Below are 230686 nucleotides of genomic sequence, written 5' to 3' on the forward strand. Positions count from 1 at the left end.
TCATACCTGGATAGTAAGGTTTCAATTTCTTGTAATTCAATCCGAAATCCACGTATCTTTACTTGATCATCTGCTCTTCCCAGATATTCAATTACTCCATTCTCCAACCATCTGCCAATATCGCCTGAGCGGTATATAAAGTCTCCAATCACAAATGGATTTTCAATAAATCTCTCTTTTGTCAGTTCTTCTTTGTTTAAATAGCCCATGGCAACTCCGGCACCGCCAATATACAACTCACCGGATACTCCAATTGGCTGAACTTTTAAGTTATTATCCAAGATATAAATCTGTGTATTAGATATCGGGAACCCAATAGGGATGGACAACATATCAGAATGAATAGCATCAATTGGATACGCTGTTGCAAAAACAGTAGTTTCAGTAGGCCCATAGACATTGATTAATTTTCCTTTGCCCAATTGTGCAAGGGCTTTTCTCACATGTTCTACAGAAGCGGCTTCCCCTCCGAAAACTATCTTTCTTACATCTTTAAAAATTTGCAAATCAATGTCAACAAGCATGTTAAATAACAGTGTGGTTAGAAATAATACAGATATTTCTTCTTTTCTTATGGTAGTTGAAAGGTCACTTAATTCCAGTACATTTTCAATCAAAACTAATTTTGCGCCATTTAATAATGCTCCAAAAATATTGAAGGTAGAGCCGTCAAAGGAATAGTTCGAGGTTTGAAGTACACTGTCCTTTTCGCAAAGCTCAATATAATTTGTATTTTTGACAACTCTTATTATATTAGAATGATTTGTCCTGATTCCTTTTGCTTCTCCTGTTGTTCCTGAAGTATACATAATGTATGCACAGTTTTTTGCCGAATAATTATTTTTTATGCTTCTTATACTATTCTCTGGTTTATTTAAATCTTTAATATAAAGTAACTCTACCCCCAAGGGTTCAGTATTAATAACCTCTTTTGCCGTTACCAGAATATTGACATCACAGTCTTCCAGCATGTAGTGTACACGGCTTAACGGCAGCTTTGAATCTATTGGCAGATATGCTGCCCCCGATTTTAGTATGCCTAAGATACTTACTATCATTTCAACACAACTGTTTAATAAAATAGCTACAATATCTCCTGCTTTTACTCCCTGATTAATTAAATGCCTTGACAATTCCTCTGCCCTTTCATTTAACTCACCATAAGTCAAGCTTTGCTCTTTATAAACAACTGCTGTTTTTTGTGGCTGCTTATTAGCATATTCTTCAAATATTTCAGGAATTGTTTTCTCTTTTCCATAGTCAGTCTCATTGTCATTGAATTCAAACAGCAATGTATTCTTTTCTGTTTCCGTTAAAATATCAATATCCTGCAGCCTTTCATGGATATTATTGATAATAGCCTTCATTATATTCCGAATATGGCCTTCCAGCCTGCTTAGCAGCTTTTTATCATATAAGCTTGGATTATATTTAAGTTTTATTTTCAAGGAATCCCCTGTCTGAACAATTACATTCAGGTCATAACTTGTTTGCTCTACAGCTTCTATACTATTTTTCTGGTATATGATTCCATTGTTTTGGGGATTTTCATAGTAATCCACAGGATAGTTTTCAAAAGCAATAATATGATTAAATAAACCTCTCTGTAATTTTAATGCTCCCTGTATTTCATCCAATGAATAATACGCATACTTGGTTGACTCAATTGACATTTTTTGAAGCTGTCTTACATAGTTCAAAAAAGTCGTGTTTCCCCCTGCCTTTATTCTCATTGGAATAGTATTTATAAATAATCCCACCATCTCTTCTATTCCATCAATATCAGCCTGTCTGCCTGATACCACGGTACCAAACACTACATCATCAGTATTGTTATAGCTTCTCAGCAATATTGACCATATTCCCTGAAAAACACTATTTAACGTTAATCCATATTGGTTTGATAAATCTTTTAATTGCTTTGTTTGACTTTCGTCCACAATGATGACAAAATCTTCACAAGCCTGCACTTCTGAATTACTTTTTTCAGACCGAGAAGGTATTCCAACATAGTTTTCATAATCCTGCAAATAATCCATCCAATATCGTTCTGCTTGCTCTTTATCTTGCTGTTCAAGCCAACCAATATAATCTCCAAAGTCCATGTTTTCCTCAGAGCTGAACATGCTATTTTGGGCAAGGTGATTATAAATATTCTTCCACTCTTTGAGAATTATCTCAAAGCTCCAACCATCCAGTATGATATGATGGAAGCTGAAAACCGCTTTATATACTGACTCTGAAACTCTTATTATCCCAAGACGAAGCAAGGTGTCCTTTGTAAAATCAAAACCTCGCTCCTTATCCTTCTCCATAAAATCCTCTATGAACTTGTTTTGCTCTTCTAAAGCTTTGTCTTTATTATCGTAATAATAAATTTCAGCATTTCTTTCTTTCAAAATAACCTGTACGCCGGTGTCAAGTTTGTCATAAAAAATGCCGGTTCTCAATACGTCATATTTTTGAACTAACAACCCAAAACTTTTTTCTAATAAGGATTTCTGAATTTTACCGAGAATATTTATACTGATTTGTTCAAAATAATCCCTTGTTTTTTCATTTTTCAGACAATGAATCAGCATTCCTGCTTGTAAGGGCGTTAAACAATAAATATTTTTAATGTTATCCATGCTATATTCCTTGCAGATAATATCGAAATCCCTTAAACTGAGTTTTACTCTTCCAACATCGTAAGGTGTTATCTCTTCATTTCTCTGTCGAACACAATGCTTTATAACTTCTTTTAGCTTGTTAATTAAAATACAGGCGAATTTATTGATGTTATCCTGCAGAAATTCATTTTTGTCATACTCAATCTGGAATTTGAGACATCCATCTATAACAAGACTGTTTACGCTTAGCTTACTTATATTTTTATTTTTAATACTCATTGAATCAGCGTGCATAAACTGTTGAATTTTGAAGACATCCTGTCCTCTGTCCTGACCAAATTGACCAAGATAATTAAAAGATATCTCAGCGTCATAGTCTAAATTGCTGCTTTTTTCACTTTGCATATATCTTAATAATTGATAGCCAAAGCCCTTAAAAGGAATATGTCTCAAGGATTCTTTTACCGCTTTTATAACATAGGACAAGTCCTCTATATTTGATAAGTCAAGATGGATTGGATATTGGGAAGTAAACCACCCCACTGTACGGGTGATATCTATATTCTTTACTGCCTCCTCCCGTCCATGTCCCTCCATATTAATTACAATGGAATTTATTCCTTGCCACTCTTTTATGGCCAAACCAAGGGCTACTAACAAAAGGTCGTTTATTTCCGTATGGAAAGCCCTGTTTGAATTTTTAACCAATTGTTGTGTATCAGCTTCAGATAACTCTGTACTGATATTTGATATATTTCCTACTTTCCTGTCCTTTACAGCAAAATCCGTGGTAAGAGGTTTTTGGTTTTTTACAATTTCCTCCCAATATTCTCTTTGAGCCAATACTTCTTTTGTTTTGGCGTATTCCTTTAATTTTTTTGCCCATGCTTTATATGAATTTGTTTTGTTGTCAAAAGATATTTTCTGCTTGCTTAATCCCTGCAAATAACCCCTTGAAATATCTTCAAATAATATTCTCCAAGAGACACCATCAATAACCAGATGATGTATAGCAATAAAAAGGTAGTCCCCGACACTTGCTTTAAACAAAATCAAGCGAACAAGAGGCCCTTGCCCTAAATCCATCCCACTCTGAATATGCTTACTCTCTATATCCATTGCTTTGTTGTCATCTTCTGCACCAACTATATTACAGACCTTCAGAGAATATAATTCTCCTTCATTCAAATCCCGGATATATTGTTTTACTTGGTTCCCCTCAACTGTATAGCACATTCTCAGTGCATCGTGATGTTCCAGTAGCTTTTTAAATAAGTCATGTAATATATTTTCTTCAAGACGCTCCTTGCAAAACAACGTAACGCTCTGATTAAAATGCTGCGGTTCTGTAAATTTCTGTTCAACGAACCACTTTTGAATAGGCGTTATATTGACTTCTCCTGTAATAATATCCTGAGATAAATTTTCTTTCTCATTTACTTTTATACAACCCCTTAGTTTTCGGATTTTGGTTTTTTGCAACAAATCTTTTACTTCTAGTTTAAGTCCATATTTTTGTATTCTTGAAATAATCTGTATTGCTTTGATTGAGTCTCCTCCTATGCAGAAGAAATCATCTTCTATTCCGACTTTATCTACACCCAGAACTTCTTGCCATACATTTACTAATATTCTTTCCTGTTCATCCCTTGGCTCTGCATAATCAGCATTATCATAAAATTCCGATTCATATTGTGACAATGCAAGGCGGTCTACCTTCCCATTTGCATTTATTAAAATTTCCGGCAGACAAATAAAGTCAAGGGGTATCATATAAGCCGGTAAGCTATTCCCGAGGATATCCCTTATTTCTTCTTTTGGTATATCCATACGGGCAGTATAGAATGCAAGCAGATATTTATTACCTTCCTTGTCTTCTTTGTCTATAACAACTGCTTCTTTTATTCCGTCAATTTGAGAAATATGCGTTTCAATCTCGCCTAATTCAATACGGTATCCCCTAATTTTAACCTGTTTATCAATTCTGCCTAAGAATAATATTGCTCCATCCAAAGTCCATTTTCCCAAATCTCCTGTTCGATACATCTTTTGTCCCGCAATTACCGGATTTGGAACGAACTTAGCTTTTGTAAGACCTTCACGGTTCAAGTACCCTTTTGCCAGACTTTCTCCTGATATGCATATTTCGCCCTGTACGCCAATTGGTACTACATTATTATCTTTGTCCAGAATATAAACCTGTGTATTTGTTATAGGCTTTCCAATAGGTATATTCGCAGATAATTCATTTACTTCATATGAAGTTGTAACCACTGTATTTTCTGTGGGGCCATAATTATTTATTAATTTATAGTTTCCGTTTACTCTGAATTCCTTTAATTTATCTCCTCCGGTCAAAAGATATCGAAGGGACTTATTTTTAAACTTCATAAATTGCTCACATAGTTGAGTAGGCAAAAAGCTGATGGTTATATTGTTTTCTTCAAAGTATTCATTGAGACTCTCAATATCCAGCTTTAGCTCATCTTTTAATATGTGTAGAGTTGCACCCTTAATAAAATATGGGAAAATTTCCCATACAGATGCATCAAAACCAAAGCCCGCATATTTTGTGCTATTATCCTTATCAGTTACATTAAAGTTCTTATTATGCCAATAACACAGGTTCACCAAAGACTTATGCTCAACCATTACTCCTTTAGGCTTTCCTGTGGAACCCGAGGTATAAATAACATAAGCTAAATCATTCTGTTTGCAATTTGCAGGCAGATTATCGTCAGATAAACTATGCCAGTCATTGCTTTCCAGAGAATAAAGTTCACCCTTGTATTCCAGTCCTTTTACTAATCTTTTGTGGGTCAATAATATCTGCGCTTTGCTATCATCCAGAATAAACTTAATTCTCTGATGAGGATATTGAGGGTCAATTGGCAGATATGCTGCTCCTGATTTAATTATCCCAAGTATTCCAATTATCATATCAAAAGATGGTTCTGCCATAATAGCAATAATGGGATTTACTTTATTAAACTTACTACTCAAGTACTTTGCCAATTGGTTGGATTTTTGATTCAGCTCCGAGTATGTCATTGTTACACCGCAATATACTACGGCTGCTTTATCCGGCGTTCTTTCTGCCTGCATTTCAAACAATTCTTTAATTGTTTGATTTTTTTCAAAACACTCAGCAGTATTATTAAATTCATATAATATTTTGTTCATTTCTTCACTTGTCAAAATATTAATGCTTTTAAGTGAAATATCAGAATTTACGGCTACTGAATGCAAAAGATTTTTCAAATGCTCAGCCATTCTTTCAATTGTTTCTCTTTTGAATAATTTGCTACAGTACACTAATTTCACTTTCAGACACCCGTCTGTTTCCTGTACACTGATTGTAATGTCGAATTTGGCAATATCGGGAATATTATCTGAATTAATAAACTTTGTATTGTCAACTTCCAAAGCTGTAATCCCTGTATTCTGAAAATCAAACATTGTGTCAAAGACAGGATTTCTGCCCATATCACGTCTTATGTTCAAATCCTTTATTATATCATCAAATTGGTAGCTCTGATTTTCGTATGCATTTAAAAATACCTCTTTTACTTCCTTTATGTAAGCTGTAAAAGATTTATCACCCATAGGATAGCTTCTGATAGGTACTGTGTTTACAAACATACCAACGATCTTCTGTAAATCAGGTTGGTTTCTTCCTGCAAAGACCGTTCCAACAATAATGTCTTCGTCATTAGTGTATTTGTACAATAAAGCTTTATAGGCAGATAATAAAACCACATATAAGGTTGAATCCGTCTTTCTCGCCACTTGGTTTAATTTACTTGTTATAGCTTCACTAATGTAAGTAACTACATGATTTCCTTCATAGCTTTGGTACAAAGGCCTTTCATAATCATAAGGCAGATTTAAAACAGGAAGTTCACTCTTTAAATTTTCCATCCAATATTTTTTTTGATTTACTATATTATCCTGCATCCATACCCTATTCTGCCACGCAGCATAGTCTTTATATTGCACTGTAATTGGTTCAAGCTCTTCATTAGCATATAATTTCATGATTTCTTTAAATAGAATATCCATGGAGGTACCATCCGTAATAATGTGATGGCTGTCAAGCAATAGAAAATATCTGCTCCCCGAATAAATTAATCTTCCTCGAATCAGTGGTGCTGTGTTTAAATCAAAGGGCTTTACAAATTCTTCTGCCTTCAAGGCTTCATCAAAGGGTTCTTGTATTTCAAAATACTCCAGTGAAAACTTTATGTTCTGATGGACTCTCTGAAACAGTTCTCCATCAGTCATGTGAAATGAAGTTCTTAATGCCTCATGGCGATTCACCATTTGTTGGAAGGCATATTCCAATTTTTCTTTATTAATCTTTCCTTCTGTAATCATCAAAAAGGGTACATTATAATTCGTTTCTGACTGTTGGCGAGTCCAAATAGAATACAATCTTTTTTGTGCAGAAGAAGCTATGTAATAATCACTTTCCTCTATAGGAGTTATTGATAATTGCCGGCAATTATCCGCATTATCAATGAGTTGAGCCATTTCTCTTAATGTTGGAGCTTCAAAAATGTGACGAATGGATATATCACATTGAAATTCTCTTTGAATGAAGTGAACTAATACTGTTGCTTTTAAAGAATGTCCCCCTAATTCAAAAAAATTGCTGGCAGCTCCTATCCTTTGCTTGTCCAGCAGTTCCATCCAAATATCGGCTAATTTTATTTCCGTTTCACTTGACAAGGCTAAATCTTCTTGGGTATTATTTATACCACCCTCGATTTTCACCAGAGCTTTTCTGTCAATTTTACCGTTTAATGTAATGGGCATTGTCTCCAATTGTATAAAACAGGAAGGTATCATATATTCAGGCAGCTTTTTCAATAGGTATTCTTTTATCTCACCACCTGAAATTTGCTGTTTTGCCGTATAATAAAGATTAAGATATTTTAGTCCTTGATTATCAGTTTTATCTATAACAACTGCTTCTTTTATTAATTGATTTTGCAAGATTTGATTTTCAATTTCTCCAAGTTCAATTCGATAACCTCTTATCTTAACCTGATAATCTATTCTTCCTGAAAATTCAATATTGCCATCCGGCATCATTCGTCCCTTATCACCGGTTTTATATAGCTTATCTCCATTGACACCGAAAACAATATCTTCTATAAAGGAGTCGCTTGTCTTAGAGTCATCATTTATATATCCTCTGGCAACGCCAATTCCTCCAATATATAGTTCGCCCGCTTGTCCGACAGGAACCGGCTTTCTATCATTATCCAGAATATAGAACTGATTATTATCCAAGGGTTTCCCATATGGTATGCTATGACTATAGTTTTGAGAGGGATTAATGACATAGTAAATAGACCATACTGTTCCCTCGGTAGCACCGCCTAAGCTAACGATTTTGGTATTCGGAAAGTAAGATGTCATTCTGGCAGGAAGCGAAACAGGTATCCAGTCTCCACTCATAAAAACAAGTCTGAGATGGGGATATTCACAGCTTTCTCCGCTTAATTCAAGCTCATTTACCAAATGATTCATTGTTGATGGAACAGAATCCCAGAAAGTTATTTTTTCTTCTTTCAGAAGTTTTTTCAACTCCTTAGGGTCCTGTACCTGCTCTTTCTCCGCAATTACAACCTTACCTCCGGCTGCAAGAATTCCAAATATATCGTACACGGACAAGTCGAAGCACATGGATGTGATAAATAGTAAGGTATCCTTTTCTGTTACATAAAATTTATTATTAATGCTTGTAATGAGATTTACGGCAGAATGATGCTCAATCATTACCCCTTTTGGCAACCCCGTTGAACCCGAAGTATAGATAATATATGCTAAACTTTTGGAGTCTCCCTCCAAAGCTAAATTATTGGTGTTATATTTGCTTAATTCCTTTTGGTCAATTCTTATAACATTTTGAAAATCTATTTCATTATCCTGTCCAACCACCACTACTGATAAGCCGGAATTCTCTATTATATGTTTTATTCGATATTCCGGATAACTAGGGTCAATTGGTACATAAGCTCCTCCAGATTTTAAAGTGGCCAACATTCCAACTATCATTTCAAAAGACCTGTCACAGATAATACCTACAGTATCTCCCGTTTTAACATTATGCGCTTCCAAACTTCTTGCCAAGGCATTTGATTGCCGGTTCAGCTCATTATAAGTCATAGTTTTTCTTCTATATACCAAAGCAATATTATCGGGTGTTTTTATTACCTGTTCCTCAAATAATTGATACATCATCTTCCAACTGTGGTAATCAACATGTGTGTTATTATAATTTGATAATAATTTTCTATCCTCCTTTGAAAGCCCCTGAAAGAATGTTGTATCACCATTTACCTTAAACCCCATTTTTTCTTATCATTCCTTTCCATTCACTAAAACGTCCAAAATAGCCATGAAGAAATATTTGTAGCAAAATTTGACATAGAACCCCCTATATCAGATGATTTGTCACGTTTGTAACCATCCTTTTTTCAAAGGTACCCGTTTACAAGCACCAGCTTTATTTTTTTATTTTATTCATTCATAAATAAATATCTTATTAAATTATTATTCCGAATTGTATTAGATATTTTATTTATTGACATTATTAGCAAATACATGCGTTGTTATTGCGCCAGCAAAAGCCAATAACTATTATTTTTACCATAATTGTATACTTTTGGGGTGTATTTTTCAACAATAAATGCTAAAATTACCAATAATTTTAAATTTGAGTATTTATAAAAATTGGAGCTATAAAAAAAGGTATCTGTACTTAAATCAGAAAAATGATTATCAGTACAGATACCTTTTTGACGCCTTATATTGTTAACACTCTACTTACCGAAGCCTTCCAGCCTTCATAATACCTATCTCTCGTAGTTTTATCCATAACAGGGGTATAAGACTGCCCTTCACTTCTCAGCTGCAATATTTCTTCCTTACTCTTCCATAACCCTACGGCAAGGCCTGCCAGATATACCGAACCCATTGAAGATAACTCTGCAATCTCAGTGCTTACGACCTTATGGTTCAGCATATCAGCCTGAAATTGCATAAGAAACTCATCTTTTGTGGGACCTCCGTCAACACGTAATTCCTTGGTTTTAATTCCGGATTCCAGTTCCATTTTGTCAACAGCATCCTTTATCTGATATGCAGTAGACTCTATTGCAGCTCTGACAAGGTGCTCTTTTCTTGTCCCTCTGGACATACCGACAACTGCTGCCCTGGCGTCTGAATCCCAATGGGGTATACCCAAACCTACAAATGCAGGAACCATATATACGCCTTCGTTGCTATCAAGGGAGTTTACCATAGCCCTTGCTTCTTCAAAGCTGTTAAACAGCATCAGATTGTCTTTCACCCATTTTAATGCATCTCCGGTACAGTGTACAATCCCTTCTAACACATATTCCACTCTGCCGCTGATACCCCATGCAACTGACGTTACTAATCCGCTGCCGGTCTCCTTTATTTGTTCTCCTATATGCATCATAATAGAAGAACCGGTTCCATATGTAGCCTTTACCATTCCGGGGTTAAAGCAATTCTGTCCGAATAACGCTCCTTGGGAATCGCCTATAATACCTGATATTGGTAATTCTATGTCCGGCAATTCTTCTGTATCGGTGTAACCTACCATATCATTGGACGACTTGATTTCCGGCAGCATACACCGGGGTATGCCAAAGATTTCTAACAGTTCACTGTCCCATTGCAGTGTTCTTATATTGAAGAGGAGTGTACGGCTGGCATTTGTGTAATCAGTTACATGGGCTTTTCCATGGGTAAGTTTCCAAACAAGCCATGAGTCTATTGTTCCTAAAAGTAATTGCCCCTTCTCAGCCTTCGCTCTCGCGCCTTCTACATGGTCTAATATCCACTTTACCTTTGTTGCTGAAAAATACGGGTCAAGGAGCAGTCCTGTCTTTTGCCGTACCTTTTCTTCCACACCCTGTTTTTTTAGTTGGGAGCACATTTCCGAGGTTCTTCTGCATTGCCACACTATTGCATTATATATGGGCAAGCCTGTATTTTTATCCCATACAAGAATGGTCTCTCTTTGGTTTGTTATGGCAAGTGCTGCCATATCATCTGCTTTCACTTTTGATATCAGCATTGCTTCTTTTAAAACTTTTTTTACATTTTCATATATCTCCATGGGGTCGTGTTCAACCCAACCCGGATTGGGATAATATTGTTTATGCTCCATAGAGCTTTTTGATAAGATATTTCCATTTTTGTCGACCACCATGGCCTTTGAACCCGATGTACTCTGATCCAAAGCCAGAATATACCCTTTTTCCATAGGAGCACCCCTATTTTTTCTTTATAATTTCTAAGGCAATACTACTGATATTGTCAGCAGTTAAACCGTAATGTTTGAATACTTCCTCGGATTTACCGGGAATTGCCGGCTCGTCGGGAACACCAACAATTTTCATGGGAACCGGACTATTCTGTGTTACTACCTCTGATACGGCAGCCCCAAGGCCTCCATAAATGCTATGTTCTTCCACCGTAATGATACAGCCGGTTTCTTTAGCAGCCTTTATGATTTCTGCCTCATCCAAGGGTTTTATGGTATGCATGTTTAACACCCTGCAACTAACTCCTTTTTTCTTTAACACACCAGCTGCATCCATGGCTATCTTCACTGTTTCCCCTGCTGCAATTATGGTAATATCAGTTCCCTCTGACATGGTTACTGCTTTGCCGATTTCAAAACCATATTCGTCTGATGAGTAAACATCTGCCACAGGGTTTCGACCTATTCTTATGTAGGTTGGCTCAGTATTTTTGGCCAATGCTTCTATCATTTTTTTAGTCTCATGCTTATCTGCAGGAAGAATTATATTTATTCCCGGAATAGCTCTCATTACTGCGATATCCTGCAAAGAATGATGGGACATTCCAAGAGCTCCGTAGCTTAATCCACCGCTGATACCAATCAGCTTAACATTGGTCTTTGAATATGCAACATCCACCTTTACCTGCTCGATACTCCTCATACTTAAAAAACATGCAGGTGAAGCAATATACGGTTTTTTACCTGATGCAGCCAGACCCGCAGCTATCCCCACAATATTCTGCTCTGCGATACCAACCTCCACAAACTGCTCCGGCAGTTCCTTTGCAAAGTTCGTCATGGACGCTGAACCTCTGGAATCACTTGTCAGCACCACAATATCCTTGTCCTTCCCTCCTAACTCAATGAGGGTATCACATATTACTTGTCTGTTTGGAATACTATTCATCGCAATCGCCTCCCAATCTGGCAGATAATTCACTCAATGCCATATCCATTTGTTCCCGACTGGGTACTCCGTGATGCCATTTGGCTACATTTTCCATAAATGAAACACCTTTTCCTTTTGTTGTGTACGCCATAACAAGTGTAGGCTTTCCTTTGGTTTTGGGAGTATTTCCAAGTACCTCCAAAAGTTGCTTATAGTCGTGTCCGTCCACCTGAATAACTTCCCAGCCGAAGCTCCTCCATTTATCCTCCAGAGAGTCCAAAGACATAACTTCTTCAGTAGACCCGGAAATCTGAAGTTTGTTTCGGTCAACAATGGCGGTCAAATTATCAAGCTTGTAATGTGCAGCTGACATGGCCGCTTCCCAAACAGACCCTTCCGCTTGCTCTCCATCCCCCATTAGTGTGAATACCCTGTAGCTTCTCCCGTCCATTTTTGCAGCAAGGGCCATACCTACAGAAATAGAAAGCCCATGCCCTAATGCACCTGTATTCATTTCAACACCCGGAACCTTATTATTGGGGTGTCCTATAAATTTAGAGCCGAACTGTGAAAAGGTTTTCAGCTCTTCTTTGGGAAAGAAACCTTTATCTCCCAGTATGCAATAATACCCCTCTACCGAATGACCCTTGCTCAGAATAAACCTGTCACGATTCTCCCAGTTTAGATTGGCAGGATCAACATTCATGACTCCGTAATATAAAGTAGTCAATATATCCGTACAGGAAAGTGCCCCTCCGGTATGTCCGGTTTTCCCTTCATAAATCATTGTTAATAAATCCATTCTGATTTTAGTAGCCTTTTTTTCTAAAAAATTTATATCAACCATATAATCAACTCCAAAATTCTAATTTTACTTACCTCTAAGCCACGACTGTATCTGTGCCTCAGTTGGATCAACAGGATCTGGTTTCAGCCCCGGTATATAGTTACAAGCTTCATATAAAGCAGGTATTACATCTGCATGTATTCCGGTGCAATGGTGAACATATGGCCCTTTGACAAGTTTTTCTTCCCATAATGGCCAGTCATTTACCTCTACCCATAGATAAGACCCTCTGCTAAAAGGTCCTTTAATTCCTTTTGCTTTTCCAAGAAACAGAGAATAATCGCTGTGATCCCCGTCAAATCTGGCAATAGAAACATCTCCTCCTTGAATCTCACTCTCCTGTGTTCCCGGTGCATGGGAATCAAACAGGAAGTGCTTACGGAATTTAGGACGACAGCCGTCTGCTACCAAGGATACAGGGAAATTCCCGCAGTGGAACAGAAGTTCTCCATTCTCATTCTGTGTACTGCGAACTGTTAAATCTGCAAAGAAGGGTGCTTTTCTGCCCATTGCTGCAGCTTGTGCCATAACTGAAGTAATTGCTCCGTGAATATCTGTCTCACAAGCTACAGGAATTCCCTCATCTGTGAGGAGTGAATTAGCAAGACATGGCATAATTCCCATAGCATCCTGCATTGCATTCCAACATTGGATGGCAACTGCGGAGCAGCCATGGTCTTTTACAAAATTGAGCATAGCAATTTTTAAGGCAGCTACCTTTTTAATGGCAATTTCATCTACCTCACTACAATCAAGCTTAGATTGAATAAATTCCACAACATTTCTGAGTTCGGAGCCGTTTTCCTTTTCTATAGCTATTGTGGCATTCTGTATATCTATAAGTGTTATTGGATAAACCTCAATTCCGAATCTTTCAAGCAATTCTCCTTCGTTGCAAATCATGGTCCAGAAACCTGAAGGTCTTGTGTCAATTTGCAAAACCCTGAGTTTTCGAAAAGCTTTTACAACATTGGCAGCAGAAATGAAATTTGTCAGACCTCTATCAAAAACAGTACTATCCAAGGTACTGTTTACGATGTATGTATAGGGTACATTAAATCTCCTCAATACTTTTCCCGTGGCAAAAAGTCCGCACTGGGTATCACGAAGACGGAAACCATCTTCCAATGGAGCTTCGTCCCTTGGCCCCCAAAGCAGAACCGGTTTACCAACTGCTTTTGCCACACGTGAGACTGTATCTTCTGTCCCGAAATTACAATGGGGGAAAAATACCGCATCTACATCTTCAGCTTTAAACCGCTTAATGATTTTATCTGCATCCCCATCATTATCGTAAAGCAATCCTTCCTCGTTAATTCCCTCTAAATCCACAATTTCAATTCCGTAATCTTTAATTTTATCTCTGGTCAGGTTCTTAAATTTAAAAGCATCTTCCTTACTGAATACAAATCTCCTCGTTGGAGCAAACCCAATTTTAAATCCGTTATTCATTGTAAAGCCTCCTATATTTCAGTATTTACAGTGTGTTTTCACCTAAAAAATTTTTGCGATTGGTTTTAAGTTGTATGGAAAACAATTTCGGGCTTAGAAAATATGACTTGACATAATGCTGATGACTTAATTATAGTATCTTTAATTAAAACGTTCAATACATTTTACTAAATTATTTAGTATTTTTATATAAAATATTTATATAAAAACTTTATATTTCACACAAAACACAAAAAAAGTGCGCTTTCATGGCATGAAAACGCACTTTTTTCAACACTCTATATTCAGTTTTGGCGTTGTAAAAACACTATTTTTTACTTGCTGCTGTCAAATCCCTTACACTGTCTCTTTCAATAAATTCTGTACATACCTGTATCTTGGTATGTATCATATCTTCGCTTTCCATCATATCTATGATTCTTCTCACTGCCAGACGTCCCATTTCCTGCTTTGGAACCCGTAAGCTGGTTAGCCTTGGGAAAGATATCTCGCAAAAGGGCAAATCATCAAATCCAATCACGGAAACATCCTCAGGAATCCTATATCCCATTTCCTGCAAAGCTCTAATGGCACCCAACGCAATCATATCGTTGTCCGCAAAAAAAGCAGTGGGCAGGTCAGGCTTATTCTTTAAGTAATCAAGCATATCTGCATAGGCTCCATTCATGGTAGTACTAAGATCAATAGTATATTTGGGATTAACCTCTAAACCGATGTCTCTCATCTCAGAATAATATCCCATTTCTCTTTGGCGAAAACCTAATATTTTAAATTTTCCGCCAAGGTGTCCTATCTTTGTATGACCTTTACCATATAAATAATTTATAGCCATTCTGACAGAATCAGAGTTATTGATAATAACCCCGCTAAAATCCATATCTAAACTCCAATAATCCAATAAAAGAAACGGACACTTAGCATTCTTAAATACCTTGAGCCCTTCCGGTGACAATTCTGTGCCCAGAAGTATAATGGCTGTATCCGGTTCATTGATCATCTGTTTTGCCTGCTCCAAATATCCGGGACTTCTCGCATCCAGATTGCTTATCATCATTTCATATCCCGAAGAGCTGCATTCCTGCTCAATGCCGTTAATCAGTAACGTAAAAAATGGTGTGTCATCTATAATTAGTCCATTCTCCTTATAGATAACCAATTTAATTTTACTGATATTATTATTATCCAGATACCCTATTTCCCTTGCAACACGGAATATTCTGTCAGAAGTTTCCCAGCTGACTCCTTTTTTTCGATTTAGAGCATTTGATATGGTAGCAGGGGAAAAACCCGTTATTTTACTGATTTGCTTGATTCCTGTTTTCAATAAAAAGCCTCATTTCTTATTAACATAATATATCTAAGTTTCCTTAATTTTGCGGATTCGTATGGCCATGTATTCTTTCCCCGGCAGATCAATTCTGAATTTTCCGCTAAAGGTCCCTTTTTCTTCAATAGTCATCTCCCAAGTGTCGATAACCTCAGCAACAAATTTGCTTTTATCGTCAAAATAAAAGTCCCTGAATGAAGGTCTCATAAAACTATAGTAATATATATAATAATTGTTTTCAATACTCATAGGAGAAATGGGGCTTTGTGTTGTAGCCACTACTTCATCCCAGGAAGACGCAAGAGGCTTCAACCCTACACCCGGGGTTTCTTTTAATACAGAATACAAGAATTTCAGACGCTCAGCGCTCTCCCCATGCAGCTTACCGCCGTGTGACCACCAGATAACATCATTGGTGTTCATAAAAGTTTCGCCATGTCCGGCGTATCCTCCCCGGCAAGTCGCCTCCCAAAATCTGCGTACAAGCTCTTTTCCGCTGATATTGCCCCAACCGTGCTGAATATTTCCTTCATAAGCAATTTCATCTAATACAATTGGTTTTTTATACTGCTCTCTCCACTCCGCTACAAGCTCTGCTGATTTATATAAATCCTGTCTCTGTATACAGCAGTGTGTAATCCAAGGCTGCGAATAGTTATAAAATGGTATGCAGTTATGAATTGAGCGCAAGTGTGAATATGGATCGCACTGACAAACAATTTCGGCAAACCTTTCCCAATCCTGAATAGATTTTTGAGGCATAAGATCATATTCATTAGCCAAAGACCACCATACATTACGATACGCAGCAAACCTTGCTACAACATATCTTAAATATAGTTCGTCGTTTTCAGCACTCATAGAACTGAAGCCCCATCTGTCGTAAGGGTGCATAAGAATTAAATCCGCTTCTATAGATAACTCGCATAATTTCTGTATGCATTCTTCCAAATGACGGAAATGTTCAGGGTTAAACCTGGTATAGTCCCAATCGTTTCCTTCAAAAGAAGAATAATATTTTGAAAAATTCTCCTTGGTAATATTTGAACTGTCACAGGGCGTTCCAACATATGGATAAGAAATAGGTTCTTTGAAGTTGTAATCGTAGTGCTTAGGAAATATACAAAATCTAATTTTATTAAAAGCAGTGTCCCTCAATGTATTCAGAGTTTCTTCCTGTACTTCCTGAGGCTGTAAAGCCCATACATAGCAGGTAGTCCCCACCGGGTAATACGGAGTCCCGTCCTCGTATGCAAAATGATATGTGTTTGCAGTCCGAACCGGACCATGATTGTCCTCCACAGAAGGCAGTACGGTAAAACTGCCACTGTATTGTTCATTTGAGAAATTTCCTGTAATCTCAAAAGTATATTCTTCTTCAAAGGAAGGCATAAACCGAACTTTATAAATGCCGTTTCCATCGTAAAATCCATCTACTTCGACAGTTTGGTTTTTACTTTTAAATATGCCTTTAATTTTGAAATCAACAAAAGGATTCCCGGTAGAGTGTCCTTTACATATTACTTCCTGCAACCCCCATTTTTCCACTTGCCTTAAATACGTAAAATTGTCCATATATAATCTCCTTCAATCAAGATTTAACAGCACCAGCCATGCCTTCTTAACAGCCCCAAAATATAAGATAGACAATAAAAATTATATGTAACTTTTATTATCTGATGATGCCAGAATACCATATAGTATTATGAAATTCAAGATTAATTGAATCACGAATTAAAAATTTTATATTCCATGCCATCCCTTATATACACATAAAATACAACTGATTTTGTAACTTATTTATTAAAATAATTTATAAATATTTTATATTGATATACTTTTGAGAAATATTGTTATGATTTGTTGATTAAACCTGATATTTATGGTTTTACTAATTCATTTGTGTTAAAATATGTTAAATGGATAAAGGAGACTATAAAAATGAAATTCTGTATTGTTACTGCTCCGTGCAAGGACTGAACCGGACGAAACAGCACGGAGCGGATTGAATTCGTCCGTTCGGCTTTGCACTTTCAATAAATTGTAAAAATTCTATTTGAAAGAGGAGCAAAGTCATGATTAAAAAAATAAAAGCTAACATCAGGGAACTTCATACTTTCCTTTTGTTATGGATTACGCAGTCATTTTCGACACTTGGTAGTGCAATGACTAACTTTGCACTGGTGATTTGGTCTTATCAGCAGCAAGGGTCTGCCCTTACCACTTCGTTACTGGCTATTTGTTCTTATGCACCTTATGTTCTGTTAAGTATATTCGCAGGAGCACTTAGCGACCGCTGGAACAAGAAGACCACCATGCTTATTAGCGACAGCTTTGCGGCATTTTGTACCGTTTCGGTACTGCTTCTTTTGACAACGGGTAAACTTCAGATTTGGCACCTGTATTTGATTAACACATTGAATGGATTGATGAACACAGTACAACAACCGGCATCAGAAGTCACCGTCAGCTTGTTGACTCCTAAAAAGCACTATCAGAAGGTCAGTGGTATGCGCTCCTTCTCCAATTCGCTGGTTACAATACTTACACCTGTAATTGCAACGGCATTGCTTTCTTTTACAAGCATTAAGTTCGTAATCCTATTTGATTTGATTACATATTTCACGGCATTTGTTGCGCTGTTATGCTTTATCAAAATCCCTAAAGTAATTGAACATAGCAATACTGTCAAAGAGACGGTGCTGCAGTCTGCAAAAAGTGGATTTCAATATCTCAAGGATAATCGTGGAATTCTGGATTTGATATTGTTTTTGGCGGTAATCAATTTTACTGCCTCCATCTTCAATGCTGCGTTGCCTGCAATGATGCTCTCACGCACCGGAGGAGGAGAGGTTGCCCTTGGTATGGTAAATACCGTAACCGGAATAGCAACCCTGGTTGGAAGTATTTTAGTTTCTGTTCTGCCACCTCCAAAAAGTAGGGTTAGGGTTATTTGTAATTCCTTGCTTTTTGCCATGAGTACAGAAAATTTCATTCTTGCTTTCGGCAGGTCTACGTGGGTTTGGTGTTTAGGTGCGACATTAGGTTGGATATTTATCCCTGTTATGGGAGCAAATATGGATGTGCTTTTCCGTTCAAAGATACCTATTGAAATGCAGGGACGTGTCTATTCCGTGAGGAATACATTACAGTTTTTCACCATCCCTTTAGGATATCTGTGTGGCGGTATTTTTGTTGACAGAGTGTTTGAACCATTTATGGCAGAGCAACCCATAAGTAGTATATGGGTTACATTGTTCGGCTCCGGAAAAGGCTCAGGAGCAGCTCTGCTGTTTTTTGTAATCGGAATTTTCGGCTCATTGTCCTGTCTGCCATTTCGAAGGGACAAACATATCTGGAAATTGGAAAAATAGTGTAACTATAAACTAAAAACAAGGGGTTGTTGTGCTATATTCAACAGCCCCTTACTTCTATTGGTTTCAATATGCTACAAGGGCTTCCAGAGTTTCCAATATAATTAACGCATCTGCCAGAGTATCCTGTGAGGCAATTAAATTATTACGAATAAGGTCAAGCAGGGGTATAGCCTGTGTTGCGACTTCCAACGTCAACCAATCTTTTGTCTTATGGGTAATATAGTTTGAGTGATATAATAGCTCCAATAAATCAGGTAACTTATGCTCATACCGCTCTCTTCTTTCTATAGCTTTAATGGCTGCGGAAAGACCCTTTATTAAGTTTGCCATATCTCTATTGATTATATTGTTACGCAACATCCAGCTTAAAATATTTTCCTTCTCCGGTATCTGGATTAAAAGGTTGGCGTCTAAAAAGCCCAGAGCCTTTAGAAATAATTCCTGACGCAAGTATCCTCGGTGGTAGGAATCTATAAAGTGTTTTCTGTCTTCTTCTCCCATTCGTTTATTGGGGTCTTTTTCTACAGGGTCAGAAATTACATCATTTTTCTTTTCCGTCTCATTTTTCTCTATGGCTTCAAGAATCTCATAGATTGCAGAAGGTCTTGAAGCTACGATGTGAACCTTCCGGTTAAAAATCTCCTGCAAGACATCAGTAATTCCTTCTCTGGAGGTTTGACTGCAGGCAATCACCAATCTTTCATCGGAACTTACGCCTAAAGGAATTGCCATAAGGGCTTTTGCCTGTCGGACGCTTAGCTTATCTATCCATTTTGTGTCAACTTTCTCTTTTTCAGGGTTTAATTCATAATAATCAATCGCACTTTGCGAAGCAAGGGTACTATATAGTCCTGTTTCATCAATATAACCCAGTGCAAGCAAGCTTTCCCCCAGACGTATTCCAAATTTTTTCTGATGATAAAGACCAATTTCAAGCTGTTCCGGCTTAATTAGTTCCCTATCAAGAAGTAATTTTCCCAATTGCTGTTTATTCTCCAGAATTGAATTGGTTTTTTCTGTATCATAAATATATACAATATCTTCTGCCAATACATAGTAACGATTAACTTTAGAATCATAGATTACCCGTTTATCCAAATCAATGGCCAAATCAACAAGACCCTCCAAAGAAAGTATCTGAATGTCTTGTCTGTCCTTTACCTCAACACTGCCATCTGTAATCCATTCTTTAAAACGGGTATGATCCTTCGCCGCTTTTGGTTTTCCCATTTGCTTCAAAATGTAAAGAGCAACCAGCAATAACAACAAAATAAAGTCTATGACAAAGGGAATTATATTAAACTGTATTATTCGAAGAAGGTTTTCTGTCAAGGCAGGGACCTTACCTTCCGCTATCAAAGAAATTTTCGAGGTGATTTCTTGCGATTTTGGTATGGTAAAGCTTGTTTGTTGCAAATTAATAGGAAGAGTATGAACAATACTTTTTTCAATAGGTACACCATTTACGGTACCGCTTACTTTAATATCTGAAACTACAAGCAACTGAAAGAGACCGCTTTGAAACAGCAGCTCTTCACCAATTTTGGTAACCTTACTGTAAGCGTCAGGTATATCCAGAACCATTCCCGAATTTTGATTAAAAGCTTTTCCTGAAGATAATGTAAATTCGTTCAGCGGGGATTCATTAAGTTTATGGCTCCAATAAATCTGTGATTTTTCATCAATTGACTGTATTAAAACTCTGGATTTAAAAGTTCCATGAATTAAGCCTTCATTCATGCCATTAATTTTTATGATAGGTGTTGTTGTTATCTTTGGTTTAGCTGCATAGAAGTAAGCTGCTCTTCCTTGTTCAAAAATGGTACCCTTTGGCCATACTGTTAAGTCCGTTCCCGATTCAATTTTATATTCAGGGATTACGGACAGAGTAACGCCCGGCATCGGTACCTCAGTTGGATTGGACTTAAAATTGATATATGTCCACGCAACTGAAACTACTAGTCCGATACCGACAATAAAAATAAGTAATTGTCTGTTTCGACTTTCCATCAAAGAATTACCTGCACTTTCTGCATATAATCTATTTCTGAATGATGTAATATACTCAAAAGGATAATTAAGCACTCAGAAACCGGCATCAAATTAGTAACAGACTATATTACGCGGAGTATTGATTTTATCCGTTAACTGTGCAGAGTATGAGCCATCTGTATTAGTAGCTGTAAATTGAAATGACGTTCTCAAACTTGTGACATTGTTTACCAAAGAGGCAGCTGCATTTACTGTCTGTCCGGGGTTTAAGGTTATTACAATCTTCTTAGGTGAACTGAAGAGATAACTGAATTCCCCTTCCTCATTTCCAATTTTCACCCTGAAAGTACTTAGGGCATTCATCCAGCTTATTTCAGGACATACTATAACAGTTAATTTCACAATCTGCATTGTATTATTTGTTATTGTGCCAAAGTTTGCATACTTATTATTCATATTATAGAGTTTATTTTGAAAGCCATCCACTTTCAATATTCCTTTATCATCACTGACTATTTTCGCAGAGGCAGTTCTCTCCAGCTTACCTGTGCTGAGAGCACCACTGTAAGGCATGGAAACTACAGCAAATATTAAACTTAATATAAAAAATAGGAGGTAAGTTTTTCTTTTTGTTCTCATCTTATTTTACTCTCCTTTTCCCTTTCCCTAATAGCTTTGCTCTTGAACGTTTAATACGGCGCTGAAAAAGCTTATCCTTTATAGTTTTTAAAGGTATCCAAGCCTCAAAGCCATGAACCTGCTTCAGAAGTTTCAGAAAAACCCACACCAAAAATGCCATGGTAAAACCAACTGCCAGCATAGCAAAAACAGGACTTGCCCTGTGCAGCACCAAAATCAATGTTCTGGGTAATAACATAGGATAGTTGTATGTCTGAACATACCCCCGATACATACCAATCTTCTTTTGTGGTGCAACATCAAGTATAACTTTACCTTCTGAACGTATCCAAAGATATTCCGGTGCTTCATGAACACTCAAAGGCTGTATACATGAAATAATAGTCCACACAGGAATAACAGCGTCATTTTTAATCTTCATCATAAGCTGATCTGATTTATTCAATTGAATTTGGTCGCCCAAAGTTCCCGGGTATTCGCTGACCAGATATTTTATCTCTGTTACTCTTGAGCCAATATATATGCTTAAAATGACAGATATGGCTGATAGGATTATAATGACACGATACAAATGCCTGAGTCTCCACCTGTTTCGAGACTTGCGTTTTCTTACTCGCCCCTTTCCCAGAGAAAAAGACAATATTCCCAGTGTTAAGAATATCCACGACAGATACTTTGAATAATTTCCCAAATAAGAATTTAAATATGCCGATGCTTTACCAATACCCGGAATAATAAGAGGCTGCCCATTTATAGTCAGAACTTTTCCGGAAATCCTGTCTCCGGTAACCTCCGGTTCTCCACTGTCCTGATCCTTGTAGGGAGAATTATCACCTTTTGTAATATAACCTTCTTCTCCCACAGCAATGATTCTATGAGTTATATATGGTGCTTTCAGTACCATTGGTCGATAAGTAATAATATCTCCAACTTTGGGATTTTTTTCAGGCCAGACAAGGAAAGCATCGTTCACATTAATTAATGGTACCATACTATTAGAATAAACATATGTCAAAATATGAGCACCCTTGGTTTTACCATTGACGCCAATTACAATGGCGATTACAATAGCAAAACCAATAAGTGCTCCATAGAATAGTTTTTTCATTTTTTTTATACCAGATAGCCCATATTATTTAATAAACAAGGCTTTATATTTCTTTCGGCGTAAATTGCCCTTACTTTGCTTCTACATGCAATACACCATTTAATGTCTTAGAAGGTTCCAATCCGGTAGTATTGATTGTAAAGTAAAAATCACCGGAACCGCCAACATTAATGGTATTATTGCCATTATTTACAGGAGTGAGAGCTATAGCATTATTATTACCCGATTCGTTAATAATTGATACACTTACAGGAGCATCTGAATTATTTTTAATCTTTATTACGCCGCTAGAAGTTGAACCTATGGTAAAAATAGCATCTGTGTTAAAACCACTGTTTGTGTTTGAATTGCTATTAATGGCTTCGTTTATGTTTATAGAAACCTTACCTTTACTATCTGCTTTAACTAGTCCTTGATATTTAGATATATTTGTGATTTGTATTGCTACATTATCATCTGTATCCACAAGAATCTTTCCTGCTTTAACACTACGGTCAAAGGACACACTGGATAAAGCGGCAGAACCGACAGCAGCAATCGCAACAGCTACAACTACTAGTAGAACACTTAATTTAAGTTTTTTCATGTATAAACCTCCACGTAGAAATGTTATATTGAAGAGTGCAATGTTGTTTACAAAAATCATTCTACAGTAATAATATTCAGTTCTCAATGCACGAATATTGCCAGTAGAGTAACTGTTTACCCTTACTGCTAAAGTTACTCAAAAGATTCTGCATACACGCCTATCCCATTTGCTCATATTCTTTCTCCGTCTATTATCAATCTGGCAGCATTTTTTACGCATAATAAAATACAATTCCCGTATCAGCCTCATAAAATGAAGGGCTTAAAGCTCTGTTATTCATGATTTTCCGATAACGAGAATTGTATTTTATTGATATCTATTTATATTTCTGCCTTTAACAACAACATCTTCAGTTGAGCAAAATCTATGGAATTGACCTCGCCATCTCCGTTCATGTCTGCCGCTTTTAGAGCATTACCTGTAAGAATCTCCCCGTTAAGTATAATTTTTTTCAGCAAAGCCAAGTCGATAGAATTAATTTCGCCGTCACAATTTACATCTCCAACTTTTATTGGAATCTCACCTTGAAAGTTACTGTTGGCAAATGCGGTAATAAACTCGAGAGTGGAAGTGGAACCAATAGCGTGTTCATTTGTGGTCCATTCATCTGCACTGTCCAAATAGCATTTTGCCGGAAAGTTCGAAAGACCAATACCTTGATACCTGTTAGGTCCTAGCGGCATAAAACCCTTGGCTATACCTGCTTTTCCATCACTATTAAAAGTAGAGAATATGGTTTTTATGCAATCGTCACCGTAACCCGACACAAAGCTCTTTCTTAAAGGATTTGCTCCAAGTATCCAATTTAATGAAGAAAGTGCCATATTGTTAATTGTATCGGTATTTGTTCCCAGAAGTCTGGAACCAATCAGTGCTTCCATGCACATACCCATTATTTGGTTGTTACTGCCCCAGTAATAGTTTGCGTTTGTAATTGCGTTACCCCAGGCACTGCTTTTGTAACGTTCGATTTTGTTGTTCACCCAAATTCCAAACTCGTTATTGAACCACTTTTCAGCATCAATGTTTCGGTTTGCTGCTTTCATATAAGCGAAAAATGCAAAATTCCAGTTACCTACCCAATCTCCTGATGCATTCTCATAAGCATCTTTTCCCTTGGAATAGTTTGCCACAAAGTAATTGTCATACTTTGCTTCACCAGTAGCCCTATACAAGGCTGCTGCTGCTAAAAGTCTGCTGCTTATATCATTGTCAGAATTATAAGGTCCGTTTGGAGATTTAATATTGTTGGGATTTTGTTCAAGATACGACCACGCACTCTTTGCTGCATTCAGACAGGTAAGTGCAAACGCTGGATCATAGTTTGAATATATAATGGAAGCGTGAGCTAAGGCAGCAGCTGCACATGCAGTATCTTCTGTCGGTCTTATATTTGTGGTGTCACCCTCTTTATCCTTTATAATCCTTTTTGTTATATTGCCATCATCATCTGATTGAACCCTTGCATAAAAACCGCCGCTTGCAGTATCCTGCATTTTTAGAATCCATTCAAGTTCCCATTTTGACTCATCAAGTATATCCGGTACACCATTTCCGCTTTCAGGAATATTAAACTGATTATCCTGATATAGCTCCGGGAACATATCGTAAGCCCAAAAAAGATTTATTAAAGTCCCAGCTCCAGTACTTACATACTTTCCAAGATCACCTGCATCAAACCATCCTTTAGATACATCCCTTGTCTTTCCGTAGTTGGAGTCAAAGACAGCAGTCGTATCCTGAGGTGTTCTGTCTTTTCTTGGATAATCGGGACAGTATGTAGCCGTAAGGTCTACTCCTGAACGCTGATAATAAAAATATCTTGCTACATCCGTCAAAAGAGATTTGTAAACATCATTTCCAATCTTAAACTTAGGTGATTTTTCTATACCTGATGTATTAACTGTAATATAATATTCGCCCGGTTGATTAAGGTCTGTAAACACAGCTTTAAACACTCTTTCACCCGAATCCTGATCATAATCCTTCACAAGAGCCAACTGACCACTATAAGCAACGGAATCGTCAGAAACTCTTTTTACCTGAAATTGAGTACCAGTAGTGGCCGTTAGCTCATCCTCAAATCCTGAAACATAGGCATATTTTTCTGCAGTTTCACGGAACCCTACCTGGTTCAACTTAATGGCCGGATATGCCTTTTCTTTATCTGGAGAAGTCAACTTCAGTTGATTAATCCAGACGCAGAAGGGATCAAGAGTTACTTTATCAAGTACAATTGCCTTTGCATTGTATGGATCCATACCCAGTGATGGGTCTAAAATATCTTTTAAGGGTATTTTCACATGTTGCCACTCAGTTGTAACCGTACAGTAATCGGTTATGGGCTTTGTAATTTTCTGCTCAACACCCGATACACGCTCGCTTACATGGTCAACTGCACCGATTACAAACTGCTCCCCTCCTTTTTCACCCTTTACATTAAATTCCAAATATCCATTCGGAACATACTGGGATACATCATGACAGTTCCATTCCGCTAATGTAAGTATTACTGACATCCAATACGAGTTAAGCTGTGTTTGAAGATTCAATCGTAAAGAAGGTAAACTTTGGTATGTGACTTGGGTATCAATCGGTAAGTTTCCGTTTACTGTTTCCAATTCTCCGGCACCGCTCCCTGACCATCCGCTTATTTTATCCTTAAATACATAAAAATCCTGAAGGTTCCTCCAGCCCTGAGGAGCACTTGCATTGATAGCAATCATTGATGTAATCAATGATGTACATATTATTGCAACACATAAAAATAAAGCAAGTAATTTTTTTTGTTTCATACTTTTCCTCCTATAATATTATCTACTTCTACCAATATGCCTGAAGAAATAATATCCACCCCCTTTTCTATTAATAATGTAAAAAGCATATCAGTTGAACTTTAGAACCAGAGATATAATTACACTCTTGTTTTGATGTGTATATTGTAATTGATAAGAGTCAGATTAACTTTTATTTAAATATATAACAAAAATATACAATATTCCTTGACTTTCTAGTCTAAAAATAGCATTATTTAGACAAGGAGATGAAATAAATGGAGTATATGTATCTTCATTATTTTACGCAAGACCCCAGCTTTCCCTTTTTTATTCAGTATGGATTCCATGACGATGCTATGCCTGAACATTTCCACCACGATTTTTTTGAACTTGTGATAGTTTTAAACGGAACCGCCACTCATATTGTCAATTCAGAGGAATTCTTTATAAAAAAAGGTGATGTTTTTGTTTTTAATATGGATTTATCTCACGGGTATAAAGATCCACATAACTTTAAAATAATAAATATAATGTACAAACCAGAACGGCTCGACGAAATCTGTAATGATATAAAGAAATCTCCCGGTTACCAGGCTCTTTTTGTATTGGAGCCTTTTTTCAGAAAAAAGTACAGTTTCAGTAATACCCTGTCACTCTCTATTTCCAGTCTGGAATATGTAGCAGAACTTGGAGCTCGTATTAACGAAGAATACAAAAGAAAAGATCAGGGCTATCAAACCATGATCTACGCTCGTTTTATGGAAATGGTTGTATACTTATCAAGACAATACATTATTGAAAATAAACTCTTGCACGATACATTTGTACATCTGGCAAAAGCTATATTGTTTTTAGAAGATAATTACCTTAACCCGATAAAACTTGAAAAGTTAGCAGATGAAGCACATATGTCCGTAAGGCATTTTAACAGAATATTTAAGGAGAATTATGGAACTACCCCCTTTAATTGTATTCTGCACCTCAGGGTTAATCATGCCTGTTCACTGCTTAAAAACAGCAACTTATGTATTGCTGATATAGCACTGGAGAGCGGCTTTTCTGACAGCAACTATTTTTCAAGGCAATTCAAGAAGATTACCGGTATAACCCCCAAGGAATACCGGGCAAGGTATAAATTAATTTATTCAAATATAGATTTAAATTAAAATTATTAAATTTTTCTCCGTTTAATTAGTTTTACGATTTCCCACCACATTGTAGCCACAACTGAAACAGCTATAGCAAACAAGAAATTTTTTGCACTAAGTGGCGCAGTTTGTACAATCCCATTTATTGTCGGTACATAGGTTATGATAATCAGTACTGCAATTATTATAGAATTAACAGTTATAACAACCTTATCCTTAAAATTAACCATATTTCTGAAAGCAAACTCTGTATCTGATTGGTTTATGTAAACAAGTAACAAATTGGATATACCCAGTACAAGCACCGCGAAGGTTCTTGCTTCCGGCTCACCTGCACCACTTTTAAAGAAGTAGGTAAATGCTCCGAAAGCCGCAGCAAAAATTATCAGTCCCTGTAATATAGATTTTAATATAAGCGAGCCGGTTATAAGTGCTTCGTTATTGGATCGTGGTTTTCTATGCATAATGTCCTTTTCTGCCGGCAATCGTTCAAATACAATAGAACAGGTAGGGTCTATAATGAGTTCCAGCAAAACGACGTTTACAGGCAATAAAACCAAAGGCATGTGAAGCAGTGGTGCCAAAAGCGCTATTAAAGCTATTGGTATATGTATTACAAGGATATATTCTATTGCTTTTCGGATGTTATCGTAAATTCTTCTTCCATCCCCAACCGATTCGACAATGGTAGTAAAATTATCATCCAGAAGAATCATATCCGAGGCTTCCTTGGCAACACCTGTTCCCCTTTTACCCATGGCTATTCCGATATCAGCATACTTTAAGGCAGGTGCATCATTTACACCATCTCCTGTCATTGCAACGATTTCCCCATTATCACGCAGGGCCTTTACAATCCGCATCTTGTGTCTTGGCATAACTCTAGCAAATATATTCGTATCCTTGACTTTGTCCAGTAATACCTCATCCGGCATTAATTCAAGCTCCGGCCCTGTTATTACGTTACTGCTGTGCGATATGCCTATTTCGCGGGCTATGGATTGTGCCGTAATACCATTATCTCCGGTTATCATAACTACTCTTAATCCTGCCGACTTACAAACCTTAATTGATTCCAGCACTTCATCTCTGGGAGGGTCTTGTAAACCTATAAGACCAACAAAGTCTAACTTACATTCCTTCAATGTGTCAGGATATTCTTTCATATCTATACTTCTTGCAACAGCAATTACTCTATAACCCTTGGATGCCAACCTTGTTTGTTGCTCGGCAACATTGTCCGTAGCTTCTTTGGTAAGGCAGCATAAGGGTAATATACTTTCAGGACTTCCCTTTGCGGCTAAGGTTGCTGAGTTTTCTATACTCCACACATGCCCCATCATTTTAGTATCTGAGCTAAATGAATATTCAAATAACAACGGGTTTTTAAAAACATCTTCTTTATCAGAACCGTTATTCTCAATGTAATTTAGTATTGCTTTTTCCATTGGATCATAAGGCTCCGTTTCACATGCCAAGGCTGCCCAATAACCTAATTCATTAGCATCAAAACCATTATGAGGACATGTCTCCTTTACAGTCATTTGATTTTTGGTTAATGTTCCGGTTTTATCGACACATAATACAGAAACTGACCCCAGCGTTTCAACAGAAGGCATTTTTCTTACAAGTGAATTTTTCTTGGCAAGTCTCCATGCGCCCATTGCCAAAAATACAGTCAGAACAACCGGAAACTCCTCAGGTATCATTGCCATAGCCAGAGTAATACCTGAAAGAATACTGTCAACTATACTTCCTGTATGAATAAGTGTAATTAGCGAAACCAATATGAAAAAGCCCAACCCTATTAAAGCACAAATCTTCACAAGGTGTCTGGTTTGCTTTTCAAGAGGTGTTGGCCGTTCCGGCACGCCTTGAATATCTAATCCGATTTTACCATATTGCGTATCCCTGCCTATTGAAATTACTTTTGCAATAGCACTGCCTTGTATTACTGTTGTCCCTGCATAGCAAACATCTTTTCTCCAAAAATCTTCAGAAATTTTATTAACATCATTATCACTGCATACCTTTTTCCATACGATTTCGGATTCACCTGTCAGTGAAGATTCATCGACTCCAAAGTCAAACATCTCAATGATTCTGGCATCGGCGGGTATTTTCTCACCCTCCTCCAATATCATTAAATCGTTAATGGTAATTTCTTTGCTTTCAATATTTATAATACGATTATTCCTGACTACACGTATTCTTGGAGAGGCTAATTCTTTTAGCGCCTCAAGAGTTTTGTCCGTTCTCCATTCCTGAATAAAGCTGATACCTGTCATAAATGTAACAAAGCATAGCATAATAATACCGTCTCGTGCTTCTCCCAAAAAAAAGTATATAATTGCAGTACAAAATAGAAGTATAAACATTGGTTCTTTAAAAACACCCAAAATCCTTATAAATAGGTTCTTCTTTTTCTCAGGACTAAGTTCATTCATACCATATTTTATTTGATTTTCCATGGCTTGATTGTCAGTGAGTCCTGAATAGTCCCCTTTAAAACCAAAAAATTTTGACATACTTCCTCCTTGATTATAAAAATAATAATAACATTGGCACAAAAAAACCTGTGAGACTAAAAATACTTAGTCCCACAGGTTTATATCCTGTTGCCGTTTCGGCCCAGCCCCACACAACTGTCTTAAAAGGTCTACAGCTGCATCGCCTGCTCTAAATTATAGTTTTATTTAATTAATATAATATATTGTATTATATTAATATTAAAAGTGTCAACAAATTCATTAAAAAAATATTAATATATTTAAGCTTATGCTTAATATTATTAATTAGTTGAGAATTATTATTAATTATTAATGATAATTAATATCAATTTTCAGTCCTGCTAAAAACAAAAAACCTATACCGGCTTGTCACCGATATAGGCTTTACTATTTGTAATTCTACTTATAAAGAGGATATTTACTGCAAAGAATTTCTGCTCTCTTTGAAACATTGGACTTTGAATTTTCATAATCTGTAATTGTAAGATAAATCAAGTCCGCAATTTCCTTCATATCTTCTTCGTTCATTCCTCTGCTTGTTACAGCCGGAGTTCCAAGTCTTATACCACTGGTGATAAATGGACTCTGAGTATCAAACGGAATACCGTTTTTGTTACATGTTATGCATACTTCGTCCAATCTGTGCTGAGCTTCCTTACCAGTAATATTCATATTAGTCAGGTTTACAAGCATAAGGTGATTGTCTGTACCGTCAGAAACCAGTTTGAAACCTTTTTTCATAAGTGCGGAAGCCAAAGCTTTTGCATTTTTAACAATGTTCTGCTGATATGTTTTAAATTCATCAGTAAGTGCTTCCTTGAAGCTAACTGCTTTAGCAGCAATAACATGCATTAATGGGCCACCCTGATTTCCGGGGAACACAGCACTGTCGATTTTCTTAGCATACTCCTGCTTACAGAGAATCATACCGCCTCTTGGGCCTCTTAAGGTCTTGTGTGTTGTAGTTGTTACAACGTCAGCATATGGAACAGGACTTGGATGCAATCCTGCAGCAACAAGACCTGCAATGTGAGCCATATCAACCATAAGTATTGCGCCAACTTCGTCTGCAATCTCCCTAAATGCCTTAAAATCAAGTGTTCTTGGATATGCGCTTGCTCCTGCTACAATTATTTTGGGTGAGTTGTCCTTAGCGGTTTTTCTCAGCTCCTCATAATCTATGTAGCAGTTGTCCTCTCTTACTCCATATGGTACAACATTGTAGTATTTTCCTGATATATTAACAGGACTACCATGGCTTAAATGTCCTCCATGTGCAAGATTCATTCCGAGAATAGTATCTCCCGGATTAAGGAAAGCGAAATAAACTGCGGTGTTAGCCTGTGCTCCTGAATGTGGTTGAACATTTGCATGCTCTGCACCAAAAATTTGTTTAGCTCTGTCAATAGCCAACTGTTCAACTATATCAACGTACTCGCATCCACCATAATATCTTTTGCCGGGGTATCCCTCAGCATATTTATTTGTTAATGGTGTGCCAAGTGCCTCTATAACAGCATCACTTACAAAATTCTCTGAAGCAATCAATTCTATCTTATTTCTTTGTCTGTTAACTTCTAACTCAATAGCCTCTGCTAATTGAGGGTCCATCTTCTTTATTGTATCAATATTGTACATAAAATGCCTCCACTCCAATGTCAATAATTTATGACATTTGCTCGTTATTTTATCCACGCAAGTAAAATTATAATAAAATAACCATATAAATGTCAATTAAATATGCAAAATATCGCACTTATATTACATATTTATGCATTATTTAATTACTTTGTACAGTTCATCAGGGCCGGGAGCATCAATTTCAACTACAGTCCCTTCTTCCTTGCTCATCAGTATTCTTTCGGAATTTTTGTCAGTAATTATTCCGATTATGGTTGCCTTAACATTATTTTTTTCAAGAAGCTTTACCAAACCTTCGCCATCCTGACAGGTTATAATCATACATCCACTGGAAATCAGTCTTAAAGGACTTATTCCGAAGTAGTCACAAATCCGGCGAGTAACCGGTTCAATGGGTATTGAATCCTTATTTACAGTTATTCCCGTACCAGATGCTTCTGCGATTTCCCAAGCAGCTCCAAGTACTCCTCCTTCAGTAATATCATGCATTGACGTTGCGCCAAACTTTCCTGCAAGAACCCCTTCGGGAACAACACTCAAGGAATTGATTAAACTCTTTGCATACTCAAGTTCGTTTTTACCCAGATAACTCAATAATTCATTTTCAAAATCACCTGCAATAATTGCAGTACCCTCAAGTCCGGCAGTTTTGGTTAATATAACACTATCTCCCGGTTTTGCCCCCGTAGATGATATAACTTTATCTTTAAGCGCTTTACCTACACAGGTGGTAGACAAAATAATCTTATTAACCGCAGGTGTCACCTCAGTATGTCCTCCGATAACTTCTACATTGAGTTGTCCGGCGGTTTCGCAAACCTGTTCCATAAGCTGTTCCAGCTCAATTTCTGTCGTACCCACGGGACACAATATAGTAACCATAATACCCAAGGGCTCTACACCGGAAGAAGCTATGTCATTACAGGATATATGAACGGCAAGCCGTCCTGCATTATTGCCGGCAGCTGTTATTGGGTCGGTAGACATGACACATGCATATTTATCAAATTCTATTGCCGAACAGTCCTCACCAATTCCGGGACGCATTATAACTTCTTTTCTGAAGGTATTAATTTTTCCAATAATAATTTTATTTAATATGTCGTTTGGTATTTTACCAGCTTCCATGTATTATCTTTTAGCCTCCTGAGCCGATAACCGGCCTTAATGTTGCAGTTATTTAAATAGTATAGCATAAGAAACGGATTAAAACAGGGATATACTGTTTTAATCCGCTAAGTTTGAATTTTCAGTGGATGCTTCGATGCTTACGTTTCAACACTACCTTCATTAGCTGCCAATTGGTCTTTCGCCAACTGATACTGTTCCCTTGCCATATCTATTAATTTTGGATTACTTCTGGCACCACTGGAGGAAACAATTCTGCTGAACCAAAGTACTGATTCATTGAGTTTTCCTATTCTCCTGTACAGCTCTGCTATTATGTACATACAGGTGTATTCATCAAGTTTGTCCAGCGGAAACCTCTCTTTTTGATAGGCATCATTATAAGCTTCTGCTGCAAAAGTTAGAAAATCTATTTCCTTTTTGTCCTCTTTCGCTCTGTAAAGCCAAGCAATTCTAAGACAAACCTTAGCTATTTCACTACTTTTGGCCTTTCTTACCTGAAGATTAAGAAGAGCAAGTTTAAATGCTTCCAAAGCATGTTCAACATCTCTTTCCCCTAAAAAGCTTCTTCTGGTCCAATGGCCTGAAATCTTATCTCTTATTACTGGAATGTCCCTTGTGAATATATTATCAAACTTATCCTGCAAAGCAGCATAACCGCAATTTTCACAAACCCACACATCATAAAAGAGTACATTAATACCTTCGTAATATACACATAAATCCGTATCTCTGGATTTTACTCTGCACCCTTTAGTCTTAACTTTCGTAACTTCAATTTCCCTGTTACAAACAGGGCATACAACTTTTTTGTTGTAAAGTAAATCATTCATGGCAATACCCCTAGTCTTTTTAATCAGTCAAATTCAATAATTCATAAGTTTTTTGATCCACAGCATATTCCCCTCTGACAGGCTTATAAATATCTACACTTCTACACTAATTTTTCAACTATTTATTTTGCCGCCCTTATCATTCTATGATTCCCTATACAATATTTCTAATTTATGGAAACATTTAATCGAATAAATTCCAGCAAATTCTCTGCTAAAATTATTTTACCATAATTATAAATGTATATGGGCATTTTGCTAAAAAATCACTCAGGTTTTATTATTTCCCTGTAAGTTAAGTTAAATTAAGGTTTTATAATAATAACTTCAATATTTTCAACAGCAGTATTAATAAGAGGCTCAAAATCAACAGCCGACTCGGACTGTAGTATCTTCTCAAGCTTTGGCTTGGTTTGAGGATGTTTTGCAACAAATACCGTACAGCAATCTTCATACGGAAGTACTGAGGTATCAAAAGTATCAATCCTCCGCGCTATGTCTACCACTTCAACTTTGTCCATGCCAATCAAAGGCCTGAAAACCGGCATATTTACAGCAGCATCGGTACAATAAAGGCTCTGCATAGTCTGGCTGGCAACCTGTCCCATACTTTCTCCTGTAATAAGTGCCATGGCATTTACTTTTGCTGCTACTTTCTCGGCAATCTGCATCATAATCCTTCGCATAATTATAGTAAGCTGTTCTTCAGGACAATTGTCGTTGATTTTAAGTTGTATTTCGGTAAATGGAACCACATGCAAGCGGATTTTACCGCAGTACTGGGCCATTATTTGAGCCAAATCAATTACTTTCTGCTTTGCTCTTTCGCTTGTATAAGGGTAGCTATAGAAATGTATCGCTTCAATCTCCACACCTCTTTTACCCATCATCCATCCCGCAACGGGACTGTCTATTCCTCCTGAAAGCAGCAGAAGTGCTTTACCGTTTGAGCCGAGAGGCATACCTCCCTGTGCCTTTAGTGTTTCAGAATAAACATAAGTGCTTTCTCTTACTTCAAGATACAGTATAAAATCAGGATTTTTAACATCAACAGATAAGCCCTCTATATTTTCCAATATAAAGCCTCCAACATCGGCACTTATTTCAGGGGATTGCATAGGAAACCTTTTGTTACCTCTTTTAGTCTCAACCTTAAAAGTCTTATAGCCCTTTTCTTCAATCAGTTTGGAGGCCATTTTAAGGGAGGTCGCCTTGATTGTCTCATACTCGGTTTCAATCTTCCAGACCGGGCTTACCGAAACAACACCAAATACTTTGGCTACCTTTGCAAGGACTGAATCAAAGTCATAGTTTTCTTCCTGAGGTTCAATGTAAATTCTGCCCTGAGATTTCATTACCTTTGCTTTTCCAAATTTATAAATCGCACTCTTTATGTTTCCAATAAGTTTATCTTCAAAAACAGGCCTGTTTAATCCCTTTAGAATTATCTCGCCATAGCGTACCAATATTATTTTATTCATCTTTTACCTCCACGTTTTATACTTATAATCGGAATAATTTCTTTCAGTGCCTCAATTGTCTCATCCATTTCACATATATTGTTGGTATGTGATAAGCTGAAACGTATTGCACCGTCTATATACTTGGAGCTTACACCCATGGCTTTTAATACATGACTGTGATGTGTCTTGCGTGAAGAACATGCCGAGCCCGTTGAAACATATATATTTTTTTGTTCAAGGTGATGCAGCAGTACTTCTGATTTCAGATTTGGGAATGAAACATTTATAATGTACGGTGAAGCATTTTCGGGTGAATTGACAACCGCATCCTCAAAGGTATCATTTACCCTTTTTACAAAATGGTTTCTAAGTTCATTTGTTATTTTATAATTATCATCAAGCTTTGAAAATATAATTTCTGCTGCCAATCCAAAGCCACAAATACCCGGTACATTCTCGGTACCCGACCTCAATGCTGATTCCTGACCTCCGCCTATTAAAACAGGTTTCAATCTTAGTCCTTTACGTATATAAAGCCCTCCAACTCCTTTTGGACCGTGTATTTTATGAGAACTAATTGACATCAAGTCGACATTACAGGTTGACGGGTTTATTAGTGTTTTGCCAAAGGCCTGAACCGCATCAACATGAATTACAGCATTGGGACACAGCTTTTTTCTAAGGCTGCAAATTTCTTCTATTGGTTGTATAGCACCCGTTTCATTGTTTGTATGAATAATACTTATTATGGATGTATCAGCTGAAACAATATCCTTTAAAAAATCCAATCTGATAACTCCATCCTTGTCTACAGGAATATAATCTACCTTATATCCTTCCTGAGCTAATTGCTTGTATACTTCTAAAACGGACGGATGTTCAATTTCACTGGTTATGACATGCTTACCTGCTCTCGGGTTTGCCTTCAGATAACCTAATATTGCCAGATTATTTGATTCGGTTCCTCCCGATGTAAAACAAATATCTTTTGAATCTGTTTTTAAAGCTTCAGCAATCTGACCTCTTGCCTTCTTTACCAGATTTTCTGATTCTATACCTTTTGTATGTAAGGAAGATGGGTTTCCATAAAACTCTCTGCTTACTTTTGCAATATACTCGATAACTTCATCGTATGGCTTTGTGGTAGCACTGTTATCGAGATAAATCTCTCTGTCCATATATAACCTCTCATAATTATAACTCGAGCAGCTTTATCCCGAGTTATATAACTGATTCAAATATATTATTAGTATATATTAATTTTTTTATTTCTTTTGGCTATTGTCTTTTTCTTCTAATTTCTTGCTTAGTTTCTTTACCTGATCCTTTGTTATGTGCTCCTTCATAAAGTCCTGAATAGTAACACTGCGATATTCATCAACTTCATCAATACACATCCCGCAATCATCACAACGCTTTGTAGAATCAAGATCACACAAATCACATTCTCCGCAATCTATACATTCTCTGTCATATAGCTCACATTGGTCTGTCATTATAGCTTGCACGATTTCAATCCTCAAAATCGTGCTACCTCCTTCTGGCAAAATATATATCTTATAATCGTCCGATTCCTTTTAGTATACCATAAATTAATGCCTGAGGCCTAGGGGGACAGCCCGGAATATATACATCTACCGGTAAAATCGTGTCAATTCCATTTCTTCCTGCATAGCTGTCCTTGAAAAGTCCGCCGCTGCAAGCACAGGCTCCTGCAGCTACTACCAGTTTTGGAGATGGCGTTGCATTATAGGTTTTGACCAATGCTTCTTCCATATTTCTAGAAACACAGCCCGTCACCAGAAGCATATCTGCATGCCTTGGCGATGCTACAAAGTGTATCCCAAACCTTTCGATATCGTTATATGGCCCGTTAAGTGCCTGAATTTCATAATCACAACCATTACAAGAGCCGGCATCAACTTCTCTGATATTAAGGCTTCTTCCAAACTTCTTGGCGACTTTTTCATTTAACTTTTTACCAATGAGCTCATAATCAGTACCATTTATTTCTTCATCTATGACATATAAAGGTGTAGCTCTTAGCAAATCTCTGCTTTTCTGGGCAAGCTCAAAATTATTGGATAATTTTAAGGCCTGATTTGTACAAGCTTCTTCACAAAACCTGCAAAATATACACTCATCAGCATTTACTGCCGGCAATTTCTCTCTTTCGCCGTCTTTGTCAACAAGAACCAATGCCCCTGTGGGACAAGCAGAAATACATTTACCGCATCGCTCACATTTTGAATAATCAAATTCCGGAATACCTGTAATATAAGTACTTTTTGTATTCTTTTTGGGATATTGTAGTGTAACCGTACCATGCTGTATCATCTTTTTTACTATGTTATACATTTATTCCTCCTAATACGTGCAGTTCTATAAATCGTTTCCTGCATACGAGAGATTAAAACTCTTATTTATTAACGGAAAGTCCGTCAAAGTATTAGTATTTACCGCGTGACAAAGGGCCGGCCAGTTACAGAAAGACGGTGTTCTTACTTTATAGCGGAAAATAGTGTTATTTTCACCTGTCATTACAAAATGTATATTTTCACCTCTGGGAGACTCTGTCATCCCAAAGCCATAGGAGTATGGCTTAAGCTCGCCAATATCAACGTGAACAAGCCCCTCCTCCGGCATTTTTCCCAATGCCTGCTTTATGATATTTATAGACTCCATTACTTCTTCTATTTTTACATTCATTCTGCAATTAACGTCACAATTACCGTGTTCCGGAATATTAAATTTAAGTTTTGAATATGCATCGTACGGGAATTCTTTTCTCACATCAGTTTTCAGGCCACTGGCTCTTCCTGCAGGTCCAACCACATTCAAATCAGCTGCAATAGAATTAGCTAATATTCCGGTGTGCTCGACCCTATCTATAAACATTCCGTTGTTTTTAATTATAGCTACTGTTTCCCTAAACTCTTTATCCAGCTTGTTAATGCATTCCAGAATAATTTTCTCATTATTACGTATAAAGTCACGTCTTAAGCCACCGGGTTTATTGGTATTTCTAAGAAACCTGCTCCCTGTAAGCTGTTCATTCAGAAGCTGTATCCATCTTCTCATCATCCCCAACTGACCTGAAGGAAATATGTAAGCCGTATCTACACATAGTCCTGATATATCCCCCAGATGGCCGCATATACGTTCAAGTTCCGCAAATATTACCCTGGAATATGCCGCACGTTCGGGAATATATGTTATACCGTTCAGTTTTTCAATTGCATGACAGAAGGCCAGTGAATTGGTAAATGTCTCGTCCCCTGAAATTCTTTCAGAAAACAAAAGGGCCTTCATATAATGCTGATTCTCACATAGTTTTTCAAGTCCACGGTGTACATAATATAATTTTGCTTCAAGGTTTATTATGGGTTCCCCTGCCACACTAAATCTAAAATGACCCGGCTCGATAATACCGGCATGTACAGGCCCAACGGGCACTTCAAAAACGCCTTTACCTGAAATATTTGAAAATTCCAAATCTCTATGCTGAAACGGCAGATGTTTATTGACCTTGAAGTCCCTTTTTAAAGGGTGAACGTTCTGAGGAAAATTTCCGTGATGAACCAACTCCCTGCTGTCAGGACACCCTTTAAAGTCTATTCCATACATATCATGAATCTCACGTTCGTACAAACTTGCAGCCGGTACCTCCAAAGCTATGGAATCAAGCATTGCTGAACCGTCATTCTCAAGTTTCGAATACAGTGTAACTATCGTATTGGATGATCTTACCGCAAATGTGTAATATACAGTAAGCTTATTGTTAATTGGCGTAGTATCATTTGCAAATAAATCAACAAGCACACATTCAATATTTTCATATACATTGATACAGTCTTCCTTCACAGTGGAAGGAGAAATGCAGAAGTAGACTTCATTTTCATTGATAAGCCTGCCTTCTTGTACATGAGGGGCTAATAATCTATTTATAGTATCAAATATAGCTTCCGAAACCATAAAGTTAACCTCCAATTCCCAGTATAATATCTGTTGTATTATCCATTAACTCTTTGAAAGGCGTCGGAATATATACCCCTGCCAATACTATAATACATAATAGAATAATAAGTACAGTAGGCCCGATAATGTCCAGTTCCCCCGGCTTTATCTCAGGGTTGCTATTTTTACCATAAAACATTTTTCCCAACTGTTTAGTAAATCCGGCAAAAACCATTGAAAGAAATATCAGAAGCAAAGCCGTTACCAGATATTTTTTTGCAAACAGTGCTCCCACGACAGTATTAAATTCACTCATAAACACACCAAAAGGAGGCATACCCGTTATTGCAAAAGTACCCAGTACAAAAACAATTCCTGTTACAGGCATTGTTTTTATTAGACCATGGATACTGGAAATCTTTTTGGTGTGGTGTTTTAAATAAACATTTCCCGTCGCCAGAAACAACATCAATTTTGTCATTGCATGATTAAATATGTGATAAAGTGCCGCGAAAATGCTCACAGGTGTACATATACCAAGGCCTAAAGCAATGATTCCCATATGCTCTATACTGGAATATGCCAATATACGTTTATAATCCTGCTGAACCAATATGAATACAGCAGCGGTACCAATTGAAAGTACACTTAGGACAATAAGAAGATTTCCCGTATAATTACTGCTTCCCAGACATTTATTCACAATGGACATAACCCTTATTACCCCATACATAGCAGTATTGAGCAATACTCCTGATAAAAGTGCACTTACAGGCGAAGGTGCCTGACTGTGAGCATCCGGAAGCCATGTATGCATAGGTGAAAAACCAACCTTTGTACCAAAACCTATTAATATAAATATAAATGCGATTTTTAATATACTGGGGTCAAGTGCAGCAGCATATTTTATAAGATAACTCCAATCAAGCCCTGAAATCCTAGCCCCTCCCAATTTAACAGTAGACGAATAAAACAGGAGAATAATTCCAAGCAGGGCAAACGCAATACCAACCGAGCAAATAATAAGGTACTTCCACGCAGCTTCAATTGCACGCTTATTATTGTAAAAGCCAACCAAAAACGCAGAAGCCAGAGTAGTAGCTTCAATAGAAATCCACATGACTCCCATATTGCGAGTAGTTAATGCCAGTATCATTGACAGTACAAATGCATTGGATAATGAATAATATAACTTTAGCTTACCAATTGTAATAACCTTTTTCTTCAGTTCTTGTCCAAAATAACTTATTGAATAGAGTGAAACTAAAAAGAACGCCAATGTAGTTATAAACAATATGTAACCGCTAAGTGAATCCATATAAAAAAGATTCTTGAATAAACCGGAGCTTGCAATCACCTTATTATTATTAATATCAATAAGTGACAGGATTGATATTATCAGTAATCCTGCTGCCCCAATTAAGTTTATAGCATGTATAAATAATTTATTTCTGCTAATCCATACCAGCCCACCTGCCAGCACCGGTATAACTATAAATGCCGGAATCATATGCCCTCCATGAAACTTAAATAATTTAACCTTTTAAGTGCTTTAATTTGTTTACATCTATTGAATCAAAAGTGCTATTGATTTTGAAAACAAATATACCCATAATCAAAAACGCAGTTAATAAATCAAAGAAAAGACCAAGCTCAACAATCATTGGCATTCCGTCTGTAGTCATCATTGCAGCCAGAAATAATCCGTTTTCAATAACAAGAAATCCAATAATCTGTCCCAATGCCTTTTTCCTGCTTATCATGAAGAATAGCCCAATCATCACAACGGATAAAGAATAAATAAGATAATTTTCTGTTGTTGGATTTGTTATACCTTCTACATTATGAACTACGTACCAACAAAGAACAACCAGTCCGCAGCAGATAAGCATTGAAATAGGAATATTTATAAAAAAATCCTTTTCAACCTTATATTCAACCCTGTCGGAGGTTCTTCTCATAGCCAGTGGAATTACTATTACTTTAAATACTACAATTAACAAAAATATAAAAATAACCTCATCAAACTTCTTTGTTTCAACCATACTTTTAACTGAAATAAGCAGTGAAATCAAAGCAAGTATGAGTGATTGAAATCGGAATGTTGTAATATAGGCATTTTGACGCTTATTTGCCACAAGCGAAAAAGACGAAATTAATATAAGAATTGCTAAAAGGTTTAAAGCATTATTGTACATTTGTTTTCCTCCATACCATATTGTTTTTATCTTAAAACAAACCGGGTCAAAAACCCTAAAACGGCTATAATGAGAGCAATTGCAGCATAGTTTGGAAGACTGAAAAGCCTGAATTTGACTGTATTAATCTCAATAAAACCCACTAATAAGGTAATTATTACTAACTTTAACAGATATATGCCAAGTCCAACTAATACATTTTCCATGTTTAAACCAACAGGAAGTAATATGTTGGCCATAAATGTCATAAATACCAATTGCTTTATATATGTACCCATTTCTATAAAAGCAAGATGTCTGCCTGAGTATTCCAAAGTCATTGCTTCGTGAACCATTGTAAGCTCAAGATGTGTTGAAGGGTCATCAACCGGAATTCTGGAGGATTCTGCAATCATTACCATCAGCATAGCTGCAAACAATAATATATTTATAGTTGAAAATATACCGGAGCTGTTTTTTACTGAATAATCATATATTGAAAAAACACTGGTTGAAGTAATTTCAGGGTTTGCGCCTACCGTAATGATAATAAGGAATAGCGCAGGTTCTACCAAAGCCGAAACCAACAATTCTCTGCTGCTTCCCATTCCTCCGAAGGTACTTCCGGTGTCCAGCCCTGCCAGTGCCATGAAAATACGTCCGGCTACCAATAGATAAACTATTACCAGAAGGTCAGAATAGAAGGAAAACCCTTTAAGTTGATAAACTGCAGGCAAACACATAACTGCAGCAAGAGAAGTTATAAAATAAACGTATGGAGCAACATTATAAATCCACGAAGAAGTGCTTGATATCACCAAATCTTTTTTAAGCAACTTTATCAAATCATAATAAGGCTGAAAAATCGAAGCACCTATTTTATGCTGTATTTTTGCTTTGATTTTCCTTATTACTCCGGTAAATATGGGAGCTATTAAAAGTATAAAAAACATTTGAAATAAAAACTTTAATAATGACACTAACATATTAACAATCCTTTTATCGTTGATAAATTTTTATAATCATGCCGTAATTGAATAATATAAAAGCATAAGCACCATAATCACAAAGAAATACATTAAATAGGCATGTATACTCCCTGTCTGAATTGTAAAACGCATTTTCCTTGAAAAATAAATTATAGTACTAACAAAAGGTTGATACAGATATTTTTCAAAAAATTTCACCGTAGATGTTGTATATCTGCCCGCTTTAATATGATAAGGTGCTACTCCTTCTGTTATTTTTAAGTCCCTTGCAGGTTTAAATAACCCTCTGAATATAATTCTCAAAGATTTTGAAAATCCTGTGGCAGAATACTGCATTTTAGAATTTAGCTTTGTATATCCGCAATCCCAAGTATTGTAACGCTCTACAGAGGTTCTTTTTCTTAGTGCCATTACCACCAATAAGGATAAAGCTCCCAATATTACCAACAATATGGCAATAAGACCCGAAGATATATTCAAACTACTGTTATGTACCGGTAATTCACGAGGTACGGTTAACGGCAAGGCCGCACCTAAAGTCTTTATTCCAACCAATTGACTGTCAACACTGTGTATAAGATTTATGGCAAAATTCGGGAATATGCCAAGCAATAAACAAAGCACTGCTGCTATTGCAAGTGCCACAAGCATTGGTTTTCCCGGCTCCTTGGCAGTATCTGCCACTTTACTTCTTGGCATTCCAAGGAAGCTTATACCGAAAAATTTAACAAAGCAAAATGCAACCAAAGCCCCGGTTAAGGCAAGTGCAGCTGCAGCAATCATCAGGACAACAACCATCAGGAAGCTTTGGGATGATGCAAAATAGCTTATACTGCTAATAATCGTCTTAAAAATCATATATTCGCTTATGAAGCCGTTAAAGGGCGGTACTGCAGAAATAGAAAGGCAACCAACGAAAATAAGCACTGAGGCAATAGGCATTTTTTTTATCAGCCCGCCCAGTTTCTCCATATTTTTTGTATGTACAGAATATTGAACTGCACCTGCCCCCATGAAAAGCAGTGACTTGAAAACAGCGTGATTCAGTGTATGCAGAAGTGTTGCCGTTAAGGACAGGGAAAGCAGAAAATAATTCCCCGATGCTCTGGCAATAAGCATTATTCCAAGGCCTGCCAAAATAATCCCCATATTCTCTATGCTGGAATATGCCAATAATCTTTTAATATTTGTAGTTGAAGCGATAGAATATGTAATTCCGAATAATGCTGAAGCAATACCTACGCAAAGTAATACTACTCCCCACCACAAATGACCCATAGGAAGAATGTTAAAAATAAATCTTATGAGACCATAAACAGCCATCTTTATCATTACACCTGACATCAACGCTGATATATTACTTGGAGCTACCGGGTGGGCATATGGCAACCAGATATGTACAGGAATAATACCTGCTTTGGTACCAAACCCAATCAGCAGCAGCACAAAAATAATATTAGCAGCACCTTGAGGTATTGACTGTAAATTAATTGATGTAAAATTAAAACTGCCTGTATAGGCTGCAATTAAAACAAAGGCTGCCGTAATACAAGCTGTTCCGGTATAGGTCATAATAATGTATATCCTGCCGGCTTTCTGCACCTCCTCTTTTTCATGCTCATATATAACAAGAAAATAAGAAAGAAGAGACATCAATTCCCAAAAAACCAAAAAGAGCAGAAGATTACTGCTTGAGACCAAAAGAACCATTGAAGCGATAAACAGATTATATAAACAACCGAATACAGATATATTTTTTTCAGAAAAGTAGTGGGACATATATGTATATGAGAATAACGAAACAATAATTGCTACTATTGAAATAATCATTATAAAAAATGCAGATAGATTATCAATATTAAACTTCATATCTAAAAAAGGAATATTTGTATTAAAATCTATATTTATAGATACGTCTCCGGAATATGTTAACTTGTAAATCATTAAATATGTAAGTAAGCTGCTCGCTAAAAGTGCAAAGGTATTTGACAACCTGTTTGACCACTTTGAACTTGAGAATGAAGATAGAGATGCCAATGCTCCGATTATATAAAAGATTACACTTACTATGAAGAACACTGCTAATTGATTTGACGACATTGACCACAAACCTCCAAAGAACCCCTTATTATAAAGACTTAATAAACACAGGTTATATAATACTACCATGAATTTTAAATGTCAAATAAGCGCGACTCTTTGTAGGATAATTGCATGTTTTTATCTAATTAATCAAAAAATATTAAATTATATATTTATTTGTCGACAGGAACAAGCAGAGATACATTCTCACTTAAATCACTTGAACTCATGTGATTTATCTTTTTTATCAAATATACCTTCTTTCTGATATCAGTATTACCGCCGTACTTGGAGGCTATAGACCATAAAGAATCACCCTCGCCTACCGTAACTGTAATGTACTGCGTATCAGTAAAACCTGCCACTTTGACTGTATAAATAAGAGTAAATGTAAGAAACAAAGTAAAGAACAAAAAACATAGAAATCTTTTTTTATTTTTCAAAACATATTTCTTTCTCACCATATTAACCCTCCCAAGCAACAAACATACGTTCTTTATATTTATTATTTTAAGGAACGTGTGTTCTTTTGTCAATAGCTTTTGGAAAATTATCCGAACATTAGTTTGATTTTCTGGTTTTCATGTGTTATACTATAGCAGTAATAACTGTGCTTTTTGAATATAAGACTTTTATTACATAAAAACTATGGGCATTCGCTCAGGGAGGTCTTTATGGCAAAAAAGAATTCTAACAAACAACAGGAAATTCTTGATTATGTTTATAAATGTGTTCATGAAAACGGTTATCCGCCTTCTGTAAGGGAAATATGTTCAGCGGTAGGTTTCAAGTCAACTTCTACAGTACATTCCTATCTGCAAAAGCTTATTGATAGCGGACTTCTTCAAAAGGATCCTACTAAGCCGAGAGCAATCAAAATTTTAAATAGAGCAAGTCAGGTTAAAGAAAGCCGCACTAGTAAAGACGGGTATTATACTTCACGAGAAATGGTAGATGTTCCTGTTGTGGGAAGAGTTACAGCAGGCCAGCCTATCCTTGCCGTTGAAAACATTACTGATACTTTCCCCCTCCCTGTAGATTTCGTACAAAACAGTGATGCATTTATGCTAAGAATTCAAGGTGAGAGTATGGTAGAAGCAGGAATACTTGACAAGGACTTTGTACTGGTAAGACAGCAATCTTCGGCAAATAATGGTGACATTGTTGTAGCTTTGATTGGTGATGAGGCCACATGTAAAACCTTTTACCGTGAAAAAGACTATATAAGGCTCCAACCCCAGAACAGCAGTATGGAACCCATCCTTGTAAAAGATGATTTGTCAATTCTGGGAAAAGTAATTGGTGTCTTCAGACGCATGTAGCTATAATACTTTACATAACAAATAAAAAACGCAAAAGGAAAATTTGTTATCCTTTTGCGTTTTATTATTTACATATTTACAATATGTAGCTATTATTCTTTTCCCTGCTCATTAAATATAAGATTCACCGATTTCATTGGACTTATAGTGGAAATTGCATGCTTGTATACTAACTGCTGCTTTCCGTCACTGTCAAGAACCACAGTGAAATTATCAAACCCCTTAACCATACCCTTTAATTGAAACCCATTTGTAAGATAGATAGTAACAGCAATGTGTTCCTTTCTTACCTGATTCAAAAAAATGTCCTGCAAATTAATAGTATTCTTTACCAAAGTAATTCACTCCTTTGTTATATATATATTTATCCACATAAGCTATCCCCACAGAAACGGGCTTAACTTAAATTTGATATATTAAGATTACTCTTTTTATTTTACTAGATAATGCCATTTCATGCAACAAGAATATAGTTCTACCAAGGTTTTTAGCCTTTTGCGTATTCATAAATCTCATTTATTACATTTATATTATTTCCACAATTATCTACATTAAACCAATTAATTCCATGAATTCGCTTAAACCATGTAATCTGTCTTTTTGCATATCTTCTGGTTCCCTGTTTAATATTATCTATTGCCTGCTCGAGTGTTATATTATTTCTCAAAAACTCCAGTATTTCTTTATATCCAATACCCTGCATGGATATTATGCTATCGGCATAGCCAAGGTCTACAAGCCTTTTTACTTCATCTACAAGACCATTTTGTATCATAATATCCACTCTTTTATTTATTCGTTCATATAAAACCTGCCTGTCCATATTCAAACCAACAAGAACAAATTGGTATTTTGGAGGTATGCTCCTTGATATCTCATTATGATAAGAAATAGGCTTTTGCGTCTGATAGTACACTTCCAAAGCTCTTATTACTCTTTTTATATTATTGGGGTGAATACTTAACGCTGAATTCGGGTCAACTTCCTGTAACTTTTTATGGAGATACTCAGGCCCGAATTCTTCTGCCTCTTTTTTTAAAGCCTCCCGGAGTTCCCAGTCGCTTTCACTTTCACTAAAATTAATATTGTTTATCAAAGAACTGATATAAAGTCCTGTGCCCCCTGCAACAATTGGCTGTTTACCATTTTCAAGAATGTTGTCTATATATTTTTCGGCTAGTTCCTTGAACCTTACAACATTAAAGTCTTCATTGGGAAGTACTTCGTCAATGAGATAATGACTTATATCCTGCATTTCTTCTTTTGTGGGTTTTGCAGTCCCAATATCCATATATTTATAAATCTGCATAGAATCGGCAGAAATAATTTCTCCATTCATTCTTTTTGCAAGCTCAATAGATAAATTTGTTTTTCCTGATGCAGTAGGCCCAACTATAACTATAACTCGGTTCATAAAATCCCTTTCTAAACAATTCTTTTAAACATTTTCTCTATTTCATATTTTGTCAGGCGTATTACGGTAGGGCGTCCGTGAGGACAGGTATACCTTCGTCCTGTTTTGGAGAGCTCAATTAACAGTTGATGTACTTCTTTTTCATCAAGTTTTTTATTTGCCTTTATAGCAGCCTTGCACGCAATAGTATGAATTATTTCGTCTGCCAGAGGTGTGCTGACAGGCCTTATTGATTCCTGAAGCTTTTGTGTCAGTTCTATAAATATATCTCTTGGGGAGCAGTCCCCTACCATATATGGAATTCCTCTGATAATAATGGAATTATTTCCAAAATCCTCAAAAACAAATCCTATTCCCTTCAAAAGTTCATGCTTGGATTTTACTGCATCCAGTTCAAATGGCTGTAGTTGTATGACTACAGGCTCCAACAACAGCTGGGTTGTGTTCTCCTGAGAATCAAATTTTACTCTGAGCTTTTCATATATTATTCTTTCATGTGCGGCATGTTGGTCTACCATAACAAGCTCATCATTACTCTGCAAAAGAATATATGTAGAAAAGGCCTGGCCTATATATTTCATGTCGGCAAGTTCAGGATGTACATTTTCTGTATGTATTTCTCCGTCATCTTCACTTAAAACTGCTGCAACCTCCTCAGAAAAATCAGCCTCTTTTATTACCTCAGAATTATTGTTAAGTTCTGTAGTTTTTTCCTGTTTCACTTCAACTGTAACTTCCTGTGGCTGCCTTACATTATACTCTTCAGACTTTGTAAAAGTGAAGGAGGATGTATCTGTCTGAGGCTTCTCCAAGGACGTACTTACTTTATTTACATCAGTCTTTGCCAAAGGTTCCAGAGCTTTTGTAAATAACCGTATTTCCTCGGCTTTTTTATAGTCCTCCTGCTTATTCAATTCAATTTCCTTTTGAAGATATTCCACTTTATTTTGGGAATTGCCTGTGAACTTAAACAGCTCTCTGTCTTTATTAGGAACCGATACAGGATTAAACAGGCTTCCACCTGTAGTAAGCGCATTTGAAACAGCCATGTATATGGTTCTGGACAGATTGCTTTCATCGGCAAACCGTACCTCGGTTTTTGCGGGATGCACGTTGGCATCTACCAATACAGGGTTAATATCAATATTCAATACAAAAAAAGGAAATCTGTTTTTCATTAGTATGCTTGTAAAAGCTTGTTCAACAGAATAAGATACCATTTTACTTTTTACGTATCTTTTATTTATATAAAGGGACTGATAGTTTCTGTTTGATCTGGCAGCCTCAGGTTTCCCTACATACCCGCTTATCTTTATCTTTTCATCAGCATACTCTACCGCAACAAGATCTTTTATTAATTCTTTTCCGTATATGCTGTAAATTACACTTTTTAAGTCATTATTTCCCGGGGTATGAATTAATGTTGTTTTTCCGTTTGTCAGTTTAAAAGAAATATCCGGATTACCCAAAGCTATTCTTGATATTGTATCTGAGATATAACCCGCTTCTGTAGAATCCTTCTTCAAAAACTTATAACGTGCAGGAGTATTGAAAAACAAATCTTTAATAATAAAGGTTGTCCCGACAGGACATCCTGTCTGCCTTACATCTTGAAAAACTCCACCTCTTATGTGTACATACATTCCGTACGTACTTGCTGCTGTCTTTGTCATAAGCTCAACAGATGCGACTGAGGCTATACTTGCCAGAGCTTCTCCTCTGAAACCCATTGTTATGACAGAATCAAGATCCTCTGCCCTTTTAATTTTGCTTGTGGCATGACGCTCAAAGGCAATTTCTACATCGTCCTCATCCATGCCACTTCCGTTATCGGTTATCTTTATATATGATATACCGCCATTCTTTATATCTACTGAGATGCTGGTTGCACCGGCATCAATAGAGTTCTCCACTAATTCCTTTACAACGGAAGCAGGCTTTTCAACAACTTCCCCCGCAGCTATTTTATTTGAAGTATTTTCATCCAGTACAATTATGCGCCCCATAATTCACCCCATATCATATCAAAAACTATTCCCGGTTGTTCATTTTCCTTTGAAGCTCATATAATATGTTCATTGCATCAATGGGAGTAAGCCTTGATATATCAATTTTTCTTATCTCCTCAAGTATTTCGGCATCAGCAGATGCTTTTGCTGCTTGCGCAAATAAATCCAGCTGTCCGTCAACTTGTTTCTTTATTTTTCGTACTTTTCCGTTCCTGTTAATGTCGGCATCATCCAAGTTTGCCAGTATTTCTTTTGCCCTGTCAATAACGCCCTGAGGTACTCCGGCAAGCTTTGCCACCTGTATGCCATAGCTTCCGTCGGCACCGCCCCGGATTATTTTTCTTAAGAATATTACATCGTCTCCCTTTTCCTTGACTGTTATACAATAGTTCTTAATACCGGAGAGCTTTCCTTCAAGCTCGGTTAATTCATGGTAATGAGTTGCAAAAAGTGTTCTGCAGCCCAGTTGTTCCTTGCTTACAATGTACTCAATCACTGCCCACGCTATACTTAATCCGTCAAAGGTGCTTGTCCCCCTGCCTATCTCATCAAGAACAAGCAGGCTTCTTTTTGTTGCATTAGTTAATATATTTGCTACCTCAGACATTTCCACCATAAAAGTACTTTGTCCCGATGCCAAATCATCTGAAGCCCCTACTCTAGTAAAAATCCTGTCAACTAAACCGATTTTTGCTGAGGAGGCTGGGACAAAGCTCCCTATTTGAGCCATCAAAACAATAAGCGCACTTTGCCTCATGTATGTTGATTTACCAGCCATGTTAGGGCCTGTTATTATAGCAAGTCTGTCCTCTTCCATGTCAAGGACGGTATCATTTGGAACAAAGCCGCTTTTGTCAGTCATTTTTTCTACGACAGGGTGTCTTCCGTCCACTATTTCTATCTTGTCAGAAACAGAAATCTCAGGTTTACAGTAGCCTTCCCTGTCGGCTACTTCCGCAAGGGAAGCCAGTACGTCAATTTCCGCAAGAGCTCTTGCAGTTGACTTAATTCTTGATAATTGCTCAGCAATTTTGTCCTTTATTTGTACAAATAGGCTGTACTCCAACAGTACTATCTTTTCTTCCGCTCCAAGAATATTATCCTCGATTTCTTTAAGTTCAGGTGTTATATACCTTTCACAATTGGCAAGAGTCTGCTTTCTGATATATTCCTCAGGTACTAAGGAAAAATATGATTTAGTTACTTCGATATAATAGCCGAATACCCTGTTAAAACCTACCTTGAGGTTTTTTATTCCTGTTTTTTCACGTTCTGAGGCCTCAAGAGCCGCTATCCAGTCTTTACCCTGTATTGAAGCGCTTCTGAGCTTATCTACTTCGGGGTTGTATCCGTCTTTTATTATTCCACCCTCTTTTATTGTTACAGGAGGGTCGTCAATTATTGATATATCTATAAGATTGCAAACATCCTCAAGAGAATCCAGCTGCTCGTAACAACTGCTTATATACTCTGTTTCAAATCCGTTAAGGATTTCTTTTATGTAAGGTATTTGACTAATGGAATTTTTAAGTGCTATCAAGTCTCTGCAATTTACACTTCCCAGTATTACCTTTCCCATAAGTCTTTCAATGTCATATACCCTTTTAAGAAGCTCTCTTGCTTCTACTCTTGCCATAAACTTATTTTTAAGCTCTTCTACAGCATTGAGACGAAGAGATATATCGCCGTGATTAATTAATGGCTGTTCAATCCATTTTCTAAGCAATCTTCCTCCCATTGAGGTCATGGTTTTATCCAGTACCCACAAAAGAGAACCCTTCTTTGATTTTTCACGCATGGTTTCAGTAAGTTCAAGGTTTCTACGGGAGGACGCATCCAGAATCATGTATTCTTCAAGTGCATATAAATTAAAATTCTGAATGTGACTCAAATTTACTTTTTGAGTACTTTCCAGATATGTCAGAAGGGCTCCTGACGCATTAACCGCAATGTCATATTCCTGAATATTCAATGCCCTGTTTTCAAATTGATTTCTCAAGGTATCCATTGCATTTCCATACTCAAATGAACCCTCTTCAAAGGTTGACACATATGTATTAAATCTTTGCTTTATCTCGCACGTAAGCTCATTGTCAGCACATAGCTCGGTATTAACAATTATTTCAGAAGGAAGGTACTTTGCAATCTCATCAAAAAGTTTTTCCCTTGTATTGCCCCAGGTTATTCTTGTTCCATAGAAATCACCTGTAGTTATGTCTACCGACGCCAAGCCGTAAAAATTACCGTTTTTATAAATTGACATAAGATAATTGTTTTTTCTTTCGTCCAGCATAGTAATGTCGGTAACAGTACCTGGTGTAACGACCTTTATTACATCCCTTTTAACAATTCCCTTTGCCAGTGCAGGATCTTCGACCTGCTCGCAAATTGCAACCTTGTACCCCTTTGATACCAAACGGGCTACATAGTTATTGGCAGCATGAAAAGGAACACCACACATAGGTGCACGTTCCTCTAGGCCGCAATCCCTTCCGGTTAGTGTAATTTCCAGTTCTCTGGACGCCAGTTCCGCATCTGAGAAAAACATCTCGTAGAAGTCTCCCAGCCGGAAAAATAAAATGCAATCTTTATATTGTTCCTTTATATCCAGGTACTGCTGCATCATTGGCGTGACAGTTCCCATTTTTATCCTCCATCTATTAATGTACCTGATGTAAACAACCATCAGGCACATTGGTAAATTTAATATAGTTATTTAATAATATTAGCCTTTACAGCCCCCACCGCAGCTCTTACACTTATCATCTGAGCATTCTGACTCTCCGGTTATTGAATAAATTAAAATATCATTTACCTTCTTCATTAGTGCTTCAAGGTTTGCTTTGGCTGTCAGGTAGTTAAAAGTGACAGAGTATTCGTTGATTTCAAGCTGTTTTGCAAGTAATTTTTCCTTCGTTTCTTCTATTTCCTTTGTTTCGGCTCCGCCTCTTGTGAGCTTAACCATTTCTATCTGGAGTTGTTTGTATTCGCTCATAAGTGTTGCTGATTTATCATCAGATTTCATTGCAGCTTCAGCATTGTTGTATTGCTGCATCTCCGGCGAACTTGCCAGAAGTTTCCCCAATTCTCTTGCTTTTTCTATAATATCCATTTTAATTACCTCGCTATATATTTATTTATTATTATTAATTAATCAAACCTTTGTACCTAACAGAGACCAAGTTTGAATTTCATCAATTTTAACTTTTACAAGCTTTCCTACCATATCAGGGTTTCCTTTGAAATTCACAATCTTATTTTCTCTGGTTCTTCCTGTGTAGGTGGTTTTACTGCTTTTACTCAGGCCTTCAACCAATACTTCCATTTCCTTGCCAAGAAACTCATCATTTATTTCTTTACTGATTTTATTTTGCAGCTCTAAAAGCTTATCGAACCTTTGCTTTTTAACGCTTTCAGGTACTTGTTCCGGATTTTTGGCAGCAGGAGTACCCGTTCTCTTAGAATAAAGAAAGGTGTAAGCCATATCAAACCTTGCTTTAGCAACAACATCCAGAGTTTCATCAAAGTCTTCTTCCGTTTCGCCGGGAAAACCAACTATTATATCCGTAGATAATGCAATACCCGGTATGTTGCTCTTAACCTTCTCAATAAGTTTGAGATACTGCTCTTTTGTATACTTTCTGTTCATTTCGTCCAGTACCTTAGAACTTCCTGACTGTACCGGCAAATGAAGATGTTCACATACTTTTTCACAATCCCTAATTGCGTATATTAATTCCTCAGACAAATCCTTGGGATGAGAAGTCATGAATCTGATTCTCTCAATACCCTGAATCTTGTTGAGTTCTCTTAGCAGTCCCGCAAAGGTTAAGTCTCCTTCAAGGTCTTTGCCATAGGAATTTACGTTCTGTCCCAACAGGGTTATTTCTTTGCAGCCGTCTACAGCCAGTTTTTCAACCTCATTTTTTATTTCTTCCAAGCTTCTACTGCGTTCTCTTCCTCTGACATATGGAACAATACAATAGGAACAGAAATTGTCACAGCCATACATTACGGTAACCCATGCCTTTATATTGTCTTTTCTTGATATGGGCATGTTTTCTGCTATTGACCCCGTAGAGTCCCATACATCTATGACCGTACTTCTTGTAGTAATCGCCGTATTCAGCAGTTCCGGAAATTTATATAGATTATGAGTTCCAAATATTATGTCAACATGTTTATATGTCTTTTTAATGTGCTCAACAACTTCCTTCTGCTGCATCATGCAGCCACATATGGCAATTACAAGGTTGGGATTTGTCTCCTTTAGCTTTTTCAATGCACCCAGATGGCCATAAACCTTTTGTTCGGCGTTTTCACGAACACAACAGGTATTGAATATTATCAGGTCGCTGTCCTTTCTTTCTGAACATTCCGAATAACCCATTTCTGAAAGCATCCCTGATAATCTTTCAGAATCGTTTTCATTCATCTGACAGCCAAAGGTCTCTATATTGTATCTTGCAGGCTTTCCCGAACCGGATATAACACTCTGATTATACTGCTTCATTGTTTCTATATATTTGTACTGCTGATTTATTTCTTCAGCAGATACTTTTGTGGTAATTCTCTTGCCCTCGCTCAAGTAAATTCCTCCATTGATATAAACCATGTATATTTTTATACAAAAGCTATTATAACATAATTTTATTAAATAAATATATAATTGTATTTTTCCTCTGTAATATCTCTTCCGCCAAGGTTAACAGTTGTAAAGGTATTTGTACTTTTAAAGCCAAAATTTCTATAAAAGGCTTTAGCACGATGGTTATCCTTAATAACCCACAGATAGCAATCATTAAAGCCTTGCTGTTTAAGCCTTTCCAACGCATACTTTGTCAACTCAAAGCCTTGCTTTGAATTCCAGTGTTCCGGAAGTACATAGAGGGATATTATCTCACCTGAATTACAGTTGCAGCAGTCTGTTGTATCGGAACCATCAAAAATACCTGATTTTGGAATGGTACAGGTTTGACCAACCCGTCCTTTGCCGAAGGTTATACAGCCTGTAATTTTGTTATCCAGTTCAAATACAGCAGCTTCGTGTATATTTTCAAGTAATTCTCTCTTAAAAATTGGTATCCACCCCTCAGCCGTTACATTATCAAGATACTCTTTAGTAAGAAAGTCCCTGTAGGCTGTTTTCCATGTTATCGAATGAATATAGCTCATGGCTGCTGCATCATCTGCAGTTGCAAGTCTGATTGTTTTCATATGCTCTCCGTAGGAAAATTAAATTCCACCTTATTGTATCAAAGTAGTTTGTTTGTATCAACTAACCCAGTTTTTAGAAGCTATATTTACTTTTGCAGTTATTGTTGTATAATTATTGTAATAAATTCCCTAAACAAGGAGTACACACATGGAAAAAGACATTATTAAATTTTTTGATAAGGACAGGTTTGCTCATTTTGTTGGAATTGAACTAACTAAAGTAGGAATGGGCTATGCCGAGACAAGTCTGGACTTATCTGAAAAACATTTAAACGGCTTGGATGTTGTTCAAGGCGGAGCTATTTTTACTCTTGCGGACTTTGCATTTGCAGCAGCCACAAATTCTAACGGCTCAGCTACTGTAGGAATTAATTCTAATATTACATATTTCAAAGCTCCAAAAGGTAATAAAATTACTGCGGTTGCCAAGGAAACATCCGCAGGTAATAAAATCTGCGGATGTGATGTAGATGTATTTGACGAAGACGGCACTCTTATAGCTAAATTCAGCGGAACAGGCTACAGAAAAGGTTTAAAAATAGATTTTGCTACAGGAGTACTTACGAAAATTAAGTAATTATTTTTGTATTATTGTACCCGGTTGAATTCTTGGGTTTAAATAGTCGTAGGGGTTGGTGCTTAGTATTCTTTGAACCTGATAATCGGAATTGCCAAAACGGGATACTTGTACTTGTACCCCGTCAATTTTCATTTCACTATAGTCAAGGCTATTCTCCAAATTATCTGTCTGGCCGTTTCCCATGACTACATTGTGGTCATAAATAGTGTAAAGAATCATTGAAGCTTACCTCCCTGCTGTTGGTTAGAGTTTTCTTTTCGTCTGATTTCAATAAGCTCATTGAGTTTTTTTATTGCATCAGATAATCCGCCTACCTGATCAATTAAACCCGATTGTGTTGCTTCTTCTCCAAACAGTACTGTACCCACATCGTTTGCCAGTTCACCGGTTTTAAGCATAAGTTCACGGAATTTTTCTCTTTTAATTCCTGAATGGGAACAAACGAAATTTACAACCCTTTCCTGCATTTTATCAAAATATTCATAAGTTTGGGGTACACCTATCACTAACCCGTTCATCCTGATAGGATGTATTGTCATCGTTGCAGAACTGGCAATAAAAGAATGATTTGCAGATACTGCCATAGGAACACCAATACTATGCCCGCCCCCCAGCACCAAAGAAACCGTGGGTTTTGACAAACTCGACACCATTTCTGATATGGCAAGTCCGGCTTCCACATCACCTCCCACAGTATTAAGAACCAAAAGAAGGCCTTCTATTTGTTTGCTTTCTTCAATGGCGACCAACTGTGGAATTATATGCTCATATTTTGTAGTTTTATTATGTGGCGGCAATAATATATGTCCTTCTATCTGTCCTATAATCGTAAGACAGTGAATATTACTTTCTTCTTTAGGAACCTCAGGTGTTCCCAGCTCTTTTATCTGCTGGAGTTCAGCAGCTTGCTTACTCTGCTCTGCCGGTTGTGTTTCCGGAACTTCATTATTTTGATAGTTTTTATTGTTCACGGTTTATACCTCAATTTTTTATAAATTTTGTCCTTCTTATTATCTATTTATTTTTAGAAAAAATACGTAATTCTATGGAAGATAAGAATTGCCAACTTTAATCAGGCTATATTATCCTGATAAAAATTGGCAAAGATGTATTTTAATTTTTATGTATTAATATTGGCTGAATCTGATTGTTTTTTAAAGCTTCAACAACAGTAGGAACAATTTTATCGAAATCAGCAACCAATGATGTACATTTCTTAATAGGATCATCCTGACCGAAGGGAACCATGTATACGTTTTTAGTATTTAGCAGTACACCGATGTTTTTTGCATTTGCACTTAACCCATCGTTGGTTGAAACTGCAATTACAACGGGCCTTGCATTTCTCAGATGTGCTTTACAAGCCATTGTAACCGAACTGTCGGTAATAGCATTTGCAATTTTGGCAATAGTGTTCCCCGTACATGGGGCTATTACAAGTATATCTAATATTGCTTTAGGTCCGAATGGCTCAGCTTCTATAATTGTGCTTATCGGAGTTTTTCCTGTAATTTGTTTTAATTTGGCTTTCAAGTCCTCAGCGGTTCCAAAACGAGTATCAAAATCATTAACAGCCTGCGAAATTATGGGAATAACTTCGGCACCCTCATTTATCAAATTTTCTATTTGCGGGACTGTTTTATTAAAGGTACAAAAGGAACCTGTTAATGCGTATCCGATTTTAATTCCTTCCAGTAACATGCTTATACCCCCAACTCCTCAATAATGTTGTATGTAGTATCTTTAATAAATCCTGCTGCTGTTACAGGGGCAACTTTTCCCGGAAGTGATAGAGCCCAGATAGCTTTTAATCCAAGTTCTTTAGCCTTGCTGAAATCAACTCCTCCAGGCTTTGATGCAAGGTCTATTATTAGACATTCGGGATTCAATATTTTTAAAAGCTCATAATTTAGTACCATGGATGGAATAGTATTGAAGATAACATCTGCATTTTTAAGAACCTGAGATAAATTACTCAGCATTACAGGACTGTACCCTAAACTTTTTATCCAAGCCAAATCAGCATACTTACGTGCTTCTACATAAACATTGGAACCTATACCGTGCAGCATTTTTGCAAGAATTTTGCCTATTCTTCCGTATCCCAAAATCAGCGAATTACTGTTATGTAAAGTTATTGGCATTTCTTCCATTGCAATTTGGATAGCGCCCTCAGCGGTGGGTATTGCGTTTAAAACCGCCATTTCTTCTCTCTCCAGCAAATCAACTGTATAAACATTGCATACTTGCGCCAAGTGGGCTATTTTATCACTTATTCTTCCTGCAAGGAAAAGTTGATTTTTATTCATTGCTTTGAATAATTCATTCATATGAATACTCTCATTATGAAAGGGAGCATTTATAAATTCATTATCATTTGAACAAGGTATGGGTCCAATTATTACATCTGAGTCTACTACAGCCTTGGCTAATGTTTTGCTTTGCTCCAGTTTTATTTCAAAACCCGCCGTTGTAAAACCATATATATTAACGGAATTACCATCTTGTGCAATTAATTCTGCCAACTTTACACTTCTTAAATCTCCCCCTATTACGCTATACCTTTTACCACTCACCATAAGCCCTCCCCACAACGAAGAATAAACTAATTATGACGACTAGTATATCTTATGAAACAAACATATACCGAGTGCCTGTACCAAATACACTAATTCTGATATTTAAGCATAACAAAACAGACCGATGGCTTGCCATCGGTCTGTTTTGTTAATTGACTTTTATATCTTATTTTTAATATTTCCAACTGCTGAAATACTCATTTTTTCAAAATCTAACACCCTTTTAATCATTTCATCAACGCTGTCCATATTGACTCTGTCAATTTTCTGCAATACTTCTTCAGGAGTGTTTATTTTGCCAAGCATAAGTTCAGATTTTCCTATACTGTTCATTCTGCTGCTGGTACTTTCCAACCCTAGAATGTAATTGCCCTTTAGCTGTTCTTTTGTCTTAGACAGTTCATCTTTTGTTATGCCATCTTTTATTATGTTATTCAACTCGCTTTTGGTTAAATCAATTACTGTCTGGAGATACTCTGGGTTCATTCCCGCATATATTACAAAAAGCCCTGATCCCTGATAAGTAGATGGATATGAATAAATGGAATAAACAAGTCCTCTTTTTTCTCTTATTGTCTGAAACAGTCGGGAACTCATTCCGCCTCCCAGTATGTTATTCAGAGATAGTAAGGAATATAGCTTCTCATTGCCGTGTTCAACACCTTCAAAGCCCATACATAAGTGAACCTGTTCTGTATCCTTTTCACGTACAATTTTATTAACCTTGTACTGTGCAGGAGAAAACTTATTACTGAAGGTTTTTCCGAATTTCCAATCCTGAAAGTACTGATTAACAAGTTCGATAAGCTTTGCTTCGTCAAAATTACCTGCAACAGATATTACTGTGTTATATGGTGTATAAAATTCATTCATGTACTTTAATATCATATCTTTGTCAAACTTGTTGATACACATTTCAGTACCGAGAATTGGATATCCTAATGGGTTTCCGTCCCAAACCATTTCAGAAAAAATATCATGCACCAGTTCCTCAGGGGTATCCTCGTACATACCTATTTCTTCAATTACAACTCGTTTTTCTACGTTAATATCATCACCGGCGAAGGATGAGTTAAAAAACATGTCAGCCAACACATCCACGGCAATATCAAGATGGGTATCCAGTGTCTTTGTATAGTAGCATGTACATTCTTTCCCGGTAAACGCATTTATCTGCCCACCGATGGCGTCTATACATTCAGCAATATCCTTTGCTGACCTTTTAGTAGTACCTTTAAAAAGCATATGCTCAATAAAATGGGATATGCCGTTATTTTCTGAAGTTTCATTTCTGGAACCAGTGCCAACCCAAATGCCTACTGAAACTGACCTTACATATGGTATTTTTTCATATACAAGTCTCAACCCGTTACTTAATTGTACTTTTTTGAACATCTAGTCCTCCGATGTATATTCTCTAAAGCCATAAAATTTTTAAATACATAATTGGGCGTAAACCCAAAGAAGTCTACGCCCAAAATAATCTATTCACAAAACCAAGGATTTATTTTTCTTCAGTAGTACCTTCCTCAGCCATAGCATCTTTACGTGACAAATTGATTCTTCCTTGCTTGTCAATCTCAGTTACTTTTACAAGTATTTCATCACCGATATTAACAACATCTTCAACTTTTTCAACTCTCTTTTTATCAAGCTTTGAAATGTGAACCAAACCGTCTTTACCCGGTAATATTTCTACAAAAGCACCGAAGGTTGTTATTCTTACAACTTTACCAAGGTAAACTTCACCAGGTTCGATATCCTTTGCTATTCCCTGTATTATTCTAAGAGCCTTTTGTGCTGCTGCACTGTCCGGTGTTAAAATATATACTCTACCGTCTTCTTCAATGTCTATTTTTACACCTGTTTCAGCAATTATCTTATTTATCATCTTTCCGCCTGGTCCAATGACATCACGAATCTTTTCAGGGTCTATATTTGTAGTAATTATTTTGGGTGCATATTCTGAAAGTTCTTTTCTTGGTTGGGGTATAGCCTTCAGAATTACATCATTGATAATTTGTAAACGACCTTTTTTTGTTAATTCAAATGCCTGACGTATAATTTCATAGTTAAGACCGTCAACCTTTATATCCATTTGAATAGCAGTAATACCTTCTGTAGTTCCGGCAACCTTAAAGTCCATGTCTCCAAAGAAGTCTTCTATTCCCTGAATATCCATAAAGGTAACAAAGTTGTCAGGGTTTTCCTCATCTATAACCAATCCTGCTGAAATACCTGCTACAGGTGCCTTGATAGGAACTCCTGCATCCATGAGTGCAAGTGTACTTCCGCACACACTTCCCTGTGAGGTTGAACCATTTGACATCAAAACTTCTGATACAAGTCTGAATGCATAAGGAAATTCGATTTCTGTAGGAATTACAGGTACCAGTGATCTTTCAGCTAAAGCACCGTGTCCGATTTCTCTTCTTCCGGGGCCTCTTGAAGTTTTTGCTTCACCAACACTGTAACCCGGGAAGTTGTAATGGTGCATGTATCTCTTAGTTTCTTCAGTGTCAATACCGTCCATCTTCTGAACATCACCCATTGCACCGAGTGTTATAGTAGTCAATACCTGAGTCTGTCCTCTCTGGAAAAGACCGGAACCATGTGTTCTAGGCAGTATGCCTACTTCTGCTGAAAGAGGTCTTATCTCATCCAGACTTCTGCCGTCAACACGCTTACCTTCCTTTAATATATATTCACGTACTACTTTCTTTTCAAGCTTATATATAGCATCCTTTATTTTGTTTTCCATTTCTGGGTATTGCTCAGCCAAAGCAGCTTGAGTTTCTTCTGTCAATTCTGAAACCTTGGCATCTCTGTCCTGCTTGTCCGTTGCCAGAACCGCAATACGCATTTTATCATATGCAAAAGCTTTAACAGCCGCAAATAAGTCCGCAGGAACATCTGCTGATTCATAAGTGAATTTAGGCTTACCAATCTCTTTTACTATTCCATTAATAAAGTCGCAAATCTGCTTTATTACTTCATGTCCCTTTTTAATGGCATCCAGCATAACATCGTCATCAACTATGTCAGCTCCTGCTTCAATCATTGTTATCTTTTCTTTTGTTCCGGCAAGAGTAACGTACATCTTGCTTTTCGCACGTTGTTCTTCATTTGGGTTAACAACCACTTCGCCGTCTACCAAACCGAGAACAACTCCGCCGATAGGTCCGTTAAAAGGAATATCTGAAATACTTATAGCAACGGAAGCGCCTATCATTGCAGCTATTTCAGGTGAATTGTCCTGTTCCACCGACATTACCGTATTTACAACAGCTACATCATTTCTCAAATCCTTTGGGAAAAGAGGTCTGATTGGTCTGTCTATAACTCTTGAAGTCAATATTGCTTTTTCAGAAGGTTTTCCTTCTCTCTTGATAAATCCTCCGGGAATTTTTCCTACGGCATATAATCTTTCTTCATAATCAACGCTAAGCGGGAAGAAATCAATACCGTCCCTTGGTGAAGCTGATGCGGTTGCAGAAGACATTATTACAGTATCTCCGTATCTGATTAATGCCGACCCGTTTGCCAATTGAGCAAGTTTTCCTGTTTCAACTGTTAGTGTTCTGCCTGCAAGTTCCATGCTAAATGTTTTAGACATATTAGACATATAAGTCCTCCTAAGTTTTTTAATAGTTTTACATATGCTATTTTAAAACTATAGACTGTAGCATGTAGATTCTGCGCCAAAGTGATTTTTGACGCACAATCTACCTTCTACTGTCTATAGCCATATGTGCTTCATTAGTATTATTTCATATTTAGCACAACTTATTTCCTATATATTATGCTTAAATATTTCCACAATAAATATGTACTCTGAATGCATATAAAAGCAGGCAGGCGGTTAGCCTGCCTGCTTTTATATTATTATTTTCTTAGACCAAGTTTTTCAATAATTGCACGGTATCTTTCGATATCATTCTTTCTAAGATAATTTAACAAGCTTCTTCTTGCACCAACCATTTTAAGAAGTCCTCTTCCTGAATGGTAATCCTTTTTATGAACCTTTAAGTGGCCATTAAGGTGGTTGATTCTCTCTGTAAGAATAGCAACCTGAACTTCCGGTGAACCAGTATCACCTTCATGCAATTGATACTTAGCAATTATTTCTTGCTTTACATCTTTAACCATGTTTTTAATACCTCCAAAAATTTTGTTTAATCGCCATAAACCAGGTAATTGGATGGAGTAACCCAAAAACGTAGTTAATGGTTAAAAATTTCATACCTATGTATTTTAGCACAATTCATAATTATTGTAAATAAATTGTTTATACTATTGGAAATAGGTCTTAAATGTATTCAAATTAAACATCTATTTCCTATAAATAAATAATTTTCTAGAAATTATGGATTATATTTACTTATTCTTATATACTTAATATGTTCTATATTTTATCTCAAGGAGATGGTTTATATTAATAATAATTCTGCTCTATTGAAAAAAATTGCCGATAATGTTGAAAATGTTATTGTAGGAAAGAGAAATGCTGTTGAATTAGCAATAATTTCACTTATTAGTAATGGGCATGTTCTTTTAGAGGATGTTCCCGGTGTAGGTAAAACAAGCCTTGTTTCATCTCTCGCCAAATCTATTTCAGCATCATTTAAAAGAATTCAGTTTACCCCTGATGTTCTTCCTTCTGATATAACAGGCTTTTCAATATTTAATCAAAAAACAGGAGAATTTGAATTCAGGCCCGGAACTGCTATGTGTCAGATTCTTCTTGCCGATGAAATTAACAGAACCTCTCCCAAAACTCAGTCCAGTTTGTTGGAGATAATGGAAGAGCACCAAGTCACTGTTGACGGCTCTACATATAAACTTCCAAAACCGTTTATGGTTCTGGCAACCCAAAATCCCATTGAGTATATTGGTACATATCCTCTTCCTGAGGCACAGATGGACAGGTTTTTTATAAAAATATCCCTTGGCTACCCTCAGCAAGGTGAAGAAGTTTACATCTTATCAAGATTTTTGGAAGATAATCCATTGGATACTCTTGAAGCTGTTGCAACCAGCGACGATATTCTGCAAATTCAGAAAGATGTAAAACAGGTTTACATAGATAAAACCTTAAAAAATTATGTCGTTGATATTGTCAGTATGACAAGGAAGCATCAGTATATTGCACTTGGTGCAAGTCCGAGAGGTTCAATTGCAGTATGTCGTGCAGCACAGGCATGGGCATATTTCAACGGCAGAGATTTTGTTATCCCGGAGGATATAAAAAAGATGCTTTTGCCTACCCTTTCACACAGGCTTGTTTTAAAGCAGGAAGCCAAACTCAAAAAAATGTCTTCCTCAGATATACTAACTTCAATAATTGACAAGGTATACATACCTATGGTAGATAACTATGAGAAAAAGTAGAATTGCATATGTATTTTTATTAATAGTATCAATTATATTTTTATATAATTTCGGCGGCTTTGTATCCTTCTTCTTTTTTAACACCCTTGTTGCCTTATTTATCTTGTCACTTGTGTATACCATCTTTGTATTTGTAAGAATTAAATTTATACAGGAAATAGATAAAAGAGTTATTGTCAAAGGAGAGACCGTAAGACTTGTTGTAAAGATTTCAAACGAGGATATTTTAGTATACCCTTATGTTTTTGCAACCTTTTTTAGTTCACATTCTTCGTTTAAAGGCAAAAATTCATCACAAAGTTTGTCAATCAGCCCCAAGTCGGGTAAGGAATTTATCTTTGATATGGAATGCAAATTCAGAGGTGAGTACGAAGTGGGTCTGAGTGAAATCTACATTGAAGATTTTCTTGGTTTGATAAAGTTAAAGTATAAAATACCTGAGCCGAAAAAAATTATTGTTTACCCCAGGATTGAACATCTTTCAAATTTCAGTATTCTGTCCTCGGGAAGCTCCGATTCTCAAAGCACCGAAAACGGCATTCAGAATAATATGAACAATATCAGGGATATACGAGAATACGTTGCCGGAGACAGTTATAGAAAGATACACTGGAAACTTACGGCAAGAAATGAAAAACTTATGGTTAAAAACTATGAGGGAACCACAGATGCAAACGTTAATATACTTCTTGATCTAAGAAAAAACGTTTATAACGACGAAGAAAACATTATAATCGAAGACAAACTAATTGAAGCGACTATTGCAGTGCTGTATTTTTATTTATCCAAAGGAGTTTCTGTCAATTATGTATACTTCAATAAAAAGCTTGAAGTATTTAAGGCTACTAACATGATGGACTTTGAGCAAATTTACAAATTATTATCATGTGTTATTTTTGATCAGCAGGTACCAATGCCGGATATTCTCAGGCTCCATTCAGAATCCTGTTCAAATTCATCTGATATGATTGTTTTTACCAGTATACTGGATATTGATTTGTATAACGAAATGTATAAATCGCAGATGGCAAACCATACTGTCACTCTTGTTTATGTATCACCTGACAGTACTGGAAAAGCCAAATCCGATATTATTGAAGATATAATGGAAAATCTCCCGGAATTAGGTATTCAAGCATATTCCATACATCCAGATGATGATATAAAAATCTTACTTGGAGGTTCGGACTGATGGTACATGAGAATAAATACAGTGTATTTGTTAACTTAATATTAGTAATGCTTTTATCTTTGTCTGTTTGTCAGACCCTGTATACATCTCTATTTATGACATACAGATGGGACATAAACATATTTCTTTATGTAATCCCGCTAACTTTTGTTTTTTATATTGCACTTAAAAATAAGGTTAGCTGCATCATATCAGGTATTTTATTGTTTCTCCTTGCAGGTATAGGTTTTGTTATTGTTTATATATCAAACAACTTTAATCCCTACTCTATCTGGTTGATTGATACAATGCAGGGATACCTTAACGAGCCTAACTCCCGATATCAGGCAATAACAATATTTTTTATAGCCTTGATTGTTACTTTTATGATTTATATATTTGCCGTAAAGCTATATAATATCTATTTAGTCAGTTTTGTAACCTTCAGCCTGTTCTTCGGGCAGGCATATGCCCAAATTTTTGTAAGTAAACCGGCTTTTGTACTTTTTCTGTTTTCGTTTCTTCTCTTCTACTTTTTTTATATACTCAAAATAAGGACCGAGGAAAAATCTTACGACCCGGGTAACAGACTAAAATATCTCCTGTACATAATCCCTGTATGTATAGCCGTATTGATTGTAAGTTCTAACTTTCCAATAGGAAATAAAAGAATATCCTGGCCTTGGTTGGACCACAAGCTGGATAAAGCCATTGAGAGCTTTTCTCAGACAAATAACTCGTCTTTTGATTTCTTTTCTTTAAATGCTACGGGTTTTGGAAGTAATGACACTCTCGGAGGTAATATTAGTCCTAGCAAAACTCATGTTATGGATGTAAAATCAGAGTATTACAATCTTTATCTTAAAGCCTCCACAAAAGCATATTATAACGGTCACAGCTGGTATGACACCAAGCCTGTTTATAATCCTGTAATTCTCTATGGAAACTCAGTTGATACTTTAAACAATATAAACATGGATGCTAACCAGCTTGAAGTAGGAGCTCTGATAAACAAATCAAGTTCTAAAGACGAATTATATAAAAGTTCAAAAATAGAGGTTAAATTTAAAAATTTGAAAACCAAATCACTATTTATACCTCCAAAGACCTTTCAAATCACACCCAAAAAAGAACTTGGATTATTTACAGACAGAGCCGGAATGATTTCTGCCGAAAAACCTCAAAGCAGCAATTTTGAATATATTATCAATTTTGATTATATGTTTCTGAACAGTGACAAATTCAAAGACAGTTTAAGAAAAAGCTACAAAGGCTATTGGATGGATAACATAAACGAATATGAAAAAAATCAATACAAACTTATATTTAATATCGACATAGACAACCAGTCGGATGAAAACAAAAAAATCATCAACAGTGTAAGCATATTCAGTGGCCTTCAGGAGCAATTACGTGATATTTATTCAAAATATGTTTCCTTGCCAAGTACAGTCCCTGCAAGAGTCAGGGAATTGGCCGAAAATATAACTGCAAATCAAATCAATAACTATGACAGGGCAAAGGCTATAGAAACTTATCTGGCTACAAACTATCCTTATACGTTAAAGCCCGGTAACCCTCCTTTGAAAAAGGATTTTGTTGACTATTTCCTTTTTGAAGGCAAGAAAGGATACTGTACATATTATGCAACCGCAATGACTGTGTTGCTGAGGTGCATAGGGATACCAGCCCGTTATGTTGAAGGTTATATTCTGCCTCCCGATAACAGAAATGGTGTTTTTAAGGTTACTAACCAGCAGGCTCACGCATGGGTTGAAGCATATTTCGAAGGATTCGGATGGATTCCCTTCGAGCCTACCTCCCCTTTTGTTGCAGCAATGTATCAGGATAATCACATAAGACCTGTTATTGCAAATAACATGGCCGGACAATACTATGATGAATATCGGAGAATGATGGAGAAATACCAAAAAGAAGGCAAAAATCAATCCTTGGAGCTTTCCGACAACTTGCCCGTGGGAAATAAGAATAATAATACAACCCGCATAGCTTTTATTATAGCAGTTTCATTAACTTCATTAATTCTGCTGTCTTTATTGTTTATAGTACTATTTAACAGAATAAGATTTTATTATCTGTTAGGGAAAATTAAAAAGCAAAATTCAAATGATGCAGTTCTCACCGGCTACAAATATATTATGAAGCTGTTTAAAATCCAGAATGTGACTATTTCAGCAGGAGAAACACCTTTTCAGTTCGGCAGCAGAGTTGAGAAAACAATGGATTTTAAAGGATACAGTTTTAATAAATATGATTTCAACATAATAACCGACTACTATGTCAAGGCCAGATACAGCAGAGATACCCTTCCTGATGAAGCAAAGCAGGACACGATTAATTTTATTGAAACTGTATTGAAGCTAACTTCTGAGAAAGTAAGCAAATTCAAATTTAATCTATATAAATATTTTCTCGGTAAAGTATAAGAGTTTTACAGGCTGAAAATCATTGATTTCCAGCCTGTTTTGACTTTTTGAGAAATGACAGCTTCGTTTCAGAGATAACAATTGCAATAAATATAAGCAGAAAGCCCCATACCAGTCTTACTGTCAACTGCTCACCATAAAAAATAATTGAAAACATTACGCCGAATACTGATTCAAGGCTTAATATGATTGCAGCAGCAGAAGGGTGTGTGTACTTTTGTCCAATATTCTGGAACAGCAAAGCTACTGCCGTGGCAAAAACAGCCAAATACAGAATACCTGCAACATTTTGTATACTTACTTCTGTAGGGATATGTTCTGTAGTAAGACCTGTTATCCAAGACAATACAGCGGCAAATCCGAACTGGATTATGGTAAGTACTATTGGGTCCTTCCCTTTACCCAGTTTTGCAACAGACACAAGATGAGCGGCATATATAAAACCTCCAAGTAAGGTAAAAGCGTCGCCGATTCCTATGGTAAGGCTTCCTGTAATAGAAACCAGTCCAATACCCGTAAGGCAGATAACTGCAGCGGAGTAGTTGTATATGTCCGGCTTTGACTTATCAACAAGCCAGAATAAGAACGGTACAATTACACAATAAATTGCTGTAAGAAATGCATTTTTTCCGGGTGTAGTATTTGTTATACCAATAGTTTGAGTACTATATCCCAAAAACAAAAAAAGTCCTATGACTCCACCCTTCCAAAGATATTCAAAAGTTATACTCTTAAGTCTTCTGCAAAATATCACACCAAGCAGAATGCAAGCAATAGTAAATCGAAACCCTAAAAGAATATGCGGTGAAAACACGTCAACGGTATCCTTCATTATAAAAAACGAACTTCCCCATATAAATGCAGCACAAAAAAGCGCCAGCTTTGGCATAAATGATTTCATATGTAAGCTGCTAATTTTGAATCAATCCTTTCAGACAACTGTTATGTAAAGTTTTTTTAATTCAAAGATTTATGTATACTAAAGACACCTTCCTATTCTACCATTAAAATATCAGAAATTGAAGATATTAATAAAGAGATTCTTTCAACCTTCATACTTATCAGGATTAGTATCATATCCCTTGCCGTCAAGATACCTTAGTCCTAAAATATATGTTATAAGAGCTATGTATCCACCTATTATACCTAACATAATAATAACCGGAGCAAAATCAGTATTAATAATCAAGCAAAGCAACAGACCCAAAAAACCACCCAGAAAAGGCCATGTCCACATATAAAGTTTAAAGTGCTCGATGTTCATATTCACATCCTCTTTCTTTTAATTCTGTAATATTTTTTATTATATTACAGAATAATGGTAAAGACAAATATAGAGCAGCTGCAAATTTGCAACAACCCTATTTTAAAATTTAAATATTTACATTTTCATCATACAACTTTTTTATATACTCTTTCAATTCTGTTACCCAAACGACTAAGCAATTCATTTGTAATAGTCCCTGCCAGTGAAGCCACCTGTTCGGCAGTTATAGCTTCATTTCCGTCATCTCCTATGAGTGTGGCTATATCACCCTGCTGTACATCAGGTATGTCCGAAATGTCCACCGTAAGCTGATCCATGCATATATTGCCTATTATAGGTGCTTTCTTACCCTTAATAAGCACATATCCTTTTCCGCACGAAAGGCTCCTTGGTATACCATCTGCATAGCCTATACAAAGTACTGCTATTTTAGTTCTTTTTACGGCTATGAAGCTTCTGCCATAGCCCACAGATTCACCCTCCTGTATTTCCTTTGTAAGAACGATTCTGGCTTTCAGGGACAGAACAGGCTCCAAAGCGGCACGAATTTTAGTTTTCTCATTTTCTTTGCTCAGTACCCCATATAGTGCTATTCCTACTCTGGCATAATCACAATCCAGCTCCGGATAATTAAGTATTCCATAGCTACTCTGAATGTGTATTTTACTGGGGTTACGATTATGACTTTTCAAGTAGTTAAGAGTGCTATAGAATTTCTTAATCTGCTCTTTCGTAAATATAATATTTGAAGGCTCAACACTGTCGGCAGACGACAAATGGGTATATGTCCCTCCTACTATCAGGTTTTTACAATTATAGGTTCTGTCTAAATTTGTCAATGCATCATTAGTTTCACCCAATCTATGCATTCCTGTATCAATTTTTATGTGAACCTTTATTTTAAGGCCTGTACTGTCAAGTATTTCTGCATATTCGTAATCTACTACTGTCTGTGTTAAATCATATCTTACAAGGAGTGGTGCTTCATCAGGATGAGTATATCCAAGTATCAGTATTTCTCCTTTTATTTTATTATTACGCAGTTCTATTCCTTCTGACAGAGTTGCAACTGCAAAAGCATATACACCGGCTTTGTTCAGTGACTTGGATATTTCAATATCTCCATGTCCATATGCATTTGATTTTACAACAGCCATAAGTTGACAATCATGGGGTAGGAGAAGCTTTAGCTGATTTACGTTGTGTTTAAGCCTATCCATATCAATTTCCGCCCATGCCCTGCACCTTTCAGGCTGACTTTGCCTTTTATAGGTGTCTAACTGTTTCTTAATATATATCAAAACAACTGAAATCACAATTGTTGCAACAGTTACAGCAATAAAATGTATTAAGCTGTTACCGATGAGATATACCTCTAATTTCAAAACCTTTGCAAAGCCTCTGACAAAAATAATGCAAAGTGGATGGAGTATATAAACGAGCATTGAAATATCTCTGAGAATCTTTTGGCTCTCTCCCTTTATTATTAGCAATATCCTGAACAGAAATAACATTGCCGGAATCAGCATAATATACATGCTGTCATGTCTCTGTAAAGAATAATGGTGCAATATTAAAGCTTCTGCTATAAGAGCTGAAAAAGCTAACGCAAATCCAACCAAATTTTTCCTTAATGAATACTCCCTTTTGGATTTTGCTATTATCGCTCCCAAAACAATAAATACGGGAGCAAAAAACAAACCATTTCTTGTATAATCAAAATATGAGAACAAAGTCCCATAAAAACTATTTGCTGCGTCAAATTTTTCCGATATACCGTAGTAGCTGTCGCCAAACAAGCCAATCAAGTATAAAATAAAGCTGAGTGTGAATACCTTTTTTAAACTTAGTCTTGTAGTCAAAGTATATACAATCATGAAGCCAATAATGCTGGCAGGAATATACCAAAGGTGATAAAAGGTACCGTCAAATACAATATCTTTTGTAATATTTATAATAATTGGTTTCTCTTTGAAATATCCTGAGTAAATATTTACGGGTATATAAATTAATATTGCAGCTCCATATAAAAATCCGGTTTTAGAAAGAAATTTTACAAATACCCTTTTTCTGTTTTCTCTGGATTCAGTACATCCGGGTATAAGGAAATAACCTGTACACATGAAAAAGAAAGGCACTGCGACTCTTGCAATAATCCTTGTCAATACAAAGTCAGCTTCATGGCTGAATGAAACCAGTGGTGATGTATGAATAGCAATAATCATTATGGCAGCAGCTATACGAAATATATCTATTCCGGCATATCCTTCCCTTTTATTAGTCATTGTACTGCCTCCAGACTGTAACTATAAAACCGTCAATGTTATTTCCCGAAACGTCATATAATAAGTTCTCAGTCAGGTAAACTGTCTTGGCCTCTTCTAAAGCATTTACATAAAATACTTCCGCTGTCCAGCCTTGGTTTTTAACTTGTAAATGCATACCTTCGTATGGAAACTGCTTCAGATATTCTATATATTCTTCCAAAGTAAAATTATTATCTGAAATAATTTGGGAATGAGGATTCCCAACATAGCGAAAATGCCATGGTTCATGAGATATTCCTGTAATTGCTTCCTTTCCCTTTGGATAACGCTGAATAAAACCGTATTGGGCTGCTTTCTCACGAAAATCCTGACAAATACCTTCGTATGGGAACAAAGGACAAATAAAATCAATATCGGACTCATTCTTTGCAACATCTATTGCAAGTCCCGTCTGGTGTTCACTGTGGTTTGGAAGCGCTACATATTTGTTGGTAAAATCCTCACCATTTTCATTCAAGGAATCATTATAGATTGCTATCTGCTCACTCAACGGTCTGAAACCGCTAACCGGTACGATTTCATTTTCTCCGCCACAGGCTTGAATCAGTTTTCTGAGCATTATTGCCGCTGTTTTATCAAGCAATATTTTTTGGTAATCGGAGTTTACAGTTTCTAAATTTCTAATTGTTAATGATTCAGGCTTGTTAATAGGATTCTTTTTGTTCACAAGAACAAGATTACCAATATGAATATATGATTTGGCCAGATTCAACCTGACTATATTTGAAATCAGATTTGTACTCATTTTTCAATCGCCATCCTTATCAACCTTTCAACTATGGAAGCAAATGAAAGGCCTACTCCTCTGAGCATATTGGGATAACGGCTGTGAGCTGTAAAGCCTGGTATGGTATTAACTTCATTAAATACTATTTCTCCCTTTGGAGTCAGAAACATGTCAACTCTTGCGAATCCGGTACAACACAGAGCATTGTATAAAATCCTTGCAGTATCTTTAATCCTCTCTGCGGTAACTGTGTCAATTCTGGCAGGCATGTGTATTTTAGACGTCTTTAATGTGTATTTTTCGTTGTAATCAAAAATTCCGCTCTGAAGTTCAATTTCATCTACTTCACCTATTACAAGATTATCATTTCCAAGGATGGCACAGCCCACTTCAAAACCATCAATATTCTCTTCAATGACTATTTTACTGTCGTATTCAAAAGCATTAATAATTGCCTTTTCAAGCTCAGCTCTGTCAATAACACGTGATATCCCGAAAGAAGACCCGGCTCTTGCTGGTTTTACAAAAACAGGGTATCTGAGAGTTTCCGCCTTATTCAAAATATCTTTAAGCAGCATAGCTTTATCAGCAGATATTGATTTTGGAACACATACTCCTGACGACTGTGCAATACGATGAGCAATATCCTTGTCCATGCACATGGCAGAACTTAAGACGCCACAGCCTACAAAAGGTATTCCTGCAAGTTTAAGCATACCTTGAACAGTACCGTCTTCACCGTTTCTTCCATGAAGCACGGGAAAGGCAGCATCAACATAAGTAATGGAGCTTGATTCCTCTGAAAATTCATAGAAACCGTGTATGCTTGGACTTTGAGAAAAAGCAACAGGGTTACAGCCTTTTTCCTGATACCAAGTATTATTACTGATTTTGTCAACATCTCCAAAGTACCTGAGCCATTCGCCCTCTTTTGTAATACCTATTAAAATGGTATTATACAAATCATTATTTATATGTTTTATTACAGACGACGCAGAATTAAGTGAGACTTCGTATTCCGGCGAGCAGCCTCCGAAAATAATTGCAATGTTTTTTCTATCCATCTTTATTCTCCTTGAGTTATTATTAATGTATCAAACCCCTATGATTTAATTCTAATAATTTCCCGGCTGCTCTTTATTAACTTAGTCTTATTGAATTCTTAAGATTTCCTTACGAATTTATTTAGATTTATATATTATGTCTTAGGAAGCGTTACTTTAAACTGCGTAAATTCTTCATTACTGGTTGCGGTAATATCTCCTCCATGCAGGTTAACTATTTCTTTAGCAATGGCAAGACCAAGGCCGGTTCCTCCTGTGTGTGAAGACCTTGCAGAATCAAGTCTGTAAAATTTTTCAAAAATGGATTCAAGCTTATCTGCAGGTATCATCTTGCCACTGTTTCTAAATGTAACTATGGTAACGTTATTAGACTGTATTGCAGAAATCACTATTTTGGAATTTTCATAGCTGTATGCAGCAGCATTTTTAAGTATATTATTAAATACTCGCGCCATCTTGTCAGAGTCAGCAAAAATATGAAGGTTTTCATCAGCAGAAACAATGGCCTCTTTATTTTCAGGTGCAAGAACAGGGTAAAACTCATCCGCCATCTGTTCCAGCATAAGAGTTAAATTAATATCTTCCTTTTCAAGAACAATACTCTGAAGGTTAAATCGTGTTATCTCAAAAAATTCATTTATAAGCTGCTCTAGGCGATAAGCCTTTTCCAAAGTAATGCCAGTATATTTTAACCTTTGCTCCAAAGGCATGTCAGGAGCCTCGTTCAGTAGGCTGAGATAGCCTATAACAGAAGTAAGAGGTGTTTTAATATCATGGGCCAGATACACTACCAGATCGTTTTTTCTCCGTTCACTTTCAAGGGCTGCATTCTTCCTTTTTTCAAGGGTGTTTTTAACAGTGTTGAGCTTGTTCTCCATAAATGAAAGCTCAGAAGGAAGAACTATAGGCGTTTCAGATTCCTCCACAAGTGCATCTATTCCTTCACTTATTTTATTAAAGTAACGGGTATATCTGGACATTGCAATAAAAACAAATATAATAATCAGTAAGACAAAGCCTATTATTACAAATACATTCTTATTTTCCACAAATATCCTTCGATATATATCTGCAGCAGAATAATAGCTTGTATGGAAAAGCTTTTCAGCTACTCTTACAAAACCTTCTGCAAAAGGTGCCTGAAAGGCATCATCAATAAGAAAGATAAGAACAAAACCTCCGATTATTAAGGCAAGTACCGCACCTAGCAAAATTTGCAACAATATCTTCAATCTTAACTGAGTAAAATCATTTTTCAATTTTATATCCAACTCCCCATACTGTTTTAATGAACTTCGGATTGCCTTCCGGCTCCTTCATCTTTTCACGGAGATGCCTTATATGAACCATTACTGTATTATTACTGCCTGAGAAATACTTCTCTCCCCATACCTCCTGAAAAAGCCTTTCAGAGCTGATAACCTGTCCTCTATTTTCGCAAAGTATCCACAGAATAGAGAACTCCGTAGGTGTCAGAATAAGTGGCTGTTCATTTAGAGAACATTCATGTGTTGTTTTGTTCATTATAAGACTGGAGACTTCCAATATATCGTTTGATTGCTGTATTCCCTCATTATATCTTGTGAATCTCCTAAGCTGGGCTTTAACTCTTGCAACCATTTCAAGGGGACTAAAAGGTTTTGTAATATAATCATCGGCGCCCAAAGTAAGTCCTGTGATTTTATCCATTTCTTCAACCTTTGCTGTTAACATTATAACCGGAAAATTGTATTTCTCCCGTATCTTCTGACATAATTTAAACCCATCCATCACAGGCATCATAACATCCAGTATGGCCAAATCATATTTTATCTCATCAATTGATTTAAGTGCCTCTATAGGAGAATAAAACTTGTATATATTATAATTCTCATTTCTCAGGTACAGCTCAACCAAATCCGCTATCTCTTTTTCATCATCAACCACCAAAATATTTGTACTCATAAATCGTCCTCTTAAACTCCCATAATAATATAGATAAGAAAATTATAGCATTCTAAATTAAAACTTTATTAAGAATTACTTAATTTTTTTATATTTTAGGAATTGTAAAGGTAAATTTTGTGCCTTTGCCGATATTACTCTGTACATTAATACTGCCGCCGTGAGCCAAAACTATGGATTTACAAATAGCAAGGCCTATTCCTGAACCGCCTGTCAGCTTATTACGTGACTTATCAGCCCTATAAAACCTTTCAAAAATATAAGGTAAATCTTCACCAGGTATACCCGGTCCGTTATCCGTCACTGAAATCTCCGTATTTACATCATTATACTGTATATTGATAACGACCATTCCACCTTCAGGAGTGTATTTTAAAGCATTTGAAAGTAAATTTACAAGTACCTGACTTATTTTATCCTTATCTGCATACACCCTGCAATCCGCACCTGTTAGTTTTAATTCCAGCCCTTTGCTTAAAAATTCACTTTCAAAATTATGAATCTGCCTTTTTGCCAGTTCAGTAATATCAAATGTATCCATATTTAAAACAAAATTTTCGCTTTCATATCTGGCAAGCTTTTCAAGGTCGCCTACCATTTTGCTTATCCTTACAATCTCTTCATGACAACTTTTAAGTCTTTCCGAATCAGCAGGCCATATACCATCCATCATTGCTTCTAAATGGCTCTGAAGAGTTGCCAATGGCGTTCTCAGTTCATGTGCAACATCTCCGGTAAGTCTTTTTCTCAATATTTCCTGCTTTTCCATGTTTTCTGCTAAATCATTTATGGTAACAGTAAGCTGATTAATCTCTCGAGTATTTGACTTCTCCTTAATTCTGTCTGAATAAAACCCTTTTGATATGGCTTTCGCTGTATTTATTACCCTAGCTATAGGCGAAACCAGTCTTTTTGACATAACAGTACCAAATAACAGAGATAGAATTAAAGAAAAAATTCCCACAGCCCAAAGTAAATTGTATAAATCATTTATAAATGCAATATCGTGTTCATTAAGATAATTGTCTCCATAGGTTCCGATTTCCACAGTTCCTACCTTGTTAAGGTTATAGTTTATGGTATATGGAACCTCTGTGTAGCCCGACTTACCTCTGCCGGGTATTCTGCTTGCATTATTTGACATGTGTTCTATTATTCTTTGGCACATACCGTTATTGTGAGTTTTTGCATCCCATATAATATTGCCGTTAATATCTTTGACTTTTAGAATAATTCCATTCTCCATAGAGCTTACGCCAATGGTTTCAATTACTTTTGTATTCCATTTTCCGTTCCCCATATATTGACCTGAAAGAGTAGTAACAATTTCACGGTTTTTTTGCTCTGTGTTTTGTTTTACATACTCTTCAAAATGCTTATATACAAAAAGGGTTGTAAAAATACTTATAAGTATAATGCATATAAGAGCAACGGCAACATATGAAATTGAAAGCTTGGTTCTCAAACTGGAATTCATGTCCTGTACCTCAGTTTATTCATAATAATAACTATTCTCCCGCAAATCTGTATCCAATTCCATGAACAGTCACCAGATACCTTGGAGTTTTGGGGTCATCCTCTATTTTTTGCCTGAGGTTTTTTATGTGAGTATCAACAGTTCTGTCAAAACCCTCAAAATCATCACCAAGGGCCATATTTATAAGTTCATCTCTAGTAAAGGTTTTCTTAGGGAAGCCTGCCATGGTAACCAATATTCTGTATTCATTAGGAGTAACATTTATTGTATTGCCTGCTTTTCTTATTTCATGTACAAAGGTATCTATTACAAGATCTCCATTGTCAAAAATAATTTTGCCGGTATCTGCAACAGGTTCTTTGACAACCCGCCTGAGCACTGCTGCAACCCTTGCCAGAAGCTGCCTTGGGCTAAATGGTTTTAAAACATAGTCATCGGCACCAATATCCAAGCCTGTAATTACTTCGTCATCAGAGACTTTAGCTGTTAACATTATTATTGGAACGGAAGAATTTTTTCTAATCCTTTTACATATTTCTTCACCTGATATGTCAGGCAGCATTAAGTCAAGTATTATCAAATGGGGATTGAACTCCTTGTAGCTTTCCATAGCTTCTTTACCGTTTAATGCTGTAACTACCTTGTATCCGTCATGTTCGAGATAAGATTTTATAACCTCTGATATTTTTACTTCGTCATCAACAACCAGTATTTTTTTCGCAGTATCATTCAATTAAAAATCCTCCTTCCATAGCTTATATATATAAATATACCCCGTTCCACTCATATAATCAGTGAAACGAGGTTTATTTTCCTTCGGAGCTTGTTGATAAAACTTATACAAAATTATTATGTTCCATGGTAACATCATATCCCTGATCTTCAATTGCGTCTTTTATCTGTTTTCCTTTAACAATCTCAGGGTCAAACTCAACTGTTACCTTTTTAGTAGCGAGGTCAACATCAACCTTTTCTACTCCGTTTAATGAACCGACAGCATTTTTAATACTGTTTACACAGTGATTACAGCTCATTCCCTCAACAACAATATCTGTTATTTCCTTAGCCATAAAAAATACCTCCTTTTTATATTTCTACAATAATATTATTTTTTAGTTTACATTCATTATGTATTCAACTTTTGCAAGTATATACCAATGGTTGAAATCATTCAAGCTGCAAAAGTTGATTTATTACTTAATTCTACTCTGTTTTCCAATTATCTGTAAACAAGCTCTTATTATTTTGTATAAAATCTTTTGGTATAGTAATATTTTCTGCATCTTCTTTTTTGTTTTCCTTATATATAGGAATTGGATTGCAGCCACCTCTTTGCTGCTCTATCATATCCATAGAAAACCTGTTTCCGCAATTCTGGCAGACAATAACGTCGCCTTCCTGCTTGTAGTATGCTCTTGGGGAGCCTTTACACACCTGACAAGTATTAAAAGCAGTTCTTATTGTACCATCACTTGCTTTAACTGCAAGAACTTCCATATTGGTCTTTCCTGCTTTTATAGGATAAAATGTAACTTTATCTGTAATCTGACTTTTAGGTATTACAATATCTGCCACAGTCACAGTGTTTTGGGAAGCATTTCCCACAAGTTTTAATGTTAAAATTCCTGCTAATACTACTATTATTACTCCAAATATGATAAAGTTCAACTTGTATGAATTTTTCAATTTGTACCTCCTTGTATTAAAATTAAAACCACAGCTAAATACTATCAGTAAGATGTGGAGATTTTATGAAGGTTACAAATTTGAAATAATTGTTTACAAAATTTGCTATGCTAATATATATTTATATTTATCCAATTAAAAAATGTAGGAGTGTGTCAAATGAAATCTGCAAAATTATCCTTTTTAATATGTCTTTTTAGCGGAATTACTTTGTTTATAATAGGTTCTGTCTTAATGGTAAATATTCGAACATCGCCTCCCCCTCAACAAAAAAATACAGTCTTGCCTTCCGGGGAAACAAAAAAAACTATAGATGTAACGGAAACATATCAAAATAGCGGTGATCCTATAAATTTTCTTGTTCTGATAAAAGAAGCGTCAGGTTTGCATACAGACACCATCATAATAGGAAATTACGAACCGGTGACAAATCAAATCAGTCTGCTGACAGTACCCAGAGACACAAAGCCTACCGGTAAATCAACAATAAAAATTAATAACGTATATTCCACAAATTTTAGCAAACATCTCGATTTACCTAAAACCCAACGAAAAACTAAATCTATTGAGGATACAACACAGTATATAAGTAACCTTACCAATATTCCAATTGATTATTATGTTTACCTTGAGATTGACACAATCAAGCAAATTGTAGACATGCTCGGTGGAGTGTATTTTGATGTGCCTGCTGATTTAAGATATCCGGACCCTTCTCAAGGCCTGAATATTAATCTGAAAAAAGGTTATCAGCTCCTTGACGGTGACAAGGCAGAGCAATTGCTGAGATTCAGGAAAACACCTTATAATATAACTAAAGCACCCGCCGATGTTCGGAAGTACTACGACGGCTCTGACATGAAAAGAACAGAAATGCAGATAAAATTTGTTAATGAACTTATTAAGCAAAAAGTTACTCTACTAAATATGCCTAAGCTGATTCCTGTAGTAAATTATGCCTTTAGCAATGTAATTACGAACATTTCACTTTCAGATACACTAAATCTTGCCACCGGGCTTACCAGAGCCAACAAACAGGAAATGAACACTTTCAAGTTATGTGGTTTAGACAGATATATAAATGATATTTACTATTTCATATACAACCAAAAGGTTGAAAACGTTAAAACAAAAGAGGAGTATAATACTCAGGAGATAATTGATAAGTATTTTATATCAAAAACCGGTAAGTTTTCGCCTGATCCAAATAAGAAATATGATTTTCATTCCGTTCTCCCGCCAAATCCTTCGAACACTGAAACTGAGTCAAGAAGCGACGGGAAAGATAAACCTTAAAAGATTAAAAGGATAATAGCCTAAAGTCGGCCATTATCCTTTTTTTGCGCCTATTTAAATATCACTTTTTTATTTCAGGGTGACACTGTTCCAGATGGAGTTTACCAGCTCTCTATTCATAGTTCCATAGTAGAATTTATTTGCAGTAAAGGTAAATTGCATTATTTGGTTTCCTTTAGACAATACATATACTTCCTGACGGTATTGAGTATCGTTATTAATTATATTAAATATATATTTGTAACCAAAGGTGTCTTTTTCATTTATAGCAACTTTACTTTCTAACTTTAAATTCTTATTAAGTAATTTGTTAAAGTACTGGTCAAGTCCTGCAAATGCTTCCGTTGATGAAGTAGTCATTTCAGCTGTTGAAATAGTAAAAACTAAGTCCCCATCGTTATTGTAATAACTTATATAATCAGAATTATTCTCTTGACTTTTTTTCCAGCCGGAAGGCAGTTTAAAAGAATATAAATCTTCTTCTATAGTACGTGTCTTTGTTGAACTAGTTACCTTTGAAGGGTCCATCAGCTTGCCGGTTGCTTTTAAATCCAACTGCTCAAATCTAAATGAATTAGCCATACCTTCAACCATCATTCTCTTTTTGGAATCATTATATGTTTCCTCAGGAATTTCATACGATAAGACATATTTATAATTTTTATCCGCAAAGAAAATATCACAGCCGTATTTAAGCTTATCTGACTTGGTATATTTGCAATACAACTTGTTACTTTTTACTCCTCCGATAACAGCACTCTCCTGCTTCTCAAGCTTAAACATTTCAGCATTATAATACCGCTCATAGTTCTTTAATTCTGAAGCAGTAATTGAGTCCAGGTTCTCCCCCTTTTCAAGGGAATAGATTTTCACTGAAAACTTTTCTCCCTTAGGGCCAAAAAACTGAACTTCATTATGTACATTTTTATCTTTGTACTCACTCCAGTCTGGAAGAATCTTTGCTGACCATTTTAGCTGAGTGTCCTGATACTTTCTATACCCTGTGGCTGATACATCTGACAAGTCCTCTGTGCTTCCATCCTTGCTGAACTTAAACTGAAATGAATCAAGTAAATCCTGATATTTGTTATCAAGATAGGATTTGTCGCTATCTAAAAGCAACAACAGTGAAAATCTCTTTGTATTGGTCATATATACTCTCTTTACAAAAGTGAAATCACTGTCCTTATAGACTATTTCTGCATATTCAACTCCATTTAACTCGTTAATTCCACAGTCAATAAGTGTTGAATCCTCTGCTTCTTCACGAAGATTTTGCTGTTCATCCTCCATAGTTGCATCCTTATCCTTGTCACTGATTGCAATACTCATACTGTAGGTTGAATCCTGTGATATGAAAAAACTATAGGCTCCGTTAAAGGTTCTTGAACCCATAATAAGCTCACGAGGAAGCTTCATAGACCAGTTATAGTAGCTGTCCCCCACTTTTGACTTATTTGAATTCTTTATTAATGTTCCAAAGTCCTTTATGCTGTTTGGGTTAGCAATCTCTTTTGTAAAAGTAACTTTTCCGCCACTGTTAGTAATGTCAGCCCCAAAAACATCAGCTAAAAAAGTAATAGTTGCCATGAATGATGAATTTTTTATGTAAGGAGTGGCATCCATGTTTGTTTTCTTACCTGCTATTATAGCCTCTTGCTTTTTATCGGTAATTTTGATTTCCACATCATTATATTTGATAACAGCAGTTTTTTTCTTTAAATCAGGCGTAAATGAAGCACCCAGCGCATCTGCTATAACCTTTACGGGAACAAAAGTTTTTCCTTTCACAACAGCACTGGCTTCCGCTTTTACTTCCTTACCGTTAACAGTATAGCTTGCTGTACCTGCTTTAAAGGAAACTGTTATTACGGTTGACGTATTATTATCAAGAAGCTCATCTGCTGCAAATATACTCACCGAACTTAAAACTAAACAAAAAATTACACTTAACAGTACAAATAACTTTTTCATTCTTTAAATCCTCCAAGTGCCTCTACCGGGCATTTTTAACTGCTATTTTAATTCATCCACAACCACATTGACGCTCTGTACTTTACCGTTTCTTCTTACACCTACTTTGACTTTATTACCCGGGAGTACAGATTTATATGCCTCATTAAGGTCCACAAGTGTATTTACATATACGCCGTTTATACTGTAAATAAAATCATCTTTTTTTAATCCATACTTTTCTGCACAAGACCCTTTATCAATGCTTGTTATTTTTAATCCATTTCTACTGGGTAATCCGTAAAGAGCCACATAATCTTCCTCAAACTCAGCCCCCATGGTTACTCTTTTTACTTTTCCATATTTATAGAAGTGGTTTAAAACATATTGGACAGTATCTATTGGTATGGCATAGCTTAATCCTTGCGCGTTAACCGTTGTCATTGAGTTAATACCAATAACTTCTCCCTTTGTAGTAAGAAGTGGCCCGCCACTATTACCTGGGTTTATGGCTGCATCAGTCTGAATAAGCTTGTACTGATAAAATCCGTCAGCACTTCTGTTAAGCCCGCTGATTACACCAACAGAAGCAGAATTCCTGTTTTGGAATGACATAGGTGTTCCAATGGCTATAGCAGTCTTTCCGATTACTATATCCTGCATTTTGCCCAGAGTGGCTGCCGTAAGTCCAATCTTGTCAATCTTTATTACAGCAAGGTCGCTTGGCTTATCTATGTACTTGATTCTGGCTTGGTATCCCGTACCATCCGTTAGAACAACCACAATTCTGCTCATAGCTTCCACTACATGAGCATTGGTAAGTATATCTCCGCCTGATTTGATTATTATGCCTGTTCCCAACGCAACTCCACCGGCAGTGGAATCTCCAGAATCAATATTACCAATAATACCAACAACTGATGGACTTATTGACTTGATAATGTTTGGAATGATATCATCATTTTTAGTAGAGATATTGATTGACTTGCTTGTTTTACTTGCATTAAAACCTAGTTGATTTGCGAGTGCCTCAGCGTCTACATAGATCTTATTATTTACCGTTGCTGTTCCTATATCAGTAGAAATACCGTTTATAGACAGCTTGAACTGAGTTGCACCTGAAACAATAAAACTGAAACTTAATAATAACACAGTTGCAACCAGAAGAACTAAATACCTTTTTTTCATATTGTGACCTCTGTTGGGATTAATATTGTAATTCTAACACTATTTAGCAATCTGATTCAAGTAAAAATTTTTTTATGTTAAACTTATATTTAAAATGGTCTTATAAAATTTCTTACCACAAAATATAGTAAAGAAATAGCACCCATTGTCCACCAATAGACACGGCTTCTGGGAAATATCTTTTTATGCCTGCCAAACACATAGGTTATCAACTCAATATATGCCAGTATCCCAAGAATAATACCCAGCAAGGGTATGGGGTTAAATCTTACAGAGCCTATAATATCGCCTTTTAACAAATGCTGAACACTTCTTGTATTTCCACATCCCGGACAATATATGTCAAGATAAGTATAACTTGGGCAGGAAGGGAAAAGTGTCCCCCAGAATATAAGCTGATTTCTCAGGAAATAAGCTGTAATAGCTAACGCAAAAGGAAAAATGCAAACTGCAGCCCTTTTCCATTTTAGATTGTTTTTCAAAATCTGTTCACCTTTCACTTATTCTAGTCTATAATCTTGTTTACAGGAATTTGATTGCGCACACTGTTTACCATATTAAGGTCAATATCCGCTATCAGTATATCCTCTTTTTCCTCCGCCCTTGAAATAACACTTCCCCACGGGTCACATACCATTGAGTTACCGTAAGAGACATAGTTGGCACTTGTTTCTCTGGCAGAAGAAACCGCTACATGAAATACCTGATTATCAAGGGCTCTGGCTCTTACAAGCAGTTCCCAATGTGCGGGGCCCGTTGTCATATTAAACGAAGCCGGTGTAATAATGATTTTTGCCCCTTTTTCCGTCATTTCAGAATAAAGCCCGGCGAAACGCATATCAAAGCAAATTGCAAGCCCTATACACCCAAATTCCGTTTCTGCAACAGTAACCGACCTACCTGCGGTCAAAACATCGGATTCCCTGAATGAAATACCATCCTTAACATTTATATCAAAAAGATGTACTTTTCTATGTTTTGCTATTGTATTGCCCTGTCTGTCAAACATTACCGAAGAATTGTATATAAATCCATTATTACTCTCAGGTATAGTCCCTGCTACAATATACATATTATTATACTTTGCCGACTTTGAAATGACTGATAAGGTTTTACTGTTTTCTACATTTTCAGCGTATAGAGGGAAAAGTTTTGTGTCATAAGGACAAATAAACATTTCAGGAAGTATTGCAATATCTGCTCCTTGCTTACTGCATTCTTCAAGCATGGACAGTGCTTTTTCCAAGTTATCCTTTTTCTTATCCGAAACAGTCATTTGACATAAACCAAGTCTAATCTTTGTATTCATGTGATACCCCCTACATATATTTTAAGGGTGGTAAATTACCTGTTTTACGGTAATTTGCCACCCTTTATAAAGTTCTGTTCTATAAACTTAGTTTTTCAGGCTGTGCATTGGAGCCGGAATTCTTCCGCCTCTTTTAATAAATTCATTACTGCTGAAAGGATTTACTTTCATAACAGGACCTGAACCAAGTAATCCTCCAAATTCAACTGTATCTCCGACCTTCTTGCCGGGAGCAGGAATTATTCTGACAGCAGTAGTTTTAGTATTAACTACACCAATTGCAGATTCATCAGCAATAATTGCCGAAATAGTTTCAGCACTGGTATCACCGGGAACAACAATCATGTCAAGTCCTACTGAACATACGCAGGTCATTGCTTCAAGCTTTTCTAAAGTTAATGCTCCGCAAAGTGCTGCATCAATCATTCCGGCATCTTCACTTACAGGAATGAATGCACCGCTAAGACCTCCAACGTAGGAAGAAGCCATAACTCCTCCCTTTTTAACTGCATCATTTAAAAGAGCAAGAGCCGCTGTGGTTCCGTGAGTTCCGCACTTCTCAAGACCCATTTCTTCAAGAATATAGGCAACACTGTCACCGATTGCAGGCGTGGGTGCCAAAGATAAATCAACAATACCAAAAGGAACATTTAACCTTCTGGATGCCTCCTGAGCTACCAGCTGACCCATTCTTGTTATCTTGAAAGCAGTCTTCTTAATAGTCTCAGAAACAGTTCCAAAGTCAGCTCCCTTAACTTTTTCCAAAGCACATTTTACAACACCGGGTCCGCTTACACCTACATTAATAACACATTCCGGTTCTCCGATGCCATGAAAAGCACCTGCCATAAACGGATTATCCTCTACTGCGTTGGCAAAAACAACCAGTTTTGCACATGCCAGAGCTCCGTTATCTGCGGTTAATTCAGCACATTTCTTTATAACCCTGCCCATTTCAGCCACAGCATCCATATTTATACCTGCTTTTGTGGATGCAACATTTACAGATGAACATACAAGCTTTGTACGGCTTAATGCTTCAGGAATGGATTGTATAAGTCTCTTATCACCTACTGTATAGCCTTTATGAACCAGTGATGAAAATCCGCCTATAAAATTTACACCCACTGTTTGTGCTGCCTTGTCCATAGCTTCAGCAAACTTAACGTATTCGTCGCTTTCACAACTCTCAGCCACAAGAGCAATAGGAGTTACTGATATTCTTTTATTAATTATGGGGATACCGAATTCCTTTTCGATATTTTCTCCCGTAACAACAAGCTTTTCAGCATATCTGGTTATCTTATCGTAAATCTTACTGCATGAAATATCTATATTGGGATGACAACAATCCCTCAATGAAATACCCATGGTAATAGTTCTTATATCAAGATTTTCTTTTTGAATCATGTCAATTGTTTCTAGTACTTCAAATGGACCTAGCATTATAGTTCACCTCATATTCTATGCATTGAGTTAAAAATATCTTCGTGCTGAATCTGTATTTTCAGGCACAGTTCAACACCTTTGGCTTCCAATTTTTCAGAAAGATTATGAAATGGTATGTTACATTTGGATATATCTACAAGCATTATCATAGTAAATACATCCTGCAGAATTGTCTGGGATATATCAAGTATATTAACATCACTCTCTGCCAATATGTTGCTTACCGCTGCAATTATTCCAACTTTATCTTTACCGATAACTGTTATTACTGCTCTCACGTTTATACCTCCCGCATATGGTTATATATATTGTTTAAAGCTAAAACTTTCTAATGTAATCAGAATTGGTTTATATTATATATCTTTAATATACAAATTTCAATCAAAAACATTTCGAACATACGTTTGATTCATTGGAAAAAGTATGTTATACTATTCTTAATAGATAAATCAGCTTGCTTTTGAGTAAATTATTTTTACGAGGAAAATAAATATATGGACTTGAATGAGAAATTAGGAATATTAGCAGATGCAGCAAAATATGACGTTTCATGCTCATCCAGCGGAGGCACAAGAAAAAACAAAAACGGAGTAGGAGACAGTCATGCTTGTGGAATATGCCATACATGGGCAGATGACGGAAGGTGTGTTTCTCTGCTTAAAATTCTATTGTCAAATGAATGTATATACGATTGCGTATACTGTATAAACAGGTCTTCAAATGATGTTCCCCGTGCCAGTTTTACCGCAGAGGAAGTTATTGAGCTTACCATGAATTTTTATCGAAGAAACTATATAGAAGGACTTTTTTTAAGCTCTGCCGTTCTAAAAAATCCCAGCCATACCATGGAGTTAATGCTTGAAATCGTAAAAAAGCTCCGAAATGAACATGGCTTTTTTGGTTATATACACATCAAAGCAATTCCCGGGGCCGATGAAAGGCTTATAAACGAAGCCGGAATGTACGTTGACAGGATGAGCGTAAACATAGAATTGCCGTCTGACAAAGGCCTTGAAGTACTTGCTCCTCAAAAACCAAAAAGAGCTTTACTCAAACCCATGCATCAGATAAGCAACAAAATAATTGAAAACAAAGAAAATAAGAGATTATTTAAGAAGGGTGATTCATTTGTTCCGGCTGGACAAAGCACCCAACTTATAGTGGGAGCAACACCAGATAAGGATTTAAGCATTCTAAAGCTCTCAGAAGCCTTGTACGGCAATTTTAACCTCAAGAGAGTTTATTACTCGGCTTTTGTCCCAACGGTCACAGATCCAAGGCTGCCGGCTCTTATCAAGCCTCCTCTTCTACGCGAACACAGACTGTATCAGGCGGACTGGCTTTTGAGGTTCTACGGTTTTGAGGCTGATGAATTACTAAGTAAAAGCAATCCCAATTTTAATCCCGAGCTTGACCCTAAAGCTGACTGGGCTATGAGAAATCTGCATATGTTTCCTATAGAAGTAAATTCTGCAGAATATGAATTACTTTTGAGAGTACCGGGTATAGGTGTTAAATCGGCACAGAGGATTATTACCGCCAGAAGAGTGGGAAGACTGACTTTTGACAACTTGAAAAAAATCGGAGTAGTCTTGAAACGTGCAGGCCACTTTTTAACCTGTCAGGGGAAGACTTATGACAGTTACAGCTCAAACGAAGCTATTGTAAAAGAGTCCTTGATAAGTGCCAACCTTCAGCCTAAAAGTAAAAAGTCTGTTTTAGGGCAGATGTCCTTATTCTCACTTGTAAATGATAGCGGAACTGATGAAAACATCTCAGAGTTTCTTCTAACAGACTCTCCTTCAAATAACCGACAATGGCTGAGCTATTACAATCAACCGCAAGACGGGAGGCTTTTGCTAAGTGATATACATTTATGATGGAACATGGGACTGCTTTTTAACAGCAGTTCATCATTATTATTATGATAAGCAGGATGTTTCAAATATAGAATCAAGCCTTTGCTATATACCAAATCTTATTGACGAATACAGATTTATAACTTCCGATATTATAAAGGCTAAATCAGTAGAAGAAGCAATACTTCATAAGATATCTGCAGAAAGTCTTGAAAATCTTCAAAAATGTTTCTTTTCGGAAATTGAAGGGCGTGAAATGTGGATTTTAAAATATATCCGTCTGGGTTTTAAAATCGGTTCACGCATAGACAGTATGCTGGGAGACAAAACCGTCTTGGATGTATTGATTCCTGCCAGAAAAGTAGGAATGGAGTGTCATAGAATGCTTGGATTGCTTCGTTTTGAGCTTTTGGATGGCGGTATTTATTATGCAAAAATCCAACCGGACCATAATATAATTTCTTTTATATCTCCCCACTTTAAAAACCGTTTTGCAGACCAGAACTGGATAATACACGATACGACACGCAAAATTGCTTCTTTATATAATACAAAAAAAATGCTTCTATCCTATATGGATTTGTCCAATATCCCCGAGCTCCATGCAGATGAGCTCAGATTTCAGGCTCTATGGAAAAATTATTATAAGCATATAGCAATTAAAAATAGAATAAATCCAAAACTTCAAAAGAATTTCATGCCTAAGCGATATTGGAAGAACCTTACAGAGAAGAAGTCTGATTAATGTCTGTACTAAAAGAGGCTGTTTAAAGCAGCCCCTTTGAAATAAAACTATTTAAGCTTGTTAACCAATTCTTTAAACACATTTCCACGGTGTTCAAAGTTTTTAAACATATCAAAGCTTGTGCTTGCAGGCGACAAAATTATACAGTCACCGGACTTTGCCTGTCCATAGGCTTCTTTTACAACCTCTTCATAGCTGTCACAATGAATGATTTCTATCTCATTATCTATGTCTCTTTGTTGTAAATAGTTCTTGTATGCTTCCTCAATTCTTGAAGCAGTTGCGCCTATCAGCAGCAGGCACTTTACCTTCTCAGCAATAATTTCACCTATTGAATCATAGGGTATCCCCTTATCCTTTCCTCCGGCAATAAGGATTACTTTATTCTTAAAGGTTTTTAGTGCCGCTATTGTTCTTGAAGGGCTGCTGTCAATGGAACTATTGTAGAATTTTATCCCATTTAGCTCCCTTACCAATTCAATTCTGTGTTCAACACCATTAAACGTAGTTGCAATCTTTGCGATGGTCTCCGGTTTAACATAGTCTATAGTTGCTGCAGTTGCAGCCATGTAATTTTCTATGTTATGAACCCCGGGTATCTTTATTTTATCACCCTCTACAATTACAGTACTTTCATTTCCTTTTTTGACCATTATCACACCATCTTGATATACAACACCTTCTTCCAGATTACTTAATCTTGAGAAATAAACATGTTCACCACGAGCCTCATAATTGAAACTCTTTGTAATTTCATTATCATAATTCAGAACAAGCTTCTCATTTTCCTTCTGATAAATAAAAATGTTCTTTTTTGCATCAATATACTCTTGCAATGATTTATGAACATCAAGATGATTTGGAGAAAGGTTTGTTACAACTGCAACTGACGGACAGTCTCTTATGGTCATTAATTGGAAGCTGCTTAGTTCCAAAACTACCTTGTCCGTTTCGGCAACCTCATCTATTTTACTTAGCAGCGGTATACCTATATTTCCTCCAAGCCAGCAATTGTAGCCTTCCTCTGAAAGTATTTTATAGATCAAGGTTGTAGTAGTTGTTTTTCCGTCACTTCCGGTTACTGCAAAAACCTGTGCCGGACACAATTTTAAAAACACTTCCATTTCTGATGTAAGCTCGGCACCATTATTCACTGCTTGAACAAGCTCCGGCAGATCAGGTCTCATTCCGGGCGTACGGAATATCAAATCAAAACCATTCAACTTGGAAAGATAATCAGAGCCAATACTATATTTAACAGGCAATCCCTCTAATTGAGTGAAAGCATCTGCGAGTTTTTCTTCAGATGATTTATCAAATGCAGTTATATCTACTCCAAAACTAACGAGATATTTAATCAATGGAATATTACTTATACCTATTCCCATAACCGCAACTTTTTTATTTTTAACGTCCTTCTTGAACTGTTCCAGCTTATTATTCATAATTACCTCCGTTATTCTCCGTAATCCACATAAAATAAATATTGCCTATTGAAAAATCAAAAAACATATAGTAAAATACTAATGCAGTTAAGTCGTGCGGATATGGCGGAATTGGCAGACGCGCATGGTTCAGGTCCATGTGAAAGCAATTTCATGCAGGTTCAACTCCTGTTATCCGCACCAAAAGAGTTTGAATATTAATTTCAAACTCTTTTTTTATTTCTCTAATTAATTAAACCGGATAATTAAAATTATCTGAGTCCTTTATATAGAAAAATGTCTTCAGTGATTTAAAATTGTACTTATTTGCCATTATAAGCTGTTCCGTACTCCCCACAAAAAGTATTCCTTGATGATTTAATGCCATGTTGAACTTTTTGTATATTTCGGTCTTTGCTTCCTCTGTAAAGTAAATTAACACATTCCTGCAAACTATTAAATCAATATTGGTAGGATAAGGTTCTCTTAAGAGATTATGTTGCTTGAACTCAACACAATTCTTTACTTCATCCTTAATTTTATAACTTTCACCCAATATTGTAAAATACTTGCTTTTAAACTCCTGTGGTAAATTCTCGACACTTTTGGCATTATATATACCAGTTTTTGCCTTTTCTATAGCTCCCAGGTCAATATCTGTTGCAAGTATCTTTATAGAGCTAAGAGGCATAAGTTTATTGAGTACCATAACAAGGGTATATGGTTCGTCCCCTGTAGAACATGCAGCACTCCAAATTGTAAGCTTCTTTTTTTTGTTCAGCAAAAGTGGAAAAATCTCTTTCTCCAATACAGACCATTGGTCCGGATTTCTGTAAAACTCAGACACATTTATCGTAAGGTAGTTTATGAATTCCTTGAACAATTCCTTATTGTCTTTTAATGCCTGAACGTAATCCTTGTATGTATTATAATTATTCTTTCTTATAAGAGCATCTATTCTTCTTTTCATTTGCTTTTCTTTATAGAGAGTAAGATTTATCTTCGTCATTTTGAAAATTTCTTCTTTAAAGCCTTCGTAATCCATATGAACCTCCTCATTGGTTTAATATTACAATTTTTATACAGTATTATATTCAGAATGAGGTACGATGATGTTTTTACACTTAAATAAAGGATGTACCAATGTACATCCTTTATTTTTATTATTTAAAATGAAAAGTATAATCAAAAATTATCCTTTAACGCTCTCACCAATGGTATTAGTCATATCTTCAACATGTTCCTTTGGAAGTTCTTCTCCCTCAGCAGCTGAAAGTTCTTCTTCCTTTTTTACGCCTGCAGGGTCGATTGGATTAACTTCCTTTATGCTAAGACTGATTTTCTTTGTTTCAGCATCAAATTCAATTATCTTTGCTTCAACCTGTTGGCCAACTGTCAAAGCATCTCCAGGCTTGCCCAAGCGAACTGATGAAATTTGGGAGATATGAACCAATCCGTCAATTCCTTCTTCGAGTTCAACAAATGCGCCAAATGGTACAAGTCTTACAACTTTACCTGTTGCTACATTACCTACCTGATATTTTTCTGCAGCCTTAGCCCATGGATTGTCTGCTTGCTTCTTGTAGCCAAGTGAAATACGCTTCTTTTCCTTGTCGAAATCCAGTACGGAAACAATTATCTCGTCTCCAACTTTAACAACCTCAGAAGGATGCTTTATCTTGCTCCATGAAAGTTCACTAAGGTGTACAAGTCCGTCTACTCCTCCGATATCTACGAAAGCACCGAAGTCCATAAGACTCTTTACCTGACCTTTGTAGGTCTTTCCTATTTCAATACTATTCCATATTACGCTGGATGCAGCTTCCTTATTCTTTTCAATTAAAATTCTTGCTGAACCAACAACTTTTCTTTTTTGCTTGTTTAATTCTATAATTTCAACCTGTAAAACCTGTTTTACAAATTCAGAAAGATCCTTAATGAATCTGTCGCTGATTTGTGAAGCAGGAATAAATACTCTAACACCACTTGCATTACCAATTACGCCGCCGTTAACCTTTTCTGTAACTTTGACCTTTACAGGCTGCTTGCTTTCATATGCACTCTCAATTACATCCCAACCTTTAACAGCATCAACTCTCTTCTTGCTCAGAAGAACGTTACCTTCGCCATCGTTAACCCTTACTACGAAAACGTCAATCTCGTCCCCAACTTTAAGTGATTTTTCAGGATTAAAGTCCGGATCATCAGAAAACTCCTGCATTGGAATGATTCCGTCTGATTTATACCCCATGTCAATAAATACTTCATTATGGTTGTATCCAATAATTTTGCCTTTTGTAATCTGACCCGTAGTCAAAGTTACGAGTGAGCTTTCAAAAGCATCAGCAAAGCTCATTTCCAAATCCTGTCTATTTAATTCACTCATTTTATGAATAACCTCCTTGATTACCCAGTCAGGTGTTGACGCCCCTGCAGTAATACCAATTTTTTTAATTTTTTTTATATCAACCGGTGGAATATCATCGGCTGTTTGTACTTTAAATGTGTTATCACAATTTGTTTTGCAAATTTGATAAAGCTTATTGGTATTGGAACTGTTGTTTCCGCCAATAACCAACACCATGTCAACTATTTTTGAAATTTTTTCAGCTTCAGTTTGTCTTTTGTCTGTCGCATTACATATTGTATCAAATTTTAAAACATTTTCAAACCTTTTATTTAATCTAAGTATAATTTTTTCCCATTTCTCACGAATAAATGTAGTTTGTGCAACTATACATATATTTTTTTTGATATCGGGCAGATTATCAACATTATTCTCGTCTTCAATAATCAAGGCACTATTATCACACCATCCGTTTATTCCTATTATCTCAGGATGGGTCTTGTCGCCTGCTATAATTATCTGGTAACCTTCCCTATACTTATTATTTACCAAGTCGTGTATTTTCTCCACATAGGGACAAGAAGCGTCTACTACCTCAAGTCCACGGGTTTTCAAACTTTCAATTACCTGAGGTCCTACACCATGAGCTCGTATGACCACCTTTGCAGGCGCTTCCGACTCTTCCGGATCATTTATTGTGATAACTCCGTAATTTTTAAGTTTTTGCACTACCTGATCATTATGAATTATAGGTCCAAGTGTATATATCTTTTTTTCTGATTTTGTCGCCAAATCAGTTACTATTTTAACCGCATTATTTACTCCAAAGCAAAAGCCGGCGGTATTTGCGATAACCAGTTCCATTAAATCAACCTCACTGTTTATATGTTTGCATAATTTTTATAGAAGTAGAGTATTTTCTCTGCTACATCTTCTATTGTCATGGAAGTAGAATCTATCTCAACAGCATCAGGTACTTTTTTAAGGGGGGCAAAAGCCCTTGACATATCACTATTGTCCCTATTTTGCATATCCTCTTTGACTTCATCTAAGTTAACCTGCTGCCCTTTTAAAGCCAGTTCTTCGTATCTCCGTTTAGCTCTCTCATTAATATCTGCAGTCAGAAAAATTTTAAGATTTGCATTAGGCAGTACATATGAACCTATATCCCTGCCATCCATAACTACATCCTTTTCTCCTGCAATCTTTCTTTGAAGTTCCACCATTTTAAGTCTTACTTCTTTAATAGCTGCTACATTTGCAGCCCCTGCAGATACTTCCCCCGTTCTTATATCCTCTGAAACATCAGAACCATCCAAGAAAATCTTCTGGGAATTGTTATCATGTGTGATAGCTATATTTATATTATCAATTATCCTTATTATACCTTCTCTTGATTTGGTATCAACGCCACTTTCTATTGCCTTCAAAGCAACTGCTCTATACATTGCTCCCGTATCTAGATATATAAAGCCAAGCTCAGCTGAAACCTTTTTGGCTATTGTACTTTTTCCGGCACCTGCCGGACCATCTATTGCTATGCTCTTTGGCATTCTTATCATTCCGTTTCGTGTATTGTATTTATTTTACGTTTACTGCTGCTTAGCTAAGTCAGGTCTTAACACCTGTGCCCCTTTAAGATATACATGATTAATGTCGGTATTAGTCTTTTCAGTGTTTATGTGAATCATAACTCGTATGCATTTTTTCAGACTGCCGGGAACATTTATTTCACTTGTGCACATTAAAGGAATATCATTCCAACCAATTTGTCTTGCAGCTACTGCCGGAAAAGCAGCATTCAAGTCCTGTGTAACCGTAAATATTACACTTATTATATCTGTATATTCTAAAGAATTTCTTTCTATAATTTCCACAAGAAGTTCTTTTGTTCCTTCCCAAATTAACTCTTTTGTATTTTCCGATACAGTTATTGCACCTCTTACCGCTCTAACAGCCATTAATTTCTCCTTATAATTCGGTATTTTGTTATTATACAACTCTATGTCCTAGTCCTATTGAAACTTCGTTTAAATTCAAGAGACCTATTCCAAAAAATACTGCAACGCTAACATGATCCTTATATCTGGCTATTCCAATTTTTCCTCCGACATTCAAACCTATTGCCTTTGGCATTATCTGCGATATTGCCTCTCTTGTTGCACCTGCTACAGCACCCTGCTCAGCATGACTCTCACTAATTACTCCTTCACGTTTTGAAGATACGACTGCTCTTTCCACAATCTTCATAACTGATGAAATAAACTCCCCTCCATAATCAACAGCAGCAGTGTTTATTCCTGTTTGCAGAAATTCTTGCTGAAGTTTCTTTTCAGTTGCCCTGTCATTGGTTAGTGCAATTCTTATTGCTGCACTTGCTATATCTTTGCTGCCAAAATCTTCATTAGCCATATTATCCTCCGTTAGCCATAGTGCGACTACTAATAATCTAAATAATTTTTATTTTTATTCATATTCATCTCAAAAGCACGATGTTTGTAACATTTATTACCTTTTTAGGAGTTTTAAGTCAATAAAAACCTATATAGTTAAATTATATAGGTTTTTTTATTATAAAACAATAATTAAGTTAATTTTGTCAGATATACAAACAAATTAATTAAACTGGATTTTAACCAGCTTCTTAATATTACGCTGAATACTTGCAATTGCATTTATACACTTAACGTCTATGTTTGATGATGCATTTTGTACTTTAATCATGTGGTTAATCTGACTTTCACTACCGTCAATCTCTATGACATCTCCATCATTTACATTAATAGGTTTTTCTAGCTTGTCAAAGACTGCAATCTGTTCACCATTCACCAGTATCTTGGCTTGCGGATCAGGCTCTTCATCAATCAGTGCCAAAGTTACCTTACCTCTTCCATATAGGTATTCGTCACTTCCAAGAGGTAAGCCAACAGACTTATCCATAATGTTCAGGTGAGCACGGACTGAAGGCACTGACAGGACAATCTGAACAGATATCAGTACTATAAAAAATATAGTACAAGTCCGAAACAGTATTTTTTCTAGGGATGCTGTTTTATCTGTTTGAGAAACTTTGTCATTATTCCTTTTAAAATTAATTTTCATATACCAAGCCTCAATTTGTTTATTTACTGTTAATATGTACAAACTTTCGGCCAAATACACATAATTTCCCAAGATTCATGATTTAACTATTAACAATTCAATCCTGCCAGATAGCCTGTTGAAAATGCAATTGTAAGATTAAAGCCGCCAGTGTATGCGTCAACGTCAATTACCTCACCTGCCATGAATAAACCACCTATCTTTTTTGACTCCATAGTTGAAGGATTTATTTCACTTGTTTTTACTCCACCTGCCGTAACTATGGCTTCCTTTATGGGTCTTGCACCGATGACAGTAATTTTAAGGCTTTTCAAAAGTGTGACAAGTCTTTTTCTTTCTTCCTTTGTGATTTGATGTACCGGCTTCTCAGGATTGATTTCGGATAACTCTATAATTACGGGAATAAACTTCTGAGGCAATAAATCGTCAAGTGAGTTTTTATATTGCTTTCTTGAATATTTATCAAAATCCCTCTGAACTCTCTCATCCAGTTTTTCCAAAGTCAATGCGGGTTTTAAATCCAGAGACATCTCAATATTCTTAAAATCATAAGAGAGCAAGTGTCTGCTTGCACTTAAAATTACCGGACCAGAAACTCCAAAATGAGTGAAAATCATTTCACCGAAATCATTATATATCTCCTTGCCATTTCTGTTTCTAAATGAAACAGATACATTTTTAAGAGAAAGCCCCTGTAAATCCTTAATCCATTCTTCCTGCGTAATAAGCGGTACTAGAGATGGTTTTAAAGGAGTTACGGTGTGTCCAAGTTTTCTCACCATATCATATCCGTCCCCGGTTGACCCTGTTCCCGGATAAGACATTCCGCCTACGGCAAGTATAACCGACTCAGCCTCAATAATACTTCCGTCCGAAAGGCGTACTCCTGTAACTTTATTGTCCTGTGCAAGGATTTCAGTAACCGTTGCTTCCGTATTTATTTTAACACCGTTTGATTTCAGGAAATCCATAAGAGTGTTCAATACATCTCTGGAAGAATCTGATTCGGGAAAAACCCTTCCGCCTCTTTCTACTTTGGTACGAAGTCCCTTTTGATTGAAAAAATAAATCAAATCCTGATTTGAAAACGTATAAAAAGCCGAGTAAAGAAAGTTTCCATTCCCCGGCGTATTTTCTATCAAGCCTTCAACATCAGTATCATTAGTAATATTACATCTGCCTTTACCTGATATTAAGAGTTTTTTCCCAAGTTTGCTGTTTTTCTCCAATAAAATAACATCCCGACCTCTTCCGGCTGCAATACCTGCCGCCATTATCCCAGCCGGGCCGCCTCCAATTACTATTACTTTACCCATATGTGTCCTTTCAGAATTAATTACAGTATAAATTACAGTTTTTCATCATGATAATCGTCTTTTTCGTATACCTCATATTCATCCCATATCTTTTCGAGCTTTTCAAAGGTATTGTAGACATCATTTTTCCTTCTCATACCTACTGCTACTATTAATGCATTTATAAGGCTTAATGGGGCAACAAGTGAATCTACAAAGGAAGCCATATCGCTTCTGGCAAGTAAATACTGGTTGGCAGCCTGTGCTACCGGGGACTCCGCACTGTCAGTTATGGCAATTGTATTAACTCCCTGGTCTTTTGCAAACTGTAAGGCTTTTATAGTTCTTTTAGAGTAACGTGGATAACTGATACCAATAACAACGTCACCGGGCTGTGCCTTTATGATTTGTTCAAACATTTCGCTGACACTTGTTGTATGAACAAGTCTAATATTGTCAAATATTAAATTGAAGTAGAAACCAAGAAAACTTGCAAGAGGAGCAGAACTTCTTACCCCAAGAATGAATATTCTTTTTGCTCCTAATATGGTTTCAACTATTTCATTAAAATTGTTTATGTCCATTTGTTCAAGTGTTAATTTTATTTTATCCATATCAGATTGCAATACACTTTTTAGTATATTGTCTTCATTGAGTCTGTTGGATGATACCTCTATTCTCTGTACTGAAGTAAGCTTGCTTTTTATAAGCTCCTGAAGAACCTTCTGAAGCTTAGGATACCCATCAAACCCCAGTTCTATAGCAAATCTGACTACAGTTGATTCACTGACGCCTACTATTTCTCCAAGCTTGGCTGCAGTAACAAATGCTGCCTTGTCATAATGGTTTGATATATAGTTGGCTATAAGCTTCTGACCCTTGCTGAAATCATTATATTTCTGTTGTATTAAACTCAATAAATCATTATTTTTAAGGCTGTTATTCATAATCTCCTCCAAATGCACTTCTAAAGCAATATAACTTATATATTACCTTTTTGCAGGAAAAAAATCAAGCAATTGCATTTTTTCAAATACATTGAATCCGGAAATAATTTAACTAATATTATTTGAAAACCTACTAATAATAATTGATATACATAATCAGCAGGAGGTTAAATACAGACAATGATACAAATTGATGATGCTGGAAGCGGAAGTTTTATTGGCGGTACTTGTATCGGTTTTTACAGACCTGAAACAAATGAATACTATTTTGATATTATTCCCGTAGAGCTTTACAATACAGATAACTTTAAAAAAAAACTGTATCTGGATGACGTCGTTGAAATAGCCAAGAAAGCCTTTACAGCCCTTGGTGTATCAAAGTCTGATTCTATTGAGATTTGCAGAGGATATATGTTTGAGAGACTGAAGTGCTGGCTGACAGAAGAAGGCTTTTGTTGGTACGTAACACAGATTACGGGACGAATACAGGAAGTTGTTGAAAAGAACTTTGAGCTATATGCAGTTAATCTTGGGCTACCAAATGATTATATAAAATTCACCAGATTCCCCTTTCACTTTCATAAACTTCTCAGATGGGTACTGTCTGATTATGAAAATAGAATAAACCTGTGTAAAGTCGGCTGGAAAAGCTGGCAAAAAATTAAAGATATTTCTCCTACATTGAGTTATGCCCAAATCCAGCAGTCAAATTTTGTATGTCTAAAATGCGGAAAACATATAAAAAAAGGCTCAGACGTTGCAGTACTTGAGTTTTTTAGTAACAAGCAAAATTTCATTTTCCTTCACAAGGGGTGTGAAAATTAATTTTCAGTAAAAAACCCCCACAGTTTTATATTACCGTGGAGGCATTTATGTTTATATCTTTGTTCTGAATCTGTCAAGCATGCCGTACAGGCTCCATCTGTTCTGATTTTGGTTAATCTTATAGATATTGCCTACTCTGTATTCTCTGCCGTCTCTTTCACCCATTTCATTTACTACGGCCGATATTGCAGCTACAACTTCCGGATTTATTCCTGCTGGTGCAGCAGGTGCAGCAGCCTTATTTCTGTCTTCAATTCGCTGTTTAAAAAACTTCTCAGCTACCTGAGGAAGCATTGCGTACGAAAGTATATCCTCATCCTGCTCAATATAGTCCTTTACAGCTTCCTGAATCTTTTCAAGCTCAGGCTCAATAAGCTCCGCAGGTCTGCAGGCAATCGGTTCTTCACTACCCAGAATTTTAGATTTTATCTCATCACTAACAGGTGCAGGTGTTCTACCGTACTCACCCTTTACAAAACCTTTTGATTCTCTTGGTACCATCTTGTATCTTTCACCAGTCAATACATTAAGGACCGCCTGAGTACCAACTATCTGACTCGATGGTGTAACAAGTGGAGGATATCCGAAATCAGCCCTTACTCTCGGAACTTCCTTGAGAACCTCTTCAAATTTATCCAAAGCATTTGACTGTTTCAATTGTGAAACAAGGTTTGAAAGCATTCCTCCGGGCACCTGATAAATAAGTGTATTAACGTCAAAACCCATTACCTTTACATCCAATAGTCCGCTTTCTATATATTTTTCTTTAAGCGGTCTGAAATAGTCTGCAATTTCACTGAGTTTTTCCAAATCAAGACCCGTGTCGAACTCAGTTCCCATTAAAGTTGCTGCCAACGGCTCTGTAGGCGGTTGTGATGTTCCCATTGACATAGGTGAAATTGCGCAATCAACAGCATCAACACCAGCTTCTATTGCCTTTAAGTACGCCATTGATGCTACACCGCTTGTATAGTGAGCATGCAGCTGTATTGGTATCTTTACGCTTTCTTTCAGAGCCTTAACCAGTTCGTAGGCCTGATATGGCACTAAAAGTCCGGCCATGTCCTTTATACAAATAGAGTCTGCTCCCATGCTCTCCAACTGTATTGCATCTTTTACAAATACCTCAAGATTGTGAACAGGGCTTATTGTGTAGCAGATACAGCCCTGAGCATGGCCGCCTTCTTTTTTACATGCATTAATTGCTGTTTCAAGATTTCTGGCATCGTTTAGTGCGTCAAATATCCTCATTATGTCTATACCGTTTGCAATTGCTTTTTGGACAAAGTATTCAACTGTATCATCTGCATAATGCTTATATCCTAAAAGGTTCTGACCTCTAAGCAGCATTTGCAGAGGTGTCTTTTTTGCAACATCTTTTATCTTTCTCAGTCTCATCCATGGATCTTCATTTAAAAATCTCATACATGAATCAAAAGTAGCTCCACCCCAAGCTTCCAACGAATGGTAACCAATATTGTCAAGCTTCTCAACAATGGGAAGCATATCTTCGGTCTTCATTCTGGTTGCTATAAGAGACTGGTGAGCATCTCTTAATACTGTTTCCGTAATTCTTACGCCTGCCATTTTTTCATCTCCTTTACGGCAATGTCAGCCTTTTAGGCTATTGATGCCATTAATTCTCCAGCAGTAACAGACTTTCCGGCCTCAACTGTTAAAACAGTTACTTTACCGTCAGCCGGTGCAACTATTTCATTCTCCATTTTCATGGCTTCCAGTATTAATAGTACCTGTCCTTTTTTAACCTCATCACCGAGATTAACCTTTAGCTTTAAAACAGTTCCCGGCATTGGAGCAGCAACATCTCCCGGTTTACCTGCCTGAGGCTGTGCTAATCTTGCAGACGCAGTATGCCCCGGCTTGGAGGCTCTTGGGTTTGAAGAAACCGCAACCGGTCTTCCTCCTCCAACTTCTTCAACTTCTACTTCATAGGGAGTTCCATTAACTTTAATTATATATTTATTCATTACACTCATCCTCCAGATATTTTGTTTCCTATATATTATAGGGGAATGTTGCCATGCTTCTTTGAAGGCCTGTTCTCCCTCTTTGTATCCAACATTTCCAGTGCCGTAATAATTTTTATCCTTGTTTCAGAAGGCTCTATAACATCATCAATGTAACCTCTTGATGCAGCTACATAAGGATTTGAAAATTTGTCTCTATATTCCGCAATCTTTTCCTGTCTGGTTTCAGCAGGATTTTCAGACGCTGTAATGTCCTTTTTGAATATGATATTTGCAGCTCCGTCAGGTCCCATAACAGCTATTTCAGCCGATGGCCATGCAAATACCATATCTGCTCCGATAGTCTTGCTGTTCATAGCAATATAAGCTCCGCCGTATGCCTTTCTAAGAATGACATTTATCTTTGGAACTGTTGCTTCTGAGAAAGCGTACAAGAGTTTTGCCCCATGACGGATTATACCGTTATGCTCCTGAGTTACTCCAGGGAGGAATGCAGGTACATCTGTCAATGAAACTACAGGTATATTGAAAGCATCACAAAAACGTACAAAACGTGCTGCCTTATCAGCCGCATTCATATCAAGTGAACCGGCCATTATTTTAGGCTGATTTGCAACTATACCAACACTTTTGCCATTCATTCTTGCAAATCCGATTATTATGTTCTGAGCGAAATAACTTTGAATTTCAAAGAAATCGCCATCATCTACTACTTCGGCTATTACATCAAACATGTCGTAAGGCTTGTTTGATTCTTCAGGAATAATACTATTTAGGCTTTCGGCCAACCTTCCAGCAGCATCGGACACACCGTAGTACATAGTATCTGATACGTTATTATCAGGAATAAAGCTTAAAAGTCTCTTTATATCTTCTATACACTCTTCTTCGCAAGAAGACTTAAAGTGTGCCACACCGCTTACGGCAGTATGTACATCTGCTCCTCCCAGATTTTCAACTGATACGTCTTCACCCGTAACAGACTTGATTACCTGAGGTCCTGTAATAAACATCTGACTGGTTTTTTCCACCATAAATATGAAGTCGGTTATAGCAGGTGAATAAACTGCACCGCCTGCACAGGGCCCCATTATTACTGATATCTGAGGAATAACACCTGATGCAAGAGTATTTCTGTAGAAAATATCTCCATAACCGGAAAGCGCATCCAAACCTTCCTCAATTCGAGCTCCGCCGGAATCATTAATCGCTATAAAAGGTGCTCCCATTTTAAGAGCCATATCCATAACTTTCGTAATTTTCTTCGCGTGCATCTCTCCCAAAGAACCGCCTATAATAGTAAAGTCCTGTGACGCAACAAAAACTTTTCTGCCGTTTACCGTTCCGTAGCCGGTAACAACCCCGTCACCAGGAAATTTTTTCTTCTGCATACCAAAGTCAAAGCATCTGGATTCTATGAATGCATCTACTTCAACAAAAGTGTTTTTATCAAATAGCAAAGCTATCCTTTCTCTTGCAGACAGCTTTCCATCTGCGTGTCTTTTTGCTATTTTCTCTTCTCCGCCGCCCTGAGCTATAGTTGTCTTCATATTTTTAAGATTTTGAAGCTTTTCAATTTGTGACATACAATCACCTCTTTAAAATGTATACTAGATAAATTATTCTATAAACTTAACGTATTAATTTCAAAATATATAATTTATCTGGCAGTTTTTTAACTATTATTAGTTATTAGTACCTAGTGATAATTATATTATATCCGAAAAAGAGTGTCAATATAGCTTGACTACTCCCTTAAATTTATTTGATACAGCATGCAAATTTATATATAATGTAGTATATATTTTGTTATGTAAACCTTTATATATATTTGTTTTTGCCCCCTAAAAACTGAATGCACTTGCGTATACTATTGTAAGGAGTGAATATATAAGTTGACCATTCTAAATTTATTTGGCAAATATCGAAAAAAATCTCAGTCTATCGAAGAAACTATGACTAAAATAAAGAATGGGGAAACTCATTTAAAAGAAGGCTTAATTAACGACTACAAGCCCTTCATTTTAAAAGCAATATCCACAGTCACAGGTAAATTTGTTGACACTAAAAACAGTGATGAGCTTAGTATCGGCCTTATGGCTTTTAATGAAGCTATTGAGTCCTATAACCCTGATAAAAATGCAGGGTTTCTGAACTTTGCTGAAACAGTTATAAAACGAAGAATAGTTGACTATATAAGAAAGGACTGCAAGAATAGTAAAGTTTATCCTTTCACCTATTTTCAAACTAATGATTTTGATGAGAAAGACATTATTGAAAATAAGTACATGGTAGTTGAAGCGAGTACTTTTTTTGATAATGTGGAATTAAAAGAAGAAATTGATTTATTCAGAGCAAGACTGAATGAATTCGGTATATGTTTGACTGATTTAATTGGAAATGCACCCAAGCATACAGACTCTAAAAAACTGGCTATAGGTATTGCCCGGGTTCTATGGGAAAATAAGACCTTATCTGATATGCTTACTGCAAAGAAAACCATACCAATGTCTCAGCTAATGAAAGTACTACAAGTAAACCGTAAGACAGTTGAAAGAAACAGAAAGTTTATAATAGCAGTTTATTTAATACTAAGCAGCAGACTTGAAGTACTGCAAGAATATGTGAGAAATATTGAGAAAGGAGGAGATATCCATGGGAAATAATACTGGTGTTATTCTTGAATTGAAAGGTAAAAAGGCCATCTTAATGACAAGTACATGTGATTTTATAACCATATCCAGAAGACCCGAAATGTTTGTGGGACAACAGGTGGATTTAAGCAACCCCGCACTTGCAAGAAGATTTAAACCCATGAGATATTTTGCTATTGCCGGCATATTTGTTTTAATCATTTGCTCGGTTTTATTTTACCAGCTGCTTAAACCTTCTTCCGTTTTTGCATATGTTGATATAGATATAAATCCAAGCCTTGAATTATCAATAGATAAAAAAGCAAATGTTATCAACGTAAAAGCACTCAATAGTGATGCTGCAGGTCTTATAAAGAATACTAATCTTAAAAACAAGTCCTTGACCAGTGCCGTGAGGATTATTATAGAAGAATCGCATAGTAAAGGATTTATTCAGCCTGACACAAAAAATGCGGTTTTGATTTCTGCTTCAATAAAGTCCGGCAACGAAAAAGTACTGGATAGTATTGTTTCAGAGCTCCAAAAAACGGATTTCAAGGCAGGAGCTAAATCTATAAAAGCCGAAATAATAAAAGTTGAGCCAACCAAAAGATCCGAGGCTGTTAAAAACAATATTTCCATGGGACGCTACAAGCTGTACAAAGAAATTTCAAATTCTGACGGTAATATAGATATACAAAAGGCCAAAACTGAAGGTATTTCCAAAATAATAGAAGCTTATGAATCCCATAAGCAGGACAATAATTACCATACCAAACAAAAACCTGTACAAGAAATTGAAAAAGTCCCGGACATGCCCATAAAAAGCACTGATAAAGATACCCCCGTGAATCATAACAGTAAGAAGCCTGAAAATAAAATCTCAAAAAATTCTTCAAACAAAAATGATAGAAGTGATAATCCTACTAAAGAAAGCCCTGATAAAAAGGAGAAATATAATCAGGGCTCAAAACCTATTCCTTCGGAACACAGTAAAAATGTCCATAATACCGATAACAAGGGAAATACTAAAAACAATCCCTCAAATGAGAAGAAAGAAGAAAATAAAAGATAACCCCTTTTTCCTATCCAATCTTCTCTAAACAAATAAAAATAGGCGGACAGTTTATCTGATTAACAAATTCAGTTTGCATTACACTGAATTTCTTACAATCAATTGTTTTAATATAATTAATAACTTCGTTCTTTTCATCAAAACCGCTGTCCCCTCCATAGTATACGACTATACTTATTATACCGTGAGGAACTACCAGCTCCATGGCGCTTTTTACAGCCTCAATAGTAGTTCCTCCCCTGGTACCAACGTTATGATCTCCTCCCGGAAGATAACCCAGATTAAACATTGCAGCTTTGATAGGCTTATTTACATGCTTCATCATATTTTGATGACCGTCATGAATTAGATTAACCCTGCTTAAAAGGTTTTCTGATTCCAATCTGTTTTTTGTGGTATTTAAGGCTGATTCCTGAATATCAAAGGAATAAACCTGTCCGCCCGTGCCCACAAGTCTGGCCAAAAATACCGTATCATGACCGTTACCGGCAGTTGCATCAACAACCGTGTCACCATTACAAACCACACGGGAAACTATTTCATGAGATTGGTATAATGAATTTTTCAAAACACACATTTAAAAACTCTCCTTTTAATTAACTTTACGTATCGTACATATATAATAATAAAGGTTTTTATGCTATAATTTAAACACACATTTCAAAATTTGAATTAAGGAGATTTAATTATGGACCAATATAATGAATCAGATATTGCATTACAGGATGCTCCCCCATCACCGTCAATTAACAACGCAGCATCAAACAACATTGCCCCTCAGCCACCACCGCCTCAAACAGACTACAGGTATCAGCAACAACATATACCTCAAACCGGTATTTATGATTCCGTCATCAACAGTCTGTCAGGATGGATGAAGTTTTTGGGAATATACACCATTGTAATCGGTGCCATAACCTGTATAGGTATTATATCTGCCGCAATTGGTATTCCTCTTATATTTGCAGGTATTTCCCTTACAAATGCATCTAAGGCAATCAAGGAATATGCCGATTTTAATAATCCAAACATACTGTATAATTTATTTTTATTTCTTAAAAAGTACTTTAAAATCCAAGGTATTATGGTAATCGTATCTCTTGCGCTTACCTTTTTGTATATAGTTATTATATTGGTTGTTTTTGCCTTTGGTGCTTACAATTATATGTACAATTATTAATATAGAATTTTAACTTCATTGTCAGAAAGATGTCTCCACTTTCCCTCGGGAAGGTTTTCCAGAGCTATAGGCCCAATCTGAATTCTTTTTAATGTCAGAACTTTGTGGCCTATGGCTTCGCACATCTTTCTTACCTGTCTGTTTTTACCTTCATGTATAGTAATTCTGACAAGCGTATTAATTCCTTTCTTATTTAAAACCTCAAATTCTGCCGGAGATGTTTGATAATCATCTATTTTCAATCCGGTCTCAAACCTTGTAATTTCATTTTTATCAGGAAAACCCGAAATGACAGCTTCATAAACCTTATTTACCTCATGCTTCGGATGTGTTAAGCGGTAAGTGAAATCACCGTCATTTGTAAGAAGAATAAGGCCTGATGTATCATAGTCAAGCCTGCCAACCGGATACAACCGCTTTCCTGCATCCTTTACCAGGTCAATCACCGCAGGTCTTCCGAACTGGTCTTTGCTAGTGGAGACATAACCCACAGGCTTGTTCAGCATTATATATACTTTAGCCTCTTCTGTTGTAACAGGCTTACCGTCTACAGTTACTACATCATTACAGGTTACGGTAGCCCCCATGTTTTCTATGATAACGTTATTTACGGCTACTCTGCCCTGTTTAATCATTTCTTCTGCTTTTCTTCTGGAAGCAACCCCGGCATGTGCCAAATATTTCTGTAATCTGATTTCAGACATTCATATTTATCCTTATATAAATTTTAGTATACCTTTTATTCTATATTTGATTTTTAATTGAGTCAACATTATCAGCGCTTACAGACATTGTAATATTACGTTAAGTAAAACAACAACTTACAGCAAAGTTGCTTTGTACTTTGCCAGTTGTTGTTTTGCTGTAACGTTAAGAAAAAGGTTTGGGAAATCGTTTATTCCTTACATTTTTCGTTCTCTTCTTTTTTATTTTTACCGTGTTCTTCTTTTGGTTTTGACATCTTTTCATTAAGCATTTGACTTGCTTTCTGAACCAATTCAGGAACCATGTCCAGAATTTTGTCAACAGATGAATTTACATTTACAGGTAGTAACTTAACCTGATTCTGTCCGCAAACCATAAATGCTACAGGGTTTATGGAAACACCTGCTCCACTGCCTCCGGCAAACGGGAATTTTCCGCTGTCTTGTTCTTCCTGAGAATTATCAGAGGATGATTCCCCTCCATAATCCCCACCTCCTGCTGCAAACCCAAAACTAACCTTGGAAATAGGTATAATTACTGTTCCGTCAGGTGCTTGAACTGCATCTCCAACTATTGTATTAACATCAACCATTTCCTTGATACTTTGCATTGCTGTAGTCATTAGACCTTCTATTGGATGACTTGACACCAGCACCACCGCCCTTTCTATTTTTTAAGTACAGTATGGCAATTACTTTAGCTACAGTAATAATATTTACAATTTTTAGGCTAAATATGCAGTCCAAGTTTACTTTAATATATTTTCCATTAAAATCTGCCTCAACTTTAATTTCTTTATTTTTAACCTCATATTTAGTAAAAATCAGATTTTCTACCATACCTATGGCGCTCCATAAAAAGCCATATAAAATAGCTGTGATAAAAGCATCTCCGCATCCTTCCTTAACATGAAGCTTAAAGTCTTTTATTATTAAAGATCTTCTGAAAAGTCGTCTTAATATCTGCAAGCTTCTTCTTAATTCTTTCAAGTCTCTCTTGCCATTTACTGTTTTTCTCTTAGGCTTTTTATTCTTTTTGGGAATAGGATATATCATTAAATTTTTAACAACTTTATTTCTAAATGAGTATATTGTAATAAAAACTGAACAGTCCTTGTTTTGCACTTTCGCTGTAAAACCCAGTGTCAGTCTGATATTCAAAATTATAGTCACTAGAATGCAAACTAATATAGTAACAATAAAAAAAATAACCAAGGATATCACCTCTTGGTTATTTTTGACATGTTTTATAAATTTAAATCACTTAATATTCTCATCTTGTACTTCATCCACAAGTTCCTGAAGATTGAGTTCACTTAAATCATCAATGTCCAGCAATGGTAAATCTCTAAGGGATTTAAAACCAAAGCATCTCAAAAACTCATCTGTGGTTTCGTACAATCTGGGTCTCCCCGGTACATCCAGTTTTCCTGCTTCTTTGACCAGATTTCTTTCCAGAAGTCTTGTTACTGCGCTATCGGAATTAACTCCCCTGATTTGCTCAATCTTGGCTTTTGTTATCGGCTGATTATATGCGATTATGGCAAGTACTTCATAGGCCGCCTGTGAAAGTGCCTGTTTCTGCCTAATTTGATAGAGTTTAGCTACATAATCAAAATATTCGGGTTTTGAACACATCTGATACTTCTCATTTATTTCTCTTATAATAATTCCCCTGTTTGAACTGTTATAGGAATCCATCATATTTTTAATTATGCTTCTGGCAGTTTTTTTATCCAACTCCAGTATTTCGCATATTTTATCCAGTGGTAAAGGATCGCCGTAGGAAAAAATAAGGCTTTCAATTACGCACTCAATAGTACTGATTTCCATTTTAGACCTCCATTTTACAACCGAATCTAGAATTCACTAATGTTTTCATCTATATCATCATATAATTCATAATCTTCTTTTTCATTCTCGGTATTGCCGATTACATGAATGTCTGAAAATTGCTTATTCTGAACAATCTTGACCTTTCTCATCTTGGCCAGTTCTAAAATTGCCATAAAGCCTGTTACAACCTCTGTTTTAGACTTGGTTTTCAAGGAAAAAAGCTCTGAAAACTTAAAGGAAACCTTATGAATCAACTGTTTTACTACCTCTCTCATTTTGCTGCGAAGAGAAACCTTTTCATGCTCAACAAGTTTTGTAATATTTTTTGCACCCAGATTTATTTTTTTCTTGTTTCTGTCCAATATTGCAATATACTGCTGCCGCAACACCTGAGGGTCTATTTCCATGATTTCCTCTCTTACAGGTAAATCAAGTGCTTCCGGAAGTCTGAAAGAAACTCTGTCCCATTTCTTTTCCATCTCTTTTAAATCCTGTGTAAATTCCTTATATCTTTTATATTCAACCAAACGTCTGACCAGTTCTTCCCTTGGGTCTATTTCTTCTTGCTTTTCTTCCTTTTTGCTTGGGAGAAGGGTTTTTGACTTTATATGCAGCAGAGTTGCAGCCATTATCAGAAATTCGCTTGCTACTTCAAGGTCGAGTTGCTGCATGGCATATAAATAATCAAGATATTGGTCTGTAATAGAACTTATGGGTATATCATAAATATCTACCTGATTCTTTTCAAATAAATGAAATAATAAATCAAAGGGACCTTCAAAATTATCAAGTTTTAAAGTACAGGCGTTTGTAAGGGAGCTTTCCATCAACTACCACCTTAATTATTTATGTAATATCGTTACTTCAACCTTTTAATATTATCATATATGGGGCAATAATTACAATATTATTGCGATGGTAGACATATCACAAAAGTTCTAGTAAAATTTATACAGCGACATCAAAGATATACCAATAACGTCGGCCTTTTAGAAATGGAGGAAATATGCTTTTTTCACGTGGAGATATAATTTATACGTTAATGATATTACCGGGAATACTTTTGGGGTTTGTGCTGCATGAATTTGCTCACGCAATTACCGCTGACAAGCTTGGTGATCCTACTCCCAGAAATCAGGGAAGAATTACTCTTGACCCCAGAGCTCATATAGATATTATAGGCTTTATAATGATTCTTCTTGTGGGCTTTGGTTGGGCAAAACCTGTTATGACCAATCCACGACATTACAAAAAGCCCAGAAGGGATGATATTCTCGTTTCCCTGGCAGGGCCTTTTATGAACTTGCTGGTAGCAGCGGGATTTTTATTAATTTTAAAGCTGATAGCAGTAACGGGTTTTCTTTCAAATAATTCGGTTGTTCTTGGTAATGTTGCGGATCTTTTGAGTTATTCAGCTCAAATAAATGTTGTTTTGTTTGTGCTGAACCTGCTTCCAATACCGTTTTTTGACGGCTACCATGTTATTGCAAACATATTTAATACCTGGAAGTACCGTTTCTTTACCGTACTGGAGCAATATAGCACGATCATTTTCATACTTCTGGTAATCAGCAGAGTTTTTGATAAGATAATTGGAATTCCTGCATCATACATTTTTATTTCACTTTATAAGTTGATTATTTTATAACAGTGGGAGAGCCTTTATGCTCTCCCCAGACTGAACCACCTTACAAAGAGTTTTGATAAAATTCTGCCGTAAGATACTTTTTCTATTCTTTCACTTGCAATAAGGTCAAATCTTCCTGCTTCTTTTCCGTCTATTTTATATATTACTTCCCCAACCTTTTGATTTATTTCAACCGGTGCAGAAAGCCCGGGAACGAGAGCTACTTCCTTTTCTACTTTACCCTTTTGACCTTTTGAAACCATTATACTGGTATCACTGCCATATACTGCACTAACACTCAGCTTGTTTCCCTTTTTTACGGGTATATTGCCTACAACATTCCCTCTTTTATCAAGATTTATTACTTCATAGTTTGCAAAGCCGTAATCCAGAAGTTTTCTTGACTCTGCAAACCTAGTATTAGAATCCGGCTCACCAAGTACAACTGAGACCAGTCTTAAATTGTTTCTGCGAGTAGTAGCTGATAAGTTAAAGCCTGCTTTGCTTGTAAATCCCGTTTTAAGTCCGTCGCAATTTGCGTAAAATTTCACCAGCTTATTTGTATTATACAGGTCAAATGTTCCATTTCTGAAGGTGTCATGCCATTTCCCGGTAAATTGAAGAACTTTCGGGTGCTTCATAACCAGTTCCCTTGACATTAAAGCCACATCATGTGCAGAACTGTAACCGTCATCATTCAAGCCCGTACAATCCATAAATTTTGTATCTTTCATTCCCAACGCCTGAGCCTTATTATTCATATCAGTTACAAATGTTTCCTCGCTTCCGCTGACCTTTTCAGCCAGAGCTACAGCCACATCGTTGGAAGAGTGTATTGCCAAAGCGTTCATCATTTCAGTAACGGTAAATTCCTCACCCGGCTCCATATAAGCTTGAGAACCGCCCATACCAGCCGAATATTCCGATACGCTTACTTTATCATCAAAAGTAAATCTGCCTGAATCAATAGCCTCCATTATCAGAAGCATTGTCATAACTTTTGTTACACTTGCAATTGCGAGCCTCTCATGACTGTTCTTTTCAGAAAGAACTTTTCCTGAAGCCGCATCCATCAGTACAGCTGACTTTGCCCTTAAATCAAGAACATTCGTCTTGGTTTCCAATTTTGTTACTGTTATATCGTCATATTTTGCAGATGCCTCAACAGCAGCTTCATTTGTATCCGCTAATACCGCAGCCGGTAGCATGGTTAGAACTATGGCTATAATCAAAGAAAAAGCTAAAACAGAGTTTCTTTTCACTTAGGTCCCTCCAGTTAACTATTCGTTATTTAAAATACAATTCGTCCTAGTTAATTGTTATGCGGGACAATATTAGGATATTCTAGTAAAAATTAATTTTTTATGTTTCCTTCACTGTCGATATACGCCAGAATCAGCGGTTTTTTATCGTGAGGCTCCTCACTTATTACAATTGCTTCATTTAAAAGGGAAACAGCCTGTGAAAGCGCCTCTTCCCTGTTTGTATACAAAACAGCTATACAATCTCCGGTTTCAACTCTGTCGCCGGTTTTTTTATTTAACATAATACCTGCACTGTAGTCGATTTTACTATCCTTAGTCTCTCTTCCGGCCCCAAGAACCAGTGAGGCCATTCCAATTTTATCGGTTTTCATAGAATGTATATAACCCGGCTTCTCACAAATATAGCTCATCTTGTAAACAGGCTGAGGGAACAAGGCATAATTACTTATAACTTCTTTGTTTCCTCCCTGATTTTCAATCAACTCAGCAAATTTTGACAAAGCCCTTCCGCTTAAAACCGCATCGGCAACTTTTTTCCTGCACTCTTCAAGATTTCCTATTCCGCTAAGTTCAAGCATTCTGGCAGCAAGTTCAAAGGAAACATCTCTCAAATCTAAAGGCCCATTGTTTTTCAAGGTGTCAATTGCCTCAATTATTTCAAGTGAATTTCCTACTGCGCAGCCTAGTGGTATATCCATATCGGTAACTACAGCGACTGTTTTTCTGCCTGTATTATGGCCTATCTTTACCATGGCCTTTGCAAGCTTTACAGAATCCTTAAAGGTTTTCATAAATGCTCCGCTTCCCGTTTTTACATCCAACACTATTCTGTCAGCACCGGAAGCGAGCTTCTTGCTCATAATACTGCTGGCAATAAGGGATATATTGTTTACTGTTGCAGTTACATCTCTCAATGCGTATATTTTTTTGTCAGCAGGAGCCAGATTGCCTGTTTGTCCGGCTATTGATATGCCGATACTTTTTACATTATCAATAAACTGGTCCGTTGAAAGGCTTGTCTTAAATCCGGGTATTGACTCAAGCTTGTCTATTGTTCCCCCTGTATGTCCAAGCCCTCTTCCGGACATTTTTGCAACCGGTATTCCACAGGCAGCTACAATAGGCGCAAGGATAAGGGTAGTCTTGTCACCTACGCCTCCCGTGCTGTGTTTATCAACTTTTATGCCGGGTATTGAAGAAAGATTTATTCTATCACCTGAATTTGCCATTACATTTGTCAAATCTGCCGTTTCTCTTTCATTCATACCCCTTAAAAAAATAGCCATTAAAAGCGCTGCCGCCTGATAGTCAGGAACATTATTATTGCAATATTCCGTAATAAAAAATTCAATTTCATCCAAGTTCAGTTCTAACCCGTCTCGCTTTTTCTCAATTATTTCGTACATTCTCATGACATAACCTCCATTGGACTTTCTTTGGTTCAAATTAATCCTATATGTAGCATTTTATCATAAAAAAAGGACAGCTCACTATAAATGAGTGTCCCTTTGTACAACAAAATTATGCTCTGGGATGAGTCTTTTTGTAAACATCTTTAATTTTGTTTTTAGCAATCTGTGCATATATCTGGGTAGAAGAAATATCTGAATGACCAAGCATTTCCTGTATCGACCTTAAATCTGCACCATTTTCAAGTAAATGTGCTGCAAAGGAATGTCTTAAGGTATGCGGTGTTATGTCTTTATTTATTTTAGCTTGGTTCTTATAATGTTTAATAATTTTCCAGAACCCTTGTCTTGTAAGACGTTTACCGTTTACATTTACAAAAAGTGCTGTTTCCTGACTGTCCTGAATCAAAAAGTTACGGGATTTATCAAGATACTCATGTACTGCAGCCATTGATATGGAGCCGATAGGAATTGTACGTTCACGTGTTCCTTTATTGCACCTTATAAACCCTAGTTCAAAATTAATATCGTCTAAGTTCAGTGAAATAAGTTCTGAAACACGAATACCTGTTGCGTATAATAATTCAAGCATCGCCTTGTCACGAATTCCTTTAAGATCAAGGCATTTAGGCTGTTCAAGGAGTAACTCAACCTCTTGTGTTGATAGTATCTGTGGAAGCTTTTTCTCTACTTTAGGTGATTCCAACTCGGAGGTAGGGTCATTGTCTATTACTTTATCCTTATAGAGGAATTGATAAAAGGACCTTATTGACGCAAGGTTCCTTGATATGGTAGATGTAGCTCTACCCTTTTTCTGTAGATGTAACAAGTAGGCAATTACAGTTGTCTTATTAGTATTTGCGATGTTGGTTACGTTAATCTCTTTTAAGTATGTTATGTATTGTTCTATGTCCCGTTTATAGGACTGAAGCGTATTGAGCGATAATCGCTTATCCCTCTCTAGAAAATTAATAAACTTTTCAACATTAGCTTCCATCAAACAACGACTCCTTTATTATCTATTTATCCATTTTATGTAAATGGATAATTATACGAAACCATTTAATAATTTGGAATGGTTTTCTAATAATATTCTAATACAAATTATGTAATTTTGAAAGGATTATTTAGGATTTTTATCAATTTTTAACAAATTTTCTAACTGTAATTATACAAATGTTAATAATCTCAAAGTAAAGGGAGCTATAATAGCATCCATAATTGTCATAAACAGTATAAATAAGGAAAAGAAAACAGTAACAAAACAGTATGGTAAAAATTTTGATTTTAACGTGTCTTCTTTTTTAACAGGCTTTTTTATCCAGTTTTTGAAAATTCCTTTTGTTAATCTTATCCCATTTACTCCAAGGGCGATAATAAAAGGAATTGTCAGGATTTCTTTAGGGAGAAAGCAGAAAACCGAAACCAATATCCCTTTTTCTCCCAGAACCCCCATTACTATTCCCGAACTAAATCCTGTACTAAACCCTTTCATTCCTAAAGTCAGATAATAAACAGGTAAACCTATTACTGTAATGCCTAAAAGCCAAAAAAGTATTATGATTCTCAGACTGTCCAGTACAGAAACCTTTAGTAAAGATACTCCATTAACATTATCACTGTTTAATAACTTTAAAAAGTCATTGAAAAACGTAGTCATTTCAGTTTTCTGGTGGTAGTCCAGTTCATTAACAGCCAGCGCACCGGCCACTATTCCGATTATATAAAAAATGAACAAACTAAGGTATGTGTATTTATTATCTCTTATGTGTTCCTTTACTACATTCGCTGTTTTGTGAATCACAATCTTATCCCCCGGCGTCTAATTGATTAACCCTTGTTACTTATTAAATATATATGCCGGATAAACATAAGATATTACTATAATTTAATAACTTTTTACATTACTTTTTACTTAATATTTTTTCAGCCATCATAACACCTATAATAGTCTTTGCATCTGTTATTTCGTGATTGAGAATCATGTCAACCAATTTTGAAACATGAATTTTTTCTACGTCCAGAAATTCGTCTTCATCAGTACAGGAATCTCCCTGAGTAAGCTCAGTTGCTGCATACATATGAATAACCTCATTACAGAAACCCGGCGTTGTATGTATGCTTACTAAATGCTCTATCTTTCCTGCCCTCAGACCTGTCTCCTCCATTAACTCCCTTTCAGCGCATACTTTTGGGTCTTCGCCTGAGAAATCAAGTTTACCTGCAGGCAACTCAAGGGTTGTCATGTCAAGAGGTTTTCTGAATTGCTTAACCATATACAATTCACCTTTTTCATTTATCGGAACAACCACTGATGCTCCCGGGTGTAATACTATATCTCTTGTAGCTTCTTTTCCGTTTGGAAGACTTACAGTTAAATTTTGTACCTTAATTATGTTTCCCTTATAGATATCCTCGGTTTTAAGTGTCTTTTCATTATAATCCATATTTCAAACCCTCCTAGCAATTTTTCTTAATTTCGTCTGTTGCAAGCTTGTCACATCTGTTATTATATACATTATCTGCATGTCCCTTAACCTTTATCCATTTTATTTCATGAATATCAGCAAGCCTAACAAGCTCTTTCCATAGTTCTATATTTTTTACTTCTTCATTTTTATTACGCTTCCATCCATTTTTTATCCATTTATCAAGCCAGCCCTGTAAAAAGGCATTTACCAGGTAAGCACTGTCACTGTATAAATTTACCTTACATGGTTCCTTTAGCCTTTTCAAAGCTTCAAATGCAGCTGTCAGCTCCATTTTATTATTTGTGGTACTCTTTTCAAATCCGGATATTTCAACTTTATGCTCACCATACATGAGCACCGCTCCCCAACCGCCTGCACCGGGATTCCCGGAACAGGCTCCATCGGTATATATTTCTACCTGCTTCATTACGCCTCCTGATAGTCAGATAATTCTTTATCCGTAGATTTTACCAAGCTCTCTTGCTTTTTTTGTACACTCGTTCATTGCTTCCATTACAGAATTTCTGAACCCTAGCTTCTCCAAAGCAGCTACAGCTTCAATCGTAGTACCTGCAGGTGAGCAAACCTGATCTTTCAATTCTCCCGGATGTTTACCTGTCTGTGCTACCATTTTTGCACTTCCTGACACTGCCTGAGAAGCAAGTCTGTACGCAGTCTGCCTTGGGATACCCGATAAAACAGCCGCATCTGCCATTGCTTCTATTAACATAAAAATATATGCAGGACTGCTGCCTGTTAGTGCTACGACTTCATTCATAAGCTTTTCTTCCATGCATTCTACTTTTCCAAGAGAGCTAAGCAAATTCATAGCTTCTTTTACTTCACTATCCTGAACACAAGAATCAAAGCTTATAAGGGTCATTCCTTCGCCAATTACTGCGGGAGTATTTGGCATAGCCCTGATTACTTTTTTGTCTTGACCAAGTGCGCTTTTGTAGGTTTTAAGAGGAATACCGGCTGCTATACTTATAAAAAGCTTTTCACCGGAAAATACATCCTTTATATCCTCTAAAACTGTCTTTACGACGTTTGGCTTAACTGCAAGAAATACAAAATCGCATTTCTCTACAATTTCACGTGAATTTCCTTCTGCATTTACTCCTAAATCGCCGCATAATACTTCAAGCTTTGCCTTGTCCAAATCAAAAACATGAATATTTGAAGGGTTGACAATCTGTGCCCCTATTATTCCTTTTATCATTGCTGTTCCCATCATTCCTGTGCCTATAAATCCTATTTTCTTCATAAAGATTCCTCCGTTCTATAATTTTCCTTTTCGTCAATACTACTATTATAACTTATAAACAGAATTTGAAAAGTAAATCTGAAATTTCGTTAAAATGGCACAGTACCATTTGTACTGTGCCATAACAAATTACAACGAATATTTTATTGGTTTCTCATATCGATAACGCGCTTTGCCTTTCCTGTTGTTCTTTCAATAGACTTTGGTTCTACAAGCTTAACCTTTGCATCTATCTGGAGAACAACTTTTAATTCATGACGAATCTTTTTCTCAAGTTTTTCTAACTCGCTGAACTTTTCAAGGAGTTTTCCGTCAATAAGCTCAACATGTACTTCAATTGCGTCCATATATCCGTTTTTAGTTACTATTATCTGATAATGAGGCCCGATTCCTTCCATACCCACAAGTACACTCTCAATTTGAGAAGGAAAAACATTAACCCCCCTGATTATCAGCATATCATCAGTTCTTCCGAGAACCTTGTTCATTCTGACGCTGGTTCTTCCACACTCACACTTTTCCGGGTTCAATATGGTAATATCTTTTGTTCTGTAGCGAAGCATCGGGATACCCTCTTTTGTAAGAGTAGTAAGTATAAGTTCCCCTTTATTGCCGTACTCAAGAGCTTCTCCAGTTTCCGAATTAACTATTTCAGGATAAAAATGGTCTTCGTTAATATGCATTCCGCACTGGCAGTAACACTCTCCTGCAACACCGGGGCCTTGTATCTCGCTTAGTCCATAATTTTCTGTAGCCTTTATACCCCATCTTCTTTCTATTTCAGCTCTCATTTCAGGAGTATGTCCTTCTCCTCCGAACAAACCCAGCTTTAGTTTAAGCTTACTCTTATCAAGACCCATTTCATCAGCAATTTCTGCTAAATAGAGTGCATAAGATGGTGTTCCTACAAGAATGGTAGTGCCAAAATCCTGCATAAGCATTAACTGTCTTTCCGAATGTCCACTGGAAGAAGGCACAACAGTAATTCCAACCTTCTCAAGACCTTGATGTAGTCCGAAACCACCTGTAAAAAGACCATATCCGAATACAACCTGAGCTATATCCTCTTCTCTTCCCCCTGCTGCGATAACAAGTCTTGCTATGTTTTCAGACCAGTTTTCCATATCGTTTTTTGTATAGCCCACAACAATGGGTTTACCTGTTGTACCGGAAGATGCATGGAGCCTTACTATTTTCTTTAGAGGTACTGCAAAAAGACCGTAAGGATAATTATCCCTTAAATCATTTTTTGTTGTAAACGGTATTTTTTCTATATCTTTCAACGTTTGGATATGCTCAGGCCTCAGGCCTATTTCGTCAAATTTTCTCTTATACATTGGAACATTCTCATATGCAACTCTTACGATATTCTTTAAATGTTCCAACTGAAGCTCTTTCATAGAATTTCTAGACATACACTCAACCTGAGTATTCCAAATCATTTTTATTTCCCCCTAGTTATCTTATAATTTTAATCCTATTTTAAGTAACATCATTGCATACACAGATGTTATCAATGTCAAAATTAATGCGAAAACAAATGCTATCCTGATTACTTTGTTTTCTTCACCGAGCTTGTCTATTGACGCAGCCGCATTCTGAAGCTTTGCCGGAGAAATTACACTTGCAAGGCCTCCTCCAAAAGCAAGGGCAGCAGTAACAATTATTAGCCCGTCAAGTCCCAGATTCAGCTTATTAGCCGTTTGCATTGTATAGTTTGCAAACATGGCAATGGTTGAGGCTTCACTACCCGTTACAAAACCTCCGAATAAACCGATAAATCCGGTTATAAAACCATAAGCCCCACTGAAGGCATCTGCTGATGTACTTGCCAGAACTTTTATCATACTTTCGGTTTGATATGCCATGGTATCAAGACTCCAACCCGAATAATTCATTACCTCTCCTATTGCAAAAAATATTGCAGCTGAGAACACAGGTCTTGGTGCTCTTTTTAGCCATACTCTTACAGATTCTTTTAACTGAGCTTTTTTAGGCTTTATTACAAGCATTGAGACAACTACTGCAACTGCAATCCATGTATATGCATTCCATAGTGCTCTTGTTGCTATAGGTCTTCCATCAACAGTTATTCCCTTTATAGGCAATGCCAGATTGTATAAGTAGTCATAAATCGGTTTTGGAAGATTCAAAGCAAGTATAAAGCCTATAAGTATAATCCATGGGCTCAATGCCTTCCAAAGGGGATATTTCTTTTCATATTCTCTTTCTTCATCGGTCAAGATACTCTTATCAATTACTTTTTTACCGGTAAGCTTGAGGTATATGGCCATTGCAACTATAACCGCAAGACCGCTTAAAACTCCCGTCAAGGTAACCAGATTATCAACTTTGTTTGTGAAAAAGGCTACAAGTGCTATAACCCCACCTGTTACAATACAGGGTAGAAAACCTTTCTTTACGCCCTTCCATTTGTCAACGATATACAACATACAGAAACCTATTAAAGTTGACACCAAAGGTAAAAACAAGAAAAATACTCTTCCTGCCTGTGAAGGTGTTATTTCATGTCCTTGTCCTAAAAAATTGTTTGCAAAATCCAGAAATGCTACAAGAGGAGCGCCAAGCAGTGAGTATGTACACAGTGAATCATATCCTATAGACGGCAACGCAATTGACACATATGTAGAATAGCCCATTGCCAGTAGTATAGGAGGAAGTATGGATACAGGTGTAGCACCCACAGATACCATTAATGTACCGAATCCTATATTAATCATCATAATCTGAACTGCTTTATTATGACTTGCTATTGTCTTTATGAATATTATTATTCTTTTGAGAGCACCGGTTTTTTCCATATAAGCCATCATAAATAATGATGTCAATACTATCATTGAAACCGGAAATGAACGAATGAAACCTGAAACTGTTGACCGGAAAATAACCGGCAAGGATGTTTTAAAGAATAGAAACGCTACAACTGATACGCAAAGCCAGCCTACAATACCACTGACGTCAGCTGACTTCTTAAAAATTACAAGCATACATACTATTACCAAAATTGGTAATAGTGTCAAAAATAGTGACCCTACCATTCTACCGTCCTCCACAAACTAGATTAATTTTATTTTAAACCCATTCTACAAAACTACTTATGCTAATACAATGGCTGTAATAATATTTTATTACAAACTTCTACAAAAATAAAGAATTATTTGGAGGATTCTTCCGAATTATAGTATTTAGTGAGTAACTGGTAGTAATTATATGTCTCCTCTGCATATTTTTCTTTTGTCTTAATGGGACCAATGTTTTTAGTTATTATTGACTGATTGTATTCAGCCAAAATCTTACATAGCTGCTCTTCCTTAAGATTATTAAGGTCTACATTTTTATCCCCCGTTATTTGAATTGCCCTTGCTTTAAGCTGAACAGCACAAAAATACACTGCCAGTTCGGGAGTCTGCAACATTTCCCTGATAAGTTTATCGGAATAATTTGCAATCAAAGAGCTTTTCCCGTGTACAACCTGTTCATTAAAGCGGACATTATCTATCCCAATCTGGCAAATACCTATTGATTTTCCTCCCAGAATTGGAACTCCGTCAAGAAGATCCTCCTGCCCCAGGAACATCATCTCTCTGAATAATACTGATGTTAAAAAGGCCTTAGGCATCTTTTGCGCTTTTGCAGTTTTATCAATTACAGGTTCCAGCTCTTTTAAGGCATTAAAAGTATACTCAAAATCATTTATGTAATAAAAACCAAGTCTTTTATGTCTGTATGAATCTGATTCAACCTGACTTTTTAACTTCTGAGTAATACTTTCAACTTCAGGTTTGTACATAAAATCACTGAATTTAAAATCTTCTCCCGAGCTTTTAACGTTCTGCTCTTGAAGGTACACGTATCCTTTGCTGTCACTGTCTATTAAGTTGTTAAGATTTTGTCTCCCATAAGTACTATCTGAATTATATGTAACGTTATCTCCGTTGGAGTTATCAGAGCCTCCCGTATAGCGATCCCCCTGTGATGTCCTTACACCGTACATAAACTTCATTTCTTTTTCTTTTATTTTCACATATGTCTTCGCTATGTTATCTTTTATATGTATATATCCGTTTGCATAATTAAGCAACGTAAAACTTGTCATTATCATAATTAAAGAAAAAGCAATTTTTTTCTTTAATCCAGCCCTTTTCATAATATTCCCCCCATGCACCGAGTCTTTCCGGCACAATTGTAAGTATTCAGCTTTTTGTCAATATCCCTATTTGTTATACATATTTATAAAAGAAATGTCAATTATTCTATTTTACCAAAAACAATTAAATTCAGTTAGTGTTATCCATTACCGCCTTTTAAATCACTTTATTTGCTAATATGTATGTTTTCCTAGCAGGTTTGTAAAATCCCTCAAAGTCTTCATTTTCTAAGGATTTCAGACACAAAAATAGACAAAAACACTGAAGTATCTACACCCGTTTTTGTCTATTTTTAATAATCTCATATATTAAATTACAATTTAGTAATTTTTATTTTAGGGCCTCAATAATGGATTTTTCAACCATTTTAAGTTTAGCTGCAACTTCGTCAATTTCCACATCCGATTTTTCCTGCTTTAAATCATTTTTAAGTATTTCTGATAATTCATCAAACTCTTCTTTTAAAGTTTCAAGCATTTCAACCACCGCAAGCCGTCTGAATCTCTTTCTGGCATTTGCACTTGGAACATGTTCGTAAATATTCCCCCCACTTATTACATAACTCTCTCCTCGTGATGGAACTATACACTGCAGACCAAGTTCATCTGTAATAGTTTGTGCAAATGAAGCAGCAACTCCCTGTTCTCCATGAACAACAAATATTTTCTTTGGCTTTCTTCCAATACTCCTAATCCAAGAAAGGAGTCCTTCCTTGTCAGCATGTCCGGAAAAGCCGTCAATACTTTCTATTCTTGCATTTACAGATATCTCTTCACCAAAAAGTTTTACAATCTTTGCCCCGTCCTGTATTTTACGTCCCAGAGTTCCTTCAGCCTGATATCCAACAAAAAGTATTGTTGATTCTTTACGCCAAAGATTATGTTTAAGATGATGCTTTACTCTTCCGGCATCGCACATGCCACTGGCTGATATGATTATCATGCTTTCGGCTTTTTCATTGAGTTTCCTTGATTCCTCAGGAGATTGTGTGAATTTAAGTGAAGGAAAGTCAAGGGGATTGTCTCCGTTGGCAATGTATGCCTTTGCTTCCTCATCAAAACAGTCAAGATTTTCCCTGAATATCTTGGTCGCTGAAGTTGCAAGGGGACTATCTACATATACGGGAACATTCAATATCTCATTTACCTTATCGCCGAAAACATCCATATGCTTGTTTAAATCATATATCAGTTCCTGGGTTCTTCCTACCGCAAAGGATGGTATAACTACATTCCCTCCTTTGGAGATGGTTTCCGATATTATACTTATAAATCTTTCAATTTTGTCAGTCTCTTTTTTTAGTGTATGCAACCTGTCTCCATATGTAGATTCAACTATAAGGTAATCCGTGTCCCCGATTATGCTGGGGTCTCTAAGTATGGGCATTCCCTTGTTTCCAAGATCACCGCTGAATACAACCTTAGTTTCCTGATTATTTTCCCTTATCCAAATTTCAAGTATTGCCGATCCAAGAATATGTCCTGCATCCTTAAATCTAACCCTCACATCATCAGAAACAGATATTACTTCATCATATGCCACTCCTTTAAAAAGACCGAGGCAATCAGTAGCCTCTTCCAACGTATATAACGGCTTAACAGGTGGTTCACCTGCCCTCTTCCTCTTTCGGTTGGTCCATTCATTTTCCATTTCCTGAATGTGTCCGCTGTCGGGAAGCATTATACCACAAAGCTGTACTGTAGGCTTAGTGGCATAAACAGTTCCTTTAAACCCGTCCGTATGAAGCTTTGGAATTCTCCCGCTGTGGTCAATATGAGCATGGGTCAGAAGCATGAAGTCCAAGTCACCGGGATTAAATGAAAATTCTTCTGTATTTAATAAAACTTCATTTGCCTTACCTTGAAACATTCCGCAATCAACCAGAAATTTTGTTTCCTTTGTTTCAACAAGATAACATGAGCCTGTAACGGTTTTTGCTGCTCCAAGAAATGAAATATTCATAACAGACCTCCATTCGACAAATAGGATTATATCTTTCTCTAATAATACTAATTCTGCTTTAAATCCTGAAATTCCTTGTTTAAATTTACCATATTTTATTCTGTTATTACAATTACTTGTAATGTTTTATAAACAGGGTTGATAGTTTGACACAGTTATTCAAATCCTGAATGCTCACCATTTCGCAAGGAGTGTGAACATACCTGCATGGAATTGATATACCTCCGCAGGGTATCCCCGTTCCGGAAGTCTGTATTGCACCGGGGTCACTTCCTCCCCTTTCCAGTAATTCCAAAGTATAAGGAATCCCGTTTTCCTGAGCCAAATCCTGTAAAGTCCTTCGAATCTGAGGATGAGCTATATAAGAAGCATCTTTTACTTTTATTGCCGGACCCTTTCCAAGCTTTACTTCCATGCTGTTGCATTCCGGTGTATCTCCTGTACGTGTTACATCAATTGCAATGGCACAATCGGGCATAATTCCGAAAGCAGCTGTCTTTGCACCTCTTAGTCCCAATTCTTCCTGAGTAGTAAAGACAAAGTAAATCTCATTATCTGTTTTAGGCATGGTTTTTATAAGCTCAATAAGTACTGCACAACCGCTTCTGTCGTCCATGGCCTTCGAAACTGCAAAATCCCCCTGAATATGAAAATCACCTGTAAAGCTGGCTGCATCTCCAACCTTGACGTATTTCTCAGCTTCTTCTTTGCTGGTACAGCCAATATCAATATACATTTTCCCAAGTCTGAGATCCTTCATGTTTTCAAGCTTCTCTTCTGCATTAATGCAACCTACCGTACCATTTTTGAATCTCACTCTTTGTGCAAGTGAATTAAACGCTGACACCCCGCCTAAATTGGAAAACCTTATAAATCCATTATCATCAATAAAGGTAGCTATAACTCCAATTTCATCCATATGTGCCGCAAACATGATTTTCTTTTTCTTGCCTTTTTTTACTGCAATCAGATTACCCATTGCATCAACTTTTATTTCATCAACATTTTTTTTTATTTCAGTAGTAATAATTTCTCTGATATCTTCTTCGTTTCCGGATACACCAAAGGCCTGTGTAACTATTTTTAATGTTTCCTGCATTTAAATCCCTCCAATTTTGTTAACTCGCAGATTTCTATACTGCTGCAATGTTTTTTATAAAGTCTTTGTCTTTGTTTATTTCATTTAATGCCGCAAGTGTAAGTCTTTCTACACATTCAAAATCACTTCTGCTCATAACAGATACGGGAGAATGTATATACCTGCACGGAACAGAAATTGATGCTGTTTTAACACCACTACCCGTTCTTTGTATCTGTCCGGCATCATTTCCACCCGTTGTAGTCTGTTTGTATTGAACTTTTATTCCGTTTTTAACTGCCGTATCATATAAAAACTGTACCAGCTTTCTGTCGCTATAGCAGGTTCTGTCCACCAGTGTAAGAGCTGCACCGTTGCCCAGTTCTGTAGAAAAATCAAAAGGTTTTTCCTCTGGAACATCAGCACAAGTAGTTCCTTCCAGAACAAGTGCTACATCCGGCATAATTTTGAACGCCGCTACCTGTGCGCCTCTAAGCCCTACCTCTTCCTGAACGGTAAAGCAGGCATACAAATCAAACTCAAAGTTATACTTTAATACCTCCATAAGTACTGCACAGCCTACTCTGTCGTCCAGCGCCTTCGCCTTAATACAGTCTTTTCCCAACTCTACATAATCACTGTCAAAAGCTATAAACTCTCCCAAAGGAGCTAATTTCTCGGCTTCTTCCTTTGTATCTGCTCCGATATCTATATATAAATCCTTAATTTTTGCTATCCTGTCCCGTTCCTCAGAACTTTGCTGATGCAGGGGTTTTGCGCCGATTACACCTTCCAGCCTCTTTTTGCCGACCACCACCCTTTTACCGGGCAAAATCCTGCTGTCAATACCCCCAACAGGCTTGAATTTCAAAAATCCCTTTTCCATGTATCCCGAAACCATGAATCCTACTTCATCCATATGAGCTGAAAGCATAACCTTCAGCTTGCCGCTGCTACCTTTTTTATAAGCAATAATATTTCCAATTGTGTCAATCTCTATAGAATCACATAACCCACTAATTTTACTTTTAATGTACTCTCTCACTTCATTTTCATTTCCCGATACACCATTTAAATCTGTAAGTTCTTTTATCAATGTCATACAATCCTCCACCAGCCTTACTGCCGTAATTTTTATATATGATATGAGTTAATCAGATAGTCTTCCATTCCAGAACCTTTTCTAATTTCTCACTGCTCAGTCTCAAAAACTCTGTTATAATTCTGGCCGTATACTTTATATCTTCCAAGTTAACAGTTTCTACAGCAGTATGCATATATCTAACCGGTATTGAAAGCAGAGCGGTAGGTATTCCGCAACCGCTGACCTGAGTCGCCCATGCTTCTGTTCCCGTATCCCCTGATTCAACCATTTTCTGAAAAGGAATACATATATCTTTACCAAGCTCAAATAGCTTTTCTACCATTCCCTGATGGAGATTGGGACCTATTGCTATTTCAGGTCCTTTTCCTGCGATTGAGGATACATCTTTTGAAAGCTCCGGTATGTCTCCATGTCCTGCATCAATTACTATTGCAGCGTCCGGCTTCATCGAAAAAGCAGCTGTGGTAATACCTGCAAGGCTTGTTTCTTCCTGTGTTGAGGCCATAAATATAATATCGTTTTCATGGTTTATATCTTTTAGACCCTGTAATATTTCCATCATGCAAACAATACCCGTACGATTGTCAAAAGACTTCCCGCTGGCTTTGGTTTTGTTCATTAAGGAGAAGCTTGATTTAAAGGATACAACATCCCCTATTGAAACTATTTTTTTAAGCTCTGCTCCTTTTAGTCCAGTATCCACACGTAAATCCTTTATTTTTACTGCCTTTCCTGCATCCTCCGGTTTCATCAGATGTGGAGGCATTGCACCTATTATACCTGTTATGTCTTCCCTGCCGTGGATTATCACTTCCTGTGCCAGCAGTATTTTGCTGTCAATCCCCCCCATCGGACTTATACCGACAAAGCCCTTATCATCAATGGAGTTAACCAGAAAGCCTATTTCATCGCTGTGTGCGGTAACCAAAATCTTTTTTGCAGACTTATTTAATCCTTTTTTCAGGAAAATTACATTGAAAAACTTATCTATTCGGACCTCATCGCAGTAATCCTTAAAGGTTTCAGCAATTTTCGCAGCAGCCGTTGCTTCAAAGCCTGTTACTGCCACAAGTCCTGACAAATACTCTAAACAATTTGTTATTTCCATTCTTCGTTATTCCCCTATTTTTATTTAATCTGTTATTAATCTTTTATATTATACTAGCAAAAAATCATAGATTTTCCTAGAGAATTGAAAATCTTAAAGTACTATAAAAATTTTTATTAATAAATTTATAATATTACTATTGACTTAAGTTAATTTTTTTATTATACTAAAACTCGTCCTTTCGAGGGCCTTTAGCTCAGTTGGTTAGAGCAACCGGCTCATAACCGGTTGGTCCGGGGTTCGAGTCCCTGAAGGCCCACCAATTTGTTTGTTAGTGTTTTAAAAACACTGACAACTTGCCCAGATAGCTCAGTCGGTAGAGCAGGGGACTGAAAATCCCCGTGTCGCTGGTTCGATTCCGGCTCTGGGCACCAAAAAAGAATTTTTCGTCTTAGCTACGAAAAATTCTTTTTTTTATTTCAATTTCAAAGCCATACCTTTGTCAAAAACAACGTCAGCAGCAGATAAACTCCTATACTAATTAAAACATATGGCCATATAACCTGAACAATAGCTATAAAAATTGCCAAAATATCTTTAAAAGATTCTTTTTGTATCAGTTTCATATTTTTACTCCCTACCCCCAAGGTAATTATCAAACAAAATGACAGGCAACTTTATGATTTTGTCCAACATCTTTTAATTCCGGAACCTGTTGTTTACAAATATCGCTGCACTTTGGGCATCTTGTATGAAAGCGGCAGCCCGACGGAGGATTTGCAGGGCTTGGTAAATCCCCGGATAAGACTATTTTTTCTCTTTTAAGTCTGGGGTCAGGCAGTGGGACTGCCGACAGAAGGGCCTTTGTATAGGGATGAAGCGGATTATCATAAAGCTCTGTTTTGTCAGCAATCTCAACAAGGCAGCCAAGATACATTACAGCTACCCGATGAGAAATATGTTTTACTACGCTTAAATCGTGTGATATAAACAAGTAAGAAAATCCATATTCTTTTTGAAGATCAGATAAAAGGTTTATTATCTGTGATTGAATGGATACATCCAATGCCGAAACAGGCTCATCACATACAATAAATTCCGGATTAAGGGCCAAAGCCCTCGCAATGCCGATTCTCTGCCTCTGTCCTCCTGAAAATTCATGAGGATATCTGTCTATATGAAAGGCCAGTAGCCCGCACTGTTCCATAACCTTTAGTACACGTTGTTTTAAATCTTTCCTTTCACAAAAGCCGTGTTCAAGAAGGGCTTCTCCTATTATTTCACCAACCGTAAGTCTGGGATTTAAAGAGCTGTAAGGATCTTGGAAGACAATCTGTATTTTAGGTCTCAGCTTTTGCATTTCCTGTTTTTTTAAGTCAAATATTTCTGTTCCTTTAAATAAAACCTCTCCTCCGGTTTTATCATGGAGTCTTAGAATTGTACGGCCTACGGTACTTTTTCCGCAGCCTGATTCGCCTACCAAACCCAAGGTTTCACCTTTATTTATATCAAAGGATATATCTTCTACTGCCTTAACATGTCCTACTGTTCTCTGAAATACTCCTCCTTTTATGGGAAAGTACTTTTTCAGATTTTTCACTTTCAGTAAAGCTTCACTCATTTTGTCACCTCCCCAAATAATGTACACGCTACAAAATGGTCATTTCCCATGTCAATCAGCTTGGGGAAACCTTGTTTACAGACATCCTTGCACATTTTACACCTATCTGAGAAATAACAGATTTCAGGCAAATTAATAAGGTTTGGTACTTGCCCGGGTATTGTATAAAGCCTGTCGCTTACAGTAGTTATACTCGGTTTTGATTTCAGAAGCCCTATTGTGTAAGGATGCATTGGATTAAGATAAATATCGTTTACATGTCCCTGTTCAATTATTCTTCCAGCGTACATTACTATTACATAATCCGCCATTTCGGCTACAACACCAAGATCATGTGTGATTAACATTATGGAAGTGCCGAATTTTTTCTTTATTTCTTTTAATAAATCCAGTATTTGCGCTTGTATTGTAACATCCAAAGCAGTTGTGGGTTCATCTGCAATCAAAAGTTCAGGATTGCAGGAAAGTGCCATGGCTATCATGATTCTCTGTCTCATACCTCCTGATAATTCATGGGGATATGAGTCATATATACCTTCTGCACGAGAAATCCCAACAGTTGAAATCATTTCAATTGCTTTCTCCCTCGCCTGTTTTTTAGTTAATTTTTCATGAAGTATAAGTGATTCTGCAATTTGGTTACCAACTGTAAAAACAGGATTTAGCGAAGTCATAGGCTCCTGAAATATCATGGATATCCTGTCACCGTTTATTTTCCTCATTTCACTCTGGGATAGCTTTACAAGATCCTGACCATTGAAAAACACCTGTCCATCAACTATTTTCCCCGGTTCTTGTATTAAACGCATAATGGAAAGAGACATGACACTCTTTCCACAACCTGACTCACCTACTATGCCTATCGTTTGTCCCTTATTTACCTCAAAGGAGACGCCGTTTACTGCTTTAACAACACCTGCATCAGTATAAAAAAATGTATGTAAATCTTTAATTTCCAAAAGTTTTTCAGACATAAACGCTTCTTCCTCCTACTTTTTCATTTTAGGGTCAAAGGCATCCCGTAGGCCGTCACCCACAAAATTAATAGCCAGAACTATCATGAAAATGCATATTCCCGGCGGTATCCACAGCCATGAGCGGAGAATGAAATCATTGGTATCCCTAACTGCCTGAACCATGTTTCCCCATGAAGGGAACGGCATAGCCACACCAAGTCCTAGAAAGGACAGCGCTGATTCCATCAATATGGCGTCACCTATCCCAAGAGTTGCAGATACAATTATACTTGGGATAACATTAGGAATAAGGTGTCTTACTATTTTCCGCCTGTCCTTGAGCCCAAGTGCTTCCGCAGCAATCATATACTCCTGTTCACGCAAGGTAAGAATCTGTCCGCGAACCAATCTTGCCATTACAGGCCAACTAAGAATACCTATAATAAACATTACAAAATATATCCTGCGCTCTGGAGGTATATTTAAATCAGACATTATCGCACCTATAATTATTACAACAGGCAAAAAAGGAATACTTAGGAATATATCTACTACCCTCATTAGAAAATTATCAATTTTGCCGCTGTAATAGCCTGCCAAGCCTCCCAAAGTAGTACCTAAGAGTATTTCCAGAAGTACGGCAACAAAGCCTACGGTTATGGAGATTCTCCCTCCGTACATCAAACGTGTTAAAATATCACGCCCGCTGCTGTCAGTACCCAATAAATGCTCCGGCCCCGGTTTAAGCTTTGCCATAATTATATCTGTTTTCAGTAAAGGATATTTAGAGAATACAGGCCCGTAAAAACATATTATAATAAGAAAAGTTATCAGAAATAATCCCACTATAGCCAATTTGTTTCTTTTGAATTGTTTAATAGCCATAGACCAAGGGGTCTGTATATTGTCGCCTTTGTTGCGTTCCCTGATATCCAGTATTTTGAGAACTGCTACAAAAATCAATGCTACAAAAGCCACTATAACCAGAAGCCTTGCACCGGGCCCGGTCTGAGACGTAATATCACTGCTTTTGAATATTGATTTTCCATCACCGGTTTTTAGTTCAAGAAGGATAGTCCCAAAAAAATCAGTTATTGAAGTCTGACTGTTGGAAAGCTGTACTCCATAAGATATTACTGCAACTATAACCGAACCCAAAGCGCCGGAGAGTGCTTTACTGCTTTTACGGAAATGATAGTATGCTAAAAAGGCAATGGCAGCAATAAACAGTAAAAATGATACAAGCAGAGGAACTGAAGTACTGGTAAATACATATGTCTGTATATTTTCAGTTAGCTTGTGAAGCTCTTTTCTTTTGAACAGCGACGTTATAAGAGTAAACCCGTTTATTGAACTGTAATCCTTAAATGTGAGAAATGGGAGTATGTAACACAAAACTGCTGCAAACAATGCTATCATAGCTAATATTTTTATCTTCATTTTTCTTTCCACCTCACTTTAACTTAACTCTGGGATCAACAATTGCATAGAAAATATCCGAAAGCAGATTTCCCAGAAGGGTAAGTACAGCAACAAACAGTGAAAACCCCATCAAAAGGGGATAATCTCTTTTTGTAACCGCTTCCAGTGCAATTTTTCCTATACCCGGAATACCAAATATACTTTCTGTTATGATTGCACCTGAAAATAATCCGGGGAGTGAAAGACCAATAAGAGTAACAATAGGAATCAGTGCATTTCGCAATGCATGTTTATATATAACTACCTTTTCACTTAGACCTTTTGCTCTGGCAGTCCTTATATAATCCTGTTTTACTATTTCAAGGACAGCAGTTCTTGTATACCTCATCATAGACCCTGCACTAATCAACGCAAGTACCAAGACCGGCAGTATCATATGTTTCAGTCGGTCAATGATAAATGCAATCCCCATATAGCTGGAACCTGGGGTATCCAAACCCGCCAGCGGCAGAATATGAAGGTTTACGGCAAATATTTTTATTAAAATATATCCAAGGAAAAAGGATGGAAAGGAAATTCCGATTAAAGCTAAAAAAGTAAAGATCATATCAGTTTTTGAATATTGTCTGGTAGCTGAGATAATACCTATAGGAATTGCAATAAGCAGCTCAAGGATAAAGGCCACCAGCGCAATACTGAAAGAATTCCATACATATGTATTGATTACGGTAGAAACGGGTTTCTGATAGGTAAACGAATCACCGAAGTCAAAATGAATGGCTCCTTTAATCCATTTAAAATATTTGAGAAAAATCGGGTCGTTAATCCCGTAAATATCTTTAAGATGTTGAATTTGCTGGGGTGTCATATGTGTCGAGGAAACTTTTGAATCAATAAAATTTCCGGGAACCAGATTTATAATCAAGAATAATATTATGGAAACTCCAATTAAAATTGGTATCATCTGAAGGATTCTTCTGGCCAAGTAATTCCACATGTCACAACTCTCCTGTCGTTTGTTTATTTGGGTTAAAGAGAATGCCCGTGCATTTTAATGACGGACATTCTCAAAAACAAAATGTGAAAATTTCTTACTTTCCAACTTCCGCTTTATATAAGTTATAGAAGAAATCCCTGAAAGATGATAGTTCGTAGTTCTTTATTCTGGAATTAGCTACCCACATGTCACTTCTCTGATAAACAAAAAGTACAGGTAAGTCGTTATTCAAAATTTTGTAGAGTTCCTTGTAAATAGGTTTTCTCTTTTCTGTGCTTATTTCATTCAGCCCTTTTTCACACAGATTATCTACTTTGTCATTTTTATAATTGTAATAGTTTTGAGATGCGGTTGATTTATATGCATTTGCTAATGAATTGTCAGGGTCCGGGGTAAGTCCGCTAGCCATAAAATAAGCTTCCAGCTTCTTTTTGGTTGCCTTTTGCTGAAGAGTCGGCCAGTCAAGATTCTCAACTGTAACATCTATTCCCAGCTTTGCATAATCGTCCTTCATAACCGGAACCATAATGTCCGTTACAGGATGAGGACTCATGCAGGAGAACTTAATTTTGAACTCTTTACCGTCCTTTTCACGTTTTCCGTTACTGTTCAGCTTCCAGCCTGCTTCATCCAACAGCTGTCCGGCTTTATCCAGATTGTATTCATATGTATTGCAGCCCTCATCGTCGTATGCCCATGATACATTTGATTCAGGTATATTTACGACTCTTGCATATTCGCCGTATACCTTTTCTACGACAGCAGCTCTGTTAAGGGCATACATAAGTGCCTGCCGTACTTTTACATCACTGAATTTTGGGTCAGCATCGTTTAATCCCACATATCCGTAACCATTGGTAGGGAATCTGTATATGTCTATAAATCCGGCATCCTTTGCCGCTTTCATATTGTCAGGTGAAACATCAGCCATATCAATATCCGTCTCTCCTGCTTTAACCCTTTGAAGTTCCTGTCCTGTAGGTGTTATTGAAAATATCAGATTTTTGATTTTAGGAGCTCCCTTGAAATAATTTTCGTTAGCCACAAGCTTCAGCTCCTGCCCTGCTTTATACTCTACAAACTTATATTGGCCTGTACCCATTGGTGCTCCGTTTTTTTCCTTGACTTTTGCTGTATCACCCTTTTTGAAATCAGCACCATAGTACTTCTTTTCAAGTAACGGAACCTGTAATCCATAGATTGCAGGACCACTGGCTTTGTCAACGGTAATCTGCAGTGTTTTGTCATCAATTACCTTTATTCCTTCAATTTTATCAGCCTTACCTTTTTTATATGCATCAAGGCCTTTTATAAATGCTTTTGATATATCCGACGGCCCATCATAATTAGGGTCGGCTTCCAGATAATACGCGAATTCTAAATCAGTGGCTGTAGCAGGATTTCCATCCCAGAACTTAACTCCGTCTTTGATTGTAAAAGTATATGTAAGTCCGTCATCCGAAACTTTATAATCTGTTGCACCCGGCATTGCCTTGCCGTCAAAATCAACGTCTACATTAAAATCAAACATGGTATATATCATATACCAATCATAAGCATTATCTCCGTATAAAAAATTAAATATTCCTGTTGTATCCGGTAAACCAATAACTAATGTGTCTTTTCTGTCTGTTGCAACTTTAGGACTCTTTAAAGGATCTGTAGCAGAAGTATATTCAACACCGTACTTCTTGTAGTCAAATCCTGTCTGAGTAGCCTTTGTTCCTGCTGACGTGTTTAATGACGAGCTTCCGGATGTATTCCCGGTTTCTGATTTACTGGTGCATGCAGGTATGGTCAAAATAATTGACAATACAATTGATAATATTGCTAATCTCTTCTTCATTGCAATCCCCCTTATTTAATGTTAATAGCATTTTGCTTACAAAAAAACACAGATATTCTGCAATATGGAGCACCCTTGCTTCCAATAGAATTAATCCATGCTAAACTTAACATGCATGTTTTAAGCCAGATTGTAATTTGTAATTATTTGTTATTTTACCATATATTTCTTTGTTTAGCAATTTGTAACTCATATTTATAATTATGTTATTATTTTTCAAGAAGTATTCTTCATCTAAATATAATTAAATAAAATTATCAAAAGTTGTTGACAAGATGTAGTATTTAGTGCATAATCTTATTTGTTGCTGAAAACAACATATTGATTTTGGAGGGGTTCCCGAGTGGCCAAAGGGGGCAGACTGTAAATCTGTTGTCTCTGACTTCGATGGTTCGAATCCATCTCCCTCCACCAAAAAAACTCTGTACATTCGTATTTATACTTTGTACAGAGTTTTTTCTTGTCCTAATTTCTTTAGGAAACATAATGTTTTTACATTTTTTATTTTACAAATATATTACAGCTATTGACAGGACTTACTATGCTGTAATAACATATGTTGGTAATGTATTCTCTATATTACAAATTCGGTGAAAGGAGTGTTTAAAAAATATGTACAATAAAATTAGCGGGGTATTTAATACATAATTTAATATCGGACCTTTATGTAAAACAATTGTAATTTTGTTTTGCTTTTTTAAGGTCAGCACTTAAGTAACCGTCATACAGTTAAATATGTTAAATAAATATATTGAACACGATGCTTGCGTTATCGTGTTTTTTTATTCCTTATTTTTCAAAAATATTTCATAATATACCCTGTTTTCAAGTGCTATTGACTGTTACTAAGTAATCATTACATTTTATATAAGGAGATTTATCATGCAATCAAAAAACAAAGGTCGATTCAAGATGCTATACTCATACATGGAAGGATATAAGTGGTTGTTTGCTTTTGCAGTGTTGTTTACAATGTTAGCAATAGTATTCAATTATCTGATGCCGCAAATAACTAAGATTATAGTCGATTCAGTTATTGGCAATGAAGAGTTAAAACTGCCAAAATTCATTCTGAATTATATAAATACCCATGGAGGCAGAGATATGCTGAGAAGCAATCTGCTTGGCTGCTCCCTTCTGGCACTTTTACTTGCCGCATTATCAGGCTTGTTTACATTACTTTTCAGAATATGTATTGCGAAGGCTTCTGAAGGTACAATCCGTAAAATGAGAAACCACCTGTTCAATCATATTCAGAGACTGCCTTACAGCTGGCATGTCAAAAACCAGACCGGGGACATAATACAAAGATGTACTTCGGATGTTGAGGTTATAAGAAATTTTATCTCTCAGCAGCTTATAGAAATGATAAGAACTGTTTTTTTAGTAGGCTTCTCTATTACCATTATGTTTACAATGAATATCAGGCTCTCTCTTATAGCACTGGCCTTCTTCCCTGTCGTTGTGGCATATTCGGCAATTTTCTATCATAAAATTGCTGCTAAGTTTAAATTTGCAGACGAAGCAGAGGGTGCATTGTCTGCAATGGTACAGGAAAACCTCACGGGAGTACGTGTAGTGCGTGCTTTTGGACGTCAGAACCATGAAATTGAAAACTTTGATAATAAAAATGATCATTTTGCCAACTACTGGATTAAACTAGGCTTTCTTCTAAGTAAATACTGGGGTATAGGAGATTTTGTTTCAGGGCTTCAGGTTTCATTAATTGTAATCATGGGCTCAATCGACGCATCAAAGGGAATTATTACTCTTGGTGAATTTTTGGTATTTGTTTTCTATAATTCTATGTTGATTTGGCCCGTAAGGAACTTTGGACGTATCCTTTCGGAGCTTAGTAAAACCAGTGTTTCTCTGAATCGTATACTGGAAATAGTTGCTGAGGAAGAAGAAAAAGATTGTGAAGACGCTGTGACACCTGACATGACAGGCGATATTGAGTTTAGGAATGTCAATTTCGATTATGAAGGTGTTAAGCCTGTTCTAAAGGATATCTCATTCAGAATTAAGTCAGGAACCACTTTTGGAATACTGGGGGGTACTGGTTCCGGTAAATCTACAATAACATATCTTCTGGACAGATTATATAACCTGCCAGAAGGTCAGGGTTCAATTGAAATTGGCGGAATGGATATCAGGAAAATACAGCTTGAACATCTCCGTAAGAATATTGGCTTTGTTCTTCAGGAACCGTTTTTATTTTCTAAAACCATTAAGGAAAACATAGATATTTTTGAAAATACCGGGAATATGGAGCGAATCCGCAATTGTGCAGATATTGCTGCAGTAGATGAAGCCATTATGAGCTTTTCCAAGAATTATGACACTATTGTTGGTGAGCGTGGAGTTACTCTCTCGGGAGGACAAAAGCAAAGAGTCGCTATTGCAAGAATGCTTATGCAGCAGCCGCCTATTATGATATTTGACGACTCCCTTTCTGCAGTCGACTCTGAAACAGATACAAAAATCCGTAGTGCCTTAAAGAATAGCACAGGTCAAAGTACAGTACTCCTGATTTCCCATAGAATTACCACATTAATGCAGGCAGACGTAATCATGGTTCTGGATAACGGTAAAATAACGGAAATCGGTTCACATACTGAATTACTTGCCAATGACAAAGGTATCTATAAAAAAATATACGATATACAAAGCAGTCTTGAAACTGAGCTTTCAGATTCAGCTGTCCAAACTGGAGGTGGCAATTAATGGCATATTATGAAGAAGAAGATTACAAAAAACCTTTTTCAATAAAGGTCTGGAAAAATGTTGTTCCCTTTGTAAAGCTTTATAAAAAACCCTTTGCAAAGGCTATGTCATTTTTAATACTTGTTTCTTTAATTGACATTTTATATCCGTTTTTTCAACGGTATGCTATAAACAATTTTATAACACCAAAGTCTACTGACGGAATAGAGAAATTTGCCTTGGTAAACCTTTGTGTACTAATTATTCAGGCTATAGCAGTAATTGTTTTCATACGAAATGCAATGACTGTTGAGCTTAATGTATCAAAGTCCATCAGAAAGTCTCTTTTTGTACACTTGCAAAAGCTTTCCTTTACTTATTACAACAAGACTCCTGTGGGCTATATGATGGCAAGAGTTATGAGTGATACCGGAAGGATAGGCCAAATGGTATCCTGGGGTCTGATTGATTTGCTATGGGCTGTTATTTATGTAATCGGCGTTTTCATAGCAATGTTGTTCCTTAACGTTAAGCTGGCCCTGTTGGTAATGACTATTATTCCTTTTATTTCTGTTATAACTATGTACTTTCAGAAAAAGATTCTGCACGTTAACAGAAAAATAAGAAAAATTAATTCAACCATGACAGGTGCTTTCAATGAAGGGATAACAGGAGCAAGAACCTCTAAAACTCTGGTAATTGAAGACAACAACCTGAAGGATTTTTCACAGGTTACCGATAAGTTCTACTCTTCGACTATGCGTGCAACTGTATTGAATGCTGTATTTATACCAATCATTCTGTGTTTCAGCGCAACTTCTCTCACGATGGTATTGACTTACGGCGGTTACGTTGTAATGAAAAACCCAATGGAATTAGGTACACTCTCTGTATTCATAACCTACGCTGTCAGCATTTTCGAGCCAATACAGCAAATAGCCCGTGTATTTGCTGACTTCGTGTCTACTCAGGCAAATATAGAACGTGTTACAGGTCTGTTAGAGACTGAGCCTGATATAACGGATACTCCTCAGGTTATTGAAAAATATGGAGATAATTTTAATCCCAAGAAAGAAAACTGGGAAATGTTAGTAGGAGACATTGAGTTTAAAAATGTTACTTTTAAATACCCTGACGGTGACGAATATATACTGACAGATTTTAATCTGAAAATACCGGCAGGAACAACCGTTGCAATCGTTGGTGAGACCGGTGCAGGTAAAAGTACTCTGGTTAATCTTGCATGCAGGTTTTTTGAGCCAACTGAAGGTCAGATACTCATAGACGGAAGAGATTACAGGGAGCGTTCACAATTGTGGCTGCACAATAACATAGGCTATGTTCTCCAAAGTCCACACCTGTTTTCGGGAACTGTACGGGATAATATTCGTTACGGTAAGTTCGATGCCACTGATGATGAGATAGAAGCCGCCATAAAAATAGTGGCTGCAGACAGTGTAATTAACAGTCTGGAAAACGGTCTTGACACAAATATAGGCGAAGGCGGCGACCGACTCTCTACTGGCGAAAAACAACTGATTTCATTTGCACGTGCAGTTATTTCAGACCCAAGGATTTTCGTACTTGACGAAGCAACCTCCTCCATTGACACTCAGACTGAGCAAATGATTCAGGAAGCAATAATGCATATTCTTAAAAACAGGACATCGTTTTTAATTGCTCACAGACTTTCTACTATTAAGAAAGCAGATATTATTCTGGTTGTTAAAAATGGTAAAATTATGGAATGTGGGAATCACAGCGAGCTGCTTAAGCAAAAAGGGTACTACTATTCCCTGTACAAAAAGCAGTTCGAAGAAGAAACTGGTGCAGCAGTTTTGAATAATGCATAAATTAACTTGTAAGTGCTGAACCGTTGTGTAATGTTCACAAGTTCAAATAAATGTGAAGCACAATTCATAGCTTTTGCTGAAATTGTAGGCTCACAGTAATCCTTTTTTACGTAAAGTGACAGGATGACACTTTATGCAACACGCCGAGCACACGATGTGCGAGTCGTTGCAACGTTAAAAAAGGTGAGCTGTGAGCCGAACTTATTTCAAGCAATAGCTTTGTGTGCAAACATTTTATTTGAAGCTTGTTCAGGGTAAACATACAACCTTGGTATCTGCACCAATGCAAGTAAATTAATAATTATCTTCCCCCATTGATAAATTTTATTAATAATTGATATAATACCCATATCAAATGACATGGAGAGAACAAATGAAGGTACTTGGAATAGTTGCTGAATACAACCCTTTTCATAACGGGCATATGTATCATATAGAAGAATCAAAAAAACTTACCGGCTGTGATGCCGTAGTTTGTGTAATGAGCGGTAACTTTATACAGAGAGGCGAACCTGCTATAATTAATAAATTTGCCCGAACCGAAATCGCACTTGGACACGGTGTGGATTTAGTCATAGAGCTGCCTGTTCCCTTTGCGGTATCAAGTGCAGAATTTTTTGCATATGGTGCCGTAAGCATACTGAACAGCATAGGTATAGTTGATTGTCTTTCTTTTGGGAGTGAGTCAGGAGATATTCAATCTCTTCAAGAATTGGCCGAAATTCTTGTCTCCGAGCCGGAAAGCTATAGGAACGAATTGAAAAGCCAGTTGTCCGCAGGACTTTCCTTCCCTGTTTGCAGACAAAAAGCTTTGGAAAAATATCTAAAAACACAGGATAAATCCAATGAGGCTCTTGCAAGTCTGCTTGAAACTTCTAACAATATACTTGCTCTGGAATATTTAAAGGCTCTTATAAAGCTTAACAGCAACATACAGCCGTCTACAGTAAAAAGGATATCCAACAGCTATAATACCCAAGAACTTACAGGAGATATTTCCAGTGCCACTGCTATCAGAAACATTATTCACCGGAGTAAAGTTGTTTTCGGCAGTCAAGCCATGCCGCTACTGGCACAAAAGATTTTGGAAAGGGAAATTTCCATGGGCAGAGGGCCAAATAGCTTGTATTCTTATGAAAATATTTTGCTGGCCTTTCTTCGTCGCGCTACACCACAAGAATTGGAGAGTATTCAGGATGTTTCTGAAGGTCTGGAATATAGGATTAAAAATGCCGCAGAAAACTCAGGCTCTTTTGATGAGCTTCTTGCCAATATATGCACTAAACGTTATCCTAAAACACGTATACAAAGAATACTCATATCTCTTCTTGCCGGAATGAAAAGGATTGATACGGAGAAATTCATGAAAAGTGGTGGTCCTCAATATGCCAGAATTTTAGGTTTTAACGAAAAAGGACGTGAACTGCTGTCCGTTATGAAAAAGAAGTCGGCAATTCCCGTTGTAACCAAGGCATCCGGCTACAAGACCTCCTCAGACAGTTTGGTTTCACGAATGCTGGAGATTGAGGCTCAGGCTACAGACACATATGTTTTGGCATACAAAAACCCGGCTTTCAAAAAAGCCGGGCAAGAATTTACTCAAAATATTGTAATTTGCAGGTAAATAGTATTATATTTCCATTATTATAGGCAATATCATTGGTTTACGCTTTGTACGCTCATAAATACAGTCCTTTAGAGCCTCTCTTATAGCTGACTTTCTTATGGACCAGTCTCCCTGATGTTTAGAAGAACTTTTGAATATTGCCTGTTTTGCTATTTCTTTAAGCTGTTCCATCAAATCCTCAGATTCACGGACATATACAAAGCCTCTTGAGATTATATCCGGTCCTGCAACTACATTTCCGGTATCACCCTCTATTGTAATTACCACAACTATTAATCCATCTTGTGAAAGATGCTTTCTGTCTCTTAAAACAACATTTCCTACGTCTCCGACACCTAAACCGTCAACAAGAACCTTACCTGACGTAACAGACCCGTTTATTTTTGCTGAGTCATTTGTAAGCTCCAGAACCTTCCCTATTTCCATTATGAATATCTTCTCTCTTGGCAAACCCATTTTCAGGGCAAGCTCAGCATGCTGTCTCAGATGCCTGTGTTCTCCATGTACCGGCATAAAGAACTTTGGTTTAACTAAGTTATGAATCAGCTTAATTTCTTCCTGACACGCATGTCCTGATACATGGACATCCGCAAGTGCTTCATATATTACCTTTGCTCCCTTTTTGAACAGCTCATTTATTACCTTAGAAATCAGTTTTTCATTTCCGGGTATTGGTGAAGCTGATATAATAACCAAATCATCAGGAACTATTTCAACTTTTTTATGTTCATTGAATGTAATCCTTGTAAGAGCTGACATTGGTTCACCCTGACTGCCTGTAGTTATTATTACAAGCTTGTCCCTTGGCACCTTGTCCATGCTGTCAAGATCAATCAATACTCCTTCCGGCACATTCAGATAACCCAACTCCATTGCAACATTTACAACATTAATCATACTTCTTCCAAGAACTGTAACCTTACGTCCGAATTTAACGGCTGCATTGAATATCTGCTGAACTCTGTGAACGTTTGAAGCAAAAGTTGCTACCAGAATTCTGCTTTTGCAGTTCATAAATATCTCGTCAAAGGTCTCTCCTACCGTACGCTCCGAAAGTGTATATCCTTCGTTTTCTACATTTGTACTGTCACACATTAGCAGAAGTACACCCTTCTTGCCTATTTCCGCAAGTCTTGCGAGATCCATTGGCTGTCCCTCTATTGGGGTATAGTCAATTTTAAAATCTCCCGTATGGATTACAGTACCGATAGGTGTGAATATAGCCAAAGCTACGGCATCGGCAATACTGTGAGTGGATCGTATAAACTCTACTTTAAAAGCTCCTAATTCTACAGTCTGTCCCTGATGAACCGTTTCCATCTGAACCGAATCAAGAAGTCCATGTTCTTCAAGTTTGCACTTTATCAAACCAAGTGTAAGCTTTGTTCCGTATATAGGTACATTTAATTCCCTCAATACATATGGCAGTGCACCTATATGGTCCTCGTGACCATGAGTCAGAACAATACCTCTTACTTTTTCTTTATTTTTAATCAAATACGTAACATCAGGTATTACCAAATCTATGCCCAGCATTTCATCTTCGGGAAATGAAAGTCCGCAATCAACAACCAGAATGTCATCACCGTATTCAAAAGCAGTTATATTTTTACCTATTTCCTGTAATCCGCCTAAGGGTATTACTTTTAATTTCTTTTTACTCTTTGACACAATTAAACCTCCATTTTAACTAAATAATAAAATCAAAACCTATTTGAGCTGTTATATTGAGAAATAACATAGTTATATTCATGTAAAATTTGCTCCGTTATTCTATTCCAATTATAAAGCTTATGTACATTTTTTAACGCATTAATACTAATCTGTCTTGCTAAATTATCATCACAAAGCAGTTCAAGAATACAGTCTGCCAGAGAATTGGAATTTCCGCTGTAAAATTTCATTCCATTCACCCTGTGTTCCACTATTTCCATAAGCCCTCCGGTATCTGATACCACTACTGGAATGCCTGCAACCATTCCTTCAAGTGCCACAATTCCAAAAGGTTCATAGGTACTTGGAAAAACTGCAATATCTGAACATTTGTATAACTTCTGTAAAACCTCCTCACCTACAAAACCGGTAAAATAAACTCTGTTCTGAATTTTCAGATTACGGCTTTGTTCAATTAAACTATTTAAACACGGTCCTTTGCCCGCAATTACAAACTTAACATCGTTATAACTTCTTATAATTTTAGGTATTGCATTTAGTAATACATGCACTCCCTTTTCACTTACAAGTCTTCCCACAAAAAATACAATTTTTTCATTTGGGGCAGCATAATTATTTCTGAATTTAAAATCATATTCTATGTTATCGAATTTATCTAATTCGATTCCATTACTTATTACACTTATTTTATCCCCAGATATATTAAATATAGATTTAATTTCTTCTTTCATATATTTACTATTTACTATTAATTTTCTCGATTCTTCAGAAAGCATTACTTCAACATCGTTGATTGCTTTTTGCATATCAGAGTAAATTCCGTTATTCCTACCAAATTCAGTTGCATGAATGGTGGAAATCAACGGAATTGAAAAGGAGTTTTTCAAAACTTTTGCAGCGTAAGCAACAAGCCAGTCATGTGCATGAATAATGTCAAATCTGTTTTCCTGTAAAAGTTTGACTGCCGTTTCAAGCATTGAGAAGTTCAGTTGCAAAACCCATTCTATAAAGTTGGTTGTAGAAACCTCTCTGACATGGACTCTATGTACTGTTACATTACCTTCAATTTCTAAATCAGGTGTACCATCTTCCCAACAGGTAACAATGTGCACCTGATTACCGCAATTACCTAACATATGTGCCAAATCATGCACTACTCTTGAAATACCTCCAATTATTCTTGGTGGGTATTCCCATGAAAGCATTAATATTTTCATAAATATTCCTCATTTTCAATGAAGATATATAATGTATATACATAAAATTACAAATAACCTATACCATTTTATCATAATGGTATATCTTTTTCAAAATAAACATTTTATGTTATATTTAAAATTTATTCCTAAAAGTAATTGACACTATATTAGAATAAAACTATAATATTATTACCAATATATACGTCTCTTTTGTTTTCCCCGGACGGATAACAAAGAAGATTACTTAAAAAAACAGAAGTTTTATAACTTCTGTTTTTCTATATACAGAATAAAATAAATTCTTTCAACATGAAAAAAGTATTTCAGTTTGATTAAGACCAAACTGAAATACTTTTGGCTGCGGGTCAAGGGCTCGAACCCTGACAAACTGAACCAGAATCAGTCGTGCTACCATTACACAAACCCGCATCGCTCATCGACAAGAGGTATTGTAGCACAGGCTGAATATTTATGTCAATACATTTTTCACTATTTTTTTATATTTTTTTGCTTATAATATGTTATACTTTATTTCAGACAAATAATTAACTAAAATTTAACATAAATATAATATTTTACAAAAGCTATAGTCATATACTTATATTAAGCATTTGTAAAATTCCTATTTAAAGGCTTAATATTTACAAGGGCCTTTTTTTTTACATTTCTAATATATCACCTGTTGAGAATAAATAAATGTATCTTTCTTTAACCCGTTTTAAAGTCAGCATTTCTAAAGCTCTTGAATAATAAGAAATCTGCAGTTTGTACTTTTCTTTCATTACCTCAATATCACCGTCAGGAACATAATCAGTTTTATAATCAATAAGGACAATATTGTCTTCCTCTTCAAAATAGCAATCAATAACCCCCTGAAGCAGTATTTTGTCCTCATAGTCGCTCGCATCAGGCAACTGAGGATAGATTTCCTTATAGGGTAATTCAATGTTAAAGGGAACCTCTCTGTGTATCTTACAGGAGTCAAGCATTCTCTTTCCTACTGCTGAATTAATAAAAGAACGTATTTTTCTGATGTCTATACTTTTTGCCTGAACTTCTGTCAAAAGCTCTTTTTTAACCATTAATTCAATCTGTCCCTCAATATCTTGATTACGGAAGTCCATATGTTGCATTGCAAAATGCATGGCAGTTCCCTTTTCTGCAGGACTAAGCCCTTTCTTTTTCTCCAGAAATGCAGGTTTTTTTATTGTAGTAGTCTTGAATTCCGGCTGACTGTTATCTTCATCGTTATTTAGATTAAAATACCTCTTTAGCTCTGTTACTGATAGTTTAGAGGGAATTTGGGCAAACTCCCTGTAAGGATATTTCCAGCCCAAACGACGATGAATCTCAATAGCAGCTTCATTATCACAATTCTCCTTTTGATGAAGCCAGTTTAGTATGTCTTCCCTACCCTTTATATCTGTTTCCATCTTCTTTGTTACAGCAATACCCGACTGATTGGTAAGTATTATTTTCCAGAAGGATTCATCTGAAATAACAGGCCCGCTATAGTCCACGCCAAGGCCTGCAGCTTTTCTTAAAGCTTCCGAATCCTTGTGTCTCATAATTGAAGGGCATATCCAATCCAGATAATTCTGTGCCTTGAGCATATTATGGGACGGAAACTTATTGCCGTTACTCTGCGCCGTACCCAACCACTTTAATGCCGATTTTTCAGCATTATTTACCGAGCCGGTAATTATCAACTTCTCTCTGGCTCTCGTCATTGCTACATAGAGTATTCTCATTTCCTCAGATAAGGTTTCGACTCTTATCTTCTGAGATATTGCCTGTTTTGGAATGGAAGGGTACTTTATTCTTCTTTTATAATCAACAAAATCAGGCCCAAAGCCAAGTTCCTGATGGAGCAAAACACTTTTGTACATATCCTGCATATTGAACTTTTTACCGCAGCCGCACAAAAAAACAACCGGGAATTCCAATCCCTTGCTCTTGTGTATACTCATTAGCCTGACAACGTTATCGTTTTCTCCAAGAACCTTTGCACTTCCCATATCACCCTTGTTTGTCTTCAGCTTATCAATAAAGCTTATAAAATTGAAAAGACCGTTGTAGCTTGTATTCTCAAACTGCAAAGCACGTTCAAACAGTATTTTCAGATTGGCCTGCTTCCTTTCACCGTCCTGCATTGCTCCTACTATACTGAAATACCCCGTCTCATCATATAGTTGCCATATAAGCTTGTGAGTTGACATATAGAGTGACATCTCTCTCCATTTTGAAAGCTTTTCCAGAAAAGCGGAGGATTTCTTTGAAACTTCCTTATCCTGCCCTGATATTTCTTTGATTGCTTCAAATATGGAAGCGTTACGGTTCATAAGACGTACTTCTGCCAAATCCCCGGTACTGAAATTTACTATTGGTGATCTTAATACTGAAAGCAAAGGAATATCCTGATAAGGATTATCAATTATTTGAAGTAAAGACAATACTACCTGTACTTCCGGTGTCTTAAAAAAGCCGCTTCCTGTATCGGCAAAAACAGGTATATCCGATTTGGCAAGTTCTTCTGAAAACACCTCTGTCCAATTTCTGGTGGTTCTCAACAGTATTACTATGTCATTGAACCTGACCTCCCTGTAATCACCAAGTTTTTTGTCGTATATAACAAACTTTTTTCCGTCTGAATCAGGTTTAAACAGCTCTATTATCCTGTTTGCAACCATTCTGGCTTCCTTTTGAATATTGTCGAGTATTTCCTCTTCTTCCGATGAATCATCTTCCTCCATCTCTTCATTTACTTCCGATTGCGCGCTATTATCCGCAGCGGAGGTTTCTATCAAATGCAGCTCAATAGCCCCTCCTGCTACTGTTTTTTCATTTTGACATGGAGGAAAGCCTGCTCCGGGGTTCAGTTCTTCTATTTCATTGTAATCAAGCTCTCCCACCTTTTGAGACATTATTTGCTTGAATATATAGTTGATTCCGTCAACAACTTCCTTCCTGCTTCGAAAATTCTTAAACAACAATATTTTTCTGTAGCTGCTGCCTTCATCAATTGAGTAATTATCATATTTTTCAAGAAAAAGTTCAGGTTTTGCCTGTCTGAACCTGTATATGCTTTGTTTTACATCTCCTACCATAAATACATTAGGACTGCCTCTATCTTCTTTTGAAATCATATTAATAATTATTTCCTGAACCAAATTGCTGTCCTGATATTCATCCACCAATATTTCAGTAAATTTATCCTTGTAATGCTGTGCAATTTTTGTGGGACGTATTTTTCCGTCTTCATCAGTCTCCGCCAATATATTAAGGCAAAAATGCTCAAGGTCGTTGAAATCAACAGAAGCTCTCTGACTCTTTTTCTGTGAATATCGTCTCCCGAAATCAACAACCAGCTTTGAAACACATTTCAGTACAGGGTACATGGCTTTAAGGTCAGAAGCTATTTCATCAGACTTCATAAAAAAAACTTCATTTCTTAGTCCGGTAATTACAGACTTTAACTCGTCCCTTGTTTTCTTTACGCTTTCCTGTACTGTTTTTTCTGCGTCCTTTCCGCATCTGGGCAAAGTCTGAAATTCAAAACTGTTTATATAGTCGTACAGTCTGTCCCAATGAGCTCCGTTTTTATACACCTCTAAAAGCCTATTCAGGTTATCGTTATCCTCAACAAAAACAGGCAGGTATTTTTCCAGACCAGACGCGTATTTGATTTTTTCACAGGCTTCATTCATAATACCTCTGAGTCCTTCAAGTTTCATAAAACTGGTTTCCATAAGAATTCTACCCCAGGATGTCTCACCAAAGTCGCAGGTACTCTCGAAATTATATCTTTCCACTTGCTGTTCAAGCCATTTTTCCGGCCAAGGATAGCTCTGGACAAAACTGTATATGTTGAGTACCATCTCTTGAATCTTCTCATCATCTCTGTTGCTCCCGTAGGACTCCAAGAGGTCAAAAAAATCTTCGTTCCCCTCAACATCCTCGTAAATTTCCTCAAACAGCTCACTCAAGGTTTCCGATTTTAATAGTGTAGCTTCTGTCTCATCAAGTATCTTGAAAGTAGGGTCTATTTCAATACTCTGAAAGTTGCTTCTTATAACCTCCAGACAAAAGGAATGAATTGTAGTAATGGAAGCCTTATTCAGAAGTACAAGTTGTCTTGAAATATTATTTGAGCCTTGATTTTTTTCTATTGAATCGGATATGGCCGCCCCTATTCTTTCTCTCATTTCAGTAGCAGCAGCATTTGTAAAAGTTACTACCAGCAATGAATCTATGTCCACAGGGGTTTCTGCATCAGTTATCTTTCTTATTATCCTTTCAACAAGTACAGCGGTTTTGCCTGCACCGGCTGCCGCAGCCACAAGCAGATTGCAGTCCTTTTGGGTTATGGCGGCGTATTGTTCTTTTGTCCATTTAGTTTCAGACATGTATATGTTCCCCTTTACGTACATTCATTAATTATCTTTTAAGTTATTTCCATCCATAAGCTTCCATATATGGTCATCATCTCTATCATGCAGCATCCTGAAGCTGTTATCCTTTTGAGTCTGATCAAATTGGCATACTGATGAGTAATTGCAGTAGCTGCAGGAAGTTAACTTCTTTTTTTTGTACGGACTTATGGGGACCTTCCCCTTCATAAGTTCGCTGCACATATCTTTTAAAATCTGCTTTACAAAGCTTCTTAATACTGTAAATTGTTCTATGGTAGCAGCAGATGATTTCCCCAAAACATCTCCTTTATTTATTCTTGCAGGAATAATGATGGAGTTCCCTTCAATTGTGTTGTCCATATATTTAATAAGCTGAACATCAGCAAGAAGCAACCCCTTCATTTTTAACTTTTTCATTATGGCTGTTTCTATTTCCTCCGGAGAACTGCTGCCTGTGCCTTTTATCATAGGATCGTCAACTCTGAAATACAGAATTCCTCCCGGCAAAGCCTTTTCGCCACTATTTTCGGAGGATTCCCAAAGTGCATCCAAATAGGTTATAAGCTGCATTTGAAGCCCATAATAAACATCACTGAGTTTAAAATCCTTATCACCTGATTTATAGTCTACAATTCTCAGATATTTTCCGTTATCAGTACTCAATGTATCAATTCTGTCAATTCTGCCAACAAGTTTTATCTTTTCACCGGAATCCAGTTCAATAACTATGGGAGGGTATGCTCCCCCCTCTCCGAATTCCACCTCATAACCCACAGGTTCAAAACTGCTCCTCCGTATATGCTCTGCAATAAGCCACACAGCTCTTGTTACGACTCGTTTGAGTCTTACTGCAAGGGCTTTAAACCTTTTTGAGCCTCCAAGTATAGTATTTTTCATGCTGGCCAAAAGTTCATCTACTATTTTTGAAACCTCATCGCTGCACCATTGTCTGTCAATTTCCCTCCAGGAATAGTTGTTTTCATCAACCATCTTTGAAAATCTTTCGATAACTGCATGCATAAAGGTTCCGACGTCGGGAGGACTCAATCTGTATATCTTTCTTTCTCTTGCCCCCAGACCATATTGTACATAAAATGCAAAGGGGCATGAAGTGTACTTTTCCAATCTTGAAACTGTGAAGTATGGATTTTTTCCGTACAGTTCCCGAATTTTTGCCTTATCCACCGGGACTGCTATGTTTCTGTATTTCAATGCATTTATCATTGCATCACACTTTTGCTTCCATTCTTCCTGAGCTGAAAACCATGCAAATAATTCCTTCCACATGTGTCCCGGCTCAATTCCCTCATTTTTCTGCCTCAGAATTGAGACCAACTGATTAAAGGAAGGTACGGGTGATGCTATTAAATCAATATTGTTATTGACCCCAGCAGGTTTTAATATATTATTTTTTTCGGTTATATTAGGAAATATCTTTCGCATCCTTGATATTATTGTGGAAGGACGCATTGTTCTTCCCTCATGGTCGGCAATGGGCCAGCTTATTCTCAGAAAGTTTTTTGGCATTGTCAATGTTCTATATATAAGGTACAACTCGTCAAAAGCTTTTGATTTTGTGTCACTGGCCAGCTCAATACCTTTTTTGTTTAGTACATCTCTATCTTTATCAGATAAAACCCCTTCGCTTATACCGGCGGACGGAAATACTCCGTCATTGGTTCCAAGAATGTACAAAGCCTTTATTTCATGGCTTCTCAGATGCTCAATACTTCCTATCAAAACCTGATCAAGGGATGCCGGAATAGATGAAATCTTGTATTCTGCCAGTCCTATTTTAAATACGTTGGCAAACTTTTCAATTCCGAAGGTTTCATCTCCCATTACTTCTACAACCTGATCAAAAACATCCATAAGTATGTTCCACACCTGCTGATACTCTCCAGCAAGCCTTAGCTGTCCATTTTGAGTAAAACTGTCTATATAATCACGAATTCTTTCTTCTACACCGATTTCAACCAGATACTCATAAATACCCGTACAAAAATCTTCCGCAGTTCTTCTTCCCTTTGTCCTGTTTCGAAAACGTAAAAGAGGCTCTCTTACTTCATTTCTGGTCACATTTACCTGTAGCAGCATTTCATCATTTTCGGGACTCTGTTTATCGTCAGGTCTGAATTCAATACTTGTATTCCATTCTGCCTCCTGCGTCCAACGACTGCCCCTGATACCGCAGGCCAGAACATAGTTTTCCAGTAAATCTATCCTTGTATCCTCTATTCCCGTAAGCCCTGATTTCAGATATCTGAACACCGCTTCATAAGACCAATTTTCAGTAAATATCTCCAGCATTGAAAGAACCATCCTGACTAACGGATGATTTGTTATTTCAGTTTTGGAATCTATAAAACAAGGTATGTTGTACTGTTCAAAAATTACCTCTATAAGATTTTCATATCCTGTAAGATTTCTTGTGGCGACGGTTATATCCTTAAACTGCATATCATTGTCGCGGCACTGTCTGATTATATCCCTTGCACATTCTTCGATTTCAGCATAAATATTTACCGACTCAAAAAGCTCTATATCTGTCGTCGGCTGCTGATAAACCCTGTAAGGATAAGCAAAGTAATTGGCTTCTTGGCTCTGAAGTTCTCTGCTTTCTTTAAATCTGGGCAGGTTTGCTGAGTTCAGACCTACAGGCGGAAGTATTTTTACATCGCTTGCTTCTGCAATACTTACAAATTTTTTGCAGGATTTTTTTACTGCCGCAAAAACATCTGTTGAACCTGACTGCATCTCATCAAAAAGTACATCGGTACACATAGTTATGTAAACATTCTCTGTCTGTTGGATAAGCTTAGATATTACCTCAACCTCCTGAGGAGTAAAGCCGGCAAAGCCGTCAATCCATATCTCCGCTTTACTGTACATTTCTGTAGAATCCAGTTTAGAAGCCAGTAAAGTCAGTTCATCATCCGTATCTCTGTAGCGACTTTCCAGCATATTGTCAAATTCACTGTAAATTAACTTTATTTCCTTTAGCTTATGCAAAAGATAATTGTCCTCGGTAAGTCCCTCTAATACTTCATCAAAGCTATCAGCTCTTACATTATATCTTTTCAGCTCGGTTATAAGTGTTGATAAGGTATTTACAAAGCCCTTGCAATTGGCAGATTTGTGGAATATAGTAAACTGTTCTTTAAGTCTGTCCAGAATACGATATATAATCATGCTCTTTCCGGCAGGATGTATATGAGGATATGTAATTCCTCCCACCTCGTTCATTACCCTGTAGGCCATTCTTCTGAAGCTTAACACCTCAGTATTTAAAATTCCTCCTGTTCCCAGAACCTTTATCAGGTCACGTTCTGCCTGTAATGTATACTGTTCCGGTACAAGCAGGACAAGTTTTTTACTATTGTCCTTATTCTGTTTAGTTTTTATTGATTTTAAGCAATGAAAGGACTTTCCCGAACCTGACCTTCCATATATAAATTGAAGACTCATAGCTTCTTCCTTTTCTTATGTATTTTAGCAAGTAGTTTTTATGTCTTCTTCGGTTTGCACCGGTTCTTTTATTATTAATCCTGTAATGAAGTAAAATAAAACACCTGTAACTATTACTGAAATAAGACTGCCTGCCGGGTTAAAAGTCGATGTGTAAAATACGGTATTGGTTGAAAGTGCATTATCAGGATAGCTTACAAGTAAAAATGCTACCAGATTATTCACCGCATGAGCCCCTATCGCTGCCTCTAAAGAGTTTGTTTTTATTGTAATCATGGCAAAAAGCATTCCAACAACAAAATAATTCAAAACCATGCATATAGTACTTATAACACCTGTTTTGCTTGAAGCGGTTACTTCAGGGTTCATAAGATGCGGGAGCATGAACATAACACCAGAAATAACCGAAAGCAGCATACCGTTTTTTATTTTTAGTCCAAAGCTCTGGATTAAGTATCCCCTGAATACAAGTTCTTCGGTAGCCGCCTGTAAGGGTGTCATTATGAGGATGAAAGGCAAAGCTATCCAGAATTTAGATGCATCAAAAGTAAATGAATAACTTTCAGGTGATAAGAAATAATCAATTACTGACCCCACAGCAATAAGCCCACCGTATACTAAAAAGCCTACCCAGAATCTGCTCCACTGCATTTTTCGTTTCGTTGTTATCAGTGAAGTAAATGTTCTATAATGTATAAACTTTGTTGCTATAATTAATCCCGCCAACATGAAATAAATTGTAAAATTTGTAAATATATAGTTTGTAAAAGGATTTACGTATTTATTCATAAATGCATAAACATCAGTTGTTAGGGTTAAATCCATGAAAGCATCCCTATTTTTGATTAAAGCATATATTACGGGTATTGAGCCTACAAAGCCTCCGATTAAGAAATAAAAGTATAGTATAACTGATACAGAAGCTACAAAGCGTGATGGCTTAGTATTACCTGTCACAGCCATATCCTGATATTTAATTGACATATTAGTCCTCCAACATTTTATATAAAAGCTGTTATAGTTTTAATTATACTATTTTTTTATTTTCATTAAAATGCTTTAATCCAATATGTAAAAGGGAATTGTCGCAAATTATATTTTATATGTCTTGCAACAATTCCCTTTATTTAAATTTTTATGTTCTACCTCAAAGCTACAAGTACACATGCCATAACTGCATCAAGTTCAAGCTCATTAATTCTTTTTAACAATTCATCATCATATGTTCCGGGCTGAAGCCATATGTTTTTAATGCCTAATTTTGCAGCTTCTTCTATAACAGTCTTCCCTCTTTTTGGAGAAACAACCATATCTATTACTTCCGGTTTTTGCGGAAGTGAGGACAAATCTCTATAGCATTTGTCACCTTCTACAGTCTCGTATCCAGGGTTTACAGGATAAACCTCATAGCCTCTGCTTTTCAACTTTTTATATATTCTGTTGCCGTACTTTTCGGGGTTCTGATTCGCACCCACTACAGCCCATACCTTTTTTTCAAGCATTTGTTCTTCATTCATTGGATTTATCCCTTTCTGTTATATTCTATAGAAGAATATTCTTATACTTTTAGTATACCACCTGTATCAATTATAAAACACTAATTATTTTCAACGTGTATACAAGTTCGTGCGAGCTATGGCATTTGCGGCTTCCATACCGCTTTTAAGTGCTCCTTGCTGCCATCGGTGTATTGCAGATACATGTTCTCCAGCAAAGTATACTCTTTCTCCATATTCCGGCAGCGTCATTGCCCATGAAAATAATTTTTTCTGTTGGGGTGTAAAATAACAGAATGCACCTCTGGAAAGCGGATCGTTATCCCATACCTGTGTTTTCATGTCTGTAACAATGTCGTTCAGATAGCCTTTGGAGAGTCCGTGGACTTCTTCAACATTTCTCTTAACCTTGTCAAATCTATCCTCTTCAGTCATATTACCCAGTCTTACAGCATCCAGATTAAAATTATAGGAACCCACAATTACGCCGGGTTCGGCCGCTGTACTTCTTTGATTAAGTTCCTGAGGAACCTGACACCGACTGGAAGTATACCATATGGTGGTAATTGGTAAATCAGTATATGAACCGCCTCCATATATACCCTGTTCCTCCCAGAATCTCCTGTTGCAGTTAAGTAGAGTCTTTTGGGCATTTCCGTAAGTTACTTCTTTTATAGCCTGCATTTTTAAACTGCTGAACATAGGAGCTATTTCAAAGGTTCTTAAAACTGAAAAAGGAACTGCACACACAATGTAATCAAAATTTTCGTAGCCTGATTCCATAAGCTTTGTATTATCATATGTAAGGGTTACTCTGCCGTTTTCGAGACATTTATATATGCCTTTTACCTTTGTTCCCTGCTTCCAAGTAACTTTACCCAGAAGTTCAGACGGTATGTCAGGATAATACTCCCAGGGTTCATTACTTACAAATGATCTATGGAATGCCAAAGGCAAATTTACCATCCCTCCTGTAATTTCATATAAAAACCAGAAATTTACAGGGAAATACTCCTGCACCATATCAACATAATTATGATACAGGAACTCTCCTGCTATTGGGAATAGGTTTGAAAGGAGGTTAATTGCCCCCTGACTGAGTTTTTTATGTTCAAACATCTGACGGGAATTAAGGCTGTCCCAGAACAACAACTGCCTGCTATATCGTGGTTTTACCTGAATAATCTCTGCTCTGGAAGACGGTGGAGCCTCAAGTACAGGTGTTTCTATTCCGTAATATCCCAACTCCTGCCATGCTGTTTTTGCTTCCCACGACGTAAGATCATAGGTGGGATAAATATATTTCATTACATTTTTACCAAATGGATCATTTCTTGCTCTTCTCTGGTGAAGATATATAAAAGTCTCCGGCTCACTCTGTATAAAAGGCCTTGTATCAAGCTTGAATAAATTAATATAATGCCATACTGTCTCGTGGTTGACAGGTATTCTCATAGGCCCAAATTCTCCGTAAAGCTTTTTTTCCCTGTCAAAATAATATGTATAAACCCTTCCGCCTATCCTCTCCTCCGATGCCTCTAATATTGTTATATCAAACCCAAGCTTACGAAGCTCGTAGGCGGCTGACATTCCTGCAAGGCCTCCTCCGATAATTCCCACACTTTTCCCTTTAAACTGTCCGGGCTTGGCTATTGATGTAATATTCTCAGATGGTGAAAATGCATTAAAGATATTGCAGTAGTCCTCAGGATGACAGGCCCTGTATAACGCATATTTTGCCATAATTTGTCGTTCCTCGAATGATGGATTATCAGGCTGAGGTGGTCTTGGTTCTTTAGAATATAGAATCGTTGGACAAATCATATACTATCTCTCAATCTACATTACTTCTCTAATTATTTATATGAAAAGTAGTTATTTTTTGTGTTTTATTTTACTTTAATTTGGGAATTCATATAATATTACATTTATTTTTGGAGGCAATAGTTATGAATGACGTTATAATAATTGGAGGAGGTCCGGCAGGTTATACAGCTGCTCTCTACAGTTCCAGGGCACAACTTGACACCCTGGTTATTGAAAAAATGTTTTCTGGCGGACAAATGGCTACAACGGACGTAATGGAAAACTACCCCGGATTTGAGGAACCTATCGGAGGCTCCGACCTTGCTTTGAGAATGGAAAAACAGGCAAGAAAATTCGGTACCGTAGTATTAAATGATGAAGTACTCGAGCTTGATTTGAATTCAAATATAAAAAAGGTTAAAACTAAAAATAATACTTTCGAAAGTAAAACAATTATTCTTAGCATGGGTGCATCACCAAAAATGCTGGGACTGCCAAAAGAAGAAAAATTAAGAGGTTCAGGCGTATCCTACTGTGCAGTATGTGACGGCGCATTTTTTCGGGGAAAAACCGTTGCAGTTGTTGGAGGCGGTGATACGGCTGCTGAAGATGCGCTTTATTTGGCAAGGTTTTGTCCCAAAATATATATAATTCACAGAAGAGATGCAATGAGAGCCACAAAGCTCCTTCAAAACGAGCTGTGCTGCAACAAAAAAATTGAGTTTTTATGGGACTCTGTCGTAGAAGATATTGAAGGACAATTTGGTGTTGAAGGCTTGAAAATTAAAAATATAAAAACCGGAGAACAAAGTTCCATAAAAGTAGAGGGCTTGTTTGTAGCCATTGGCTTGAATCCTAACAACTCCCTTGTAAAAGATAAGGTAGAACTAAGCAAGGATGGTTATGTTAAAACCGATGACAGAATGAGTACTAGTATTCCCGGTGTATTTGCAGCCGGAGATTTACGTGAAAAGTACCTCAGGCAAGTAATTACTGCCGCTGCCGACGGAGCTTCCGCAGCCTATACTGCCGAACAGTATATAAATGAAAATATGAAAAATTTTAAATAAAAAATTTCCACGACTTTAATCATTTCTTTCGGAAACAATAATTTTGAATTCATTTATGAAAGGATGATTGCAATGAAAGTAAAAGATATAATGACTACAAATGTAACTTACGTTGAACCGAATGCTTCTATTGTGGATACTGCAAAGCTGATGCAGCAGCATAATGTAGGCTCAATTCCCGTTTGCGACAAAGGAAGCGTAGTAGGTATGGTAACTGACAGAGATATCGTTGTCAGGAACATTGCTATAGGTAAGAACCCTCAGCAAACACCGGTAAGTGATATTATGACAACAGGCATAACCTCTGTCAGTCCCGACATGGAAATGTCACAAGTAACCAAAATGATGGCTGACAGCCAGATAAGAAGAGTACCTGTAGTTGACCAGAACAATCTTGTAGGTATAGTTGCACTGGGCGACGTGGCTATTGATGCTAAATTCGACACTGAGGTTGCCGAAACTCTCACTGGAATATCAAGACCTTCAAAGCCTCAATAAAATTATTGGGGTAGTTAAAACAAGGCTTCATCAGATTCTTATCTGATGAAGCCTTGTTTTATTTTATCCTTTTTTTCCGGTGTAAACGAGAATGGCATCTCTCAGGAATTCTGCCATACCCGGCTGCTCCCTATCGTAATATGCCCTGAATCTTTCATCATCTACATACATTTGGGCAAGCCCTGCATGAGCCTCACCACTGTATCTCGGCCAAGAAAAGCTAAGCCATTGGCGATGGAGGTCAGCTGCTTTCTGTGCTAGTTCTCCTGCAGGATCTCCGGTTTCAAAAGCCAGATTTAGTGTCTCCCGAACAAGGGCCGTAAGTTCTTCAAATTCCTTGTATTGCTCCTCTGACATACCCTTAAATTTATCGTATGATTTATTCACAAACTCTTCTCCGTACTTTTCACGGATTTCCTCTCCATACTTCCTGTCATTTTCATTAAGTATATTCTGTTTGAAGCCTTCAAATTTCTCTTTATCAGTCATTTCAGTTCTCCCTTCATTTGCAGCTATTGTTTTATCAATAGTCTTAATCAACTGTTCCAACTGGTTTTTCTTTTCCAAAAGCTTTCCTCGGTGGTTCTGTAAAGCTGAAATACAGTCGTAAGCCGGATCATTCACAAATTCTCCTATTTTATCGAGTTCCACTCCTAATTCACGATAAAACAAAATATTCTGAAGCCTGTCTGTTTCCTTCTGACCATATATTCGGTATCCCGATGAATTTATTCTCGCCGGCTTGAGAATGCCTATTTCATCATAGTACCTGAGTGTCCTTGTACTAACACCGGCTATTTGAGCCAGCTTTTTTATTGTGTATTCCATAGCTTTACACCTCCTGACAAAGACTAATATACACCTTTACGTAACGTGAATGTCAACATTGTTCTTAAAAATAATTCACCATATATTAATTCGGAACATACAATATAAACAGTATTCCCTTTTATATATTCAGGGAGGTAATAATGAGCTATACATATCCATCCGGTCAGCCTCAGGGCAATGCGCGTAAAGTTACCAACAAGCTCAGAGAAATAATGATTGCAGAATTAATGGCTATTAACGGTTACCAAAGCCATATTTCTAATTCCTATATGATAAATGTAAACGAGGTCTGGCATCATATAATGCTGGATGAAGTAAGGCACTACGAAACGGTTCTAAACCTTCTTAGAAAATACGACCCTGTTCAGTATAAAGCTTCTTTAGAACAACACGATGATTATCTGAAACCCAAATCACCAATGCAATTGTACCATCCATCCTATGACAATCAAATTATACTAAATAATTTAAGAGAAGATATTAAAGGAGAATTGGAAGCCGTAATACTTTACGAGGAAGAAATTGAGGCATATTCTTCCTATAAGGATATAAAAATTGCAATTCAAGCTATTATTGACGATGAAAAAGAACACGCAGAACACCTGACTCAAGTGCTTAAAAAATATGAAAATGAACAATCTATCTATATAAGGGAAAAAGGAAAAAGTTCCTGTCAAAAACGTGGGAAACCGTAAATTTTCCCACCTTTTAAATTACATAGAATAACGAATAAAACCAATAATAGTTTAATAGATAAATTTTTTATTATTGGGAAGGTAAATACTTTGTTCAATAAATTGTCAAACCTTATAAAATTTGTTAATAACGTAAGAAGTAAGCAACAAGATAATAACAAACCTTCACCGGATAATGTATCTTATGTAGGCAATGGGCAGAGTTTGCATGAAGCTTTGGATGATAATTATCAAGTAATAAAAAAATCCCTGGGTAAAAGTGATGATATCATATTAAGGAAATTTAATTTTGGAGTAAAACATCAATCCAAGGCTTTGATTTGCTTCATCGACGGGTTGGGCGATAAGAACCTGATACTTGAATATGTCGTTAAATCTCTTATGGTCAACATTCATATTACAAATCCAAAGGGTAAGCTTGTAGATAAGCGAAACATGTTTGATGATATAAAAAACAATATTCTAAGCATAGTTGAAGCGTCCGAAGTCAAAAATATGGATGAGGCCATCGACACAATTTTATCAGGAAATACATTACTTCTCATAGACGGATGTACTCAAGGTTTTGCCATAAGTGCCAAGGGTGGAGATCGCAGAAGTATACAACAACCGGAGACGGAAGTCGTTATCCGTGGTTCACGAGAAGCTTTCGTAGAGACACTCAGGGTTAATACTTCTCTGATACGTAAAACAATCAAAAATCCCAACCTTATTTTTGAAACCCTTGTCGTAGGAAAGCAAACCCGAACTGATGTTTGTATTGTATATATCCAGGGAATTGCCAACGATAAGATTGTTCAGGAAGTTCGGGACAGAATAAACCGCATAGATACTGATGTCATACTTGAATCGGGTTATATTGAGCAGTTCATAGAAGACAATCCCCTTTCCCCTTTTGCGACAATCGGAAACAGCGAAAGGCCGGACAAGGTTTCTGCAAAACTTCTTGAAGGAAGAGTGGCAATTATATGTGGCGGAACACCTATTGTATTGACAGTACCCTATACTTTTGTTGAGTCGCTTCAAGTACCTGAGGATTATTATTCCCGGCCTTTTCTGACTAACTTAGTTAGGATACTGAGGGTTGTTGCATTATTTATAACACTTACCCTGCCAGCTGTATATATTTCCCTTACCACCTTCCATCAGGAAATGATTCCTACTGTTCTCCTCGTTACTTTTGCGGCTGCAAGAGAAGGAATTCCTTTTCCTGTTCTGATTGAGACTCTCATAAGTGAGGTTATATTCCAGCTTCTGCGTGAATCAGGAATAAGGATGCCCAAGGCTGTTGGTACGGCAGTAAGTATTGTTGGTACACTTGTTATAGGCCAAGCTGCTGTTGAGGCAGGAATAATCGGTGCACCCATGGTAATCATAACAGCCTTGTCAGCAATTACAAGTTTTATTCTCCCCTCCATTTATGACGCTGTTATAGTTTTTAAATTTATGCTAATTTTTATAAGCAGCGCTTTCGGATTATTTGGCGTTATTGTCGGTTTGTTCTGCATACTGGCGCATATGTGTTCTCTAAGAACTTTTGGAACACCCTTTATGTCTCCTTTGGCTCCCGTAAACTGGAGCTCTATGAAAGACAGTATTCTAAGATTTCCACTTTGGCTTATGAAGAACCGCCCAAAAGCAATTACATGGAAAAACTCCGGCAGGCAAGCATCACAACAAATGCCCAATAAGCCTGACAAGAAAAAAGGAGGGAAAAACTATTGAATAAAAAGCTTTTTTTAGTAATACTTATGGCTGCACTTTCTGCAATGCTTCTCACAGGCTGCTGGGACCGCAAAGAACTGAATCAATTGGGAATTGCAATGGCTATAGGGTTGGATAAAGGAGATGATGGCAAAATCCAGTTAACAAGTCAGATAGTCCGCCCTTCAGCAATACAAAAAAAAGGTGGTGGAAACGAACCTCCTTATGAGCTTGTCATTTCGTCAGGGGACTCTGTATTTGAAGCAATCAGACACACAGTTAAGGAATTTGACAGGAGAAGCTTTTTTTCTCATATTAAAGTAATAGTTGTTGGTGAAGAGTATGCCCGAGAAGGCCTTGAAGACACAATTGACTTTATAACCCGCAGTCATGAATTAAGAAAAACAACATGGCTTATTGTCGCTTCAGACTGTAAAGCCTCCGAAGTACTTGGAGTTAAACATGGCCTTGAAAAGGTACAAGCAAACTATATGGAAGGAATTCTAAAATCTCAGGAAATAGAGTCAAGTTCAGCAATCTCTAAAGTAATAGATTTTATAAAGGCAATGCCCGGTGAAGGGAACAACCCTGTTACCGGTGTTTTTTCGTTAATGGATGTTAAAAGTGTTCCGTCAGAAGGAACAGAACCGGAACAGCGCAAAGGACTAAAGCTTTCCGGTTCAGCACTATTTAAAAAAGATAAGTTGGCAGGTTTTCTGGATAACAAAGATACTCTTGGTCTTAATATTTTGAACGGAAAATGCAAAAAGACATCCATCAATGTACAAGCTCTTAATAATAAAGCTGACAGTCAAGTTACAATCGAATTGATTAAAATTAAGTGTTCTATAAAACCTTCCATAAACAAAGAAGGCAATATATCTTTTAATGTTGCAATAAAAGCAGAAGGAAATATGACGGAAGTTAAACAAGACCTTGATGTGACTAATCTACAGCTTTTTGAACAGATTAACAGCAATTTTTCTAACTATATAAAACTTTTAACTGATAAGTCAATAAATAACATACAAAAAAATATGAAAACGGATGTAATAGGCTTTGGAAGAACATTTGAAATTAAGTACCCTAAAATCTGGAGTAAAATAAAAGACAAATGGAATGATGCTATATTCCCCAACGTCTCGTATACGGTTAAAGTAGACACTCGTCTCAATAGAACAGGACTGACTTTAAAACCACTCAACGCCAAAAAGCTCGGTAAGTAATTTACATGCCTTAATTTTTATTGCCTGAAATCAGCTTTATCAGGGATATCACCGCATAGTACAGCACTACGACTACCAGAAAAAAAGAATACCCCCATGCCGCAAACGCTATTATGCTTTGTCCTATGCCTGTCTCTATTGTGTTATTTATTATTTTAGTAATAAACTTCATCATATACCTTCTCTGCTTCCCTCTTTATTTTTAATATTTAAATCCTTGTTACAATATTTTTTTAGATAAAATATAATTAAAAGCATAATTGGAACTACATTACTTAACGGTACAAATTGCTGCCAGAACTGGGGTAAAAGATATTTTACATGAAAAGGATAATTTGGCTCGTATACTCTTGAATACCACATAATAAAAATAGCTAAAGGAACTAAAACCCACCTGTAATCCTTTATATGGAATAATTCTGCAAAGATTATCACTGCGGAATAGTAAAATAATATGGTTAAGTAGAATCCACCCATAAACACAAGAATAACTCCTATTGCATCAAGATTAGTAATTATATCTCCTATATTAATGAGTTTGATTACCTCAAGAAACGGTATAGTAGCATTGGAAGTATAATTAATGCCCATTGATGTAACCATTATAATTAGAGAAACGGTTAAATTGACTCCGGTCAATGCAAGTGCCCAATAAGTTGTTTTTTTGACTGTCTTTACTGACCCGTTATACTTCCAGAACTGAAAAAACACATAAACTAAACCAAAGGGAAAATTAATACCTATAGGGTAAAAAGCCTTGAGTATAGGTTTGTACCCATCTTGAAAAACAGGTAGCAGCTCTTTAAAATCTATCTGTTTTGATGCAATTATCATAATATAGATAGCAATTATCAAAAAAATTACTACAGAAAATATTATTTCCGCAATACGTCCCAGAGTCTCTATCCCTAAAAAAAGTACATAAATAATAGCTAAATAAAAAATAATTTGTATTACCAGATTTGGTGTATCCTGAAGAAAGGTTACATTTATCAAATCTGCAAATTCACTTGTGGTTCTGGTGGCATTAAATGCATATAACATAAAATAAATAAATCCCAATGGCCACCCCAGAGTTTTACCCAGAATGGATTGAGTTATTCCCACAATATTCTTATCAGGATATTTACTGTATATGGATGTGTACAACCAGACTAAACCCATTCCGGCAATTGTTGAAATTATATCTACAATCCAAGCATCTCTTTTGGCCTCAATACCCAAAGCCCATAGATTGGTGCTGCCTATCTGTCCCATCATTATCAGGCAGAACAGTTGGTTTTTACTTATTTTCTCCATTAGAAACCACTCATTCGTATTTTTTATTTAAGTATTATGTGCATTTGTATTAATGTGTATGCAATGGTGGTTTTTGCTAATATTTAAGACTGCCATTCTTACATGAGACAATCCCGCATATATTTCATTAGAGGGAGGTTTCGCATGTTTATAATGATAAATAGAAACAGATTATTCTGTATCTTCACAATTTTTATAATGTCAATTATTCTCTTTTTTGCAGTTAATAATAATGTTATCAAAGGGAGTTTTACAAGGCATGCAGCTAATAAACAACAACAATTTCTGATATTGATACATATAGATGAAAAAACTCTTTATTTATTTGAAAACGATAAATGTATTAAGAAATATCCTATTGCTTCGGGTAAACCCGGATGGCCCTCTCCAATAGGAGAATGGAAAATAGTTGAAAAAAGTCAGTGGGGAAAAGGTTTCGGCGGAAGATGGCTGGGGTTGAATGTCAGGTGGGGTAATTATGGAATTCATGGTACTAAAAATGAAGCCTCAATTGGAAGGTCGGCAAGTCATGGTTGTATACGTATGTATAATAGGGACATAAAAGAGCTATATGACTTAGTGCCTTTAGGCACAGCAGTTGTTATACGCAACGGCCCATTCGGGCCATTTGGAATGGGCTTCAGAAATTTGAAACCGGGAGACCGTGGGGCAGATGTTCTGGCCGTTCAGGAAAGACTAAAGCAATTGGGCTATTTCCATGGATATGAATCAGGTATCTATGAGGATGATTTAAAAAACGCTGTCTTTCAATTTCAAAAAGATCATAATCTTAAAGTAAAAGTGTCAATATCCACGCCAGATTATAATGCTATGGGTTATTCGGAATTTGAATAGGATTATCTCCTATCCCCCCTGTATTAAAACTATACTGTAACCTCCAATAAAACTTGGCTCTCAATGGCCCTCCCATTCACTTCTTATAGCCGTTAAGAGAGGTGAACAGGAGCTTATCCCAAAAGGAGATACCTTTATACAATCAGGGGATAACCTAGTTATGTTAACAAACGAGGATAGAGTTTCTAAAATTAATGATTTAATGTTAGCATTAACCGAAAGCAAATAGCCCCCCTCAGCATTAGTCTACAATCTGACCATGCTTTTCGTAACTGGTCTTGCAAGTAATACGATTACTATCATCTACAAATACTACATTGGGTTTATGGTTCCGGGCTTCTTCTCTGGTCATCTGTGCATATGCCATGATAATAACTTTATCGCTAATCTGTGCATACCTGGCAGCTGCACCATTGAGACAAATCACTCCAGAACCCTTCTCTCCTGCAATTGTATATGTTTCCAGCCTTTTGCCGTTGTTAACATTTACTACACAAACTTTTTCATACTCCATAATACCGGCTGCTTCTAAGAGTTCTTCATCTATGGTAATACTCCCGACATAGTTTAATTCCGCCTGGGTAACTGTAGCTCTATGAATTTTTCCGCTTAATAATGTAATATTCATACCTGCACCTCATATAAAATCAATCAGATTGTTTAACCGGGTATAAAAGAAAAATTGTCAATGAGTCTGACTTTTCCTATATAAACCGCCATTGCTATCAGAACAGGTCTGTCTATAGTATCAACCTGCTGCATTGTCATTGCGTCTACAGCTTTTAAATAATCTATCCTTGCTAAGGGCTCTTCATTAATAATATCTTTCATTTTCTTTAAAAGTATATCTACTTCCCTACATCCTTCTTTAACCATATCTTTACCTGCGAATATTGATTTGCTAAGTGCCAATGCGGCCCTTCTCTCTTCACTGCTCAGGTAAGTATTTCGAGAGCTTTTTGCAAGACCGTCTTTTTCTCGGATAATTGGGCAGCCGACAATTTCAACATTCATGCTTAAGTCTTTTACCATTCTCCTTATGATAGCCAACTGTTGTGCATCCTTTTCTCCAAAATATGCTTTGTCAGGATTTACTATATTTAACAGTTTATTCACAACAGTACATACTCCTTTAAAATGCACCGGACGACTAAGCCCACATAATTCCTCGCTCAAGCCCGAAATGTCTACAGAAGTACAGTAGCCCTCAGGATACATCTCTCCCGGTTCGGGGTTGAATATCAAATCCACACCTAATTCTTTACAATACTTTGAATCCTTTTCCAAGTCTCTGGGATACTTATCCAAATCTTCTGTAGGCCCAAACTGCATGGGATTTACAAATATACTCACTACTACTTTAGAATTCTCCATGGCTTTCACTACAAGGCTTCCATGACCCTCATGCAAATACCCCATAGTAGGAACAAAACCAATTGTACAACCCTGTTGTTTCCATTCGTTTACTATATTCTTTACTTCACTTATATTCTTTACTACTTTCATAATATATCCTCCGAAATCAACTTCTCGATAACCGCTGAATCTATCTTATAAGAATGCTCTTGCTGCGGAAAAGTTGAGTCTTTTATTTCGCTGATATATCTTCCAAATGCCGATTTCATCTCCGAGCCTATTTCAGCATACCTTTTTACAAATTTAGGTGCAATATTCGAATAAATACCCAGCATATCCTGATATACAAGTACCTGCCCATCACAGTATTTTCCTGCACCTATTCCTATTGTGGGTATGGAAAGCTTATGGGTAATAATTTTTGAAAGCTCTGCCGGAACACATTCCAGTACAACGGCAGTAGCTCCCGCAGCCTCAACAGCTTTGGCATCAGCTATCAGTTTAATAGCAGCTGCTTCATCTTTACCCTGTACTTTAAACCCACCAAAAGCATTTATGGATTGGGGTGTCATACCCAAATGGGCTACTAAAGGTATTTTTGCATCTACAATTGCTTTTATCTGAGGACATACTTCCTTGCCGCCTTCTAGCTTTACCGCATGTGCATTTCCTTCCTTTACCAGCCTCCCTGCATTCACAACAGCATCATAAACAGAGGTATGATACGACATGAAGGGCATATCCGCAACAATAAATGCATACTTGCTTCCTCTTGATACTGCTGCTGTATGGTGTATCATGTCCTCCATGGTAACTGCTAAAGTATTTTCATAGCCAAGCATAACCATCCCCAGTGAGTCCCCCACCAGAATACAATTAACTCCTGCTTCATCCATCAATTTTGCTGTAGAATAATCGTAAGCTGTCAGCATACTGATTTTATCGCCGTTTCTTTTCTGATTTTGAATAGACGCGGCAGTATTTTTTATTGTATTTTCTTCTACTGTCATTCCATCAACGCCCCTATCGTATTAACTTAATTTTGCCCTAAAAGTTCTTCCAATTCAATGTAATTTTTTTCAGGGTTTTTTATTTTAGCTATTTTAATTAGTTTTCTGGATAATGAAATATATATATTTTTTTCTTCTTCTGATAAAGCCTTAAGATGTTTTTTTACAGTTATTATATCATTACGCTCAACAGGCCCTGTTAACGCTTCTTCCAAGCCCTGTTTCTCAATATTCTCAATGGCATGACTCATCAGAAAAAGAACAGCTTTTATAGCTTCATCACGGGTAAAACCACACTGCTCCAAAATATCTGCTCCCTGCCCGGCAAGTGCAAGTGGCTGATTACTGGCAAAAACCGCCGCAGCATGATATTTAATTTTTTGAGTAGAATCAATTATTCTGGTACTGTTTCCAATCCTTTTGAACAATTCTTCAACTTCCTGCAGATGCTCCTTGCTTCCCTCAATAGTTATGAGTGCATCATACAGTTTTTTATAAGAGGAGGTTTTACTGCTACACGAAAAAAGAGGATGAATTGAATAGCCAAATGCTCCTTTCTCATCAACCTCCTTAAATACCGCCGAAGACAACGCCCCAGAGCAATGACAAATTATTTTACCTTCTATAGGCAGCTCTTTTATATCTTCCCAAACGTATTGTATAATATTATCAGTGGTTGTAATAAAAATGATATCACTGCACTTAACAAGCTCACTTAAAGATGTATATACTGTTGACAGTGTAAAATCTGCTGCTTCCATTGCTGCATTTTTATCAATATCAAAATAACCAGTCAGAGCAATGTCATTTTGCTCAAAGTACTTTCCAAGAGTATTTCCGACTTTTCCAGCTCCAATAAATCCTACGTTCATTAAAAGTAACCTCAACAAGCATATTTGGTCAAATACCCAACTTTATTATATGTATAATATACTTTTGGAAGTGTACTTGTCAACCTTTTACAAATATCGCAAGTTCATACCTATTTATGCATTTATTCTACAGATTTTTAACTAAAAAGCAGGCATTATAAAATGCCTGCTTTTACATACATCGCTGTTATTAGAATTCAAATTTATTTTCAAAATATGCTGCAAGCTCATCAATTTTGATTCTAACCTGCTGCATTGTATCTCTTTCTCTTATTGTAACACTCTTGTCTTCAAGTGAATCAAAGTCAAAAGTAATACAATATGGTGTTCCTATTTCATCCTGTCTTCTGTATCTCTTACCTATGCTTCCAGTTTCATCATACTCACAGTAGAATGTCTTAGTTAACATATGGTAAACCTTTTCTGCTTCTTCGCCTAACTTCTTTGAAAGCGGAAGAACAGCTATCTTTACAGGTGCTATTGCAGGATGGAATCTCAATACAGTTCTTACGTCACCCTCTGAAACTTCCTCTTCATTATAAGCATCACACAGGAAAGCCAGTGTAACTCTGTCAGCACCCAAAGACGGCTCTATACAATATGGAACATATTTCTCATTTGTAGTAGGGTCAAAGTATGACAAGTCATCTTTTGCATGAGTCATGTGTTGTTTTAAGTCAAAGTCAGTTCTGTCTGCAATTCCCCAAAGCTCTCCCCAACCAAATGGGAAAAGGAACTCAATATCAGTAGTTGCATTACTGTAATGTGAAAGTTCTTCCTTTTCGTGGTCACGAAGCTTCAGATTTTCCTTTGTCATATTCAGGCTCAGGAGCCAGTTATAACAAAAGTCCTTCCAATATTTAAACCATTCAAGGTCTTTTCCGGGTTCACAGAAGAATTCAAGCTCCATTTGTTCAAATTCTCTGGTTCTGAAGGTAAAATTACCCGGTGTTATTTCATTTCTAAATGACTTACCTATCTGGCCGATACCAAAAGGTATTTTTTTTCTGGTTGTACGCTGTACATTCTTGAAATTAACAAAGATACCTTGTGCAGTTTCCGGTCTCAAAAATATTTCAGCCTTTGAGTCTTCAGTAACACCTTGGAAAGTCTTGAACATAAGGTTGAACTTTCTGATTTCTGTGAAGTTTGCAGAACCACATCCAGGACATTTAACACCTTTGTCCTTTATGTATTGCATTAATTCTTCATTTTTCAGACCATCAACTCTGAATTCAATATTATTCTCTGCATTCCAATCTTCAATAAGCTTATCTGCTCTATGACGTGTTTTACAATCCTTACAGTCAATCAAAGGATCACTGAAACCGCCCACGTGGCCTGAAGCTACCCACACCTGAGGATTCATAAGTATTGCACAGTCAACTCCTACATTGTAGGGACTTTCCTGTATAAATTTACGCCACCAGGCTTTTTTAACGTTATTTTTAAGCTCTACGCCAAGAGGACCGTAGTCCCATGCATTTGCCAGTCCACCGTATATATCGGAACCAGGGTAAACAAACCCTCTGTTTTTAGCTAATGCAACTATTTTTTCCATTGTCTTTTCAGCTGCCACTTTACAACGCCCCCTATTTTATCCCGCTCTTTGTTCTAACATAAGTTATTTTATCCTCTGCTATCTCGTGAATAGCAATAGTAACTTCTTTATCGGAGTTAAACTTAGTCATTTTGTTTGCCCCGTCTACTAATTGTCTTGCTCTTTTTGCAGCTTCAACAGCTAATGTGTACCTGCTGTCTACTTTTTTCATCAATTCATTGATTGAAGGATAAATCATTATATAATACCTCCCGAATTACTTGATAAACTCTCTATCATTTCAGTATTTCTTGACGGCTTTAACCGCTCACTGTCTAAAACCTTTTCTATATTCAGAACTGCTTCATCAACACTGTCATTCAAAATCAAATAGTCATATTTTGATACATACTTAATTTCGCTGGCAGCCTTTTGTAATCTTTTTTCTATAACATCAGTACACTCTGTAGCTCTGCACTCTATTCTCCTTCTTAATTCATCAAAGGAGGGTGGCAGAATAAATATAAGTACGGAATCAGGGTACTTTTGCTTTATTTCAAGAGCCCCTTCAACGGTTATTTCCAATATTATGTCCATACCGTTTTCCATGCAGGAATCCACATATGACTTTGGTGTACCATAGTAATTGTCACAGTACTTATCCCATTCAATGAGGGCATCATTCTTTATCATATCCAAAAATTTGCTTTCTGAAACAAAGAAATAACTCTGGCCCTCAATTTCGCCTTCTCGTGGCTTTCTGGTAGTGGCTGAAACAGAATACCTCACATTATCCCTTTGAGACAACAATTTTTTGCATACCGTACCCTTTCCAGTTCCTGAAGGTCCGGACACTACAACTAATAGGCCTTTTTGTTGCATGATCTCCTCCTACTCAGTAACTGAATCTTCATCAGTTTCATTGTCATCGTTGTCCTTGGTATTCAATCTGTGGGCTACTGTTTCAGGCTGTACCGCTGATAAAATTATATGGTCGCTGTCAGTAATTATTACTGCCCTTGTTCTTCTTCCGTATGTTGCGTCAATCAGCATACCTCTGTCTCTTGCTTCCTGTATAATTCTTTTAATAGGTGCCGACTCCGGACTTACAATTGCCACGAGTCTGTTAGCGGAAACAATATTCCCAAAGCCAATATTTATAAGCTTCATACAATCCTCCTGATATTTATTCCATATTCTGAATTTGTTCTCTTATTTTTTCAGCTTCACTCTTTAATTCCAAAACGTTCTTAGTAATAATTATGTCATTTGATTTTGAACCGATTGTATTTATTTCCCTGTTTATTTCCTGAACCAAAAAGTCAAGTTTTCTTCCAATAGGCTGTTTCTTTATATCTAAAATATCTCTTAACTGTGTTAAGTGACTTCCCAGTCTCACTAATTCTTCATCTATTCCACACCTGTCAGCAAATATTGCTACTTCCATTGCAATCCTGTTTTCATCTACAGTTTGCTGATTCAGCAATTCTTTTATCCTGTATTCCAGCTTTTGCTTATATTCAGTGACAACCTGAGGACTTCTTTGGGAAATATCCGAAATAATGGTTTCCATATAGTCAGCTTTCTGAAGCAGGCTGTTTCTTAATTCATTTCCTTCTTTTTCTCTCATTTGGAGAAGCGAAGCTATTGCCGCTTCCAATGCTTTTTTAAGAACGGACCATAAATGTTCTTCATCATCTTCATTTTTCTCTATTCTTAAAACATCAGGAAAACGGGAAATAAGTGATACACTCAAGTCATCCTTCAAACTGTATTTCCCCTTGAGCTTTTCAACTGCCTGTATGTAAGCTCCTGCCAGTGGCTCATCAAGTGTAACACTTCTGGAATTATCTGAGCGGTCTTCGAATGAAATAAATATATCTACTTTACCTCTGAAAAGGTTCTTAGACGCTACTTCTCTGACTCTTTCCTCAAGATAACCAATCTGTCTCGGTAATTTTATATAAAAATCTATATAACGATGGTTTACAGTTTTTATTTCTACAGTAAATTCTTTGCCATTATCACTAAAGGTTCCTCTACCGAAACCTGTCATACTTCTAACCATTATATGCCTCCGGTAACTGGGATAAAATTTAACCCAAAATATAACTATTAATCCCGCTTAGTATTATAACACAAATTTGCAGAATTTAAAGGATAAATTACTACTTTTCATATATTTTTATCAATTTACTTCAATTTACTAATGTTTTTAATTTATTACAGCATTTCTTATAATAATGTGTTATTACTTAAAAATTATAAAAAATAAAATGGAGGACATTATCCCCCATTTATATAATAGACATATTATCAGAGATTTATAACATTTTCGATTGCTTGTTGAACCCTGGTTTTATCAAAAGGTTTAACAATAAAATCTTTAGCTCCCATTTTTATTGCATCTATTACCATAGCCTGCTGTCCCATTGCCGAAACCATTATTATCTTGGTAGCAGGGCTTACTTCCAATATCTCTTTTATTGCCATAATTCCATCCATTTCCGGCATTGTTATATCAAGAGTCATTATATCAGGTTGACTGCGCTTTGCCTGTTCTATAGCTTCACGGCCATTGGCACCTTCACCTACTACATGATAGTTTGTATTTTCTTCAATCATTCTTTTAATTAAGGTTCTCATAAATACTGCATCATCAACAACAACAAATTTAAGTTCTCCCATTAGACACATCTCCTAATTCATACATCAAAAGTGATAAAGCTACCATTCCGGCAGTTTCCGTGCGTAGGATTCTTGGCCCCAGAGATATTTTCTTGACTCCTCTGTCTTCAGCCATTTGAACTTCTTTTTCTTCAAACCCGCCTTCAGGACCAATGATAATACTTCCACTGGTAATCCCTTCATACCGGGGTACAATATTTTTAAGCCCAACCGCACTTTCCTTCTCATAAGGTATAATAGCCAGTTCTGCTTGAGACGCCTTTTCAACAGCTTCTTTAAAGGTTATGGGATAGAGAATATTTGGAATTGTTCCTCTATTACACTGTTTTGCTGCCTCTCTTGCTATCTTTTGCCATCTAGCAAGTTTGTTTTTAGCATCCTTATCAGTATTTATCCTTGAAACACAACGGTCTGTGATTACAGGAACTATTTCCCAAACTCCAAGTTCAACACATTTCTGTATAATTAACTCCATCTTGTCCGACTTTGGTAAGCCCTGAAACAATGTAACCTTTAAAGGCGATTCCGTAAAATTTTTATTTACATCTGTTATTATACAAATAATTGAACTATCATTTATTTCTTCTATTTCAGCAGTGTAGTCAAATCCTCCACAGCACGCTGTGACTTCGTCCTTTAACTGAGCTCTTAGCACTTTTTTTAAATGTTGAAAATCTTCGCCAACTATGTTAATTCTGCCATTAGCTATCTGAGCTTCTTCTACAAAGTATCTGGACATTTAAACACCATTGCCACCCATTCTCCCATTTCAAGGGTTTCTATCCGTGACATCCCGTTTTTTTCACAAGCATCTATTACTTCCTGTTTTCTTTCTTTGATAATACCTGAAGTAATAAATAACGATTCCTTTTTTAAATGATAAGGTATTAGCGAGGACAAGTCAATAATTACATTTGCTATTATATTAGCTACTATTATATCGTACTTTTGTTCTTCCTGCTTCAAATCAGACAATATAGCCTTATATACCGATACTTTTGAAGTCTCCTCATTCAGCTCGATATTTTCTTTTGCAACTTTTACGGCAACTTCATCTATATCAATAGCTTCAACTGTTTTGGCTCCAAGTTTTGCCGCTATTATTGAAAGAATACCCGTACCACAGCCAATATCAAGCACCTGCGTGTCGTCTTTCATATACTTGTCGAGGAGTATGGAACACATCTGGGTTGTTTCGTGTGTCCCTGTTCCAAAGGCCATTCCGGGGTCCATTTGTATTATTATTTCATTACCTTTTGTACTATAATCTTCCCATGTCGGTTTTATTACAATCCTGTCTGTAAGTTGAAGGGGTTTATAGTACTTTTTCCAAGCTGTAGACCAGTCTTCATCATCTACTTCGCCGTATCCCTCAAGACCTTTTCCAATATCTAAAAATTGGGAAATATTTCCCAAACCATCATTTATTTTCTTTAACAACTCGTCTATATCATTTCCGCTCTGAAAATATGCTTGTATAATAACATCCTCACCTAATGAATTAAGGAATTCGTCATCTGCATAATCCAAAGTATTTGGTTTTAATATTTCTTTTTTTATATCAAATGGGTCCTTGATAGCTACACCTCCGGCACCCATTGTCGTAAGCATTTCTGAAACCGCATCACTTGCTTCGTCAGTAGTATTTACCCGTATTTCATACCATTTCATATTTATCCGTTTGCCTCCATGAGCAGTAAAATTCTAAATTTATTTAAATGCGTCCTTCATTTTGTCAAAAAAGCCTTTTCTCTGCTCATGGGATTCATCTCCGCTTATTTCGGCAAATTCCCTCAGCAATGCTTTTTGCTTGTCATTGAGTTTTTTCGGAACTTCAATGGTTACTTTAACATACTGGTCTCCGCGGCCATTTCCTCTTAAGTAAGGTATTCCTTTTCCCTTCAATCTGAATACAGAGCCTGTTTGAGTTCCTTCCGGTACAGTATATTTAACTTTTCCGTCAAGAGTAGGAACTTCTAGTTCAGCACCTAATGCTGCCTGCGTAAATGTAATTGGTACATCGCATACAACATTATTTCCCTGTCTTGAAAATAGAGGATGAGATTTTACACGGATATTAACATACAAATCTCCGTTTGGCCCACCTTTTAATCCCGGGTCTCCACCACCTCTCAATGAAATGGTCTGACCGTCATCAATTCCCGCAGGAATATCTATTTTTATCTTCTTAGTACTCCTCAGTCTGCCTTTTCCGTTACAAGCCGGACAAGGCTCTGTAATAATCTTTCCTTCACCTTTGCATGCATCACATGTTTTAGTGTTTATAAATTGCCCGAACGGTGTGTTTTGTTTTATCTGAACCTGACCTGTTCCGTTACAATGGCTGCAGGTTGTTACATTACTTCCGGGTTTGGCTCCAGACCCGGTACATTTTGAGCATACTTCCATTTTACTTACGTTTATTTCACGCTCAATACCAAAGGCAGCTTCTTCAAAGCTGATTTCCATAGAGTATTTAATGTCCGCACCCTTTTGAGGACCTCTTCTTGTTTTGCTTCTTCCTCCAAAACCTGAGCCGCCGAAGAAAGTTTCAAATATATCTCCGATTCCGCCAAAGTCAAAATCAGAGGAGAAACCACCTGCACCGCCAAATCCGTTAGGGTCAGTTCCGGCATGACCAAACTGGTCGTACCTTCCCCTTTTCTGTGAATCACTAAGAACCTCATAGGCTTCATTTGCCTCTTTGAACTTCGCTTCTGCAGCCTTATCTCCCGGATTAACGTCGGGGTGGTACTTTTTTGCAAGATTCCTATATGCTTTTTTAAGTTCAGCATCGTTAGCGTTTCTATCAACGCCCAATACTTCGTAATAATCTCTTTTTTCTGCCATCGAATTTCAACTCCTGTCTCATTACACAGCTAACCAGCAACCTAAAATAAGCCAGAGCTGTATTATGTAAGCTTTGGCGTTTATGAAAACCTTATGCTGTTAATGCTATAGGGGCATTTAAGCCCCTATACATTATTATATATTTATTTATCATCGTCAACAACTTTATAGTCTGCATCAACAACATTATCATCCTGTCCTGCTCCAGCTGCTCCCTGCTGTCCTCCAAACCCGGCTGCTCCAGGGTCTGCCTGAGCTCCTTGAGTTTGTTGATATATTTTTGAAGATATTTCGTAGAAGGCCTGCTGCAACTCTTCGGTAGCCTTCTTAATTGCTTCTGTGTCAGTACCTTTTAAGACATCCTTTACCTTGTTTACTCCGGTTTCAATCTTTGCCTTATCATCAGCAGATACTTTGTCGCCAAGTTCCTTTAATGACTTCTCTGATTGGTAAACCAAGGAATCCGCATTATTTCTAACGTCGATTTCTTCTTTACGCTGTTTGTCTTCCGCAGCAAATTTCTCTGCTTCTTTTACAGCCTTGTCTATATCAGAATCAGATAGATTAGTTGAAGCAGTTATTGTTATCTTCTGCTCGTTACCTGTTCCAAGGTCTTTTGCGGATACATGAACTATACCGTTTGCATCTATATCGAAAGTAACTTCGATTTGCGGTACACCTCTTGGTGCTGATGGAATACCTGTAAGCTGGAATCTTCCAAGAGACTTGTTGTATTGAGCCATTTCTCTTTCGCCCTGTAATACATGAATCTCAACACTTGTCTGTCCGTCTGCAGCTGTAGAAAATACCTGACTCTTCTTTGTAGGAATTGTTGTATTTCTTTCAATAAGTTTTGTGAATACTCCGCCAAGTGTTTCAAGTCCCAGTGATAATGGTGTAACATCCAGAAGGAGAAGTCCGGTTACATCACCTGTTAATACACCTGCCTGAATTGCAGCTCCAACAGCAACACATTCATCAGGGTTAATTCCCTTGAAAGGATCTTTTCCTAAGTACTTCTTTACTGCTTCCTGAACTGCAGGAATTCTTGTAGAACCACCAACTAAGAGAATTTTGTCTATCTTGTCAGGTGTAAGCCCTGCATCCTGCATAGCCTGTCTTGTAGGTCCCATAGTATTTTCAACTAAATCAGCTGTAATTTCATCAAATTTAGCTCTTGTAAGTGTTACATCAAGATGCTTTGGTCCTGTTGCATCAGCAGTTATAAACGGTAGGTTTATATTAGATGAAGTCACACCGGAAAGTTCAATTTTTGCCTTTTCTGCTGCTTCCTTCAATCTCTGCATTGCCATTTTGTCGTTTTTAAGGTCTATTCCATTTTCCTTTTTGAAGGTATCAACAAGGAAATCTATTACTCTCTGGTCAAAGTCATCTCCGCCAAGTCTGTTATTACCGTGTGTTGCAAGAACTTCGAATACGCCGTCACCGATTTCAAGTATGGATACGTCGAAGGTTCCTCCACCTAAGTCATAAACCATTATTTTCTGGTCATGCTCTTTGTCAAGACCGTATGCCAAAGCTGCTGCTGTAGGCTCGTTTATAATTCTGAGAACTTCCAATCCGGCAATTTTACCGGCATCCTTTGTTGCTTGTCTTTGAGCATCACTAAAGTAAGCAGGAACAGTAATAACCGCCTGAGTTATTGTCTCCCCAAGATATGCTTCTGCATCGGACTTAAGCTTTTGAAGTACCATTGAAGATATTTCCTGTGGTGAATATTTCTTACCATCTATATCAACCTTATGGTCAGTTCCCATCTCTCTCTTTATTGAAATTATTGTTCTTTCAGGATTTGTGATAGATTGTCTTTTTGCAACTTGCCCTATCATACGTTCACCTGTTTTTGAAAATGCTACAACAGAAGGGGTAGTTCTATTTCCTTCCGGATTTGCAATAACAACAGGCTCGCCGCCTTCCATAACTGCCACACATGAATTTGTGGTACCTAAATCTATACCAATTACTTTTGACATAAATAATACCCTCCTTAATATATTTGTTCATCGTTTTTTTATTTTAAAACTACTGTGTTAGTTTACTACCTTTACCATACTATGTCTGATTACTTTGCCCTTCATTGTATAACCCTTCTGAAATTCCTCAACCACAATATTTTCGCCAATTTCATCATCCGTTACATGCATTACTGCATTGTGGAGTTCAGGGTCAAATGAATTATTAACTGCCTCTATTGCTTCTACTCCCAACTTGTCGAGACAATCCTTCAACTGTCTCATAACCATTTCAACGCCTTCCTTCAGTGGATTGTTTTCCATGTTCTCTGCAGCTTTCAAAGCTCTCTCGAGGTTATCTACTACCGGCAGGAAGGAATCTACTGTGTCTATTGCTATATCAAGGCTAAGAGCTTCCTTTTCCTTGATTGTTCTTTTTTTATAATTGTCAAACTCGGCTGCTGTACGTTGAACCATATTTTTGAATTCTTCACATTGTTTAGACTTTTCTTCCAATTTTGCTTTTAAGTCCTCAATTTCCGTATTTACTGCTTCGTCCTCCTTCACATCAGAAGTCTCTGATATCTCCGGATTTTCTACTCCTTTGTTGATTTCTTCAGAATTCATTTCCTTAGTGTTTTGTTTTTCATCCTTAGGATGTTTTTCTTTTTTCATTGCCTGAATACTACCTCCTTATTTATACTATCCATTATCCAGAAGTTTAAGAATCTCCTGATTGATTTTATTCCTTATATAATTCATAGATGACACAACCTTTGAGTACTCCATTCTGGTTGGCCCGATAATTCCTATTGTTCCTATTACATGATTACCTACAGTATAGGATGCAGTAACCAAACTGCAATCTTTTATGCCTTCTATAGCATTCTCATTTCCTATGTGAATAATTATCTCATTGTTTTTATTCGAATTATTAGTAAGAAGGTCAGATACAAACTTCTTTTCATCCAGTATATTCAAAAACTCCTTTGCCTTATCAACTTCCTTGAACTCCGGAAAATTCAGAATATTTGTTGCCCCATCAAGATATACTTCCGGCTTATCAATTGTCTTAATCAAATCCTCTATCCCGTCTAGGATTGGTTTAATTAATCCATAAGGCAATGAATTCAGTTTTTCAAACTTTTCATTTAATATGTCCGATTTGAGCATTTCCAAAGTAAATCCCTTTAACTGCTCGTTTAGCATATTTGAAATCTGAATTAAGAAATCAGGTGTAACACTCTCAGGAATTCTTATCAGATTATTTCTTACAACGTTAGCATCCGTAACAATAATCACCAATGCTTTCCCAGGCTCTATAGGTACTACCTGAACAGCTTTTAATACACTCTGTTTCATATGAGGTGTTATGGCCATAGATGTATATTTGGTAAATCTTGACATAACCGCGGATGCATTCCTTATGAGCTGACTAAGTTCGTTTATACGAATATTCATATCACTTCGGATTTTCTCTATCTCACTATCAGTTAATTCATTTATCTTCATCAGCTGGTCAACATAAAGCCTGTACCCTTTATCGGAAGGAACTCTGCCTGCCGATGTATATGGCTGTTCCAAAAGACCCATTTCTTCAAGATCAGCCATTTCATTTCTAATTGTAGCCGAACTCAAACCAAGTTCATGCTTCTTGGCAATAGTTCTGGAGCCTACAGGTTCAGCAGAATATATATAATCATCTATAATTGCTTGAAGTATTTTCAATTTTCTATCGTCAAGTAGCATTATAATCACCTCTCTTGTTAGCACTCTTTAATGTTGAGTGCTAATTATATACTAAAAATAACATTAGCATATTTGTTTGTCAAGTATTTTTCTTGTAATATTCGGTATTATTTTAAAATTTAAAAGACCCTGCACAGAATATCTACATTCCGAAACAAGGTCTTTTTAGTAATTGAAACAGCTATTCTTTAAAATCCGCTGTTCATTTGCTTGTAGTATTCTTCACAAGCATATTTCCCTGATTTTTCACGATAAATTTCAAAGAAAAATACAATTGATATAAATTCAGCAAGATATGATACTATGGACGAAACAGCTCCTCCAATAATAGGAATCCATCCAACTACCATTCCTATTATTGTTCCTGCTATTGTTCCCAATAAAGATATAAGGATGCTCATTCCTAATATGGTCCAGAAACTGCCTGCTACATAACGGAATGAATTTTTCAATCCTGTCATTATATCCGTATCTTCTACACAAACTGATGTAAACCACATAGAAGTGTATACCGCAAGTGCTATACAAGCAGCAATAAATGCTAATGTAAACAGCACTATCAATATTGCACCTGCAACACTTGAAACTGCTGTTACTATTACAATTGCAATTGCAATAAGTATAAGATATACTACTACCATTCCTATCCACATAGCAATTTTTAATAAACCGTAAAGTACAAATCTTCCGATATACTTAGTCATGGAATTTGTCATATCACTAAGTGTTGAAATGCCTGTCTCATACTTTTTATTTATCATTCCGTATGTTGCAGGATAAACCAAAATAGATAAAACCAGAGTCAAAAACGTTGAAACTATCATACTTATAATCATTGTTGGCCCATATAAGCTGAGGAACATATGGTATGTTGGCATAAACTGTCCGTTATTGTCCAGCATCTGACTAAATATCTGTTCAAAATTCTTAATATTAAATAGAAATCCTAAGGAACCCACACCCATAACCATACTCGGTATTGCCATAGCTACCAGTAATGGAATGGTAATTATAAAGTTCTTAAACGTAAACTTAAACGCATTTTCAAGGTATCTCATACCCAACCTCCCAAATTAATGTAATCTTCTATTTCTCATTGCAATTGCCTTGAATATATGCCGATATAAGACTGTTATAACCTCCCATGACATTTTTGGTTACAACATTCTCAGACGAATTCAATACACACTCGTCTATTGTTTTTAACGGCATTGCATTAATAGATGTACCGGTTATAAACACAGCATCAAAATTAGTTAACTGGTCAACACCAATCAATGTTTCTATTACTTCATATCCTAGTTTTACACAAACATCAATTATATATTGCCTCGTAATACCTTTCAATATATATTCTTCGGGAGATGTATATATTTTGTCACCTTTTACAAAAAAAACATTGGACTTTCCGCCCTCTGTTATTTTATCGTTGTCATCTACCAAAAGCACTTCAAAAGCATTATTTTCTTCTGAGACCCGCTTAATTTCTGCCTTATATGAAGTATTTATCATTTTGATATTTGGATTGTTTCTCTTGAGCTTGACTGTACAACACTTTACACCTCTAGCATATTCCTCTTGTGAAGGATAATAGAACTTATTTATATGCAGAAGCGTAATCTGCTCTTTTTCATAAAGTAGAACCAGTACTTTTACGTTACAGTTTTCTAAGCCATTCAACTTACATATTTGGGTAATTTGAGCCCTTAAATCCTTTTTTGATATTTCCAAATCATTTTGGGTCTTGTGTACAGAATTTTTTAGACGTGTAAAGTGATCATCAAAAAATAACGGAATCCCTTTTATTATACGAATAACTTCATAGCAAGCCGTATACTTTTCTTCTGAATAATTATTCAGCGCTTCAGCATACAAGGTTTCTCCGTTTATAATACACTTTGTACCTATGTTATCTTCAAATGTCATTTTTTTGCCCCTTTTGATATTGAATTAAGAATGTAATACTATTATATTTTTCCAATACAATCTTAATTATATAACAGTCTCAATAAATTAATCAATCTCATCAAGGGACAAATTAAAGCTTGGTATGAATTTCTCCATGAAATATCCGACCTCAGGCAAATCTATCTCCAATATTGATTGCAGAATGGTTTCCCGAGCCTTTTTGAATTCGTTGTTTCCAACTTTTACTTCTTCAACACATTTTATATATGCAGAAATCCTGTCAGCTGCCTTCACTAGTTTCCAGCATTTCATGTCATCCGGATTTTTAAAGAATAACGAGTAATACTCATCCGCCATTTCTTCGGGCAGCATAGATATGATTTTTTCCTTTGATATGTCTTCTATATCCTTGTAAATTTTACTTATCTGAGGGTTATAATATTTTATGGGCGTAGGCATATCCCCTGTTATTATTTCATTGCAGTCATGGAACATTGCAAGTATTGCTACTCTCTCAGGGTTTACTTCTCCGTTAAAATATGTGTTTTTAATCACTGCCAGCCCATGTGCAATTATAGAAACCTGTAAACTGTGTTCCTGTATATTTTCGGTATACGTGTTGCGCATAAGTCCCCATCGGTTTATATACTTCATCCTTGATAGAAACGCAAAAAAATGAAAGCTTTTATCATCCATATTTCCACCTACATCCAGTATATTTCTTCAAAGCAGCTTTGTGCAAACTGGTCTGTCATGCCTGCTATAAAGTCTATTACTTTTTGAGCATCACTTTCAGACTTATCATATGCTTTGTCTGCTATAAAGTTATAAAACATTCTGTAAACCTTATTTTCATTTGTCTGAAGCCTTTCAAAATCCGAAAGGCTGTTACGAAGGCTGTCAAACAAGCCTTCAAGAGTATTTTCAGCAATTTTTTCATACCTGGTAATCTTATCAGCCTTGTAAATCAACCTTACATTCTCGTTTATGAGCTTTTCAAGGGCCTGACCTTTTTCCGTACTAAGCTGAATACAATCTCTTCCATAACTGTTCTCAACCAAATCGCAAACCAGAGTATTTATTATTTCCCCATTTGTGTTTCCCAACTCATTTCTTATGTCCATGGGTATGTCATGCATATTCATCAGGTTCACACGTACAGCATCCTCAATATCTCTGCCAACATATGCTATTTTGTCCACCAGTCTTACTATACAGGCTTCAAGAGTAAAGGGAAGATGTCCCCGGTCCTTCAAACTTAGCAGTGATTGTGGCGTTTTCTCCATATCTCTTCTTAAAGAGTATTCGTTATATTTTTCTCCGCAATGTGAAACTATTCCGTCTTTTACCTCAAATGTGAGGTTCAGACCGCATCTTTCATGTATTTTTTCTTTTGAGATACGTGTAGCAAGCTTTTCTACAACTCTAAGGCTGTGAAGTTCATGTTTAAAGCCACTTTCCTTATTTACTTTCTTCATGCATTTATCTAATACCCGTTCACCACTGTGACCGAAGGGTGCATGCCCCAAATCATGTCCTAAAGCAATTGCATAAGTAAGGTCCTGATTCAGATTGAGGGTCCTTGCTATAGTGACAGCAATTGAGCCCACGTTCAGTACATGCTCCATCCGTGTACATATATGGTCGTTCTTTGCATTAAAAAATACCTGAGTTTTGTGTCTTAGTCTTCGAAACTCCATAGAGTATAGAATCCTGTTTCCGTCACGCTCATAATCTGTCCTGATAGGACATTTTTCCTCATTTATTATTCTGCCAAAAGAATTAACACTTCTTGCTGCATAAGGACTCAACAAATTCTCTTGCTGTTCTCTTAATTGCCTCCACACCATAAAAACACACCTCCGGCCTTTAACTCTAATATACCATATTCTTGCAGGAAAGTATGTATTTCAATTTATGACTTGGTTTACCATTGCCCCTTCGGTTTCCTGCCACTGGCAAATATGGCAATACCTGCTGCTATGAGTGCTACCGGAATAAATACACTTGGTTTTATAAATGTCAATATTCTATTAAGGAACATACATGCAAAGAAGAATGCTGAAACTCCAGCAATTATCAAACTTGCTATTAACAAACCTTTTTCTCTGTTTGAAAACAGATACATCTGAAATAGTCCCACTGCCACAGATAAGATATACACTGGCCATGTATAAGCAGCAAAATACCAATTTGTCGCAACCTCAAACATAAACAGTATTCCTATGGTTGTAATAATTCCTCCGGGTATGAGTAATCCGGGCTTTCTTCCTGTTAAGAAATAGCTGAACTCAAAAGACAACCCCATCAGTAGTACTATAAACACCCAAAAGTCTCCAGCGTTTAAATCCATAAAATTTATACCAAACAGCACTTTTAAAACCAGTAGCAAAGCGCCCCCACCTATGAGTAACGTGCCTACCAAAGAATAACTTTTTTTCATAATATACCTCTTTCTTATATCTCCTAGTAAGTATTTTTAATTATATTGATTATACATAATTTTGTTATTTTATGTCTGACCCTTGGAATAGGAATTTTATTTTTTTAACTGGAAATAATATCCCTATCATTTAAAATAGGAGTTGAGTACCCTTGAGTACCCTTAAAAAGAAAGGTAAGTTTTTGTTACTTATTATAAGTATCCTTATTATTTTTTACTGCGTTTTTATCTGGAAAAATGTATATGATGCCAGTTATACTCCGCAAGGACCTCAGGCTGATATTTCATGCATTTTAAATAAAAATAAACTAACATGCGAAGATTATTCATTTTTATTTAAACAAACAGGTCTTTCAAAAACAGCTATTGATGATTTTCGTTTATCCTCTGACGGTAACGAAAAAATTCTTTCTATTCAGAATAACTATTTTAAAAGGAACAAGATATTCAGAGAACAGCTGAACCCTTTTACAGTTCAGGAATCTATTCTTGTTAACGGCTCATTAAGCAGGTTTATTCAAATGGCGCCGGTAAAAAACGGTGACATACTATTGACTAAATCCTGTTACACCCTTTATTGGAGGCATGGACACTGTGGCATTGTTATAGATGCTAAAAAGGGAATAACTTTGGAATCTCTTACACCCGGTAGTCACAGTATAACCCAGGATATATCCAAGTGGCAGTACTTTCCAACCTTTAAGATTTTAAGGCTGAAAAATGCAGATCAGAAAAAGCTGAATGAAATCGTAGCTTTTGCTGTTAAAAATCTTGCAGGGATAAAATATGGCATTTACTCTCCTAAACTCTACGATGCTGTCAAGCCAAAGGTAGAGAACTGTTCACAAATGATATGGCAGGCATACTACCACTGTGGATATGATATAGACGGTAACAAAGGTTTACTAGTCACACCTTCCGATTTAGCAAAGAGTGATCTTTTTGAAGTTGTCCAAACATTTGGATTTCCGCCGAATAAACCTTGGTAATTTTTATAGTATGATAATACTTGTTAATAATAGCAATATTGAAAACAGCATTGCTATATAATCCATACCAATGAAGCCATATGTCTTATATCCGCTGTCTCTGCTTCTTAAATTAAAGCCTCTCAATTCGGCAGATATTGCACTGCCCTCAATCCGTTTAACTGAGGATATAAGAAGCGGAACACAAAGTGGAAGTACTAATTTTAGCTTCTTTACAGGGTTTTTTGTATCAAACTCAACTCCTCTTGCAGTCTGGGCTTCAATTATACCCTTCATTTCATTTTCAAAAATGGGTATAAACCTAAGAGCGGTTGTAAATGCAAAGGTGTACTTATATGGTATATGAAATTTTTGCACCATAACATTAGTAAGATCGCTCATTCTGGTAACTGTAAGAATTATAACTAAAGGCATGGTTGCCCCTACAAGTCTCAAAACCAGCAGTATACTGAATTTCAAGCCTATATCAGTAATGTATAAATTGAAGGGAAGAGTTAAAAGTATATTCCCGGTTCTTATGAAGAAGACCTGCAACAAAAAAAGTACAATGCCTATTTTAAATAGTGTAATCAACAAAGACAAGGCTTTGTCAAAAATTTGAGCAAGATAGGCTATGAGAAGGTTTACTGCAATAATTCCAATTGTAAAGTAAATGTTATTGTTGGCAAAGCTGCTCAAGCAAATCAGAAAAGCGACTATCATTTTTGATAAAGGGTTTAACCTGTGTATTATGGTCTCGCCCTGACTGTATTCCAAAATACCCTTCACATTATACACCCTCTCTCTTGGCTTTTTGTGATATAGTTTCTGTCATTTCATCCACTGTAAATACATCCTCAAAATCTGTCCCAAGCTTTAATGACAACTCCACTATCTGCGGTGGTGCAAGGGAGGCCTCCTTTAATACTTCCGGGCGGGACATTACCCTCCGGCAAATATCGTCTGCAAGTATACGACCATCCCCCACAACAACTATTCTTTGTGCAAAATCCGCAACCAGCTCCATATCATGGCATACCATAACAACAGTCGTTCCGCTACTGTTCAGCTCATTTATTGTTTCCATTATATGCATACATTCCTTGTAGTCTAATCCGGTTGTAGGTTCATCCAATACAAGTATTTCCGGCGACAAAGCCAATACTGATGCCAGTGCGACTTTCTGTCTCTCTCCCCTGCTCAGGGAAAATGGGTCCTTGTCAGGAAGCAAGCCAAATTTTTCTATTGTGCTGCTGCATCTTTTTTCAATGTCAGCATTGTCTGTCAGTATACATTTCAGTCCAAATTCTATCTCTGCCTTAACAGTATTGCGACAAATCTGTCTGTCGGGGTTTTGAAACAGAAATCCTACATGTTTCGCCAACTCACTTGTTCTTGTATAAGAGGTATTAAGGCTCGCAATGTTGACTACACCCGATGTGGGTTTCAGCAAGCCGTTTAGGAGTTTCATAAGAGTAGTCTTTCCTGCTCCATTTCTGCCCACAATAGCAACAAATTCTCCTTTTTTTACAGAAAGGTTTATATTGTTAAGAATGTTATTTTTGTCATATGCGAAGCTTACGTTATCGAACTTTATCACCCGAGTACGCTCCTGACCATGGTTTCGGCTTCCGCAACATTTACAGGAACCGGTCCATTGTATATTTTGAGCTGATTAAGATTGTTTGCCAGAGTTGCTACCCTTGGGCAGTTAACACCAATATCCGTCAATTTGGATGTATCACTCAGCACCTCTTTTGGTGTACCATCCAGATAGATTTTACCTTTGTCCAATATTATGATTCTCTTTGAAAACTCGCTGAGCAACATTATTTTCTGCTCAACTACTATTATTGTTATGTTCAGTTTTTGGTTCAGCATTTTTAACATATTATATATCTGCTGGCTGCTTTGCGGGTCTAGTTCGGCAGTTGGCTCGTCAAGTACCAATATGTCAGGCATCAATGCAACTACAGCCGCTATGGCAACCTTTTGCTTCTGACCGCCGCTTAGTGTGTTGATGTTTCTATACCGCAAATCTTCTATACCAACCATTATAAGTATATCTGTTATTCTCTGCTGAATTTCTTCCTTGGGGACTCCGAAATTTTCCAGACCAAATAATATCTCATCTTCTACAACTGAGGATACCATTTGTCCGTCGATATCCTGAAATACACTTCCTACGCTCAACGCCAGCTGTGTCAGTGATGAATCAACAGTATCACACCCCTTGACCCTGACCGCACCATAAAAATCTCCGTCATAGTGATGTGGGATAACCCCGTTAACTGCATAGGTAAAGGTTGACTTGCCCGCTCCGCTGTTTCCTATGATACCCACGAAATCACCCTTTTGTATAGAAAGGTTTTTTATCACCAAAGCAGGCTCTTCACCTGCTTTGTATTTAAATGAAAAATCCTTGAACTCAATCATCTCTTCCACGTCCTAATGCCAGTTTTACAGGTATATACAGAATCTGAACTATTACTGCATTTGCTAAAGCAGTTGCCAGTATTATTATTGAAAACATATTGAACGGTATTGCTTTTACGTCCGCACCTGCATAAAACGCAATATACAATACTCCAAGGTAAGTAAGTCCGCTTGCAAGAGTACTTAGAAAAGTAGCCAGTACGGGTTTTAATAGTGAATAGGCTCTAAATTTGATAGGTAGGCTAATGAGTAAAGCCATTACCAATGCACCTAAAGGCTCACTTATTATATTAATATACGGTGTACCCGGGAAAACCTGACAGATTGCTCCTGCTATGATACCTATGATTATAGCTTCCGATAACCTTGGCTTTATTATGAGAATTGCCAGACAATACATTGCAATGATAAAATTCGGCTTCATACCGGCATTGAACATTGAGCCTACAAAGAACTTGAGTACAGCTCCCGTTGCCAGTAACACACCTACGAGAATTACGTCAGAAATTGTAAGTCCTGCTTTTTTGTTTTTTTGAACTAATCTTTTTTCCATATAAAAACCTCCATCAATATTTTTTTGAGTAGAGGTTGTGAATTTGTGTATTTTATTTTAAGCAGCCAAGGCAAATAAAACCTATTAAAAAAACAGGTGTACTCTTCCCTTTACTGTTTCTAATCTCATCTCATCTAAACTCGTCTCTTCTCATCTCTACTTGTAAAGAATATAACATCCGTCAGCAATAATTGTCAAGATGAGACAATAAATAATATTATTTTCTATTTATTTACATTTTTCTCAAATATTCCTTATCTCAACACCTTGTTGTAATAATTTGTTTCTAATATTTTTGCAGATAATTTAAACATGTCGTTTACACGTTGTGCAGTCTCAGTCCTGTATTGTTTGCTCACAGATTCTTTTGTTTCTCCCTCTGCCAATATAAATTTACCGCTTTTTGAATTGTATCGTGCTTTATCCGTAAGCCAACTCCAGTTTGAAAACACAACAAGAGGTTGTGCATCCGACAGTATATCTCTTCCCATGAGTAATCTGGAGTCATATTCCACACCCATTAGATTGGATATTGTAGGCAATATGTCCAGACTGGCACAGGGTTTACTTATCTCTTCAGATTTTATCCCCTTCGACCATAATATAAATATCCCCTTGTAAAGTTCAAAATTTGTTTCCACGGGATGTCCTGCCAGTTCACTTATTTCGCTGTTTGTGAGCCCGTAAGGATAGTGGTCGGGGCTAATGGCAATAAGTGTATCTTCCGCAAGTCCTGATTTTTCAAGTCTGTCTATTAACTCTCCCATCGCCCTGTCAAACTCTATATTACAAGCAAGATATGCTTTTACAGCACTTGAGTATGACAAATTCTTTACAAGCTCTCTATTTTTATCAGCCATAGCATTCCCATTAAAGGTGTACATCAAGTGTCCGCTGACAGTCATATAATATGTGTGAAATGGTGTTTTTCCAATATAGTCATCGGCTGTCTTCTGTATCATTTCAAGGTCTGATTCAGGCCAGGATTTTTTCATTTCGAGGCCATTACCAACTGCTTTAAAAGTATATCCCATATTGGGGTGGGAGACATCTCTGTGATAATAAGTATAAGAGTGGTCGTGGTATGCACGTGTTCCATATCCAAGCTTTTTTAATTGGTTTCCCATACAGAAAGGCATATAGTTTCTTCCCGAAACGTAGAAGCTCCATATTCCAGGCTTTGGTATCAGTGAGTTGCAAGCTACATATTCTCCGTCAGATGTACTGACACCCCATATAGGAGTATAAAAATTGGTAAATCTGAAACCTTCCTGAGACATTTTGTACAGTGTCGGTGTTAACTCCTTGTTTACCGCATATGGCGAGAATCCCTCAGCAGTTATCATAATAAGATTTTTACCCTTGAACATTCCGGTATACTTATTCTTTTTTGTGGGTTGGACAGATTTAAAGTACCTGTGCATGGCAGCAATAGTAGTGTCTTTTTCTCCTGCAATCAAATTGTCAAAATCAAGGTTTATTGTATTATATTCTTCCCGTGAATCCTGATTAGAATTTACTTCGTCTGATGAAGAGTTATAGCTTTGTTCAGGTGTAGGTTTTTTAGCATTTTCTTCACTTTGCTTTGCTGAATGATATAGAGTCAATTGTTGTTTCTCTCCACCGTCATCGGTACTTGTAAATCCAAAAACCAAATGCTTTACATCCAGACGCGAGGTGGTAAGCATACCAAATCTGTTTACTGATAAATCGGGTATAACAGCTTTTGAATAAAGAAAACTTGTACTGAGCTCTCCTGTATTTGACAGAGACACTAGAATGGTAGCTGCTACCTGAAAACCTACCATAACTCCTGCCAAAATTCCTTTAAACTTCACCGTGGGCTTTCTTTCCGGAAAAAGGTTCCTGAAAATAAGTAAGAAAATAATAGGTGTCAGTAAGAAAAGAATAGTAATAGCTTTGTTTTTTGCGGCAATCATTACCTCCTGCCAGAACTGGAGTACCTGTTCTGTGCCGTTTAAGGAGAATAAAGTCAAAAAGGTACTGAATATTTGATAGTAAACAGCCTGAACTATATATATGAATGTCAGAAATACAGTAAGTACTACGGACAGAATTCTGTTAGCTCTGCTATTGAACAAGCTGCATACTAAATATAACAATATCCCAACGGGAATTGAAAATAAAATCATATAAATAAAACCGATGTTAAGCAGCTCTTTAAATACAGCTATTTTAAAAACTGACTCAAGGTAAATAATGGATATAGGAAAATACAATATTGAGCCATAATGTTGTAAGCGGTCTATTTTTTTATCCACATACTTTCCTGCTCTCTAATAAATTTTTATACCATTGTTAAATTTATTTTCCTTCTATAAAATATGTTGCTTCCATGTCTGCCGTACATAATGCAAATGCCAGCGGAAACTGCTCAAATGCATCACCTATACATCTTTTATCTTCACAGCCCGAAAAGCCCATGTGATAACGTATTGCAAAGGCTTCCTCTCTGGTCAGTTTCATGAAGCCTGTTATTATGTATACTGATTTTTCACCATGGCCATATGGAAGCCTGTCATCATACTCATAAGTCGGAACTGTCTGCCAAACACCTCGTTCGTCCTTAACATTCCGGGTTCCCGGCCTGTAACAGTTTATTTTACATATATCATGTAAAAGTGCAGATATCGCAATTGTTTCAGAATCATAATTTAGTCCGTAAATATCCTTTACTCTTGTCCTTGAAAGATAATCAACCAAACATTCATATACATTTAAGCTATGTTCGACCAAGCCGCCTTCGTAAGAACCGTGAAACCTTGTACTTGCCGGAGCCGTAAAAAAATCACTTGATTTCGACATCATGTATTCCAGAAGTTTGTCAGCTCCGTCACGTTTTATGTATGTATTATATAATTCAATGTATTTATCTTTTAAACTCATATGTAACCCCTTTATTCTGATATTTTCTAATGTAATAAGTTAATAAGCAATTTTATTATAATATTTTTATTAGAAGCAAAACAAGAGTAACTTTTAAAAAAGCTGTACAGTGCCTCAACTTCAGAAAACTGTACAGCTTCACATATGTAAGTTTTTGATTTATATACTTCATCAAACTATATTTATCTGACATTCAACCGGAAGGGTATATTTCCGAGTGCCAAAAGATTTATGAAAAAAGTCACAGGCATTAATTACTTAATTTGTAAAATATAGCTTTTATATACATAATATTAAACAGGTTTGTAAAAGTCAATTTTCTTTATACCCTTACAGTTAGTTTTTTAATAACATCATTTATTTTGACTGCTATCCATATAGGCAGTATTGAAGTAATTATTTTTTGACAAAAGTTAATAATTCCAGCCATAAAAGGCGGACGTATTCCATATTGTTTTTTAGCTCTTTTTCTAACAATCGATATAAATTTAAAGGTTCTTTTAATATCTGTTGAAATAAGTGAATTTTGCCTTTGACGGTAGAGTATAATTGAATCTTCTATATTGGCGAACTTTCCGTATTTAAATAGTCTGAAGTATAAATCCAAACCTTCAGCTACTGTAAGGCTCTCATCAAAGTAAAAAACTTCGGGAGGAATTTTTGAGAAGTTATACATACTGGCTGGATCTGCGATAGGCTGAAAGGAGAAAAACTTCTTTTTTATTTCTTTGTCACTAAGAGGAAATCTGGTTCCGCCTATTATTTTATCATCTTCATCAATATATGTTTCCTGTCCCCCAACAACTATACACTCCGGATTATCCATCAGAAAAGCAACCTGCTTTTCAATCCTGTCTATGACCATGATATTGTCTGAATCCATACGTGCAATTATTTGACCTGTACTGTGTTTAAGTGCGTGATTTAGTGTATGGCTGACACCCCTGTTTACCTCATTTTGAAATACTTTAATACGACTGTCTTTTTTGCTGTATTCATTCAGGATTCTAAAGGAATTATCCTCGGAACCGTCATCTACTGCAATGATTTCTATATTTTTATATGTCTGTTTTATAACACTCTCCAGGCATTTGGCAAGATATTTTTCCGTATTGTAAACAGGAATAATGACACTAACCTTTGGGTAATCATGGCTTTTATTCATACTAAATCACCTTTTTAAATACATATTTATAGATAATGGATTGTGATCTGATAAACCCTTATGGGGGAGATATTTGTGTGAGCTTATAAGGATATTGTCGTTTTTAGGTACAAAAGCGTAGTCAAATCTCCACAGCTTCAATCCATCCATCTCAAACGTAAGCGGTAAAATGTATTTTGAATACTTTACTGTATCAATATGATCTTTCAGCAGCCCGTTCATTACTCCCATAGATTTTGATGAATTGAAATCTCCTTCTATAAAGTAATCCGTTTTTGTTTTTTTGATGTCCTCGTATAAGTTCTTAAACCCAATTTCTCTGGCCTTGTATCTTCTTGATATGGCATTGTAAAAATAAGGCACAAATGGATTTCCGGGTTCTATGTGAAGCAGCATATGCACATTGAAAAAGCGCATTGTTTTACCGTTAATTTCTACATCTGAAACTGCATACTGCTCAGAATAGTCCGCATGAGACCGGATTATAGGATATTTAGATATAATAACAAACTGGCCGTCTGTTGAGAAATAGTATCCCGGAAATTCTTTCTTAATCCTTTCTGTTTCGTCTATTGTAAGATAATTTGGTGGAAAGCCCGGAATAATATTGCAGATTTTAAATGGCTTCTGACTTTTGTCATTTCTGTCAGTTACACAGTGAAGGTATTCTTGAAGAAGGTAAACATCTGCCTTTTGATTTTTCAGATAATCATAAAAGGCATTTCCGTCTTTCAGCTGATCCCAGAGGTTTGTGTTCCAACAAAATACCTTCACCGGCATGTAATTATCCTTATTTATATTGTTGTTGCTTTTCGTTGCAATATTTATATCAAACTGAGTTATTCCCATTATCAAGGAGACTGACACTATACCTATGAATATGACTTTTTTCTTTTTTTGAACTAAAAAGTATACCAATAGTATAACAGGAACTATTACGAAAAAGAATGTAGGCGTACTTGCGGGGAAATTCAGAAGAAAGAATTTCCCTACAAATACAATATGTATAATCATATAAACAAACCATAATACTGCTAGTGTCTTAATTGTGTTTTGTACATATTTTTTCATCACAGTTATAAAACCTCCAAATTTATTCAGACTTGGATTCAGAAAGAGTTACCGGTATATAAGCTTGTTCAGAAATTTTGCCATCCATATTGAAGCTTTATCACCTTTAATTTTTCTTAAGAAATACTCAAAGTTCTTTTGATTTTCGCTACTTTGTTGAGATTTATTTACAGGATGAACAAGATGGTAATTTACTATCGAAAAATTTCTTTTTATTTTAACACCCGATTTGCCTAACCTGTATCCCAAATCTGTATCCTCAAGACCCCAACCTGTAAAATTTTCATCAAACATATTGACAGCTATCAAGTCTTGCCTGCGTGCCGAAGAATTTCCGGTACTGAAAGTTATTCGTTCTATAAGCTGACCGAATATAAGGCGTGCAATTTTTTTAGCCGGTTCATAGGGTTCAGGTATTGAATCCCCATCAATCCTACGGTAGTCTGATTCTGTTAAGCCATTTAAATAAAACTGTTCAAGGACTTCTTCCGGATATTCTACATTATTTCTTTGTCCAACTATAGCAAAACGCCCATTTTTATGGCTCATTACATGTTTTGATATAAAGTCACTGCAAGGTATCCTGTCATCATCAAGAAAAATAACAATTTCACCGGATGCCTTGAGAATACCGGAGTTTCGTGCCTTTGAACGTCCAACGTTTTCAGAGTGAATTATTTGTATTGTTTCAAAACCCAGCTTCAACTTTTTAAAATCACAAAGCACTTTCTCTGAACAACCGTCAAATATTACTATAACCTCTACAGTTTCATCAACCTGAGATTCCAGAGCCTTTAGAATCAAGCGGAGCCTTGAAAGCTTATTCATTGTAGGAATTACAATACTAGCTTTTTTCATATGCTTACTCCCTCTGTAGTTTTCTTTTTAAGACTAGCTTCTCAGCTTTTTAAGGTAGTCGAAGCCTACTTTCCATAGGTTCTCACTTAAAACCTTCTTGAGGGATTCAATAAAGTAATCTACTTGTTCTCTGTTAATAATAAGGCTTGGTGTAATAAGTATCTGGCTTGAATCATGTGGAGGTGTGTTAAGCAGAATACTGTAGTCCTTGAGCATTGAGGTTATTACAGAACCTGTAACAAACTTTTCTACCAAATCCGTTCCAGTACTTGAGAAAAATTTAACTATCTTTTCTGCCCTTGAATGGAAAATAATACATGCCAATAGTCCAACTCCACGAACATCAGCTACTATATCAGGAAATTCCTTTTTGACTTCCTGAAGTCTTGATAATAGATATTTACCCATTTCTTCTGAATTTTCCAGAAGTTTCTCATCTCTGATAATATTCAGCACTTCAATTGCAGAAACTACCTCTTCCCCAAAACCGTTATATGTAGTGGAGTGAAGTGTTGCTTCATTCATCTTTGAATATGCCTTATTAAATATCTTTGGTCTTGTAATAAATCCTGCAAAAGTGGCCTTTCCACCACCAAATGCCTTTGAGAAGGAACAAATGTCAGGACAAATTCCATAATGCTCAAAGCCAAACATTTTTCCCGTCCTTCCGAAGCCTGTAAACACCTCATCCATAATAAGTACGATGTCATACTTGTCACAGATCCTGCGAACCTCTTCATAATAGCTTTTATCAGGTATAACGACACCTTCGGAACGAATTGCCTCTATTATAAATGTACCTATTTTAGTTGAATTTTTACCGGTTTTATTTTCTTCAATAACTCGTTTGAAATCTTGGATATCCCCATACTTTATCATTATACAGTTTTCTGTCTTATTGAAATGATCATTTTGATGCTTTTCAGATCCGGATAATGTAAGTGTTGCATGAGTCTTGCCGTGAAAGGATATATCCGTATAAACAACGGTTTTCCTTGACATACCACTATATTTTTCTGCAAGCTTAAGAGCTCCCTCATTAGCCTCGGCACCACTATTGCAAAAGAACATAACTTCAAGGTCTTCAGGAAAAATAAGTGAAAGATTATTGCAAAGTACTCCTTGATACGGCGATGGGAAAAATTTCCATGATTCCAATCTCTTTTCTTCTGCCCATTTTTTTCTCACTTCTATTATTCTCGGATGGTTATGTCCCGCAACCAACATTCCCAAGTGTCCCGTCATATCAAGAACTTTACGTCCATCTCTTAAGGTAACATACATTCCGCTTGCTTCTACAGGTATTGAATCGGCAAAGCCAAGCATTGAAAGTGTTTTTCCCAGTTGGCTTGAAATGTGCTTTTTAAATAATCTCAGGTTTTCTTTCTCTGTCATATTATGTGCATCTTCAATTGTTAAAAAATTCTTATCCTCGTACATTTTCTAACTCCCCCTTGTTATATATTATTAAAATTTTATGACTTAAAAAAATAGTTTGGCATATTTTAAAATTCCCTGGTTCCAAACAACATTATTGCTTGCCCCCGGTTTATTCCCAATTTTGTTCCTATTTTCAAGATACCAGCGGTAATTTCTTACCAGCGAATCCTTATTTGAGTGTTTTGGCTTATAGCCAAGCTTCTTTTCTGCCTTTTCAATAGAAACATAGTAGTTTCTGTTGAGTTTTAGATACAGCCTTTTATAAAAAGGCGAAAGCTTTAATTTCTCAAGAATATTCAGAATAAAGAACATTGGCTTTGCAGGAAAACATTTTATCTTTTTGTTAAAGCCTGCCGCATCAAGTACCGACTGGTAATCATCCTTTATGGTAGAAAATTCTTTTGCTCCGATGTTGAAAAGGTCATTTGCGTTGTTAGCATCTACTGATATGGCCAAATAAATTGCCTGACACAAATCCTCCACATCCAGTAATTGGTATTTATTTTTCCCCGGACCAAGCATCGGAAAGTTCCTTCCTTCACTTGCCCATTCATAAAGTATTCCGAAAGTTCCCAATCTTTCAGGCCCTAAAAAAGATCTCGGACGAAGTACACTGACACAGTGGCCCTTACTTCTCCAATGGTCACAAAGCCTTTCTGTTTCTATCTTACTCCTGTTGTAGGGGTCATAGGGCTTAACTTCGTCTGTCTCATATATTGGAGCCTTTTCAGGTACACCATACACAGATGTAGATGATATGTAAACAAACCTTTCGACCTTTCCTGTAGTAAATGCACATTCTAATAAATTTGACGTACCGTTTATAATGATGTCGTATATCTGAGCTTCTTCATATGAAGGAGATGCTCCGGCACAATGTACTACTATATCAATATCACCTATAACCTTTTCAACATCTTCCTTTTTTCTTATGTCGCCCTTATATACCTGAAAGTTTGAAAATTCAGAGCTATTCTGATTTATATCAAAAAGAACAAGTTCGTAATTTTCTCTTCCATTTTCATGTAAATACTTAACAAGATTTCTACCCAAAACACCATTATTTCCGGTTATAAGAACTTTCTTTTTCATGTGTTCGCTCACCCTTCATAGGAATATTTTTCACGGAACTTACTACTGAATATCATACTGAGAGTACCTCTGACAAATCCCCAAAAAGCAGCAGCTGTGATTAGCCAGTGAAATGCTATAAATACCAACGTAAAGAAAAAACCCTTCTCCTTAAAGGCAAACCTGTATTGTCCAAAGTCAGATAACACAAATGCTATAACACAAAATAAAAACAAAGCTGCAAAATATAGACTTAGTATTGTTGCCGGAATTGACACTGTACTTAGTCCAACAGCCAACATTCCAAGCCCTCTAAGAGGAGTTTCAAAGCCTTTTGTAAGTTTCTTTCTATGTAAATAAAACGGTATCCTTTGGACAGCTCTGATATGTATTTTTCTTGCAAGAGTTTTCAGGCTTTCTTCATCATCATGGCAGCCTACCACCTTATCTGTAAGCAGCAGACGGTATTTTTGATTGAGTCGGTTACCGAATTCAATATCTTCTGTATTACTGAGATTTATATTAAACCCATTCAATTCTTGGAATACTGATTTTTTTACAGCTCCCAATGAGAAGAAGCCTGCCGTTACATAACCGACAGAAGTTATTCTCCAATAGTGGCCCTGAAGGGTTCGATACTCTTTTGCCAAGCCTCCCTTAAATAACGGATCTTTTGAATAAATTCCACACACACAGCCAAGGGACATATCTTTCTCAAACTCTTTCAAGGTGTTTTCAATTGCATCCTTATATAAAGCAACGTCACTATCAACAAAAAACAGAATATCGCCTGAGGCGTATTCAACCCCAAGGTTTCTTGCCACCGCTACGCCTCCGTTTTTAGGTGTTTTGATTATTTTGCATGGATACTTTTTAGCTATTTCTATGGAATTATCTGTGCTGCCGTCATCTACAAAAATAATTTCAAAATTCTTATATGTCTGATTCATCAGTGCTTCAAAACACTTTGGCAGAGTCTTCTCATAATTATAGTTTGGTATAATGACTGAAACTAATGTTTTATTATTCATCTTGTTCTCCTTTCACTATAGAAAATCATTTCAATGCTTTTATTTGAGTTTGCTCATTTTTTAAATATTTGAATTTTATTATTAATAAGAACACAACAACTAATGTCAACTGAGTAACGAGTAAAGATGTCAGCTCCCCGGTTATCCCCCATGTCCTTGTTAAAACAATACTTGTCAATATTAAAACCGGCATGGGTATTCCTAATACACTCATGCAAAGAATGGCACCTTTTTTTCCTTCAACAGTAAATACTGAATTAAACACGTAATACATAAAATGGAAACCCAGACTTACCGAAATAAGTAAAACATACATCCAATTTATGGTGTAACTTCTTCCATAAAGCAATATCATGACAATACTAAGCCCCATATTGGCAATTATTGCAAGTGGAAGTATGAGAGGTATAAGCGATTTAATCCTTTTATATATCTTTGTGGTATCCATCCGAACAATAGTCGGCAAAAATACTACTGCAAATATTTCATGAAACATTAGGTTAAAAAAGTTTTTTATATTTACCTGATACAATGAATATATACCCACATCATAATCCGAACAGAAGTGCTTAACGATATAAAGGTCACTGTTAAACATGATATAGGATAAAACTCCGCTTACCATATTAATTGCTCCATATTTGTATGCTATTTTTGAAGTTTCCATGGAAAACCTGAACTTCTTTATTTTTATGGTTTTAAGTGACCATATTATTGCAACAATCTGATTTATAATTATTCCATATACAAAGTAATAGTAATTTTTTAAAACAAGACTGGAAATCAGCATAAATGCAAAAAATATCAAAGAACTCACCATTTTAATAATACCTAAGGACAAAAATCGTTTCCTTGACCTCAGTATAGCCTCGGTAATCATTGAATAATTTATAGTAACCGCCATAATTACAGTCAATAATAATTGCATTGCAGAGAAACCCAATGCCTTACTAATATAAACATGAAATAGCCCGTATACAATTATTGTTAACGCAGTCAGTACAAGACTCCAAACACCAATAGACCCTAGAAGCTCTTCAACTTCTTCTTCATTCTTGCAGTCAGGCAAGAATTTTATAATGGACATATTAATGCTAAAGCACATTGGAATATAAAGAAGATAGGCAGTATTTTGAATTACTGTAATATGCCCTACAGAAACTGCTCCAAGAAACCTTGCCGCTAAAACTAGTCCAATAACACTTAAAACGGCAGATGTAAATCTGAAAATAAATACAATGCCTAAATTCTCAATAAATGCTCTTATTTCTCCATTGCGAATTAATTTACTCGATTTTTGCTTAAAACTTTCTATTATTCCTTGTGTAGATGTCATTGTTTAGTCCTTTTCTTTCAATTATGTAACTTCGCTAAAATAATCCGTATGGCAAAAGTTTGGCAGACATATATATAGCTCCCCATACCAATAAAGCCAAAACTATAGGCCTGTCCTTTAACAATACCAATTCAGGACTTTCGCCATAGCCGGCTTTATCTGTAAGATACTGATACCTGAAAATTCCATATACTACAATGGGTATAGTAAAAATAGTATATTTCACCTTTACTTCGTATAGTGTGTGGAAAGAATAAGATATTACAGTACATGCTGTCAGCATGGGAATTATCTCATTAATTAATCCAATGGAATATTCACCAAGATTTTTGCGGTGATTTTGTGAATCTTCTTCAAGTGTAAGCAGCTCTTTTTTACGCTTATTCATTCCAAGGTATAATGAAAGAAAGGCTATACTTAATAAAAACCAGAATGAGTTTTTCCCATGGACTAATATTATTCCTGAAAGTGTTCTAAGAACAAAACCAAAAGAAATAATTAATAAATCAATAAATACAAAATCTTTTAGTTTCAGAGAATAGGATAAATTCATCAATAAATATACGCATATAACTATTCCAAAGTATTTGTTGAGAAAAAAGGATAATAGTATTGTACCCGGGCAAATAATATAAAAAATTAACAGTGCAAACTTTACTTTTATTTTGCCTGAAGCCAAAGGTCTAAACCTTTTTACCGGATGCAGCATATCCTTTTTCAAGTCAATTATGTCATTAATAATATATACTGAACTTGAAATCCCGCAAAATAACAGGAATGCAATAATCAATTTAACAACCTGAGAGAACCCGATTATTTGTGATGGAAACAGCATTCCTGAGAACACAAAAATATTTTTTGACCATTGCCTTACTCTAATCAGTTTCATAAAGCAAATAAGTGCATCTGCAAAATCTTTTTTTTCTTTTTTTTCTATAACGTCTAAAGTGGTTTCCTGCTTCATATTAGTTCCATCTTTCTTTTATGAAATATCTGTATTTTTTCACTTTTCTTACAAATTATATCATAATATGCAATTACTACCACTGTATTATGCTCCAGTAATTTTCATGTTAATTTTTCGGCTAGAGTATAATACAGTGGTATTTTTCTATACCTCCATATCATCCAAAGATATAATTCCATATTTAAGTGCTTTCATTATAGCCTGCACACTGCTTTCAACATTTAGTTTTCTGAAAATATTGGTTTTATGATATCTTACAGTTCCAAGGCTTATACCAAGTTCTGCAGAGGCACATTTATCCGTGCAGCCCCAGGCAAGCACTTTCAAAACTCTTATTTGACTATCAGTAAGCCTAACATCACATAAGTAATTGTTATTTATTCTTTTGTTTTTTGTGAATTCATTAGAAATTTTATATGACAGGAGCTGTACTATTAGAGCTATTTCTTGATTAATGCAATTTTCTCTGGATAGTATGCTTATACACCCAAGATTTTCTTTTTTTGATGCTATTGGTACTGATAACATATACCATTTTCTAAGAAAATCACAATAGTTGTCTTCAGGCAGCATATATGCACTGTTGTTAAGTTTCATTGCTAAATCCACAGAATTTGTACCACTTATTAACTCATCAAAACTTGTTCCTGCTTGTATTAGGGATTCTCTTGCGTAGAATAAGAGTTTTTTGTTTCCTAAAAGTTTAAGTGTTACATTGTGAACATCTGATAATATAAAAAAAGACATTTATCTATATTTTTACTTTCTATTTTATTTAAAGCTTCTTCAAAAACTGATATAAAGATTTTATTTTTGAATAGCAATTTCTTTATGTCTTTTTCTTCAGAATCGCTCTGTGGTACTCTTTGGTGTGGTAGAAGATTATTTTCTATACACCTCCTCCAGGATAATAGTATTTCGTCTTTTTGCTGATAATTTTTCACTACATAACCTCCTCATGGCTAAGTTAAATTTATGTTAAGTCTAAAAAAACATCAGAAGTTTAACATTGTAACCTATATTTCCAAATTATGTAAAATTATTAATGAATTTTCTTATGGAAATTTTCGAGTTTTATTCGGTTAGGATGAGGATTATTGCCAAGACCTAATTACATTATCTTCTTGCAAAATTCTAGTTTCAGACTTGAGGTTTGAGTTAATATGGATGGTATCGGAATTTTCGGAATAGTTGAACTATCTCTGCAATGAGACATAAATTTTTTGTCATATGTTTCCAGTCAATAAATCTCAATTCAAAAATTAAACTTAACTATTTTTTTATTAATAATTCTAATTCTATACAATATTTACAAATATATCAATGTGCTGATTTTGCATTGATTTTTTATTAAAAATAAAAGGGCTTTAGCGAAACTATTTTAATAAATAGCTGCTCGGGCTTTTATTTGCCATTCAAAGTTAAAAACTTTACCATTCTTTTCAATCACGGATAATATCTCATGGATATGCTTTATTTTAAGTGTCTGGATGTTACCTCTGGTGAGAAATGATTGAAAGTAGATTATGGGAAAGAATCAAAACAAAAAAACAGAGAAGAAAAACATTTATCGTTTTATTCTTCTCTGTTTAATATTTATTTTGATATGCTGTTTTTGCTAAGATTTCGGGGAAGTAATTTTCCCCCTTAAACCCCGGCTGTGTCCCAGTTTACCACAGATAAAAAAAATCTTACAAGGAGGGGTTCAGCATGAACTGAGGGTGTTTTGAAGCTGATTTTGTCAGACTCTAATCGGCAGCTTTATCTTTATCTTTTGCGATGAGCTGTCTTCTCTGAAAGAGTTGGTTTTTAACCACCGTCTTCAACTGCAAAATGCTTACCCCTGTGTCGCAACGTGTTACCCCTGTTTCCGATTTTTAATCTACTGTAGGGTACAAATACCTCTGCAATGACTGAAAAGGTATTTGAGGGCAATTTGAGAGCAATTTGACGACTGTTCCTCTTGGCACTTTTCCGAACAAATTGTGCTGAAACTACCGATTTATTTTGATGCGGGATAAAGGCACGTGGTCGCAAGCGACCCGTGCCAGTCACCTTCGCCGGCAATGCCGGCGAAACAGAGATTCTAAGTAGGTGGTCGGATTGAGAGAAAGTGTGTCGGGTAGGTGGTCTGAAAGCTGATAATGCCTGGTTTCTAAGGATTTGTAAGGTGTACAAATGGAGAAAAGGGCCACATCAGCCGAAACTGTGTGACCTTTCTTTCATGAAATCATTAATAATTTACATCATAGAGCAACAAGTTATTAGCAGTTAATTTTACATTGCTACCTAAATCAGGTGGCTCTCCTTGTGTTTCGATAGAAATAATGTTATCACCAAGCCTTATTACGGTATACCCATCATCTTCAATTGATTCAAAGACACCAATAAAGCAAAATTTATTATTCTGCATTCCAATTGTGCATTCTTCCTTATCTGAAAAGATTATATCTTTTTGCCAACACAGCACGTCTGGAATTTCAAACTCAACAAAATATTCCTTGTTTATTTGTGGTTTCTCGCCAATCCACAACGCACATGCATTTCCATACTCTGTTGAGAAATTAACATGGTACTTCTGTCCTTCCTCAGTGACTTCCTTTATAATAACTTTCACAAGCAAACCCACCTTTCTATTTAATTCTTTGCAATGTATTAGTTACTGTCATTGTATTATTCACAGGGTCAAATGTCCATGTTTCTTCATGATAATGGAATTTCGGTGTCCCCATACTGTTCATTTCATGGTTATCAAATCGAACACTCTTAGTTCCATCAGCCGAAAAAATTCTATTAGGGTCTACTTGACCAGTTCTGGGGTTAATATTTGTTGTATTTTCTCCTAAGTAGCTGTTCCATCTATTTGTAACCTCGCTTGACTTAATAGCATTAGGTGCTTTTACTTCTGCAGCATTTATTACTTTCGTATTAACATTTGGAGTCTTAGGCGCTCCCTGATTGCTAAAGTTAAATCCCTTAAAGTCATCTTTGGTAATAAAGCTTCTGCTGTTACTTCCCGCACTAGCACCAAGCATAAATCCAATCAAGGCCACTTGTTCAAAGTTTGGAGTACCAAAACTTGCCATCTCTCTACTTACTGCTCCATTACGCATGTAATCTATAACTGCTAATTCTATTTGTTTTCTTACTGGTATGATAGAATCATCAACAATTTTATACCATATAATGCTTCTGCTTTTTGAATATACTTCTCAATATCAACTGCTACATCATAAGCAACCTCGTATTTTCCGTTTTCCCATTTCTGATTTATTTCTTCCTTCATTTTCTTTAGAACATTTTCACTATTCTCCGCCTCCTTATTTACCTCTTTCTTAGGAGGACTATACGACCATCCGTTGTTAGTATAATTTGGTAGAACAGTTGAATTGTTAATCACCTGTTCTGATGTTCCATCTTTATTATATAATGTAATTGTCCTATTCTGTTGAGTACTGCTATTATTTGCTTTTGTCTTAGGAGAATTATATGACCATCCATTATTTGTATAATATGTTATCAGTGTTGAATTACTTGGTAATTGAATCACTTCTCCCGTTTTGTGATATAACATAATTTCATCATTTTGTCTGGAGCTACCTCCATTTCCTTTGGATGATTTTTTAGCATTTCCATTCTCCAAATTTACTCCGAGACTTTTTGCTGTGTTTTTACCTACAATTCCATCATATGATAAACCATTATCAATTTGATATCTTACTACTGCAGCTTTTGTATCTACCCCAAAGGTCTTATCAATCCCATCATAGTTAGGGCCACTGTTACCTACACTGTATCCGTTATTAACCAATGCTGTCTGGATATCTTCAACCTTCTCCCCTCTTGAACCTATGCCATAACAGCCATTTGGATTTTGATCCGGCTCTGGAGTACGGTATTTATATGTATCAACATATTTATCACCAAACACTGATGCTCTTATTGCTGCTGCCCTATGAGCATCATCCATTGCTTTTATATTACCTTTCTTTTTAGCAGCAGCATAATCCTGCCCCAATTTTTGAACCCTTTCTTGATCTCCTACGCTTAGAAACTTATCTATTGATTCACTATGCCCACTAGGATCCACAAACTGTATCGGATCATTATGACAATACGTGTACCTATTCAGCGACAATGGATTCTCATCCTCTCCGAAGTAGCTGTCCTCGCTGATGAAGCGACCTACATATGGATCATAATACCTTGTTTAAGATAATATAGTCCTGTCTCGGTGTCTATGTATTCCCCTGCGTAACGTATTGCATTTGCCTTTACCTCTATGGTCAGTGTAGGATTTCCCCATATGTCATAGTCATATCGGTTTTGGACCTCTCCTGCTTCATTTACTGTCTGGACTGTATCTCCGTGTCCGTTAAACAGGAAATAGGCTTCTTTGTTTTCGGAATCCACGCTGGCTATGTAGTTTATTCCTTTTATGTACCTTGTTTTTATATTTCCTGCTGCATCTGTTTCAAGGATTACATTCTGTCTGTCGTAGAGATAGTTGGTTATTTCCTCCTTGTACGCATTATCGGATTTTTTTACTGTCTTGTTTACCCTCAGGTCGTCCCCGTCGTATTTATATTCTGCTTCCGTGTGCTTGCCGTCCTTTACGGTTTCCGCTTTCTTAAGCCTGTTGAAGCCGTCAAAGGTATAGCTTGTCTTTTCCACCAGCTTGTCAATGGTGCCTGACATACTGTCTCCGTAGGCATTACCCTTTGTGGTCGGAAGCAGCTTTGTATCGGCAGGAAGCGTATAGCTCACGCTTTGCTTTAGCTGATTTCCGTTATCGTCATATGCTGTTTTTGTTGTTTTCCGTGCGATTTCCTTGTTGCTTTCGTCAAACATCCTCTCTGACAGCTTCAGAAGCTGATTTGACGATGAGTATGTGTATTCACTTTTCTTCAATATATATTGTATTTCTTTTCCCGATACAGAGTCAATATAGCTGCTTGGCTGAGCTGATGTATAGGTTTCATTCTGTGATACTCTGTCTCCGGCATTATCATAGGTGTACAAGGTTGTTTTCCCCGGTGCTGCTATTTTTATTACCCTGCCATCCCTGTCATATTCATAGCTTGTTGTACCATAGCTGTCTGTTTTTGATATTTGTCTTCCTGCAAGGTCATATTTGTAATTGTACTCCGATATAATGGTTCCATCAGGCTTTTTATTTTCCAGCAGTATTAAATGATTGTCCCTGTCGTAGGTATACTCCTCACTTACTCCACCCTCATATTCTATTGCCTCCCTGTTACCGTTCTCGTCGTAGGTGTATGTAGTGGTTTTCCCGTTAGCAGTGACTGTTTCCATTCTGTTGGACTTATCATATGTATAGCTTACAATATTGCCTTTTTGGTCTGTTACTTTTGCAACATTACCGACTTCGTCGTAGGCATAACCTATATGGGAGGCACCATCCTTCTTTATTTCAAGGAGTCTGTTGTTTCCGTCATAGGTATAGGTGCTTACACCGCTTTCATCCTCCATAAATTTCCTGTTTCCGGCTTCATCATAGGTATATTTTATGCTGTCTCCTGTTTCTTTTACCTGCTTTTCCAACACAAGACCCCTGCTGTCATAGATATATAGTGTGTTGTTACCGTTTTTATCGGTTATGCAGACAGCATTTCCTGACAAATCATATTTATATGAAACTGTTTTGCCGTCGGGGTTCAATATTGTCTTGGTATTGCCAAAGGCAGTGTATCTGTAGTCTGTCAGCTTTCCTCTTCCGTCTGTCATTGTAAGTTTGCTGCCTTGCTTGTCATAGCTGTACTTTGTAGATACTCCCATAGGGGGTCCGTTACTTTTGTCAGTTTTCCTCTGTTGTCATATTGGTAAGCTGTGACATTCCCCAGGGCATCCTTCTTACCTGTCACCTCACCGTATTGATTGTAGCTGTACTCTATTGAATACGTATTTTGGGCTGTCGCCTCAGGTGAAGCCGTTTTTACCAGTCTGTTTCCCATATCATATGTATGAACGGTACCGTATCTGGTTTCATCATCCCCACCTGAAAGATATCCCTTTGCATCAATTTCCTTTATTACATTGCTATTTGCATCGTAAACCTTTCTGCCAATGATTTTTCCGTAGGCATCAGTAGTAGTTACAAGCCTGTTTAGCTTGTCATAGCCATATGTCATTGTACATCCCTTGGAGTTGGTCTCAGAGAGCTTGTTTCCAACAAGGTCATATGTATATTTCAGAGTGTTATTCTCTGGGTCTGTTATTGTTTGTACTCTATTTAGGTTATCAAAGGTATATTTAGTTTCAAAACCTCTCTCATTTTTTTCAGATAGTTTGTTTCCGGCCTTATCATAGGTATACTGTAGGGTTACGTCCTTTCCGTCATAGTTTTGTGTAACCGTTTCAAGCCGGTTTAATATATCGTATGAATAATTGGTAATATAGCTGTCCCTTCGGCTGTCATCTTCTGAAAAGGCAAATGCCATCGGACGTATTTCCTTTGTTTTATTCCCAAGAATATCGTACTCGTATTGAGTTATAATTCTGAACTTACCGGGATATTCATCGTCCCGCAGGCTGTCAGCAGCTTCAAAGTCTGAAGTGTTATATATGTCTTCCTCGTCTATCAGCTTTATATCTCTGATAAGTCTGTTCAGGCTGTCATATTCAAATTTCTCGATGTCATATATTCCCTCAGAGCGGAGGATTTCCTTTTTTATTGTATTTCCGTTTTTGTCGTAATAGCTTCTGGAAAAAGCTTCACCACTGTCTATAACTGTGTTCATCAGACCATTGTCATAGTAGGTGTATGTTTTTGTTCTTGTGGATAGCTTGTCCTTGGTCCCTGTGAGTACAGCCGTAATTATATTTCCCAATTCGTCATAGGTATAATTTTCTATTGAATATATTATGTTTCCACTTCCATCCGTTTCAATAGGAATTCTCTTTTTAATTACCCTGTTATCAAAATCATATGTAATGTATGTGATACTTCCCTTTTTATCCTTTGATGAAATTATGTTTCCTGCCAAATCCGCTTTATACTCCAAGGTATTCCCGTATACATCAATCTCTGTTTTTATTTTCCCAAAGCTGTTATAGCTGTATTTGGTGATACTTCCAAGCTGGTTCTTCTCAGATATTTTTCTTCCCAGTTTGTCATACGAATACTCTATAGAGCCACCATCAGCAAAGGTCTGTTTTGCAAGTGTTCCATCACCATTGTAATCATACAGGGTGGAATTCCCATTTTCGTCAGTGGCTTTCACAATGCCCCCAAGGACATTATATTCATAAGTCTTGAAGTATCCTAAAGGGTTTGTTTCTTTCAGCAGTCTTCCAATTGAATCATATTCATAGCTTAATCCAAATGAGTTTTCAATGTTGTCCTTGAACCTAAGTCCATCTACCCTTTTTATAATATTTCCCATAGCATCATACTTCAGGTATTCCTGAACACTTCCGTCGGGAAGTATTGTTGCCAGTCGCCTGTTCATATTGTCATATGTATATGACATCCCCTTCATGGATGAAGCAAGTTGTGGCGTATCCTTTTCTTTGTCATAGTTGTTTGGGTCGATCTTCTTTATAAGGTTGCCTTTTATATCATATATATATCTTGTTACTGCCATTCCGTTTCCTGCTGAAGGAGCTTTTTGCCTTAAGAGTCTCCCCATATTGTCATATTCATAGTAAGTCGATATTCCCTTTGCATTCTTCTTTTCACGCACATTGCCGTTAAGGTCATAGCTGTAGTCGGTAGAATACTTTGCGGTTTCCTTAACAACTCTTTTATCCAGATCGTATTGGTAGGTTCTTGCATATTCGTTTCCATCCGTTTTTGACTTGACCTGTCCGTTATTAAAATAGGTATACGTGGTTTTTGATTTTACTTTTGTAGTATATTCATTATCAAATTCAACTTTTCTAATGCTGTTTGCATCCAATTCCGATGTATCTGCAAGGAGAGCCTCCTCTATGTATCTGGACTGAACATCATATTTATACCTTGTTGTAAGATAATTATCATTATCTATTTTCTTCTTTTTGGTAATAAGGTTACCCTTTTTGTCATATTCGTTTAATGTTTCATGTTCAGCAGGGCCTGATTCTTTTACTAATCTCGAGTTTTTATCGTATGTAATGTTTATTTTATCCCCTGAGGCTCTGTCCTCTCCTCCCGAAACCGTTCCCTTTTGTACTGTATACAAAAACGTCTCTACACTAATCGGTTTTCCCAGTTCGTTATAACTGCTACGGATATGTTTATAGCTATCAAAGGTACCATCAGTAGTCAGAAACTCTTTTTTGTCAATCAGATTTCCCAACAGGTTGTAGGAGAAATAATCTGCATCTCCTGCTTTATCAATACTTTTAATCATTTCACCCTTATTTGAGTATTCCATGATTTCTACAGTTGTATCCGGATACTCAATTCTATAAGGCTTTCCAAAAATGTTTAAGTATACGGTTGTTTTGTTTCCTTCTTTATCAGTATCCACAGACATAGTCTTCCCTGTAAGGTCAAATTCATGGCTTTCCTTGGACTTATCAGGATATATTTTTTCTTTTAGCAGACCGTTCATGAAATACAAGCTTTGTGTCACATTTCCCAAAGCATCTGTTTCAGCAAGTTGTCTTCCAGAACCGTCATAGGTATACTTTCTTGTAAAGTTACTTGTTCCGTTTATGGTATTGTCTTTGTATGTTTGAGCAGAGATGTACTTTGTTATATTATTTAATGCATCATACTCATAAATATTGCCAAAGGAATCAGAAGGATTATCCTTGTTGTAACCTTCTCCGTCTGCTTCTTTAGTCACATTCCCACGGCTGTCATACTCCCTGTAACTTGTAACAATGTTTTCACTGTTATTTCTTACAACTGAGCCTACCTGTCTGTTTAGAGCATCGTACTGATACTCTATTCCGGGTGCATTAGTCACATCTACAGATGAATATCTGGGATCTATTTCTTTGGTCAGATTCCCATTTTCATCATACAAATATTTTGTTACACCTCCCATAGGATCTATTATTACAGAAGCTTTTCCAAGTCCATTATATTGATATTGTGTAGTGTAATCCGTACCTGAGCAAGTAACTGTCTCCGTGGTCAAATTACCTCTTCTGTCATAGCTGTAGGACGTTGCTTTTACCTTGCCATCAGAGGTAAAGGGTTCCTCCTTTTGGACAAGCCTGTTCCGATAGTCATATGCGTATGATGTTTTATCATAGTCCACACCATTGTATTGCTTCTGGCAAATAAGATTTCCTGCATAATCAAACCCGAATTTTTTTATGTAATGACCCAGTTGGGCAGGGTTTATTTCTGTGGCCTGCCGAGTCATTATTCCTTCTTCCTTGATAACCCTATCCCCATAGTCATATTCAAAGCTCTGCTTTAAGTTACTGCTGCCGTCTTCACTGATAAAGTCAACTATGTTGATTTTGTTTCCTTTTTTATCATAAGTAAACTTAGCATGAGATTTTCTAGTGTCATCTATTTTTGAATACTGGTCAGTAAGCCTGTTCATGTTGTTATAGGAATATTCACTGTATGATGAAACCAAAGCCTTATCTGAGTCAAAGCTTCCCTGTTCCAGAGCAGTTACATTCCCGGCCTTGTCGTAGGAATAGTTTTTGTATACATAACTGTCAGGCACTGCTCTATCATATATCCTCTCTTGAACCGTTCTACCCATGGTATCGTAAAGGTATGAAGTTGTACGGCCTTCGGGCTCATCAACATACAGTAGCTTGTCAATGCTGTTATAGGTATACTTTGTCTCATTATTTAAAGCATCCTTTTTACTAACAAGCCTTCCATTATCGTCGTAGGTATACCTTGTAGAATTGCCTCTGGCATCAGTCTCACTGACCTTGTTTCCCACATTATTATACTGGATAGATGAAATATAGTATCTGGACTTGTCAGGCGTAACCTCCGATTTAACCTGCCTGTTCATGACATCAAAAAACATCTTTTTAGTATAGCCGTCTTCATCTGTAAGGGAAATTAGAAGGAAGCTTTCCGCATCAGGGCCGTAAGTATACTCCAAAGTGATATCTTCTTTTTTAATGGAATCCTTTTCAAAGTATTCCTTCTTCAATATCAGGTTTTCACTGTTATATGTAAATCTTGTACTGTTTCCATTTGCATCGATTTCTTTAACCTTGTTTCCCTGCGAATTATACTCATCCTTTAAAAGAACATGCCACTGCTCATTATCATTTACGTTGTATTCCACCTGATTTCCAAATATATCGTATTTATACAGGAAGTTTACTCCCGAGGGGTCTGTGTACTGTATCTCCTTGTTACGTGAGACATAGTCATTATATGTATATTGCTTGGTGGTACTGTCAGGGTAGGTTATCTTTACAATCCTGCTTAAAGTATCATATGTATAAGAGGTTCTATTGCCGTTTTCATCCAATTCAGCAAGCTTGTTTCCGGTGTTGAAGTCATACGTGTATTGACTGGATATTTCCACATTATCATCCGCAATACTAAATTGTTTTGTAAGGTATGCACCCTTATGGTTCACACCGTCCGCATCCGTACCATATTCATATTTTGTAACATAATTATGACCCTTATCATGAACTGTTTTTTGGAGCATATTCCCCTTACTGTCGTATGAGTAATCCGTTACAATCCAAGAGTTACTGTCGCTGGTGTGAACCTTTTCTTCTTTAATAACATCTCCGTTGTTATCAACAGTATATATAATTTGGCATTTTGTATTCTTATCAAGATACCAGGTCTTGGAAGTAAGCATATGATATTTATTATAGTCATAGGTGTAAGTAACCGTATTTTCTTCATTTACGGGGTATCCATTTTCATCCCTTTCTGCCAGTGGTCCGATATAATTGGCAAGGTTCCCGTATTCATCATATCTGAAATTTTCTATTTTTTTTACTGTATTGCCTTTTTGTTGACCATTTTCGAGGCTTGTAAATGTAGTTTCTGTCTTCTTTGGAAACTTTCTCTCGTCATATTCTGTAAAGGATTTTCTTGTATGTCCACTGCCTTTTTCAACTGTATCTACTATCTCGTGGATACCATTGTACGTATATTTTGTTACTGTATTATTATATTCTGTCTTCTCTGTGTAATATCTGTAAGTATCTTTAAGATATAAATTATCTTTTTCATTATAGCCGGTGACATCATATCCATCAGGCTCATTTGAATATTTATAGCTAATCCTGTCCCTGATATTGAAATTAAAGCTATCCAGAAATTTGCTTTTGGAAGAGTCAAAATCTGTTTTCTCCAGTTCCTTCTTTTCAAATACTTTTCTATACTGCATACTTCCCATATTTGACAGTGATTTTGTATATGTGTCATAGGAAAAGCGTTCTAACCTGTTAGTTTTGCAGTAATCTAACTGTGTCAGGGTTTCATACCTGTTGTAGGCAGAATAGCTTTTGCCGTTACCAAAAGTAAACCCGAGTTCAGGCTGATCATACCAGAAATGGTATTTAGGCTTTCCATCCAAATCGAAAACCCTCTGAAGCCTTGTTCTGACAACATGCTTTGAGGTATTTACAAGTACGGCTGATTTATCATATATTATCTGCTTATTTCCCGGCAGTGTTATAATTACCTGAAATTTTCCCTTCAAGTCACCGGAATTTGTATTATCTGGATTCTGTGAGGCCTTGTAGCTGTCCTCAAGACTGTATTTCTCATTCTGTATTGGTCCAACAACGAAGGAGGCATCCTCCTTGTACTCTATATTTATCTCTCTGTCCAATGTATCTGTGATTTTAGAAAGTAGCTTCTTCTTCCTAACTGCACCGTCTATTTTATATTCTTGTTCTATATATTGAAAGGTAATTTTGTTGCTGTATCTATCAACTATCCCTAATATTCTTCCGTCACTATCAAAAAAGGTTTTCTTACCTTCCTTGGTGGTCATAACATAGAAGGACGTACTTTGTCCATTGGTAAATTCCTTGCTCTCACTGATTGTCGCATCCTTTACTGTCTGATTTTCAATAGGATATGTAATAACTTCTTTCTCTTCTTTAGGTTTACCAAGTTCATAAACATCCCCTGCCTCTGTGTGAAGATATTTACAGCTTGTACTATCTTCATTCTTCTTTATCTCAATAGTGGGAAATGAAAACCTCATTCCTATTCCAAGGTTGTACCTATCCTCGTAAAAAGAGCTTGTAGTATTATCTGAATACACCTGGTCTACCCAGACTCCATTTATATACTGCGCCTTCATTTCACGAACATTAGCAGACCCGCTGCTGTAAATCCTCTTTATCTCAACATCAAGTCCACTAATGCCTGGCAGTACATAATCGGTTTGAGCAAGTGAAATACTTCCGCTTTGAGGACTAACAGAGTCTTCTGACGTATTGTTTCTAAGATATGCAGGTGAAAGCATGGTATTGTACTGCTGCCTTGGCCCGGTAAGGTTATTCATCTCTTCCTCAACTGTTGATGCATATATGGTCTGCAACGGTATAAATGAAATAAAAAGAATCACTGCCGATATAATTAAGGTTATGGCTATTTTTTTCTTGTTCAAGGTGTAACCTCCCTAAAAAGTTTGTTTATATATTTCTAATTAAATTTCTTTAAATAGGCACCTGCATATATTTCTTCCTTTGAGAGCCCCTGTTTCATTGATTTAAGAACGCTGTCTGCACTTGAACCAAGCTTTCTGGAAATTGTAAGTGCATCTATTACCTCTTCTTCTGTCAGCTTTGACTGGGTGGCATACCTTTCAAGCTGTTCACCTGTTACATTAAGGTGAGGTGATTCTTCCAGGCCATTTACAATTTTGTACTGGTCATTAATAGCCCTTAAACTTACACCATTAATCCTTTTATTTATTACATCTGAAAAATCAACCTTTGCATTTTGACTCACTCGGTCTGCTATAATTAAATCATCCTGATTGATGTCCTGTGTTTTCAATAGCTTGTCTAAATACATGGAATCAAAGTTGCTTGGCATGAAAGTGGGATGCTTTTTGTTATATTCTTTAAATATATCAGCCCATTCCATACCCTTTTTTTTCTCTTTTAAAAATGCTTCCAAATAATTCATGTTACCGTAGCAGTCATTGAGAAAAGTGTATGACGTTAATATATCAGGTACTTTAAAGCCTTTCTTCATAAGCCTTTCTATTTCATTCTTGTAAATTATATGTACATTTAAGTCTTTTAAAAGTTTTCTGTAGTTGTCAACATTTCGATTATAATTATCTGGGTCGGCAGATTTTATTAGCCCAAGTATCTCCTGTGATATTTCATTACTTGTTTGATCTTTGATATTATTGTCTTCTTTTACTACCCCAGTTGCTTCTGATTTTCCGTTACTGTCTATTTGATTTCTAACCTCAGTATGCGGGCTTACACCAACATTCTTGCTTTTGAATCCCAGAGTAACGTTTCCAATCATGGAATATCCTATAAACCCTGCCTGAAGAATTAATGCTCCTATTAGGAAGGACACCAATATTTTTTTATATTTTGGATTTTTCATGTATTTTTTCTCCTTGTGAATTATTTATTCATTGGATTTATTTCTTTAATTTCATTCATTACTTCGTCTGTAGGATTTTGAGGCTTTATATCTTCTACCTTGACATTAGGTATATCCGGCAGTGGACTTGTTGCATTTTGTACTTCATCCCAGCTTAAGGCCATACTAATTGCAGAAGGAACTGCAATTACATTTTCCGTTGCAGACACAGGCTCAGGCTCAATTCCCCATACCAATTTATCACCTACATATCCAGTTACTCTGTTCCAATCTACGAAGCCTGAATCAGATGAATTAAAGGAATAATCATCAATTTGGCTATATTTTCCCCAGTCACTTTTTAGTACGAAAGCTTGAACCTCTGCATTTTTTCCCGGAAGAAAAACACCTGCCTCACTTGTAAAACTGATTTCTAAGCAATACTCAGCCCCTTGTGTATTGGATGTCCACTTAAAAAACTCCCTTTGACACAAGAATCACTTATATCCGGGCTACTGTATTCAAATATCTGGTCTGAATCGCCATTATCAGTATAAAAATACCTTAATTTGATATCCGATAAATTAATTTCAACATTCCCTATATTACATATATTAAACACAGGAGTTAATAATCTGTATTCTGGTATTCTGTTTAAATTGAACATTTGAACTTTAATCTGTCCATCAAGCTCTATAGTTGCTGTGCCGTCAGATAATACTGTTTGAGAATTTGCAATATTACAGAAAATCATTTGAACAATCAATAAAAAAATTAACATTATTGAAACATTTTTTCTTATCTTTTTCATATGGTCCTCCAGTAATATGTTGAAATTATTCCTTAATTATACTTGCAAATAGATTATCATATATTGAGATTATATGTAAATTTGTGTTATTAAATATATAATTAGGTATTATTTTAATATTATTCTGGTATTTACATAATATTCTGTATGTAAACTATTCTAAACACATAAAAAACCCTGTAGATACACTATCTACAGGGTTTTCCCTTGGAGCTGGTAGTCGGAATCGAACCGACAACCTGCGGTTTACGATACCGCTGCTCTGCCATTGAGCCACACCAGCATACATGCAATTTTATTCTTGCACTATTTATATTAGCACTAAATTCCTGTCAGTTCAATTATTTTTGTAGAATTTACTTATCGGCCAGAGAGGGTATTATATTATAAATAATATCATGCAAAGCATTTTCGTCATTACTAACAGTCACTATATCAGCAACATCTTTAACGCATTCTCTGGCATTACTGACTGCAATTCCTACATCGGCTGAGCTAATCATTTCAACATCGTTATCATAGTCGCCTACTGCAATAATTGTTTTATCACGGTACTGATTTAAATTTTTTAACCTCTCCAAAGCCGCCCCTTTTGAAATGCCTTTCTTAATAAGCTCAAGATAAAATACCTGTGAAAAAAAACTATCTACCTTATCAAGAAAATTATAATTTTTCAACATACTCTGGGCTTTTTGAAGGCTTTCCGGGCTGTCATATATAAGTACCTTAATCCAGTCCTTTTTCATGACCTCATCAAGTGTGGTTCTTACGTATACCTGTTTCTCCCTCTCAACATATGGGTCTAGTATATGGTCAGGTGTTATTATGTACAACATATCAGGTGTGAATATTTCGACCACCATGTTTTTATAATTCTTCATGCAATAAATAATATATTCCTCAACTAAACTCTTATCCATAAGTTCAGTAGCTAAAAATCTTTCCTCTTGAAAATTGTAAATACCTCCTCCGTTATATAGGATACATGGGCCATTCAGGGTTAAATTTTCTATGTAGGGACGTATATTGTCCTTTGAACGTCCCGTGGCAATAGCAAAGCTCCCACCATTTTTTATAAAAAAGCTTATTGCATCAAGATTTTCCTGTGATATTAAATGCTGTGAATTTATTAAAGTACCATCTAAATCGCTTATTATAAGATATTTACTATAGTTATTAAACATATGACCTCGCAAAATAATTTTTATATATTTATTGATAATTAATCAATAAAAAATAGTATGTTTTCCTCTATAAGAAATTAACACTTTTATAGTATACTACAAAAAACAGCCTCCCACATGAAGAATTCACACAGGAAGCTGTTTTTTTAAGGAAGTTGGTTCTTGTACTGTTGATTTGATATTTTATCAGTTTCTTCAACGTACCCCTGATTATCAACATCATTTGTATAAAAATCTTCGTAATCTGCATATCCTGACATATCCTGTGGGGTATCCGCACTTCCGTACTTTAGCAGGTCATTTAGTTGATCCAAGCCTTCGAATTCATCATCTTCTTGCTTATTCAAGTGCTTTCTTCCAAAGGGACTATCAAAAATTTCGTTATACTGCTGATCCGGTGTATTAATCTCTTTAGCTTCTTTATCCTCCTGACATTCCATGCAAAATCTGGCAGCAGGCATCACTTCAAGCCTCTCGGGATTTATTTCCTTTTTACAGTTTTCACAAACACCATAGGTTCCATTATCTATTTTTTTCAAAGCAAGCTTAATATCATTAAGTTTTGTTTGTTCATGGACTTTCAGTGCCAGATTCATTTCAACTGTATATAGCTCGCTTCCCAGTTCCGCAGGATGATTATCATAATTTGATAACTCTGAAGGAGTATAATTGCTCATTTCTCCCTCCTTCAAGTCTCCCATTTGTTCCAACGCAGTGTCAGTCCTTTTTGCTTCCGTTTTAAGCTTATCTTTGTAGTGCAACAGCTGATTCTTGTCCATATGATTCCTCCTATGTTAATACTGTCATCTAACATTTCTACTGCTGCTTTGCACAATCTTCACTATATCACTTATAAATTGTCCGATGTATGGAAGATTTATTTTTACTATAATATTAAGGAAGTAAATAGCAATAGCTCCAAGAATAGTAAATCCAATGGCTATCCCAAAACCTCTTGCCAGACCACTTACAAAATTTGCCCATAGCATTTTTCTAGGATGTTCAAGATAATAAACGTAATCCACGAATTTCATCTTCTCCATTTTAAGAGCCATATTATCAACTTTTTTGGACAGTTCACTAATTAAATGATTGTTATTGGCCATATTTTATAAGTACTCCCTCCACATGAAAGCAATTTAAACTTTTCAATATAATTATGGTTGTTCTGTTTAGCTTTATTTATTCGTAAGAAATTTTTCTAACTAAATACAAAAAAGCACACAAACCGGATTAACAAATGCTAAAACGGTTAATGTGCTTTTAATAAAATTTAATTTTACTTAGCCAAATCTGAAAGAACTTTTTTAATCAATCCGCTGTCCTCAATGGTGCATTGGAAAACTTCACCAATTCTACGTGGCAAAACAAATTTCAATTTACTGTCCTTTACCTTTTTATCATAAAAAATCTGGTTGAATACTCTCTCAGCATCCAGTCCCGGTAAAGAAACAGGAAGGCCAAGTTTTACAAGTATGGCTTTAACCTGATTAACAGTTTGCTCACCCAAAACATCCATGTAATGAGCCATTTTGAATGCGCCAACTATTCCGATAGACACACATTCTCCATGCAAAAGTCTGAAATTTTCAATTGTTTCAATTGCATGGCCAATTGTATGACCCAAATTAAGAATAGCCCTTAAATCATCCTCTTTTTCGTCCTGCTCAACAACATAACCCTTTATTGAACAGTTCTTTTTAGCAAGATACTGTAAAACATTCTCATCAAATTTAAATATCTTATCAGAGTTATAGTTAATATACTCACAGTATTCTTCATCCAAAATCAAACCGTGTTTGATTACTTCCGCAAGACCTGCAGAAATTTCTCTTTTAGGCAAAGTCTTAATAGTATTTACATTAATAAACACTGCTTTAGGCTGATAAAATGCACCCACAATGTTCTTATGCCCATTGAAATCAACTCCGGTTTTACCTCCAACACTGCTGTCTGCCTGTGCCAACAGTGATGTAGGTATCTGTACAAAGTTGATACCTCTCATATAGGTGGCAGCTGCAAAGCCGACAATATCACCGACTACCCCGCCTCCAAGAGCCAGCGCAATACTGCTTCTGTCCAGCTTGCACTCTACCATTTTATTATATATACCATAAACTGCCTCAAGTGTTTTATTATTCTCACCGGGCTTCAGAACGTACTTGTTAACCTCTATTCCGCTGTCTTGAAGCACTTTCATACACTCATCAGAATAGTAGTTATCAACATTCTCGTCGGTAACCAAAAGGGCTTTGTTACCCTGTCTGAATGACAGTACAACCTTCCCAAGTTCCTGAAAGTCTGTTGCAATGCAAATAGGATAACTTCTTTCATTTAGATTTATAGTATGTCTAATCATAATATGTCTCCCAAATCTGATATGCCTTATTAACCTACTACATCAGCACATCTCTTACAAAGTGTCGGGTGTTTTTCGTCCTCGCCTACAAACTCACTGAACATCCAGCATCTCTCACACTTATCTCCCGGTGCCTGTTCAACCGAAACTTTTATTTCCGGCATTTCCTCATCATTTTGGGCTGCAGAAGGAGCATCAGCAAGATTTTTAATTTCAACAGCTGAAACTATAAACACAGTAACAAGGTCGCTTTCTATGCTCTTAATAAACTCAAGATTTTCTCCGTCAGCATATAAAGTTACTTTAGCATTTAGAGAATGACCAATAGTTTTGTTAGCTCTTGCTATTTCCAGTGCCTTTGAAACATCTGACCTAAGCTCGAATATTTTTTCCCATTTTTCTGCCAACTGGGTATCTAAATACATTTCATTTACCTGTGGCCAGCTGTTCAACTGAATACTCTCGATATCGTCTTCTGCTCTGTGAGGCATATACTGCCAAATTTCCTCTGTAGTAAATGCAAGAACAGGAGTCAACATTCTTACCAAAGACTGAAGTATTTCATACATTACAGTCTGCGCTGCTCTTCTTTCCTTTGAATCAGGCTTCGAAGTGTAAAGTCTGTCCTTTATAATATCCAGATAGAAGTTACTCATGTCAACAACACAGAAATTGTGGATTGCATGGAACATCATATGGAATTCATAACCGCTGTATGCTTCATTAACCTTCTTAATCAGATTAGTCATCTTGTAAAGAGCCCATCTGTCAAGTTCACTCAATTCACTGTAATCAACACTGTCTGTATCAGGATTGAAGCCATTTATATTTCCAAGGATATATCTTGCTGTATTTCTTATCTTTCTATAAACTTCAGAAAGCTGCTTCAATAAATCCTTTGATATCTTAATATCAGTCGTGTAGTCTGATGAAGCAACCCAAAGTCTCAGTATATCCGCGCCGTACTCCTTGATAACATCAGCAGGATCAATACCGTTTCCAAGTGATTTTGACATCTTTCTCTTTTCTTCATCAATAACATACCCGTGAGTCAGAACCTTTTTGTAAGGTGCTCCTTTTCTTGTGGCAACAGAAGTCAAAAGTGATGATTGGAACCATCCTCTGTGTTGGTCGCTTCCTTCAAGGTACAGATCTGCCGGCCAGGATAATCCTTCTCTGTTTTCCAGAACAGCTACATGACTGGAGCCTGAATCAAACCAAACATCCATAATATCTGTTTCTTTTGAAAACTCATCATGTCCGCATCCACATTTCGTACCCTTTGGAAGGATTTCGGAAGCATCCATTGCATACCATGCATTTGATCCCTTTACTCTGAAAAGCTCAGCCACAGCCTTTATTGATTCATCAGTTATCAATTCCTTACCGCAGTCTTTACAGTAGAATATCGGAATAGGCACACCCCAGATACGCTGTCTGGAAATACACCAATCTCCCCTGTCTCTAACCATGTTAGTTATTCTTTCCTGACCCCATTCAGGTACCCATTTAACAGTTTTTATAGCTTCAAGAGCAGCGTCTCTGAAGCTGTCTATTGATGCAAACCATTGCTCGGTAGCACGGAATATAATCGGGTCTTTACATCTCCAACAATGTGGATATTGGTGAGTAATACTCTCTGAAGCTAAAAGTCTGCCGTCCTGAGTCAATTTCTCAATTATTGCTGGATTTGATTTCTTGTAGAACATACCTGCAAAAGGTCCCGCTTCTTTAGTCAGGAAGCCCTTGCTGTCAACCGGAACCAATACAGGAATCTTGTATTTCTGGCATACAAGGAAGTCTTCCGCACCATGTCCCGGAGCAGTATGAACACAACCGGTACCTGCTTCAAGAGTAACATGGTCTCCAAGAATAACCAGTGAATCCCTGTCCAGGAACGGATGCTTGCAAAGAATTCCTTCAAGCTCGCTGCCTTTGAATTTTGCAACAGTTTCATATTCTGTTATAGCAGCAGCCTTCATTGTATTTTCAACAAGCTCTGCAGCGAGAACATAGTACTCATCGTTTGCTTTTACAACAGAGTATTCAAATGACTCATTCAAACAAATTGCAAGGTTTGCAGGCAAAGTCCAAGTAGTTGTTGTCCATATAACAAAGTTAATCTTTTCCTTTGGTGCGACACCTTCAAAAATTCCCTTGTCATCTCTTACCTGAAACTTAACATATATTGATACGGTAGTATCGTCTGCGTATTCAATTTCAGCTTCAGCCAGAGCAGTTTCACACTCAGGACACCAGTATACAGGCTTTAAGCCTTTATATATATGCCCCTTCTTAGCCATTTCCCCAAAAACTTCTATCTGCTTTGCTTCAAACTCCGGTTTAAGAGTTACATACGGATGCTCCCAGTCAGCTCTTACACCCAGTCTTTTAAATGACTCTCTCTGTATATCCAGATACTTCATTGCAAAGCCTTCACATGCCTCTCTGAAAACAACAGGACCAACTTCATGCCTCTTTAGCCCCAATTCCTTGATGGCTCTCTGTTCAATCGGAAGTCCGTGTGTGTCCCAGCCCGGAACATATGGAGTATAGTATCCTGACATACTTTTATACTTAACAACGATATCCTTTAAAATCTTATTCAACGAGGTTCCAAGGTGAATACCTCCATTTGCATAAGGCGGTCCGTCATGAAGTATAAAGGAAGGCTTTCCTTCCGCTTTCTTCAATTGCTTATTATAAATATCCATGTCTTCCCATTTTTTCAGGAATTCCGGTTCCCTTTGAGGCAGGTTTGCCCTCATAGGAAAGTCAGTTTGTGGTAGATTTAAAGATTTTCCATAATCTTCTGCCATTTCTATTACCTCCGGTTAAATATAGTAAATTAATTATTCTAAAATATAACAAAGCCCCGTTCCATCAAAGGGACGAGGCTATTTTCGCGGTACCACCCAAATTATTTTGTAGCATGAAAAATAATAACATGACAATAATCACTTCGTTTTATAACGGCTCATCACCGGCACACCCTACTTCAGTATATGTTCCACACATATCATAGAATTTCAGGCTGCAACTCATGGATGATTTTCAAAAGCTTGAACCTGCGGAAATTTCACCTCTCTTCCGCTCTCTGTGAAGCCAACTGCTTTCTACTCTTTCCAATCATCATATTTAGAATATAATATTAAATTAATAATACATCAATTACCCAACCGCCGTCAAGGCTACTATTTTAATTTTTACCACTTATCTGCTCACTTATAATAAAAAATCACACAATCTACCCATTGGAATAAACTGTAATGTACTTTATTGAAAAGGAGCAAAGCACATAATGAATTTTGACTTCAATGAGCTTATTAATAATCTGAAAAAAAATAACTACAAGCTTATCGGTTCAGGTTCATGCCGCATTGTATATGACTTGGGAAATGGTTATGTAGTTAAGGTAGCCAAAGATGTCAGAGGCATTTTACAGAACGAAACCGAGCATTCTACTTATCAATCCTGCAAGTCAGACTTTTTTGCCGAAATTCTTGCTGCTTCTGAAAATCACAGATATCTTATAATGGTAAAAGCTAAAAGAATCACTGATATCAGAACCGTTTTAAGGTACTACAAAGTACAAAAAATGAACGACCTTATTAAAAGGCCCTTATTTGCAGAAGATATAGAAAGTAAAAAAATAGGCAGTGGTGACTTAAAGAGAGCGTCAAGCTGGGGAATCGTTAAGGATGTCCCCGTCTTAATTGATTATGGATTAAGTCAAAGTACCTATATTAAATACTATAGAAACAAGCTTTTCGGAAGATTCAGACGTCTTAATTATTCTTCCTGATATTTGCTTTGAAGGCACTTTTCTAAAATCGCCATGCCTTCACTGATTTGGTCAATTCCGGCAGATGCGAAACTAAGCCTTATATAATCATCACAGTTTTTGTGTATATTATCATAAAAAATACCTGATGGAATAAATACAAGACCATTTGCTTTGCACTTTTGATAAAATAGCTTTGCGCTAAGATAACGGGGCAACCTTACCCAGAAGTACAACCCTCCACCCGGCTTTTCATATTTTACCCCATACTTTTGCAATCTTTCCAATGCGGTAAGCATAACTTCAAACCTACCTCTGTAAATCTCCTTCATATACTGTAAATGTTCTTCCCACTTTTCGCTTCTGAAATATAAGTCTAAGGACCTTTGTATCAATCCTGATGAAGAAATATCACTAGTATGCTTTATTTTAGTAAAATCGCTTAGAAGCTTATTAGGTATAACCATGCACCCTACTCTTAGACCCGGCATTAGAATTTTAGAAAAACTTTTCAGGTAAATTACACATTCATTATCAATATCCAAAGCTTTAAGAGGCATAGGTTTTTCCTTTTCAAAATATAACTCTGACATAGAATCGTCTTCGACAATATACAGTTGGTTCTCTTTTGCCAGAAGCAGCAACTTTTTTAGCTTTTCTTCGCTGTAGCATACCGTAGTCGGATTCTGATATCTGGACATAACATATATCAGCTTAGGCTTGCAGATACGAATCTTTTTTTCGAGTTCTTCCATGTCCATCCCATCTTTATCCATGTTTACACTGATAATCCTTGCACCCCTTGATTTAAATGCTGCAACGGCACCATCATAAGTAGGGGTTTCCGTTACAACATAATCACCGGGGTTTAAAAGTACTTTTCCTATAATATCTATGCCCTGTTGTGCCCCTGAAACAATTTGGAGATAATTCTCATTTTCAACGAAAATCGAATACTCCCTGTTAAAATAATCAAGAATTGACTGTCTCAAAGGTCTGTAGCCGTTACTCTCGTCATACCCGAAAGCAAAGCCTTTGTCTCTTTCCAACACCTCATTTATACAAGCTTTAAATGATTCAATAGGAAAAATTGACGGGTGCGGAGTTGCACTTGCAAAGTTAATAACAGAGGTATCCTTGAACAATCCCAAATCACTGGAAAAATTTATATCTTCCTTTCCGGTTTTGGTATTGGACACAAAATATCCGCTACCTTTTTTGGCTGTTATATAGCTGTTGCTCTCAAGCTGTTTATATGCATTAACTACCGTACTGGTATTCACTCCCAATTGGGAAGCAAGGCTCCTTATTGCAGGAAGACGCTCTCCAGGTTTCATTTCCCCCTGTGAAATCTGTTCTTTGATACTGTTAAATAACTGTAAATATTTTGGTTGTTCCTCATTTAATAATTGTATCGATACAATTTTCATATAGCCTCTGCTTTCAAACTAACAGACACAAGCCCCATATACTCTATTTTGACTACGTGTCCGCCAGTTAATTATTTAATTTTTTTAAAATTCATATTGACAATTAATTTTTTCTGTGTAAAAATATACAAAATTTAGCCGTAAATGCACGCTAGTGTATCGGTACAATTAGTATATTTTAATTTTAAATAAAAGTAAAGGGGTATGTATTATGAATGAGAGATATGAATTAAACAAAAATCTGGCACAGATGCTCAAAGGCGGAGTAATAATGGATGTAGTAAATGCGAAGGAAGCGGAAATTGCACAAAAAGCAGGCGCCGTTGCTGTAATGGCTCTTGAAAGAGTTCCTTCTGACATAAGAAAAGCCGGAGGAGTTGCAAGAATGTCCGATCCCAAAATGATAAAAGATATACAGAGCGCCGTATCAATTCCTGTTATGGCCAAGGTTAGAATCGGACATTTTGTTGAAGCGCAGGTACTTGAAGCCCTTTCAGTCGACTATATTGATGAAAGCGAAGTATTGACCCCCGCCGATGAAGAATTTCACATTGATAAGCATACATTTAAGGTTCCCTTTGTATGCGGTGCAAAAAATCTCGGAGAAGCTCTCAGAAGAATTGGCGAAGGTGCATCCATGATAAGGACAAAAGGTGAAGCCGGCACAGGTAATGTTGTTGAAGCAGTCCGACACATGAGAACTGTTACAAACGAAATCAGAAAGGTTCAGAGTGCATCCAAACAGGAACTTATGACCATAGCAAAGGAACTGGCAGCTCCATACGACCTTGTACTATATGTTCATGAAAACGGTAAACTTCCCGTTATTAACTTTGCAGCAGGCGGAATCGCAACTCCGTCAGATGCGGCATTAATGATGCAGCTTGGATGCGATGGTGTATTCGTTGGTTCAGGGATATTCAAATCCTCAGACCCTGCAAAGAGAGCTCAGGCTATTGTAAAGGCGACTACTTATTATAACGACCCTAAAATCATCGCAGAAGTTTCTGAAGAATTGGGTACAGCAATGGATTCAATAGATGTAAGAGAACTTTCAGGCAACAGCCTGTATGCCTCCAGAGGTTGGTAAACTTACAGAAAGGACTAAAAATGAAAAAAATAGGTGTATTAGGCTTGCAGGGTGCCATTTCCGAGCATTTGGATAAACTGTCTAAAATACCCGATGTTGACCCATGTAGCGTAAAATATAAAGAGGACATTGCTGCAATAGACGGACTTATTATTCCCGGTGGTGAAAGCACTGCAATAGGTAAGCTTATTTGTGATTTTAATCTTACTGAGCCCTTAAAAGCAAGAATAAAGTCAGGGATGCCAGTCTGGGGAACCTGTGCAGGAATGATTATTCTTGCCAAGGAAATCACAAATGACCCTAGGCGTCATCTGGAAGTAATGGATATAAATGTTGTAAGAAATGGATATGGTAGACAACTGGATAGCTTTACTACGGAAGTTTCCCTTCCAGCTCTTTCTTCTGAAAAAATCCCCTTGGTTTTTATCAGAGCGCCTTATGTGGTTGATGTGGCCCCACAGGTGGAGGTTATCCTGCGTGTAAACGATAATATAGTTGCATGCAGACAGAACAATATGCTGGCCACATCCTTTCATCCCGAACTTACGAATGACCTTAGCTTTCACAGGTACTTTTCAGAAATGATATGACACATAAATTAAAGGCATATTAACCACATTTTTATTGGTTAATATGCCTTTCTTACTTTACTTTCTTATTTGAGTTTTTCAATATTTGAAAGCAATTCCTTAATATTTTCAGTATTTGATGAGCCTGCTTTTTCGGCTTCCTCAAGCTCCTGCTTTGCTTTATCAAAGTCTTTTGTATTATAGTATATGAATCCAAGGAGATAATGTCCGTCAGCAGGATTTAGTTCAGCTAAAGCCTTTGTATCCTTAATGCCCTCATCAAATTTTCCCTGATTTACCTCAGCCCTGATTAAAGACCACAATACTCTGGTCTTTATATCTTTATCAGATAGCTTCAGCTCAAGAATTTCCTCTGCCTTTTTTTCCGACTCCGGCCAGTTATTCTGAGTATCAAAGCCCTCCAAGGCAGCCAGCTTAGGCGAAAGAACATTTATATCATTATTAAAACCGTAAAATAGCAATCCCACAGCAATTACTGCTGCAAGCAAAATTGATGTGACTTTTTTCAGTAAGGTTTTTCCATTTTTTTCTTGGTAAGAATACACTGCTCCTGTGGTCAGGAACCCTCCCACCAAACCGCCTATGTGTGCATGGTTGTCTATTCTTTTGTTCATAACCCCATAAGCAAGGTTTATCACAATCATAGTAATAAGATTCACACCATAACTGCTTTTTAAAAGAGCGGGACGTCGTAACGAGAAATACAGCATGGCTCCCACTAAACCGAATATTGCACCTGATGCCCCTACAGAGGAATTTAGCGAGAAAGCAAAACTTGCCGCTGAGCCAATGAGACCCGCTACAAAGTAGATGGCCAAAAATCTGCCTCGTCCGAATATTTTTTCCACCTGAGCCCCTATAATATAGATGGAATAGCAGTTTACAGCCAAGTGAACAATATCAGCATGCAAAAACATAGGTGTAAAAAATCTCCAATACTGGCCTTCCATAATGAGATTATTTACCTTGGCTCCAAAAGGTTCCAGCTGTTGTTCATAAGAAGTTCCTGTTTTCATGGCTACAAGCCGCAACAAGCCATACATAAGTACATTCATTGCGATAATAATATATGTCAGCCATGGTGTTTTAGCCTTGAACTGAATTTCAAAGTCCTTTTTTCTGTTCTCAATAATGTCTTCTATATCCTTATAATCGGTTTCTCTTTTTTCAAGGCCCTTTGAAAAAAACCTTTTAAAAGACTTTACCAATCCGGCGTCAAAAGCCGGAACACTGAAATACTTCTCTACCTGTTTTTCCGAAATGTTTAAAGAAATACATTTCATAAAACGCTTCTCCGAGGTAATATCCATCTGATGTTGCTTAATAATTTCGACTTTATCCATATCAGTTGTATTTTCAAACAAAAAAACCTTGAAAATATATGCGTTACTACCTTGAATATTATTCAGCATCGCAGCACCATTTAACATAATGTTGCGTATTTGCTCTATTGTGTACCTGTCTGCGTCAATAATTTCAACAAATACAGAAGTTCCTTGAATCTCTCTTATCATACTTACAATACCATTAGATAAATCAGGTATCTGATTATCAGCTGATATCAGGTGGTAATAGTCCTTTTCCACAAGATATCTCACAAGTGAACTTAAATAATTATTTTTCATTTGAAATAAATCCTCCAATATTTACGGCTCCGTATTTAAAAAGTATTGCACCCACAAAGTCAGAAGCCTTAGTAATAACCCCCATATATAAAAAATTGCCAGTATTAAACTGGCAATTAATTACTTCTATATTATTATAATATTGATTAAGTCAATTGGCAACACATTACGCAGTCTCTATAGCTGCTTCATCTTCAAGTCCCAATTGAGCAATAGCATTTTCCCTCATTTTGTACTTCTGAATCTTTCCGCTTGCAGTCATTGGGAAACTGTCTAAAAAGCCAACAAATTTAGGAGTTTTATGCCTTGCCATATTAGCTTTTACTGCTGCTTTAACCTGTTCTTCCGTCAAGCTACAACCCTCTTTAAGTATAACACAGGCCATTATTTCCTCTCCATATACTTTAGAAGGAACACCAATTACCTGTACATCCTTTATTTCCGGCAGAGTGTATAAAAACTCTTCTATTTCCTTTGGATAAATGTTTTCTCCGCCTCTGATAATCATATCCTTTATTCTTCCGGTAATCTTGTAGTATCCATTTTCATCCCTTGTTGCCAAATCTCCTGTATGAAGCCACCCGTCAGCATCTATGGCCTGTGCGGTTGCTTCAGGCATCTTGTAATAACCCTTCATAACATTGTAGCCTCTGGCAACAAATTCTCCGGGAACACCGTCTGGAAGATCCTGATTTGTTTCTGGATCAACAATCTTACATTCAATAAACGGAAGAGAACGACCCACAGTCGAAACCCTGAGTTCAAGGCTGTCACCTATTCTTGTTTGAGTACACACAGGAGAAGCCTCCGTCTGACCATAAGGAATAGTAATATCCTTCATATTCATTTTTTCGACAACTGCTTCCATAACTTTTATAGGACATGGTGAACCTGACATAATCCCGGTTCTTAATGAAGAAAAATCAAATTTACCAAAATCAGGATGTTCAAGCATGGCTATGTACATTGTAGGTACTCCATGCACTGCCGTACAACCCTCACTCTGAATTGCATTCATTACCTTTATCGGAGAATAATAATCAATAGGAACCATAGTTGTTCCATGTGTTACACAGGCCATTATTGCAAGCACCAATCCAAAGCAATGGAAAAACGGAACAGGAATACAAAGTTTATCTGCATAGGTAAAATGCATACAATCGCCTATGCACATACCATTATTTATAATGTTATAATGTGTAAGCATTACACCCTTTGGAAAACCTGTAGTTCCTGAAGTGTACTGCATATTTATAACATCGTGGCAATCAAGACTATTGCTGATGTTATAAAGCTCTTCGTCAGAAATATCTCTGCCAAATTCAATAATATCGTCCCAGTTGAACATTCCCGGATGCTTCTCAGCACTGACACTTATGACATTTTTCAGATACGGCAGCTTTTCGCTGTGAAAATTACCCGCTTCAGAGTTCTTTAATTCAGGACAAAGTTCATTAATAATCTGTATGTAATTGGAATCTTTAAAACCATCTAAAAGAACCAATGTATTTGTATCCGATTGTTTTAGCAAATATTCAAGCTCAAATACTTTATAGTTAGTGTTTACCGTTACAAGAACAGCACCTATTTTTGCTGAAGCAAACAGTGTAACAAGCCATTCCGGTACGTTTGTTGCCCAAATAGCAATATGATCGCCCTTTTTAATCCCCATTTTCAGAAAACTCTTTGCAACTTTATTGCAAAGCTGGTTGAATTCAGAATAAGTTTTTCTGAATGGGCGGTCTGTGTATAATGCACAGTCATGATCAGGATATCTCTTTGCCATATCATCTAGTAAACTACCAACCGTAATCTCTATCAGTTTCTCCACAACCAACACCTCCAAGTTAAATTGTAACCCTATTCATAAAATGTTTAAAAAAATAAAAAGCCTTCCGTCTCGTAATCATGAGACGAAAAGCTATGTTTCCGCGGTACCACTCAAGTTAATTCCTTATTAAAGAAATTCTCTTTAAATCATATAACGGTGAAAACCGTTTCAGCCTACATATTTCTATTTCAGCCAAAAATGCTCTTGGGCGAGCTTCAACCTTCAAAGCCTCTGTCTTTCACCAGCCGACAGCTCTCTACTGACTTATGTACGGTTTACTATTCCCATTCACTGCACTGTTTTTATTGGAAATTATTAATATAATACTATGTCGACAAACTAAGTGTCAATACTTTTTATACTTTTATATTATGTTTGAATGCATATATGGCTGCCTGAGTTCTATCATTAACGTCAAGCTTTTTGAATATGTTTGATATATGGTTTTTAACAGTTTTTTCGCTTATATAAAGGGTTTTAGCAATTTCTTTATTAATCATTCCCTCTGCTATAAGTTTTAAAACTTCCACTTCTCGATTGGTCAGGTTGTTTGCAATAGATTTATCCTGTTCATATAGTGTTACTCTGTTAAATTCCTTTACAAGCTCGCCGGTCATATTAGGCTGTATGTATGTTTGGTCATGGTAAACACTTCTTATTGCCTCTATCAGCACTGATGATTCCGCATCCTTTAAAACATAACCCTCACATCCAAGCTGTAATGTCTTAAACAGATATTCTCTGTCCTGATGCAGCGTCAACACAATTATTTTATAATTTACAGGCTCCTGCTTTAACATTTTAATGGCCTGAAGACCATTTATAACAGGCATATTTATATCCATCAGGATAATATCAGGCCTTATCTTTTTGGACATGGCAACAGCTTCCTCGCCATTAGATGCCTGCGAAACCACGCAAATATCTTCCTCCAACTCAAGGATAGTTTTTAATCCTTGTCGAACCATAGCATGGTCATCTGCAATCATTACCCTAATTTTATTCATTTCTGAGAGTCCTCCCCTTCATCCAGTAATGGTATATGAATCGTAATTTTAGTTCCTACTCCGACCTGTGATACTATATCCACCTCTCCTTCAAGCAGGGTCACCCTCTCTTTCATGCTAAAAAGGCCAAATCCGCCAGTACTTTCAGGCTCTATTGTTTTAACATTCTTAGTGTTAAATCCAACACCATTATCAGCAATGATGATAATTAATTTTTGGTTGACATGCTCCAAAAGAATTGAAACTCTTTTTGCCTGTGCGTGTTTTAGTACATTATTCAAGGATTCCTGTACAATTCTGAAAGCCGCAAGTGATATGACGGGCTTAATTTCTTCATTAATTGCTCTGGATCTGAGCTGAACATCAATCCCCGTTTCTTCTTTGAATGAAATTACATAACGCTCTAAAGTCGGCAGTAACCCTAAATCATCAAGAGCCATAGGTCTTAGGTTATATATTATCTTTCTGACCTCCTGAAGACCTTCTCTCATAACTTTTTTAAGGTTCTGCAGTTCTTTTCTTGCTTCATTAACATCTTTATCCATCAGACGCTCACAAATCTCAGCTTTAATAACAATATTTGACATTGATTGTGCAGGACCATCGTGAATTTCTCGGGCAACTCTTTTGCGTTCTTCCTCCTGAGCCTCTATAATCTTGATTCCGAGAAACTGCCTCTGCTGCAAATTATCCAACTGCTCCCCTGCATTTTGCAAATCTCCGCTAAGATAGTCCAGAGCGATGCTCACATGTCCTATGAGGCTATCTGCCCTTTCCAGAGTTTTCAGGCATTCCTTTATTCTTATTTCAAGGTCGTTTCTTCTTCTAATGAGAAAGGTCTCCTGTTCACGCCTTACCGCAAGTTCAACTCTTATATTATCTGCAGTCTGGTAAGCCTTGGCAAGCTCATTCTGACTATGCCTGTTAAATTCCTTATTTACATCATATAGTTTCTTTTTACTTAGTTTAAGGTCATGTTCCAGATTTTCGATTACACTGACAATTTCAAAGACCTGCTGTTTTAGTGTTACTAATTCATCTTCAAGTCTTTTGCATTCCTTTCTTGAGTTCTCAGCAATTTCAATAATCTCGTTCTTACCTGATTCAATAGATTTTATAGTTTTTGTAATTATATCATTCATCTGTACAGAATTATTTTTATAGCTTCTCATGTTTTTGTCCAATCTTTATAATCCCGCAAACAGCAGGTGAATATTTCTACACTATAGTATATTTTACCTAATATCTATTTTTCCTACAATAAATATTATAAAAAATATCTTAATATATAAATATTAGCAAAAAGCACCGTGCATTTAATTGAAAATTTTATAATATTTTTTGAAATTAAGTGTTGACAATAATACTATCAGCTCTTATAATGTAAAAGTGTTCGGACGGCAAGTCCTTAAATTAAATATGCGCCATTAGCTCAGTTGGTAGAGCACCTGACTCTTAATCAGGGTGTCCCCGGTTCGACCCCGTGATGGCGCACCAAACAAAACCGCTTATCTCTAAGGCTAAGCGGTTTTTGTTTTTTATAAAGTATAAAATATTGTTCCCAAGAACCAACAATAAGAATTCTACATTTTTTTCAGATAAATAAATATTTTGTTGTTGACATTATCAAATATTGCTCTTATAATATAAAAGTGTTCGGGCGAGGTAAGCCCTTGAATATTAAGTATGCGCCATTAGCTCAGTTGGTAGAGCACCTGACTCTTAATCAGGGTGTCCCCGGTTCGACCCCGTGATGGCGCACCAAAAAACCGTTTGATTATTCAAACGGTTTTTATTTTTGTTAAAATACTTCTAGTAAATCATTTTGTGTTGAAATTAATATTTCTTTTTGCTTTCTGGTCATTTTTTTGATGCCGTGTTCTCTTGATAACGCTATAGATTTAGTTTCCACCTCTTCGTAATACACAAGAGTCACAGGAAGTCTTGCTCTTGTATATTTTGCTCCCTTGCCCAGATTATGCACTTTAATTCTTTTTTGCAAATCATTCGTATACCCTGTATACAGTGTCTTGTCAGCACATTGTAAAACATAAACGTAATACATTTTTTTAAAAAACACCTCTAATATGTAAATATTTAATATTCTAAACAAGTATTTTAGCAACAGCCCTCACCATACAGGAATCAGCCCTAATCTTTAAAGGAAATGCCATTAATTCAAAATCAGATCCTGACGGGATTTTGTCCAGATTAGTTAGATTTTCCAGCAGCAGAACACCGTTGCCCAGCAAGTATTTGTGCATTTCATAAGGGAATTTGTCAGGTGAAGGTGAATCCATTCCCACCAATTTAACCCCTTGGTTTACCAGCATTCTGCAAAATGACAGGTCAAGCACGGGGTGATTACTATAATAGATATCCTGTCCGTAAAATCTATCCATCCCGGTATGAATCAATACTATACTCTTTCCCCGCATAGTTTGCAAATGGCTGTTTTCTGCTTCTAAAACGCTTTTACCAAAGGTATGTATTAGGCATGCAGGGCCATAAAATCTTTCCAAAGGATAGTCACATATGTATTCATAAACATCAGTCAAGTGCATTGCCCCATCAACATGAGTTCCAACGTGCATTCCTGTTTCAATCCAATGATTATTATACTGTTCTTGGGAAAATTTATGGGTATGGCACACTTTCACACAAGCGTCCCCGGGATAAACAGGCATATTGTTAAATATATCACGAGATAAATCTATTAGTTTCATATTTTTACTTCCTAATAATTTTTATAGTCTATATCAATTATACCGTTTTTATGAACTCAGGTAAAATTAATAACAAAAAGGCTTCATAAAGCCGATTTAACCTCAGCAAAATGAAGCCTTTTGTTATTATTGTACGCTATAAGTGGTAACAACACTGCTTGCACCGCAGGTAATGTCTATATTATATGTCCCGGTATCCGTTTTCTCGTCTACCTTCCAAGTACATAAAAGATTTCCATCCTTACCTGCAACCAAATTTCTTACAGATGAGTAATCTCTCCCGTTGATTTTATAGGATGCAATAATTCTGCAATTTGAGCCTGGTGCAACCTTTATTGCAAGTACCCCTATTTCTCCTCGTTTGATATACGGTCTTCTAGCAACAATTTCTATTCCTCCGTCATTTTGTGCTTGGAAGTTGCTTTGCCTATTTGTCACATCTATACTCCCGTCCTTTAAACCTTTGTAGTTTATAAAGCCCGGCAGCAATAATGCAATAGCTAATAAATAAGATAAAATACGTTTCAAAATAAAATCACCTCGAAGTATTTATTACTTATTTTTCACCATTATTATTTTAATATTAATTGTTTAAGGTAGTAATTAATGCTAATTAATAATTTTTTGCAAGAATCTGGAAGTATGCTTGAGGATGGTCGCATACAGGACATACTTGAGGAGCTGTTTCTCCTACGTGAATGTGTCCGCAGTTTGCGCACTGCCATATTACTTTTTCATCTTTAATAAATACTGCATTACCTTCAACATTCTTTAAAAGAGCCAGATATCTCTCCTCATGCTCTTTTTCAATTTCTGCTACAGCTTCAAAAAGATAAGCTATTTTATCAAAACCTTCTTCTTTTGCCTCTTTTGCAAATTGCGCATACATATCGGTCCATTCATAATGCTCGCCGCTTGCAGCATCCTTGAGATTGGATGCAGTATCGCCTATACCATCATGTAGAAGTTTAAACCATATTTTAGCATGCTCTTTTTCATTATTTGCTGTTTCCGTAAACAATGCTGCTATTTGCTCATATCCCTCTTTTTTTGCTTTCGATGCATAATATGTATACTTGTTTCTTGCCTGTGATTCCCCTGCAAATGCAGCCATAAGGTTTGCTTCTGTCTTAGTTCCCTTTAAGTTACTCAATTGAAGTTACCTCCTGTTTTTTAAAATAATAATATATTAATAATGTTATACCATAGTTTTCTTGATTTGAAACCACCCTTTTCAGAAAAAAACTAATGATAAATTATATCACACAAAGGTAATTTTAATGAATTATGCCAATACTATGTTTGCTTATATAAGTTATAATGTTAAACAAAAGATATTGATTAATATTAATAATAATAGACATAGCACAGGAGGCTGATTATCATGGATAAATCAATTAGCAAAAAGGTATCTGATTCCAGAACTGAGCAAATTCAAATACTAATGCCTGAACATATAAACGGGTTTAACCGTCTTTTTGGCGGCAAGCTTATGGAGTGGATTGACGTTGTTGCAGCTGTTGTTGCCAGAAGGCATTCCGGCTGTAATGTAACTACAGCATCCATAGACAATTTACAATTCAAAGCACCTGCTTACGTAAATAGTACTATATTTTTACTGGGTCAGATTACTTATGTAGGAAATACGTCAATGGAAGTAAGAGTAGATACCTTTGTGGAAGAACTCAACGGAACACGTCGCATGATAAACAGAGCATATCTGGTTCTCGTTGCATTGGATAATAATGACCTTCCTGTTCCCGCTCCGGGAATAATCCTGGAAACAGAAGAAGAGAAAGCAGAATGGGAAGCCGCCAGAAAACGCTGTGAACTAAGAAAGCAAAGACGCCGTGAAGAGTTCTGATATAGCACTGATTAATCAGAATCAAATAAATACCTGAGCATTTTTTGAGGATTGTTAAGAAATTGTCTGGTTACAATATAATGCTCAGTTTCCTCATACTGAGTCAACTTAATCCCATTCTCATCTATTGTGAAAATATCTGCATCTGGATAAGCCAATAGAATAGGCGAATGGGTAGCTATAATAAACTGACAGTTTTGTTTGACAAGCTCATTTATACGAACCAGTAGTGTCATCTGTCTGGTCGGGGACAGTGCAGCTTCAGGTTCATCAAGTACATACAGGCTGTTCCCTCCAAACCTGTTCAATATCAGTGACATGAAGCTTTCTCCATGGGACTGATCGTGCAGAGATTTTCCTCCATATATATGTATGAATGGGTTTGGTGCAGCCTTATCAAGCCTGTCAATCTCACTTGCAACATTATAGAAGCTTTCAGCTCTTAGAAAAAAACCATCTTTCGGTCTTTTTACACCCTTTGCAACAATGAGATTTTTATATAACGTAGAATGTGTTTCTACTGAAGAAAAATTAAAATTTTTTGTGCCACCCTCAGGATTAAACCCTAAATTTACGGCAATAGCCTCTAGTAAAGTTGATTTTCCGGTACCGTTTTCACCTACAAAAAAGGTTACTTTCTTATTTATACTCAAAGGTCCAAGATTCCTGACAACAGGTAAAGAAAAAACATAGCTTTCATTGGACGAAATATCTTCTCTTAGTTTAATTTCTCTCACATACAAATCATTGAAAAGGTTAGGCATCCTTCTTCCTCCGTAATAGGTTCCCTAAGGGTTTATCAATTTCTATTATATACAGGTTTCTTCAATAAATCAAGAACATTTGTTCTGTTTATTTTATCTGATAACCTTTGATTATTTAGAAAAATATGTAATAATAATCATATAATCATTGACGGAGATGTTTTTATGAATATTGATATATTGACAGATATTATAAGAAATGCTGACAGCATTGTATTTTTCGGAGGAGCAGGAATGAGTACCGAGTCAGGCATACCTGATTTCCGGTCTGAAAACGGCCTTTATATGACAGCCGGCGGCACAAAGTACTCACCTGAAACAATGCTTTCACACAGTTTTTTTGTTTCGCATACCGACGAGTTTTTCAAATATTATACAACTAAAATGATATGTAAAGAGGCTAAACCAAATTCAGGACATATAGCTCTGGCAAAACTTGAGGAAGCCGGCAGACTTAAAGCTGTTGTAACACAGAATATAGATGGTCTTCACCAACTGGCCGGCAGCAAAAAAGTTTTTGAGCTGCACGGCTCGGTTCACAGAAATTATTGTACTAAATGCAGAAGCTTTTACGATTTGGATTATATACTTAATGCAAAAGCTATTCCCCGTTGTGTTAAATGCAACAGTGTTATCAAGCCTGATGTGGTACTGTATGAGGAGTCTTTGGATAATGACGTGGTAAGCGGTGCCATAAATTCAATAAGAACTGCCGATGTTCTTATTATTGGCGGAACTTCACTGGTTGTATATCCTGCAGCAGGACTTATTGATTACTTTAGAGGGAAAAAACTGGTTCTTGTTAATAAAAGCACCACGCCCTATGATTCAAGAGCTGACCTCGTAATAAATGATTCAGTGGGAAAAGTCCTTGAAACTGCTGTAAAACCCATTCTATAAAAAACTACATATTTACAATTGTTTTAGCAAGCATTTTGCCTAATACAACACCCATAAGGCAAAATGCTATGCTTAAAATAATATTTGCTACACCAAAAACTGCTTTTCCATCCTGAAAAAGGTTAACAGTTTCCAGACTAAAGGTTGAAAATGTTGTAAACCCTCCTAAAATACCTGTAGTTAAAAATAACTGTAATTTTTTGTTATCAGGACACAAACCCACAAGCAGCTGTGTTAATAATCCTATCAAAAAAGAACCCAGTATGTTAATAATTAGTGTTGCTATAGGAAAACCACTTGTATTAATCTTATTTATTAAAGTTGATATATAATATCTTGATGCTGCCCCAATGAATCCTCCAAGTCCCACAAATATTGCGTTCATTTTAAAATCCCCTTCTTAAGCCATTTCATTATAAATATTTTCTCAAGTTAATCAAAATGTAAGTGTATTTTTATTATATACCAGGTTATATTTATACTCAAATTCCTTTCAAAATGCAATTTCATAATTGCACTATTCTCAAAGATGTGATAAATTATTTATGCGTGTAAATGCATAAATTCGACTTTTTATGCATTTACAGCTCTCTGGAGAGTCCCAGGAATGGGCGCCGAAGGTGCAAGGCAATGGTTTTTTCATTGCCGGTCTCTCAGGCAAAAGGACAGAGCTTTATAGCTTAACGTCTTTCTCTTGGAGAGCCAAAACATTCGTTTTGGCTTTTTTGTTTTTCAAAAATTTCAAGAAAGGATAGGTTAAAAATAATGTTAGACAAAATCATCAGTTTCTTTTCTTTTGAAAAGATCAGCAATTTTATTACTTGGTTTGACGGTATTGTTTGGGGATTACCATTAATTATCTTAGTTCTGCTCGTTGGAATTTTACTCACAGTAAGAACCGGTATGCTGCAAGTCAGACATCTGCCCCGTGCTCTGAAGTATATGGTTAAAAATGAAGAAGGCGGTAAAGGTGAAGTATCCAGCTTCGGTGCACTTTGTACGGCACTATCTGCCACAATCGGTACAGGAAATATAGTAGGTGTTGCAACTGCAATCGTTGCCGGCGGTCCCGGCGCTTTATTCTGGATGTGGATTGCAGCATTTTTCGGAATGGCTACTAAGTATACAGAAGGACTTCTGGCTATAAAATATCGTACCATTGACGAAAACGGACATGTTTTAGGCGGTCCATTCTACTACATACGAAATGGTATGGGCAAAAGATGGGGGTGGCTTGCTAAGACTTTCTCATTTTTCGGAGTCGCTGCCGGACTTATGGGTATCGGAACCTTTGTGCAGATTAATGGTATTTCTGATGCAGTACGTAATTATTTTGATCCCAATAATCTTCATACAATATCTATTATGGGAAAAAGTTATTCATTAGCAATAGTATTAACTGCTGTTATCGTTACTTTGTGTGTAGGATTAGTTATTATTGGCGGAATAAAAAGAATAGCAAGCGTATCGGAAATCATTGTCCCTTTTATGGCAATTTCTTATGTTATAGCTACACTCATAGTTCTTTTTGCAAATGTAAAGGCAATTCCCGATGCTTTTGTTCAGGTTTTTGAAGGTGCCTTCGGACTCAAAGCCGTGGGTGGCGGAGCAATTGGTGTTGGTATAAGTTCAATGCTTAATTCCATGAGAATGGGTATTGCCCGCGGTATATTCTCAAACGAATCCGGTTTAGGAAGCGCCCCTATTGCTGCTGCTGCTGCTAAGACTCAGGAACCTGTACGTCAGGGTCTGGTTTCAATGACAGGTACTTTTATTGATACAATTATAATCTGTACAATGACTGGTCTCTGTATTATAACTACAGGTTCATGGAACATAGGACTTAAAGGTGCCGCTGTAACACAGAACGCCTTTAAAGAAGGATTTGGTTTTGCACCTACGCTGGGTTCCTTTATCCTTATGATAAGCCTCGTGTTCTTTGCCTTTACAACAATTATCGGTTGGAACTACTACAGTGAACGTTGCATGGAATATCTGACAAACGGTAATATGAAAGCAGTTAAGGTTTTCCGTTGGCTGTACATTCTGGCTGTTTTCGCAGGCCCCTTTATGACAATAGAGATTGTTTGGAATATATCAGATATTTTCAACGGCTTGATGGCCTTTCCAAACCTGATTGCTCTGATAGCACTTAATGGTGTTGTTGCAGCGGAAACTAAGAAATATTTTGATAAGATAAAGGAAAGAAAGCTTACTTAATTTTTGCTTTGATTTTTAAAGGCAAAACATTAAATTTAGAGTGTCACAAAAGTGCTAAAAAGCAATTAATTAAATTTACACATAAAAACAGCTTTCAAAATATTGAAAGCTGTTTTTATGTGTCATTAGGTCAAAATAGGTACAATTTCATCAATTGTGTTATCCCACTATATTAAACGTATAAATGCAGGGACTTTCTTTGCTTACTCCGCTCTGGGGTATGTCCATTGAATTAATTTTGAGTTTTATTCCCAGTGTTTTTTCTAAAGCATACATGCGCCCTCCCGCACAACTTTCATAATATAACATAAACGGTGCTGTGAGTTTTCCATTAAGTGTATGTCTGTAACACTCATCACAGGCAAATGTTATCGTTATGGTATTAGTTTCTTCGTCCAAAGTGATGTTGCGTGTCTTTCCGGTATAATCCTTTATGAAAGTGTCTAAGTAGAGTTCCAGTCTTACGCAAAGAGGTTTATCTGCGTGTTCCATCGCAAACGCTTTACGGA

General features: G+C 36.6%; 199 protein-coding genes, 8 tRNA genes, 2 riboswitches and 2 other annotated features (2 of these 211 running past the window's edge). Of the genes, 38 read left to right on the forward strand and 169 right to left on the reverse strand.

What is annotated here, in order from left to right; genetic code table 11:
* The 7 genes from P0092_RS11695 to P0092_RS11725 form a co-directional block, all read right to left on the reverse strand.
* A protein-coding gene (locus P0092_RS11695; protein ID WP_004618115.1) for a non-ribosomal peptide synthetase crosses the window boundary here: on the reverse strand, window positions 1–8975 show its 5' portion. The gene continues 532 nt to the left of window position 1, outside the view; the window shows 8975 of its 9507 coding nt (coding positions 1–8975); the start codon lies at window positions 8973–8975; its stop codon lies beyond the left edge, outside the window.
* Between the two features lie 454 nt (window positions 8976–9429).
* Window positions 9430–10920, reverse strand: coding sequence for a glycerol kinase GlpK (glpK, locus tag P0092_RS11700; protein WP_004618113.1), 1491 nt, complete (start codon window positions 10918–10920; stop codon window positions 9430–9432).
* Between the two features lie 10 nt (window positions 10921–10930).
* Entirely contained in the window at window positions 10931–11869 is a 939-nt protein-coding gene (locus P0092_RS11705; RefSeq protein WP_004618111.1) for a transketolase family protein, read from the reverse strand.
* Window positions 11862–12698, reverse strand: a complete 837-nt coding sequence (locus P0092_RS11710) for a transketolase (protein WP_004618109.1) — start codon at window positions 12696–12698, stop codon at window positions 11862–11864. The genes P0092_RS11705 and P0092_RS11710 overlap by 8 nt, the downstream gene beginning before the upstream one ends.
* Window positions 12699–12722: 24 nt before the next feature.
* The gene (locus P0092_RS11715; RefSeq protein ID WP_004618107.1) at window positions 12723–14150 is read right to left on the reverse strand and encodes an L-fucose/L-arabinose isomerase family protein; all 1428 of its coding nucleotides are present in this window, start codon (window positions 14148–14150) and stop codon (window positions 12723–12725) included.
* 307 nt (window positions 14151–14457) lie between these two features.
* Window positions 14458–15474 carry a LacI family DNA-binding transcriptional regulator gene (locus P0092_RS11720; protein ID WP_004618105.1) on the reverse strand — a complete coding sequence of 339 codons (1017 nt, stop codon included), beginning with the start codon at window positions 15472–15474 and terminating at the stop codon, window positions 14458–14460.
* A 33-nt stretch (window positions 15475–15507) separates the two neighbouring features.
* Window positions 15508–17052: a DUF5605 domain-containing protein gene (locus P0092_RS11725; protein ID WP_004618102.1), complete on the reverse strand. Its 1545-nt coding sequence runs from the start codon at window positions 17050–17052 to the stop codon at window positions 15508–15510.
* Between the two features lie 500 nt (window positions 17053–17552).
* On the opposite strand from P0092_RS11725, the gene P0092_RS11730 reads away from it, so the two are divergent.
* Window positions 17553–18851 (forward strand): MFS transporter, encoded by a 1299-nt coding sequence (locus P0092_RS11730; RefSeq protein ID WP_004618100.1) that lies wholly within the window; start codon window positions 17553–17555, stop codon window positions 18849–18851.
* Between the two features lie 66 nt (window positions 18852–18917).
* Here P0092_RS11730 and P0092_RS11735 read toward each other — a convergent pair whose 3' ends face one another.
* From P0092_RS11735 to P0092_RS11755, 5 genes are all read right to left on the reverse strand, one after another.
* Window positions 18918–20864, reverse strand: a complete 1947-nt coding sequence (locus tag P0092_RS11735; protein WP_004618099.1) for a DUF5305 family protein — start codon at window positions 20862–20864, stop codon at window positions 18918–18920.
* A 93-nt stretch (window positions 20865–20957) separates the two neighbouring features.
* A complete protein-coding gene (locus P0092_RS11740) occupies window positions 20958–21485 on the reverse strand; it encodes a hypothetical protein (protein ID WP_004618096.1) in 528 nt (175 codons plus the stop codon).
* 1 nt (window position 21486) lies between these two features.
* Window positions 21487–22593, reverse strand: coding sequence for a signal peptidase I (locus P0092_RS11745; protein WP_004618094.1), 1107 nt, complete (start codon window positions 22591–22593; stop codon window positions 21487–21489).
* Between the two features lie 70 nt (window positions 22594–22663).
* Complete coding sequence (locus tag P0092_RS11750; RefSeq protein WP_004618092.1) at window positions 22664–23179, reverse strand: hypothetical protein; 516 nt, start codon at window positions 23177–23179, stop codon at window positions 22664–22666.
* Window positions 23180–23502: 323 nt separating this feature from the next.
* Window positions 23503–25977: a glycoside hydrolase family 9 protein gene (locus tag P0092_RS11755; protein WP_004618089.1), complete on the reverse strand. Its 2475-nt coding sequence runs from the start codon at window positions 25975–25977 to the stop codon at window positions 23503–23505.
* A 257-nt stretch (window positions 25978–26234) separates the two neighbouring features.
* On the opposite strand from P0092_RS11755, the gene P0092_RS11760 reads away from it, so the two are divergent.
* Window positions 26235–27125: a helix-turn-helix domain-containing protein gene (locus tag P0092_RS11760; protein WP_004618086.1), complete on the forward strand. Its 891-nt coding sequence runs from the start codon at window positions 26235–26237 to the stop codon at window positions 27123–27125.
* Window positions 27126–27130: 5 nt separating this feature from the next.
* On the opposite strand, the gene P0092_RS11765 is transcribed toward P0092_RS11760, so the two are convergent.
* The 14 genes from P0092_RS11765 to P0092_RS11830 form a co-directional block, all read right to left on the reverse strand.
* The gene (locus P0092_RS11765; protein ID WP_004618085.1) at window positions 27131–29635 is read right to left on the reverse strand and encodes a cation-translocating P-type ATPase; all 2505 of its coding nucleotides are present in this window, start codon (window positions 29633–29635) and stop codon (window positions 27131–27133) included.
* A 65-nt stretch (window positions 29636–29700) separates the two neighbouring features.
* A riboswitch (NiCo riboswitch) is annotated at window positions 29701–29800 on the reverse strand.
* Between the two features lie 216 nt (window positions 29801–30016).
* Window positions 30017–31255 carry a serine hydroxymethyltransferase gene (locus P0092_RS11770; RefSeq protein WP_004618083.1) on the reverse strand — a complete coding sequence of 413 codons (1239 nt, stop codon included), beginning with the start codon at window positions 31253–31255 and terminating at the stop codon, window positions 30017–30019.
* A gap of 138 nt (window positions 31256–31393) precedes the next feature.
* Window positions 31394–32386: an AIR synthase family protein gene (locus P0092_RS11775; RefSeq protein WP_004618081.1), complete on the reverse strand. Its 993-nt coding sequence runs from the start codon at window positions 32384–32386 to the stop codon at window positions 31394–31396.
* A gap of 140 nt (window positions 32387–32526) precedes the next feature.
* Window positions 32527–33219, reverse strand: coding sequence for a DUF2225 domain-containing protein (locus P0092_RS11780; protein ID WP_004618079.1), 693 nt, complete (start codon window positions 33217–33219; stop codon window positions 32527–32529).
* 305 nt (window positions 33220–33524) lie between these two features.
* A complete protein-coding gene (gene thiI / locus P0092_RS11785; RefSeq protein ID WP_004618077.1) occupies window positions 33525–34700 on the reverse strand; it encodes a tRNA uracil 4-sulfurtransferase ThiI in 1176 nt (391 codons plus the stop codon).
* Window positions 34697–35860 (reverse strand): cysteine desulfurase family protein, encoded by a 1164-nt coding sequence (locus tag P0092_RS11790; RefSeq protein ID WP_004618075.1) that lies wholly within the window; start codon window positions 35858–35860, stop codon window positions 34697–34699. The genes thiI and P0092_RS11790 overlap by 4 nt, the downstream gene beginning before the upstream one ends.
* Window positions 35861–35947: 87 nt before the next feature.
* Window positions 35948–36205 carry a hypothetical protein gene (locus P0092_RS11795; protein ID WP_004618073.1) on the reverse strand — a complete coding sequence of 86 codons (258 nt, stop codon included), beginning with the start codon at window positions 36203–36205 and terminating at the stop codon, window positions 35948–35950.
* Window positions 36206–36239: 34 nt separating this feature from the next.
* Window positions 36240–37040, reverse strand: coding sequence for an NADH-quinone oxidoreductase subunit B family protein (locus tag P0092_RS11800; protein ID WP_004618071.1), 801 nt, complete (start codon window positions 37038–37040; stop codon window positions 36240–36242).
* Between the two features lie 24 nt (window positions 37041–37064).
* Complete coding sequence (locus P0092_RS11805) at window positions 37065–38657, reverse strand: NADH-quinone oxidoreductase subunit D-related protein (RefSeq protein ID WP_004618069.1); 1593 nt, start codon at window positions 38655–38657, stop codon at window positions 37065–37067.
* A 4-nt stretch (window positions 38658–38661) separates the two neighbouring features.
* The gene (locus P0092_RS11810; protein WP_004618066.1) at window positions 38662–40149 is read right to left on the reverse strand and encodes a hydrogenase 4 subunit F; all 1488 of its coding nucleotides are present in this window, start codon (window positions 40147–40149) and stop codon (window positions 38662–38664) included.
* Between the two features lie 25 nt (window positions 40150–40174).
* Window positions 40175–40837 (reverse strand): hypothetical protein, encoded by a 663-nt coding sequence (locus tag P0092_RS11815; RefSeq protein ID WP_004618064.1) that lies wholly within the window; start codon window positions 40835–40837, stop codon window positions 40175–40177.
* A gap of 26 nt (window positions 40838–40863) precedes the next feature.
* Window positions 40864–41769: a respiratory chain complex I subunit 1 family protein gene (locus P0092_RS11820; RefSeq protein ID WP_276186900.1), complete on the reverse strand. Its 906-nt coding sequence runs from the start codon at window positions 41767–41769 to the stop codon at window positions 40864–40866.
* A gap of 69 nt (window positions 41770–41838) precedes the next feature.
* A complete protein-coding gene (locus P0092_RS11825) occupies window positions 41839–43905 on the reverse strand; it encodes a hydrogenase 4 subunit B (RefSeq protein WP_004618060.1) in 2067 nt (688 codons plus the stop codon).
* Window positions 43906–44060: 155 nt separating this feature from the next.
* Window positions 44061–44351 carry a LysM peptidoglycan-binding domain-containing protein gene (locus P0092_RS11830; RefSeq protein ID WP_276186901.1) on the reverse strand — a complete coding sequence of 97 codons (291 nt, stop codon included), beginning with the start codon at window positions 44349–44351 and terminating at the stop codon, window positions 44061–44063.
* Between the two features lie 210 nt (window positions 44352–44561).
* Here P0092_RS11830 and lexA point away from each other — a divergent pair, with 210 nt between their 5' ends.
* On the forward strand, window positions 44562–45209 hold the full coding sequence (gene lexA, locus P0092_RS11835; RefSeq protein ID WP_004618055.1) for a transcriptional repressor LexA: 648 nt from the start codon (window positions 44562–44564) through the stop codon (window positions 45207–45209).
* Window positions 45210–45301: 92 nt separating this feature from the next.
* Here the strand turns inward: lexA and hfq are convergent, their stop codons facing one another.
* From hfq to P0092_RS11870, 7 genes are all read right to left on the reverse strand, one after another.
* On the reverse strand, window positions 45302–45544 hold the full coding sequence (gene hfq, locus P0092_RS11840; protein ID WP_004618053.1) for an RNA chaperone Hfq: 243 nt from the start codon (window positions 45542–45544) through the stop codon (window positions 45302–45304).
* Between the two features lie 152 nt (window positions 45545–45696).
* Complete coding sequence (gene miaA / locus P0092_RS11845; protein WP_004618050.1) at window positions 45697–46623, reverse strand: tRNA (adenosine(37)-N6)-dimethylallyltransferase MiaA; 927 nt, start codon at window positions 46621–46623, stop codon at window positions 45697–45699.
* A gap of 11 nt (window positions 46624–46634) precedes the next feature.
* A complete protein-coding gene (gene mutL, locus P0092_RS11850; RefSeq protein WP_004618048.1) occupies window positions 46635–48629 on the reverse strand; it encodes a DNA mismatch repair endonuclease MutL in 1995 nt (664 codons plus the stop codon).
* Window positions 48630–48654: 25 nt separating this feature from the next.
* Window positions 48655–51276: a DNA mismatch repair protein MutS gene (gene mutS / locus P0092_RS11855; protein WP_004618046.1), complete on the reverse strand. Its 2622-nt coding sequence runs from the start codon at window positions 51274–51276 to the stop codon at window positions 48655–48657.
* A gap of 81 nt (window positions 51277–51357) precedes the next feature.
* Window positions 51358–51744: a YlbF/YmcA family competence regulator gene (locus tag P0092_RS11860; protein WP_004618044.1), complete on the reverse strand. Its 387-nt coding sequence runs from the start codon at window positions 51742–51744 to the stop codon at window positions 51358–51360.
* Window positions 51745–51786: 42 nt separating this feature from the next.
* Window positions 51787–53145, reverse strand: a complete 1359-nt coding sequence (miaB, locus tag P0092_RS11865) for a tRNA (N6-isopentenyl adenosine(37)-C2)-methylthiotransferase MiaB (protein WP_338054767.1) — start codon at window positions 53143–53145, stop codon at window positions 51787–51789.
* A gap of 140 nt (window positions 53146–53285) precedes the next feature.
* Complete coding sequence (locus P0092_RS11870; protein ID WP_004618039.1) at window positions 53286–53849, reverse strand: GNAT family N-acetyltransferase; 564 nt, start codon at window positions 53847–53849, stop codon at window positions 53286–53288.
* Window positions 53850–53997: 148 nt separating this feature from the next.
* Here P0092_RS11870 and P0092_RS11875 point away from each other — a divergent pair, with 148 nt between their 5' ends.
* Window positions 53998–54426: a PaaI family thioesterase gene (locus P0092_RS11875; protein WP_004618038.1), complete on the forward strand. Its 429-nt coding sequence runs from the start codon at window positions 53998–54000 to the stop codon at window positions 54424–54426.
* On the opposite strand, the gene P0092_RS11880 is transcribed toward P0092_RS11875, so the two are convergent.
* From P0092_RS11880 to rpsO, 7 genes are all read right to left on the reverse strand, one after another.
* Window positions 54427–54648: a YlzJ-like family protein gene (locus P0092_RS11880; protein WP_004618036.1), complete on the reverse strand. Its 222-nt coding sequence runs from the start codon at window positions 54646–54648 to the stop codon at window positions 54427–54429.
* Window positions 54645–55400 (reverse strand): ClpP family protease, encoded by a 756-nt coding sequence (locus tag P0092_RS11885; protein ID WP_004618034.1) that lies wholly within the window; start codon window positions 55398–55400, stop codon window positions 54645–54647. Before P0092_RS11885 ends, P0092_RS11880 begins: the two co-directional genes overlap by 4 nt.
* Window positions 55401–55542: 142 nt before the next feature.
* A complete protein-coding gene (locus tag P0092_RS11890) occupies window positions 55543–56130 on the reverse strand; it encodes a dipicolinate synthase subunit B (RefSeq protein WP_004618033.1) in 588 nt (195 codons plus the stop codon).
* 2 nt (window positions 56131–56132) lie between these two features.
* The gene (gene dpsA, locus P0092_RS11895) at window positions 56133–57008 is read right to left on the reverse strand and encodes a dipicolinate synthase subunit DpsA (protein WP_004618031.1); all 876 of its coding nucleotides are present in this window, start codon (window positions 57006–57008) and stop codon (window positions 56133–56135) included.
* A 159-nt stretch (window positions 57009–57167) separates the two neighbouring features.
* Complete coding sequence (locus tag P0092_RS11900) at window positions 57168–58403, reverse strand: M16 family metallopeptidase (RefSeq protein WP_004618029.1); 1236 nt, start codon at window positions 58401–58403, stop codon at window positions 57168–57170.
* A gap of 109 nt (window positions 58404–58512) precedes the next feature.
* Window positions 58513–60624, reverse strand: a complete 2112-nt coding sequence (locus P0092_RS11905; protein ID WP_040758486.1) for a polyribonucleotide nucleotidyltransferase — start codon at window positions 60622–60624, stop codon at window positions 58513–58515.
* Window positions 60625–60893: 269 nt separating this feature from the next.
* Window positions 60894–61157 (reverse strand): 30S ribosomal protein S15, encoded by a 264-nt coding sequence (gene rpsO, locus P0092_RS11910; protein WP_004618026.1) that lies wholly within the window; start codon window positions 61155–61157, stop codon window positions 60894–60896.
* Window positions 61158–61433: 276 nt separating this feature from the next.
* Here rpsO and P0092_RS11915 point away from each other — a divergent pair, with 276 nt between their 5' ends.
* The 3 genes from P0092_RS11915 to P0092_RS11925 are packed head-to-tail and all read left to right on the forward strand — an operon-like array spanning window position 61434 to window position 66017.
* Window positions 61434–62399, forward strand: coding sequence for an AAA family ATPase (locus tag P0092_RS11915; RefSeq protein ID WP_004618024.1), 966 nt, complete (start codon window positions 61434–61436; stop codon window positions 62397–62399).
* On the forward strand, window positions 62386–63591 hold the full coding sequence (locus tag P0092_RS11920; RefSeq protein ID WP_004618022.1) for a DUF58 domain-containing protein: 1206 nt from the start codon (window positions 62386–62388) through the stop codon (window positions 63589–63591). Before P0092_RS11915 ends, P0092_RS11920 begins: the two co-directional genes overlap by 14 nt.
* Entirely contained in the window at window positions 63591–66017 is a 2427-nt protein-coding gene (locus tag P0092_RS11925) for a transglutaminase-like domain-containing protein (protein ID WP_004618020.1), read from the forward strand. The genes P0092_RS11920 and P0092_RS11925 overlap by 1 nt, the downstream gene beginning before the upstream one ends.
* A gap of 19 nt (window positions 66018–66036) precedes the next feature.
* On the opposite strand, the gene P0092_RS11930 is transcribed toward P0092_RS11925, so the two are convergent.
* The 11 genes from P0092_RS11930 to P0092_RS11980 form a co-directional block, all read right to left on the reverse strand.
* A complete protein-coding gene (locus P0092_RS11930) occupies window positions 66037–66918 on the reverse strand; it encodes a DMT family transporter (RefSeq protein WP_004618018.1) in 882 nt (293 codons plus the stop codon).
* 144 nt (window positions 66919–67062) lie between these two features.
* The gene (locus P0092_RS11935) at window positions 67063–67281 is read right to left on the reverse strand and encodes a hypothetical protein (protein WP_004618016.1); all 219 of its coding nucleotides are present in this window, start codon (window positions 67279–67281) and stop codon (window positions 67063–67065) included.
* A gap of 128 nt (window positions 67282–67409) precedes the next feature.
* Window positions 67410–69569 carry a serine racemase VanT catalytic subunit gene (gene vanT / locus P0092_RS11940; RefSeq protein WP_004618014.1) on the reverse strand — a complete coding sequence of 720 codons (2160 nt, stop codon included), beginning with the start codon at window positions 69567–69569 and terminating at the stop codon, window positions 67410–67412.
* Window positions 69562–70356, reverse strand: coding sequence for a M15 family metallopeptidase (locus tag P0092_RS11945; protein ID WP_004618012.1), 795 nt, complete (start codon window positions 70354–70356; stop codon window positions 69562–69564). Before P0092_RS11945 ends, vanT begins: the two co-directional genes overlap by 8 nt.
* Window positions 70353–71402, reverse strand: a complete 1050-nt coding sequence (gene vanG / locus P0092_RS11950) for a D-alanine--D-serine ligase VanG (RefSeq protein ID WP_004618010.1) — start codon at window positions 71400–71402, stop codon at window positions 70353–70355. The genes P0092_RS11945 and vanG overlap by 4 nt, the downstream gene beginning before the upstream one ends.
* 134 nt (window positions 71403–71536) lie before the next feature.
* Window positions 71537–72673, reverse strand: coding sequence for a sensor histidine kinase (locus tag P0092_RS11955; RefSeq protein WP_422784821.1), 1137 nt, complete (start codon window positions 72671–72673; stop codon window positions 71537–71539).
* Complete coding sequence (vanR, locus tag P0092_RS11960) at window positions 72651–73346, reverse strand: VanR-ABDEGLN family response regulator transcription factor (RefSeq protein WP_004618006.1); 696 nt, start codon at window positions 73344–73346, stop codon at window positions 72651–72653. The genes P0092_RS11955 and vanR overlap by 23 nt, the downstream gene beginning before the upstream one ends.
* An 88-nt stretch (window positions 73347–73434) precedes the next feature.
* Window positions 73435–74823 (reverse strand): sensor histidine kinase, encoded by a 1389-nt coding sequence (locus tag P0092_RS11965; RefSeq protein ID WP_004618004.1) that lies wholly within the window; start codon window positions 74821–74823, stop codon window positions 73435–73437.
* A gap of 31 nt (window positions 74824–74854) precedes the next feature.
* The gene (locus tag P0092_RS11970; RefSeq protein WP_004618002.1) at window positions 74855–75556 is read right to left on the reverse strand and encodes a response regulator transcription factor; all 702 of its coding nucleotides are present in this window, start codon (window positions 75554–75556) and stop codon (window positions 74855–74857) included.
* A 103-nt stretch (window positions 75557–75659) separates the two neighbouring features.
* The gene (copZ, locus tag P0092_RS11975) at window positions 75660–75893 is read right to left on the reverse strand and encodes a copper chaperone CopZ (protein WP_004618000.1); all 234 of its coding nucleotides are present in this window, start codon (window positions 75891–75893) and stop codon (window positions 75660–75662) included.
* 133 nt (window positions 75894–76026) lie between these two features.
* Window positions 76027–76509: a DUF2318 domain-containing protein gene (locus tag P0092_RS11980; protein ID WP_004617998.1), complete on the reverse strand. Its 483-nt coding sequence runs from the start codon at window positions 76507–76509 to the stop codon at window positions 76027–76029.
* A 159-nt stretch (window positions 76510–76668) separates the two neighbouring features.
* Between P0092_RS11980 and P0092_RS11985 the strand changes: the two genes are divergently transcribed.
* On the forward strand, window positions 76669–77805 hold the full coding sequence (locus tag P0092_RS11985; RefSeq protein WP_004617996.1) for an LCP family protein: 1137 nt from the start codon (window positions 76669–76671) through the stop codon (window positions 77803–77805).
* A gap of 69 nt (window positions 77806–77874) precedes the next feature.
* Here P0092_RS11985 and P0092_RS11990 read toward each other — a convergent pair whose 3' ends face one another.
* The 6 genes from P0092_RS11990 to P0092_RS12015 form a co-directional block, all read right to left on the reverse strand.
* Window positions 77875–79779, reverse strand: coding sequence for a stalk domain-containing protein (locus P0092_RS11990; RefSeq protein WP_004617993.1), 1905 nt, complete (start codon window positions 79777–79779; stop codon window positions 77875–77877).
* A 42-nt stretch (window positions 79780–79821) separates the two neighbouring features.
* Entirely contained in the window at window positions 79822–80946 is a 1125-nt protein-coding gene (locus P0092_RS11995; RefSeq protein ID WP_004617991.1) for a S1C family serine protease, read from the reverse strand.
* Between the two features lie 89 nt (window positions 80947–81035).
* A complete protein-coding gene (locus P0092_RS12000) occupies window positions 81036–81428 on the reverse strand; it encodes a DUF2752 domain-containing protein (RefSeq protein ID WP_004617989.1) in 393 nt (130 codons plus the stop codon).
* Window positions 81429–81451: 23 nt separating this feature from the next.
* Window positions 81452–82255 carry a carbon-nitrogen hydrolase family protein gene (locus P0092_RS12005; RefSeq protein ID WP_004617988.1) on the reverse strand — a complete coding sequence of 268 codons (804 nt, stop codon included), beginning with the start codon at window positions 82253–82255 and terminating at the stop codon, window positions 81452–81454.
* A gap of 87 nt (window positions 82256–82342) precedes the next feature.
* Complete coding sequence (locus P0092_RS12010; RefSeq protein WP_004617986.1) at window positions 82343–83701, reverse strand: PFL family protein; 1359 nt, start codon at window positions 83699–83701, stop codon at window positions 82343–82345.
* Between the two features lie 11 nt (window positions 83702–83712).
* The gene (locus P0092_RS12015; protein WP_004617984.1) at window positions 83713–83982 is read right to left on the reverse strand and encodes an ACT domain-containing protein; all 270 of its coding nucleotides are present in this window, start codon (window positions 83980–83982) and stop codon (window positions 83713–83715) included.
* A 216-nt stretch (window positions 83983–84198) separates the two neighbouring features.
* On the opposite strand from P0092_RS12015, the gene P0092_RS12020 reads away from it, so the two are divergent.
* Both P0092_RS12020 and P0092_RS12025 read left to right on the forward strand, forming a co-directional pair.
* Window positions 84199–85584 (forward strand): putative DNA modification/repair radical SAM protein, encoded by a 1386-nt coding sequence (locus P0092_RS12020; protein WP_004617982.1) that lies wholly within the window; start codon window positions 84199–84201, stop codon window positions 85582–85584.
* The gene (locus tag P0092_RS12025; protein WP_004617980.1) at window positions 85568–86308 is read left to right on the forward strand and encodes a TIGR03915 family putative DNA repair protein; all 741 of its coding nucleotides are present in this window, start codon (window positions 85568–85570) and stop codon (window positions 86306–86308) included. The genes P0092_RS12020 and P0092_RS12025 overlap by 17 nt, the downstream gene beginning before the upstream one ends.
* Window positions 86309–86355: 47 nt before the next feature.
* On the opposite strand, the gene murD is transcribed toward P0092_RS12025, so the two are convergent.
* Window positions 86356–87753, reverse strand: a complete 1398-nt coding sequence (gene murD, locus P0092_RS12030) for a UDP-N-acetylmuramoyl-L-alanine--D-glutamate ligase (protein WP_004617979.1) — start codon at window positions 87751–87753, stop codon at window positions 86356–86358.
* A gap of 96 nt (window positions 87754–87849) precedes the next feature.
* Here murD and P0092_RS12035 point away from each other — a divergent pair.
* Window positions 87850–87936: transfer RNA gene (locus tag P0092_RS12035), tRNA-Leu, on the forward strand.
* 49 nt (window positions 87937–87985) lie between these two features.
* Here the strand turns inward: P0092_RS12035 and P0092_RS12040 are convergent.
* From P0092_RS12040 to P0092_RS12075, 8 genes are all read right to left on the reverse strand, one after another.
* Complete coding sequence (locus P0092_RS12040) at window positions 87986–88777, reverse strand: CheR family methyltransferase (protein WP_004617976.1); 792 nt, start codon at window positions 88775–88777, stop codon at window positions 87986–87988.
* Between the two features lie 147 nt (window positions 88778–88924).
* Window positions 88925–90943 carry a bifunctional 4-hydroxy-3-methylbut-2-enyl diphosphate reductase/30S ribosomal protein S1 gene (locus P0092_RS12045; protein ID WP_004617975.1) on the reverse strand — a complete coding sequence of 673 codons (2019 nt, stop codon included), beginning with the start codon at window positions 90941–90943 and terminating at the stop codon, window positions 88925–88927.
* A gap of 17 nt (window positions 90944–90960) precedes the next feature.
* A complete protein-coding gene (gene cmk, locus P0092_RS12050; protein ID WP_004617973.1) occupies window positions 90961–91632 on the reverse strand; it encodes a (d)CMP kinase in 672 nt (223 codons plus the stop codon).
* Between the two features lie 39 nt (window positions 91633–91671).
* Entirely contained in the window at window positions 91672–92040 is a 369-nt protein-coding gene (gene aroH, locus P0092_RS12055; RefSeq protein WP_004617971.1) for a chorismate mutase, read from the reverse strand.
* 31 nt (window positions 92041–92071) lie between these two features.
* Window positions 92072–92491 (reverse strand): HutP family protein, encoded by a 420-nt coding sequence (locus P0092_RS12060; protein ID WP_004617969.1) that lies wholly within the window; start codon window positions 92489–92491, stop codon window positions 92072–92074.
* A 204-nt stretch (window positions 92492–92695) separates the two neighbouring features.
* Window positions 92696–93181 (reverse strand): hypothetical protein, encoded by a 486-nt coding sequence (locus tag P0092_RS12065; protein WP_004617967.1) that lies wholly within the window; start codon window positions 93179–93181, stop codon window positions 92696–92698.
* Between the two features lie 89 nt (window positions 93182–93270).
* Window positions 93271–94497, reverse strand: a complete 1227-nt coding sequence (locus P0092_RS12070; RefSeq protein ID WP_004617965.1) for a BaiN/RdsA family NAD(P)/FAD-dependent oxidoreductase — start codon at window positions 94495–94497, stop codon at window positions 93271–93273.
* A gap of 32 nt (window positions 94498–94529) precedes the next feature.
* Window positions 94530–95423 (reverse strand): MurR/RpiR family transcriptional regulator, encoded by an 894-nt coding sequence (locus tag P0092_RS12075; protein WP_004617963.1) that lies wholly within the window; start codon window positions 95421–95423, stop codon window positions 94530–94532.
* 180 nt (window positions 95424–95603) lie between these two features.
* On the opposite strand from P0092_RS12075, the gene P0092_RS12080 reads away from it, so the two are divergent.
* Window positions 95604–96248, forward strand: coding sequence for a hypothetical protein (locus P0092_RS12080; protein WP_004617961.1), 645 nt, complete (start codon window positions 95604–95606; stop codon window positions 96246–96248).
* A gap of 51 nt (window positions 96249–96299) precedes the next feature.
* Here the strand turns inward: P0092_RS12080 and P0092_RS12085 are convergent, their stop codons facing one another.
* The 3 genes from P0092_RS12085 to P0092_RS12095 are packed head-to-tail and all read right to left on the reverse strand — an operon-like array spanning window position 96300 to window position 99822.
* Window positions 96300–97835, reverse strand: a complete 1536-nt coding sequence (locus tag P0092_RS12085; protein WP_004617959.1) for an oxaloacetate decarboxylase subunit alpha — start codon at window positions 97833–97835, stop codon at window positions 96300–96302.
* A 32-nt stretch (window positions 97836–97867) separates the two neighbouring features.
* On the reverse strand, window positions 97868–98236 hold the full coding sequence (locus P0092_RS12090) for a biotin/lipoyl-containing protein (protein ID WP_004617957.1): 369 nt from the start codon (window positions 98234–98236) through the stop codon (window positions 97868–97870).
* A 35-nt stretch (window positions 98237–98271) separates the two neighbouring features.
* Complete coding sequence (locus tag P0092_RS12095; RefSeq protein ID WP_004617955.1) at window positions 98272–99822, reverse strand: acyl-CoA carboxylase subunit beta; 1551 nt, start codon at window positions 99820–99822, stop codon at window positions 98272–98274.
* A gap of 309 nt (window positions 99823–100131) precedes the next feature.
* Between P0092_RS12095 and sigI the strand changes: the two genes are divergently transcribed.
* Window positions 100132–100902: an RNA polymerase sigma-I factor gene (sigI, locus tag P0092_RS12100; protein ID WP_004617954.1), complete on the forward strand. Its 771-nt coding sequence runs from the start codon at window positions 100132–100134 to the stop codon at window positions 100900–100902.
* Window positions 100892–101944: an anti-sigma factor domain-containing protein gene (locus tag P0092_RS12105; RefSeq protein ID WP_004617951.1), complete on the forward strand. Its 1053-nt coding sequence runs from the start codon at window positions 100892–100894 to the stop codon at window positions 101942–101944. Before sigI ends, P0092_RS12105 begins: the two co-directional genes overlap by 11 nt.
* A gap of 10 nt (window positions 101945–101954) precedes the next feature.
* Here P0092_RS12105 and mnmM read toward each other — a convergent pair whose 3' ends face one another.
* Window positions 101955–102521, reverse strand: coding sequence for a tRNA 5-(aminomethyl)-2-thiouridylate-methyltransferase MnmM (mnmM, locus tag P0092_RS12110; protein WP_004617949.1), 567 nt, complete (start codon window positions 102519–102521; stop codon window positions 101955–101957).
* 111 nt (window positions 102522–102632) lie between these two features.
* On the opposite strand from mnmM, the gene P0092_RS12115 reads away from it, so the two are divergent.
* Window positions 102633–103124: a DUF5362 domain-containing protein gene (locus P0092_RS12115; protein ID WP_004617947.1), complete on the forward strand. Its 492-nt coding sequence runs from the start codon at window positions 102633–102635 to the stop codon at window positions 103122–103124.
* On the opposite strand, the gene P0092_RS12120 is transcribed toward P0092_RS12115, so the two are convergent.
* From P0092_RS12120 to P0092_RS12140, 5 genes are all read right to left on the reverse strand, one after another.
* Window positions 103121–103828 carry a pseudouridine synthase gene (locus P0092_RS12120; protein ID WP_004617945.1) on the reverse strand — a complete coding sequence of 236 codons (708 nt, stop codon included), beginning with the start codon at window positions 103826–103828 and terminating at the stop codon, window positions 103121–103123. The genes P0092_RS12115 and P0092_RS12120 overlap by 4 nt on opposite strands.
* Before the next feature lie 191 nt (window positions 103829–104019).
* On the reverse strand, window positions 104020–104478 hold the full coding sequence (gene ytfJ / locus P0092_RS12125; RefSeq protein WP_004617943.1) for a GerW family sporulation protein: 459 nt from the start codon (window positions 104476–104478) through the stop codon (window positions 104020–104022).
* Window positions 104414–105043, reverse strand: coding sequence for a DUF2953 domain-containing protein (locus P0092_RS12130; RefSeq protein WP_004617941.1), 630 nt, complete (start codon window positions 105041–105043; stop codon window positions 104414–104416). The genes ytfJ and P0092_RS12130 overlap by 65 nt, the downstream gene beginning before the upstream one ends.
* A 45-nt stretch (window positions 105044–105088) precedes the next feature.
* Complete coding sequence (gene scpB, locus P0092_RS12135; protein ID WP_004617939.1) at window positions 105089–105661, reverse strand: SMC-Scp complex subunit ScpB; 573 nt, start codon at window positions 105659–105661, stop codon at window positions 105089–105091.
* 26 nt (window positions 105662–105687) lie between these two features.
* Window positions 105688–106491 carry a segregation and condensation protein A gene (locus tag P0092_RS12140; protein WP_004617935.1) on the reverse strand — a complete coding sequence of 268 codons (804 nt, stop codon included), beginning with the start codon at window positions 106489–106491 and terminating at the stop codon, window positions 105688–105690.
* Window positions 106492–106670: 179 nt separating this feature from the next.
* Between P0092_RS12140 and P0092_RS12145 the strand changes: the two genes are divergently transcribed.
* Entirely contained in the window at window positions 106671–107312 is a 642-nt protein-coding gene (locus P0092_RS12145) for a site-2 protease family protein (RefSeq protein WP_004617933.1), read from the forward strand.
* Between the two features lie 14 nt (window positions 107313–107326).
* On the opposite strand, the gene P0092_RS12150 is transcribed toward P0092_RS12145, so the two are convergent.
* The 14 genes from P0092_RS12150 to P0092_RS12215 form a co-directional block, all read right to left on the reverse strand.
* A complete protein-coding gene (locus P0092_RS12150; protein WP_004617932.1) occupies window positions 107327–108553 on the reverse strand; it encodes a D-alanyl-D-alanine carboxypeptidase family protein in 1227 nt (408 codons plus the stop codon).
* 92 nt (window positions 108554–108645) lie between these two features.
* Window positions 108646–109968, reverse strand: a complete 1323-nt coding sequence (locus P0092_RS12155; RefSeq protein ID WP_004617930.1) for a pyrimidine-nucleoside phosphorylase — start codon at window positions 109966–109968, stop codon at window positions 108646–108648.
* Window positions 109969–110077: 109 nt separating this feature from the next.
* Window positions 110078–110962, reverse strand: coding sequence for a site-specific tyrosine recombinase XerD (gene xerD / locus P0092_RS12160; RefSeq protein WP_004617929.1), 885 nt, complete (start codon window positions 110960–110962; stop codon window positions 110078–110080).
* Window positions 110963–111133: 171 nt separating this feature from the next.
* On the reverse strand, window positions 111134–111769 hold the full coding sequence (gene spoIIM, locus P0092_RS12165; RefSeq protein WP_004617928.1) for a stage II sporulation protein M: 636 nt from the start codon (window positions 111767–111769) through the stop codon (window positions 111134–111136).
* Window positions 111770–111869: 100 nt separating this feature from the next.
* On the reverse strand, window positions 111870–112412 hold the full coding sequence (locus P0092_RS12170; RefSeq protein WP_004617927.1) for an NUDIX domain-containing protein: 543 nt from the start codon (window positions 112410–112412) through the stop codon (window positions 111870–111872).
* A gap of 13 nt (window positions 112413–112425) precedes the next feature.
* Window positions 112426–112863, reverse strand: coding sequence for a ribonuclease HI (gene rnhA / locus P0092_RS12175; RefSeq protein WP_004617926.1), 438 nt, complete (start codon window positions 112861–112863; stop codon window positions 112426–112428).
* A 27-nt stretch (window positions 112864–112890) separates the two neighbouring features.
* Window positions 112891–113703, reverse strand: a complete 813-nt coding sequence (proC, locus tag P0092_RS12180) for a pyrroline-5-carboxylate reductase (protein WP_004617925.1) — start codon at window positions 113701–113703, stop codon at window positions 112891–112893.
* A 143-nt stretch (window positions 113704–113846) separates the two neighbouring features.
* The gene (locus tag P0092_RS12185; RefSeq protein WP_004617924.1) at window positions 113847–115145 is read right to left on the reverse strand and encodes a phenylacetate--CoA ligase family protein; all 1299 of its coding nucleotides are present in this window, start codon (window positions 115143–115145) and stop codon (window positions 113847–113849) included.
* 21 nt (window positions 115146–115166) lie between these two features.
* Window positions 115167–116762 carry an L-lactate permease gene (locus P0092_RS12190; RefSeq protein ID WP_004617923.1) on the reverse strand — a complete coding sequence of 532 codons (1596 nt, stop codon included), beginning with the start codon at window positions 116760–116762 and terminating at the stop codon, window positions 115167–115169.
* A gap of 116 nt (window positions 116763–116878) precedes the next feature.
* A complete protein-coding gene (locus P0092_RS12195; RefSeq protein ID WP_004617922.1) occupies window positions 116879–117871 on the reverse strand; it encodes a hypothetical protein in 993 nt (330 codons plus the stop codon).
* A 331-nt stretch (window positions 117872–118202) separates the two neighbouring features.
* Window positions 118203–119834, reverse strand: a complete 1632-nt coding sequence (locus tag P0092_RS12200) for an MBL fold metallo-hydrolase RNA specificity domain-containing protein (RefSeq protein WP_004617921.1) — start codon at window positions 119832–119834, stop codon at window positions 118203–118205.
* A 112-nt stretch (window positions 119835–119946) separates the two neighbouring features.
* Window positions 119947–120933, reverse strand: a complete 987-nt coding sequence (locus P0092_RS12205; protein ID WP_004617920.1) for a M42 family metallopeptidase — start codon at window positions 120931–120933, stop codon at window positions 119947–119949.
* Between the two features lie 34 nt (window positions 120934–120967).
* The gene (locus P0092_RS12210) at window positions 120968–122014 is read right to left on the reverse strand and encodes a M42 family metallopeptidase (RefSeq protein WP_004617919.1); all 1047 of its coding nucleotides are present in this window, start codon (window positions 122012–122014) and stop codon (window positions 120968–120970) included.
* 52 nt (window positions 122015–122066) lie between these two features.
* Window positions 122067–123125, reverse strand: a complete 1059-nt coding sequence (locus tag P0092_RS12215) for a zinc-binding metallopeptidase family protein (protein ID WP_004617918.1) — start codon at window positions 123123–123125, stop codon at window positions 122067–122069.
* A 185-nt stretch (window positions 123126–123310) separates the two neighbouring features.
* Between P0092_RS12215 and P0092_RS12220 the strand changes: the two genes are divergently transcribed.
* Window positions 123311–123387: transfer RNA gene (locus tag P0092_RS12220), tRNA-Ile, on the forward strand.
* Window positions 123388–123423: 36 nt separating this feature from the next.
* Window positions 123424–123499, forward strand: a tRNA-Phe gene (locus P0092_RS12225).
* A gap of 51 nt (window positions 123500–123550) precedes the next feature.
* On the opposite strand, the gene P0092_RS12230 is transcribed toward P0092_RS12225, so the two are convergent.
* The 6 genes from P0092_RS12230 to P0092_RS12255 form a co-directional block, all read right to left on the reverse strand.
* Window positions 123551–123691 (reverse strand): hypothetical protein, encoded by a 141-nt coding sequence (locus P0092_RS12230; RefSeq protein WP_004617917.1) that lies wholly within the window; start codon window positions 123689–123691, stop codon window positions 123551–123553.
* Window positions 123692–123720: 29 nt separating this feature from the next.
* On the reverse strand, window positions 123721–124686 hold the full coding sequence (locus tag P0092_RS12235; RefSeq protein WP_004617916.1) for an ABC transporter ATP-binding protein: 966 nt from the start codon (window positions 124684–124686) through the stop codon (window positions 123721–123723).
* Entirely contained in the window at window positions 124683–125660 is a 978-nt protein-coding gene (locus tag P0092_RS12240) for an ABC transporter ATP-binding protein (RefSeq protein ID WP_004617915.1), read from the reverse strand. Before P0092_RS12240 ends, P0092_RS12235 begins: the two co-directional genes overlap by 4 nt.
* A 15-nt stretch (window positions 125661–125675) precedes the next feature.
* Window positions 125676–126527: an oligopeptide ABC transporter permease gene (gene opp4C / locus P0092_RS22150; RefSeq protein ID WP_242831738.1), complete on the reverse strand. Its 852-nt coding sequence runs from the start codon at window positions 126525–126527 to the stop codon at window positions 125676–125678.
* Between the two features lie 568 nt (window positions 126528–127095).
* A complete protein-coding gene (locus P0092_RS12250; protein ID WP_004617913.1) occupies window positions 127096–128061 on the reverse strand; it encodes an ABC transporter permease in 966 nt (321 codons plus the stop codon).
* A 94-nt stretch (window positions 128062–128155) separates the two neighbouring features.
* Window positions 128156–129907: an ABC transporter substrate-binding protein gene (locus P0092_RS12255; protein ID WP_004617912.1), complete on the reverse strand. Its 1752-nt coding sequence runs from the start codon at window positions 129905–129907 to the stop codon at window positions 128156–128158.
* Window positions 129908–130236: 329 nt separating this feature from the next.
* On the opposite strand from P0092_RS12255, the gene P0092_RS12260 reads away from it, so the two are divergent.
* From P0092_RS12260 to P0092_RS12275, 4 genes are all read left to right on the forward strand, one after another.
* Window positions 130237–130321, forward strand: a tRNA-Tyr gene (locus P0092_RS12260).
* 468 nt (window positions 130322–130789) lie between these two features.
* Entirely contained in the window at window positions 130790–132634 is a 1845-nt protein-coding gene (locus tag P0092_RS12265) for an ABC transporter ATP-binding protein (protein ID WP_004617911.1), read from the forward strand.
* Window positions 132634–134466: an ABC transporter ATP-binding protein gene (locus tag P0092_RS12270; RefSeq protein WP_004617910.1), complete on the forward strand. Its 1833-nt coding sequence runs from the start codon at window positions 132634–132636 to the stop codon at window positions 134464–134466. Before P0092_RS12265 ends, P0092_RS12270 begins: the two co-directional genes overlap by 1 nt.
* A gap of 373 nt (window positions 134467–134839) precedes the next feature.
* The gene (locus P0092_RS12275; protein ID WP_004617909.1) at window positions 134840–136090 is read left to right on the forward strand and encodes a nucleotidyltransferase; all 1251 of its coding nucleotides are present in this window, start codon (window positions 134840–134842) and stop codon (window positions 136088–136090) included.
* Between the two features lie 6 nt (window positions 136091–136096).
* Here P0092_RS12275 and P0092_RS12280 read toward each other — a convergent pair whose 3' ends face one another.
* The 8 genes from P0092_RS12280 to P0092_RS12315 all read right to left on the reverse strand — a co-directional run bounded on the left by P0092_RS12280 (window position 136097) and on the right by P0092_RS12315 (window position 150166).
* Window positions 136097–137764 carry a ribonuclease J gene (locus P0092_RS12280; protein WP_004617908.1) on the reverse strand — a complete coding sequence of 556 codons (1668 nt, stop codon included), beginning with the start codon at window positions 137762–137764 and terminating at the stop codon, window positions 136097–136099.
* A gap of 32 nt (window positions 137765–137796) precedes the next feature.
* Window positions 137797–138984, reverse strand: a complete 1188-nt coding sequence (locus P0092_RS12285; protein ID WP_004617907.1) for a glycosyltransferase family 4 protein — start codon at window positions 138982–138984, stop codon at window positions 137797–137799.
* 337 nt (window positions 138985–139321) lie between these two features.
* A tRNA-Gln gene (locus tag P0092_RS12290) sits at window positions 139322–139395 on the reverse strand.
* A gap of 230 nt (window positions 139396–139625) precedes the next feature.
* Entirely contained in the window at window positions 139626–143372 is a 3747-nt protein-coding gene (addA, locus tag P0092_RS12295) for a helicase-exonuclease AddAB subunit AddA (RefSeq protein WP_276186909.1), read from the reverse strand.
* Window positions 143373–143399: 27 nt separating this feature from the next.
* Window positions 143400–146846, reverse strand: a complete 3447-nt coding sequence (gene addB, locus P0092_RS12300; RefSeq protein ID WP_004617905.1) for a helicase-exonuclease AddAB subunit AddB — start codon at window positions 146844–146846, stop codon at window positions 143400–143402.
* Between the two features lie 24 nt (window positions 146847–146870).
* Entirely contained in the window at window positions 146871–147830 is a 960-nt protein-coding gene (locus P0092_RS12305) for a CPBP family intramembrane glutamic endopeptidase (protein WP_004617904.1), read from the reverse strand.
* Between the two features lie 158 nt (window positions 147831–147988).
* Window positions 147989–148363, reverse strand: a complete 375-nt coding sequence (locus P0092_RS12310; RefSeq protein WP_004617903.1) for a CoA-binding protein — start codon at window positions 148361–148363, stop codon at window positions 147989–147991.
* A 90-nt stretch (window positions 148364–148453) separates the two neighbouring features.
* Window positions 148454–150166: a flavin monoamine oxidase family protein gene (locus P0092_RS12315; protein ID WP_004617902.1), complete on the reverse strand. Its 1713-nt coding sequence runs from the start codon at window positions 150164–150166 to the stop codon at window positions 148454–148456.
* A gap of 125 nt (window positions 150167–150291) precedes the next feature.
* Between P0092_RS12315 and trxB the strand changes: the two genes are divergently transcribed.
* Entirely contained in the window at window positions 150292–151218 is a 927-nt protein-coding gene (gene trxB, locus P0092_RS12320; RefSeq protein WP_004617901.1) for a thioredoxin-disulfide reductase, read from the forward strand.
* A gap of 72 nt (window positions 151219–151290) precedes the next feature.
* Window positions 151291–151716 (forward strand): CBS domain-containing protein, encoded by a 426-nt coding sequence (locus tag P0092_RS12325; protein ID WP_004617900.1) that lies wholly within the window; start codon window positions 151291–151293, stop codon window positions 151714–151716.
* Between the two features lie 63 nt (window positions 151717–151779).
* Here P0092_RS12325 and P0092_RS12330 read toward each other — a convergent pair whose 3' ends face one another.
* Window positions 151780–152544, reverse strand: coding sequence for a MerR family transcriptional regulator (locus P0092_RS12330; protein ID WP_004617899.1), 765 nt, complete (start codon window positions 152542–152544; stop codon window positions 151780–151782).
* Between the two features lie 143 nt (window positions 152545–152687).
* Between P0092_RS12330 and P0092_RS12335 the strand changes: the two genes are divergently transcribed.
* The 3 genes from P0092_RS12335 (at window position 152688) to P0092_RS12345 (ending at window position 156172) form a co-directional block, all read left to right on the forward strand.
* On the forward strand, window positions 152688–153242 hold the full coding sequence (locus tag P0092_RS12335) for a ferritin family protein (protein ID WP_004617898.1): 555 nt from the start codon (window positions 152688–152690) through the stop codon (window positions 153240–153242).
* Between the two features lie 90 nt (window positions 153243–153332).
* Complete coding sequence (locus tag P0092_RS12340) at window positions 153333–154967, forward strand: spore germination protein (protein ID WP_040758438.1); 1635 nt, start codon at window positions 153333–153335, stop codon at window positions 154965–154967.
* Window positions 154964–156172: a Ger(x)C family spore germination protein gene (locus tag P0092_RS12345; RefSeq protein ID WP_004617896.1), complete on the forward strand. Its 1209-nt coding sequence runs from the start codon at window positions 154964–154966 to the stop codon at window positions 156170–156172. Before P0092_RS12340 ends, P0092_RS12345 begins: the two co-directional genes overlap by 4 nt.
* Before the next feature lie 10 nt (window positions 156173–156182).
* Here the strand turns inward: P0092_RS12345 and P0092_RS12350 are convergent, their stop codons facing one another.
* Both P0092_RS12350 and P0092_RS12355 read right to left on the reverse strand, forming a co-directional pair.
* Window positions 156183–156347, reverse strand: coding sequence for a hypothetical protein (locus tag P0092_RS12350; RefSeq protein WP_158498411.1), 165 nt, complete (start codon window positions 156345–156347; stop codon window positions 156183–156185).
* Window positions 156344–157471 carry a GerAB/ArcD/ProY family transporter gene (locus tag P0092_RS12355; RefSeq protein WP_004617894.1) on the reverse strand — a complete coding sequence of 376 codons (1128 nt, stop codon included), beginning with the start codon at window positions 157469–157471 and terminating at the stop codon, window positions 156344–156346. The genes P0092_RS12350 and P0092_RS12355 overlap by 4 nt, the downstream gene beginning before the upstream one ends.
* 144 nt (window positions 157472–157615) lie before the next feature.
* On the opposite strand from P0092_RS12355, the gene P0092_RS12360 reads away from it, so the two are divergent.
* On the forward strand, window positions 157616–158326 hold the full coding sequence (locus tag P0092_RS12360; RefSeq protein WP_004617893.1) for a L,D-transpeptidase family protein: 711 nt from the start codon (window positions 157616–157618) through the stop codon (window positions 158324–158326).
* A gap of 46 nt (window positions 158327–158372) precedes the next feature.
* Window positions 158373–158555 carry a TrkA C-terminal domain-containing protein gene (locus tag P0092_RS12365; RefSeq protein ID WP_081580227.1) on the forward strand — a complete coding sequence of 61 codons (183 nt, stop codon included), beginning with the start codon at window positions 158373–158375 and terminating at the stop codon, window positions 158553–158555.
* Window positions 158556–158567: 12 nt separating this feature from the next.
* On the opposite strand, the gene panD is transcribed toward P0092_RS12365, so the two are convergent.
* From panD to P0092_RS12470, 21 genes are all read right to left on the reverse strand, one after another.
* A complete protein-coding gene (panD, locus tag P0092_RS12370) occupies window positions 158568–158954 on the reverse strand; it encodes an aspartate 1-decarboxylase (protein ID WP_004617892.1) in 387 nt (128 codons plus the stop codon).
* Window positions 158955–158986: 32 nt separating this feature from the next.
* A complete protein-coding gene (gene panC / locus P0092_RS12375; RefSeq protein WP_004617891.1) occupies window positions 158987–159832 on the reverse strand; it encodes a pantoate--beta-alanine ligase in 846 nt (281 codons plus the stop codon).
* On the reverse strand, window positions 159829–160671 hold the full coding sequence (panB, locus tag P0092_RS12380; protein ID WP_422784823.1) for a 3-methyl-2-oxobutanoate hydroxymethyltransferase: 843 nt from the start codon (window positions 160669–160671) through the stop codon (window positions 159829–159831). Before panB ends, panC begins: the two co-directional genes overlap by 4 nt.
* A gap of 47 nt (window positions 160672–160718) precedes the next feature.
* Entirely contained in the window at window positions 160719–161564 is an 846-nt protein-coding gene (locus P0092_RS12385) for a Rossmann-like and DUF2520 domain-containing protein (protein ID WP_004617889.1), read from the reverse strand.
* Window positions 161565–161754: 190 nt separating this feature from the next.
* A complete protein-coding gene (locus P0092_RS12390) occupies window positions 161755–163143 on the reverse strand; it encodes a glycine--tRNA ligase (protein WP_004617888.1) in 1389 nt (462 codons plus the stop codon).
* 13 nt (window positions 163144–163156) lie between these two features.
* On the reverse strand, window positions 163157–163363 hold the full coding sequence (rpoZ, locus tag P0092_RS12395) for a DNA-directed RNA polymerase subunit omega (protein WP_004617887.1): 207 nt from the start codon (window positions 163361–163363) through the stop codon (window positions 163157–163159).
* A complete protein-coding gene (gene gmk, locus P0092_RS12400) occupies window positions 163363–163986 on the reverse strand; it encodes a guanylate kinase (protein ID WP_004617886.1) in 624 nt (207 codons plus the stop codon). Before gmk ends, rpoZ begins: the two co-directional genes overlap by 1 nt.
* Window positions 163987–163995: 9 nt before the next feature.
* Window positions 163996–164274, reverse strand: a complete 279-nt coding sequence (remA, locus tag P0092_RS12405) for an extracellular matrix/biofilm regulator RemA (RefSeq protein ID WP_004617885.1) — start codon at window positions 164272–164274, stop codon at window positions 163996–163998.
* A 16-nt stretch (window positions 164275–164290) separates the two neighbouring features.
* Window positions 164291–165172 (reverse strand): YicC/YloC family endoribonuclease, encoded by an 882-nt coding sequence (locus P0092_RS12410; RefSeq protein ID WP_004617884.1) that lies wholly within the window; start codon window positions 165170–165172, stop codon window positions 164291–164293.
* A gap of 248 nt (window positions 165173–165420) precedes the next feature.
* Window positions 165421–165792, reverse strand: a complete 372-nt coding sequence (locus tag P0092_RS12415; protein WP_004617883.1) for a response regulator — start codon at window positions 165790–165792, stop codon at window positions 165421–165423.
* Window positions 165779–166531: a 16S rRNA (uracil(1498)-N(3))-methyltransferase gene (locus tag P0092_RS12420; protein WP_004617882.1), complete on the reverse strand. Its 753-nt coding sequence runs from the start codon at window positions 166529–166531 to the stop codon at window positions 165779–165781. Before P0092_RS12420 ends, P0092_RS12415 begins: the two co-directional genes overlap by 14 nt.
* Window positions 166513–167463, reverse strand: coding sequence for a 50S ribosomal protein L11 methyltransferase (gene prmA / locus P0092_RS12425; protein WP_004617881.1), 951 nt, complete (start codon window positions 167461–167463; stop codon window positions 166513–166515). The genes P0092_RS12420 and prmA overlap by 19 nt, the downstream gene beginning before the upstream one ends.
* A 39-nt stretch (window positions 167464–167502) precedes the next feature.
* Window positions 167503–168642 (reverse strand): molecular chaperone DnaJ, encoded by a 1140-nt coding sequence (gene dnaJ, locus P0092_RS12430; RefSeq protein ID WP_004617880.1) that lies wholly within the window; start codon window positions 168640–168642, stop codon window positions 167503–167505.
* 143 nt (window positions 168643–168785) lie between these two features.
* Entirely contained in the window at window positions 168786–170636 is a 1851-nt protein-coding gene (dnaK, locus tag P0092_RS12435; RefSeq protein WP_004617879.1) for a molecular chaperone DnaK, read from the reverse strand.
* A gap of 57 nt (window positions 170637–170693) precedes the next feature.
* The gene (grpE, locus tag P0092_RS12440) at window positions 170694–171290 is read right to left on the reverse strand and encodes a nucleotide exchange factor GrpE (protein WP_004617878.1); all 597 of its coding nucleotides are present in this window, start codon (window positions 171288–171290) and stop codon (window positions 170694–170696) included.
* A 27-nt stretch (window positions 171291–171317) separates the two neighbouring features.
* Window positions 171318–172364, reverse strand: a complete 1047-nt coding sequence (gene hrcA, locus P0092_RS12445) for a heat-inducible transcriptional repressor HrcA (protein WP_004617877.1) — start codon at window positions 172362–172364, stop codon at window positions 171318–171320.
* A gap of 188 nt (window positions 172365–172552) precedes the next feature.
* Window positions 172553–173422 carry a DUF7847 domain-containing protein gene (locus tag P0092_RS12450; protein ID WP_004617876.1) on the reverse strand — a complete coding sequence of 290 codons (870 nt, stop codon included), beginning with the start codon at window positions 173420–173422 and terminating at the stop codon, window positions 172553–172555.
* 28 nt (window positions 173423–173450) lie between these two features.
* Window positions 173451–174290, reverse strand: coding sequence for an aminotransferase class IV (locus P0092_RS12455; protein ID WP_004617875.1), 840 nt, complete (start codon window positions 174288–174290; stop codon window positions 173451–173453).
* A gap of 87 nt (window positions 174291–174377) precedes the next feature.
* Window positions 174378–174968, reverse strand: coding sequence for a 5'-deoxynucleotidase (yfbR, locus tag P0092_RS12460; RefSeq protein WP_004617874.1), 591 nt, complete (start codon window positions 174966–174968; stop codon window positions 174378–174380).
* 8 nt (window positions 174969–174976) lie between these two features.
* A complete protein-coding gene (locus P0092_RS12465) occupies window positions 174977–176122 on the reverse strand; it encodes an HD domain-containing protein (RefSeq protein ID WP_004617873.1) in 1146 nt (381 codons plus the stop codon).
* Window positions 176123–176199: 77 nt separating this feature from the next.
* Window positions 176200–176715 carry a hypothetical protein gene (locus P0092_RS12470; protein ID WP_004617872.1) on the reverse strand — a complete coding sequence of 172 codons (516 nt, stop codon included), beginning with the start codon at window positions 176713–176715 and terminating at the stop codon, window positions 176200–176202.
* Window positions 176716–176867: 152 nt separating this feature from the next.
* Between P0092_RS12470 and P0092_RS12475 the strand changes: the two genes are divergently transcribed.
* Window positions 176868–177704, forward strand: a complete 837-nt coding sequence (locus P0092_RS12475; RefSeq protein ID WP_004617871.1) for a hypothetical protein — start codon at window positions 176868–176870, stop codon at window positions 177702–177704.
* A 3-nt stretch (window positions 177705–177707) separates the two neighbouring features.
* On the opposite strand, the gene P0092_RS12480 is transcribed toward P0092_RS12475, so the two are convergent.
* From P0092_RS12480 to ileS, 30 genes are all read right to left on the reverse strand, one after another.
* The gene (locus P0092_RS12480; RefSeq protein WP_004617870.1) at window positions 177708–178472 is read right to left on the reverse strand and encodes an energy-coupling factor transporter transmembrane component T family protein; all 765 of its coding nucleotides are present in this window, start codon (window positions 178470–178472) and stop codon (window positions 177708–177710) included.
* 1 nt (window position 178473) lies between these two features.
* Window positions 178474–179283, reverse strand: a complete 810-nt coding sequence (locus tag P0092_RS12485; protein ID WP_004617869.1) for an energy-coupling factor ABC transporter ATP-binding protein — start codon at window positions 179281–179283, stop codon at window positions 178474–178476.
* On the reverse strand, window positions 179280–180119 hold the full coding sequence (locus P0092_RS12490) for an energy-coupling factor ABC transporter ATP-binding protein (protein ID WP_004617868.1): 840 nt from the start codon (window positions 180117–180119) through the stop codon (window positions 179280–179282). Before P0092_RS12490 ends, P0092_RS12485 begins: the two co-directional genes overlap by 4 nt.
* Window positions 180112–180672, reverse strand: a complete 561-nt coding sequence (locus tag P0092_RS12495; RefSeq protein ID WP_004617867.1) for a tryptophan transporter — start codon at window positions 180670–180672, stop codon at window positions 180112–180114. Before P0092_RS12495 ends, P0092_RS12490 begins: the two co-directional genes overlap by 8 nt.
* Before the next feature lie 254 nt (window positions 180673–180926).
* Window positions 180927–182954 carry an LTA synthase family protein gene (locus tag P0092_RS12500; protein ID WP_004617866.1) on the reverse strand — a complete coding sequence of 676 codons (2028 nt, stop codon included), beginning with the start codon at window positions 182952–182954 and terminating at the stop codon, window positions 180927–180929.
* Window positions 182955–182997: 43 nt separating this feature from the next.
* Window positions 182998–183579 carry an HD domain-containing protein gene (locus P0092_RS12505; protein ID WP_004617865.1) on the reverse strand — a complete coding sequence of 194 codons (582 nt, stop codon included), beginning with the start codon at window positions 183577–183579 and terminating at the stop codon, window positions 182998–183000.
* A 322-nt stretch (window positions 183580–183901) separates the two neighbouring features.
* Window positions 183902–184744, reverse strand: a complete 843-nt coding sequence (locus tag P0092_RS12510) for a glycosyltransferase family 2 protein (RefSeq protein ID WP_004617864.1) — start codon at window positions 184742–184744, stop codon at window positions 183902–183904.
* A gap of 6 nt (window positions 184745–184750) precedes the next feature.
* Window positions 184751–185815, reverse strand: coding sequence for an endonuclease/exonuclease/phosphatase family protein (locus tag P0092_RS12515; protein ID WP_242831732.1), 1065 nt, complete (start codon window positions 185813–185815; stop codon window positions 184751–184753).
* Between the two features lie 48 nt (window positions 185816–185863).
* Window positions 185864–186673, reverse strand: coding sequence for a glycosyltransferase (locus tag P0092_RS12520; protein WP_004617862.1), 810 nt, complete (start codon window positions 186671–186673; stop codon window positions 185864–185866).
* A 33-nt stretch (window positions 186674–186706) separates the two neighbouring features.
* Complete coding sequence (locus P0092_RS12525; RefSeq protein ID WP_004617861.1) at window positions 186707–188113, reverse strand: aspartate aminotransferase family protein; 1407 nt, start codon at window positions 188111–188113, stop codon at window positions 186707–186709.
* A gap of 42 nt (window positions 188114–188155) precedes the next feature.
* Complete coding sequence (locus P0092_RS12530) at window positions 188156–189205, reverse strand: NAD-dependent epimerase/dehydratase family protein (RefSeq protein ID WP_004617860.1); 1050 nt, start codon at window positions 189203–189205, stop codon at window positions 188156–188158.
* 8 nt (window positions 189206–189213) lie between these two features.
* Window positions 189214–190215: a glycosyltransferase family 2 protein gene (locus P0092_RS12535; RefSeq protein ID WP_004617859.1), complete on the reverse strand. Its 1002-nt coding sequence runs from the start codon at window positions 190213–190215 to the stop codon at window positions 189214–189216.
* Between the two features lie 25 nt (window positions 190216–190240).
* Window positions 190241–191551, reverse strand: coding sequence for a lipopolysaccharide biosynthesis protein (locus P0092_RS12540; protein WP_004617858.1), 1311 nt, complete (start codon window positions 191549–191551; stop codon window positions 190241–190243).
* Between the two features lie 34 nt (window positions 191552–191585).
* Window positions 191586–192515: a decaprenyl-phosphate phosphoribosyltransferase gene (locus P0092_RS12545; protein ID WP_004617857.1), complete on the reverse strand. Its 930-nt coding sequence runs from the start codon at window positions 192513–192515 to the stop codon at window positions 191586–191588.
* 147 nt (window positions 192516–192662) lie between these two features.
* Window positions 192663–193265, reverse strand: a complete 603-nt coding sequence (locus P0092_RS12550; protein ID WP_040758429.1) for a response regulator transcription factor — start codon at window positions 193263–193265, stop codon at window positions 192663–192665.
* Entirely contained in the window at window positions 193229–193462 is a 234-nt protein-coding gene (locus P0092_RS12555; protein WP_040758426.1) for a hypothetical protein, read from the reverse strand. Before P0092_RS12555 ends, P0092_RS12550 begins: the two co-directional genes overlap by 37 nt.
* 1289 nt (window positions 193463–194751) lie before the next feature.
* Window positions 194752–195135, reverse strand: coding sequence for a hypothetical protein (locus tag P0092_RS12560; protein ID WP_004617855.1), 384 nt, complete (start codon window positions 195133–195135; stop codon window positions 194752–194754).
* Window positions 195136–195151: 16 nt separating this feature from the next.
* A complete protein-coding gene (locus P0092_RS12565; protein WP_004617854.1) occupies window positions 195152–195631 on the reverse strand; it encodes a hypothetical protein in 480 nt (159 codons plus the stop codon).
* Window positions 195632–195663: 32 nt separating this feature from the next.
* Window positions 195664–196695, reverse strand: a complete 1032-nt coding sequence (locus P0092_RS12570) for a peptidoglycan-binding protein (protein ID WP_242831736.1) — start codon at window positions 196693–196695, stop codon at window positions 195664–195666.
* Between the two features lie 8 nt (window positions 196696–196703).
* Window positions 196704–198317 carry an RHS repeat domain-containing protein gene (locus P0092_RS12575; RefSeq protein WP_004617851.1) on the reverse strand — a complete coding sequence of 538 codons (1614 nt, stop codon included), beginning with the start codon at window positions 198315–198317 and terminating at the stop codon, window positions 196704–196706.
* The gene (locus P0092_RS12580; protein ID WP_004617849.1) at window positions 198263–205051 is read right to left on the reverse strand and encodes an RHS repeat domain-containing protein; all 6789 of its coding nucleotides are present in this window, start codon (window positions 205049–205051) and stop codon (window positions 198263–198265) included. Before P0092_RS12580 ends, P0092_RS12575 begins: the two co-directional genes overlap by 55 nt.
* Window positions 205052–205086: 35 nt before the next feature.
* Complete coding sequence (locus tag P0092_RS12585; RefSeq protein WP_004617847.1) at window positions 205087–206013, reverse strand: hypothetical protein; 927 nt, start codon at window positions 206011–206013, stop codon at window positions 205087–205089.
* 20 nt (window positions 206014–206033) lie between these two features.
* Window positions 206034–206486, reverse strand: a complete 453-nt coding sequence (locus P0092_RS12590) for a hypothetical protein (protein WP_040758423.1) — start codon at window positions 206484–206486, stop codon at window positions 206034–206036.
* Window positions 206426–206803, reverse strand: a complete 378-nt coding sequence (locus tag P0092_RS12595) for a cellulose binding domain-containing protein (RefSeq protein WP_040758420.1) — start codon at window positions 206801–206803, stop codon at window positions 206426–206428. The genes P0092_RS12590 and P0092_RS12595 overlap by 61 nt, the downstream gene beginning before the upstream one ends.
* 208 nt (window positions 206804–207011) lie before the next feature.
* Window positions 207012–207086: transfer RNA gene (locus P0092_RS12600), tRNA-Thr, on the reverse strand.
* A gap of 73 nt (window positions 207087–207159) precedes the next feature.
* Complete coding sequence (locus tag P0092_RS12605) at window positions 207160–207987, reverse strand: Cof-type HAD-IIB family hydrolase (RefSeq protein WP_004617843.1); 828 nt, start codon at window positions 207985–207987, stop codon at window positions 207160–207162.
* 146 nt (window positions 207988–208133) lie between these two features.
* Window positions 208134–208766, reverse strand: a complete 633-nt coding sequence (locus P0092_RS12610; protein WP_004617841.1) for a TraR/DksA C4-type zinc finger protein — start codon at window positions 208764–208766, stop codon at window positions 208134–208136.
* Window positions 208767–208790: 24 nt separating this feature from the next.
* Window positions 208791–209093, reverse strand: coding sequence for a DUF5665 domain-containing protein (locus tag P0092_RS12615; RefSeq protein WP_004617840.1), 303 nt, complete (start codon window positions 209091–209093; stop codon window positions 208791–208793).
* Between the two features lie 173 nt (window positions 209094–209266).
* Window positions 209267–210346, reverse strand: a complete 1080-nt coding sequence (gene aroB, locus P0092_RS12620; RefSeq protein WP_004617838.1) for a 3-dehydroquinate synthase — start codon at window positions 210344–210346, stop codon at window positions 209267–209269.
* Between the two features lie 29 nt (window positions 210347–210375).
* Window positions 210376–213165 carry an isoleucine--tRNA ligase gene (gene ileS / locus P0092_RS12625; RefSeq protein ID WP_004617836.1) on the reverse strand — a complete coding sequence of 930 codons (2790 nt, stop codon included), beginning with the start codon at window positions 213163–213165 and terminating at the stop codon, window positions 210376–210378.
* Between the two features lie 65 nt (window positions 213166–213230).
* Window positions 213231–213488: a binding site (T-box leader), on the reverse strand.
* Window positions 213489–213647: 159 nt separating this feature from the next.
* On the opposite strand from ileS, the gene P0092_RS12630 reads away from it, so the two are divergent.
* Window positions 213648–214151, forward strand: coding sequence for a hypothetical protein (locus P0092_RS12630; protein WP_004617834.1), 504 nt, complete (start codon window positions 213648–213650; stop codon window positions 214149–214151).
* On the opposite strand, the gene pdxR is transcribed toward P0092_RS12630, so the two are convergent.
* Window positions 214139–215560: a MocR-like pyridoxine biosynthesis transcription factor PdxR gene (gene pdxR / locus P0092_RS12635; protein ID WP_004617832.1), complete on the reverse strand. Its 1422-nt coding sequence runs from the start codon at window positions 215558–215560 to the stop codon at window positions 214139–214141. The two genes, P0092_RS12630 and pdxR, sit on opposite strands and share 13 nt — an antisense overlap.
* Before the next feature lie 211 nt (window positions 215561–215771).
* Here pdxR and pdxS point away from each other — a divergent pair, with 211 nt between their 5' ends.
* Window positions 215772–216650 carry a pyridoxal 5'-phosphate synthase lyase subunit PdxS gene (pdxS, locus tag P0092_RS12640; RefSeq protein ID WP_004617830.1) on the forward strand — a complete coding sequence of 293 codons (879 nt, stop codon included), beginning with the start codon at window positions 215772–215774 and terminating at the stop codon, window positions 216648–216650.
* Window positions 216651–216670: 20 nt separating this feature from the next.
* Window positions 216671–217240 (forward strand): pyridoxal 5'-phosphate synthase glutaminase subunit PdxT, encoded by a 570-nt coding sequence (gene pdxT / locus P0092_RS12645; protein WP_004617828.1) that lies wholly within the window; start codon window positions 216671–216673, stop codon window positions 217238–217240.
* Between the two features lie 65 nt (window positions 217241–217305).
* Here pdxT and P0092_RS12650 read toward each other — a convergent pair whose 3' ends face one another.
* From P0092_RS12650 to P0092_RS12665, 4 genes are all read right to left on the reverse strand, one after another.
* The gene (locus P0092_RS12650; RefSeq protein ID WP_004617827.1) at window positions 217306–218865 is read right to left on the reverse strand and encodes a rhomboid family intramembrane serine protease; all 1560 of its coding nucleotides are present in this window, start codon (window positions 218863–218865) and stop codon (window positions 217306–217308) included.
* A gap of 166 nt (window positions 218866–219031) precedes the next feature.
* Window positions 219032–220696 (reverse strand): AMP-binding protein, encoded by a 1665-nt coding sequence (locus P0092_RS12655; RefSeq protein WP_004617825.1) that lies wholly within the window; start codon window positions 220694–220696, stop codon window positions 219032–219034.
* A 75-nt stretch (window positions 220697–220771) separates the two neighbouring features.
* Window positions 220772–220997 (reverse strand) — a binding site (T-box leader).
* Between the two features lie 55 nt (window positions 220998–221052).
* Window positions 221053–221703, reverse strand: a complete 651-nt coding sequence (locus P0092_RS12660) for a response regulator (protein WP_004617823.1) — start codon at window positions 221701–221703, stop codon at window positions 221053–221055.
* A complete protein-coding gene (locus P0092_RS12665; protein ID WP_004617821.1) occupies window positions 221700–222875 on the reverse strand; it encodes a sensor histidine kinase in 1176 nt (391 codons plus the stop codon). The genes P0092_RS12660 and P0092_RS12665 overlap by 4 nt, the downstream gene beginning before the upstream one ends.
* 249 nt (window positions 222876–223124) lie before the next feature.
* Here P0092_RS12665 and P0092_RS12670 point away from each other — a divergent pair.
* Together P0092_RS12670 and P0092_RS12675 are read left to right on the forward strand one after the other, a co-directional pair.
* Window positions 223125–223200, forward strand: a tRNA-Lys gene (locus tag P0092_RS12670).
* A gap of 191 nt (window positions 223201–223391) precedes the next feature.
* Window positions 223392–223467 (forward strand) — tRNA-Lys (locus P0092_RS12675).
* A 37-nt stretch (window positions 223468–223504) separates the two neighbouring features.
* Here the strand turns inward: P0092_RS12675 and P0092_RS12680 are convergent.
* The 4 genes from P0092_RS12680 to rbr all read right to left on the reverse strand — a co-directional run bounded on the left by P0092_RS12680 (window position 223505) and on the right by rbr (window position 225582).
* Window positions 223505–223768: a GIY-YIG nuclease family protein gene (locus P0092_RS12680; protein ID WP_004617819.1), complete on the reverse strand. Its 264-nt coding sequence runs from the start codon at window positions 223766–223768 to the stop codon at window positions 223505–223507.
* 40 nt (window positions 223769–223808) lie between these two features.
* Window positions 223809–224429 (reverse strand): cyclase family protein, encoded by a 621-nt coding sequence (locus P0092_RS12685; protein WP_004617818.1) that lies wholly within the window; start codon window positions 224427–224429, stop codon window positions 223809–223811.
* Window positions 224430–224555: 126 nt separating this feature from the next.
* Complete coding sequence (locus P0092_RS12690; protein ID WP_004617816.1) at window positions 224556–224957, reverse strand: hypothetical protein; 402 nt, start codon at window positions 224955–224957, stop codon at window positions 224556–224558.
* 85 nt (window positions 224958–225042) lie between these two features.
* Window positions 225043–225582: a rubrerythrin gene (rbr, locus tag P0092_RS12695; protein WP_004617814.1), complete on the reverse strand. Its 540-nt coding sequence runs from the start codon at window positions 225580–225582 to the stop codon at window positions 225043–225045.
* A gap of 231 nt (window positions 225583–225813) precedes the next feature.
* Here rbr and P0092_RS12700 point away from each other — a divergent pair, with 231 nt between their 5' ends.
* On the forward strand, window positions 225814–226293 hold the full coding sequence (locus P0092_RS12700) for an acyl-CoA thioesterase (protein ID WP_004617811.1): 480 nt from the start codon (window positions 225814–225816) through the stop codon (window positions 226291–226293).
* 11 nt (window positions 226294–226304) lie between these two features.
* On the opposite strand, the gene P0092_RS12705 is transcribed toward P0092_RS12700, so the two are convergent.
* On the reverse strand, window positions 226305–227057 hold the full coding sequence (locus tag P0092_RS12705; protein WP_004617809.1) for an AAA family ATPase: 753 nt from the start codon (window positions 227055–227057) through the stop codon (window positions 226305–226307).
* Between the two features lie 165 nt (window positions 227058–227222).
* Here P0092_RS12705 and P0092_RS12710 point away from each other — a divergent pair, with 165 nt between their 5' ends.
* Window positions 227223–227957, forward strand: a complete 735-nt coding sequence (locus P0092_RS12710; RefSeq protein ID WP_004617808.1) for an NAD-dependent protein deacylase — start codon at window positions 227223–227225, stop codon at window positions 227955–227957.
* A gap of 4 nt (window positions 227958–227961) precedes the next feature.
* On the opposite strand, the gene crcB is transcribed toward P0092_RS12710, so the two are convergent.
* A complete protein-coding gene (gene crcB, locus P0092_RS12715) occupies window positions 227962–228342 on the reverse strand; it encodes a fluoride efflux transporter CrcB (protein WP_004617805.1) in 381 nt (126 codons plus the stop codon).
* A gap of 196 nt (window positions 228343–228538) precedes the next feature.
* A riboswitch (glycine riboswitch) is annotated at window positions 228539–228636 on the forward strand.
* Window positions 228637–228722: 86 nt separating this feature from the next.
* Between crcB and P0092_RS12720 the strand changes: the two genes are divergently transcribed.
* Entirely contained in the window at window positions 228723–230177 is a 1455-nt protein-coding gene (locus P0092_RS12720) for an alanine/glycine:cation symporter family protein (protein ID WP_004617803.1), read from the forward strand.
* A 159-nt stretch (window positions 230178–230336) separates the two neighbouring features.
* Here the strand turns inward: P0092_RS12720 and P0092_RS12725 are convergent, their stop codons facing one another.
* Window positions 230337–230686, reverse strand: the 3' portion of a protein-coding gene (locus P0092_RS12725) for a hypothetical protein (protein ID WP_004617801.1). The gene runs 208 nt beyond the window's last position; 350 of the gene's 558 nt are visible here — the last part of the coding sequence; its start codon lies off the right edge, out of view; its stop codon occupies window positions 230337–230339.

Origin of the sequence: Ruminiclostridium papyrosolvens DSM 2782, from assembly GCF_029318685.1 — a bacterium.
In the GTDB taxonomy this organism is placed as follows: Bacteria; Bacillota; Clostridia; order Acetivibrionales; family DSM-1351; genus Ruminiclostridium; species Ruminiclostridium papyrosolvens.

Bases quoted from the DNA above. Each gene is read 5' to 3' on its own strand.
- P0092_RS12680 (WP_004617819.1), bottom strand. From the start codon at position 223,768: ATGTATTACGTTTATGTTTTACAATGTGCTGACAAGACACTGTATACA.
- P0092_RS11830 (WP_276186901.1), bottom strand. From the start codon at position 44,351: ATGGTGAGAAAGAAATATGTTTTGAAAAATAAAAAAAGATTTCTATGT.
- vanT (WP_004618014.1), bottom strand. From the start codon at position 69,569: ATGACTAATAAAAGGGAAGGATATGCCGGAATAGATATATTTCGTATA.
- hrcA (WP_004617877.1), bottom strand. From the start codon at position 172,364: ATGCTACTTGACGATAGAAAATTGAAAATACTTCAAGCAATTATAGAT.
- P0092_RS12105 (WP_004617951.1), top strand. From the start codon at position 100,892: ATGGGAAATAATACTGGTGTTATTCTTGAATTGAAAGGTAAAAAGGCC.
- P0092_RS12170 (WP_004617927.1), bottom strand. From the start codon at position 112,412: ATGGATTATAATGAAAAGACACTTAAAACCGAGGATATCTATAAGGGA.
- P0092_RS12565 (WP_004617854.1), bottom strand. From the start codon at position 195,631: ATGCGTAATGGAGCAGTAAGTAGAGAGATGGCAAGTTTTGGTACTCCA.
- P0092_RS12200 (WP_004617921.1), bottom strand. From the start codon at position 119,834: ATGAATATTTCATTTCTTGGAGCAGCAAAAACCGTTACAGGCTCATGT.
- panC (WP_004617891.1), bottom strand. From the start codon at position 159,832: ATGAAAGTAGTAAAGAATATAAGTGAAGTAAAGAATATAGTAAACGAA.
- P0092_RS11780 (WP_004618079.1), bottom strand. From the start codon at position 33,219: ATGAATGATTTACTTTACAACAAAAAAGTTGTATGCCCTGTTTGTAAC.
- ileS (WP_004617836.1), bottom strand. From the start codon at position 213,165: ATGGCAGAAGATTATGGAAAATCTTTAAATCTACCACAAACTGACTTT.
- P0092_RS11805 (WP_004618069.1), bottom strand. From the start codon at position 38,657: ATGGTTTCGGAAGCTATATTTGATACTATAAATAGATTATTAGCCCCT.
- P0092_RS11755 (WP_004618089.1), bottom strand. From the start codon at position 25,977: ATGAAACAAAAAAAATTACTTGCTTTATTTTTATGTGTTGCAATAATA.
- P0092_RS12140 (WP_004617935.1), bottom strand. From the start codon at position 106,491: ATGGAAAGCTCCCTTACAAACGCCTGTACTTTAAAACTTGATAATTTT.
- P0092_RS12470 (WP_004617872.1), bottom strand. From the start codon at position 176,715: ATGAAAAAAAGTTATTCTTTGGTAGGCACGTTACTCATAGGTGGGGGC.
- murD (WP_004617979.1), bottom strand. From the start codon at position 87,753: ATGAATAATAAGCTGGAACAGTTCAAGAAGGACGTTAAAAATAAAAAA.
- P0092_RS12545 (WP_004617857.1), bottom strand. From the start codon at position 192,515: ATGAAGCAGGAAACCACTTTAGACGTTATAGAAAAAAAAGAAAAAAAA.
- P0092_RS12310 (WP_004617903.1), bottom strand. From the start codon at position 148,363: ATGAATGAAGAACAAATGCTTGAAAAAAAGGTATGGGCTGTAGTGGGT.
- vanG (WP_004618010.1), bottom strand. From the start codon at position 71,402: ATGGATAGAAAAAACATTGCAATTATTTTCGGAGGCTGCTCGCCGGAA.
- P0092_RS11905 (WP_040758486.1), bottom strand. From the start codon at position 60,624: ATGTCTAAAACATTTAGCATGGAACTTGCAGGCAGAACACTAACAGTT.
- pdxR (WP_004617832.1), bottom strand. From the start codon at position 215,560: ATGAAAATTGTATCGATACAATTATTAAATGAGGAACAACCAAAATAT.
- P0092_RS12095 (WP_004617955.1), bottom strand. From the start codon at position 99,822: ATGTCACAAATTGAAAAGCTTCAAAATCTTAAAAATATGAAGACAACT.
- P0092_RS12650 (WP_004617827.1), bottom strand. From the start codon at position 218,865: ATGAAAAATAATTATTTAAGTTCACTTGTGAGATATCTTGTGGAAAAG.
- P0092_RS12450 (WP_004617876.1), bottom strand. From the start codon at position 173,422: ATGAGATACCTTGAAAATGCGTTTAAGTTTACGTTTAAGAACTTTATA.
- P0092_RS12040 (WP_004617976.1), bottom strand. From the start codon at position 88,777: ATGGATTACGAAGGCTTTAAAGAAGAAATTTTCAAAATGACGAAGATA.
- P0092_RS12540 (WP_004617858.1), bottom strand. From the start codon at position 191,551: ATGACATCTACACAAGGAATAATAGAAAGTTTTAAGCAAAAATCGAGT.
- P0092_RS12360 (WP_004617893.1), top strand. From the start codon at position 157,616: ATGTTTATAATGATAAATAGAAACAGATTATTCTGTATCTTCACAATT.
- rpoZ (WP_004617887.1), bottom strand. From the start codon at position 163,363: ATGATTTATCCTTCAATCAATGAATTGATGAAAAAAGTAGACAGCAGG.
- P0092_RS12275 (WP_004617909.1), top strand. From the start codon at position 134,840: ATGAAGGTACTTGGAATAGTTGCTGAATACAACCCTTTTCATAACGGG.
- xerD (WP_004617929.1), bottom strand. From the start codon at position 110,962: ATGGAAGCTAATGTTGAAAAGTTTATTAATTTTCTAGAGAGGGATAAG.
- P0092_RS12325 (WP_004617900.1), top strand. From the start codon at position 151,291: ATGAAAGTAAAAGATATAATGACTACAAATGTAACTTACGTTGAACCG.
- grpE (WP_004617878.1), bottom strand. From the start codon at position 171,290: ATGAAAAAAGAAAAACATCCTAAGGATGAAAAACAAAACACTAAGGAA.
- P0092_RS11870 (WP_004618039.1), bottom strand. From the start codon at position 53,849: ATGAAAACAATCAGACTTGCAACTGCAGATGATGCAGCAGCCATGAGC.
- P0092_RS12490 (WP_004617868.1), bottom strand. From the start codon at position 180,119: ATGATTGAGTTCAAGGATTTTTCATTTAAATACAAAGCAGGTGAAGAG.
- P0092_RS12250 (WP_004617913.1), bottom strand. From the start codon at position 128,061: ATGTGGAATTACTTGGCCAGAAGAATCCTTCAGATGATACCAATTTTA.
- vanR (WP_004618006.1), bottom strand. From the start codon at position 73,346: ATGAGTACAAATATTTTGGTGGTTGATGATGAAAAAGAGATAGCGGAT.
- P0092_RS12240 (WP_004617915.1), bottom strand. From the start codon at position 125,660: ATGTCTGAAAAACTTTTGGAAATTAAAGATTTACATACATTTTTTTAT.
- P0092_RS12575 (WP_004617851.1), bottom strand. From the start codon at position 198,317: ATGGGAGTATCTACAAAGTACAGCTATGACAAGCAAGGCAGCAAACTT.
- P0092_RS12665 (WP_004617821.1), bottom strand. From the start codon at position 222,875: ATGAGAAGCTATAAAAATAATTCTGTACAGATGAATGATATAATTACA.
- dnaK (WP_004617879.1), bottom strand. From the start codon at position 170,636: ATGTCAAAAGTAATTGGTATAGATTTAGGTACCACAAATTCATGTGTG.
- P0092_RS12065 (WP_004617967.1), bottom strand. From the start codon at position 93,181: ATGAAAATTAATTTTAAAAGGAATAATGACAAAGTTTCTCAAACAGAT.
- P0092_RS11715 (WP_004618107.1), bottom strand. From the start codon at position 14,150: ATGAATAACGGATTTAAAATTGGGTTTGCTCCAACGAGGAGATTTGTA.
- crcB (WP_004617805.1), bottom strand. From the start codon at position 228,342: ATGAACGCAATATTTGTGGGACTTGGAGGATTCATTGGGGCAGCATCA.
- mutL (WP_004618048.1), bottom strand. From the start codon at position 48,629: ATGGGGCGCATAATTGTACTGGATGAAAATACTTCAAATAAAATAGCT.
- P0092_RS12630 (WP_004617834.1), top strand. From the start codon at position 213,648: ATGAATTTTGACTTCAATGAGCTTATTAATAATCTGAAAAAAAATAAC.
- proC (WP_004617925.1), bottom strand. From the start codon at position 113,703: ATGAAGAAAATAGGATTTATAGGCACAGGAATGATGGGAACAGCAATG.
- P0092_RS11730 (WP_004618100.1), top strand. From the start codon at position 17,553: ATGATTAAAAAAATAAAAGCTAACATCAGGGAACTTCATACTTTCCTT.
- dnaJ (WP_004617880.1), bottom strand. From the start codon at position 168,642: ATGGCAGAAAAAAGAGATTATTACGAAGTATTGGGCGTTGATAGAAAC.
- P0092_RS11815 (WP_004618064.1), bottom strand. From the start codon at position 40,837: ATGTACAATAATGCTTTAAACCTTTTAGCAATTCTTATATTAATTTCG.
- P0092_RS12420 (WP_004617882.1), bottom strand. From the start codon at position 166,531: ATGTCCAGATACTTTGTAGAAGAAGCTCAGATAGCTAATGGCAGAATT.
- P0092_RS12465 (WP_004617873.1), bottom strand. From the start codon at position 176,122: ATGGTGTGGAGGCAATTAAGAGAACAGCAAGAGAATTTGTTGAGTCCT.
- P0092_RS11740 (WP_004618096.1), bottom strand. From the start codon at position 21,485: ATGAGAACAAAAAGAAAAACTTACCTCCTATTTTTTATATTAAGTTTA.
- P0092_RS12610 (WP_004617841.1), bottom strand. From the start codon at position 208,766: ATGGACAAGAATCAGCTGTTGCACTACAAAGATAAGCTTAAAACGGAA.
- P0092_RS11790 (WP_004618075.1), bottom strand. From the start codon at position 35,860: ATGGACAGAGAGATTTATCTCGATAACAGTGCTACCACAAAGCCATAC.
- P0092_RS11770 (WP_004618083.1), bottom strand. From the start codon at position 31,255: ATGTACAATATTGATACAATAAAGAAGATGGACCCTCAATTAGCAGAG.
- P0092_RS12010 (WP_004617986.1), bottom strand. From the start codon at position 83,701: ATGCTAGGTCCATTTGAAGTACTAGAAACAATTGACATGATTCAAAAA.
- miaB (WP_338054767.1), bottom strand. From the start codon at position 53,145: ATGAAGCAGTATAATCAGAGTGTTATATCCGGTTCGGGAAAGCCTGCA.
- P0092_RS12595 (WP_040758420.1), bottom strand. From the start codon at position 206,803: ATGAAAAAGATAAGAAAAAATGTTTCAATAATGTTAATTTTTTTATTG.
- P0092_RS11945 (WP_004618012.1), bottom strand. From the start codon at position 70,356: ATGAGTACAAATCTGATTTCAAATATAGTCAGGTTGAATCTGGCCAAA.
- cmk (WP_004617973.1), bottom strand. From the start codon at position 91,632: ATGCCAAAGAGCATAGCAATAGATGGTCCGGCAGGTGCCGGAAAAAGT.
- P0092_RS11800 (WP_004618071.1), bottom strand. From the start codon at position 37,040: ATGTATAACATAGTAAAAAAGATGATACAGCATGGTACGGTTACACTA.
- P0092_RS12090 (WP_004617957.1), bottom strand. From the start codon at position 98,236: ATGAATAAATATATAATTAAAGTTAATGGAACTCCCTATGAAGTAGAA.
- P0092_RS12205 (WP_004617920.1), bottom strand. From the start codon at position 120,933: ATGCAGGAAACATTAAAAATAGTTACACAGGCCTTTGGTGTATCCGGA.
- P0092_RS12530 (WP_004617860.1), bottom strand. From the start codon at position 189,205: ATGAAAAAGAAAGTTCTTATAACCGGAAATAATGGTGTTTTGGGTAGA.
- copZ (WP_004618000.1), bottom strand. From the start codon at position 75,893: ATGGCTAAGGAAATAACAGATATTGTTGTTGAGGGAATGAGCTGTAAT.
- P0092_RS11750 (WP_004618092.1), bottom strand. From the start codon at position 23,179: ATGAAAAAACTTAAATTAAGTGTTCTACTAGTAGTTGTAGCTGTTGCG.
- P0092_RS12495 (WP_004617867.1), bottom strand. From the start codon at position 180,672: ATGGAAAAAAGATTAGTTCAAAAAAACAAAAAAGCAGGACTTACAATT.
- rpsO (WP_004618026.1), bottom strand. From the start codon at position 61,157: ATGGTTAAAGATGTAAAGCAAGAAATAATTGCTAAGTATCAATTGCAT.
- panD (WP_004617892.1), bottom strand. From the start codon at position 158,954: ATGAATATTACATTATTAAGCGGAAAAATTCATAGAGCTACAGTTACC.
- P0092_RS12505 (WP_004617865.1), bottom strand. From the start codon at position 183,579: ATGAGTTTAAAAGATAAATACATTGAATTATATAATACATACATAAAA.
- mutS (WP_004618046.1), bottom strand. From the start codon at position 51,276: ATGGGAACTGTCACGCCAATGATGCAGCAGTACCTGGATATAAAGGAA.
- dpsA (WP_004618031.1), bottom strand. From the start codon at position 57,008: ATGGTGAGTGGTAAAAGGTATAGCGTAATAGGGGGAGATTTAAGAAGT.
- rnhA (WP_004617926.1), bottom strand. From the start codon at position 112,863: ATGAAGCAGGTAGAAATATATACCGATGGAGCCTGTTCCGGGAATCCC.
- P0092_RS11880 (WP_004618036.1), bottom strand. From the start codon at position 54,648: ATGATTCTTTACACTATTTATGACCACAATGTAGTCATGGGAAACGGC.
- P0092_RS11765 (WP_004618085.1), bottom strand. From the start codon at position 29,635: ATGTCAAAATTTTTTGGTTTTAAAGGGGACTATTCAGGACTCACTGAC.
- P0092_RS12710 (WP_004617808.1), top strand. From the start codon at position 227,223: ATGAATATTGATATATTGACAGATATTATAAGAAATGCTGACAGCATT.
- P0092_RS12510 (WP_004617864.1), bottom strand. From the start codon at position 184,744: ATGAATAAAAGCCATGATTACCCAAAGGTTAGTGTCATTATTCCTGTT.
- P0092_RS12075 (WP_004617963.1), bottom strand. From the start codon at position 95,423: ATGAATAACAGCCTTAAAAATAATGATTTATTGAGTTTAATACAACAG.
- P0092_RS11760 (WP_004618086.1), top strand. From the start codon at position 26,235: ATGGAGTATATGTATCTTCATTATTTTACGCAAGACCCCAGCTTTCCC.
- P0092_RS12515 (WP_242831732.1), bottom strand. From the start codon at position 185,815: ATGAAAAAATATGTACAAAACACAATTAAGACACTAGCAGTATTATGG.
- P0092_RS11775 (WP_004618081.1), bottom strand. From the start codon at position 32,386: ATGGAAGCTGGTAAAATACCAAACGACATATTAAATAAAATTATTATT.
- scpB (WP_004617939.1), bottom strand. From the start codon at position 105,661: ATGGAAATCAGTACTATTGAGTGCGTAATTGAAAGCCTTATTTTTTCC.
- P0092_RS12355 (WP_004617894.1), bottom strand. From the start codon at position 157,471: ATGGAGAAAATAAGTAAAAACCAACTGTTCTGCCTGATAATGATGGGA.
- gmk (WP_004617886.1), bottom strand. From the start codon at position 163,986: ATGCAACAAAAAGGCCTATTAGTTGTAGTGTCCGGACCTTCAGGAACT.
- P0092_RS11925 (WP_004618020.1), top strand. From the start codon at position 63,591: ATGGTACATGAGAATAAATACAGTGTATTTGTTAACTTAATATTAGTA.
- prmA (WP_004617881.1), bottom strand. From the start codon at position 167,463: ATGAAATGGTATGAAATACGGGTAAATACTACTGACGAAGCAAGTGAT.
- aroH (WP_004617971.1), bottom strand. From the start codon at position 92,040: ATGGCTGTTAGAGCGGTAAGAGGTGCAATAACTGTATCGGAAAATACA.
- P0092_RS12155 (WP_004617930.1), bottom strand. From the start codon at position 109,968: ATGAGAATGTACGAAATAATTGAGAAAAAGCGAGACGGGTTAGAACTG.
- P0092_RS11990 (WP_004617993.1), bottom strand. From the start codon at position 79,779: ATGAAAAAGTTATTTGTACTGTTAAGTGTAATTTTTTGTTTAGTTTTA.
- P0092_RS12315 (WP_004617902.1), bottom strand. From the start codon at position 150,166: ATGATTTGTCCAACGATTCTATATTCTAAAGAACCAAGACCACCTCAG.
- P0092_RS11825 (WP_004618060.1), bottom strand. From the start codon at position 43,905: ATGTCGTCAAATCAATTAGCAGTGTTCTTCATAGTAAGTGTAATCTTT.
- P0092_RS12145 (WP_004617933.1), top strand. From the start codon at position 106,671: ATGCTTTTTTCACGTGGAGATATAATTTATACGTTAATGATATTACCG.
- P0092_RS11820 (WP_276186900.1), bottom strand. From the start codon at position 41,769: ATGTTTTTTATACTTTTAATAGCTCCCATATTTACCGGAGTAATAAGG.
- P0092_RS12230 (WP_004617917.1), bottom strand. From the start codon at position 123,691: ATGAAACTGATACAAAAAGAATCTTTTAAAGATATTTTGGCAATTTTT.
- P0092_RS12615 (WP_004617840.1), bottom strand. From the start codon at position 209,093: ATGGCCAATAACAATCATTTAATTAGTGAACTGTCCAAAAAAGTTGAT.
- P0092_RS12085 (WP_004617959.1), bottom strand. From the start codon at position 97,835: ATGGCAGGCGTAAGAATTACGGAAACAGTATTAAGAGATGCTCACCAG.
- addA (WP_276186909.1), bottom strand. From the start codon at position 143,372: ATGTCTGAAACTAAATGGACAAAAGAACAATACGCCGCCATAACCCAA.
- P0092_RS12270 (WP_004617910.1), top strand. From the start codon at position 132,634: ATGGCATATTATGAAGAAGAAGATTACAAAAAACCTTTTTCAATAAAG.
- P0092_RS12215 (WP_004617918.1), bottom strand. From the start codon at position 123,125: ATGGAAATAACAAATTGTTTAGAGTATTTGTCAGGACTTGTGGCAGTA.
- P0092_RS12120 (WP_004617945.1), bottom strand. From the start codon at position 103,828: ATGTCTGAAATCAGATTACAGAAATATTTGGCACATGCCGGGGTTGCT.
- P0092_RS12210 (WP_004617919.1), bottom strand. From the start codon at position 122,014: ATGACATTGATAAAAGAACTTACAGATTTAAATGGTGTATCGGGAAAT.
- pdxS (WP_004617830.1), top strand. From the start codon at position 215,772: ATGAATGAGAGATATGAATTAAACAAAAATCTGGCACAGATGCTCAAA.
- P0092_RS12705 (WP_004617809.1), bottom strand. From the start codon at position 227,057: ATGCCTAACCTTTTCAATGATTTGTATGTGAGAGAAATTAAACTAAGA.
- P0092_RS12700 (WP_004617811.1), top strand. From the start codon at position 225,814: ATGGATAAATCAATTAGCAAAAAGGTATCTGATTCCAGAACTGAGCAA.
- P0092_RS11930 (WP_004618018.1), bottom strand. From the start codon at position 66,918: ATGAAATCATTTATGCCAAAGCTGGCGCTTTTTTGTGCTGCATTTATA.
- glpK (WP_004618113.1), bottom strand. From the start codon at position 10,920: ATGGAAAAAGGGTATATTCTGGCTTTGGATCAGAGTACATCGGGTTCA.
- P0092_RS12585 (WP_004617847.1), bottom strand. From the start codon at position 206,013: ATGAAAAATCCAAAATATAAAAAAATATTGGTGTCCTTCCTAATAGGA.
- miaA (WP_004618050.1), bottom strand. From the start codon at position 46,623: ATGAACCGAGTTATAGTTATAGTTGGGCCTACTGCATCAGGAAAAACA.
- P0092_RS11985 (WP_004617996.1), top strand. From the start codon at position 76,669: ATGAAATCTGCAAAATTATCCTTTTTAATATGTCTTTTTAGCGGAATT.
- P0092_RS11890 (WP_004618033.1), bottom strand. From the start codon at position 56,130: ATGTTACTGGAAGGAATTAAAATCGGATACGCATTAACAGGTTCCTTT.
- P0092_RS12660 (WP_004617823.1), bottom strand. From the start codon at position 221,703: ATGAATAAAATTAGGGTAATGATTGCAGATGACCATGCTATGGTTCGA.
- P0092_RS12720 (WP_004617803.1), top strand. From the start codon at position 228,723: ATGTTAGACAAAATCATCAGTTTCTTTTCTTTTGAAAAGATCAGCAAT.
- P0092_RS11810 (WP_004618066.1), bottom strand. From the start codon at position 40,149: ATGATTCCGGCATTTATAGTTATACCGGTGCTGGCAGGTGGGCTGGTA.
- P0092_RS11995 (WP_004617991.1), bottom strand. From the start codon at position 80,946: ATGAAAAAAAGGTATTTAGTTCTTCTGGTTGCAACTGTGTTATTATTA.
- P0092_RS12080 (WP_004617961.1), top strand. From the start codon at position 95,604: ATGATACAAATTGATGATGCTGGAAGCGGAAGTTTTATTGGCGGTACT.
- P0092_RS11920 (WP_004618022.1), top strand. From the start codon at position 62,386: ATGAGAAAAAGTAGAATTGCATATGTATTTTTATTAATAGTATCAATT.
- P0092_RS12685 (WP_004617818.1), bottom strand. From the start codon at position 224,429: ATGAAACTAATAGATTTATCTCGTGATATATTTAACAATATGCCTGTT.
- trxB (WP_004617901.1), top strand. From the start codon at position 150,292: ATGAATGACGTTATAATAATTGGAGGAGGTCCGGCAGGTTATACAGCT.
- P0092_RS11900 (WP_004618029.1), bottom strand. From the start codon at position 58,403: ATGTTCAAAAAAGTACAATTAAGTAACGGGTTGAGACTTGTATATGAA.
- opp4C (WP_242831738.1), bottom strand. From the start codon at position 126,527: ATGGCTATTAAACAATTCAAAAGAAACAAATTGGCTATAGTGGGATTA.
- P0092_RS12020 (WP_004617982.1), top strand. From the start codon at position 84,199: ATGGACTTGAATGAGAAATTAGGAATATTAGCAGATGCAGCAAAATAT.
- P0092_RS12415 (WP_004617883.1), bottom strand. From the start codon at position 165,792: ATGGGAGAACTTAAATTTGTTGTTGTTGATGATGCAGTATTTATGAGA.
- P0092_RS12550 (WP_040758429.1), bottom strand. From the start codon at position 193,265: ATGTCTTTTTTTATATTATCAGATGTTCACAATGTAACACTTAAACTT.
- P0092_RS11705 (WP_004618111.1), bottom strand. From the start codon at position 11,869: ATGAATAGTATTCCAAACAGACAAGTAATATGTGATACCCTCATTGAG.
- yfbR (WP_004617874.1), bottom strand. From the start codon at position 174,968: ATGGATGATAAAAGCTTTCATTTTTTTGCGTTTCTATCAAGGATGAAG.
- P0092_RS12115 (WP_004617947.1), top strand. From the start codon at position 102,633: ATGGACCAATATAATGAATCAGATATTGCATTACAGGATGCTCCCCCA.
- P0092_RS12265 (WP_004617911.1), top strand. From the start codon at position 130,790: ATGCAATCAAAAAACAAAGGTCGATTCAAGATGCTATACTCATACATG.
- P0092_RS12060 (WP_004617969.1), bottom strand. From the start codon at position 92,491: ATGGCTAATGAAGATTTTGGCAGCAAAGATATAGCAAGTGCAGCAATA.
- P0092_RS11915 (WP_004618024.1), top strand. From the start codon at position 61,434: ATGGTTTATATTAATAATAATTCTGCTCTATTGAAAAAAATTGCCGAT.
- addB (WP_004617905.1), bottom strand. From the start codon at position 146,846: ATGAGTCTTCAATTTATATATGGAAGGTCAGGTTCGGGAAAGTCCTTT.
- mnmM (WP_004617949.1), bottom strand. From the start codon at position 102,521: ATGTGTGTTTTGAAAAATTCATTATACCAATCTCATGAAATAGTTTCC.
- aroB (WP_004617838.1), bottom strand. From the start codon at position 210,346: ATGATTAGACATACTATAAATCTAAATGAAAGAAGTTATCCTATTTGC.
- P0092_RS12385 (WP_004617889.1), bottom strand. From the start codon at position 161,564: ATGAACGTAGGATTTATTGGAGCTGGAAAAGTCGGAAATACTCTTGGA.
- P0092_RS12185 (WP_004617924.1), bottom strand. From the start codon at position 115,145: ATGATTTGGAATACTCAGGTTGAGTGTATGTCTAGAAATTCTATGAAA.
- P0092_RS11745 (WP_004618094.1), bottom strand. From the start codon at position 22,593: ATGAAAAAACTATTCTATGGAGCACTTATTGGTTTTGCTATTGTAATC.
- P0092_RS11725 (WP_004618102.1), bottom strand. From the start codon at position 17,052: ATGGACAATTTTACGTATTTAAGGCAAGTGGAAAAATGGGGGTTGCAG.
- P0092_RS11875 (WP_004618038.1), top strand. From the start codon at position 53,998: ATGGAAAAAGACATTATTAAATTTTTTGATAAGGACAGGTTTGCTCAT.
- P0092_RS12520 (WP_004617862.1), bottom strand. From the start codon at position 186,673: ATGAAAAAAGCTAGTATTGTAATTCCTACAATGAATAAGCTTTCAAGG.
- P0092_RS11860 (WP_004618044.1), bottom strand. From the start codon at position 51,744: ATGGATATTATAGAAAAAGCAAGAGAATTGGGGAAACTTCTGGCAAGT.
- thiI (WP_004618077.1), bottom strand. From the start codon at position 34,700: ATGAATAAAATAATATTGGTACGCTATGGCGAGATAATTCTAAAGGGA.
- P0092_RS12070 (WP_004617965.1), bottom strand. From the start codon at position 94,497: ATGGGTAAAGTAATAGTAATTGGAGGCGGCCCGGCTGGGATAATGGCG.
- P0092_RS12045 (WP_004617975.1), bottom strand. From the start codon at position 90,943: ATGGAACTGGTTATCGCAAATACCGCCGGCTTTTGCTTTGGAGTAAAT.
- pdxT (WP_004617828.1), top strand. From the start codon at position 216,671: ATGAAAAAAATAGGTGTATTAGGCTTGCAGGGTGCCATTTCCGAGCAT.
- P0092_RS12410 (WP_004617884.1), bottom strand. From the start codon at position 165,172: ATGGTTAGAAGTATGACAGGTTTCGGTAGAGGAACCTTTAGTGATAAT.
- P0092_RS12235 (WP_004617916.1), bottom strand. From the start codon at position 124,686: ATGAGTGAAGCTTTACTGAAAGTGAAAAATCTGAAAAAGTACTTTCCC.
- P0092_RS12195 (WP_004617922.1), bottom strand. From the start codon at position 117,871: ATGAAAAGGGCTGGATTAAAGAAAAAAATTGCTTTTTCTTTAATTATG.
- P0092_RS12455 (WP_004617875.1), bottom strand. From the start codon at position 174,290: ATGACATTTGAAGATAACATAGGTACAAAGTGTATTATAAACGGAGAA.
- P0092_RS12330 (WP_004617899.1), bottom strand. From the start codon at position 152,544: ATGGAATACACAATAAAAAAGCTGGCTCAAATAGCCGGTGTTAGTACA.
- P0092_RS12285 (WP_004617907.1), bottom strand. From the start codon at position 138,984: ATGAAAATATTAATGCTTTCATGGGAATACCCACCAAGAATAATTGGA.
- P0092_RS11935 (WP_004618016.1), bottom strand. From the start codon at position 67,281: ATGAACATCGAGCACTTTAAACTTTATATGTGGACATGGCCTTTTCTG.
- lexA (WP_004618055.1), top strand. From the start codon at position 44,562: ATGGCAAAAAAGAATTCTAACAAACAACAGGAAATTCTTGATTATGTT.
- P0092_RS11710 (WP_004618109.1), bottom strand. From the start codon at position 12,698: ATGGTTGATATAAATTTTTTAGAAAAAAAGGCTACTAAAATCAGAATG.
- P0092_RS12525 (WP_004617861.1), bottom strand. From the start codon at position 188,113: ATGTACGAGGATAAGAATTTTTTAACAATTGAAGATGCACATAATATG.
- P0092_RS12305 (WP_004617904.1), bottom strand. From the start codon at position 147,830: ATGTCAATTAAATATCAGGATATGGCTGTGACAGGTAATACTAAGCCA.
- remA (WP_004617885.1), bottom strand. From the start codon at position 164,274: ATGAAGCTTATAAATATTGGCTTTGGGAATATTGTTTCCGCTAACAGA.
- P0092_RS11735 (WP_004618099.1), bottom strand. From the start codon at position 20,864: ATGGAAAGTCGAAACAGACAATTACTTATTTTTATTGTCGGTATCGGA.
- P0092_RS12335 (WP_004617898.1), top strand. From the start codon at position 152,688: ATGAGCTATACATATCCATCCGGTCAGCCTCAGGGCAATGCGCGTAAA.
- P0092_RS12350 (WP_158498411.1), bottom strand. From the start codon at position 156,347: ATGATGAAGTTTATTACTAAAATAATAAATAACACAATAGAGACAGGC.
- P0092_RS12255 (WP_004617912.1), bottom strand. From the start codon at position 129,907: ATGAAGAAGAGATTAGCAATATTATCAATTGTATTGTCAATTATTTTG.
- P0092_RS12535 (WP_004617859.1), bottom strand. From the start codon at position 190,215: ATGAATAATAAAACATTAGTTTCAGTCATTATACCAAACTATAATTAT.
- P0092_RS12605 (WP_004617843.1), bottom strand. From the start codon at position 207,987: ATGTTTAATAACTATAGTAAATATCTTATAATAAGCGATTTAGATGGT.
- P0092_RS12005 (WP_004617988.1), bottom strand. From the start codon at position 82,255: ATGAATACAAAGATTAGACTTGGTTTATGTCAAATGACTGTTTCGGAT.
- P0092_RS12190 (WP_004617923.1), bottom strand. From the start codon at position 116,762: ATGGTAGGGTCACTATTTTTGACACTATTACCAATTTTGGTAATAGTA.
- P0092_RS11965 (WP_004618004.1), bottom strand. From the start codon at position 74,823: ATGAATTCCAGTTTGAGAACCAAGCTTTCAATTTCATATGTTGCCGTT.